This is a genomic window from Bifidobacterium sp. MSK.17.10 (assembly GCF_019129655.1).
GTDB lineage: Bacteria > Actinomycetota > Actinomycetes > Actinomycetales > Bifidobacteriaceae > Bifidobacterium > Bifidobacterium adolescentis.
Genome location: NZ_JAHOJD010000001.1, coordinates 1 through 230,686 on the forward strand (window position 1 = coordinate 1; position 230,686 = coordinate 230,686).

At 59.7% G+C, this 230,686-nt stretch carries 192 protein-coding genes, 12 tRNA genes and 2 pseudogenes (1 of these 206 cut by a window edge); 44 read left to right on the forward strand and 162 right to left on the reverse strand.

All coding sequences use genetic code 11. From position 1 onward, the window contains the following. The 12 genes from KSX58_RS00005 to map all read right to left on the reverse strand — a co-directional run. Positions 1-704, reverse strand: a 704-nt coding sequence (locus KSX58_RS00005) for a transporter substrate-binding domain-containing protein (protein ID WP_217752012.1), incomplete at its 3' end; no start/stop codon positions are given. 110 nt (positions 705-814) lie between these two features. Next, positions 815-1,762 carry an ABC transporter substrate-binding protein gene (locus tag KSX58_RS00010; protein ID WP_003808434.1) on the reverse strand — a complete coding sequence of 316 codons (948 nt, stop codon included), beginning with the start codon at positions 1,760-1,762 and terminating at the stop codon, positions 815-817. A 126-nt stretch (positions 1,763-1,888) separates the two neighbouring features. Next, a complete protein-coding gene (smpB, locus tag KSX58_RS00015; protein WP_003808431.1) occupies positions 1,889-2,368 on the reverse strand; it encodes an SsrA-binding protein SmpB in 480 nt (159 codons plus the stop codon). Positions 2,369-2,496: 128 nt separating this feature from the next. Then, complete coding sequence (locus tag KSX58_RS00020) at positions 2,497-3,921, reverse strand: CHAP domain-containing protein (protein WP_217736196.1); 1,425 nt, start codon at positions 3,919-3,921, stop codon at positions 2,497-2,499. Positions 3,922-4,008: 87 nt separating this feature from the next. Beyond that, entirely contained in the window at positions 4,009-4,932 is a 924-nt protein-coding gene (gene ftsX / locus KSX58_RS00025; protein WP_003808425.1) for a permease-like cell division protein FtsX, read from the reverse strand. Next, positions 4,932-6,170 carry a cell division ATP-binding protein FtsE gene (gene ftsE / locus KSX58_RS00030; RefSeq protein ID WP_042990079.1) on the reverse strand — a complete coding sequence of 413 codons (1,239 nt, stop codon included), beginning with the start codon at positions 6,168-6,170 and terminating at the stop codon, positions 4,932-4,934. The genes ftsX and ftsE overlap by 1 nt, the downstream gene beginning before the upstream one ends. A gap of 23 nt (positions 6,171-6,193) precedes the next feature. Beyond that, positions 6,194-7,324, reverse strand: a complete 1,131-nt coding sequence (gene prfB, locus KSX58_RS00035) for a peptide chain release factor 2 (protein ID WP_003808420.1) — start codon at positions 7,322-7,324, stop codon at positions 6,194-6,196. Positions 7,325-7,508: 184 nt separating this feature from the next. Continuing rightward, complete coding sequence (locus tag KSX58_RS10515) at positions 7,509-7,640, reverse strand: hypothetical protein (protein ID WP_003808418.1); 132 nt, start codon at positions 7,638-7,640, stop codon at positions 7,509-7,511. A gap of 57 nt (positions 7,641-7,697) precedes the next feature. Next, entirely contained in the window at positions 7,698-8,177 is a 480-nt protein-coding gene (rlmH, locus tag KSX58_RS00040) for a 23S rRNA (pseudouridine(1915)-N(3))-methyltransferase RlmH (protein WP_033499393.1), read from the reverse strand. A gap of 49 nt (positions 8,178-8,226) precedes the next feature. After that, positions 8,227-9,219 carry a 2,3,4,5-tetrahydropyridine-2,6-dicarboxylate N-succinyltransferase gene (gene dapD / locus KSX58_RS00045; protein WP_080863505.1) on the reverse strand — a complete coding sequence of 331 codons (993 nt, stop codon included), beginning with the start codon at positions 9,217-9,219 and terminating at the stop codon, positions 8,227-8,229. Positions 9,220-9,360: 141 nt separating this feature from the next. Beyond that, positions 9,361-10,656, reverse strand: coding sequence for a citrate synthase (locus KSX58_RS00050; protein ID WP_011742919.1), 1,296 nt, complete (start codon positions 10,654-10,656; stop codon positions 9,361-9,363). Between the two features lie 140 nt (positions 10,657-10,796). Further along, positions 10,797-11,570: a type I methionyl aminopeptidase gene (gene map / locus KSX58_RS00055; RefSeq protein ID WP_003808410.1), complete on the reverse strand. Its 774-nt coding sequence runs from the start codon at positions 11,568-11,570 to the stop codon at positions 10,797-10,799. 130 nt (positions 11,571-11,700) lie between these two features. Here map and KSX58_RS00060 point away from each other — a divergent pair, with 130 nt between their 5' ends. Beyond that, entirely contained in the window at positions 11,701-13,791 is a 2,091-nt protein-coding gene (locus KSX58_RS00060) for a M13 family metallopeptidase (protein WP_021913637.1), read from the forward strand. A 38-nt stretch (positions 13,792-13,829) separates the two neighbouring features. On the opposite strand, the gene KSX58_RS00065 is transcribed toward KSX58_RS00060, so the two are convergent. Both KSX58_RS00065 and KSX58_RS00070 read right to left on the reverse strand, forming a co-directional pair. Beyond that, entirely contained in the window at positions 13,830-14,408 is a 579-nt protein-coding gene (locus tag KSX58_RS00065) for a single-stranded DNA-binding protein (protein ID WP_011742916.1), read from the reverse strand. A gap of 393 nt (positions 14,409-14,801) precedes the next feature. Beyond that, on the reverse strand, positions 14,802-16,637 hold the full coding sequence (locus tag KSX58_RS00070; RefSeq protein WP_217752013.1) for a proline--tRNA ligase: 1,836 nt from the start codon (positions 16,635-16,637) through the stop codon (positions 14,802-14,804). A gap of 162 nt (positions 16,638-16,799) precedes the next feature. Here KSX58_RS00070 and KSX58_RS00075 point away from each other — a divergent pair, with 162 nt between their 5' ends. Next, positions 16,800-17,186, forward strand: coding sequence for a hypothetical protein (locus KSX58_RS00075; RefSeq protein ID WP_217752014.1), 387 nt, complete (start codon positions 16,800-16,802; stop codon positions 17,184-17,186). Positions 17,187-17,200: 14 nt separating this feature from the next. Here KSX58_RS00075 and KSX58_RS00080 read toward each other — a convergent pair whose 3' ends face one another. The 4 genes from KSX58_RS00080 to KSX58_RS00095 form a co-directional block, all read right to left on the reverse strand. Beyond that, the gene (locus KSX58_RS00080) at positions 17,201-18,613 is read right to left on the reverse strand and encodes a PIF1 family DEAD/DEAH box helicase (RefSeq protein ID WP_085379366.1); all 1,413 of its coding nucleotides are present in this window, start codon (positions 18,611-18,613) and stop codon (positions 17,201-17,203) included. Positions 18,614-18,657: 44 nt separating this feature from the next. Further along, positions 18,658-19,557 carry a Cof-type HAD-IIB family hydrolase gene (locus KSX58_RS00085; RefSeq protein ID WP_217752015.1) on the reverse strand — a complete coding sequence of 300 codons (900 nt, stop codon included), beginning with the start codon at positions 19,555-19,557 and terminating at the stop codon, positions 18,658-18,660. 27 nt (positions 19,558-19,584) lie between these two features. After that, on the reverse strand, positions 19,585-20,238 hold the full coding sequence (gene orn / locus KSX58_RS00090) for an oligoribonuclease (RefSeq protein ID WP_003808399.1): 654 nt from the start codon (positions 20,236-20,238) through the stop codon (positions 19,585-19,587). Between the two features lie 238 nt (positions 20,239-20,476). Beyond that, positions 20,477-22,234: a glycoside hydrolase family 13 protein gene (locus KSX58_RS00095; RefSeq protein ID WP_046999151.1), complete on the reverse strand. Its 1,758-nt coding sequence runs from the start codon at positions 22,232-22,234 to the stop codon at positions 20,477-20,479. Positions 22,235-22,565: 331 nt separating this feature from the next. Here KSX58_RS00095 and KSX58_RS00100 point away from each other — a divergent pair, with 331 nt between their 5' ends. Continuing rightward, complete coding sequence (locus KSX58_RS00100) at positions 22,566-23,600, forward strand: LacI family DNA-binding transcriptional regulator (RefSeq protein ID WP_033499235.1); 1,035 nt, start codon at positions 22,566-22,568, stop codon at positions 23,598-23,600. Between the two features lie 163 nt (positions 23,601-23,763). Here the strand turns inward: KSX58_RS00100 and guaB are convergent, their stop codons facing one another. The 12 genes from guaB to KSX58_RS00160 all read right to left on the reverse strand — a co-directional run bounded on the left by guaB (position 23,764) and on the right by KSX58_RS00160 (position 35,289). Continuing rightward, positions 23,764-25,308: an IMP dehydrogenase gene (guaB, locus tag KSX58_RS00105; RefSeq protein ID WP_034984214.1), complete on the reverse strand. Its 1,545-nt coding sequence runs from the start codon at positions 25,306-25,308 to the stop codon at positions 23,764-23,766. A gap of 137 nt (positions 25,309-25,445) precedes the next feature. Continuing rightward, the gene (locus KSX58_RS00110) at positions 25,446-26,624 is read right to left on the reverse strand and encodes an MraY family glycosyltransferase (protein WP_003808389.1); all 1,179 of its coding nucleotides are present in this window, start codon (positions 26,622-26,624) and stop codon (positions 25,446-25,448) included. After that, the gene (locus KSX58_RS00115; RefSeq protein WP_003808388.1) at positions 26,621-27,283 is read right to left on the reverse strand and encodes an L-threonylcarbamoyladenylate synthase; all 663 of its coding nucleotides are present in this window, start codon (positions 27,281-27,283) and stop codon (positions 26,621-26,623) included. The genes KSX58_RS00110 and KSX58_RS00115 overlap by 4 nt, the downstream gene beginning before the upstream one ends. A gap of 157 nt (positions 27,284-27,440) precedes the next feature. Continuing rightward, a complete protein-coding gene (locus KSX58_RS00120; protein WP_039774867.1) occupies positions 27,441-28,145 on the reverse strand; it encodes an ABC transporter ATP-binding protein in 705 nt (234 codons plus the stop codon). Further along, entirely contained in the window at positions 28,145-28,957 is an 813-nt protein-coding gene (locus tag KSX58_RS00125; protein ID WP_003808384.1) for an ABC transporter ATP-binding protein, read from the reverse strand. Before KSX58_RS00125 ends, KSX58_RS00120 begins: the two co-directional genes overlap by 1 nt. Further along, positions 28,954-30,075 carry a branched-chain amino acid ABC transporter permease gene (locus KSX58_RS00130; protein WP_011742907.1) on the reverse strand — a complete coding sequence of 374 codons (1,122 nt, stop codon included), beginning with the start codon at positions 30,073-30,075 and terminating at the stop codon, positions 28,954-28,956. Before KSX58_RS00130 ends, KSX58_RS00125 begins: the two co-directional genes overlap by 4 nt. A 4-nt stretch (positions 30,076-30,079) precedes the next feature. Beyond that, entirely contained in the window at positions 30,080-31,006 is a 927-nt protein-coding gene (locus KSX58_RS00135; RefSeq protein ID WP_021913024.1) for a branched-chain amino acid ABC transporter permease, read from the reverse strand. Between the two features lie 174 nt (positions 31,007-31,180). Next, positions 31,181-32,377 carry an ABC transporter substrate-binding protein gene (locus KSX58_RS00140; RefSeq protein ID WP_038444194.1) on the reverse strand — a complete coding sequence of 399 codons (1,197 nt, stop codon included), beginning with the start codon at positions 32,375-32,377 and terminating at the stop codon, positions 31,181-31,183. A gap of 244 nt (positions 32,378-32,621) precedes the next feature. Beyond that, positions 32,622-33,542 (reverse strand): peptide chain release factor N(5)-glutamine methyltransferase, encoded by a 921-nt coding sequence (prmC, locus tag KSX58_RS00145; protein ID WP_117838296.1) that lies wholly within the window; start codon positions 33,540-33,542, stop codon positions 32,622-32,624. 9 nt (positions 33,543-33,551) lie between these two features. Continuing rightward, a complete protein-coding gene (gene prfA / locus KSX58_RS00150; protein ID WP_003808375.1) occupies positions 33,552-34,640 on the reverse strand; it encodes a peptide chain release factor 1 in 1,089 nt (362 codons plus the stop codon). 181 nt (positions 34,641-34,821) lie between these two features. Next, on the reverse strand, positions 34,822-35,034 hold the full coding sequence (rpmE, locus tag KSX58_RS00155; RefSeq protein WP_003808371.1) for a 50S ribosomal protein L31: 213 nt from the start codon (positions 35,032-35,034) through the stop codon (positions 34,822-34,824). Positions 35,035-35,215: 181 nt separating this feature from the next. Further along, positions 35,216-35,289, reverse strand: a tRNA-Ile gene (locus KSX58_RS00160). Between the two features lie 198 nt (positions 35,290-35,487). Here KSX58_RS00160 and KSX58_RS00165 point away from each other — a divergent pair. The 3 genes from KSX58_RS00165 (at position 35,488) to KSX58_RS00175 (ending at position 39,900) form a co-directional block, all read left to right on the forward strand. Beyond that, a complete protein-coding gene (locus KSX58_RS00165; RefSeq protein ID WP_217752016.1) occupies positions 35,488-37,989 on the forward strand; it encodes a glycosyl transferase in 2,502 nt (833 codons plus the stop codon). A gap of 217 nt (positions 37,990-38,206) precedes the next feature. Further along, positions 38,207-39,025 (forward strand): alpha/beta hydrolase, encoded by an 819-nt coding sequence (locus KSX58_RS00170; protein ID WP_003808365.1) that lies wholly within the window; start codon positions 38,207-38,209, stop codon positions 39,023-39,025. Positions 39,026-39,096: 71 nt separating this feature from the next. Next, entirely contained in the window at positions 39,097-39,900 is an 804-nt protein-coding gene (locus tag KSX58_RS00175) for a TetR/AcrR family transcriptional regulator (RefSeq protein WP_021913020.1), read from the forward strand. 137 nt (positions 39,901-40,037) lie between these two features. Here the strand turns inward: KSX58_RS00175 and KSX58_RS00180 are convergent, their stop codons facing one another. After that, positions 40,038-40,949: an ROK family protein gene (locus KSX58_RS00180; RefSeq protein WP_003808361.1), complete on the reverse strand. Its 912-nt coding sequence runs from the start codon at positions 40,947-40,949 to the stop codon at positions 40,038-40,040. 333 nt (positions 40,950-41,282) lie between these two features. Here KSX58_RS00180 and KSX58_RS00185 point away from each other — a divergent pair, with 333 nt between their 5' ends. After that, complete coding sequence (locus tag KSX58_RS00185) at positions 41,283-44,063, forward strand: hypothetical protein (RefSeq protein ID WP_038444188.1); 2,781 nt, start codon at positions 41,283-41,285, stop codon at positions 44,061-44,063. Between the two features lie 93 nt (positions 44,064-44,156). On the opposite strand, the gene KSX58_RS00190 is transcribed toward KSX58_RS00185, so the two are convergent. The 4 genes from KSX58_RS00190 to KSX58_RS00205 all read right to left on the reverse strand — a co-directional run bounded on the left by KSX58_RS00190 (position 44,157) and on the right by KSX58_RS00205 (position 54,338). After that, positions 44,157-45,482, reverse strand: a complete 1,326-nt coding sequence (locus KSX58_RS00190) for an MFS transporter (RefSeq protein ID WP_038444186.1) — start codon at positions 45,480-45,482, stop codon at positions 44,157-44,159. A gap of 271 nt (positions 45,483-45,753) precedes the next feature. Then, positions 45,754-48,636 carry a hypothetical protein gene (locus KSX58_RS00195; protein ID WP_229089155.1) on the reverse strand — a complete coding sequence of 961 codons (2,883 nt, stop codon included), beginning with the start codon at positions 48,634-48,636 and terminating at the stop codon, positions 45,754-45,756. Between the two features lie 223 nt (positions 48,637-48,859). Continuing rightward, positions 48,860-50,686 carry a SpaA isopeptide-forming pilin-related protein gene (locus KSX58_RS00200; RefSeq protein WP_217752017.1) on the reverse strand — a complete coding sequence of 609 codons (1,827 nt, stop codon included), beginning with the start codon at positions 50,684-50,686 and terminating at the stop codon, positions 48,860-48,862. A 64-nt stretch (positions 50,687-50,750) separates the two neighbouring features. Beyond that, positions 50,751-54,338: a SpaA isopeptide-forming pilin-related protein gene (locus KSX58_RS00205; RefSeq protein ID WP_038444182.1), complete on the reverse strand. Its 3,588-nt coding sequence runs from the start codon at positions 54,336-54,338 to the stop codon at positions 50,751-50,753. A gap of 406 nt (positions 54,339-54,744) precedes the next feature. Here KSX58_RS00205 and KSX58_RS00210 point away from each other — a divergent pair, with 406 nt between their 5' ends. Beyond that, entirely contained in the window at positions 54,745-55,647 is a 903-nt protein-coding gene (locus KSX58_RS00210; protein ID WP_143240625.1) for a class C sortase, read from the forward strand. 229 nt (positions 55,648-55,876) lie between these two features. Here KSX58_RS00210 and KSX58_RS00215 read toward each other — a convergent pair whose 3' ends face one another. The 4 genes from KSX58_RS00215 to KSX58_RS00230 form a co-directional block, all read right to left on the reverse strand. Then, complete coding sequence (locus KSX58_RS00215) at positions 55,877-57,859, reverse strand: glycoside hydrolase family 127 protein (RefSeq protein ID WP_038444180.1); 1,983 nt, start codon at positions 57,857-57,859, stop codon at positions 55,877-55,879. 49 nt (positions 57,860-57,908) lie between these two features. After that, a complete protein-coding gene (locus KSX58_RS00220; RefSeq protein WP_038444178.1) occupies positions 57,909-58,757 on the reverse strand; it encodes a carbohydrate ABC transporter permease in 849 nt (282 codons plus the stop codon). A 12-nt stretch (positions 58,758-58,769) separates the two neighbouring features. Next, positions 58,770-59,675, reverse strand: coding sequence for a carbohydrate ABC transporter permease (locus KSX58_RS00225; protein WP_038444177.1), 906 nt, complete (start codon positions 59,673-59,675; stop codon positions 58,770-58,772). A 151-nt stretch (positions 59,676-59,826) separates the two neighbouring features. After that, positions 59,827-61,080, reverse strand: a complete 1,254-nt coding sequence (locus KSX58_RS00230; RefSeq protein WP_046999155.1) for an ABC transporter substrate-binding protein — start codon at positions 61,078-61,080, stop codon at positions 59,827-59,829. Positions 61,081-61,224: 144 nt separating this feature from the next. Here KSX58_RS00230 and KSX58_RS00235 point away from each other — a divergent pair, with 144 nt between their 5' ends. After that, positions 61,225-62,226, forward strand: a complete 1,002-nt coding sequence (locus KSX58_RS00235; protein WP_038444175.1) for a LacI family DNA-binding transcriptional regulator — start codon at positions 61,225-61,227, stop codon at positions 62,224-62,226. A 103-nt stretch (positions 62,227-62,329) separates the two neighbouring features. Here KSX58_RS00235 and KSX58_RS00240 read toward each other — a convergent pair whose 3' ends face one another. Together KSX58_RS00240 and KSX58_RS00245 are read right to left on the reverse strand one after the other, a co-directional pair. Then, positions 62,330-64,453 carry an alpha-galactosidase gene (locus KSX58_RS00240; protein WP_229089157.1) on the reverse strand — a complete coding sequence of 708 codons (2,124 nt, stop codon included), beginning with the start codon at positions 64,451-64,453 and terminating at the stop codon, positions 62,330-62,332. A 236-nt stretch (positions 64,454-64,689) separates the two neighbouring features. Next, positions 64,690-65,922, reverse strand: a complete 1,233-nt coding sequence (locus KSX58_RS00245; RefSeq protein ID WP_038444171.1) for an ROK family transcriptional regulator — start codon at positions 65,920-65,922, stop codon at positions 64,690-64,692. Between the two features lie 169 nt (positions 65,923-66,091). On the opposite strand from KSX58_RS00245, the gene KSX58_RS00250 reads away from it, so the two are divergent. Next, entirely contained in the window at positions 66,092-67,612 is a 1,521-nt protein-coding gene (locus KSX58_RS00250) for a xylulokinase (RefSeq protein ID WP_003808341.1), read from the forward strand. A gap of 202 nt (positions 67,613-67,814) precedes the next feature. Here the strand turns inward: KSX58_RS00250 and KSX58_RS00255 are convergent, their stop codons facing one another. From KSX58_RS00255 to KSX58_RS00285, 7 genes are all read right to left on the reverse strand, one after another. Further along, complete coding sequence (locus tag KSX58_RS00255; RefSeq protein ID WP_021913013.1) at positions 67,815-68,444, reverse strand: sugar O-acetyltransferase; 630 nt, start codon at positions 68,442-68,444, stop codon at positions 67,815-67,817. 62 nt (positions 68,445-68,506) lie between these two features. Next, positions 68,507-69,940: a carboxylesterase/lipase family protein gene (locus KSX58_RS00260; protein WP_038444169.1), complete on the reverse strand. Its 1,434-nt coding sequence runs from the start codon at positions 69,938-69,940 to the stop codon at positions 68,507-68,509. A gap of 8 nt (positions 69,941-69,948) precedes the next feature. After that, the gene (locus KSX58_RS00265; protein WP_042990438.1) at positions 69,949-71,895 is read right to left on the reverse strand and encodes a sialate O-acetylesterase; all 1,947 of its coding nucleotides are present in this window, start codon (positions 71,893-71,895) and stop codon (positions 69,949-69,951) included. A gap of 90 nt (positions 71,896-71,985) precedes the next feature. Beyond that, the gene (locus tag KSX58_RS00270) at positions 71,986-73,617 is read right to left on the reverse strand and encodes a glycoside hydrolase family 43 protein (protein WP_021913011.1); all 1,632 of its coding nucleotides are present in this window, start codon (positions 73,615-73,617) and stop codon (positions 71,986-71,988) included. 76 nt (positions 73,618-73,693) lie between these two features. Further along, positions 73,694-74,587, reverse strand: coding sequence for a carbohydrate ABC transporter permease (locus KSX58_RS00275; RefSeq protein ID WP_003808319.1), 894 nt, complete (start codon positions 74,585-74,587; stop codon positions 73,694-73,696). Continuing rightward, complete coding sequence (locus tag KSX58_RS00280) at positions 74,587-75,630, reverse strand: carbohydrate ABC transporter permease (protein WP_042990437.1); 1,044 nt, start codon at positions 75,628-75,630, stop codon at positions 74,587-74,589. The genes KSX58_RS00275 and KSX58_RS00280 overlap by 1 nt, the downstream gene beginning before the upstream one ends. 100 nt (positions 75,631-75,730) lie before the next feature. Next, entirely contained in the window at positions 75,731-77,005 is a 1,275-nt protein-coding gene (locus tag KSX58_RS00285) for an ABC transporter substrate-binding protein (RefSeq protein ID WP_217752018.1), read from the reverse strand. A gap of 359 nt (positions 77,006-77,364) precedes the next feature. On the opposite strand from KSX58_RS00285, the gene KSX58_RS00290 reads away from it, so the two are divergent. Further along, the gene (locus KSX58_RS00290; RefSeq protein WP_021913007.1) at positions 77,365-78,384 is read left to right on the forward strand and encodes a LacI family DNA-binding transcriptional regulator; all 1,020 of its coding nucleotides are present in this window, start codon (positions 77,365-77,367) and stop codon (positions 78,382-78,384) included. Between the two features lie 133 nt (positions 78,385-78,517). Here the strand turns inward: KSX58_RS00290 and KSX58_RS00295 are convergent, their stop codons facing one another. Both KSX58_RS00295 and xylA read right to left on the reverse strand, forming a co-directional pair. Next, positions 78,518-80,215 carry a glycoside hydrolase family 43 protein gene (locus KSX58_RS00295; RefSeq protein WP_021913006.1) on the reverse strand — a complete coding sequence of 566 codons (1,698 nt, stop codon included), beginning with the start codon at positions 80,213-80,215 and terminating at the stop codon, positions 78,518-78,520. Between the two features lie 390 nt (positions 80,216-80,605). Continuing rightward, positions 80,606-81,955: a xylose isomerase gene (gene xylA / locus KSX58_RS00300; protein ID WP_038444161.1), complete on the reverse strand. Its 1,350-nt coding sequence runs from the start codon at positions 81,953-81,955 to the stop codon at positions 80,606-80,608. 252 nt (positions 81,956-82,207) lie between these two features. On the opposite strand from xylA, the gene KSX58_RS00305 reads away from it, so the two are divergent. Then, entirely contained in the window at positions 82,208-83,488 is a 1,281-nt protein-coding gene (locus KSX58_RS00305; RefSeq protein ID WP_003808298.1) for an O-acetylhomoserine aminocarboxypropyltransferase/cysteine synthase family protein, read from the forward strand. 225 nt (positions 83,489-83,713) lie between these two features. Here KSX58_RS00305 and KSX58_RS00310 read toward each other — a convergent pair whose 3' ends face one another. After that, positions 83,714-84,640, reverse strand: a complete 927-nt coding sequence (locus KSX58_RS00310; protein WP_046999158.1) for a DUF559 domain-containing protein — start codon at positions 84,638-84,640, stop codon at positions 83,714-83,716. Between the two features lie 216 nt (positions 84,641-84,856). Here KSX58_RS00310 and KSX58_RS00315 point away from each other — a divergent pair, with 216 nt between their 5' ends. Next, complete coding sequence (locus tag KSX58_RS00315; RefSeq protein ID WP_034984211.1) at positions 84,857-86,365, forward strand: amidohydrolase; 1,509 nt, start codon at positions 84,857-84,859, stop codon at positions 86,363-86,365. Between the two features lie 207 nt (positions 86,366-86,572). Here KSX58_RS00315 and KSX58_RS00320 read toward each other — a convergent pair whose 3' ends face one another. After that, positions 86,573-87,370, reverse strand: a complete 798-nt coding sequence (locus KSX58_RS00320) for a bifunctional diaminohydroxyphosphoribosylaminopyrimidine deaminase/5-amino-6-(5-phosphoribosylamino)uracil reductase RibD (RefSeq protein ID WP_229029403.1) — start codon at positions 87,368-87,370, stop codon at positions 86,573-86,575. Between the two features lie 163 nt (positions 87,371-87,533). Between KSX58_RS00320 and KSX58_RS00325 the strand changes: the two genes are divergently transcribed. Continuing rightward, positions 87,534-87,959: a peptide deformylase gene (locus tag KSX58_RS00325; RefSeq protein ID WP_042990427.1), complete on the forward strand. Its 426-nt coding sequence runs from the start codon at positions 87,534-87,536 to the stop codon at positions 87,957-87,959. Between the two features lie 155 nt (positions 87,960-88,114). On the opposite strand, the pseudogene KSX58_RS10325 reads toward KSX58_RS00325, so the two are convergent. After that, positions 88,115-88,450: pseudogene (locus tag KSX58_RS10325) on the reverse strand (aldo/keto reductase); the annotation flags it as partial. 223 nt (positions 88,451-88,673) lie between these two features. Here KSX58_RS10325 and ettA point away from each other — a divergent pair. Together ettA and KSX58_RS00340 are read left to right on the forward strand one after the other, a co-directional pair. Beyond that, a complete protein-coding gene (ettA, locus tag KSX58_RS00335; RefSeq protein ID WP_003808281.1) occupies positions 88,674-90,350 on the forward strand; it encodes an energy-dependent translational throttle protein EttA in 1,677 nt (558 codons plus the stop codon). Between the two features lie 223 nt (positions 90,351-90,573). After that, entirely contained in the window at positions 90,574-91,479 is a 906-nt protein-coding gene (locus KSX58_RS00340; RefSeq protein ID WP_011742880.1) for an acyl-CoA thioesterase II, read from the forward strand. Between the two features lie 25 nt (positions 91,480-91,504). Here the strand turns inward: KSX58_RS00340 and KSX58_RS00345 are convergent, their stop codons facing one another. The 9 genes from KSX58_RS00345 to KSX58_RS00385 all read right to left on the reverse strand — a co-directional run bounded on the left by KSX58_RS00345 (position 91,505) and on the right by KSX58_RS00385 (position 102,324). Continuing rightward, positions 91,505-92,080, reverse strand: coding sequence for a DUF3180 domain-containing protein (locus KSX58_RS00345; RefSeq protein ID WP_003808275.1), 576 nt, complete (start codon positions 92,078-92,080; stop codon positions 91,505-91,507). Continuing rightward, positions 92,077-93,627, reverse strand: a complete 1,551-nt coding sequence (gene folK, locus KSX58_RS00350; protein ID WP_118331779.1) for a 2-amino-4-hydroxy-6-hydroxymethyldihydropteridine diphosphokinase — start codon at positions 93,625-93,627, stop codon at positions 92,077-92,079. The genes KSX58_RS00345 and folK overlap by 4 nt, the downstream gene beginning before the upstream one ends. Before the next feature lie 84 nt (positions 93,628-93,711). Further along, on the reverse strand, positions 93,712-94,590 hold the full coding sequence (gene folP, locus KSX58_RS00355; protein WP_003808269.1) for a dihydropteroate synthase: 879 nt from the start codon (positions 94,588-94,590) through the stop codon (positions 93,712-93,714). 68 nt (positions 94,591-94,658) lie between these two features. Further along, positions 94,659-95,294 (reverse strand): GTP cyclohydrolase I FolE, encoded by a 636-nt coding sequence (gene folE / locus KSX58_RS00360; RefSeq protein WP_021912997.1) that lies wholly within the window; start codon positions 95,292-95,294, stop codon positions 94,659-94,661. After that, the gene (ftsH, locus tag KSX58_RS00365) at positions 95,294-97,393 is read right to left on the reverse strand and encodes an ATP-dependent zinc metalloprotease FtsH (protein ID WP_021912996.1); all 2,100 of its coding nucleotides are present in this window, start codon (positions 97,391-97,393) and stop codon (positions 95,294-95,296) included. The genes folE and ftsH overlap by 1 nt, the downstream gene beginning before the upstream one ends. Beyond that, complete coding sequence (hpt, locus tag KSX58_RS00370) at positions 97,390-97,953, reverse strand: hypoxanthine phosphoribosyltransferase (protein ID WP_171024957.1); 564 nt, start codon at positions 97,951-97,953, stop codon at positions 97,390-97,392. The genes ftsH and hpt overlap by 4 nt, the downstream gene beginning before the upstream one ends. Before the next feature lie 80 nt (positions 97,954-98,033). Then, positions 98,034-99,479 carry a D-alanyl-D-alanine carboxypeptidase/D-alanyl-D-alanine-endopeptidase gene (locus KSX58_RS00375; protein ID WP_217735866.1) on the reverse strand — a complete coding sequence of 482 codons (1,446 nt, stop codon included), beginning with the start codon at positions 99,477-99,479 and terminating at the stop codon, positions 98,034-98,036. Positions 99,480-99,577: 98 nt separating this feature from the next. Further along, entirely contained in the window at positions 99,578-100,801 is a 1,224-nt protein-coding gene (locus KSX58_RS00380; RefSeq protein ID WP_003808260.1) for a glycosyltransferase family 2 protein, read from the reverse strand. Then, on the reverse strand, positions 100,801-102,324 hold the full coding sequence (locus KSX58_RS00385) for an AI-2E family transporter (protein ID WP_003808259.1): 1,524 nt from the start codon (positions 102,322-102,324) through the stop codon (positions 100,801-100,803). Before KSX58_RS00385 ends, KSX58_RS00380 begins: the two co-directional genes overlap by 1 nt. A gap of 54 nt (positions 102,325-102,378) precedes the next feature. Between KSX58_RS00385 and KSX58_RS00390 the strand changes: the two genes are divergently transcribed. Beyond that, positions 102,379-103,305 (forward strand): glycosyltransferase family 2 protein, encoded by a 927-nt coding sequence (locus KSX58_RS00390; protein WP_003808256.1) that lies wholly within the window; start codon positions 102,379-102,381, stop codon positions 103,303-103,305. Positions 103,306-103,436: 131 nt separating this feature from the next. On the opposite strand, the gene fucO is transcribed toward KSX58_RS00390, so the two are convergent. From fucO to trmB, 14 genes are all read right to left on the reverse strand, one after another. After that, positions 103,437-104,588, reverse strand: coding sequence for a lactaldehyde reductase (gene fucO / locus KSX58_RS00395; RefSeq protein ID WP_003808254.1), 1,152 nt, complete (start codon positions 104,586-104,588; stop codon positions 103,437-103,439). A 178-nt stretch (positions 104,589-104,766) separates the two neighbouring features. After that, complete coding sequence (locus KSX58_RS00400; RefSeq protein WP_217752019.1) at positions 104,767-106,953, reverse strand: diguanylate cyclase; 2,187 nt, start codon at positions 106,951-106,953, stop codon at positions 104,767-104,769. Between the two features lie 25 nt (positions 106,954-106,978). Then, complete coding sequence (locus KSX58_RS00405; protein ID WP_034524510.1) at positions 106,979-107,644, reverse strand: DUF4956 domain-containing protein; 666 nt, start codon at positions 107,642-107,644, stop codon at positions 106,979-106,981. Between the two features lie 125 nt (positions 107,645-107,769). Next, a complete protein-coding gene (locus KSX58_RS00410; protein WP_117762425.1) occupies positions 107,770-108,588 on the reverse strand; it encodes a polyphosphate polymerase domain-containing protein in 819 nt (272 codons plus the stop codon). Further along, entirely contained in the window at positions 108,578-110,386 is a 1,809-nt protein-coding gene (locus tag KSX58_RS00415; RefSeq protein WP_237976400.1) for a CotH kinase family protein, read from the reverse strand. The genes KSX58_RS00410 and KSX58_RS00415 overlap by 11 nt, the downstream gene beginning before the upstream one ends. Before the next feature lie 35 nt (positions 110,387-110,421). Continuing rightward, positions 110,422-111,900, reverse strand: a complete 1,479-nt coding sequence (gene pelG, locus KSX58_RS00420; protein ID WP_151912252.1) for an exopolysaccharide Pel transporter PelG — start codon at positions 111,898-111,900, stop codon at positions 110,422-110,424. 1 nt (position 111,901) lies between these two features. Next, entirely contained in the window at positions 111,902-113,320 is a 1,419-nt protein-coding gene (gene pelF / locus KSX58_RS00425) for a GT4 family glycosyltransferase PelF (protein WP_055309006.1), read from the reverse strand. After that, on the reverse strand, positions 113,317-115,185 hold the full coding sequence (locus KSX58_RS00430; RefSeq protein WP_117642735.1) for a DUF2194 domain-containing protein: 1,869 nt from the start codon (positions 115,183-115,185) through the stop codon (positions 113,317-113,319). The genes pelF and KSX58_RS00430 overlap by 4 nt, the downstream gene beginning before the upstream one ends. After that, complete coding sequence (locus KSX58_RS00435; protein WP_217735853.1) at positions 115,182-116,099, reverse strand: hypothetical protein; 918 nt, start codon at positions 116,097-116,099, stop codon at positions 115,182-115,184. The genes KSX58_RS00430 and KSX58_RS00435 overlap by 4 nt, the downstream gene beginning before the upstream one ends. Then, positions 116,099-118,255, reverse strand: a complete 2,157-nt coding sequence (locus KSX58_RS00440) for an NAD-dependent epimerase/dehydratase family protein (RefSeq protein ID WP_237976399.1) — start codon at positions 118,253-118,255, stop codon at positions 116,099-116,101. The genes KSX58_RS00435 and KSX58_RS00440 overlap by 1 nt, the downstream gene beginning before the upstream one ends. A gap of 255 nt (positions 118,256-118,510) precedes the next feature. After that, positions 118,511-118,586, reverse strand: a tRNA-Phe gene (locus KSX58_RS00445). Positions 118,587-118,609: 23 nt separating this feature from the next. After that, positions 118,610-118,683, reverse strand: a tRNA-Asp gene (locus KSX58_RS00450). Between the two features lie 25 nt (positions 118,684-118,708). Next, positions 118,709-118,780 (reverse strand) — tRNA-Glu (locus KSX58_RS00455). 145 nt (positions 118,781-118,925) lie between these two features. Further along, positions 118,926-119,810 carry a tRNA (guanosine(46)-N7)-methyltransferase TrmB gene (gene trmB / locus KSX58_RS00460; RefSeq protein ID WP_217735851.1) on the reverse strand — a complete coding sequence of 295 codons (885 nt, stop codon included), beginning with the start codon at positions 119,808-119,810 and terminating at the stop codon, positions 118,926-118,928. A gap of 168 nt (positions 119,811-119,978) precedes the next feature. On the opposite strand from trmB, the gene galE reads away from it, so the two are divergent. Together galE and KSX58_RS00470 are read left to right on the forward strand one after the other, a co-directional pair. Then, a complete protein-coding gene (gene galE, locus KSX58_RS00465; protein WP_217735850.1) occupies positions 119,979-120,989 on the forward strand; it encodes a UDP-glucose 4-epimerase GalE in 1,011 nt (336 codons plus the stop codon). 127 nt (positions 120,990-121,116) lie between these two features. Further along, a tRNA-Asp gene (locus KSX58_RS00470) sits at positions 121,117-121,193 on the forward strand. A gap of 462 nt (positions 121,194-121,655) precedes the next feature. Here KSX58_RS00470 and KSX58_RS00475 read toward each other — a convergent pair. The 3 genes from KSX58_RS00475 to KSX58_RS00485 form a co-directional block, all read right to left on the reverse strand. Next, the gene (locus tag KSX58_RS00475) at positions 121,656-122,159 is read right to left on the reverse strand and encodes a low molecular weight protein-tyrosine-phosphatase (protein ID WP_039774829.1); all 504 of its coding nucleotides are present in this window, start codon (positions 122,157-122,159) and stop codon (positions 121,656-121,658) included. Between the two features lie 6 nt (positions 122,160-122,165). Next, positions 122,166-122,831 carry a dihydrofolate reductase gene (locus tag KSX58_RS00480; RefSeq protein WP_003808238.1) on the reverse strand — a complete coding sequence of 222 codons (666 nt, stop codon included), beginning with the start codon at positions 122,829-122,831 and terminating at the stop codon, positions 122,166-122,168. A 78-nt stretch (positions 122,832-122,909) separates the two neighbouring features. Further along, positions 122,910-123,782, reverse strand: a complete 873-nt coding sequence (locus tag KSX58_RS00485; RefSeq protein ID WP_217735849.1) for a thymidylate synthase — start codon at positions 123,780-123,782, stop codon at positions 122,910-122,912. 256 nt (positions 123,783-124,038) lie between these two features. On the opposite strand from KSX58_RS00485, the gene KSX58_RS00490 reads away from it, so the two are divergent. Then, positions 124,039-124,452 carry an OsmC family protein gene (locus KSX58_RS00490; protein WP_003808235.1) on the forward strand — a complete coding sequence of 138 codons (414 nt, stop codon included), beginning with the start codon at positions 124,039-124,041 and terminating at the stop codon, positions 124,450-124,452. 104 nt (positions 124,453-124,556) lie between these two features. On the opposite strand, the gene KSX58_RS00495 is transcribed toward KSX58_RS00490, so the two are convergent. The 3 genes from KSX58_RS00495 to KSX58_RS00505 all read right to left on the reverse strand — a co-directional run bounded on the left by KSX58_RS00495 (position 124,557) and on the right by KSX58_RS00505 (position 127,497). Continuing rightward, a complete protein-coding gene (locus KSX58_RS00495) occupies positions 124,557-125,591 on the reverse strand; it encodes a universal stress protein (protein ID WP_003808231.1) in 1,035 nt (344 codons plus the stop codon). 161 nt (positions 125,592-125,752) lie between these two features. Beyond that, the gene (locus KSX58_RS00500) at positions 125,753-126,502 is read right to left on the reverse strand and encodes a C40 family peptidase (protein WP_021913668.1); all 750 of its coding nucleotides are present in this window, start codon (positions 126,500-126,502) and stop codon (positions 125,753-125,755) included. 62 nt (positions 126,503-126,564) lie between these two features. Next, positions 126,565-127,497, reverse strand: coding sequence for a CHAP domain-containing protein (locus KSX58_RS00505; protein WP_003808226.1), 933 nt, complete (start codon positions 127,495-127,497; stop codon positions 126,565-126,567). Positions 127,498-127,703: 206 nt separating this feature from the next. Between KSX58_RS00505 and serC the strand changes: the two genes are divergently transcribed. Both serC and KSX58_RS00515 read left to right on the forward strand, forming a co-directional pair. Next, entirely contained in the window at positions 127,704-128,846 is a 1,143-nt protein-coding gene (gene serC / locus KSX58_RS00510; RefSeq protein WP_003808224.1) for a phosphoserine transaminase, read from the forward strand. Positions 128,847-128,872: 26 nt separating this feature from the next. Further along, positions 128,873-129,127: a DUF2530 domain-containing protein gene (locus KSX58_RS00515; RefSeq protein WP_003808222.1), complete on the forward strand. Its 255-nt coding sequence runs from the start codon at positions 128,873-128,875 to the stop codon at positions 129,125-129,127. 119 nt (positions 129,128-129,246) lie between these two features. Here KSX58_RS00515 and KSX58_RS00520 read toward each other — a convergent pair whose 3' ends face one another. Continuing rightward, on the reverse strand, positions 129,247-130,506 hold the full coding sequence (locus tag KSX58_RS00520; protein ID WP_033499276.1) for a cell wall metabolism sensor histidine kinase WalK: 1,260 nt from the start codon (positions 130,504-130,506) through the stop codon (positions 129,247-129,249). 112 nt (positions 130,507-130,618) lie between these two features. On the opposite strand from KSX58_RS00520, the gene phoU reads away from it, so the two are divergent. Beyond that, positions 130,619-131,299, forward strand: coding sequence for a phosphate signaling complex protein PhoU (gene phoU / locus KSX58_RS00525; RefSeq protein ID WP_039774824.1), 681 nt, complete (start codon positions 130,619-130,621; stop codon positions 131,297-131,299). Positions 131,300-131,619: 320 nt separating this feature from the next. Further along, on the forward strand, positions 131,620-133,500 hold the full coding sequence (locus tag KSX58_RS00530) for an oleate hydratase (protein ID WP_033499278.1): 1,881 nt from the start codon (positions 131,620-131,622) through the stop codon (positions 133,498-133,500). A 227-nt stretch (positions 133,501-133,727) separates the two neighbouring features. Here KSX58_RS00530 and KSX58_RS00535 read toward each other — a convergent pair whose 3' ends face one another. The 3 genes from KSX58_RS00535 to lysS all read right to left on the reverse strand — a co-directional run bounded on the left by KSX58_RS00535 (position 133,728) and on the right by lysS (position 137,512). Then, complete coding sequence (locus tag KSX58_RS00535) at positions 133,728-134,468, reverse strand: phosphoglyceromutase (protein ID WP_003808215.1); 741 nt, start codon at positions 134,466-134,468, stop codon at positions 133,728-133,730. Between the two features lie 103 nt (positions 134,469-134,571). Further along, positions 134,572-135,654: a 1,4-dihydroxy-2-naphthoate octaprenyltransferase gene (menA, locus tag KSX58_RS00540; RefSeq protein WP_033499279.1), complete on the reverse strand. Its 1,083-nt coding sequence runs from the start codon at positions 135,652-135,654 to the stop codon at positions 134,572-134,574. A 178-nt stretch (positions 135,655-135,832) separates the two neighbouring features. Next, positions 135,833-137,512, reverse strand: a complete 1,680-nt coding sequence (lysS, locus tag KSX58_RS00545; protein ID WP_021913673.1) for a lysine--tRNA ligase — start codon at positions 137,510-137,512, stop codon at positions 135,833-135,835. Positions 137,513-137,607: 95 nt separating this feature from the next. Here lysS and KSX58_RS00550 point away from each other — a divergent pair. The 3 genes from KSX58_RS00550 (at position 137,608) to KSX58_RS00560 (ending at position 141,128) form a co-directional block, all read left to right on the forward strand. Then, a tRNA-Pro gene (locus KSX58_RS00550) sits at positions 137,608-137,681 on the forward strand. Positions 137,682-137,842: 161 nt separating this feature from the next. After that, positions 137,843-138,997, forward strand: a complete 1,155-nt coding sequence (locus KSX58_RS00555) for an MFS transporter (protein ID WP_033499281.1) — start codon at positions 137,843-137,845, stop codon at positions 138,995-138,997. A gap of 325 nt (positions 138,998-139,322) precedes the next feature. Further along, positions 139,323-141,128 carry a S9 family peptidase gene (locus tag KSX58_RS00560; protein WP_249746828.1) on the forward strand — a complete coding sequence of 602 codons (1,806 nt, stop codon included), beginning with the start codon at positions 139,323-139,325 and terminating at the stop codon, positions 141,126-141,128. Here the strand turns inward: KSX58_RS00560 and KSX58_RS00565 are convergent. After that, on the reverse strand, positions 141,087-141,701 hold the full coding sequence (locus KSX58_RS00565) for a hypothetical protein (protein ID WP_003808200.1): 615 nt from the start codon (positions 141,699-141,701) through the stop codon (positions 141,087-141,089). The genes KSX58_RS00560 and KSX58_RS00565 overlap by 42 nt on opposite strands. Next, positions 141,698-143,608, reverse strand: a complete 1,911-nt coding sequence (locus KSX58_RS00570; RefSeq protein ID WP_237976398.1) for a PspC domain-containing protein — start codon at positions 143,606-143,608, stop codon at positions 141,698-141,700. The genes KSX58_RS00565 and KSX58_RS00570 overlap by 4 nt, the downstream gene beginning before the upstream one ends. A gap of 113 nt (positions 143,609-143,721) precedes the next feature. Between KSX58_RS00570 and KSX58_RS00575 the strand changes: the two genes are divergently transcribed. Both KSX58_RS00575 and KSX58_RS00580 read left to right on the forward strand, forming a co-directional pair. Then, positions 143,722-145,221 carry an ATP-binding protein gene (locus tag KSX58_RS00575; protein ID WP_217735846.1) on the forward strand — a complete coding sequence of 500 codons (1,500 nt, stop codon included), beginning with the start codon at positions 143,722-143,724 and terminating at the stop codon, positions 145,219-145,221. A 53-nt stretch (positions 145,222-145,274) separates the two neighbouring features. Continuing rightward, complete coding sequence (locus KSX58_RS00580) at positions 145,275-145,955, forward strand: response regulator transcription factor (protein WP_217735845.1); 681 nt, start codon at positions 145,275-145,277, stop codon at positions 145,953-145,955. Positions 145,956-146,040: 85 nt separating this feature from the next. On the opposite strand, the gene KSX58_RS00585 is transcribed toward KSX58_RS00580, so the two are convergent. Together KSX58_RS00585 and serS are read right to left on the reverse strand one after the other, a co-directional pair. After that, positions 146,041-146,125, reverse strand: a tRNA-Ser gene (locus KSX58_RS00585). 229 nt (positions 146,126-146,354) lie between these two features. Further along, positions 146,355-147,641: a serine--tRNA ligase gene (gene serS / locus KSX58_RS00590; RefSeq protein WP_011742849.1), complete on the reverse strand. Its 1,287-nt coding sequence runs from the start codon at positions 147,639-147,641 to the stop codon at positions 146,355-146,357. A gap of 127 nt (positions 147,642-147,768) precedes the next feature. Between serS and KSX58_RS00595 the strand changes: the two genes are divergently transcribed. Next, positions 147,769-148,962 carry a diacylglycerol kinase family protein gene (locus tag KSX58_RS00595; RefSeq protein WP_011742848.1) on the forward strand — a complete coding sequence of 398 codons (1,194 nt, stop codon included), beginning with the start codon at positions 147,769-147,771 and terminating at the stop codon, positions 148,960-148,962. Between the two features lie 54 nt (positions 148,963-149,016). On the opposite strand, the gene KSX58_RS00600 is transcribed toward KSX58_RS00595, so the two are convergent. After that, positions 149,017-149,865 carry a PRD domain-containing protein gene (locus KSX58_RS00600; RefSeq protein ID WP_217735844.1) on the reverse strand — a complete coding sequence of 283 codons (849 nt, stop codon included), beginning with the start codon at positions 149,863-149,865 and terminating at the stop codon, positions 149,017-149,019. A 31-nt stretch (positions 149,866-149,896) separates the two neighbouring features. Next, entirely contained in the window at positions 149,897-151,990 is a 2,094-nt protein-coding gene (locus KSX58_RS00605; protein ID WP_038444106.1) for a glucose PTS transporter subunit IIA, read from the reverse strand. Positions 151,991-152,310: 320 nt separating this feature from the next. On the opposite strand from KSX58_RS00605, the gene pgm reads away from it, so the two are divergent. From pgm to rpiA, 5 genes are all read left to right on the forward strand, one after another. Beyond that, complete coding sequence (gene pgm, locus KSX58_RS00610) at positions 152,311-153,987, forward strand: phosphoglucomutase (alpha-D-glucose-1,6-bisphosphate-dependent) (protein ID WP_033499400.1); 1,677 nt, start codon at positions 152,311-152,313, stop codon at positions 153,985-153,987. A 216-nt stretch (positions 153,988-154,203) separates the two neighbouring features. Next, positions 154,204-155,019, forward strand: coding sequence for a LytTR family DNA-binding domain-containing protein (locus KSX58_RS10570; RefSeq protein WP_003808178.1), 816 nt, complete (start codon positions 154,204-154,206; stop codon positions 155,017-155,019). A gap of 1 nt (position 155,020) precedes the next feature. Next, the gene (locus KSX58_RS00620; protein ID WP_217735843.1) at positions 155,021-156,409 is read left to right on the forward strand and encodes a sensor histidine kinase; all 1,389 of its coding nucleotides are present in this window, start codon (positions 155,021-155,023) and stop codon (positions 156,407-156,409) included. A 121-nt stretch (positions 156,410-156,530) separates the two neighbouring features. Next, positions 156,531-157,886 carry a ribonuclease H gene (locus KSX58_RS00625; RefSeq protein ID WP_117762415.1) on the forward strand — a complete coding sequence of 452 codons (1,356 nt, stop codon included), beginning with the start codon at positions 156,531-156,533 and terminating at the stop codon, positions 157,884-157,886. Between the two features lie 221 nt (positions 157,887-158,107). Beyond that, entirely contained in the window at positions 158,108-158,806 is a 699-nt protein-coding gene (gene rpiA, locus KSX58_RS00630) for a ribose-5-phosphate isomerase RpiA (protein WP_011742841.1), read from the forward strand. Positions 158,807-158,940: 134 nt separating this feature from the next. On the opposite strand, the gene KSX58_RS00635 is transcribed toward rpiA, so the two are convergent. Together KSX58_RS00635 and KSX58_RS00640 are read right to left on the reverse strand one after the other, a co-directional pair. Further along, a complete protein-coding gene (locus KSX58_RS00635; RefSeq protein ID WP_004268639.1) occupies positions 158,941-159,030 on the reverse strand; it encodes an AURKAIP1/COX24 domain-containing protein in 90 nt (29 codons plus the stop codon). Between the two features lie 174 nt (positions 159,031-159,204). Then, positions 159,205-159,858: a hypothetical protein gene (locus tag KSX58_RS00640; protein ID WP_080703700.1), complete on the reverse strand. Its 654-nt coding sequence runs from the start codon at positions 159,856-159,858 to the stop codon at positions 159,205-159,207. 140 nt (positions 159,859-159,998) lie between these two features. Between KSX58_RS00640 and radA the strand changes: the two genes are divergently transcribed. Beyond that, positions 159,999-161,417: a DNA repair protein RadA gene (gene radA, locus KSX58_RS00645; protein WP_215641040.1), complete on the forward strand. Its 1,419-nt coding sequence runs from the start codon at positions 159,999-160,001 to the stop codon at positions 161,415-161,417. A gap of 130 nt (positions 161,418-161,547) precedes the next feature. On the opposite strand, the gene KSX58_RS00650 is transcribed toward radA, so the two are convergent. The 5 genes from KSX58_RS00650 to nusA all read right to left on the reverse strand — a co-directional run bounded on the left by KSX58_RS00650 (position 161,548) and on the right by nusA (position 168,574). Next, positions 161,548-162,777, reverse strand: coding sequence for a riboflavin kinase (locus KSX58_RS00650; RefSeq protein ID WP_107646036.1), 1,230 nt, complete (start codon positions 162,775-162,777; stop codon positions 161,548-161,550). 69 nt (positions 162,778-162,846) lie between these two features. Then, on the reverse strand, positions 162,847-163,917 hold the full coding sequence (gene truB, locus KSX58_RS00655; protein WP_217735842.1) for a tRNA pseudouridine(55) synthase TruB: 1,071 nt from the start codon (positions 163,915-163,917) through the stop codon (positions 162,847-162,849). After that, the gene (rbfA, locus tag KSX58_RS00660; RefSeq protein ID WP_003808161.1) at positions 163,901-164,404 is read right to left on the reverse strand and encodes a 30S ribosome-binding factor RbfA; all 504 of its coding nucleotides are present in this window, start codon (positions 164,402-164,404) and stop codon (positions 163,901-163,903) included. Before rbfA ends, truB begins: the two co-directional genes overlap by 17 nt. A 109-nt stretch (positions 164,405-164,513) precedes the next feature. Continuing rightward, entirely contained in the window at positions 164,514-167,309 is a 2,796-nt protein-coding gene (gene infB / locus KSX58_RS00665) for a translation initiation factor IF-2 (RefSeq protein WP_034984197.1), read from the reverse strand. 212 nt (positions 167,310-167,521) lie between these two features. Continuing rightward, positions 167,522-168,574 (reverse strand): transcription termination factor NusA, encoded by a 1,053-nt coding sequence (nusA, locus tag KSX58_RS00670; protein ID WP_003808157.1) that lies wholly within the window; start codon positions 168,572-168,574, stop codon positions 167,522-167,524. 182 nt (positions 168,575-168,756) lie between these two features. On the opposite strand from nusA, the gene KSX58_RS00675 reads away from it, so the two are divergent. Both KSX58_RS00675 and KSX58_RS00680 read left to right on the forward strand, forming a co-directional pair. Next, positions 168,757-169,536: a hypothetical protein gene (locus tag KSX58_RS00675; protein ID WP_080863558.1), complete on the forward strand. Its 780-nt coding sequence runs from the start codon at positions 168,757-168,759 to the stop codon at positions 169,534-169,536. A 120-nt stretch (positions 169,537-169,656) separates the two neighbouring features. Then, positions 169,657-169,742, forward strand: a tRNA-Ser gene (locus KSX58_RS00680). A 100-nt stretch (positions 169,743-169,842) separates the two neighbouring features. On the opposite strand, the gene KSX58_RS00685 is transcribed toward KSX58_RS00680, so the two are convergent. The 36 genes and pseudogenes from KSX58_RS00685 to KSX58_RS00860 form a co-directional block, all read right to left on the reverse strand. Next, positions 169,843-170,643 (reverse strand): transglutaminase family protein, encoded by an 801-nt coding sequence (locus KSX58_RS00685; protein WP_085461784.1) that lies wholly within the window; start codon positions 170,641-170,643, stop codon positions 169,843-169,845. A gap of 104 nt (positions 170,644-170,747) precedes the next feature. Beyond that, positions 170,748-172,929 (reverse strand): annotated as a pseudogene (locus KSX58_RS00690) (circularly permuted type 2 ATP-grasp protein). A 176-nt stretch (positions 172,930-173,105) separates the two neighbouring features. Continuing rightward, the gene (gene truA / locus KSX58_RS00695; protein ID WP_217735841.1) at positions 173,106-174,026 is read right to left on the reverse strand and encodes a tRNA pseudouridine(38-40) synthase TruA; all 921 of its coding nucleotides are present in this window, start codon (positions 174,024-174,026) and stop codon (positions 173,106-173,108) included. A gap of 106 nt (positions 174,027-174,132) precedes the next feature. Continuing rightward, positions 174,133-174,600: a 50S ribosomal protein L17 gene (rplQ, locus tag KSX58_RS00700; RefSeq protein WP_011742830.1), complete on the reverse strand. Its 468-nt coding sequence runs from the start codon at positions 174,598-174,600 to the stop codon at positions 174,133-174,135. Between the two features lie 88 nt (positions 174,601-174,688). Then, a complete protein-coding gene (locus KSX58_RS00705; RefSeq protein ID WP_021913098.1) occupies positions 174,689-175,687 on the reverse strand; it encodes a DNA-directed RNA polymerase subunit alpha in 999 nt (332 codons plus the stop codon). A gap of 80 nt (positions 175,688-175,767) precedes the next feature. Next, positions 175,768-176,166, reverse strand: a complete 399-nt coding sequence (rpsK, locus tag KSX58_RS00710; RefSeq protein ID WP_003808141.1) for a 30S ribosomal protein S11 — start codon at positions 176,164-176,166, stop codon at positions 175,768-175,770. Between the two features lie 84 nt (positions 176,167-176,250). Continuing rightward, positions 176,251-176,628, reverse strand: coding sequence for a 30S ribosomal protein S13 (rpsM, locus tag KSX58_RS00715; protein WP_003808138.1), 378 nt, complete (start codon positions 176,626-176,628; stop codon positions 176,251-176,253). Between the two features lie 136 nt (positions 176,629-176,764). Continuing rightward, on the reverse strand, positions 176,765-176,878 hold the full coding sequence (gene rpmJ, locus KSX58_RS00720) for a 50S ribosomal protein L36 (protein WP_003808136.1): 114 nt from the start codon (positions 176,876-176,878) through the stop codon (positions 176,765-176,767). 23 nt (positions 176,879-176,901) lie between these two features. After that, the gene (infA, locus tag KSX58_RS00725) at positions 176,902-177,120 is read right to left on the reverse strand and encodes a translation initiation factor IF-1 (RefSeq protein ID WP_003808114.1); all 219 of its coding nucleotides are present in this window, start codon (positions 177,118-177,120) and stop codon (positions 176,902-176,904) included. A gap of 147 nt (positions 177,121-177,267) precedes the next feature. Then, the gene (locus tag KSX58_RS00730) at positions 177,268-177,828 is read right to left on the reverse strand and encodes an adenylate kinase (protein WP_003808063.1); all 561 of its coding nucleotides are present in this window, start codon (positions 177,826-177,828) and stop codon (positions 177,268-177,270) included. A 117-nt stretch (positions 177,829-177,945) separates the two neighbouring features. Next, positions 177,946-179,283 carry a preprotein translocase subunit SecY gene (gene secY / locus KSX58_RS00735; protein WP_003808061.1) on the reverse strand — a complete coding sequence of 446 codons (1,338 nt, stop codon included), beginning with the start codon at positions 179,281-179,283 and terminating at the stop codon, positions 177,946-177,948. 229 nt (positions 179,284-179,512) lie between these two features. Further along, positions 179,513-179,959 carry a 50S ribosomal protein L15 gene (rplO, locus tag KSX58_RS00740; protein ID WP_003808057.1) on the reverse strand — a complete coding sequence of 149 codons (447 nt, stop codon included), beginning with the start codon at positions 179,957-179,959 and terminating at the stop codon, positions 179,513-179,515. A gap of 2 nt (positions 179,960-179,961) precedes the next feature. Further along, a complete protein-coding gene (rpmD, locus tag KSX58_RS00745; RefSeq protein WP_011742827.1) occupies positions 179,962-180,147 on the reverse strand; it encodes a 50S ribosomal protein L30 in 186 nt (61 codons plus the stop codon). After that, on the reverse strand, positions 180,144-180,869 hold the full coding sequence (rpsE, locus tag KSX58_RS00750; protein ID WP_003808052.1) for a 30S ribosomal protein S5: 726 nt from the start codon (positions 180,867-180,869) through the stop codon (positions 180,144-180,146). Before rpsE ends, rpmD begins: the two co-directional genes overlap by 4 nt. Further along, positions 180,866-181,237: a 50S ribosomal protein L18 gene (rplR, locus tag KSX58_RS00755; RefSeq protein ID WP_003808051.1), complete on the reverse strand. Its 372-nt coding sequence runs from the start codon at positions 181,235-181,237 to the stop codon at positions 180,866-180,868. The genes rpsE and rplR overlap by 4 nt, the downstream gene beginning before the upstream one ends. Further along, positions 181,237-181,776 carry a 50S ribosomal protein L6 gene (gene rplF, locus KSX58_RS00760; protein ID WP_003808049.1) on the reverse strand — a complete coding sequence of 180 codons (540 nt, stop codon included), beginning with the start codon at positions 181,774-181,776 and terminating at the stop codon, positions 181,237-181,239. Before rplF ends, rplR begins: the two co-directional genes overlap by 1 nt. A 17-nt stretch (positions 181,777-181,793) precedes the next feature. Continuing rightward, entirely contained in the window at positions 181,794-182,192 is a 399-nt protein-coding gene (rpsH, locus tag KSX58_RS00765) for a 30S ribosomal protein S8 (RefSeq protein ID WP_003808048.1), read from the reverse strand. A gap of 84 nt (positions 182,193-182,276) precedes the next feature. After that, the gene (locus tag KSX58_RS00770; protein ID WP_003808046.1) at positions 182,277-182,462 is read right to left on the reverse strand and encodes a type Z 30S ribosomal protein S14; all 186 of its coding nucleotides are present in this window, start codon (positions 182,460-182,462) and stop codon (positions 182,277-182,279) included. Position 182,463: 1 nt separating this feature from the next. Then, positions 182,464-183,036 carry a 50S ribosomal protein L5 gene (gene rplE, locus KSX58_RS00775; RefSeq protein ID WP_003808042.1) on the reverse strand — a complete coding sequence of 191 codons (573 nt, stop codon included), beginning with the start codon at positions 183,034-183,036 and terminating at the stop codon, positions 182,464-182,466. Further along, positions 183,033-183,368, reverse strand: a complete 336-nt coding sequence (rplX, locus tag KSX58_RS00780) for a 50S ribosomal protein L24 (protein WP_003808040.1) — start codon at positions 183,366-183,368, stop codon at positions 183,033-183,035. Before rplX ends, rplE begins: the two co-directional genes overlap by 4 nt. 1 nt (position 183,369) lies before the next feature. Beyond that, positions 183,370-183,738 carry a 50S ribosomal protein L14 gene (rplN, locus tag KSX58_RS00785; protein WP_003808038.1) on the reverse strand — a complete coding sequence of 123 codons (369 nt, stop codon included), beginning with the start codon at positions 183,736-183,738 and terminating at the stop codon, positions 183,370-183,372. A 91-nt stretch (positions 183,739-183,829) separates the two neighbouring features. Then, positions 183,830-184,090 carry a 30S ribosomal protein S17 gene (gene rpsQ / locus KSX58_RS00790; RefSeq protein WP_003808036.1) on the reverse strand — a complete coding sequence of 87 codons (261 nt, stop codon included), beginning with the start codon at positions 184,088-184,090 and terminating at the stop codon, positions 183,830-183,832. After that, positions 184,090-184,347, reverse strand: coding sequence for a 50S ribosomal protein L29 (gene rpmC, locus KSX58_RS00795; RefSeq protein WP_038444082.1), 258 nt, complete (start codon positions 184,345-184,347; stop codon positions 184,090-184,092). The genes rpsQ and rpmC overlap by 1 nt, the downstream gene beginning before the upstream one ends. Further along, on the reverse strand, positions 184,347-184,766 hold the full coding sequence (gene rplP / locus KSX58_RS00800; RefSeq protein ID WP_003835996.1) for a 50S ribosomal protein L16: 420 nt from the start codon (positions 184,764-184,766) through the stop codon (positions 184,347-184,349). Before rplP ends, rpmC begins: the two co-directional genes overlap by 1 nt. A 7-nt stretch (positions 184,767-184,773) precedes the next feature. Continuing rightward, the gene (gene rpsC, locus KSX58_RS00805; RefSeq protein WP_026646506.1) at positions 184,774-185,577 is read right to left on the reverse strand and encodes a 30S ribosomal protein S3; all 804 of its coding nucleotides are present in this window, start codon (positions 185,575-185,577) and stop codon (positions 184,774-184,776) included. Between the two features lie 2 nt (positions 185,578-185,579). After that, a complete protein-coding gene (gene rplV, locus KSX58_RS00810) occupies positions 185,580-185,939 on the reverse strand; it encodes a 50S ribosomal protein L22 (protein ID WP_003808026.1) in 360 nt (119 codons plus the stop codon). Positions 185,940-185,955: 16 nt separating this feature from the next. Continuing rightward, complete coding sequence (gene rpsS, locus KSX58_RS00815) at positions 185,956-186,234, reverse strand: 30S ribosomal protein S19 (protein ID WP_003808025.1); 279 nt, start codon at positions 186,232-186,234, stop codon at positions 185,956-185,958. Between the two features lie 15 nt (positions 186,235-186,249). After that, complete coding sequence (gene rplB / locus KSX58_RS00820; RefSeq protein ID WP_003808023.1) at positions 186,250-187,080, reverse strand: 50S ribosomal protein L2; 831 nt, start codon at positions 187,078-187,080, stop codon at positions 186,250-186,252. Between the two features lie 36 nt (positions 187,081-187,116). Beyond that, positions 187,117-187,413, reverse strand: a complete 297-nt coding sequence (gene rplW, locus KSX58_RS00825) for a 50S ribosomal protein L23 (protein ID WP_003808021.1) — start codon at positions 187,411-187,413, stop codon at positions 187,117-187,119. Between the two features lie 5 nt (positions 187,414-187,418). Beyond that, entirely contained in the window at positions 187,419-188,084 is a 666-nt protein-coding gene (rplD, locus tag KSX58_RS00830; RefSeq protein ID WP_003808018.1) for a 50S ribosomal protein L4, read from the reverse strand. A 6-nt stretch (positions 188,085-188,090) separates the two neighbouring features. Further along, positions 188,091-188,732 (reverse strand): 50S ribosomal protein L3, encoded by a 642-nt coding sequence (rplC, locus tag KSX58_RS00835; RefSeq protein WP_003808016.1) that lies wholly within the window; start codon positions 188,730-188,732, stop codon positions 188,091-188,093. Positions 188,733-188,749: 17 nt separating this feature from the next. Further along, positions 188,750-189,058 carry a 30S ribosomal protein S10 gene (gene rpsJ, locus KSX58_RS00840; protein ID WP_003808013.1) on the reverse strand — a complete coding sequence of 103 codons (309 nt, stop codon included), beginning with the start codon at positions 189,056-189,058 and terminating at the stop codon, positions 188,750-188,752. A gap of 479 nt (positions 189,059-189,537) precedes the next feature. After that, positions 189,538-192,267: a bifunctional acetaldehyde-CoA/alcohol dehydrogenase gene (adhE, locus tag KSX58_RS00845; protein ID WP_151907334.1), complete on the reverse strand. Its 2,730-nt coding sequence runs from the start codon at positions 192,265-192,267 to the stop codon at positions 189,538-189,540. 353 nt (positions 192,268-192,620) lie between these two features. After that, entirely contained in the window at positions 192,621-193,592 is a 972-nt protein-coding gene (locus tag KSX58_RS00850) for an AraC family transcriptional regulator (protein WP_003807944.1), read from the reverse strand. A 39-nt stretch (positions 193,593-193,631) separates the two neighbouring features. Beyond that, on the reverse strand, positions 193,632-194,672 hold the full coding sequence (locus KSX58_RS00855) for an NAD(P)-dependent alcohol dehydrogenase (protein ID WP_003807942.1): 1,041 nt from the start codon (positions 194,670-194,672) through the stop codon (positions 193,632-193,634). A gap of 72 nt (positions 194,673-194,744) precedes the next feature. Further along, a complete protein-coding gene (locus KSX58_RS00860) occupies positions 194,745-196,013 on the reverse strand; it encodes an MFS transporter (protein ID WP_003807940.1) in 1,269 nt (422 codons plus the stop codon). A gap of 216 nt (positions 196,014-196,229) precedes the next feature. On the opposite strand from KSX58_RS00860, the gene KSX58_RS00865 reads away from it, so the two are divergent. Then, positions 196,230-197,360: an ROK family protein gene (locus KSX58_RS00865; protein WP_237976396.1), complete on the forward strand. Its 1,131-nt coding sequence runs from the start codon at positions 196,230-196,232 to the stop codon at positions 197,358-197,360. Positions 197,361-197,531: 171 nt separating this feature from the next. Here KSX58_RS00865 and KSX58_RS00870 read toward each other — a convergent pair whose 3' ends face one another. Continuing rightward, a complete protein-coding gene (locus KSX58_RS00870; RefSeq protein ID WP_038444069.1) occupies positions 197,532-197,933 on the reverse strand; it encodes a VOC family protein in 402 nt (133 codons plus the stop codon). Between the two features lie 315 nt (positions 197,934-198,248). Here KSX58_RS00870 and glgX point away from each other — a divergent pair, with 315 nt between their 5' ends. After that, a complete protein-coding gene (gene glgX / locus KSX58_RS00875; protein ID WP_217735840.1) occupies positions 198,249-200,696 on the forward strand; it encodes a glycogen debranching protein GlgX in 2,448 nt (815 codons plus the stop codon). 249 nt (positions 200,697-200,945) lie between these two features. On the opposite strand, the gene rpsI is transcribed toward glgX, so the two are convergent. From rpsI to dinB, 8 genes are all read right to left on the reverse strand, one after another. Next, entirely contained in the window at positions 200,946-201,437 is a 492-nt protein-coding gene (rpsI, locus tag KSX58_RS00880; protein ID WP_003807930.1) for a 30S ribosomal protein S9, read from the reverse strand. A 20-nt stretch (positions 201,438-201,457) separates the two neighbouring features. Then, complete coding sequence (gene rplM / locus KSX58_RS00885; protein ID WP_003807927.1) at positions 201,458-201,907, reverse strand: 50S ribosomal protein L13; 450 nt, start codon at positions 201,905-201,907, stop codon at positions 201,458-201,460. A gap of 271 nt (positions 201,908-202,178) precedes the next feature. Then, positions 202,179-204,341, reverse strand: a complete 2,163-nt coding sequence (malQ, locus tag KSX58_RS00890; protein WP_195546169.1) for a 4-alpha-glucanotransferase — start codon at positions 204,339-204,341, stop codon at positions 202,179-202,181. A gap of 69 nt (positions 204,342-204,410) precedes the next feature. Continuing rightward, on the reverse strand, positions 204,411-205,073 hold the full coding sequence (locus tag KSX58_RS00895) for a hypothetical protein (protein WP_011742813.1): 663 nt from the start codon (positions 205,071-205,073) through the stop codon (positions 204,411-204,413). Positions 205,074-205,118: 45 nt separating this feature from the next. Then, positions 205,119-205,757, reverse strand: coding sequence for a YigZ family protein (locus tag KSX58_RS00900; RefSeq protein WP_003807921.1), 639 nt, complete (start codon positions 205,755-205,757; stop codon positions 205,119-205,121). Between the two features lie 59 nt (positions 205,758-205,816). Then, complete coding sequence (locus tag KSX58_RS00905; protein WP_188015727.1) at positions 205,817-206,806, reverse strand: D-2-hydroxyacid dehydrogenase family protein; 990 nt, start codon at positions 206,804-206,806, stop codon at positions 205,817-205,819. 79 nt (positions 206,807-206,885) lie between these two features. After that, positions 206,886-208,286, reverse strand: coding sequence for a CapA family protein (locus tag KSX58_RS00910; protein ID WP_217735839.1), 1,401 nt, complete (start codon positions 208,284-208,286; stop codon positions 206,886-206,888). Positions 208,287-208,291: 5 nt separating this feature from the next. Continuing rightward, positions 208,292-209,623, reverse strand: a complete 1,332-nt coding sequence (gene dinB, locus KSX58_RS00915) for a DNA polymerase IV (RefSeq protein ID WP_021913060.1) — start codon at positions 209,621-209,623, stop codon at positions 208,292-208,294. A 226-nt stretch (positions 209,624-209,849) separates the two neighbouring features. On the opposite strand from dinB, the gene KSX58_RS00920 reads away from it, so the two are divergent. Beyond that, positions 209,850-209,937: transfer RNA gene (locus KSX58_RS00920), tRNA-Ser, on the forward strand. Positions 209,938-210,502: 565 nt separating this feature from the next. Here the strand turns inward: KSX58_RS00920 and KSX58_RS00925 are convergent. From KSX58_RS00925 to KSX58_RS01000, 16 genes are all read right to left on the reverse strand, one after another. Then, positions 210,503-211,954, reverse strand: coding sequence for a carboxylesterase/lipase family protein (locus KSX58_RS00925; protein ID WP_217735838.1), 1,452 nt, complete (start codon positions 211,952-211,954; stop codon positions 210,503-210,505). After that, a complete protein-coding gene (locus KSX58_RS00930; protein ID WP_217735837.1) occupies positions 211,951-213,558 on the reverse strand; it encodes a glycoside hydrolase 43 family protein in 1,608 nt (535 codons plus the stop codon). Before KSX58_RS00930 ends, KSX58_RS00925 begins: the two co-directional genes overlap by 4 nt. Then, positions 213,555-214,694: a glycosyl hydrolase family 8 gene (locus KSX58_RS00935; protein WP_033499307.1), complete on the reverse strand. Its 1,140-nt coding sequence runs from the start codon at positions 214,692-214,694 to the stop codon at positions 213,555-213,557. The genes KSX58_RS00930 and KSX58_RS00935 overlap by 4 nt, the downstream gene beginning before the upstream one ends. Position 214,695: 1 nt before the next feature. After that, a complete protein-coding gene (locus KSX58_RS00940; RefSeq protein ID WP_038444055.1) occupies positions 214,696-216,738 on the reverse strand; it encodes a right-handed parallel beta-helix repeat-containing protein in 2,043 nt (680 codons plus the stop codon). Between the two features lie 329 nt (positions 216,739-217,067). Then, positions 217,068-217,580, reverse strand: coding sequence for a hypothetical protein (locus KSX58_RS00945; protein WP_143240302.1), 513 nt, complete (start codon positions 217,578-217,580; stop codon positions 217,068-217,070). A 139-nt stretch (positions 217,581-217,719) separates the two neighbouring features. Next, positions 217,720-218,868 carry a succinyldiaminopimelate transaminase gene (gene dapC / locus KSX58_RS00950; protein ID WP_011742805.1) on the reverse strand — a complete coding sequence of 383 codons (1,149 nt, stop codon included), beginning with the start codon at positions 218,866-218,868 and terminating at the stop codon, positions 217,720-217,722. Between the two features lie 207 nt (positions 218,869-219,075). After that, positions 219,076-219,396 (reverse strand): ferredoxin, encoded by a 321-nt coding sequence (gene fdxA, locus KSX58_RS00955; protein WP_003807898.1) that lies wholly within the window; start codon positions 219,394-219,396, stop codon positions 219,076-219,078. A gap of 36 nt (positions 219,397-219,432) precedes the next feature. Continuing rightward, complete coding sequence (locus KSX58_RS00960; protein WP_038444051.1) at positions 219,433-220,932, reverse strand: amino acid permease; 1,500 nt, start codon at positions 220,930-220,932, stop codon at positions 219,433-219,435. A 105-nt stretch (positions 220,933-221,037) separates the two neighbouring features. Then, entirely contained in the window at positions 221,038-222,237 is a 1,200-nt protein-coding gene (locus KSX58_RS00965; protein WP_021913435.1) for an FAD-binding protein, read from the reverse strand. Between the two features lie 61 nt (positions 222,238-222,298). Then, complete coding sequence (gene rpmG / locus KSX58_RS00970) at positions 222,299-222,469, reverse strand: 50S ribosomal protein L33 (RefSeq protein WP_003807891.1); 171 nt, start codon at positions 222,467-222,469, stop codon at positions 222,299-222,301. Positions 222,470-222,520: 51 nt separating this feature from the next. Further along, positions 222,521-222,594 (reverse strand) — tRNA-Met (locus tag KSX58_RS00975). A 5-nt stretch (positions 222,595-222,599) separates the two neighbouring features. Then, positions 222,600-222,671: transfer RNA gene (locus KSX58_RS00980), tRNA-Thr, on the reverse strand. A gap of 1 nt (position 222,672) precedes the next feature. After that, positions 222,673-222,754 (reverse strand) — tRNA-Tyr (locus KSX58_RS00985). Between the two features lie 222 nt (positions 222,755-222,976). Then, on the reverse strand, positions 222,977-223,270 hold the full coding sequence (gene groES, locus KSX58_RS00990; RefSeq protein ID WP_011742802.1) for a co-chaperone GroES: 294 nt from the start codon (positions 223,268-223,270) through the stop codon (positions 222,977-222,979). A gap of 222 nt (positions 223,271-223,492) precedes the next feature. Then, the gene (locus KSX58_RS00995) at positions 223,493-224,689 is read right to left on the reverse strand and encodes a hypothetical protein (RefSeq protein WP_003807886.1); all 1,197 of its coding nucleotides are present in this window, start codon (positions 224,687-224,689) and stop codon (positions 223,493-223,495) included. Positions 224,690-224,748: 59 nt separating this feature from the next. Then, positions 224,749-225,354, reverse strand: a complete 606-nt coding sequence (locus KSX58_RS01000; RefSeq protein WP_003807884.1) for a GNAT family N-acetyltransferase — start codon at positions 225,352-225,354, stop codon at positions 224,749-224,751. A 131-nt stretch (positions 225,355-225,485) separates the two neighbouring features. On the opposite strand from KSX58_RS01000, the gene KSX58_RS01005 reads away from it, so the two are divergent. The 3 genes from KSX58_RS01005 to KSX58_RS01015 all read left to right on the forward strand — a co-directional run bounded on the left by KSX58_RS01005 (position 225,486) and on the right by KSX58_RS01015 (position 227,287). Next, positions 225,486-226,106, forward strand: coding sequence for a 5-formyltetrahydrofolate cyclo-ligase (locus tag KSX58_RS01005; RefSeq protein ID WP_021913432.1), 621 nt, complete (start codon positions 225,486-225,488; stop codon positions 226,104-226,106). 82 nt (positions 226,107-226,188) lie between these two features. Next, the gene (locus KSX58_RS01010; protein WP_003807880.1) at positions 226,189-226,371 is read left to right on the forward strand and encodes an FmdB family zinc ribbon protein; all 183 of its coding nucleotides are present in this window, start codon (positions 226,189-226,191) and stop codon (positions 226,369-226,371) included. A gap of 163 nt (positions 226,372-226,534) precedes the next feature. After that, entirely contained in the window at positions 226,535-227,287 is a 753-nt protein-coding gene (locus tag KSX58_RS01015; protein WP_237976395.1) for an SAF domain-containing protein, read from the forward strand. A 43-nt stretch (positions 227,288-227,330) separates the two neighbouring features. Here KSX58_RS01015 and KSX58_RS01020 read toward each other — a convergent pair whose 3' ends face one another. After that, the gene (locus KSX58_RS01020) at positions 227,331-227,576 is read right to left on the reverse strand and encodes a hypothetical protein (protein ID WP_033499404.1); all 246 of its coding nucleotides are present in this window, start codon (positions 227,574-227,576) and stop codon (positions 227,331-227,333) included. 23 nt (positions 227,577-227,599) lie between these two features. Beyond that, positions 227,600-230,686, reverse strand: partial view of a helicase gene (locus KSX58_RS01025; RefSeq protein WP_195537193.1) — the 3' portion only. 534 nt of this gene lie beyond the right edge of the window; only the last 3,087 of its 3,621 coding nucleotides appear in the window; its start codon lies beyond the right edge, outside the window; the stop codon is at positions 227,600-227,602.

A 230,686-nucleotide genomic window follows, 5' to 3' on the forward strand; every position in this document is an offset into this window, starting at 1 on the left:
GCGACCGGCGAATCGGCGTAGAACACGTCGGCCTTGCCGGTGACGACGTTGGTGGTCACATCGGTCTGCAGCTTGTTGGACAGGATCTGGATGTCAAGCTTGTTGTCCGCCTTGCACTGTTCGGCGCCCTTGTTGACTTCCTCCTCCTGTGTGGTGCCGGTCTGCACCGCGATCTTCAATCCGCACAGGTCGGACGTGTCGATCTTGCCTGGGTTGCCCTTCTTGACCACCCACGTGGAACCGGCCTTGAATATGCTGACGAAGTCGACGGCCTTCATGCGTTCCGGGGTAATGGTGAACGACGAGACGCCGATATCGTACTTCGAACCGATTGATGGAATGATCGAATCGAAATTCGACGTCTGCGGATCCGCCTCGAGGCCGAACGTTTTCGCCAACGCCTTGACGATGTCCACGTCGAAGCCGACCGGCGTCTTGCCGTCCGCGGCCAGGAACTCGGCCGGCGCGTACGACGTATCCATGCCGACGGTCAGCTTGCCGTCCTTGGTGACGGAGGACGGCAGCATCTTGGCGATCTTCTCGTCCTTCTTCACGCCGGACACGTCGTAACCGGTGGTCGACGACGAATTCGAATCGTCGGAAGCTTGGGAATCCGTTTTGTCGGAGGTTCCGCAGGCTCCCATCGAGACGACCATCGCCGCGCTCAACGCGAGCGCCGCCCAACCTTTCAGGTTCCTCATCATGGCAAGTCCTCTCTTCAATCCAGCCAAATCAACCAGCCAAACGTGGCTATGGCATAACCTAAGAGCGGATTGCTACGAGCGTATTAACGGACGCAAAAGTTCCGAAACATTCACTCGTTGGTGCCGGGGGTGTTGATCTCCGGCTTGCTGATGGCACCGTCCTGAACACCCCAGTACTTGAGGATCTTCATGTAGGTGCCGTCGTCGATGAGCTTCTGCAGGGCCTTCTGCAGGGCCTCGTCCATCTGCTGGTCGCCCTTCTTGACGACGATGCCTTCCGGGGCGATGCCTTCGGTCTTGCCAAGCGTTTCGAGTTCGCCGTCGGTCTGCGCGATCGCGTAGCCGGCGACCGGCGAATCGGCGTAGAACACGTCGGCCTTGCCGGTGACGACGTTGGTGGTCACATCGGTCTGCAGCTTGCTGGAGATGACGTCCATCTCCGCCTTGCCGTCTGCCTTGCATTGCTTGGCCATCTTGTTGGCGGCGGTCTCCTGCATGGTGGCGGTCTGCACGGCCACCTTCTTGCCGCACAGATCGGACGTGTCGACCTTGTTCGGGTTGCCCTTCTTCACGGCCCATGCGGAGCCGGCGTTGAAGTGGCTGACGAAGTCGACCGCCTCGAGGCGTTCCTTGGTGACGGTGAACGACGAGATGCCGATGTCATACTTGGCGCCGACGGCCGGAATAATCGAATCGAAGTTCGCGGTTTCCGGATCGGCCTCAAGACCGAACACTCCGGCCAGCGCCTTGGCGATGTCCACGTCGAAGCCGACCGGCGTCTTGCCGTCCGCGGCCAGGAATTCGGCCGGCGCGTACGACGTATCCATGCCGATGGTGAGCTTGCCGTCCTTGGTCACATAATCCGGCAGCATTTTGGCGATCGCGTCGTCCTTCTTCACGCCGGAAACATCGTAACCGGTCAGTTCGCTGGACTTCGAACTGGATTTCGACGCCGAGGCGTCGCTGTCGTCGCTGGTGCCGCATGCCGCGCCGGTGGCGAGCATGGCCACGCTCAACATGAACGCGGCGGCGGTTTTCAGGGCTTTTCCTGCTTGCATGTTCCCTCTCCTATGGATTCATATCGGCCTGTTCAGCCGAACCGTATCCTAGCGTAAAGAGGGTGTGTTACAAAAATTTTCCTGAATCGGCGTTCTTTCACTATGTGAAACCGGAATTTTTCCGATTTATCGCACCTGCTTGTTGGCGTATCGCATGGCTCGCAGCGCCTCGCGCTTGTCCTGCTCCTCGCGAAGCGACTGGCGCTTGTCGAATTCCTTCTTGCCTCGGGCGAGCGCGATCTCGACCTTGACGCGGCCGTCTTTGAAATACAGGCTCAGCGGAATGATGGTGAATCCCTTGGCCTGGGTTTGGCGGGCCAGCTTGTCGATCTGCGCCGCATGCAGCAGCAGCTTGCGCTTGCGTTTGGGTGCGTGGTTGTTCCACGTGCCGTTGAGATATTCGGGAATGTTGGCTCCCTCAAGCCACATCTCCCCACGACGGTCGATGGTGATGAACGATTCGGCCAGCGACGCCCGTCCTTCACGAAGCGACTTCACTTCGGTGCCGGTCAACACGAGACCGGCCTCATACTTGTCTTCGATGGCGTAGTCGTGACGCGCCTTCTTGTTCTGCGCGATCGGTTTGGTTCCCTGTTCCTTGGCCATGTCGGACCTCCTTCCCGGTTCTTTCGATCAGTGTATGCAACGCGACTCCGTCGACCATATCACGAAAGCGCGTCGCCCGACGATGCGGACGGCGCGCTTGCCGTGGTTTCATGTCTGGAACGGAACCGTCAGTAGTGGACGTACTGGTAGGCTCCGGCGTTGGAGATCGTCTCCCAAGCCGGGAACGTCGCGAAGCCGGTGCCGCCTTCGGAGATCAGGACCGAACCGTCGGCGTTCACGCGTTCCACGACGGCCACGTGGCCGTACTGCCAGTCGGCGGTCCAATGTCCGCCTACGCTTTGGCCGCGCGCGAACACCATCGCCGCGCCGACATGCGGGGTGTTGTTCACTAGGTATCCGAGTCCACGAGCGGTATTGGCCCAATCGGCGCCGTTGCCCATGTAGGAGCCGACCGGAAGGCTCAGCTGGGAACGCCTCAGGTATGCCCACAGCGTGCACTGGCGGGACGGATACGCGGCACCGCCGACCGTGTTGCCGGTGTTGTGTCCGTAGCAGTATCCGGAACCGGCCGGGCAATTGCCGGGCACCGCATAGTTCATGCCGCCGGCGCCGCCGGAATTGTTATTATTGGGCGTCGGAGCCGGCGCAGGTGCAGGCGCGGGAGCGGGATTGTAGTTCGTGTTGTTGTTCGGACGCGACTGCTGCTGGTTGTTATTGGGGTTGACAGCGGCGTTGTTGGAATTGTTGTACTGGTTGTTCCATGAATCGATCTGCGATTTCATGGAGACGATGTCCGCCGCTTCCTTGGCGCTCTGCGTTGTCAGCTGGCTCTTCTGCGATTCGAGCTTCTCACGTTTCACCGTGCCCTCGTCACGCAGCTTCTGCAGGGCGGTCTGCTTGGCGCTGGCCTCGCTTGCCGCCTGCTGGGCGCTTGCCGCCTGCTGGTCGGCCTGCTCCTTGAGCTGGGTGATCTTCTGTTCGATGGCGCCCAGACGGTCCTTGCGGTTCATCGACGTGTTCAGCTCGTTCGCCGCGTCGGTTGCCGCGTTGGATTCGCTTCGCGTGACCGCGGCCTGCGACTGCATCTTGTTGACGAAATCGTCGGCGGTCGTCGAATCGGTGACAAAATCCAGCACATCCGACGTACTGGAGCCGTGGAAGCTTTCGCGGGCGAGCTGCGCGACGGCGGCCTTGGCGTCATCATAGTCGGAGCCGGTCTGTTTGATCTGCTCCTCAAGGTTCGCCTTGTCCTGCTGGGCCGCTTGCAACCGCTGCGTGGTCGCTTCCGCCAGGCTCTGCGCCTGTTCTGCCGCCTGCTGGGCAGATTCCGCGGCCTCGACCGCCGCAGGAATCTGGTTGTCGTTCAAATCGGCCAACTGCAGAATCGTGTCGGCGAGATCGCTGCTCACGCCGACAAGCTGCGACTTCAGCTTGGCGTGGTTCGACACCTTCGCCTGGTATTCCGACATGCTCACGGCATGCGCCTGCGGAGCCGGCGCGGCGACGACCGCGACGCCGCCGGCGCAGAACATAGCCGAAGCAAGCATCAGTCCAACGATGGGCCGCACCTGTCTCGTCATTTTCCTAGACATGTATTCCCTTCCCGAAATCCACCTATTTCGACATTGTATCCAGCAAACTTCAAATATGCTGAACATCTCGTTCAGTACTCCGCCGGTTTATGCCTTCAGGTACTTCCTCAGCGAGATGCTGGACGCGACGATCGACAGCACGACGGCTCCCACCACAAGGGCCGGTGCAAGCAGCCATACCGTCTTCTGGTTGATCAGAGGCATCCACTGCACGCTCTTCGACAGCCAATCCGTGATGAACAGCTTCACCATGGCGCTCAACGTTCCGCAGGCGAGCAGCGAACCAATCAGCGACGCGAACACGCCTTCCAACACGAACGGCAGGCGGATGGTCCAGTTCGAGGCTCCCACCAGTCGCATGATCTCGGTCTCGTTCTTACGCGAGGCGGCACTCATGCGAATCGTCGTGCCGGTCAGCATGATGGCCACCAGGATCATCACGCCGGCGAGCGCCACGGTGACCGCCGTCGCACGGTTCAGCACCGAGAAGACCGGGTCGAAGATCTTGCGTTGATCCTGCACTTCCTCGACACCGGTGCGGCCGCTCAACACTTCGGATACCACTTGGTATTTGGTCGGGTCCTTCAGTTTCAGACGCAGCGACCCCTGCATGTCGGCGGCGGTGAGCACGCGTCCTTGGTATTCGCCGTTCGGATACTGCTTGAGGAAGGTGTTCTTGTAGAAGTCCTCACGGCTCACATATGTGATTTTGGAGACGATGTTGCCGGCTTCCTCGTTGATCACGTTCTCCAGATCGACGATCTCCTGGTTGGAAGGCGCCTTGCCCGACGAGCAGGACGCCGCCTGGCTGGCACCGTCCGGGCACAGCCATACGACCACTTCGACCTTGTCGTACCATTCGCCCTTCGCGGCGGTGATCTGTGCCTGCATCAGGCCGGACACGCCGATGAACAGGAAGGAGATGAATGTGACCAGCATGACGGAGATGATCATTGAAACATTGCGCTTGAGGCTGTTCCATGTTTCGGAAAGGATGAAACGAAAACGCATCAGTCGTGCTCCTTGGTGTCCTCAGGGTTTTCATCGGACGGTGCCGGCGGGACGGGCGGTTCGGGCGGTGTCGGAGGCTCGGTTTGGGTCGGTGGAACGGGCGGTGCAGGCGGAGCGGACAGCGCCGATGCTTCGTCGGCACCAGTCTCGGAGGCATCATTTTCAGCGGAGGTCTTGGCCTGTTCGTTCCGTTCGGTTTGCTCGGCCTGTTCCTGGTCGGCCATCTGTTCGAGGCTCAGTCCCTTGCCCCAGGTCAAGGTGGTCTCCACTGACGCGAAGGCCTCGCCGTAACGGCCGGTGCGTCCGGAATGCACGGATTTGGCAAGACGGGCGATGCCGTCGTTCCCCTGTCCGTCATGGACGGCAGCGGCGACCACATCCACGGCGTTCACCACGGTTTCGGCGCGCGTCGCGCCTTCCACGTCGACGGTGTCGTCAGGAGCGTTCGTTGAATCGATGGCGTTCTGTCGACGGTATTTCGCGTTCGGGTCGGAAGTGCCCAATGCCTGGTGCGATTTCGACTCGACTTCGGCGTCCGGGAAATACAGCGCGGAATCGTAGGATCCCTGCTGCTCGTCGCGCACGATCTTGCCGGTGTGCAATTCGACCACGCGTTTGCGCATGGAGTTGACGATTTCCTCGTTGTGTGTGGCCATGACGATGGTGGTGCCGGTACGGTTGATGGCGTCCAACACTTCCATGATGCCCAGCGACGTGGTCGGGTCGAGGTTGCCCGTAGGCTCGTCGGCGAGCAGGATCTGAGGATGGTTCACATACGCCCTTGCGATGGCGACGCGTTGCGCTTCGCCGCCGGACAGCTCATGGGGGTAGTTGTTTTCCTTGCCTGTGAGCCCCACCGTCTGCAGTACTTTGGGCACCAGCGATTTGATGGTGGAACGGCTTGTGCCGATCACTTCAAGTGCGAAGGCGACGTTCTCCCATACCGTCTTGTTGTTGAGCAGCTTGTAATCCTGGAAGATAAAGCCGATCTGCCGGCGATAATGCGGCACCTGCCGTGCGGACAGGCGTCGCAGATCGTTGCCGGCGACGCGGATCTCGCCATCCGTGGCTTCCTCCTCGCGAAGCAGCAGGCTCAGCAAGGTGGTCTTGCCGGAACCGGACGCGCCCACAAGAAAGACGAAATCACCTCGATCGATGTCAAGATTGATGTCATCCAATGCGGGACGCGTGCCCTTTGGATAGACTTTGCTCACATGTTCAAGCGAGATCAGCGCCATCGTGTTTTCCCTCCGCCTATCGCTTAGGCTTCTTGTTCCTCGGCTGCCGCGCGACGCTGTTCGTGACGCCAGCGGATGCCGGCTTCGATGAACTCGTCGATGTCGCCGTCGAAGACAGCCTGGGTCTGCGAGGTCTCATACCCCGTGCGCAGGTCCTTGACCATCTGGTACGGATGCAGCACATACGAGCGCATCTGGTCGCCCCAGCTGGCCTTGATGTCTCCGGCGAGCTCCTTCTTCTTCTTGGCTTCCTCCTCGTGGCGCAGCACCAGCAGTCGGGACTGCAGCACGGCCATGGCGGCGGCGCGGTTCTGAATCTGAGAGCGTTCGTCCTGCATGGTCACCACGATGCCGGTCGGGATGTGGGTGATGCGCACCGCGGAATACGTGGTGTTCACGCCCTGTCCGCCAGGACCGGACGAGCAGTAGGTGTCGACGCGGATTTCGGAATCCGGCACGTCGATGTGATCGGTCGCTTCGACCAGCGGCACCACTTCCACGGCGGCGAAGCTGGTCTGACGGCGGCCCTGGTTGTCGAACGGGGAGATACGCACCAGACGGTGGGTGCCACCCTCCACGCTCAGTCGCCCGTATGCGTACGGGGCGTCCACCTGGAACGTGGCCGACTTGATGCCGGCTTCTTCCGCGTAGGAGGTGTCCATGACCTTGGCCTTGTATCCGTTGCGTTCCGCCCAACGCAGGTACATGCGCAGCAGCATCTGCGCGAAATCGGCCGCATCCACGCCGCCGGCGCCGGAACGGATCGTCACCACGGCGGAACGTTCGTCGTATTCGCCGTCAAGCAGCGTCTGGATCTCCATATCGTCGAGATCCTTTTGGATGCTTTCGACTTCGGCCTTCGCCTCGGCCAACGTGTCGGCGTCCTCTTCCTCCTGGCCAAGCTCGACCAGGGTCTCCACGTCCTCGATGCGCTGGTCGGCGGATGCCAGACGCTTGAGCTGCGACTGCACCGCGGACAGCTTGCTGGTCACTTTCTGTGCGTTTTCCGGATCGTCCCACAATCCGGGTTCGGCCGCTTTCACTTCAAGGTCCTTGGCCTCGGCGGTCAGTCGATCGACGTCGAGGGCCTTGGAAATGGACTCGTATTTGGCGCGCGCTTCGCTGATCGCCTCGGAGTAATCAAATTCTGCCATCGTTTACACCATACATTTCTGTTACGTTCCTGACTATTCTGACATGGAGCCGTCCACGGCTCCCGCACAATCCATAAGGTTTTTCCACGTGCCCACATCCATTTCCCACATGGACGGACCGCGAACCTGTCCGCACGCATACGGGAAACCGGGGCCCGTTTCGGATCATACGGGCCCGAAGGCGTCAAAGCCCCGCGTAGATCGCAGGAATGACCAGACTCAGCAGCATCGCCGCGGCGATGACGATGCACACCGTGCGCACCATGGTGCGGCGACGGCGTTCTCGCTGCTCGCGTTCGTCCCTGTAGTCACTCATACGCGCCACTATACCGGCTCGCCCCTACTTAGCGTTTCTTGCGAAACGCCTCGAAAATCACTTGTGGTAAGGTTCTCCGGCGTTGATTTTGTATGCGCGATAGATCTGCTCCAGCAGAATCACCCGCATCAGCTGGTGCGGGAACGTCATTTTGGAAAAGCTCAGCAGGTAGTCGGCTCGTTTGAGGATCGCGGGGTCGAGTCCCAATGAGCCGCCGATGATGAGCTGGATATGGCTGGTGCCGTGGAGTCCGAGGTCGTTGATTTTCGCGGCGAGCTGTTCGCTGGTGAGCTGCTTGCCTTCGATGGCGAGGGCGATGACGAACGCATCGTCACGAATATGTTTGGCGATGCGTTCGCCCTCTTTGGCCTTGATCTGCCGTTCGAGTCCGTCGCTGGCATGCTCCGGTGTCTTCTCGTCGGCCACTTCGACGATGCCGAGCTTGCAATACCGGCCCAGTCGTTTCGAATATTCCGCGATGGCGTCGCGCAGATACTTCTCTTTGACCTTGCCGACGGTGATCAGTGTGATTTTCACGAGTTTCCTCTTGCGGAGAGCGCGGATGACGCTCTCCGCCATTCCGTTTTCAGTTCTTGTGGAGTTTCTCGTTGAGCTCGATGCCGGTCTTGCGGTAGCGCGCCTCGATGCGGCCGGACACGGAGTTGCGGATGAACAGGATGTTGTCCTTGCCGGACAGTTCGGCGCCCTTGACGGTTTCGAGCGGTTCGCCGGCGGCGACCTTGGCCTTGTCGTAGATGGTGACCTTGGTGCCGGCGGTGACGTACAGGCCCGCTTCGACCACGCAGTTGTCTCCCAGGGAGATGCCGATGCCGGCGTTCGCGCCGAGCAGGGAGTGCTTGCCGATGGAGTTCTTGAGCTTGCCGCCGCCGGACAGGGTGCCCATGATGGACGCGCCGCCGCCGATGTCGGAGCCGTTGCCGACCACGACGCCTTGCGAGACGCGGCCTTCGACCATGGAGACGCCGAGGGTGCCCGCATTGAAGTTCACGAAGCCGGCGTGCATGACGGTGGTGCCTTCGGACAGGTGCGCGCCCAGTCGCACGCGGTCGGCGTCGCCGATGCGCACGCCGGTCGGCACGACGTAGTCGACCATACGGGGGAACTTGTCAATCGACAGCACGTTCACATCGACGTGCGGCGCCAACACGGCTCCGGACTGTCGGGTGGCGGCCATCACGTCAAGCTTGCGCAAAGCGAAATCATCGACGGCGAACGGACCGTAGTTGGTCCACACCACGTTGTTGAGCTTGGCGAAGATGCCGTCGAGATTCAACGTGTTCGGCTTGGCCAGACGCATGCTCAGCAGGTGCAGACGCAGATAGGCGTCGGCGGCGTCCTCGATCGGCTCGTCCAGCTTGGACACGGTGAACACGGGCATGCGGCGCACGCCACGCGCGTCGGCCTCGTCATGCGCGATGGCGCCGAAGTTGTGATTCGGACGCGAGGTTTCAGCCGGAGCCTCGCCCAACGTGAGTTCCGGATACCACACGTCAAGGGTGTTGCCGGCCGCATCGATGCTTGCCAGACCCCAACCCCATGCGGTGCGCTGTTCAGTCATGTGTACGCTCCTTTGACCATGCCGGAGCCGTAGACCGGTTCCAGCGATTCGTTAGGTTCTTTCGTTCCTTGAAACACTGTAGCGGCAAGCCATGGCAGGCGCATGCGCACGTCCGAAACCGGAGCCGCGTGTCAATATCGTTCAGTGGCGCTGGTCCATCGGCACGTAATCGCGTTCCGTGTAGCCGGTGTACACCTGGCGCGGACGGCCGATCTTCGTGTTCGGGTCGGCGAGCATCTCACGGTACTGCGCGATCCAGCCGGGGATGCGGCCCAACGCGAACAGCGTGGTGAACATGGACGGATCGAAGCCGATCGCACGGTAGATCAGTCCCGTGTAGAAGTCGACGTTCGGATACAGATGACGAGACACGAAGTAATCGTCGCTCAATGCGATCTGCTCCAGTTCGGTGGCCACGTCGAACAGCGCGCGCTCGTCCGCCGGCAGCTTCAGCGTGTCGGTGCGTTCCATGATCTTCTGCAGATAGGTCTTGGCGATCGCCGCGCGCGGATCGTACGACTTGTACACGCGGTGGCCGAGGCCGGAGATGCGACGCCCGTTGGCCTTCGCGTCCTCCACGAATTCCTTGACGGTTTTGCCGGAGTCGCGGATGGCCTTGAGCTGGCGGAGCACCGCCTCGTTGGCGCCGCCGTGCAGCGGGCCGGACAGCGCGTTGATGCCGGCCGCGACCGCGGAATACAGGTTGGCGTGCGCCGAACCGGCGATGCGCACCACGGACGTGGAGCAGTTCTGCTCGTGGTCGGCATGGATGATGAGCAGACGGCCAAGCGCGTGCACATACAGAGGATCGGATTCGAACGGCTCATACGGCACGGCGAAGCACATGCGCAGGAAATCGTCGACATAGCCACGCGAGTAATCCGGGTACAGCATCGGCTCATCGCGACGGCGGCGGAAGATGTAGCTGACGATGGTGCGCGCCTTGGCCATGATGATGGTCGCCGCTTCGTCCAGCTGGTCGGAATCGTTGATGTCCGTGGTGTCCGGGTAGAACGTGGCGAGCGCGTTGACCGCGGACGCCATCACACTCATCGGATGCGCGGTGCGCGGGAAGGAGCCCATGAACGTACGGAAGTCCTCCCCCACCATCGTGCGGTGGTTGATGTCGGAGATGAAACGGTCGTACTGGTCCTTGTTCGGCAGTTCGCCGTGACGCAGCAGCCAAGCGACTTCAAGGAAGTCGGACTGCTCGCACAGCTGCTCGATCGGATAGCCGCGATAGCGCAGAATCGAGTTCTTGCCGTCGATGTACGTGATTTTCGATTCGCATTGCGCGGTGGTGAGGAAACCGGGGTCGAGTGTGACCCAGCCATCATTGCGCAGCGTGGACACCACGATGCCGTCCGCGCCCGCCGTGGCTTCGACCACCGGCAGGGTGAAGTCCTTGGATTCCACACTCAGATTGGCTGTGGCCATACTCGTTCGCTCCTTACCAGTTCAAAAAGTACCGCCCACTATATGGCATGCGCGTTTCGATATGTGGGTTCCGTCTCAAAACGGGCATGAAAAAACGGGCTGTGCGTAATCGCACAAGCCCGTTTTCATAAGGTTTTGGACTAGTCGCGGACGGTGAGGATCACCGGACCGTTTTCGGTGATGGCGATGGTGTGCTCGCTGTGTGCGCCACGGGAGCCGTCCTCGCTCTTCAGCGTCCAGCCGTCCTTCGGATCCTGGTAGATCTCGTCGGTGGTCTTGAGGAACCACGGTTCGATGGCGATGACCAGGCCCGGACGCAGCTTGTAGCCGTGATGCGCCTTGCCGTCGTTCGGCACGTGCGGATCGCCGTGCATGATATGGCCGACGCCGTGTCCGCCGAACTCCAGGTTGATCGGGTAGCCGTATTCGCGTGCCACGTCGCCGACGGCGCAGGAGACGTCGCCCAGACGATTGCCCGGCTGAGCGGCTTCGATGCCGGCCGCCAAAGCCTCTTCGGTGCACTTGATCAGGCGCAGGTCGTCGGGATGCTGCGTGCCGACGCAGAAGCTGATGGCGGAATCCGCGACCCATCCGTCGACGTTGATCGCCAGATCGAGGCTGACCAGATCGCCGTCCTTCAGGTTGTAGTCGTACGGAACGCCGTGCAGCACGGCGTCGTTCACGGACGTGCAGATGTAGTGCGCGAACGGACCGGTGCCGAAATCAGGCGCATAGTCGACGTAGCAGGACGAGGCGCCCTTGCGGTCCACGATGCGCTTGTGGACGAATTCGTCGATTTCCAACAGATTGGTGCCGACCTTGGTGAATTCCTTCAGGTCGCGCAGGATGCCGCCGACGAAGCGGCCTGCGGGCTTCATCGCTTCAATCTCTTTAGGGGTTTTCAGTTCGATCATGCCTTCAACCCTACTTCGCGGGCCATACACCGGCGAACGATGTTCTCCTTTCTGTATTCCACCTTGCGTTCCACCCGAATATTCGATTCGAATACACGATGTTGTCACCAAAGATGGATAGTGTGAAGCCATGAACAACACTTCGAATTCTTTGGTTTCGGGTATCGATCCGGCATCGTTCTCCGCCGTGACCGGCCCGTCTCAGGACTTGTTCCGCTTCGTCAACGGCCCGTGGGTCGACATGTACCGTCTTCCCGACGACCGTTCCCGGTATGGTTCCTTCGACAAGCTCGCCGAGGATGCGGAAAACCAGATCCGCGACATCCTTGAAGAGGATGATTGCCCAGCCGTCAAGTCGCGCGCTTTGTACCATAGTTTCCTTGACGTCGATGCCATCGACGCGGCCGGACTCGCCGCCATCGAAGACCAGTTGGCTTCCATCGACGAGGCCGAAGACAAGGCCGCGCTCACCCGCGCGCTTGGCGCCATGAACCCGACCGGCGGTCCAGACCTGATCGGCATCGCCGTTTACGGAGATCCGGGAGCGCCGGAGACCAATGTCGTGCACATCGAACAGGACGGTTTGGATCTGCCGGACGAGGCCTACTACAGGGAAGACCATTACGCGCCAATCCGTGAGGCGTATGTCGAGATGGTCGCCAAGCAGCTGAAGAACGCGCATCTTGCGGCCGATGACGAGGATGCCCATGCGCAGGCCAAGCGTTTCCTTGACGTGGAGACGCGCATCGCGGCGAACCATTGGGACAACGTGTCCACGCGCGATTCGGTGAAGACCTATAACCCGACGGATTACGCCGACCTGTGCGCCATGCTCGCCGATGTTGACCTGGACGCTTGGATCGACGCCTGGCAGAACGCTTACGACGCGACCACCGCGGCTGCCGTGCAGCCGTTGGATTTCCGCGGCTGTTTCAGCCACACGATCGTGCATGAGCCAAGCTTCCTCACCGGACTCAACGCGTTCTGGAAGGAAGCGTCGCTGGATGATCTCAAGCTGTGGGCCCGCGTGCATGTGGTGATCGGCTCCACATTGGAGCTTCCCCACGAATTCGACGAAACGAATTTCGACTTCTACGGCAAGACGCTGTCCGGGCAGAAGGAGCAGCGTGTGCGTTGGAAGCGTGGCGTCTCGCTGGTCAACGGCATCTGCGGCGAGGATGTCGGCCGCGAATACGTGAAGCGTCACTTCCCCGAAACCTCCAAGCAGCGTATGGAGCAGCTGGTCGGCAATCTCATCGACGCCTACCGTGTGTCCATCTCCAATTCCACTTGGCTTGGCGACGAGACCAAGGCCAAGGCATTGGAGAAGCTGTCCAAGTTCGTGCCGAAGATCGGCTACACGAACCATTGGCGTGACTATTCCGCGCTGGATGTGCGCGAGGACGCCGGCTTCGCCCAGAACATGCGTGCCGCGAACCTGTATGAGACCGGCTACCAGCTGGCCAAGGTGGGCAAGGCCGTCGACAAGGACGAATGGCTGATGAATCCGCAGACGGTGAACGCCTACTATGAGCCGTCCATGAACGTGATCGTGTTCCCGGCCGCCATTTTGCAGCCGCCGTTCTTCAACCCGGATGCCGAGGATGCCGCGAACTACGGCGGCATCGGCGCGGTGATCGGCCATGAGATCGGCCACGGTTTCGACGACCAGGGCTCGCAATACGACGGCGACGGCAAACTCAACGACTGGTGGACCGAAGAGGACAAGGCCAATTTCAAGGCGCTCACCCAGAAGCTCATCGACCAGTACAACGAGTTCGTGCCGACGCAGCTCGCCGAAAAGTATTCGGATGACCCGTCGAAGGCCCCTCATGTGAACGGCGCGTTGACCATCGGCGAGAACATCGGCGATTTGAGCGGTGTGAACATCGCTCTCAAGGCCTATGCGTTCGCTCTCGATGAAGCGGCCGGCCGCGGCAAGGATGGTTCCACGGAAGCCATCGAAGCCGCGCTTGCCGATGCTCCTGAAATCGACGGCTTCACCGGCCTGCAGCGTTTCTTCCTGAGCTACGCTTCGATTTGGCGCACTAAGAATCGCGACGAGTTGGCGGAGCAGTATCTGCAGATCGACCCGCACTCCCCCGCCGAATGCCGTACGAACGGCATCGCCCGTAATGTGGACCTGTTCCACAAGGCGTTTGGCGTGCAGCCCGGCGACGGCATGTGGCTCGCACCGGAGCAACGCGTGCGCATCTGGTAACAGGCCATGCCAGCGATCGCATAAGCGTCAGGCAATCGTCAGAAGCCATCGCCGCCGAATTCCTCACGTAGGGGTTCGGCGGCGTTGCTATCCGTACCGGCCTGCGAGCCGCCTTGCTCGTCAACGCCGGAACTCTGCCCGTCCATCGCATTGACTGAAGTTTCGCCCCGCTGTTGGGCGGCTTGCACATATGGATCACGTCCTAAAGCCTGTCCAGGCTGCGCGTCTTGCTGGCCGGAATCGTTTTTCTTGGCGAGTTTGCGGAAGGTGGAGACACCGTAGCTCAAATCATGCCCCGCCGCATTCGCTTCCATGACGAGTTTCGACTGTTGCTTGCCGTTCTGGTCCACCCAGCTTTCCGCCGCCAGCACGCCGGTCACGATGACCGGTTCGCCTTTTTTGAACGATTGGCAGATGCTTTCGGAAAGGCCTCGATATGCCTTCACCGTGATCCATGTGGTGGGCAGGTCCTTCCACTGTTGCGTTCGGCCATCGAAATAATGTCTGGTGCTGGCCAGCCGGAATGAGCTGGCATGCGGCATGCCTTCCCGATTGAATTGCGTGGGCTGGCCGCCCACATATCCCGTGATGGTGAGGAGACCCTGCTGCTGCGCCATGTTTGGCCCTTTCTGTTTGACGAATGATGGACCGCGGAAAGCGCCGTTGACGGCACGGAAGCGACAGGCAGTGAGGTGGATTTATGGTGAGAGAGGGTAAACTGCATGCCCTTCCCGCATCTTCACGTTTCCGCGGTAAGACCACTATCGCCGAACGTTCCATCCGTCTGCAAGCCCAACCGGAGAATGTGGATAACTTGAGATCGTCGGGCGAGTCGTGGATTGTCGGTGGATAATTTCGACTTATCCACCGACATCCACAATCCTCATGTGCGTGAGATGCGCACGGTATTCCCCATGAAAAACAAAAAACGGAAGACCACCTGCTTGATGGTCTTCCGTTGCCGTATGTCGTTCGTCGGATCAAACCGACGCGCTACGGATTGCCGTATGTCACTTGAGCAGTGCAGCGACGCGGTCCGCGATCGCCTGCGCGGCGTCCGCGACCGGCACCGCTTCGGCGTTCTCACCGTTGCGGTCGCGCACTTCGATGGTGCCGTTGTTGACGGTGTCGCGGCCGGCGACGGCGATGATCGGCACGCCGATGAGTTCGGCGTCCTTGAACTTGACGCCCGGAGACACCTTCTTGCGGTCGTCGAAGATGACTTCGATGCCCTTGGCCTCAAGCTCACCGATCAGCTGTTCTGCGGCTTCGAACGCGGCCGCATCCTTGCCGGTGGCCACGACGTGCACCTGTGCCGGCGCGATGACTGCCGGCCACGCCAGACCCTTCTCGTCGTGATGGGTTTCGGCGATGCAGGCCATCACACGGGAGACGCCGATGCCGTAGGAGCCCATCCACACCGGAACGGTCTTGCCGTTCTGGTCGAGCACCTTCAGGCCGAGCGCGTTGGAATACTTGAGGCCCAGCTGGAACACCTGGCCGATTTCCACGCCGCGCTCGAAGCTCAGCGGGCCGGAACCGTCCGGGCTCATGTCGCCATGACGTACCTGCACGGCTTCGACGGTGCCGTCGGCCTCGAAATCGCGGCCGTACACCAAATCGTAGTAATCCACGTCCTGCTCGTCGGCGCCGGTGAACCATGCGGAACCGCGTGCCACGTGCGCGTCGATCAGGTAGCGCAGCGCGTCACCGGTCTCGGACGCGTTCTCGGCCTTCTTTCCGTCGTGTGCCTGCGGGCCAAGCGCCATCGGTCCGATGTAGCCCTTGACGAGTTCCGGATGCTTCTTCAGATCCTCGTCGGTGGCTTCCTCGATCTCGGCCGGGGTGAACTGCGCCTCAAGACGCTTCATGTCGACGGTACGGTCGCCCGGAACGCCTACGACCACGAGCTCGCGCCACGGCTCGTCGTGGTCTTCGTCCTGCGGATGCATGACGGCGATGACGACGTTCTTCAGAATGTCGGAAGCCTGCCAATCGCGGCCGTCGGAACGAGGATGGTTGGCGTTGGCGAATTCGACCATCTTGTCGATGGTGGCCGCGTCCGGGGTCGGGCGCTTTTCGGCTGCCGGCGTTGCGGTAAAGTCGATGGCTTCCGGTTCCGGAGTGGTCAGCGCCTCGACGTTCCAGGCCTTGCCGGACGGCGACTGGGCGAAGGTGTCCTCGCCGATCTCCATCGGAGCCAGGAACTCCTCGGATTCGAAGCCGCCCATCGGGCCGGCCATGGCGTGCACCGGCACGTACTTCAGGTCGAGACGGTTGAAGATGCGCTCGTATGCGCCGCGCTCGTCCATGTATGCCTTGACGAGGCCTTCCTTGTCGAGGGTGAAGGAGTAGGCGTCCTTCATGATGAACTCGCGGCCGCGGATCAGGCCGGCGCGCGGACGGAACTCGTCGCGGTACTTGGTCTGGATCTGGTAGAGGGTCACCGGCAGGTCCTTGTAGGAGGAGTACAGGTCCTTGACCAGCAGGGTGAACATTTCCTCATGGGTCGGGGCCAGCAGGTAGTCGGCCTCGTGGCGGTCCTTCAGACGGAAGATGTTGTCGCCGTATTCCTCCCAGCGGTGGGTGGCCTCATACGGCTCGCGCGGCAGTAGTCCGGAGAAGTGGACTTCCTGGGCGTCGATGGACGCCATCTCCTCGCGGATGATGTTCTCGATCTTGTTCAGGACATTGAGGCCCAGCGGCAGCCAGGTCCAGATGCCCGGAGCGGCCTTGCGCAGGTAGCAGGCGCGCTGCAGCAGCTTGTCCGACACGACGTCGGCATCGGCGGGGTCCTCGCGCAGGGTGCGCAGGAACATGGTAGACATACGAAGTGCTTTGGTCATACGTTCCAAATTACTCAGGTAAGCCGACTTGGATGCGCCACACGTCCTCGAATCGCACACCAATACGCGAAAAACGTTATTTATAGAGTTATAAATAAGTCTAAAGCCGTTTCTATGATACTGGAATCAGCACCATATCGCTTCATAAGGAAAGGACGCAGCATGCGTCACGTCACCGCGCACATTTCGATTTGGAACAAACTCGGCTGGATCGGCATCATCTGCTATTTCGTCTTCGCGGCGGCAGCGCCGGAAGTGCTGGCCGAAGGCAACCAATGGATCGGCCTGTGCCTGGCCGTATTGTGCGTCACGTTGATTTCCCTGCCATGGAAGAAGCCGTTCAATGCGATTGCGCTGGCCGGCATGGTGATATGGATCATCGTCACGCGGGCGATTCCAGGTCTTGAGTTCCTGCAGCGCAACCCGCTTTGGTTGCCCGTCGGACTGGCCTGCGTGATCGCCAGCTGTTGGGACCCCGATCCGGAAAGCGTCGAGGACGAAGTTGAGCTCGACCCGGATCTTGCGCGTTCCCTGCAGGCGATGGGCTGATATTTAGCAGCGGGTCAGAACAGCACGTCCTGCGCGAATTCGTCATCCTCACCGGCCGGTTGCGGCATGCGGGCGCGGAATGCTCCGACACCGTCGGAGGCAAGCGTATCGGCGGCCTGCGCCGACTCCAATCGCAATTGTCCATCAAGACGGACCGCGTCCGGTGAGACCAGGAACATGCGCTCGTTGACGCCTTGCAGATACAGGCCGTCGAGCCCTTCCACTCGCGACAGCGCCACGTATCCCATGCCCGGCGCGAATGTGCGTCGCAAATCCATGACGGCACGATCGAGTGTCATGCCTTGCGATTTGTGGATGGTGATGGCCCACGCGCAGCGCAACGGCACCTGTTTGACCGTGGCGAGCACGGTATCGCCGTCCTGCATCTGCCAGGAATTCGGCTTCATGGTGACGATGTTGCCGTTTTCGAATTCGACGATCGGCCAGCCGCCCTGCGATTGCGTGGTGAATCCACGCACGGTGCCGAGCGACCCGTTGACGTACTGGTGGTCGGTGTCGTTGCGCACCGCCATCACGGCCGCGCCCGTCTTGAGACACAACCGTTCGGGGGCCAGCATGTTCTTTTTGAGCCGTTCCACCAGATTCGCCGCGCCCTCGGATTCGGCGAGGTATTCGTGCGGCTCCTCCTTGATTTCGAACAGGCGCAGGTCATTAAGCGCGTCGGCCTGCCTGTTGACGGGGAACAGGTTCACCGCCTGCTGCCCGGGTTCCGGAATGGCCCCCAACCGGGTCAGCAGCACATTGCGGTCGCCATCGTCCACCGCGCCTTCGCGAATGTCGGTCAGCACGTTCAACAGCTGGCCGTCATCCTGACGATGCTGTTCGGTCAGATAGCAGACAACAGGGTTCAATTCGCGCCACACCAACGATTCGGTGACGAAACCTTCGGGATTGAGTCCGGCGCGCATGTACCGCTCGCGACTGGCCAGATATTCGGCGGACGGCGCGATCAGGTCGTTGTTGCGTCCCGATACCGAAACCGGCGGCAGCTGGAAAAAATCGCCGGACAACACCACCTGCAGCCCGCCGAACGGACGTTCGTCGCGGCGGATGATGCGGCAGATCCGGTCAACCATGTCGAACAGCCACGCGTGCAGCATGGAGACCTCGTCGATGATGAGGATGTCGGCTTCCCGCAGCTTGCGTTTGCGGCGTGTGCGAACGGTTTTGACCAGATTGTCGGTCAATGCCGTGGCCAAGCCGATGCCGCTCCAGGAATGGATGGTGGTGCCGTTGATATGCGTGGCAGCGATGCCCGTGGATGCGGTGACGGCCACGGATGCGCCGTCGGCACGCGCCTGCCGTATGAATTCGTTGAGCACGTAGGTTTTGCCGGCACCGGGCGCGCCCGTCAGGAACACGCTTGCGCCGGAACCCAGAATCGCAAGCGCCTCGGATTGCCTCATTACGCCACCTTCTTTACGTCACCGCGCCCCATGCAACGAAATCGTCAGGCAACCAGCCTGTCCACAACCTTGAGCACACCGCGCTCGACGTTCGACGGTGCGATGTAGCGCGCGGCGGCCTTCAAATCGGGGTGTGCGTTGCCCATGGCGAACGACCAGTCGCCCGCCTCAAGCATGAGCAGATCGTTGAGGTAGTCGCCGAACACCGCCGTCTGCGCGGGTGTGACGCCGAGCACGCGCTGCAACGCCTCGACGCCCTGCTTTTTGTCGGTTTCGATGTTCATGATGTCCACCCACAGTTTGCCGGAGACGACCACCTGGTAGTCCGCGCGCAGATGTGTGAGCTTTTCGTTGGTGAATCGTTCGGAGCCGTCAAGGTCGAGGATCGCGAGTTTCAGAACGATTTCGGCGTCGCCGTCAGGGGTGTAGGCGGACGGTTCCTGCGCGAAGTCGAGCACTTCGTGCAGATCGTCCACGATGCTCAGCGCCGCGTAGTATTTGCCGACTTCATCGAGGAACGGCTTGTCGGAACGCTGCACGTATGCCGATTTGAGGCCACACACCACCAGTCCCACGTTATGCTCGCCGGAGGCAGCGGCGTCGTCGACCAGGTCGATGACGTGACGCGTGACGTCCAAATCGACGCCATGCACTTCCACGACTTTGCCGTCGAGCGCCACCACATTGCCGTTTTCCGCGATATAGGACAGTTCTCCCCCGTCGAGAATCTCCGCGGCTTTGCCGGCGAACATGTTGCGCAGCGTGGCGTATTGGCGTCCGGACGCGGGCACGAATTCGACGCCACGGCGTTTGAGCCGGGCGAGCATGGGCCAGAATCCGTCGGGGATTCGGCTTCGTTCGTCAAGTAACGTGCCGTCCATGTCGGCGACCACAAGGCGGATATCCTGCGGTTGGCCGATGGTGGTCCAATCAGCTGCGGTCATGCGGTTCCTCTCGCTGGAGTCGTGCTGTCAGTCCTTGTTGAGCAGGCTGGTTTCCTGGATTTCAGAGGCGATGGCCTTCGCCTCCGCTTCGCTCGGACCGGGCACCGGGGCCATGAACGCCTTGCGGTAGTAACGCAGTTCGTCGAGCGATTCGATGATGTCGGCGAGCGCGCGGTGGCCGCCGTTCTTCGGCGGACGGTTGAGGTAGACGGCCGGATACCAGCGGCGGGCGAGTTCCTTGAAGGTGCTCACGTCGATGGTGCGGTAGTGCAGGTTCTCCATGAGTTCCGGCATGTAGTGGTCAAGGAACTTCTTGTCGGAGCCGATGGTGTTGCCGGCGAGCAGCGGCTTGACGCCGGCCGGAGTGAATTTCCTGACGTATTCGATGACCTTGGCTTGCGCTTCGTCGAGGCTCAGACCGTGTTCCCATTCGTTGATCAGGCCGGAACGGGTGTGCATGGCGCGCACGAAGTCATTCATGTGGTCGACAGCCTTCTGACTGGGCTTGATCACATAGTCGACACCTTCGTCGAGCACGTTCAGGTCGAAGTCGGTCGGCACCACGGAAACCTCGACGAGCTCGTCGCCGCCGAAGATATCCAGGCCGGTCATCTCGCAGTCGATCCAGATCAGACGTGAGCCTTCGGACGTGTATGTTTCGCCATCGTGTGCATCTACCATCGTTGCCTCTTTCGATTGGTCCGCGGTCGCGCCCTCTGCGCAGGCCGAACATATGAAGATACCGCAGGGTAGGTACGTCGGACCGTCATTGTTGGAAAACGGTCGTTGGAAACAGGAAAGCCGTCCGCGCCCAAATGGAGGGACGCGGACGGCTGGAGCGCGCTGCCGGTTCGATGGTTCAGCGCACGAGTGCGGTATCCGGCACGGACACCCTCAGATCGGGGCATCCTGCGTGCGGTCAATCGGCCAGTTTGAGCCAAGCGCTGGTATCTTGCGGCAGCTTGCCATCGTCGGTAAGCGGTCCTGATGTCAGCAGCACTTCGCCTTGCGGCAACGTGATCGGTTCTTCGCCGAAGTTGGTGATCGAGGCCCAGCCGTTGGCACGGCGGTACGCGATGGTGCCACCCGGGAAACCGTTGGCGCCGTCATGCGCCTTGCCGGGCTGGTCTTCCGGAAGCCATTCGAGACTCAGGTCGGTGGTCTGCAACTCATGTCGCAATGCCAGCACGCGGCGGTACAGGTTCAGCATGGAATCCGGGTCGGCCGATTCGACATCGACCGCGAAATCCTTGTACCACTTGGGTTGCGGCAGATGCGGCTCGGCCTTCGCGTCTGCCGGCGAGAATCCGAAGGAGCCGCCATGGCCGAACTCATCGTTCGGATCGTCCAGCTGCGGAGCGTCGGCCGCAACCCACGGCAGCGGCACACGGCAGCCGTCACGGCCTTTGGTGCTGGCGGAACGGGAGGTGCGCCATGCGGACGGATCCTCCAGCTCATCCCACGGAATGTCGGCCACTTCGAACAGGCCGAGTTCCTCGCCTTGATACACGTAGGCGGAGCCGGGCAGCGCCATCTCCATCATGATCGCGGCGCGGGCGCGCTTGGTGCCGAGCGCGCGGTCCTCCCGGTATGTGGTGCCGTCGCGCAGCAGCCAGTCGAGCGGCAGTCGATGGTATTCGCCGGTCGGCACCTGGGGCAGCGCGTAGCGGGTGGCATGGCGGACCACGTCATGGTTGCTCATCACCCAAGTGGCGGTGGAACCGGACCGTTCGGCGCTTTCCAGACCTTCCTCGATGGCGAGGTGCATGTCGTCGCGGATCCAATCCTTCTTGGCGAACTCGAAGTTGAAGATCTGGCCGAGATCGTCCGGGGAGGCGTACAGATGCTGGCGGCTTGGTCGGACCCACGCCTCAGCCACGGCGAACGCCGGCGGATCGTACTCGTTGAACACCTTGCGCCACTCGTGGTAGATGTCGTGCACTTCGTCGCGGTCGATCACCGGATGGGAGCCGTCTTCGGGCTGATCGTTGGTGCACCAGACCACATAATCGTCCAGATCATCGCGGTCGAGATCCTTGGCCAGGCCGTGCGCCACGTCCACGCGGAAGCCGTCGGCACCGTGGTCAAGCCAGAAACGCAGGGTTTTGATGAAATCGGCGCGCACGTCCTCGTTTTTCCAGTTCCAGTCCGGCTGTTCCTTGGTGAACATGTGCAGATACCATTGGCCGTCGGGCACGCGCGTCCATGCAGGGCCGCCGAAGTGGTTCTGCCAGTTGGTCGGCGGCTCGTCGCCGTTCGGTCCCTTGCCGTCGCGGAAGATGTAGCGGTCGCGTTCCAGCGAGCCGGGTTTCGCGGCCAACGCGGCCTTGAACCATTCGTGCAGGTTGGAGCTGTGGTTCGGCACGATGTCCACGACGATTTTGATGCCGTCGGCATGCGCGGCTTTGGCGAGCGCGTCGAAATCGTCCATGGTGCCGAGTTTCGGATCGACGTTGCGGTAGTCGTCCACGTCATAGCCGCCGTCGGCCAGCTGGGACGGGTAGAACGGGCTCAGCCAGATGGCGTCGACGCCCAGTTCCTTCAGATACCCGATTTTCTCGGTGACGCCGGCGATCTGGCCGAGGCCCTCGCCGCGGGAATCCTTGAAGGAACGTGGATACACCTGGTAGACCACGGCCTGCTTCCACCACAGCGACGGATCGTTGACTTCGGTCATGTTGTCCCCTTTCATACAAACGCTTGTGCACCGTGCGCACGTATCACAACTCCGTACGTAGAACGATTTTCGTTGATTTTCCTACGATGGTTATGTTGTGTTGTGTAGCTTCGTTGCTGTTATCGCATTGCTTGACATAATCAATAATAACGCTTGTGCAAAAAAGCGCAAACCACAGGAGGCAGAACAAGGTGGCAGCACTTCAAAAAGCAAGCAATAACAACACCTGAAGCCATGCAAGCGTTTTTACAAAAGCAGCGTGTCGTGATAGAGTGAAGCAGTCGCGGGCAACCGACCGCCCGCATAGTCCACCCTAAGGAGCCATCCGACCATGCCACGAACCACCATCGCAGACGTAGCCCAGGCAGCCGGAGTGTCCGTCTCCACCGTGTCCCGCGCGCTTCGCGGGCTCGACAGGGTCAGTCCCGAAACCAGGGAACGCATCGAGCAGGAGGCGAAGCGCCTGCATTTCTCCTTTTCGAAAAGCGCGTCGTCCCTGGCGTCCGGCAAAACCATGCGAGTCGCCGTGCTGCTGCCGAACGAAATCAGCAGCTGGTTCAACGCCCACGCCTTCGAAGGCATTTACGAGGTGATGTCGAAGGCCGGATACGACATCGTTCCTTACATCGTGTGGACGCAGGACGATTTGGATGCGTTTTTCCAAAATCTTCCGGGCAACCGCAACGTCGACGCGGTCATCGAGGCGTCATTTGACTTCGACGAGGCGAAGAAGCAGGTGCTTGGCGATCTGACCATTCCGGTGGTCGGCATGAACGCGCCGAGCACGCACGGTCTCGACGCCGGCGTCGCCATCGACGACGAGGCTTCCATGGCGACGATTGTACGGTTCCTCAAATCGTTAGGGCATAAGACGCTCGCCTACATCGAACAGCCCATCAACACCACGCCGTTCGTCTGCTCCGACAGGCTGCGCAAGAAGGGATTCAGCGAAGCCTCACAAGCTTGCGGTTACGCGGATGAAGACATCATCGTCATGCCGTCACTATCCCATATCGATGCTCGCAGCGAGCAGGACATCTATTCCGGCATCGTCGCGCAGCTGCTCAGCGCTCCAAAGCAGCCGACCGCCATCTGCGTCTCCGTCGACGCCGTGGCCGCTCCCCTGCTGAAGGAGCTGCGGCGCATGGGATGGCGCGTGCCACAGGACGTGTCGCTGGTCGGATTCGATGATGACGACACCGCCACCGCATTGGATCTGACCACCATGCATCAGGATCCGGCGGAAATCGGCCGTATCGCTGCACGTAAGACGCTTGCGCTGCTCAATGGCGAGACGCTTGACGAGCCGTTCACCGTCATGCCGACGTCGCTGGTGCTGCGTGGCACCACGGAACGCGTAAGTTGACGTTCATACGGTGCCATCGACATGGCTCAATTAACTAAACGTCACTAGACCAATGGCTGTCGAAAACGCACGAAACCCGTCCAGCGGCATTCCTGCCACCGGACGGGTTTCGTATTATCTAGCGTTTAGTCGCGTCGTATGCGTTTCGCGCGGTATTCGCCAATCACTGACGGCCGGAGTAGTTCGGCGCCTCGGCGGTCATGACGATGTCGTGCGGATGGGATTCGCGCAGGCCAGCGTCGGTGATGCGGATGAAGCGGCCACGTTCCGGCATTTCGGAGATGTTGTGCGCGCCAATGTAGAACATGGACTGGTGCAGGCCGCCGATCATCTGGTACAGCACGGCGTTGAGCGGTCCGCGGTACGGCACTTCGCCTTCGACACCTTCCGGAACGACCTTGTCGTTGGAGGTGACGTCGGCCTGGAAGTAACGGTCCTTGGAGTAGGACTTCTTGCCACGCGGAGCCATGGCGCCCAGGGAGCCCATGCCACGGTACAGTTTGTACTGCTTGCCGTGCAGGAGCACCTTCTCGCCCGGAGCTTCCTCGCAGCCCGCGAGGGTGCCGCCGAGCATCACGGAGGATGCGCCGGCCACGAGGGCCTTGGCGATGTCGCCGGAGTAGTGGATGCCACCGTCGGCGATGCACGGCACGCCAGCGGCGCGGCAGGCCTGGGCGGCCTCGTACACGGCGGTGAGCTGCGGGACGCCGACACCGGCGACCACGCGGGTGGTGCAGATGGAGCCCGGGCCGACGCCGACCTTGACGGCGTCGACGCCGGCGTCGATCATGGCCTGCGCACCCTGGCGGGTGGCGACGTTGCCGCCGATGATGTCCACGCCATTGAACGCGGAATCGGACTTCAGGCGGCGAATCATGTCGAGAGCCAGCTTGGCCTCACCGTTGGCGGTGTCGACCACGAGCACGTCCACGCCGGCTTCCATCAGAGCGGAAGCACGGTTGTAGGCGTCGCCCAGGAAGCCGATGCCTGCGGCGACGCGCAGACGGCCCTGCTCATCCTTGGTGGCGTCCGGATACTGTTCGGTCTTGACGAAATCCTTGACGGTGATCAGACCGGTCAGGCGGCCTTCGGAATCGACCAGAGGCAGCTTCTCGACCTTGTGCTTGGCCAGCAGGTCGTGCGCGTCTTCCTTGGAGATGTCGGACGGACCGGTGATGAGGTTCTCGCGGGTCATGACCTCGGAGACCTTCAAACGGTCGTAATCCTCGGAAGCGATGAAACGCATGTCACGGTTGGTGATGATACCGACGAGCTTGCTGTCCTTGTCCACGACCGGCAGGCCGGAGATGTGGAAACGGCCGCACAGCTTGTCGAGGTCGGCGAGGGTCACGTCCGGGCTCACGGTGAGCGGATCGCTGATCATGCCGGATTCGGAACGCTTGACGATGTCGACCTGGGCGGCCTGGTCGTCGATGGAAAGGTTGCGGTGCAGCACGCCGATGCCGCCGTTGCGAGCCATGGCGATGGCCATGTCGGATTCGGTGACGGTGTCCATCGCGGCGGAGATCGCCGGGACCTTCATCGTGATGTTGCGTGTGAGATGGGTGGTGGTGTCCACTTCGGACGGAATGACGTCCGTCTCGTTCGGCAGCAGCAGCACATCGTCATAGGCGAGGCCAAGCTGGGCGAAAATCGGAGGGAGTGGGGCGAACGTGGAATCTGCATTCATATCAGGAATTGTAGCCATAGACCCACTATATGAACGTGGGCTGACTTACTGCGACACGGCGCGAAAAGCCGAAATTATCAATCGTAATAAAAGCTGCTTATATCGTTTGGCAAAGCGTTTCATCAGTTTTTCTTGCGATTGCGCCGGACGGACGATCAGCGTCCACCGCGCGTTTTGTCGCCGCGCGCGCGTCCGACCGACGCATGTTGCGCATCGGTTCCGGAGATTGCGTTTTCCTCACGGATTTCGGGAATGCGGTGTTTCAGATACGGGTACATCGTGGCGACCGTCAGCAGCGCCGCCGCAATGAGGAAGCCAATCAGCACATACTGCGCTTTGAAGAACAGAATCATGATCGAGCCGAATGCGATCAGCGACGCCCACCCCCAGAGAATCAGCACCGCGCCCTGCACGGTGTGTCCGATGCGCAGCATGCGGTGGTGCAGGTGCATGCGATCGGGATGCATCGGCGACTGGCCTTTGCTCAACCGCCGCACGATGGCAAGGCACATGTCGAGAATCGGCAGGAACAGCACGAGCATCGGCAGCAGAATCGGCATGAACACCGGCAGGTAGATGCTGGCGTGGATGGATGCCGGGTCGAGACGGCCGGTCATGACGATCGACGCGCAGGTGATCAGGTAGCCAAGCAGCATGGAACCGGAGTCGCCCATGAACAGTTTTGCGGGATGCCAGTTATGCAGGATGAAACCGACGCAGGTGCCGACCATGGCGATGTCGATCAGCGTTGCCATGGATGCGTACGACGGCGAGCTTCTTGCGATGATGTACGAATAGATGGCGAAGGCGATGCCGCCGATCGCGACGATGCCCGAAGCGAGGCCGTCAAGACCGTCCACGAAGTTGACCGCGTTGATGGACGCGACGATAAGGAACGCGGTGATGGCCATCGACAGGCTCGGCGACGCGGTGACGAGCGAGCCGAGAGGCAACGAGATGATCTGCAGGCCGCCCCAGGCCACAAACACGGAGATGAGCAGCTGACCGGCGAGTTTGAGCATCCAGTCAAGGTCCCACAAATCGTCGGCCATGCCCAGTAGGCTGATCATGATGGCGCCGGCTAGAATCACCCATGCCTGATGCGATTGGGCGAACAGGCCTTCGATGAAAGGGATGCGAGAGGCGAACAGCATGGCAACGGTGAAGCCGATAAGCATGCCCAGTCCACCCATGCGTGGCGTCGGCACGGTATGCACGTCGCGTGCACGCACTTCGCCGACTGCGCCGATTTCGATGGCGATGTGCCGGATCAGCGGCGTGAGCAGATAGGTGACGCCACCTGCGACCGCGGCAATGAACAGGTAGATTCTCATGCGCCCAAAGCACCGCCATTCAGTGTTAAAGCCTTACGGATGACCAGCTCGCGAATCACTCCCTCCCGAAGAATCGCGATGCCGTCGCGCTCGTGCGGGTCGGCTGCAACCACCGTGGACGATACATGTCCCGGAGTCGCTCCCCCGTCCAAATACAGATCCACCGCATCTCCCAGCGCGTCCGCGGCTTCCTGCACCGTTTGTGCGCTTTCCTCGCCGGAACGGTTGGCGCTGGTGGCGGCCAACGGCCCGGTGGCTCGCAGAATACGCAGCGCGACCGCGGAATTGGGGATGCGCACGCCCTGTGTGGCTTTGCCGGTTGTCGGATCATGACGCAACGTGGCAAGCGAACAGTCGTCTTCCGCTTCCGCTATCGGCGAAAAAGCGCCCGGCATGAACATGGCGGCCAGACGGTTGAGCGGCACCGGCAAGGTCAGATGCAGCTTCTCCATGCTTTCGATTGACGGCAGCAACACCTGCAACGACTTGTATTTCGGTCGTTGTTTGGCTGCGAACACCTTGCGGATCGCCTCGATGTTACGCGGATCGCAGGCGACGCCGTACACCGTGTCAGTGGGGATGACCACCAATCCGCCATCATGGATGATTTCAACGGCCCGGGCAAGGGATTCGTCGTTTACTGTGCAAATCTCGCTCATGACACCTCCCTTTCAGCCAGTCAACTTACCTATTGTAAGGCATGGCTCGATGGCGCGCCCGAATGGAGGGAACACGACCGGCGAATATTCCATCGGATATAGAAAAAGCCCTGTCGGTTTGGATGCGTCCAAGCCGACAAGGCGGATACGGCACGAATCAGGCGCCCAGATACGCCTTGCGCACCTGCTCGTTATTGAGCAGTTCCTTGGCGTCGCCTTCCATCGTGATACGGCCGGTTTCCAGCACGTATGCACGGTCGGCGATCGACAGCGCCATCTTGGCGTTCTGCTCGACCAGCAGAATCGTGATGCCCTGCTCGTGCAGCTTGCGGATGATGGAGAAGATCTCCTTGACGAGCTTCGGGGACAGGCCCATGGACGGCTCGTCCATGAGGATCGTCTTCGGATGGCTCATCAGCGCGCGGCCCATCGCCAGCATCTGCTGCTCGCCGCCGGACAACGTGCCGGCCTTCTGGTTACGGCGTTCCTTCAGACGGGGGAACAGGCCGTAGACCATGTCGAGGTCCTTCTTGAGGTCCGACTGGTCCTTCAGGCTGAACGCGCCCATCTCCAGGTTCTCTTCGACGCTCATGCGTGTGAAGACGTGGCGCCCTTCCGGAATGTGCGCCATACCGAGGGTCACGATCTTGTTGTTGTGGGTTTTCAGCAGATCCACTCCGTTGTACATCACGGAACCGGATTTCGCCGGTACCAGACCGGTGATGGTGTGCAGCGTGGTGGTCTTGCCTGCGCCGTTCGCGCCGATCAGGGACACGATCTCGCCGGCGTTGACGGTGAAGCTGATGTCCTTGACGGCTTCGATGGCACCGTACGAAACGGAAAGGTTCTTGACTTCCAGCATCAGGCTTCCTCGCTTTCGTGCTTGGCATCGTCGCTGTCGGTATCGTCGTCGGAACCCAGGTATGCGGAGATGACCTGCGGGTTGTTGGCGATCTCCTCCGGCGTGCCGGCGGCGATGGTGCGTCCGTAGTCGAGCACCTGGATGCGCTGGCAGACGTTCATCACCAGGCTCATGTCATGCTCGATCAGCAGGATGGCGATGCCGAAGCGGTCGCGGATGGTGTTGATGCAGTTGAGCAGGTCCTCGGTCTCCGTCGGGTTCATGCCTGCCGCCGGCTCGTCGAGCAACAGCAGTTTCATGCCGGTGGCAAGCGCACGGGCGATTTCCAGCTTGCGCTGGGCGCCGTACGGCAGGTTCGCCGCCTCGGTTTCGGCCAGGCCCTCTAGTCCGAAGATCTTGAGCAGGTCGATGGCTTTGGCGTGCATCTCGCGTTCCTGCTTCCAGAATTTCGGCGTGCGGAAAATCGCGCCGCCCATGTGGTAGCTGAACGATTCGTTGAATGCGACCAGCACGTTCTCCTCGACGGTCATCTGTCCGAACAGGCGGATGTTCTGGAAGGTTCTGGCGATTCCGGCGCGCACCACCTGATACGTCTTCTTGCCGTTCATGCGTTCGCCGTCCAGGAAGAACTCGCCTTCCGTGGGCTGGTACACGCCGGTCAGCAGGTTGAACACGGTGGTTTTGCCGGCGCCGTTCGGGCCGATCAGGCCGACGAGCTCGCCGGAGTTGATGGTCATGTTGAAGTCGGATACGGCTTTGAGGCCTCCGAAGGTGATGCCGAGATGTTCGGCTTTCAGGATGGGCTCGCTCATGCCTGCGCCTCCTTGGTGTCGGCGGCCGTCTCGACGGTTTCGTCCGTCTTGGCGGTGTCCTTGGCTGCCTTGGCGGTGGATTCAGCCTGCTTCGACTTGCCGTGCGCCTTGACCTTCATCGGGTAGAACAGCTTGTTGATGGTCTTGGTCAGGGAGAATTCCCAGTTGCCGAAGATGCCCTGCGGGCGGAAGATCATGATGAGCACCAGCGCCACCGAGTACACGAGCATGCGGTAGGTGGAGAAGGCGCGCAACAGCTCCGGCAGGATCGTCAGCGCGATGGCGGAGACGATGGAACCTGTCAGCGAGCCCATGCCGCCGAACACGACCATGATCACGTAGTTGATCGATTGCAGCCATCCGGCCATCGCGGGGTTCAGCGAGCCGATGTACTGGGCGAAGATGCCGCCGGCGATGCCCGCGAAGAACGCGGAGATAGCGAACACGAGCACCTTCATGTAGGTGATGTTGATGCCGGACGCGCTTGCCGCGATCTCGTCGTCGCGGATGGCCTTGACGGCACGGCCGTAACGGGAGCGGGCGAACATGAACAGCAGCACGACGGTGACGACGGTGATCCAGAACACGACGTACAGGTTGGCGAGTCGGTCGATGCCGATCAGCGCCTGGCCGGCCGCGCCCTTGTCGAGGCCCATGCCGCCGGCGACCTTCAGGTTCTGGATGATCACGCGGATGATTTCGCCGAAGCCCAGCGTGATGATGGCGAGGTAATCGCCATGCAGACGCAGTGCCGGAATGCCGACCAGGATGCCGAAGATGCAGGCGACCACGCCGCCGGCGAGCGTCGTCAGCAGGAATCGCAGCGTCGGATCCATCGCAACGCCGTTGGCGACGAGCAGCTTGCTCAGCAGGGCCGCGCTGTACGCGCCGATCGCTTCGAAGCCGCAGCAGCCCAGCGTCAGCTGGCCGAGCACGCCGATGGTGAGGTTCAGAGAGGTGGTCATGATGATGGCGATGCAGCTTGTCATCATGATGCCCTTGATGTAGGTGCTGGCCATGCCGGATTCGCATACACCCATCAGAATGCCGAACAGCACGACGATGCCGACCGCGCACATCAGATAGGACTGTTTGGTGGAAAGCATTGATTTCTTCATGAGGTCACACCTTCTCGGTTTCCGGTTCGCCCATCAGGCCGGACGGCTTGACCAGGAGCACGATGATGAGGATGCCGAACACAATGGCGTCGGAGAACGCGGACGTGATCACACCGCCGGTGATGGTGCCGATGTACGCCTTGGTCAGGCTTTCGACCACGCCGATCACCAGACCGCCGACCATGGCGCCCGGGATGGAGCCGATGCCGCCGAGCACGGCCGCGACGAAGGCCTTCAGGCCCAGCATCGCGCCCATCATCGGGGACACCTGCGGATAGGAAACGCAGTACATCAGCGATGCGACGGCGGCGAGGCCCGAACCGATGGCGAACGTGAGCGTGATGGTGGAGTTCACGTTGATGCCCATCAGGATCGAGGCCTCCTTGTCTTCGGAGACCGCGCGCATGGCCTTGCCCTGCTTGGTGTAGGTGACGAACAGCTGCAGCGCGACCATGATGATCACGCCGAGCACGATGGTGATGATGGTCGCGCCGTCGATCTTCAGCTTGCCGATCGCCAGCGTCGGAATCTGGATGATGGTGGGCACGGTCTGGTAGTCGGCGCCGAAGATGGCCTGGGAGCCGTTCTCCAACAGAAGGCTCATTGCGATTGCGGTGATGAGGGCCGTCATGCTGTTGCCCTTTTCACGAACCGGCTTGTATGCGGCCCTCTCCACGATGACGCCCACCGCCACGCACATGAGGATTGCGGGGATGACGGCCACCCATGCGGGCAGGCCGAACGCGACGATCGCCGGAATGGTAAGCATCAGCACGTAGGAGCCGACCATGATGAAATCGCCGTGTGCGAAGTTGATCAAACGAATGATGCCGTACACCATGGTGTAGCCGAGTGCCACGAGCGAGTACACGCTGCCGATCTTCAGACCGTTGAAGATCTGACTGATGAACATGATGATCTGATCGCCCATCATTCCTCCTTTCAAAAGTTGATGATGCCGGACTTTTGACATAACCGTCCGGCTTGGCCGCTGAAGAAGCCCAGCGGCTGAATATGGTTATTTTCGTCTTGATACGCGAAAGGGAGAGAACCGGTTTCCCGGCCCCCTCCTCTTCACAGATTCAGGCCTTCAGGCAAGCGACGCTCACTTGGCAGGCTGAATGGTGGTCTTGTACTGCGGCTTGCCGTCCTTGAGCTCAAGCACGACGACGGACTTCTTCGGGGAGCCCTTCTTGTCGAGCGTGAAGTTGCCGGTCACGCCTTCGAAGCTCATGCCGGCGATGGCGTTGCGCACGCCTTCGCGGGTGGCGTTCTTGCCGGCCTTCTCGATGGCCTGCTTCATCATGTACACGGAGTCGTAGCCCAGTGCGGTGAAGGTGTTCGGATCGGCGTTCTTGTTGGCCTTCTTGTAGGACTTGATGAAGTCCTGCACCTTGGCGTTGGAGGTGTCGTCCGGAGAGTAGTGGGTGGTGTAGAGCACCTTGTTGTACAGCGACTTGTCGTCGGTCATCTTCAGGCCGTCGTAGCCGTCAGGACCCATCACATAGCCCTTGTAGCCGACGGAGCGGGCCTGCGGGATGATGTACGGACCAGCGACGGAGTAGTAGTACGGAGCGTACAGGAACTCGGCGCCAGCGGCCTGGATCTTCTGCAGCTGGGAGGAGTACTCGGTGTCGTCGGCGCTGGAGGAGTTCTCTTCGGCCACGACGTCAAGGCCGGCCTTCTTGGCGGCAGCGGCGAAGGCCTTGCCCACGCCGGAGGAGTACGGATCGCCGGTGCCGTACAGCACGGCGACCTTCTTGACCTTCAGGGTCTCGGCTGCGAACTTGGCAGCGATCTCACCCTGGTAGGAGTCCTTGAAGCAGGTGCGGAACATGTAGCCACCGGTCTCGATGGAGTCGGAGGTGGCGGCCGGTGCGATGGCCGGCAGCTTGGACTGGTCGGCCAGCGGAGCCACTGCCGCGGTGGTGGAGGAGATGGTCGGGCCGACCACGCCGAGCACGCTGTTGTCGCCGGCGAGCTTGTTGAAGGCGTTGGAGGCTTCGGTGGCGTCGCCCTTGTCGTCCATGGACTCGAGCTTGACCTTCTTGCCGTTGATGCCGCCCTTGGCGTTGATCTCATCCACAGCCAGCTTGAAGCCGGCGACCTCGGCCTCGCCGTATGCGGCGGCGGTGCCGGAGTTGGTGGTGACGGAGCCCAGCGTGATGGTATCGCTGTTGGCCGCGCTACCGTTGGAGCTGCTGGAATCGTCCATGCTGCCGCCGGAGCAGGCAGCGAGGGACATCGACATTGCGCCTGCCGCGATCAGGGCGACGCACTTGGCGGAGAACTTCGCGTTCATTCCGTTCTTCCTCTTTTCTTGAAAACGCTGCACATTCCTTTCAACGCGCACCTTGGAAAAATCATGTTCATCTCAACCCCCGTGCGCGGAACCACGGCGACCACTCATGACGGACGCCCGTTCTCTCTCTGTGCATTCCGATTGTTCTTTATAGCCTGACGGACGGCGGCCTGCATAAAATGTTCTTATAGTGAGACTCAACTTCTGGTTATATCCCCGTCAGCATGGCGCAAAAGAATATAAGTTACTGTGCCGGCTGTTTTTCCGCCGTCAGATAACGTGGCCGTCCGGTGTAGTCGTTATGCACGGTAACGTCGACGAAGCCGCAGGTTCGTGCGAAGGCGGCAAGCCGCTCCCCCTGCGTGATGTCGTGCTCCATCACCATAAGTCCACCCGCACGAAGCAGTTTCGCCGCGCGTGCGATGATGCGTTCCGGAATGAGCGTGCCATCCGCCGAACCGCCGTATAGCGCCAGATCGGGGTCGTAATCGCGCACTTCCGGCTGTTCGGGAATGTCGGCAAGCGGCACGTACGGCGGATTGGTGAGCACGATGTCGATGGTGCCGTCAAGTTGGCTTAACGTCGGCATTTGCGTGGCGTCGGCGATGTCCAGATGATAATTGCCGGCGATTGCGGGATACCGTTTCGCGGTCTCGTCGAGGTTGCGCCGCGTCCACTCGGCGGTCGTAGCGCTTTTCTCGACGGCCCACACCTCGCTGCCCGGCACTTCCGAAGCGAAGGCGAGGCCGATCGCACCGCTGCCGGCGCACAGATCGACCACTTTGGCGCGGTACATGCCGTTTCTGGTGGCCCAGTCGACGCCTTCCTGCACGATCAGTTCGGTTTCCGGACGTGGAATGAACACGCCTGGACCGACTTTCAAATCAAGGTAGCGAAACGGCGCGTGGCCGGTGATGTGCTGCAACGGCTCGCGTTTGACACGACGGGCCAGCATGGTCTGGAAACGTTCCATCGCCGGTTCCGCGTCTTCTTTTTCGGCCAGACGTTCGACGCCATCGCCCATGAGCATGGCTTTGTCCACGTGCTGCAGGTCCGTATGGAACGCTTCGGCGAGCAGCAGTTTGGCGTCGTGCTGCGGAGTGTCGACGCCCGCCGCACGTAGTTCGTCCGCGGCGGAACGCACCGTTTCGAATACCGTCGCCACCCAATCGCCTTACTTCTGGTTGGCGAGACGATCGGCTTCGTCCGCCTGGATGTCGCTGTCGATCACGGCCTGCAGATCGCCGTCAAGCACGGCGTCGAGGTTGTACGCCTTGTAGTTCGTGCGATGGTCGACGATGCGGTTTTCCGGGAAGTTGTACGTGCGGATACGTTCCGAACGGTCCAGCGAGCGCACCTGGGAATGGCGCATATCGGCGGCCTCGGCGGCCTCCTGCTCGTGTTTCATGGCCAGCAGGCGGCTCTTCAGAACGCGCAGTGCCGCCGCGCGGTTTTGGATCTGGCTCTTCTCGTCCTGCATGTTCACGGTGATGCCGGTGGGGATGTGCGTCATGCGGACCGCGGAATACGTGGTGTTCACGGACTGTCCGCCGGGGCCGGAGCTCATGAAGATGTCGATTTTGAGGTCTTTCGGATCGATTTCGATTTCATCGTCGTCCTCGTCGGCTTCCGGGAAGACGATCACGCCGGCGGCGGAAGTCTGGATACGTCCCTGCGATTCGGTGACGGGGATGCGCTGCACGCGGTGCACGCCGCCTTCGTACTTGAGGGAAGCCCACACGCCGTCCTCCGGCGCCGGAGTGCCTTTGGCGCGGATGGCCAGCTGCACGTCCTTGACGCCACCGAGCTCGGTGGTGTTCTCGCTTTGCACGGTGACCGACCAGCCGCGCTTTTCCGCGTATCGCATGTACATACGCAGCAGGTCGCCGGCGAACAGCGCCGCTTCCTCGCCACCGGTGCCGGCCTTGATCTCCATGATCGTGTCACGCGCGTCATCGGGGTCACGCGGAATCAGCGCGGTGCGCAGCTTCTCTTCGGCTGCGGGCAGCTCGCCTTCCAACCGCTTGGCCTCTTCGGCGAAATCGGGATCTTCGGACGCCATCTCGCGGGCCGCCTCCAGATCGTCCTTCACCTGCTTGTATGCGGTGTAGGCGGAGACGATGGCACCCAGTTCGGCGTGGCGCCGACCCAGCTTGCGCATCTTGTCGGGATTGGATGCGACCTCCGGCTCGGCCATCTGCTGTTCGATATTGTGGTATTCCTCAAGCGCGGTGACGGCCGCGGGGAATTGTTCGTCTGCCAATGTACGCCTTTTCTTCGTATCTGCGCTTCAGCGGAATCACTCGTCGCTGAACCTTACTCAACCTGTCCATCATATAAGGTGGCGCGGAAGTGCGGTCGTCGGAGGTAGGCGACGGCACGTCGGTAACGAAAAACGCCAGCCCACGAATGGACTGGCGTTTTCATTGCCTAAGCAATAAGACTCACTTGGCCTTCTTGCCGTAACGCTTCTCGAAGCGAGCCACGCGGCCACCGGTGTCGAGGATCTTCTGCTTGCCGGTGTAGAACGGGTGGCAGTTGGAGCACACGTCGACGGTCATGTGATCGCCGTTGTAGGTGGAACGGGTGACGAAGGTGTTGCCGCAAGAGCAGGTGACCTGCACTGCGTGGTAATCAGGATGGATACCCTGCTTCATAGTTTGTCTCCTAGAGATTCGGGGGACCCGGGTCGCATTGCCCCGATGGCAAGGCGTGAACCGGATAACCTTATGGAGTGTAGGCGATGGCCGGGACACGGTATGCGCCGTCACACGCAGGGCGTACGGACTGCAATCCGCGGATATGCAAAAGACCCGCCGCTTCCGGCAGGTCCGCATGTGCCCTCGCTGGGACTTGAACCCAGGACAAACACCTTATAAGGGTGCTGCTCTAACCAACTGAGCTACGAGGGCAACGGGAGGAAGTATACCCCGACCTCTGCCCGATTGCGGCAGCGTCGACAGATGACCATTGGAAGACCGACGGCAACACGCCAGCAAATCGTTATTTATAAGTTTATAAATAACGTACTAACCTATTAATTAAATCAATGGACGATATACCCATACAGTACACCTCGTCACAGCCATTTCACCGACGAAAGGACACCCATGCGCTACGGTCATTTCGATGATGCCGCAAAGGAATACGTGATTGAAACCCCGGCGACCCCCCTGCCGTGGATCAACTACCTTGGCAACAAGGACTTCTTCTCGCTGATTTCCAACACCGGCGGCGGCTACAGCTTCTACAAGGACGCCAAACTACGCCGCGTCACCCGCTACCGGTATAACAACGTGCCGGCAGACAACGGCTCCCGCTGCTATTACCTGAGCCTGATGGACTCCGATTCCGCCGATGCCAAGCCGGTCGAAACCTGGTCGCCGACCTTCCTTCCGTGCAAGACCCCGCTTGATTCCTACAAGTGCCGTCAAGGCATCGGCTACACCGTGTTCGAAGCTTCCAAGCGAGGCATCGAATCCAAGCTCACCGCCTTCGTGCCGCTGCACACCAATGCGGAAATCAATCGGCTCGACGTGACGAACACCACCGACGAGCCGGCCGTCATCGACGTGACCGGCTCCGTGGAATGGTGCCTGTGGAATGCCGTGGACGACTCGTCCAACTTCCAGCGCAACCTGTCCACCGGCGAGGTGGAGATCGAACGCGAAACCGATGCCACGCTGCTGTACCACAAGACCGAATTCAAGGAGCGCCGCAACCATTACGCGTTCTACGGCGTCAACGCGCCCGTCGTCGGTTTCGACACCAGCCGCGACGAGTTCCTCGGCCAGTTCAACGGCTGGGACACCCCGCAGGTCATCGCCGAAGGCAAGGCTCACGATTCCGTGGCGCACGGCTGGTTCCCGATCGCCGCCAACCGCGTGCGTCTGGAACTCCAGCCGGGCGAAACCGCATCGCTCGTGTTCATGCTGGGCTATATCGAAGTGTCCAAGGACCAGAAATGGGAGGATCCGAACGATCCGGCCAAGGTCGGCATCATAAACAAGAAGCCGGCCCATGAGCTGTTCCGCCGTTTCGCCACCGTCGAACAGGTCGAAGCCGCCTTGAAGGAGCTCAACTCCTACTGGTCCGAACTGCTGACCACCTACAGCGTCGATTCCGGCGACGAAAAGCTCGACCGTATGGTCAACATCTGGCACCAGTACCAGTGCATGGTCACGTTCAATATGTCCCGTTCCGCCTCCTACTACGAGTCGGGCATGGGACGCGGCATGGGCTTCCGCGATTCCAACCAGGACCTGCTTGGCTTCGTGCATCTCATTCCGGAACGCGCACGCGAGCGCATCATCGACATCGCCTCCACCCAAATGGAGGACGGTTCCGCATGGCACCAGTACCAGCCGCTCACCAAGAAGGGCAATGCGGACATCGGTGGCGGCTTCAATGATGATCCGCTGTGGCTCGTGGCCGGCGTGTACGCGTATCTCGCCGAAACCGGCGACGTGAGCATTCTGACCGAACCGGTGCCGTTCAACAACGTCGAGGGCTCCGAACAGCCGCTACTTGAGCACTTGCGCCGTTCAGTGAACTTCACCATTACGCATAAGGGCCCCCATGGCATTCCGCTCATCGGCCGCGCCGACTGGAATGATTGTCTGAACCTCAACTGTTTCTCCGATACTCCGGGCGAAAGCTTCCAGACCGTGGAGAACAACGACACCGGCGTCGCCGAATCCGTGTTCATCGGCGGCATGTTCGTGCTGTACGGCAGCCAATATGCCGACATCCTCGAGCATTATGGACGTCTGGCCGGCATGTCCGACGCCGAAATCGCGTCCGAGGCGGCCAGCGTGCGCGCCGAAATCGGCCAGGTTTCCAAGGCCGTCAAAACCGCCGGCTGGGACGGCGAATGGTTCGTGCGCGCCTACGACGCCTACTCGCGCAAGGTCGGCACGCATGAGGACACCGAAGGCCAGATCTACATCGAACCGCAGGGCATGTGCGTGATGGCCGGCATCGGCCTCGATGACGGCAAGGCGCAGCAGGCGCTGAAGTCCGTCAAGGAACGCCTGACCTGCGATTGGGGCACCGCCATCCTCGCACCCGCCTACTCCACCTACCGCATCGAATTGGGCGAAATCTCCTCCTATCCGCGCGGATACAAGGAAAACGGCGGCATCTTCTGCCACAACAACCCGTGGATCTCCATCGCCAACGCCATCGCCGGCAATGACGACGAGGCATTCGCCGTCTACCAGCGCAACTGCCCGGCGTATGTCGAGGACAAGTCCGACGTGCGCAAGGTGGAACCGTACGTCTACTGCCAGATGGTGGCCGGTCCCGAGGCAGCGACCCCGGGCGAGGGCAAGAACTCCTGGCTGACCGGCACCGCCGCGTGGACGTTCGTGGACGTGTCGCAGTATCTGCTGGGCGTGCGACCGACGCTCGACGGCCTGGCCATCGAACCGCATCTGCCGGAACGGTTCGACCAGCTGACCGTGACGCGCGTGTTCCGCGGCGTGACCTACCGCATCGCCATGAAGCGCACCGGCGAGCGCACGGTGAGCGTCGACGGAGCGAAGATTGGCGGTAATGTGGTTCCCGCTTTGAGCGATGCCAAATCCGTCGATGTCGAGGTCACGTTCTGATGTGAGCATCAGAACGTGCTCACAAACGGGGCGGGCCTACACTCTCCTCAACATGAACATGGATTGCCGGAGCATCTTGCATATAGGTTGTTCCAGCGATCCTCCATCGGTTTCCTGCAACCTTGTGGAAGGCAGGAACCGATCAGAACAGTGCGAATCCGTGTGCCGCATAGAAGGCCGCATGGATTCGCACACACAATCCGTCTAAGGTAGCGATATGCAGTATTGTGAAGACATCATCACCGGCATCGATGGCAGTGAGGCCACGTTCGTCCGGTACGTTCTCGACAACAGCGAGGAGATCGATCCCAAACGTCAACGCCCCAGCGTTCTGGTGATTCCGGGCGGCGGCTATGCCATGACCTCCGACCGCGAGGCCGAACCGATCGCCATGCAGTTCCTCGCGGCCGGATGCAACGCGTTTGTGCTGCGCTATTCCGTCGCGCCATCCGTCTTCCCCACGGCTTTGCTGGAAGCCGCGGAAGCAGTGCAGCGCATACGCGCGCATGCGGACGACTGGCATTGCGACCCCAGTAAGATCGCGGTAATCGGATTTTCCGCAGGCGGTCATCTTGCGGCCAATCTTGCGACCACGGCGGGTGACGACACCATGCGGGCACATGGCTATGACCCTGACGCGGTGCGCCCGAACGCATTGATGCTCGGCTACCCGGTGATCACTTCAGGCCCGCTCGCGCATCGTGGCAGCTTCGACTGTCTGCTTGGCGACAACAGCGATAATCAGGTGGCGTTGGACGCGGTGTCCATCGAACGGCATATCGACGCGAAGACGCCGCCCGTATTCGTATGGCATACCATCACCGACGATTGCGTACCGGTCGAGAACACGCTGATGTTGGTCGATGCCTGCAAGAAGGCCGGCGTGCCGGTCGAGGCGCATCTGTTCCCCCAAGGCGGGCATGGTCTGGCGCTTGGCACTGCGGAAACGGCGTGGCAGGGGGTTAATGGCATCGAGCCATGCGTCCAGCAATGGCCGGTGTTGGCCAACGCGTGGCTACGGCGACTCTTCGCCTAGAGGCCAGAGGGCGTAATAGTATTGGATGGTTTTATGAGGGACACGATGAGCAGGGGTGTAAGGAGCTGGCTATGAGCGTCGCGGCATGGGATGGATTCCTGAATGACCAGAGCAACTGGCCGGCCGCCTCACGCATCGGCAACGCTACGGGGGCCACTACCGCCAGGGACACGCTGGGCGACAAGACCTTCGTCAAACGCAAGCGTATGAGTCAGGAGGAACGCCACCTGCAAATCCTGCAGGCCGCCGTCAAAATCATCGCCACCAAGGGGTTCTGGGGCATGTCGTTGCAGAACATCTCCGACGAGCTGGGCATCACCGAGGCGGCGTTGTACCATTACATCTCCTCGAAGGACGATCTGCTCAACATGGTGCTGTCGGAATGCTACGACACCATCGATGCTGACGAATACAACGCGGTGACGGCCGCCATCGTCGACGCCGACGGGCACCGCGTCTACTACTACCCGCGCTATTGCCTGAACATCGTGCTGTACAATCTGCAGCGCCCCGAGCTCGTGCAGCTGTATTCGGTGCTGAACGGCGAGGCGCTGAACCCCTCGCACCCGGCCCACGATTTCTTCATCGGCCGCCATTTGCGCCAATGGGAGATGATTTGCTCGATGAACTGGCTGCTGCCGCCGGACGTGGACGAGGAACGGTTCTACGACCTGTACACCCTGGCGATGAGCGCCATGGACGGTCTGCAGTACCGTTGGCTGGGTGACAATTCGATGAATCTGCTGGAGCAATGGATGAGCATCTCCGACATCATCTTCCCCGATAGCGAATGGCAGGGCTTCCGCGACCCCTCGGAGCACGACCCGAAGAACGAATCCTGCCTGCTGCCGCTTACCTTGTCGGCACGGCAGTAGCTCTGACCCCGAAGATCAGCAGAGCATTACAGCGGAAGATCGATATCGACCGCCCACCGCTCTTGTGCATATTCGCCATCGGCGGGGCCGTTCACGGGAAGCGGACCCGCCGATTTTCGTATCGGAAGCATCCGCGACTAGCGGATCGGCACCTTCTCCATGCCTTCGACCTCGGTTTCGAAGGCGTAGTAGGCTCCGATCAGACCGGCGTTGTTGGTGTGCCGGCAGCGCTTGACAACCGTGTGGAAATCGCTCCACTGCGGGATCTTGTCGAGCGCCGCATTGACCAGCGGCAGCAATTGCTGTTCACGGCAGATGCCACCGCCCAGCAGCACGCATTCGGGGTCGGCCACGGCGACGATGTTGAAAATGCCGATGGCAAGATAGTCGATCCACCGGTCCACGATCTTGCGCACACGCGGCTCATCGAGACGATGGAACAGGGTGGCCGGCACGATGGAGCCTGTCGGCACGTCGAATTCCTTGGCGTACTCCTCCGCCAGCACGATGGTCGACAGGTAATCCTGCATGGTGTGGAATCCACCGGTCTCATAGTTCGGGATCATCATGCCCAGCTCGCCTGCACGCCAATCCTTGCCTCGGCGGATCCTGCCGTCCAGGAACAACGCACCGCCCACACCGCTGTCGATGGTGATCAGCGCAAAATCGTCGAGTTTGACGGCGTTGCCGCTCAGCTTCTCCGCCATTGCCGCGCAGTTGGCGTCGTTCTCCATCCATGTGGGGATCGGGTCGTCAAGATAGCCCTGCAGTTTTCTGCCGATTTCATGGCCGTACAGTATGCTTAGCGCGCCGGCGGTAACGGCGACCTGCTTCTCCGTGTCGATGAAGCCGGGCACGCTTATGGCGATGCCGTCAAGAGGGGCACGCTGCTTGGAAACAATATGCGCGAGCGCCTGGTAGAAGGGCTCCTCGCCGTCGACCGGAGTCGCGATAGTACCCGGAATGCCCATGCGCCCGTCCTCGAACACCACGTATCGGGTGAAGAACGTTCCGATTTCGAACGCAAGGATGCGCTTCTTTGCAGTCATATCGTTATCTAACCCATCTTTAATAAAATCCTGCCTTGGTACAGTATAGCGTTCCCGCCCATACTTAAGCGCTTCCGCCCCATCCCCCGATACGCTCAGCCAACACCCCTTTGCGTACCACCAATGCAATGGCGGAATCGAAGTGCGTCATAGCATATTCGTCTGCCATTGTGCAACATATGCCATAACAACTTGTCAATATTTATCGATACGGTTGCCTATTGGAGGCTCTTGCAATACACGCTTTTATGACTCCCGCCGCTTACGGCGGGCAGCCCCCTAGATGCCCCCATCAATGACGTTTTCCACGTCGCGCGAAGACAGGAGAAATAGATGAGAAACAAGGCAATCGCATGCCTTGGCGCAATCGTCGCTTGCGCAACGGCTCTCGCCGGAATCCCGGCCACCGCCATGGCGGACGACTCCGCCGGCCTGACTCCCCAATACACCTACAATTCCCAGAACGATAACGGCATGACCTTCGAAAAGGTCAGCCACGCCGATCAGGGCCTGAGCCAGGCCGATGGCGTGGTCGATTACACCGGCGACGGCACCATCGCCCCCTATACCGCCGGCCTGAGCACCACCGGCAACGGCGACCGCGGCCAGTCCTACAGCTATGCGGCAGCATCCTCCGGCGACTGGGTCTACATCGGCACCATGTACGGCGGCCTCGGCGTGCAGGCCATTCTGAACCGCGATATGACAAGCCTCGGCCTGACCTCCAAGCAGGCCACCGCACTCATCCAGACCATGTACGCGGGCAACATGTACCTTGGCGAACCCGACGGCAAGAGCGCCGGCGGCATGCTGTTCAAGTTCAATGTGAAGACCGGCAAGACCAAGATCCTCATGTCCAAGAGCACCGGCATCGACGGAGGCAAGGGCGTGATCCCGACCTTCCGCAGCGCCTTCAAGATGAACGGCAAGCTGTACTTCGAGGGCATGGTCATGGACACCAACAACAAGGATCTCACCCAGCAGGAGATCCAGACCGCCATGGCCTATCAAAACGGATTCCCGTGCATCTACGAAGTCGACCCGGCCAACAACGACAAGCTCACCAAGGTGTATGACAGCGTCGACGTGGATGGCTTCCGTTCCCTGGTCAAGGGCAACGTGTTCACCTCCACCCGTGCCATCGGCTCCTTCGGCAATACGCTGATCGCCGGCGACCTCAAGCCGACCGCGGACGGCAAGGGCAAGGCGCTGCTTGTGGCATCCAAGACCCCGTCCGATCCGAACTCCTACAAAGTGATCGCCGACATGGCGAGCTTCGACAACCTGCCCGCCATCCACCGACAGGATGTCAACGGCGGCGGCGGTATCTATCAGGTGCAGGAGTTCAACGGCAAGCTGTACGTCGTGGTCTGCACCGGCGACACCAGCACCCTGAACGAAGAGACCGGAACCATGCGCTCCTTCGCCATTTACGTGGGCGAGAACAAGGGCGATTCCACCAACAAGGCCGATTGGACCTGGCGTCCGCTCGTAGGCGACACCGCCAAGGGCGCCAAGTACTACTACGGTCTTGACAAAAGCCGTGTGAGCGCCGGCGCCTGCACCCTGCAGGTCTACGGCGACCACTTGTACATCGGCGACTACAACGACGTGTCCAGCGCACTGCAGGGCTTCGTCACCAAAAGCAACTTCGTAACCCAAGCCACCAACCTCGAACAGTCCGTCAACCTATACCGCATGGACAAGAACGAGAACGTCGAGATGCTCGTGGGCGACAAGAACGACACCTTCCCGAAGGGCGGTTCCACCGGTCTGGGCAGCGGCTACGACAACCACATGAACCAATACACCTGGCAGACCACCGTTCACGAGGGCAAGATGTACCTGTCCACCATGAACACCACCACCTTGCTGGAACCGATCGCACAGTTCACCAACGGTGACATTCTCAACATGAACGAGAAGGATTGGAACAACACCGTCCACTACCTGCGCGTGTTCCTGCGCCTGCTGTGGGGCATGGGCCCGACCGACCCGGCTTCCGCCATCGCCACGCAGAGCAACGATCAGAACGCCAAGGTGACCACCCAGACCATGCCGTCCACCGACAATCCGGAGGCGCTGGTCGACTGGGCCCGCATCCAGGCCGGCAAGGACGCCTCCGCCGCGCAGCCGCAGACCACCGACGCCAAGTCCGTCTCGTCCGCCAAGCCGATCAGCCTGACCGCCGCCCAGACCAAGGAACTGGTCGACGGCATCAAGGACGGCAGCATCGTTCCGGGCAGCCTGGCAGCCTCCGGCTCCTCCGATGAGGCCTCGCAGCTCTTCGACATCAACAACGAGCTGGACAACCTCGGCTCCCAGCTGTCCGACAAGGGCTCCGCCGATTTCGCCAACAACTACGGCGAAGTCACGGACGCGTTCTTCAGCATCGCCGACATCATTCCCGACAAGTTCAAGGGCCTGTACGAGATGCTGGTCAAGCTGACCAGCAAGGCCAACCTCAAGGCCTACGCCAAGTCCCTGCCGTACCTGGCCAAGTCCAAGCGCGGCTTCAACCTGTTCGAGATCACCGACCGTTCCGCCGCGAATGAGGGCGTGACCGTCGGCACCGTTACCGACAACGGCTTCGGCGACCCGTTCAACCACGGTCTGCGCATCTTCTGCGACACCGACGACTACATGGTGGTCGGCACCGCGAACCCGTTCTACGGTACCCAGCTGTGGCGCGTGCGCAATACGCAGTACGCCGTGAACGTCTCCGCGACCGAGGGCGGCTCCGCCGCCGCGGACGTCGAGCGCGCGGCGAAGGGCAGCAAGGTCACGCTGACGGCGACCGCGGACCAGGGCTACCACTTCAAGGAATGGAAGGTGCTCAAGGGCGATGTCACCATTGAGAACAACGCCTTCACCATGCCTGACGGCAGCGTCTCCGTCCAGGCCGTATTCGAAAAGGATGCCACCGAACCCGTGACCCCGAGCCAGCCGACGAAGCCCGCCGATTCCAAGAACGACACCAAGACCGACGGCAGTGGCGCGACGAACGGTTCCGAAACCGCCGACACCGGCGCGCCGATCACCGTCATCGCAATCGCGGGCGCAGCGGCACTGCTGCTTGGCGCTGCGATCATGCTGAGGAAGAAGCAGGCGTGACGTTTAGTGCGATTCCTCACCTTACGAAATCACACTAAACAGAACAAGCCGGCTCCCCACGGGGAACCGGCCTTCCTTATGCCATGTGGACGATCACTTCACGCTCTTGATCCACAGGATCAGCGAGACGCCGGCCAACGCGCACAACGCGGAAACGATGAACGCGGTGTAGTAGGATCCGGTCACTGCGACGAGCATGGCGGTGGTGGCCGGAGCCAGCACCTGCCCGCAAGTGTTGGCGAGGTTGCCAAAGCCGATATACTTGCCGCCGGTGCGGTTGTGCTGCGCCTCCTCAGGAATCACATCGACGTTCAGAGCGCCGTCGACGGCGATGTACACGCCGTAGCCGAGGCCCGCGAACGCGGCGTACAGCAACACACCGTTGACGCTGCGGAACATCACCGGGCACAGCGTGCCGATGATGAACAGTACGCAGGCGATTGCGATCGGCGTCTTACGTGCCTTGATCTTGTCGGACAGCGGGCCGGAGACGGCCAGACCGATCAGGGACACGACGAAGGTGACGGCGGACAGCGTACCCATTGCCTTGGCGGCTTCCTGAACGGTCAGACCAACATAGTTTTCGAAGATGTACAGCGTGTACTGGGAGATCATGGCGTAGCTGGCCATCATGAGCAGACGGCCGCCGCAGGCCTTGTAGAAGTCATGCGCGCCCTTGAGCTTCGGCGGCAGCAGGTTCTCCAACGCTTCCTTGGCGGCCTCGGCACCACTCTTGCCGTCGCCGTCGTCCTTGGAGCTGCGTTCACGCGGCAGGATCAGCAGCGGAATAATACCGGAGGCGGCGATCATCAGGGCGCCGACGACGAAGCCCATGTTCTGATACGGCTGGCCCAGGAACAGAGAGCTCAGGAACTGGCCCACCGGAGTGCCCAGCGCGGTCGCGCCCAGGCCGGCGGACAGTGTGCCGCGCACGGACTTCGGCACGCGATCGGCGAGGATGGCGAACATCGGCGTCTGGATAGCGCCCTGGCCCAGGTTGTTCAGCATGTAGCTGGCGGTCAGGCTTGGAACGTCGCCGAAGGTGCCCAGCAGATACAGGCCGATGCCGGCCACGATGGAACCAGCGAAGATCCAAGGCGTACGCTTGCCGAAGCGGGAACGCGTGTGATCGGAGAATGCGCCCCAGATGTAGCCGGAGAGCAGACCGACGATTGCGGTCAGCGAGGTGATGGTGCCGAGTGCGGTGGTGGCTTCGGTTTCGCTGTAGCCGATGTCCCTCAGGTGCTGCGGCATCAAGGTGTTGCCGTTCAGTACGAATGCAGCGCAGTTAAGGATGGCGAAGATGACGAAGGCCACAAGATACCGGGCTGTGGTGGCCTTGGAAAACGGCTCCCCTGTTTCCGGGGATAGCGTATCTGGATCTACGTACGAGGCGGCGCTGCTTTGGGCAGTCTGCATATTTCACTCCTGTGTTGTATTTTGCCGATGACCGCACACCGCAGCTGTGCGTAACGGAACTCGGCGTTTTTCCATATACAACATTTCACTGTAAGTTGGTTGACACAGGAATGCGGGACATGTCCAAGCTGACGGAAACGTTTCCGTCAACGTTTGCCTCGAATACAGGAGCGGGGCCGATTCCCGAAGAACCAGCCCCGCCTATGAGGGAGTCTCATCAACCGCCTATGCCACGCCCGTTGCTTCGACTCCCCTACCGCACGGAAAACGGTCAGTTCGCCTGCTGCACCGCGATCCACGACAACGTCGGGTTCACGCCGCTGGTGCGGGTGACCGTGTACGTCACCGTCGTCTGCTTGCTCAGCGTGAAGGCAACCTCGCCGGTCACCGGATCGGCGTCCGTTGCGGAAACCGTTACCGGATTGCCGGATTGCGAACCACCCGTCCAGGAGACCTTCTGGCTGTACACGCCCGCCTTGCCGATGCCGCCAAGGCCGGCGGTGAGCTTGTACGTGCCAGCAGGCAGCGTGAACCGGTAGCCCATCGACTTTCCGGTGGCGTTGAGCACGGTGTTGTCCGCCTTGCCGGTAAGCGTACCCACCTTCACCGCGGTGGACGCACCCCACTTGCCATTGGTCTGCTGATCCGGCTTGGTGTTGAGCAGCGCGGATTTCGCCTGCTGCGCGGCACGTACCGCGGCATCGTACGCGGCCGACGTGGTCGGATTGGTTCCACGCGCGCCGGCGTCCACGTAGTACAGATAGGATTCCGTGGAATCGTCCGCATATTCGACGCCGTCAGTGGTGGGCGCCACCTGGATGTAGTCGAAGTTCGGCGCCCAGCCGCTGGCCTTGCCGCTTTCCGATGCTGTGCCCGTGTTCGCGTTGCCGAAGCGGATGGTGTTCTCGCCCTTCTTGAGGTTCACACGAACCGAAGTGGTCCAGAAGTTGCTCCAGCCACGGGTGTTGGCGAATACCAGATGCTTCGAGGTCTCGCCGTTCACGGACATATCCGCCCACCGGTTCACGATTTGCCATTTATTGCTTGCCGTGTATTCCCACTGGGCGTAGCCGATGGTCAGCGTGTAATTACCGTCCTCCGGAACGGTCACCTTGTTGAACTGCAGCCAGTTGTTTGCGCCGTTGCCGACATTGCCGACAATGTTGCCGTTCGAGGCCTTGCTATCGGCACTGACCCTGGAGCTGCCGTTGAGCGTGTTGTTCGTTTTGTCCTCGGCTTCGTAACGGGTCACGGAGGAGTCGTCCGCGGAGGAAGTGCTCAACGAATCGATGAGCACGCCCTGGGTGCCGTAGCCTTCCACCTTGATCTGGTTGAGTCCCAGCGGCATGTAGACGCGAACCTTGGCGGTCTGCCAGGTGTTGGCATCCTTGGTTTCCGGCAGCTCAAGCGTCAGTTCCTGCGAATCGTTCCTGGCGGAGCTCTCGTTCGGATTGACCTTCAGCGTGACGGTGCGCTTCGCGTTCTGGCCATCGGCCTTCGGGGCGCTGTAACGGAGCGTCACCTCGTTGTAGCCGTCCTTCGTGGAGGTTACGAAGAAATCGCTGGAGGCGGTGCCGTCCGTGCCGGAGACATAGCCGGTGCCAGAGTATCCGGCGGCATTGCCGTAGTTCACCGTGCCGGTGCCGCTACGACGGGCGTATTCGGCTTCGACGGTGTCCTTGGAGACCTTGCCTTGGGAGGTCGCCGGCGTGACGATGGCATAGTAGGCGCTGTCGCCCTTGAGGTTGGTGAGCGGCAGGCTGGCCTGGCCATCGGTAATGGTCAGGTCCTGATCGGCCACCACGTAAGGGCCGTCGGAAGCGGCCGGAACACTGGTCGCGACATTGTTCAGGTCGGCCGGGGCGGTGGCGTCGGTCGCATAGACCGTCACATGCGCGCCGTTCGGATACTTGTCGGACAAAGCGCTCAGGTTCACCGTCGTGGAGTACGTGGAATCATTGGCGCCGCCAAGCAGAATCTGGGTCTGGTTGCTGCTCTTGTCATAGGAGGCGAGCACCTGCGGTTTGCCGTTTTCCTTGGCGAGATCGACCTTGAGCAGATCGCCCTTCATCAGACCGTACCAGTAGTACAGCCAGTAGGAGCCGGTCACCTGGTTGTTCTTGGTGACCAGCCAGTCGAGATCGCCGGCCGGGTACCAGTACGGCAGAGCGCCCTGGGCGCCGGTCTTCTCGAAGCGGGTGACGTACTGCAGCAGACGGCCCGGCTTGACCTGTTCGATGGCCTTACCGTTCTGGTCTTTCCACGCGTATTCGTTGATGCTGACCTTGATGGTCTGGCCCTTCTGCAACGCAGTGCCTGCTGGCGGGGTGTAATCGGAGAGCACTTCCTTCTCAATGGCCTTCCACTGCTGGAAGTGGTTCAGATAGCTGCCGAATCCGTCCGCGAGTTCGTGCCACGTGACCACATCGGGCACGGTGCCGCTTCCCTTGGCGTGCTGGATGAACTTCTTGTAGAAGGAGTTGTCGTAGTGGTCGAAGTTCACTCCGCCGATACGAGCCTTCGGGTACACCGAGCGGATGGCCTCCACGGCCTTGTCCCAATCCTCGAAGAACGTCTTCTGCACGCTCTCCTTGCTGGCCAGATTCCAGTAGTTCGCATCATTGATGTTCGGCTCGTTGAACGGAATCCAGACGACATCGTCCTTGTACTGGGGGAACTTGGTGTTGAACTCCTCGACCATGGCCTTGAGCTTCGGCACGTAATCGCCGTCCATGCCACCGTCGCCATAGGCCACATACGGGAAGTTCTTGTAGGCTTCCTTCATGTAGACCTGGATCTCGCCGCCACCATTGCGCTTCCACTGGTCGGTGGTGTTCAGCACGTCGCCGTTCGGATGCTGCACGCCGCTGGGGGACTTGCCGACGTGCACGCTGTTCTCGGTCAGGCTCAAACCGTTGAGCGTGGTGTCGCTGGAGATGCCGTCATCGGTGAGGCCGTACAGGAAGCCTGTCGAGCCATGGGTGATCTGGCAATCGGTGTTGTTGGTGTTCTGCGTGCAGCCGGTCTGGTCAAGATGTACCGTGACCGAGGCGTTGTCAATGGCCGCGGAAGCCGTCGACACACCACCGGTGACAGCCAGCGCGGCCATTGTGGCCGTTGCCAGCGCCGCCGCCAATGGTTTGCGTATCTTCATTGCTACTCCTTTTATTTCTTTTTTGGGACGCGGACGTCGGTGTCCCAAGCAATTCGTGGGGTGGTCCGGCATCGTATTTCACGATGTGTCCTCATCTTCGAGAGATTGGCGGGTTCCGGACGAAGGAAAGTGGGAGGAAGTGCCTCCCACGGAAGGTGGGAGGCACGGATTATTTCAGCCGGTCATTGCAATGATGGAACGGCTTGGTGGTTGGTTGAACCGCTCAGACGAGTGCTGCGCGGTTTCCGTTGCGGTTCTTCATGTGGACGGTCACGCCGGCGCCGACGAGCAGCAGGCCGACGATGGTGAACAGGGCGATGCCCGCGCCACCGGTGAGCGGCAGCTGGCTGATGCTCTTGTAGTTCTTCACCTTGTAACCGGTGATTTCATCCGTACCATCGGCAGAGCCCTTGTCGTTGTTGCCGTTGACGAGATCGGTCTCGTCGAAGTGCACGGCCTTGCCGTTCTTGATGGTCACCTTGAACGTGACCTTCGCGGAGGAAAGATAACCGGTCGGGGCCTGGGTCTCCTCGACGGTGTAGGTGCCGTCGGCGAGACCGGTGTAGGTGAACTTCGCGGTCTCCTCGCCGTTCTCGTCTACATCGCCGCCGCGAGCGGAGGCATCAGCGGTGTCGACGGTCTTCCACACGCCGTTCTCCCACTTGAGGTACTTGTTGTCGGAGTTCTTGATGGCGAACTTGGCACCGGTCAGATCGTTGCCGGCCGCGTCGGTCTTCGTGAAGGAGAAGCCGCCGTAGGTGATCTTGGTGGAGTCTTCGGCCTTCGCGTTCTGCGAATTGACCTCGACCTTGTTCGGCACCTTGCCATTCTGAGCATTAGCGGTGATCGTCGCATTGTACTTGACCACGACGTTCTTACCTGCGTAATCACTGGTCTGGTAGTCGTCGGAACTGACGAACTTGGACAGGTCGATCACGAACTGGCTGGTGTTGTTTCCAGTGAAGTGGGCACCCTCATAGTTTGCGAGGCCTGTGCCGTTCCCATCCGTAAACGTGAAGCCCTTGCCGGTGGTGTCGTTCGTGCTCACACGAGGCAGGCGCACATCACCATCATCAAACTGGCCGTTCTCGTTCATATCGATGAACACGGTGAACGTGCTGTTGCCGTACGAGTTGGTGTTGCCGGTATACATATCAATCTCCTGACCGACGCCCGGGGTGTCGGTGAGCTTGAACGTGTACGGGTTCGAGGCACTGAAACCGGTGGTGGTGGGCAGCAGGGCCGAGAACTGGTAGTGCACCGTATCGCCGATGGACGCGCTGATCTGTTCCTCGCCGTTCACGGTCTTGCTCACCGTGGTGGTCTGGTTCTTGACGGCCACCGTGCCCATGTACGTGGCCGGCCACTGGGCGGTTTCGTCGCCGTTCTCGTCCACGAACCTGTTGCTGGCACCCATGATGTCGGTGCCGACGAGCATCGGGATGGCGTTCACGTCCTGCCCCTTGGCGGTCTCCTCGGCATCGGTGGTGTCGAAGATCAGGTACAGGCCCGCCGTCTCCATGTTCAGGGTAGCGGAGTACCCATTCTCGTCAGATTCAGTGATTTCGCCCAACGTCACAGCGGTCGCGGCGTTCTTCAGTGTGTCGTCATTGGTCAGGTCGTTGACGAACGTGCGCACGGAACCGGTCCACGGCTTGGAGGACGTGCTGTTGTCCTGACCAGCATTCTGGTCGTCATCCGTCAGCGCGCCCATGGTAGACGCGCCGCTGATGTAGGCGACCGGGTCGATGCCCTCGGGCAGAGCCTCGTCACCGTTCGACGCCGTGGCCGCTGCAACGATCTTGTTGTACACACTCTCGTTGTCCTTGACCGTGGTCACGGACACGTAGCCGTCCGTGTCGGACGCATAGTCCGCGAGCCTGATCGCGGAGAACGTGTGGCCCTCCAGCTGCGATTTGTCCGAGGCGGTCAGCGTGATGGCGGTGCCGAATGTGGCCTCGTCGGCCGACGCGGCGCTGGCTCCTATTGCCAGACCGCCCACGGCGATCGCTGCCGCGGCGATAGTGGAAAAGACCTTCTTCAATGACATGGTCTCTCTACCTTTCTTTTCTTGTTGTTACTTCTTCGAGGGGTAAGAATCGTCGGTCGATTGCTCACGAGGCGAGACGACTATCGGATCCGCCGCCGGCCATGCGCCTGTACAGGGCATTGCCCAACAGCGCGAGCAGGCAGATGGCCAATCCGCCCAGCAGCCATGCGCGATCGGTCCGGCCGCCGGTGAGCGGCAACTGGGCCGCCACGGGCACGTTGGCGATGGCGTTGGAACGCTGTCCCTGGCCGTCGTCGGTCCTGGCGGGGGTCAGCAGGGCCGAAGCGCTCGACCCGTCGCCGGTGGACGGGTGCAGGGCGATGGCCGTATCGCCGGCGTGTTCCGCATCGATGGTGAACTCGTACCATGTGGTCTTCTTGTCGGGGAGCACGAATCCAGACGGGGCCTTGGTCTCGATCAGACGGTAGGTTCCCCAGCCGAGTCCCGACAGCTTGAACGCTCCACTGTCGGCATCCGCGTCGGCTCCCCGGCATCCTTGTGCGGCGCAATCGGTGATGGTGGTGGGCAATGCCGTGCCGGAAGGCTGCTGCCATTTGACGGAGCCGGCCGCAACCGCGTTGTACGACAACGCGATCCAGTCGTCACCGTTCTTGATTTGCAGTTGCCATTCGGAGCCGGAAAGCTTCTTGTCCGCGTCCTCGGCGCTCACCTTGTTCCATACCACGGAACCGGTCTTACGGTCGTTGCCGACGACGTTGGTCTTACTGGCAGCGTCGAATTTGGAAGTGCTGCCGTCCTTCAACAGTACCACGTACACGCCGTCGATCAAGGTGACGTTGTTGGTGTCAGGGGTGGCTGTCTGGCTGGTCGAGTCGGGGATGACGAAGTCGTACGTCCTGGCTTTCACCTCATCCGTATCGACATAACCCGTCGGCACGGTGGTCTCCTTGAGCTGGTATTCACCCGCGGTCAGACCGTCCAAACGGAATCCACCTGCCGTAGCGTCTTTATCCGTGGAAGTCGCGCAATCGCCGGACGTGCAGTCCTTGACCTCCTTGTATCCATCGACGGCCGTGTAGGCATCGCCGCTCTTCTTCAGCAACTGCCAGACGGATCCGTCGATTTTGCTCTTCGATTGCAAATCGACCTTGTTCCATGCGATGGAAGTCGGTATCGCGTCATCGCCGATCTGCGGAACACCCGTCGACGACTTCGACAGGTCTTTTCCATCGACCTGAATATTAGGGAATCCTTTGACCGTGTCGCCGGTGGTGAACGTATAGGTTTTCGTCGATATGTAATAGCCTTTTGGCGCTTCGGTCTCCGTCAGCGTGAACGTGCCGCCTGCAAGATTGGAGAGGTTGAATTCACCGTCGGCAGAGTTCTCGTCGTAACCGCTATTATCCTTGATAGTCAGCGTCCAAGTCGGATCGGGGTCGTTGCTATCAGACAACGCCCAGCACGAAGTTTTATCACGGTTACAGTTCGCCGTGTTGATGGCCTCGGAGAAATACGGAGTCGGTTTGCCGTTTGAGGTCATGTACGCATTCTGGCCTTGCGCACTGTTGGTGGAAATCTGCGACTGCTTGATGATCAGTGTCCACTCGGATCCCGCCAATGCCTGAGGATCGCTTGAATCGCCTGACTTAGTGCTCTGGCTGCTCTGGAGATCCTGCGTGCTCACCTTGCGCCAAGCGGCGTTGTAGGGTGAAGCGAACACGACGGCGCCGTTGGAGCCGAAAGCGCCACCTGCGTTATCCGAATGGTTGCCCGTGAACACCACGGCTGCCTTCTGCTCGTAGCTCTGTGCCGTGGCGGTATCCATAGTCGCCTTCAACGTGACACCGACGCTTTGCACGCAGTCTGCCGTATTGCCAGAGCATTGGACTACACCATTTGCGTCCTTGATGCCGGAAGTGTTCTTGGAACTGATGATGCCAGACGAGTATTCCTCGGTGCCACTGGCATAGCGGGTGGAATTCGATGCCACCGACAGTCCTTTGTTGTCATGGTCAGCATCATTGAGAAGGCTGTCGATACTCAAGCCGTCCGTGTATTTGGTGAGCGTGCCATCCTGGTACCAGTGCACTACCTGCGTGTTTTCGTCGTTGCCCCAGCCGGTGCTCGACAGTTCGTACGAGTTGCTGATACCCGGTTTGGTCGGGGACATGATGGCGAAATCATCACCGGCCGCGCCACTGATGGGAGCCTTCCTCGAATCAAGGGAAGCTAGCGTGCCATTCGCATACCTATCGTCTTCGAGATTCGCCGTATTGTTGACCGCGATCACGGAGTTTCCCTTGGAGGAGATGCCTTGGCCGGACGGGCACAGCCACAGGCCGCCGCCGAAGTGTCCGGTCGTGTTGTTGCTCATGAAGGATTGCGCCATATAGGTGACGGTGTCCTCTTCGGTATATACGGCTCCGCCGAGTCGTGCCGCCTTGTTGTCGGTGAACGAGATTTCACCCTGCTGACCTTGCAGAATCATCGTGCTGTTCCAGCCGAGGAAGACCGCGCCGCCATCGCCATACTGGCCGCCGCCCAAATCGAAGGTGTTCTTCGCCTCATTACCGGTGAAGGTGGCCTTGATGATGGTCAGTGTGCTCTTGGTCTGGTTCTTGCTGGAGCCGTCCACCGTCAAACCGGACATGAAGATCGCGCCGCCACCGAAATGCCAGCCCCCTACCGGATCATGCGAATTATTGGAGAACGTCGCGCCGCCAATGGTCAGGCTTCCCTTGACCCAGATTGCGCCGCCACCGCCCAGACGTCCGCCCGTTATCGCCTTGTTGTTGGTGAACTGCGCGCCGTTGCTGATCGACATCGTGGCATCAAACGCGTAGATCGCGCCGCCACCGATGCTGTATGTGCCTGTCTTGCAGGTGGCCGTGTTGTTGGAGAACATCACGTTGGCACCGGTAACGGCCAACGTGCCATTGTTAGCGTAGATTGCGCCGCCACCACCGGTATGGTTGCCATTGCCGGTCGCAGAGTTGCTGGTGAAAGTACCGCCATTGATGGTCGTCGTGGTGTTGTTGGCGTAGATTGCGCCGCCATTGCCATTGGAGGTGGAGTTGCCGGTGAAAGTACCGCCATTGATGGTCAACGTGCCGCCATTGGCGTAAATCAAACCACCGTTGCCGGTCGCCGAATTGTTACTGAAGGTGCCGCCATTGATAGTGAGCGAGCACCCCTTGCCGACATAGGCCATGGTGAAGCTGTCATGGTATGTGAAATCACCGGAGATAGCCAACGAGGACTCATTGTCCTTCAAGGAGAACAACGTATATGTAGAAACGCTGCCTTCCGCGCGACGCAGCGAGGCATTGCTTCCGTCCGGCACACTGATTCTGACATCCGCCTTGTCAGGAATCGTGATGTAGCTCTTATCGAAAGACGTCGGCGCCTCATAGTCGCCGCTCAGTTCGACGACCGTCGTCACGCTGGGCAAAGCCTGTCCTATAGCATCGCGCAGCGTCTCAAAATTGCCGTCACTGACAATAACATGCCGTTCGACGGCCTTAGCCGTCTGCGCCGGAATCGAGTCATCCGCATATGCCGAGGCGGAAGATGCCACACCTCCAGGAAGGGCTGCCGTGATGCTCACGACCGCCAGCCCACACAGCGCGACGCAGCCGACAAGGGTCCTTATGCGTCTTGCCAAACGTTGCATCGGTTTCTGAGTCTGCATATCGGCTCTTTCGTTCCTGATTACGATCCCATCAATCTTTGACCGGATCTGTTCCCTGACAGCAGCAATGCCGTGGTTAAAAAACATTTCCTACATAGGACTCTAATTCAGAACAAAAGTTCTTCCTCTGTTTTTTTTAGACCGGAAATGTTTCCTTCTTACATATCATAAGGGGGAATTTTTTCATCTTTAGTATTATCGGTGTACATATGTGGAACCCATTGGGAATCAATGCATGATTCTGCAGTGGCTCCCAATCGTCCAGACGTTCCACAGGGTGAATCAGACAACAATCGCCGATAGCAGAAAGGCCATAGCCGTGCGTTCGTTTCATAGACGAGCTTCAGCGCCGCCCTCTTTCGACGCGGCGATAGATCTGCACAGCATCACAACGGCATACCACGCCATGCAATGCCGTCGAGCCATGCTCAAAATAGTGACGACGGCATTGCTCGTCGCGGGAATCGGCATTGCCGGTTTTCCCATCGCCCTGCAATGGGAAAACGGCAGACAACTTGCAAACACGACCAGCACCGTCGCTGAGCATGTGGCGGGATGGCCCTATCCCGACGCGGAAAACGAGTTCAAACAAGCCAAGGAGTACAATGCGAGGCTCGCATCCTCGGGACAATCGGTATTAGGAGAGGCCAAAGACCCCTTTGCCTCCCTGCAAAGTGGCGCAACAAGCCAGAAAGAAGATTCCGCGGCAACCAATGATGCGGAATACCAGTCCCTGCTTGACGCAGGCAATGGTGTGATGGGCGCCATCAGAATTCCAAGAATCTCCGTGAATCTACCCATCTATCATGGAACGTCAGAAGAGTCGCTTGCTTCCGGCTCAGGGCATTTGTACGGAACCTCGCTGCCGGTGGGAGGAAAATCGACTCATTCCGTCATCACCGGGCACCGTGGTCTTGTGACAGCCTTGATGTTCACACGTCTTGACGAGATGAAAAAGGGCGATTTCTTCTACATCGAGATCATGAACGAGACGCTCGGCTATGAGGTGGACAACATCAGCGTGATCGATCCAAGCGACGTTAGCAAACTGAAGATCCGCAAAGGAGAGGATCGCGTCACATTGATGACCTGCACACCGTATGGCATCAACACGCAGCGTCTGCTGGTCTCGGGGCATCGTGTGAGCATTCCCGAGCCGGCTCCTGATCCAAGTGACTTGCATGATGCGCGCAATGCGGCCATCATGGCGGCTGGAGCCACGCTATTGTGCGGATGCACTCCCATCGCTGTGAGCCGGAAAGCTTGGGAAATGGCGTTGGCACGTCACTCGTCCGGGAATAGGAGATGATGCCTGCCTGTCAAGAATGCAGGAAGGCATCATCGATGATGATTCAGGCGCCGTCGATGATGCACAATAGGACAGTACGCAACGGAGCCGTAACTCAATCTCGTAACTCAAGCGGGAACGGTAGGACCGCAACGCAGTGGGGCCGGTTCTTTTCGGTTTGTTCCGAAAAGAACCGGCCCCACTGCGTTAGGTTATTGTCTATGACATTGCCACAGACAACGACGATGTGCTACTTGGTTTCGCGAATCCAGACCTGCATCTGGCCTTCCTCGCGGTTGCACCAGGCGTAGTACGGAATCATGGTGAGGGTTTCCTCGCGCTCGGCGAGTGGCTCGGCCACGTTCTGGTACTGGTCGTCGCTCGGGGATTCGAGACGGCTGCCCTTGACCTTGAGCACTTCGACGCCTTCCAGTAAATCAGGCTCATAGGCTTCAGACACCTCGGCGTCGGCGCTCATGCCGTCCAGCCACAGCGGGCCTTCGTTGTCGACCTGTTCCATGCAGAACACGATCGGGCCACGGGCCACAGCCAGCTTGCCGATGTCGGCACGCACGCGCAGGGAAGCGCGCACGCGACGCACGGACATGTCGAGCACCAGATGGATTTCAGTCTCGGCGGCGGAAGCGTCCACCGTCACGAAACCGTCGGCCACCGGAAGATCGGCCGGCTTACCGTTGACTTCCAGCGTGTAGTCCTTGGACCACTGCGGGATGCGCACGGCAACCTTCTTATTCAGGCCGTTCGGGTTGGACACATGGAAGGTGATGTCGCCGCTCCAGGGGTATTCGTCGCCGGTCTGGGTCTGTTCGATGGTGAAGTCATCCTCGAACTCCGTCTTGTTGGCTACGAACTGGTGCGCATACACCGTCTTGCCATCGTCGGAAACCGTGTACAGATACTGATCGAGGGAAGCGATCAGACGACCCAGGTTGGCCGGGCAGCAGGCGCAGTCAAACCATCCGGCACGGCGGGTGAGAATGTGATGCTTGGTCGGGTTGCCCTTCGAAGCCTCGGGATCCGCTTCCAGCGGGTTGACGTAGAAGTAGCGGGTTCCGTCCAGCTGTTCGCCGGAGAGCACGCCGTTGAAGAGCTCCTGTTCCATCACGTCGGCCACGGAGCCGCGCGGCTTGGTCTCCATCAGGGACTTGCCGTAGAACATCATGGCGACGGAAGCACAGGTCTCGCCGTACACCAGATCGTTCGGCAGATCGTCGTCGAAGCTGAAGGATTCGCCGACCTGGCAGGAACCGACCGCACCGGTGATGTACATGCGATGCTTGACGATGTTGTCCCACAGGCGCTCGGCGGTATCGAGCATCTTCTGGTCGCCCAGCAGACGACCGACCTTGGAAACCGCGACGGCCAAGTACAGCAGGCGAACGGCATGGCCTTCGGCCTTCTGCTTGTCAAGGATCGGCTCGTCCTGCACGAAGTAGTTCAGCGGCATGTGCAGATCGGTGTAGAACTGCGGGCCGCCAGCCTTGTCCTGCTCGTCGAAGAACTCCGGGTCGGTGCCGCGCACGCGGATGAACCATGCGGCCAGATCGAGCCAACGACGCTCGCCGGTGGCCTCATACAGGCGAGCCAGGGCCAATTCGATTTCCGGATGTCCGTCGGGGCCATGCACCTGGCCTTCACCGTCACCGAAGTTGCGGTCGATGCAGTTCGCGACGCGCTCGGCGATGTCCAGGGCACGCTTGGAGCCGGTGACCTCGTAGTGGGCGACGGCCGCTTCGATGAAATGACCCATTGTGTAGAGTTCGTGGCTCCAACGCAGTCCCTTGAACCGCTTTTCGGCAGGAAGATCCAGCTCGAACTTGGTGTCGAGGTAGCCGTCCTTGTCCTGGGCGCCTTCGAACAGATCGATGGCCTCGTTCACATGGGCTTCGAGTTCGTCGACATCGATGCCCTCGTGCCTGCGGCGCAGCGCGTAGCTGGCGGCCTCAAGCCACTTCGACACGTCGGTGTCCTGGAACGGCTGTCCGGAGAACTTGCCTTCCTCGCGACCTGCGGCGATGCGCAGATTGCGCAGCGAGTGGCTGAACTGGCTGCCGTTCTCGCCCCAGGCGGCGCCTTCCGGCACGTCCACGGGGACCTCGTCGTTCAGTGCACGCCACTGGTAGGGCAGCGCGTTGGTTACGGTCATATTGAGATATCGTGTCCAGAAACGCGACGTAATAGTCACGTTCGGATTCTGGGCCTGATTAGTCATTTCAATTCCTTTGTTTTGTATTGGAAACCTATGCGACTCGGAAGAAAAATCAGTCCTTCATACCGCTGGTCTTGATGCCCTCGGTGATGTACTTCGAGCAGCAGATGTACAGCAGTGCAGGAGGAATGATCATCAGCATGGAGAAGGCCATCTGCAGGTTCCACATGGTCTTGGAAGCACCGGCGGAAGTCTCCACGAAGGAAGTGAGGACACCAAGGGTCAATGGCTTGAGCTCTTCGGAATTGATGTAGACCAGCGGGGAGAACAGTTCGTTCCACCAGAAGCTGGCGGACATGATGCCGACGGTGATGAAAATCGGCTTGCCCAGCGGCACGATGACTTTCCAGAACGCCTGCCAACGATTGCAACCATCCAACATTGCGGCTTCGTCAATCGAGTCGGGAATCGAAACGAAGAACTGACGGAACAGGAACACGTTGTATGGCTGTGCGAAGAAGCTCGGCAGGATCAGAGGCCAGAACGAGTCAAGCATGCCGAAGTTGCGGAACAGCAGGTACTGCGGAATGACAAGTGCCGCAGACGGCACCATCATGGTCGCCAGAATGATGGCGAACACCGTGCCGCGTCCCTTGAAGTTCATACGAGCCAGCGGATAAGCAACGATGGAGCTGGTCAACAGCGTGCCTACCGTGTTGAGCACCACCAAAACCAGAGTGTTTCGCAAGTACAGCAGGGTATTGGGGTTCTGAAGCACCTTGACATAGTTACCCCATTGCGGATCCTTGGGGAAGAATTCCGGAGGCCATGCCGAAATGCCGGTGATGGTTTTCAACGAATTGACGAAAATCCAGTAGATCGGGAAGAACATGAACAACGCCATGAGAATCATCACGACATACTGCAGGACTTTCACGTACTTTGGAGTATGCAGTTCCATTTCTTCTCTCCTTTACTTTCGATCCATAAGCTTGAATTGCAGGGCGCTGATCACACCGACGATAATGAACAGAATTACCGAGAGCGCCGAGGCTTGTCCCATGTTGAAGCTCTTGAACGCCTTGTCATAGATCAGCAGACCAATGACCTTGGTAGCGTTGCCCGGACCGCCGCCAGTCAGCGGGTACAGCAGGGAGAAAGCGCTGTTGAAAGAGTTGACGGTGCAGGAAACGACGTTGAACAGCATCATCGGAGCAATGCCTGGAATGGTGACGTGGATGAAACGCTTCCACGCGCCGGCTCCATCGAGAGCCGCGGCTTCGTACAGTTCCTGAGGCACATCCTTGAGTGCTGCGGAGAAGACGAGCATCTGCTGGCCGGTCTGGAATGTGAATACCGAGGCGACGGCGACGAGTACCCACACGAAGGTCTGGCTACCGGACCAGTTCGGTGGATTCTGCACGCCCATCGATTTGAGCACGTAATTGACGATGCCCAGCTGCGGGTTGAACATCAGGACCAGGCAGCCAGCCATGACAACGGACGGCATGATGGTCGGCACATAGTAGAAGAACTGGAATAGTCCCTTGAAACGGACTTTGAAATTAAGCAGGATGGCCAGCAGCAGGGAGAAAAGGATGGACACCGCTACGTTGATGACGGTGAAGATCGCGGTGGCCAGCAGGGTCTGTCCGAGCTCGCCATTGCCAGAGAACATCTCTTTGTAGTTCTGCAGGCCTACGAACTGCGGGTCTCCCATAAGATTCCATTTGGTGAGGCTCAGATAGAAGCTGAACACCAGCGGAAATGCGCTGAAAACAAGGAATCCGATAATCCAGGGGCTCAGGAAACCCCATGCGGCTCCCGCATCCGAGCGCATTTTGCTCGTGGACTTCGCGGTTTTCTTGGAGATTGACATTTGAATGCCCCTCTGTGGTTAGGAAATAGTTGATGGTTGGTGCATGTTGCACAGGAAAGGAATCAGCGGCCCCCACCACTGGAAGTCATGAGAGCCGCCGATTGAGGAGGAAGGAGAAGGTTATTTGAATTGTTGCCAGAGATTCACTGGGTCACTGTGCGTCGGTGATTTCCTTGTTCGCCTTGTCAACCTGCGTGCCAGTCACTTCGTTCAGAGTGGTCTGCCCGAGCACGTATGCGTTGAACTGATCGTACAGGTTGAACGTCGGGGTGGAGGACACCAAGGTGTAGCCGAGCTTGGCTTCCTTGGCGGAAGCTTCCAGGCTGTCCCAGTTGCTCGGACCATTCTTGCCCTGCACCTTGTAGTAGCCGTCGGCCATCATGGACTGGAAGGCCGGGGTATTGCCCAGGCTCTGGGACATGGACTTCTGGCCTTCCTTGCTCATCAGGAACTTGACGAGCTTCTCAGCGGCCGCGCTGTGCTTGGTCTTAGCGTTGATGGTCCAGAAAGAGGTGTGCAGGGAGTTGTACTTCTTGGCACCCGGAGCGGTCGGAATCGTGGCGATGTCCCACTTGAAGTCAACGTCCTTGTAGGAGCTGACCAGCCAGGTTCCACCCATGGTCATGGCTGCCTTGCCTGCTGCGAACATATCGGAGACCTTGGAGCCGGAAGCCGGCTGCGGCTGCCACTTGTTGTCCACAAGGTTCTTCTGGAACTCAAGGGCTTTCTTCAGACCGTTGCCGAAGGAGAGCTTGCCGTTGTCGACTACCTTATCTCCAGCCGCGCCGATCAGGGAGTACCACACGCCATTGAAGGTCGGGGAATCAGAGCCGTACTGGGAGCCATCGGCCTTGGTCAGCTTCTCTGCTGCGGCAGTGTAATCGTCCCAAGTCCAGTCATCGGTCGGATAGCTGACGCCTGCGGCATCAAACATATCCTTGTTGTAGTACATGATTTCAGTGGCGAAGCCCTGCGGGAAACCGTAGTAACCATCCACCTGGTTGGCAATGTCGGTAACCGCCGGCTGGAAATCACTCTTGTCGATGCCAAGGTCGTTGAGCTTGTCATCCAGCTTCATAAGTACACCGTTCTTGGCGAAGCGGACATAATCCGCTTCCTGCACCAGCATGACGTCCGGAGCGTCACCGCCGACGATCATCTGGTTGAGCTTGGTGTTGTAGTCATCACCAGGAACACGAACCTGCTTGACCTTGATGTCTGGGTTGGCCTTGATGAAGTCCTTGATGGGCTGCATCTCATCATCCCAGTAGGAGACGGTCAGCGTGTTATCGGAACTGCTCGAGGAGCTGTTCGAGGAGCCGCAGGCCGCGGTACCCGCCAACGTGGCGACGGCGGCGATGCCTGCCACCAAGCGAAGGGCGTTGCGCTTCATGTTGATGTTCATGTTGTTTCCTTTCTTCCAGCAACCACTCTCGACTTTGAAACTCAGCTTTGAGATTGTGGTTTCGCTGTTGCTTCAACGATAAGAACGCACACCATTCCATGTGTAAAATTTGCATGATACGGAAACGTTTCCTATGATTGCGGCATGACTCATCGTGTGACATTGGACGACATCGCGGTTGCGGCGAACGTGTCGAAGGCCACTGTTTCAAAAGCGTTGAACGATACTGGCCAACTGGCCGCGCATACCAGACGTCTGGTTCTCAAAACCGCCGAAGATCTGGGATACCGGAAACCCATCAGCGCTTCGGCGATGCAACGCAAGACCGGACTTATCGGATTAGTGTCGGCTGACCTGGAAGGGCGGTTTTCCACGCCGGCGCTGATCGGCGCGGAAAACACCTTGGGCACTACGAACCACGCCGTGCTGCTCACCAATTCACGAGGGGATCCGAAACTGGAACGCGCGCATATCGACCAGCTGGCAGCCCGAGGCATTGACGGACTCTTGGTATTGGGCGGCGAGACCGATCTCCGCCCGCCGATCAAACCCAATACCGCACTAGGCGTTCCCATCGTCTACGCCTATGCCCCATCAACCGACCCCAACGACTGCTCGGTGACCTGCGACAACGTCAGCGCTGGGGCGATGGCCATCAACCATCTGCTCAGCCATGGGCGCCGCCACATCGTCATCATTTCCGGACCTGAGCACTACCAAGCCACCAAAGACCGTCTTGCCGGAGCCCGGCGAGCGGCAGAACAGGCCGGCATACGACTTGCCGCGCCGGTCCGGTACGGCAGTTGGCGCGAGGCTTGGGGTCGCACGGCGACCAGACTGCTGCTGGAAGACGACGTGCATGTCGACGGCATCTACTGCCTGAACGACATGTTGGCCCGCGGCGCTATCGAAACCCTGCATGATTGGGATCTGCGCGTACCGGAGGACGTCGAGGTCATCGGACACGACAACTGGGCGGTCACCGCCACCGAATGCCGCGTACCGATCACCTCGTTCGACAATAACCTACAGGAAATCGGCAGACGTGCCGCACGCCAACTGCTTGACGCCATCAAAGGCAACCCCCATCATGGCACGACATATATCGGATGCTCCCTAGTGACCAGAAAATCGACATCCGCCTAGACCATATAGACCCATATATGACGATATCGCCCGCATACACGTTGTGCATGCGGGCGATATCGTCAAGGAAGGAAAGGGAAAAGAAAAAGAAAGAACGAGATAATCAGTTGAAGTTTACTTCGAATGTACGCGAAATATAACCTCCTTCAGCTGGTACCGTCACCGCAAGTTCGCCGGACGCCTTGTCCCAGCGAACCGGCCACTGCTCGTAGCCTTCGACCGGGTACACCGCGGCGGCTTCGCCGTCACGCCCCTGCCAACGGTCGAGATGCAACCGCAGCTCACCGCCTTCGCTGTCACGGCTCCACACCGTAATCAGTGCGCGATCGCCGGCGTCCAGGCCAAGAGCAAGCGTCTTGTCCGTCCAACCAGGCAGACCCATCGGCCAGAACGGCTTGGACTTGCCGATCACCGGCTGCACATGCTTCTTGTACGCGTCCACGCCCTCCTGCACCCATGCGAGCTGGGATGCGTTCATGCGGTTCAGATAGCCGGACAGGAAGAAGCGACCAAGGAACGTGGTGTTGATGTTGAACGCGGTCTCCTCGGCACCCATGTCGGACTGCGGGTAGGCCCAGCTGGCTGCCTGCTCCGGCAGCACCATCATCGGCGCGGCCGCGGCGATGACCGGGTACAGGCGGAAATCCTGCTGGTCGGACGTGGACTGCACCTGGAAACGGGACGTCTGCGCAAAATCCTCGCGCATGCCGCCGGAAGAGCAGTTCTCAAGGATCACATCGGGGTAGCGCTCGCGCAGCCCATCGATCCAATCGCTGTAGGCACGGTTATGGCCGAGCAAGCCCGCACCGGGAGCATCGGCGTCATAATCGGTGCCGGCACCAGGGGAAACGTTGTAGTCGAACTTGAAGTAGCCGATGCCGTATTCGCTCACCAGACGGTCGATCACCGAATCAAGGTGCTTGCGCGCCGCCGGATCGCGCAGGTCGAGCAGATAACGTTCCTGCTCCACCACGCGCTTGCCATGCCGCTGGAAGAACGCGGAATCCGGCAATTTCTCAGCCATCGGGGACTTCACGCCGATGACCTCCGGCTCGATCCAGATGCCCGGGATCATGCCGGCATCCTTGATGGCGTCGATGACCTCGACAATGCCCTTCTTGCCCGGGAACCGGGTCTTGGACGGCATCCATTCGCCAACGGACGGCCACCAGTTGCCGGTGTCGTCGTACCAGCCGCAGTCGATGACGAAGATTCCGATGCCGGTCTTGCCGGCGGCCTCGATAAGCGGAAGCTCCTTCTCGGTGGTCGGATCGCCATAGATGGTGTTCATGTAATCGTTGAACACCACGCTCGGTTCCGCGTTGTCACGGTGCGGCGAGCGCACTTCGCGACGGTAGTCGGTGACGTTGGCGACAACCCCATCAAAGTCGTGGGCGACAGTGAAGGACGCCGGCACTGTGGTGAAGGCTTCGCCAAGATGGAGTTCCTCGCTCCAGGAGTGGTTCTCGTTGGTCGGGCCGGACAGCGCCACGCAGCCGTCCGAGGTGTTGTCCTGTACATCCCAGCGCCATGCGCCGTTATGTTCGATCTGAAACAGCCATGCCAGCTGCTGCTTCTCGGATTCGAGGATGGCCAGCGGAACGTTGGTGCCCGTGGACCACGTGCCGGTGGACACTACCTGGTGGCTCTGGCGCGGGTCGACTTCGGTGAGCTCCTGGCCGATGGCCGGAATCAGATCGCGCACCGGCTTGCGGTGCCAGCGGCCTTCGGCCAGCCAGTCGAAACGGCCTTCGAGCAAATCCCAATCGCCCAGATCGGGTTCGGCGCTTTCCGCAGCATCCGCAGGCAGGCCGAATGTGCTGCTCCAGCTCGTGACGGAATCCAGCAGCACGGGTTCGAGGCCCATGTTGGTGACCGTCACATCGGTCTGCACCATCGGAGCCCGGTCATCGACGCTGTAGCGGACCGTCACCTCCAGATCGCGGTCCTCGTCTTCCAGCACGATCTTCAGCTCGTTGCGATGCCCGATGACATCGGTCTGGTGGCGGCTGTAGCGCAGTTCGCGGCCGATAACCGTGTGGGTGAGTTTGTTGCAGGAAATCATATGACCCGTATCGGTGGTCATGACTTCGGCAAGAGGCGTCTGATACGGGAAGCGAACGGCGGTGTCGCCTATGCTCAGGCTGGCCATGGTAACCGGCTGGTCGTCATCGTATGCGAAGACCATGGACACAGGACCCGCATTCCACGTGAAGTTCTGGGACATCGTTATCTCCATCAATCAACTGGTTCAAGCCCGCGCCTTTAAGGCTCCGGGACTCATTGTCTTCATAGACAGACTATGCGAACAATGCCGTGTCCAGTCCACCGAAAAGCACAGACGGAAACGTTTCCTTGGTCTATCGCTGCTCGCGGCACTGTCTGCATAAGACAAAGACAGGCACCGCCACATCGACGATCTATGTCCAATGAATTCGCGCCAAACCAGCCGATGTGGATATCTCACGCTTTGTCGGCGATGAATCCCAGCGGATTGTCGATGAAGCGACGCAGGCCCACCTCCGCGGCTCCATACAGCGCCGGATGGTCGGCGACCGGCGGCATGGACACGCTCACCTGCATATCGGAAACGCCCAGCACCTGTTCCTTGAGGCGGGATTCAAGCATCTCATAGAACGACTGGCCGAAATTAATCCACCAGCCGCCCAGCAGCACGGTGTCGACGTCGACCAGATTCACTGCCGAGCCGATGGCCGAGGTCAGCGCGTCGACGGCGCGATCGACCGCCTCCACGGTCTGCCTGTCACCGGTATGCCAGGCGTCCAGCATCCTGTCCAGAGCCTGGGACGTGGACGCCTCGTCGCCGCCGACCACACCGGAGGCCTCCACCAGCGAGCGCCGGCCGGCGTATGCCTCAAGGCACCCCTTGCGGCCGCATCTGCACAACGGTCCGTCCAAGGCAACCGACACGTGACCGATTTCGCCGGCAAACCCATGCGAACCGGCCACGACCTCGCCGTCACGCACGATGGCTCCGCCGATGCCGATATCGCAGGACAGGTAAATGAAGGAGTCGGTGCAGTCGACGGCATCCAGGAAATCCGCACGAGCGCACGCATAACCGGGAATCTGCGCGATGGCGGCCATCTTCGCCTCGTTGCCGGGACGCACATCGTAGCGCCGCATGACATCGAACCGGGACAGGTCGATGTTCTCCCAGCCGAGATTGCGGGCCGTGAGCAATTGCCGTTCGGACGTGACCAGGCCAGGCAGCGCGCAAGCCACGCCGGCGACGATGCATCCTTCGCCCTCCAGACGATCCTCCATCGCCCCGACCATGGCATCGAGCCTGCCGAACACGCCCTCCGGGTCAACCCCGCCCATATCGGCGTCGACCCATTCGTATCCCAAGGTGTCGCGGTTGATGTCCAATGCGACGCAGCCGTATCCGTCGGTGTTGACCTGCATACCGATGCCGCACACCTTGCCGCCGCCCAACGCCAGCGGCGTCGACGGACGCCCGTAGCTGGACGAGTTCTGCGGCTCTCCCTCCTTGACGATTCCCGCGTCAATCAGCAGCGACACCAGCAACGACATCGTCGCCTTAGTCAACCCGGTTTCCTTGGCGAGATTGGCCCGGCTCATCGGCGTGGAGGCGCGCAAAAGCGTGTCGATCACCACCGAAAGATTGTGATTGCGCAGATCGTCCTGATTGATCCTGCGAAGAGATGCCATAGCCGTTCCCGTCCCTGCCCTGTTTGCCGTGTTGCCGCATCAGTATGAATTCCCCGAACCGATGTTCCGGAGCCTTTCCTGGTGCTACACTACTATAGTATAGTTTATTCATCTAACTATTAACCGTGCGCCACCGGCGAACGGCACATGCAAGGAGGCAACACAAACCATGGCAAGGACTCTGGTTGCAGGCGTCGACACATCGACGCAGTCCTGCAAGGTACGCGTGACGGACGCCGAAACCGGCGAGCTCGTCCGCTTCGGGCAGGCCAAACACCCGAACGGCACATCCGTCGACCCCTCATACTGGTGGAGCGCATTCCAAGAGGCCGCCGAGCAGGCCGGCGGCCTGGACGACGTATCCGCGCTGGCCGTCGGCGGCCAGCAGCACGGCATGGTGATCCTCGACAAGCAAGGCAACGTCATCCGCGATGCGATGCTGTGGAACGACACCAGTTCGGCGCCCCAGGCTGCGGCTCTGATCGAAAAGCTCGGCGCAGCGCCCGCACAAAACGGCGAGCCGGAAGACCCAATCGCCCGAGGCAAGCAGCGTTGGGTCAAGGCCGTAGGCTCCTCCCCCGTCGCCTCCTACACGCTGACCAAGGTGGCATGGGTGGCCGAGAACGAGCCCGAAAACGCCAAGAAAATCGCCGCCATCTGCCTACCTCATGACTGGCTGAGCTGGCGCATCGCCGGTTACGGCCCGGTCGCCGAAGGCGAGGACGCCCATCTTGAAGCCCTGTTCACCGACCGCTCCGACGCCTCCGGCACCATCTACTACGATGCCGCGTCGAACGAATACCGCCGCGACCTGATCGCCATGGTGCTCGAGGCCGCGGAAGGCGCCGAAGCCGCGCAATCGCACGCCGAGGCCATCGTGCTGCCCACCGTGCTGGGGCCGCGCGACGCCGCCCCCGTCAAGGCCGATCCGGCCATCGCCGGCAAGAACGTCGAAGGCGGCTGCCTGCTCGCCCCCGGCGGCGGCGACAACGCCATGGCATCGCTGGGACTGGGCATGGCCGTCGGCGACGTGTCCATTTCCCTGGGCACCTCCGGCGTGGCCGCAGCCATCTCCGAGAACCCAACCTACGACCTGACCGGCGCCGTATCCGGCTTCGCCGACTGCACCGGGCACTACCTGCCGCTGGCCTGCACCATCAACGGTTCGCGCATCCTCGACGCCGGCCGCGCCGCCCTCGGCGTGGATTACGACGAACTGGCCAAGCTGGCCTTCGCCTCCAAGCCCGGCGCCAACGGCATCACCCTGGTGCCGTACTTCGACGGCGAACGCACGCCGAACCGCCCGAATGCCACCGCCACCTTCTCCGGCATGACTCTGGCCAACACCACACGCGAGAACCTGGCCCGCGCCTTCGTCGAAGGACTGCTGTGCTCCCAGCGCGACTGCCTGGAGCTCATCCGATCCCTGGGCGCAAGCATCACGCGCATTCTGCTCATCGGCGGCGGCGCGAAGTCCGAAGCTATCCGCACGCTGGCACCAAGCATTCTGGGCATGGACGTGACCCGACCCGCCACCGACGAATACGTGGCCATCGGCGCGGCCCGCCAGGCCGCCTGGGTGCTGTCCGGCGAAACCGAGCCTCCGGCATGGCAACTCACCATCGACGGCGTGGAGACCGGCGAACCGACCGAAGCCGTATACGAAGCCTACGCCAAGGCCCGCGGCTGATCCATCACCGCAGGAATTCAGGCATAGGGCCGGGAAGCTTCCCAACAATGGGGCTTCCCGGCCCTATGCTGATTCATGAACCATACTCATAGAAACGACAATATGAACGACAGCTTCCGTATAAGGCTTTACGCGCTCACCTGCATCGCATGGCTGGAGAAATCGATTTGCCGTCAACACACCCTATGAAACGTTTGCAAAACTACAGCAAACCTTCCACATCGGCGAAGGCAGGGTCATGTTCGGGAATCTCACGAATCACATGCGCTGGATTGCCCACGGCTATGACGTTCTCCGGAATGTCACGTGTCACCACGGACCCGGCGCCGATGATGGAATTCGACCCGATGGTCACCCCCGGCGTGACCGTCACATTGGCGCCGAACCACACGTTATCACCGATGGTCACGGCACTGGCATGCTCCCAGCCCGCCAGGCGGGTGGCAGCGTCCTTGGCATGGTTGGGTGTGGCGATGGTGCAGCGCGGACCGATCAGACAATCCTCACCGAGCGTCACATATCCGCCGCCGCACACCATGAAATCCTTGTTGAGGAACGTGCCGCGGCCAATGGTCAATCCGATGCCGTAGTCGACATTGAACGGCGGCGTGAACTGCACGCCCTCCCCCGCGTCCGGGACCAGCTCGTGAAACAAACGGTACGCCTCGTCCGGATCATCGAAGAAGATGCGGTTGATCTTCGCGCAGGCGCGCATGGCCTCGCCTGTGAATTTCGGCAGCGACTTCGATTTGCGATATTGCGTCGGCTTGCCGGCGAACAGTTTGGTCAGATCCTCGTCGGACGCGATCAGCGCTTCCGTCTCCTGCGTCATATCCGTCTCCTTCATCACATTCCACCGCACTATAGTGAACGCTCACACCATACTATATTCACTTACTTGACCATGACGCATGAAACGTTACCCGGCGTATCGTGGCATCCACCGAACAGCATATATCGTTGACCATCAGGTCCGCATGCCGTCCACTCAGGCAATCCGGAACCGTTCGGATCACCTGTCGCCGCGAAATTCACCCAATATCGATTCATCGCATGGGACAAATCGTAATGCCAGCCTCGAAACGGCCGCCAGCTCGCAGGGAGCGTCCCGAACGAAAACCATAAATCGGACGAATGAAACGCACCGGCATCATCCCCCGGCATATCCACATCGAATCGATACCTGTATGGTTCCGAGCCGCCGCCTGACACCCATGCATCGATCATATCCAGATTGCCGCATTCACCCTCCGGATACGGAGTGCCATCAGGGCCCGGAACCATGAACTCGCCGGTCGTGTTCCCCACCAACAAATCACACGGAACGCGATGTCCCGCAATAAGCGCATCACGGTATTGCTCGACAAGGAATGTCCCATCGACGCAGGGAATCCAATTAGTCATCGGAGCCCATACGACATCATCACCCTGCCCAGACCAATCGCAAGCAGGAAAAGTCACCGCCGCCTCCAGCAGATCAGTCGCAGGAACAGAACGCGCCTCGGCAATCGATTCAACTTCCAGATACTTCAAAAAACGCGCTCCATTTCGCTGCGCATCCTCAAGAGACCACAGATGGCGATTGAACAGACCAGTTCCACCTCCAGACTGCATGATGACGCGTTGGAACAGACCATCGTTCATCGGCGAGACACTTTGCGCCAACGCGCTTGCGGCCCCTGCGGACTGGCCGAACACGGTAATGTTCGCAGGATCGCCACCAAACAAGGCAATATTGTCCTTTACCCACTGAATGCCCATCCGCTGGTCAAGAAATCCGAAATTCGCACAAGGCCGTCCATCAACCGCTTCCTTTTCCAACATGGCATGCGCGAAAAAACCAAACACATTCAACCGATAAGCAATGGAGACCACCACCACGCCCTGACGGGCCAGCTGCTCTCCATTGAACTCCTTCTCACAGATAGATCCAGTCTGAAACGCTCCACCGTAAAGCCATACCATCACAGGCAGCCCATGCCCATCGCAACGGGAATCCGTACGAATCTCGGAACCACTGCCGCATCCACGCAAGGCCGGCGTCCAGATATTCAGATACAGACAATCCTCAGCCATCGGAGTGTCAGCGTCAATCTGCCATTCCCTGCCGTAGAACTCATCCGAGCCGGGCAGCGGCTGCATCGGCATCGGCGCGAAATCACCGGCTTCGAGCACGCCATCCCACGCTTCAGCAGGTTGTGGCTCACGCCAGCGTAACTCATCAACAGGCGGCTTGGCATATGGAATGCCCCGAAACACGGTGATCACAGGATCCGCATCGGAGAATCCGTCGACACATCCTTGACGAATCATGACTTGTCTGCGCATGACTGCTCCTAATCAACCATGGGCAACGGCAGATGAAACGGCGGAAGCAGAACACCGTCCCCGTCGCAGATGAGACCGGATTCCGGGCTGTTGCTCCACGCATACCGCACCTCGTCCGGCATGCGCGACGGTATGCGCGCCACAATATCGCAACCATCCAGCCATGCCTCAGCCCGCACCGAAGTGGCGCAGTCGTGCCACAGGAAATCAATTTCTCGCGGAACGTCACCATCCAACGTCATCAGATGGCGATTCTGCGATTGCATCTGTTCGCCCATGGAATTCCGCCACACGCAGTGCATCCTCAACAATCCATCGTCCGCCTCTGCGGTTTCAACAACCGGCTGAGGCTGAGCCTGCTGGCCATACACAAAATCCATCGCGACATTGAATGCACGATCCGCGATGGTTTTCTTATCATGAGGATGCAAATCATTGCTTTCACCGGCATCAAGCGTCACCACCGCAGCCACGTGTTCAAGTTCGTCCGCCACTCTCCATTCCTGTTCTCGAATAAGCGGCCAACCACCATCCTCGATGGCGTCGATGCCGAATTTCGGAAGCTGGACGATCAGGAATGGCATATCCGGCTGATGCCACTTGCCACGCCACAATTCAATCATGGCTTTCAGCTCATCGCCATAACGCATGGCGTAGTCGCCGGTATTCGATTCGCCCTGATACCACAGCACGGCCCGCACCGCATATGGAAAACACGGGGCGAGCATGGCGTTGTACAGGCCGGTCGGCTTCCATCTGACGAAATCCTCGAATGGGCAATCGCGGTCGGCTTCGGCGGTCACGGCATACTGCCAAATGCCGGACAGGTCGAAGACATCGTCTCCGATGGTCAGTGTCATCCGTTTGCCGGGCGTCACACGGCCGCCGGGCCGTTCAACGACCAGACGCATGCGGATTTCGTTCGCGCCGGCGCGCAGCACGCCGGCTGCGACCGGATAGTCCCGCGGCTCATACACATTGCTTCGCCCACCGACCAACACACCGTTGACCCACGTATGGTCGGCATCATTCATGGTGCCCAGACGCAGTAGGGCGGGCTTCCCCGCATCCGACGGAGGCAGGAACACGGTTTTTCTCATGGTAATCTCGCCGCGGAAACCGGCAAGTCCGCGATCCTTGTACCATCCAGGCAGGCGTATGTCATGCCATGCCACGTCGCGCGGCTCGATGTTCTTGGATTCCGGACAGTCCCACGCGATCAATGGCAGCCATTCATGGTGGGCATCGGCCACGGCCTCGTATCCAAGCGCCTGGTACCACCGGTCCCGCTCGGCAACGGAATCGAAGCTTCTTTTCGACGCCACACCATCGCCAAGGTACGGTTCAAGACTGGCGAGCGCTTCGGGGAACGCTCGTAATGTGTCAATGTCCATCCAGGATTCGATCGGAGAGCCGCCCAATGAAATGTTCAACAGACCAACGGGCACACCGAGCCACTGGCGGATCCTGCGACCGAAAAAATATGCGAGCGCTGAGAAATCATCAAGCGTATCCGCATCGCAGCCCTGCCAGAACGCACGGTCGTGATCGTCGCGAGGACCTTTGAAATCGTAATCGGGAATCACTTTGTACTGCCGCAGCAATGGATCGGGATCACGGTCCCACTCCTGTGGATAGTCGGCGCGCACCCAAGCCATAGGCAGTTCCATATTCGACTGCCCGGAGCACAGGAACACCTCTCCCGCATAGCACTGCCGTGAGATACGCTCCGCTCCGTCCTCGTAGCATATGGTCAGCTCGTACGGCCCTCCAGCTTCGATCGGACCATACGGCGCGTTCCAAGTTCCGTCGTCTTTCACCTGCACCATATGCCGCTCGTCAGCAAGCCGTGTCAATACGATGCGTCCGGGATCGCCGGTGCCCCAAATATGCATGTCCACACCGGCTTGCAGCACGCAGCCGTCGTCAAGTAGTTTCGGCAATCGCAAAGTCATCTCAGCATTCTCCCCATTGAGTCTGCGTTCATTTCACCAAATAACCGACGGGCGGCAGGAATGCGGCGAATCGCCGCCCGTCGGCATCGACTACCGGTTGTCGGGAAGCTCCCGATAATCGAAATAGTCGAATTCGGCTTTCGCGTCATAGCCAGACAGATCAACACAGGCGAGACCCACGAACGCGCCGGTGAAGAAGCCGCCATAGCGCTGGTTCACATAGTCATCGGACAGAATCTTCGCATCGAGCTTCACCGGAATCTCGGTGAAGCGCTCACCGTCGAAGGAATATTCGTAGGAATAGTATTCCGTGCGGACCTTGGTGCGCAGCCATACCGCTTCGGCGTCTTCGGGCACCACGATGGCGTCATCCTTGAGGAACGACGTGTATTGGTTGAAATCGTTCTGAGCCACTTCGATGACCCTTGCATGTCGTTTCTCATCCCAAGTGACGAACGCCCATGACCAGCACAGGTCATCGTAATAGTTGGTCAGGCCTGCCATCTGCATGTAGTTCTTCGGATCGAAACGCACCTTGGTTTCGGCGTCGAAATCGAATGCCTGCCAGCGACGAGCCACAAGGGACAGGTCAAACAGGTTGCACAGCGAGCCCTGACCACGCAATGCCAGTTTGCCGTCGCCCACCGTGCCCATGGCGTCGGTGAACGGGACGCGCAGGGTGTTCCAATTCGGTCCGAGTTCGTCGGATTCGAACTCGTCGCGCTCGTCGCGCGTCGCTGGGGCAACGGTCTCGATGGCGTCTTTCGGAGCGTCGACGTAACGCTGTCCGCCATGGCCTCCGACCACGCGCGGCCAACCGTCCTCATCCCATTCGACTTTCTGGATGGAGGTCTCGCGTCCGAGTGTGCACCATCCGCGGGTGCCATGGGCCGGTTCGGTATCATGACGCCACGGACGACCGCATAGGGAGGCGTAATACCACTCGCCGGACGGGGTGTCCACCAACGCTCCATGGCCCTGCTTCTGCAAATAGGTGTCAGGAGTGTCGAAGTTACCGATGAACGGGCCATTCGGCATAACTTCGAAGGAGCATTCGTCAAGGGTACGGGAACGCGCCACAGATTCCTGATGCTCATACACCGTGCCGCCTTCTGCGGCAAACAGGTAGTACCAACCATCCTTCTTGTATAGGTGGGGACCTTCGGTGATCTTCACCGAGGTGCCATCCCAGATGGTGCGGGCCGTTTCTGGCTTGAGCTTCATGGTGTCGACGTCGAATTCCGTCAATGTGATACCGTCGAACTGGTGGTGGTATTCACGGAAATCCCATGTCTGCTGCACCAAGTATTTGCGGCCGTCGTCGTCATGGAACAGGCTGGCGTCAAAACCGACCCCGTTGATGCGAACCGGCTCGCTCCATGGCCCGTGGATGTCCTCGGCGGTGACCAAATAATTAGTGCAATCCTTGAATGCACCATTGACCACCTTGACATCAGTGTAGATCAGCCAGAACCTGCCATCCGCATAGCTTAGGTCAGGAGCCCAGATGCCTCCCGAAGAGGGGTTTCCTCTCATATCAAGCTGGCTGGACCGGCTCAACGGGCTTGGAAGAATGTTCCAATGCACCAGGTCCTTGGACTCATGCAGGCGAACGCCTGGGAACCATTCGAAAGTGGAATTGGCAATGTAATAAGTGTCACCGACGCGAATCATTGAAGGATCGGCATGAAAACCGGTGAGCACCGGGTTGGAAATCTTCATAATGTACCTCTTGCATAAGAGATGAAGCCCGGAAGACGGAAAGGAACATCTTCCGGGCGTGGGTTGTCACATTTCGTCAGCCCTTGACCGCACCTGTCAGGCCGCCGACGATCTTCTTCTGGAAGATGGTGAAACAGATCAGGGCCGGAATCATAGCCAGAGAGGTGAAGGCCAACACCTGTGCGGTGTCAACGGAGTGTTCGGAGCTGAACATCTGTACGCCAAGTGGCAATGTGTACTTGTTGGCATCACTGAGCACGAACAGCGGCAGCATGTAGGCATTCCAGCTTCCCACGAAGGTGAGGATTCCAGTGGTGGCCACGCCAGGCATGGACAGCGGAATGACCATGCGCCAGAAGAAGCCAAGGCGGGAGCATCCATCGAGAAGACAGGCCTCCTCAAGCTCATTAGGAATCGACTGTAGGAACGGCACCAAGATGATGATGGTCTGAGGAAGTCCGAAGGCAATTTGCGGAAGGATCAGACCCCACAGGGAGTTGGCCAGACCCAGATTGCGAATCAGCAGATACAAAGGTGTAATGCCAACGGTCATCGGGAACATGAGACCAGCAGAGAACAACGCGTACATAAGCGGCGCATAGCGGAATTTGTATCGGGCGATGACAAAGCTCACCATGATGCTAAGCACCACGACGCCTACCATGGTGGCGATACCCACGATGGTAGAATTCTTCAGTTCCGTCCAGAAAATATCACTTTCGAAGACCGTCTTGTAGTTGTCGGGGACCCATGGGTTCGGCATCCCGGACGGATGGTTGGTGATCTGCGAATTGGTACGGAAACCGCCGAAGATAATGTACAACACCGGAGTGATGCAGATGGCCACAAGCACCAGGGAGAAGAAGTAGACGATTGGGTTGCCCCATGGCGTCTTGGATGACTTACGGTAACCATTCTTCTTGCTGTACTCGCTTTTGTTGGAATGTCCTGCGATTGTTGCGGCAGTCATCACTTCACCTCACTTGCCAGGGCAGCAACCTCACGATGCTGCACTTCTTTTGCGCGCTTCCTGGCACGCTTCTCGGCTTCTTTCTGTTCAGTAACAGCACCGTCCAAGTCACGGTTCAGCACGAACTTCTGATAGACGAGTGCGATGATCAAAGAGATCACGAAGATGATCAGAGCAACGGCGGAACCATAGCCATAGTTGCCGGCTCCACGACCTTCACGCACCATGTAGGTGGCCATGGTGGACACACCAGCGGTGGTCGACACATACTTGCCCCACACGATATAGACCAGATCGAAAAGCTGCAGAGAGCCAATCATGGAAAGGAACACCCAGATCCGCAACGTCGGAGCAAGCAACGGCAACGTGATGCTTTTCTGCATCTGCCAGAAACTCGCCCCATCCACCTTGGCTGCTTCATACAGTTCCTCGGGAATGGATTGCATGCCGGCGAGCATCAGAATTACGGCGAAACCGACGTATTTCCAGCTGATCAGCAACAGCAGCGTCCAAATAGCGATTTTCGGGTCGGCCAGCCAATCGGGACCATTGATGCCGAAGTTGGCCAGAATCTCATTGATGGCGCCCTTCTTCTGTAGCAACAGGCTCCATCCTGTGCCGACGATGACCTCGGAAACGACATACGGCACGAAGATGAGGGTGCGGATGAGACCACGCCCCTTGAACTTCTGGTTCAGCAGCAATGCGAACAGGATGGCGAGCGGAGCCTGGATGACCAACGAGCCGATCACGACCTCGAAGGTATGCAGAATTGCCGCCTGGAACGCGGGATCCTTAAGCGCTGTGATGTAGTTCTGGAGACCAACGAATTTACCTGTCTTGGAGGGAACTCCGTAGCCCTTCCACTGATAGAAGCCGTAATAAGCACCCAAGACGATAGGCAGAATCACAAAGCAGACGAACAGAAGAATCGCAGGTGCGGACAGTACGAAAATCTCAACATTACGACGCATTTTGCCATCGGACGGTTTCTTGGACCGCTTAGCGCGCAGCGTCACCGCGTCTTTGCTTGTACTTGACATGGTTTTCTCCACTACCAGATACGTTTCTCGAATAGGAAGGAGGGTGGATGAATATCTGTCTATCCACCCTCCTTTGGCCGTCAACCAGCCATGTTCACTATCAGCCCTTGGACGCTGCGTCCTTCATCGCCTTGACGATGTCAGCCGAAGTCCCCTGTCCGGAAAGCAGATTCACCACTCCGGAATTAAGAGCGTTGCCAATATTTCCGCCGAGAGCGGTATCCATCCACAGCTGCATGCCATCGGACTTTTTCATAGCTTCGATGATGCTCTTAAGATTTTCATCGGTAACCGCATCGTAAGCTTCGGCGGAAGCCGGAATGGTGCTGAACGCAGTGGCGTATTTCTCCTGATTTGATTTCTCAGCCATGAAATTGACGAAATCAACAGCAGCGTCCGGAGCCTCGGGATTGACAGCGAAACCGGTCACAGCGCCCATCAAAGCACCTTCCTCGCCTTTTCCTCCGTCCACGGTCGGGAAGGCGAAGAAGCCAAGGTCAGCCATTGGCTTCTTGTCCGGAGTCAGGTCCTTGAGAACTCCAGGCTCCCATGTGCCCATGAGCTCCATCGCAGCCTTATGATTGGCCAGCAGACCTGCGGATGAGCTGGCGCCCTGCTGGGCCGTCGTGGTGAGGAATCCTTCGTTAAAAGCATTCGCATCCAACAAATCCTTCAGATCATCTCCGGCCTTGGTCCAGCAGGAGTCGGAGAAGTCCTTGTCATTGACGCCCTTGGCGTAGGCCTTCGGAGAGCATTCGCGCATGGACAACCAGTAGTACCAGTGACCGACCGGCCAAGCATCCTTGCCGCCGAGTGCGATCGGATCGATGCCAGCGCTGCGAAGCTTCTGTACATCGGTCTTCAGCTCGCTGAAGGTGGTCGGCGCGGCATCGATGCCAGCCTGCTTGAACAGATCCTTGGAATACCAGATGCCACCAGGCTGCACAGTGACTGGAACACCATAGACCTTGCCGTCATAGGACATGGACTCCAGCGCAGAAGACATCTGCTTCTTGACGGTGTCACTGATCTTATCAGTGAGGTCCATGCCCTGTCCGGCGTCAATCATGTCCTTGGTCTTGGCTCCACCAAGGGTCATGTACACATCCGGGCCGGAGGCGGGATCCTGCATAGCGGTGGTCAGCTTGCCTTCGAAATCCTCGTTTTGGATGGCTTGGATCTGGACCTTGACACCGGTCTTCTTCTCGAACGCTTTGGCCATATCCTCCCAATACTGCTTGCCGTCACCAGCTGTTGCGTTATGCCAGAACGTAATGGTCTTATCGTCTTTGGCACCAGCGCTGGAGCCGCAGGCACCCATGCCCAACATGGTCGCCACCGCAAGAGTGGCAGCTGCAATGGTTTTGAACTTCATTGTCTTCTCCTTATTGACCAAATCATCATCGACAAAATGATGGCAACGACAGGAACGATTTCTCTCGAATGGGCCGAATCGGGAAGCATGACCGCAACGAATGCTGCCGCAGCTCCCTGGCAGACAGAGAATCAGCCTTTGACTCCCTTCGAAAATTTCCATTCCGTTTTCGCTGTACCTACAGACTACCGAAACAAATCACACAAAGTCAAGTTTTTTGTAAAATCAGAAAACTAACTATTTTTCGTTGATTTTACAACGTTTTTAAGCATTGCCAACATATCGAAAGTTTCGAAAAACGTAAACCGAAACTTTCGTTCGCATTTTCGGATATGATGAAAATGAAGAAGGAGTGACTCATGCGCAATACGGCAAAAAAAGCTACGGTACGACTCTCTGACATAGCTAAAGAGACCGGTTATTCCCTTTCCACCGTATCCAAGGCGCTCAACGGCAGAGCCGACGTTTCCGAAGAGACGCGGCAAACCATCAACGCGGTGTTGAAACGGTATGGGTATTCCCGTAAAGCGACAAGCACGAAAAGCCAACGAATTATCGAAATCGTGTTCCAAGATTTCGATAATGTTTGGGCCCTTGAAGTACTCCGTGGCGCCATTCGCGAAGCCAAGTTGCATGATTTGAACGTCATCACCACCGAAGGCGGCAATCGCCAGCACCCGGACTCATCCTGGATTGACAACATGCTGCGTCGGCAGACAGATGGCGCCATTCTTGTCTTCTCCAGTCTGACACGTATCGAACGGAACAAGCTGCATTCCAGAGGTATTCCCTTCGTCTTGTTCGATCCATTCGGTAATCCAGATCCAGACACGCTGTCGGTGCAAGCGGACAACTGGACCGGAGGCGTAATCGCCACCAGGCATCTGCTCGCACTCGGACATACCCGCATAGGCATCATCACCGGACCGGAGGAAATGATGTGTTCCAAAGCACGTCTGGACGGATATACATCAGCGCTTGCAGAACATGGAATCGAAACCGATCCCGAACTTATCACCGAAGGCGATTTCACCACTTCCGGCGGTTACGCACAGTCCATCTCCCTGTTGAAACGACCAAATCGTCCGACCGCAATCTTCGCCGGCAGCGATCTGCAGGCCATGGGCGTCTACGAGGCGGCAAGGCAATTGGGGTTACGTATTCCGGAGGATCTATCCGTGGTCGGATTCGACGATGTGCAGACTGCCGCATTCCTTGGCCCGGCGCTGACCACCGTACGGCAGCCGCTCCAAGACATGGCAAGGGCCGCCGTACGCATGCTGATCGAGGCGCTGTCCACCGACGACGTGATCCAACCGCACATCATCATGCCGACATCGCTAGTGGTACGCAACAGCACACAGCAACTTGAAGGGTGACCAGCAAGACAAACCGCGCATGTGCAACCGGAGGAAGAAACGCCACACGCCCCTAGCCTTCCGGTTCCGACCCGTCCCAAGGATGGTCCTCCGAAGTACCAGTAACGAACCATCCTTTCAAACTCCTCAGATTCTATGCCATGAAACCAGCCATGCAACCGACGAATCCACCGGCCCATTCGGTGCTAAGGAAACGAGCGTCAATACTGAGCAATACCTGCCCTCGACTCACGAAAGCCGAGGAATCAGCCGGATCAAGCCCTTCAGCCACGATGACCAACAAGCGGTTGTCATCGAAAAGCACCGCCGGACGTGTGCCATCAGCCCGCAGGGCGGCAACGGAACCGGCTTGCGAATCATCTCCATTCACCGTCTCGTAGCGCACATCCGTGCCATGCATCGAAAACACCGCGTAATGCGTGGAATTCTGCCGGATCACTAAAGAACCGGACATGGGAATCGGCATGAGCGTCGGCAGTTTCGCTATTCTGCGGTAGCTGACATCACGCTCGTCGCGCACCACCACATCGTTCGTCGAGCCATCAGCCACATCCACCAGCGCAGGTTCCACGTCACCGGCGAGCGAGGATTTCACCCTAGGCTCGATGGTGATGCCATCGTCTTCAGTAGTAACCGTGATCTCGTCGGCCAAGCGGCCAAGACCAGCGCAAGTCACTGGCCATCCGGGGTCACCCTCATGCGTATATGATGCACCGTTGCCGTCCAGCTTCCAATCGGCCGGATTATGTTCCCAGGATACCGGAGCGACAAAGCTCTCCCTTCCCAAGTAGCTCAATAATTCGCCGTCATGCTTTCCCCGTGTCTCTCTCACGCCGAGACACACCAGCCACCATCCCAGTTCCGGATGAAGCAACAGGTCCGCATGTCCCACGCATTGCAGCGGTTCCGACAAACCCAGATGTCGGTGGGTGAGAATCGGATTCTTCTTATCCGCGTGGAAGGCACGGATTGCAGTGCCAAGATAGCAGCGTTCCCCGTCACGAACCTGCGGAATGCACTCACCCAATTCGGATACTTCCCGTTCGTAAGCTTCGAACGCCCGAAGCAGTCCATGCGGCGCATAGATGCGCATGGCCATTTCGCTATGTTCGAAACTGGTGCCCCCCTCAGCGGTCATCAGATACACATAATCACCCACGCGATAGAGATGCGGCGCCTCAGCCCACACCGATTCCATACCGTATCCGCGCCATATTACCGTCTTGCCCGATCCCGCAGGAAGACCGTCATCGACAAAAGTCCAAGTCTCCGGATTAATGCGTTGGGTCCAGACCTCGGTCTGGCCTTCCCATTGCGGATTGACCGCAGGACGGGTCTGGGTCCAGTACACATTGCCGTCCCCGTCCTCGAATATGTCTGGATCGATGCCTTCGGCGCCCTCGATCCAGAACGGCCCACGCCAAGGTCCGTCGATCGAGTCCGACTCAAGAACGAAGTTGCCTTCCGCCGCCTGGGCCGCATCCAATTCGGCCTGGGAGCATCCTTCCGCGATGGCTTTGCGTCCATTGATGCGAGCGATGGTGCAGGCAATCACGTATTTGCCACGAATCCTACGCAGCGTCGGCGCATAGACGCCACCCGAGTCATCCACGAAAGGAATGAGCAAACGTCTTGCCAACTCCTCATCTATGGCATCCGACACGTGTTTCCAGTGGGCCATATCCCTGGAAACGTAAATAGGCAAGCCTGGAACCAGTTCGAAGGTGGAGGTCACAAGCACGATTTGCCGAAGATCATCATCCCAAATCCAACTCGGATCAGGATGCATTCCGTGAAGAATGGGATTGGCGATGGTAATCGTTGTGGTCATAAGTACGCCTCATTCGGGAACGTTTGGATACATCACATCATTGCGAATAATCGAAATTTTCGCTTGGTCTAGCAACGCAAACAAGCCGCTCACCGGCGATCTAGCCGGCAAACGACTTGCGTGCGAAGGAAATTTGAGGAAGGAGGAAGGAAAGAAAAGCGAGTGGTGTGCCGGAACACCGACGCTTCGGCACACCACATCCGGCTCTGTCACAGTCGAGCCCCACTGTTTGATCCAGCGATGAATCAGGAGTCCTAACGGAAACTCCTTACTGCGCCCATGCCTCGGTCCTGCAATTCCGGAACGCTACGCGCGCCCAGTCATTGCTCGCCCTCGACTACCGTCTCGGACTTCGCCCGAGGCTACCTAAAACCCTAGTGAGTTTTCGGCTCACGCCTCGGCCAGGGCGTCGATCATGTAGTTGTTGATCGTGGCCTTGACGGACTCGAGGTGATCGGACTTGGTGGCCTCGATGAGCTTGGACTGCGGGATATCCAGAGCGTACTCCTCGAGGGAAGCCAGGGAGGCGGTGCCGTTCTCGACGGTCGCGCCGATGCCGGAATCGAAGGAGCTGTAGCGCTCGGCCTGCAGGTTCTCGATGACCTTGTCCTCGTGCATCTTGGCTGCGACCAAGAGACCTGCAGCGAATGCATCCATACCTGCGATGTGGGAGCGGAACAGATCCTCGGCGGCGAAGGAGGTGCGGCGCGGCTTGGCATCGAAGTTCAGGCCGCCGTGAGGGCCGATCTGGCCTTCGGCGAGGACCTCCCACATGACGGTGGAGGTCTCGTACAGGTCGGTCGGGAACTCATCCATATCCCAGCCGATGAGCTTGTCGCCCTGGTTGGCGTCCAGGGAGCCGAGCACGCCGGCCTCGCGGGCGGTGCGGATCTCGTGCTGGTAGGTGTGGCCGGCCAGGTTGGCGTGGTTGCCTTCCAGGTTCAGCTTGAAGACGTCCATCAGATCATAGGTGCGCAGGAAGTTGATGGCGGTGGCGGCATCGAAGTCGTACTGGAACATCGTCGGTTCCTTGGCCTTCGGCTCGATCAGGAACTGGGCGTCCAGGCCGATTTCCTTCGCGTAGTCATGGCACATGTGGAAGAACTTGGCCATGTGCTCCTGCTCGCGCTTCATCTGGGTGTTCCACAGGTTCTCGTAGCCTTCACGGCCGCCCCAGAACACATAGTTCTCGGCACCAAGGCGCTTGGCGATCTCCAGGGAGTGCTTCAGCTGGCCGCCGGCGTACGCGTAGATGTCGGCGAACGGGGAGGTGGAGGCGCCGGAGACGAAGCGCGGGTTGGTGAACAGGGAGGAGGTGTTCCACAGCAGCTTGATGCCGGTGGACTTCATGTTCTCTTCGATCTTGTCGACGACCTTGTCCAGGTTCTTGTCGGTCTCGCGCAGGGTGTCGCCTTCCGGAGCGATGTCGCGATCATGGAAGCAGAAGTACTCGACGCCGAGCTTCTGGAAGAACTCGAAGGCGTAGTCGACCTTGGCCAGAGCCTCGTCCTCCGGATCGGAATACTTGCCGTACCACGGGCGCTGGGCGGTGCCGGTGCCGAACGGGTCGACCAGCTCCTGGTCGAAGGTGTGCCACCATGCGACGCCGAAGCGCAGCCAGTCCTTCATCTTCTTGCCGGCAACAACCTTGTCGGCGTCGTAGTAATGGAAAGCAAGACCCTCCTGCGGCCCCTTTTCGCGACCGACGTACGGAATCTTATCGATATCCCACAGACCCATGGAATGCTCCTTTGCTTGGTTTACTTACGTAAAGCTTTATTTCGCAGCGGGCTTTCCGCCCGTCTTGGTCTACATAATAAATTGAATTACCTAAGTTTGTCAATTCGTTAAACTATACGGCGTTTCCATTGGAATCAAGCCATTTATCAATGCAGTGATACAGTGTGTTTGTTTGTTTGTTTGTTTGTTTGTTCGCATCGCGGCGCAACACCTGCGCGGCACACGGAAGCGCGGAATCGAAAGAAGGAACATATGAGCGAAAACGTCGACACCATCTGCGTGCAGGGAGGCTATCAGCCGGGCAATGGAGAATCCCGCACTCCCCCAATCATCCAGGCCACGACCTTCAAATACCAGTCGAGCGAACAGATGAGCCGACTGTTCGACCTGTCCGAATCCGGCTACTTCTACACCCGCCTGCAGAATCCGACCAACGACACCGTCGCCGCGAAGATCTGCGAGCTGGAAGGCGGCGCGGCCGCGATGCTCACCTCGTCCGGCCAGGCGGCGAACTTCTTCGCGCTGTTCAACATCTGCAACAACGGCGACCACATCGTCGCCTCCTCCGCCATCTACGGCGGCACGTTCAACCTCATCAACGTGACCATGCGCAAGATGGGCGTCGAATGCACCTTCGTCAGCCCGGACTGCACCGAAGAGGAACTTGAGGCCGCGTTCCAGCCGAACACCAAGGCCGTGTTCGGCGAGTCCATCTCCAATCCGGCGCTTATCGTGCTCGACTTCGAGAAGTTCGCGAACGCAGCGCATCGTCACGGCGTGCCACTGATCGTCGACAACACCTTCCCAACGCCGATCAACTGCCGTCCGTTCCAGTACGGCGTGGACATCGTCACGCACGCCACCACCAAGTACATGGACGGCCACGGATCCTGCGTGGGCGGCGCGATCGTCGATTCCGGCAATTTCGACTGGATGGCCCATGCGGAGAAATTCCCGGGCCTCACCACTCCGGACGACTCCTACCATGGCGTCACCTACGCGAAGGAATTCGGCAAGGCCGCATACATCACCAAGGCCACCGCGCAGCTCATGCGCGACTTCGGCTCCACTCCGGCGCCAATCAATTCGTGGATCATGGGCATGCATCTGGAATCCCTCGGCGTGCGCATGGAGCGCCACTGCGCGAACGCACTGGCCGTGGCCAAGTGGCTCGACGCCGATCCGCGCGTCAGCTGGGTGAGCTTCCCGGGCCTCGAAACGGACAAGTACCATGCGCTGGCGGAGAAGTACATGCCGAACGGCACCTGCGGTGTGATCTCCTTCGGCGTGCCGGGCGGCCGCGAGAAGGTCTCCGCGTTCCTCGACCATCTGAAGATGGTGTCCATCGCCACGCATGTGGCCGATGCGCGCAGCTGCACGCTGTATCCGGCCGGCACCACGCATCGCCAGCTCACCGAGGAGCAGCTTGAGGAAGCCGGCGTCGGCATCGACCTGGTGCGCCTGAGCTGCGGCATCGAAAACACGGCCGACATCATCGCCGACCTCGACCAAGCCCTCGCCGCCGTGCAGTGAGCCGCAGAAATCCGCCATCTCGCTTATGGATGGCGGATTTCTCCACCCGACCGATGCTATCTCGCTTATAGATGGCAGTCTTCTTGAATCGCTAAGGCCCTAGGGGGTAATATTCATACCTCTTAAGGCCTTTTTGTGGATTTCATCCGCCATCTATAAGCGAGATAGCATCATGCCGCAGCCCGATTCCGCCATTCATAAGCGAGATATGGGCTTGCCCAAGCCTCACAGACGGTTGCCCTTCCTCCGACCATCGGCTATCTGAGCAATCGTCATTCGCCCACATAGCCGCACAGGCTCCCCCAAACGCAATGACATCCTCTGCGCCACGCGTTCCGCCAATTCCTTTTGAGAATCCTCATCCCTGAGATTTTCCGCCGTCACCTGGATATACAGCCATCCTTCATCCTCCAACGCTTCCCGACGTTTACTGTCAGCCAACCATCGCGAGGCATGATGCCTGCCGTCGTATTCAATGATGATTTTCAAATCCGGATAAGCCATGTCCGCGAAAAATACATGAGAATAGCCTTTGAGCCGAATGGCATAGTTCACTTCCGGACAAGGCAAACCATAACGCAACAGAACAATTCGACTTCTCGTTTCCTGGGAAGAATCTGTATTCTCCCGCATCAGCCTGAGAGCCCTACGCATTTTCGACACTCCTCTCACCGCACGTAATCTGTCGGAGCCTGAATAGTTGGACAAATCGGACAAGCTATCGACATATATCCGAAACTCCTCCAGTGTGGCCTTTTTCATATGTCCATCACGCCGCATCATCGAATCACCCAAAACCACCAATTCTTCATCTTCAAGCCGATTGGCATGCATGGCCCATGTGGTCACGGAATCCGTGCATCGCAATCGACCATGATGAATCGGCATATGCGTCTGAGGTCCAGACCAAAGCACAAAACAAATCCCCTGCAGTATCGTTCGCACGCCGTTACTTTCAATCACCGCGTGCAGCGTATCAGCCAAAAGCCCTCCGCGCCGGTAGCGAGGCAGTTCGATGCCTTGTAAACTCAGTGCGGTATCAAGCGCGAACACCAGCCGCCTTCCGGTGCGCCTCTGCGCTTCGAGACATTGTTCGATGGTTCTTGTCCTCAGCCGTGCGAGGCTTTCCGAATATTGTGCTCCATTGTCCATAGCGCCAAAGTAGAGGAAATGTCGCCGCGCTGCCTACCGGCTTCCGGCAAACAGTGGATAAGTGGATAACTGCGCCCTTCTTTTTCTGATGCGGATAACCGTATCCCAGCGGAGGAATTCAAAGTGTGCATAGCCGATTGAGACGAGCGCGGCAATCGCAAGCATTGCAAGGATACTATGGCTGGCAATGAGGTCATTTTGTTGAATCGAGGATGTATGGGCGAACCGTATGTGATTGAGAATGTGTGTTTCGTGGGGTCCGATGAGTCTGTCGACATCACGATTGAGCAAGGGCGGATCGCGGATGTACGGTCTTCGGAAAAGTCGGTAGACAAGGCTTCAAAAACGTGGGTCATTCCCGGCTTGTGGGATTGTCACACGCACTTCACGCAGTGGTCGTACACGCTGGGGCGGCTTGATCTGATTGATGCCCGCAGCGCCGATGAGGCAATGAGCCTGCTACGCGAGCACTTGGAGGAACGCCGCGAATCCGGCACGCTCGACCCGGACCAGTACGTGGTCGGCATGCGGTTCAGACACTCCCTGTGGGCCGATGATGCCCAACCGACATTGGCTGCGATCGACGCGGTGTCGGGCGACCAGCCCGTGGCGCTGTCAAGCGCAGACATGCATTGCGGCTGGGTGAATTCAGCCGCGGCTCGTAAGCTCGGCGTGCATGTAGGAGAGTCGGGACTCGTCGGCGAGCTTGAATGGTTCGACGCTTACTGCAAGCTGGACAAAGGCCCCGGTGCGGCTGACGAGCTGATGCGATTGCTGCGCAACGCGGAACAGGACGCCGCCGGCAAAGGCGTGGTCGGCGTGCGCGACTATGAGATGGCCGAGAACATCGACACGTGGATTGACCGCTTCAAGCAGGGGCTTGACGGATTGCGCATCGAAGCCGGCGTTTACCCCGAACGACTTCAGCAAGCCATCGACGACGGCTGGCATACCGGCGACGAACTTCCCGGAAGCCATGGCTTGGGCCATGTCGGTGCGATGAAGATGATTTCCGACGGCTCGCTCAACACCCGATCCGCCTACTGCTCCACACCGTATTCGGGCATTACGCCGGAAACCTACGGCACGCTGAGCTACACCCCCGAGCAAATCGAATCGTATATGCGGCTCGCCACCGAACATGGCTTCGACATCGCCTGCCATGCCATCGGCGACGAAGCGAACACCATCGTGCTCGACTGCGCGGAACGTACCCACGCGCACGGCTCCATCGAGCATGCCCAAATGCTCAAGGAACGCGACATTCCACGTCTTGCGCAATTGGGACTTGCCGCGAGCATCCAGCCGCAGCACGCCATGGACGACCGTGACGTCATCACACGATTCTGGGGCAATCCCGCCGGAATTCCCTACGCGTTCAACAGTCTGCATCGGGCTGGAATCAAACTGCTTATGGGATCGGACGCGCCGGTCGCGCCGTTGGATCCGTGGCTGGCCATTTCCGCAGCGGTGTTCGGCACGGAGAGTTCCGACCGGGAGCCTTTCCAGTCTGAGCAATGTCTGGATTTCGAAACCGCGCTCGCTTCGTCCACCGCCCTGGGGCGTACGACGTTGCAAGCTGGAGATGCGGCAGACCTAGTGCTGCTGGATTGCGATCCGAGTGCGCTTGAGTCCCCTGAGGCCATGCGCGCCATGCCCGACCATGTGCTCGCCACTATGCTTGCTGGGTGCTGGACATATCAGTCTCACGTATCTCGCTTATAGATGGCGGAATCGGAAAGCCGCCCGATGCTATTTCGCTTATAGATGGCGGCGCCTCTACGTCATTAAGGTCTTAGAGGGTATGATTTACACCCTCTAAGACCTCTTCGCAAAATTCATCCGCCACCTATAAGCGAGATAGCACTGGACAAGCAGACGAATCCGCCATCTATAAGCGAGATACACGGCCAACAACACACGAATGGCGCTTCAGTCTTTTTGGCAAGCCATGGACAACCGCTCGAATGCTTCGTCGCTTTCCACGATGAGGCTGTCGATTTTGCGCTTGCCCAGCTCACTCAGCCATTCGTCTGGATCCGTGCAGGCGAGCGCGCCGGCCTCCAGGAGTAACGGCCTGTGGCCGCCAATCACCACTTCGTCTGCGCCGACGGCTTGGACCGGTCCGTTGAAATGCGCGAAAGACTCGTCAGGAACGTCCGATTCAGTTCCGGCAAGCACCGCCGCATATGTGGCATATAGTTCGCGCCGACGGACCGCATACTCAGAGTCCGATTCACCCGCACGCCTTCTGCCGTCCACAATGTACGGCTTTCCCGTGGTGATGTAGTGGAAGAAATGGCGATTGATGGCGTCGCATTCCTCCCGCATCACGTCGCGAACCACTTCGACGCCCGCTTCCTCAAGGATGCGAAGGCCTTTGCCCGCCACAATCGGGTTCGGATCGACCGATCCGACCACCACGCGTGCGATGCCGTGCGCCAGAATCAAGTCAGTGCACGCCGGCTGCGATCCGACATGGCAGCAGGGTTCAAGCGTGTCGATGACCGTGGCGCCAGTCAGATCGATGCCGTGCGCGTCGGCATAGTCGAACGCCATACGCTCCGCATGCGGGCCACGATACCGGTCATGGTATCCGGTGGCGAGAACCTCGCCACCGGATACCACCACCGCGCCTACCAGCGGATTCGGGTCCACCCATCCCGCACCCTTGCGGGCCAGTTCAAGAGCCTGCGCCATATATTCGCGGTATTGCAACATGTCTTCCATGACCCCAAGCATATTGCACCAGTCCAAGCCGCACACGTTGTGCCTCACATCCCGAAGCCGACGCGAACGGTCAGGGAATGGACAGGTCCGCCCAGCCGTCCGTCTCGCAGCCATGCGACGCTACAATATTGGCAGACCGGCAACATCCAACGAGAGGAATCACATGCAGCGTGAGATCATGACGTCCATCCCATTTTTGAGCCAGCCGTCCGCCGCAGCCGAGAACAACGAAGAGGATCTGGCCGTGGCACAGGACCTGAAAGACACGTTGGACGCGCATCGCAATGGTTGCGTGGGCATGGCGGCCAATATGATCGGCGTTCCCAAGCGCATCATCGCTTTTGTGGATGAGGATTTCGGCGGCCGCATTTTCGTGATGTTCAATCCACACATCACCGCCGAAGACGGCGCGTTCGATACGGCGGAAGGTTGCCTCTCGCTCCAAGGCGAGCGCCGCACCGTCCGATACCAGCGCATCGAAGTGGATTATATGGATCGGAAATTCCGCGAGCGCCACGCAGCGTTCACCGGTTTCACCGCGCAGATCATCCAACACGAGATCGACCACTGCGATGGCGTGATCATCTGATCGCCGACCTGCCGCCCACCAATCAATAGCCGCCCGCCGAAAACAGCCAACCCACCACCCTCGCACTCGAAAAGCGCGGAAAAACCAAGGAAAATCGCCGCCGCAGCACCTACGGGGGGCAACATCGGGACTTCCTTTTTCTCAGTACGTCAGCGTCATTCCCGTCCCGCGCGTTCCTTGATGAAACCAACGAACATATCGACGGCCTCCGGGGTGTCATGGCGGAAGAACAGGCTGGTCTTGGTATCCAGCGCGGTGACGGCCGCCATCTCCTCATCACTCAGCGTGAAGTCGAATACATCGATGTTCTGTTCCATTCGTTCCCGATGCGTGGACTTGGGCAACGCCACGATGTTCCGCTGCACCAGCCAGCGCAGAATCACCTAGGCGACCGACTTGCCATGGGTTTCGCTGATTTTCGCCAAAGTCGGATTATCGAACATGCCGGATCGCCCTTCGTCGAATGGCGCCCATGCCTCCTACGAGTAACCGCCACTCTGTGTAGACGGGATATGGGATAATCGGCGATGGTACTTTGCGTATGGACACGGTCCGAAAACACTTGGCTTCGATGAGTTCGCAGCAGACTTGCGATTCGTCCGCAACCAGTCGCGCCGGCAACGCGCCACAGCACGGCGAACAAGTGCGATTTTCCGTCGACCGACATACGCAAAACGCTGGAATTCCAACGTTTCTTAAGGATGGAACACAACATTGGCTGAGTTTATTTACCAGATGATCAAGGCCCGCAAGGCTTACGGCGACCGAGTGATTCTTGACGATGTGACCCTGAGCTTCCTGCCGGGCGCGAAGATCGGCGTCGTCGGCCCGAACGGCATGGGTAAGTCCACGCTGCTGAAGATCATGGCCGGCCTCGACACCGTTTCCAACGGCGAAGCCTACCTGACCCCTGGTTTCACCGTCGGCATTCTGCAGCAGGAACCGCCGCTGGATGACACCAAGACCGTCGGCGAGAACATCAAGATGGCATTCGGCCCGATCGCCGAAAAGGTGGCGCGTTTCAACCAGATTGGCGAGGAAATGGCCAATCCGGACGCCGATTTCGACGCGCTGATGGAAGAAATGGGCAAGCTGCAGAACGATATCGACGCGGCCAACGGTTGGGATCTCGACTCCCAGCTCGAGCAGGCCATGGACGCTCTGCAGTGCCCGGATCCGGATACGCCGGTGAGCGTGTGCTCCGGTGGCGAGCGCCGTCGTGTGGCACTGTGCAAGCTGTTGCTTGAGGCTCCGGATCTGCTGCTGCTCGACGAGCCCACCAACCATTTGGATGCCGAATCGATTCTGTGGCTGGAGCAGTTCCTGCACCAGTACAAGGGCGCAGTCATCGCCGTCACCCACGATCGTTACTTCATGGACAATGTGGCCGAATGGATCTGCGAAGTGGATCGCGGCCACCTGTATCCATACAAGGGCAACTACTCCACCTACCTGGAGACCAAGGCCAAGCGTATGGAGATCCAGGGCGCCAAGGACGCCAAGCTCGCCAAGCGCCTGAAGAGCGAGCTCGACTGGGTGCGTTCCTCGCCGAAGGCCCGTCAGGCCAAGAACAAGGCCCGTCTGGAACGTTACGACCAGATGGAGCAGGAGGCACGCAACAACAAGAAGCTCGACTTCTCCGAAATCCAGATTCCGGCCGGCCCGCGTCTGGGTTCCACCGTTCTGGAAGCCGAGCATATCCACAAGGCGTTCGGCGACCGCGTGCTCATCGACGACTTGAGCTTCACCCTGCCGCGTAACGGCATCGTCGGCGTGATCGGCCCGAACGGCGTAGGCAAGTCCACCCTGTTCAAGACCATCGTCGGCTTGGAGCCGTTGACCTCCGGTTCGCTCAAGATCGGCGACACCGTGAAGATCAGCTACGTCGACCAGAACCGTGCCGGCCTTGACCCGAACAAGAACCTGTGGGAGGCCGTGTCCGACGGACTCGACTTCATCGAGGTGGCCGGAGTGGAAGTGCCGACCCGCGCCTACGTGGCGTCCTTCGGCTTCAAGGGTTCCGACCAGCAGAAGCTGGTGGGCGTGCTGTCCGGCGGCGAACGCAACCGTCTGAACCTGGCGCTGACCCTGAAGCAGGGCGGCAACCTGCTGCTGCTCGACGAACCGACCAACGACCTTGACGTCGAAACCCTGGAATCCCTCGAAAACGCGCTGCTCGCCTTCCCGGGCTGCGCCGTGGTGATCTCCCACGACCGTTGGTTCCTCGACCGTGTGGCCACGCACATCCTCGCATGGGAGGGCACCGACGAGAATCCGGCCAACTGGTACTGGTTCGAAGGCAACTTCCAGGCCTATCAGGAGAACCGCATCGCCCGTCTCGGCGAGGATGCGGCCCGCCCGCACCGCCTGCACCGCAAGCTGACCCGCTAAAGGCAGACAGATCCAATCGAGTCGCGTTAAGCGCAGATTTCAGCAAAGCGCCACCCTTCATTACGAGCGGTGGCGCTTTGCCATACGTCAACCGTTGCCGCTAACCAACCGTTCATTCTTCTCACGTACTCGTTACAAAACAATCCGACGAAATTTACTACGTATGGATAGACTCGATGCCAGCATAAAGAGCTATCCACACGCGGAAGGAATCGAGGCCATCATGACGCAGACAGACATGACGCCGCTGCAGCGACTGGCAAAGGTGCTCCAGCTGGGCACGCCCTCAAACTATCGCAACCATACGTATATCAACGGCGAAAGCCTGTACTTCCCCACTGGCCGAGTCTACGGCGGACAGGTCATCGCGCAGTCGCTGATGGCCGCGTCGAGAACCGTCGCTCCATCCCGTCTGCCGAATTCCATCCACGGCTATTTCATTTCGGCCGGCGATATCCGTCAGGATCTGCTGTTCGACGTGGAAAATCTGCGTGACGGACGTTCCTTCTCCGCCCGTCGCGTGAATGTCACGCAGGCGCAGGGCTCGATTTTGACGGCAATCGCCAGCTTCCAGGAACATGACCAGGAAGGCATCGAATTCGCCGACCCGATGCCTGAGAACATTCCCGATCCCGACAGCCTGACCAGCGCGAAGCAACTGATGGAGCCGTATGCGGAACAGTCGCCGTTCGCCAAGTATTATGCGGAGAAGTCGCCGTTCGATATTCGCCATGTGACGCGCACCATCATGCTTGGCGCCGACAAGAAGAGCGCCAGCGAGGATTCCGGCAAGCAGATGGTGTGGATGAAGGCCGACGGCAAGGTGGACGTGCCGCAGGTCATGCATCGTGCGATGCTGGCGATGGGCTGCGACCAGATCATGCTGGAGCCGATTCTGCGCCGTGCTGGCTTAAGCATCGCCACGCCGGGCATTTCGTATGCGTCCATCGACCATTCGATGTGGTGGTACCGCGACATCGACATCAACCAGTGGCATCTGTACGTGCAAGACACGCCGACCGCGGCGCACGGACGCGGCTTGGGCCAAGCGAAGGTCTACACACAGGATGGCGAGCTGGTGGCCTGCATGGCGCAGGAAGCGATGTTCCGCGTGCCGAAGAAGGACTGAGACGGAGTTAAAGAAGGTCTGACGTTCAGACTTTCGATTTCGTGGCAGGATTCGTAGCCGATTTTGTAGACGCCTTCGTGGCGGCGGCCGCATAGCGATTGCGCTGTGCGGCCTTTTTCACGGCCGGACTTTCCGGCCCGTCGATAGGCGGGATGCGGCACAGCCACTCCCCCACGATGCCGACGATCATGTCGGCGACGCATACCACGCAGGCCACCACGCATTCGATGATGGCTTGGCTATAGAATTCCGCCTCACCATGCGGCAGACTCATGATGATCTGCCCACCGTACCAGCCGGCCAACGCCGCGCCCGCAAGTCCGAGCGCTTTGCAGGCCACCAGCGTGCCGAACGCCTTCTGCGGGTCCAATGGCTTGAGCTGCGCGCGTTTGACGGGATCTTTGGTCGTGTATTTATGAATCTGCAGAGCCATGTACAGCACCACACCGCCCAACACGGCCAGCACCACCGGCACGATCCAGGGTGCGCCAACCAACGGCAGGCCTGAAATCTCGCCGTATTTCGCCAATCCCATGCCGGCCAGCACGCCAAGCGCGGCCGCAAGGACGAATGACCACCAAGGGGTTCTGCGTGCTCTCATAGCGTGTCTCCGATAATCCAATTGTCGGTCAGCATGCCCACTTGCGCGGCGTCCGGAGCCATCGCCAGCAGGAACGCGACCGGATCCCTGCCGAGTTTCGCGTCCGGATCCATGTCGAACCATGGGGCGAGCACGGCCGCATGCTCACGTGCGGACGGCCACGGCACCATGCAATCAGGTTCGTTGCGGACCACGCCTTCCATGTCCACAAGGTCGAGGTCGAGGTCATCCGAAATGGAGGATGACACCGATTCCAACGCACCGATAAGCTCACGCGCGTCCATGCGCGTGGAAATCTGCATGACGGCGGCCATTTTGTCCGGATAGTCGTCGACCTGGCTGACATGGTACAGCGGCGAAATACCTTCCACCTGGTTGCCGGGAAGCGCGTCGATGGCCACGATCGCCTGACGGAACTGGTGTTCCGCATCAGTTGAAACGCTATCCAGGGAAATGACCGCTCGACGGGATGCCGGTCCCGGTTTCGCCGCGGCCGCAGCGGCTGCTTTGGAGGCCGCCGTACCTTCCGGAAATTCAATGGAATCAATGGATTCAACAGAATCGGCATCGTCAATCGCATCAACGTCATCTGCAGACGTCCCAATGTCGGAATCGCGAACTATGGGATCCTGAGCTCCGGCAACCATCCAATCGTCCGCGATCTCATCGATATGGTCGCGGTCGGACGTTTCGTGCAGCAGTTGCGCCACGGAACCGGCGTGCGCTCCCCCGAGTTCTGCGTCCGGTTCAAGCGCAAGCCACGGCCCCAATACGAAAGCCCGCTGCCATGCGCGCGGATGCGGCAACGTCAGGTCGGGGTCGGCGCTTTCCTGCCCGTCAAAGTCGATGATGTCCAAATCGAGCGTGCGCGACGTCCAATGGTCGGTGCGCACGCGACCATGCGAGGCTTCGATGCGCTGCAAACCGGCCAGCAGTTCGGCGGCCGAAAGCCTGGTATCCACGGACACGACCGCATTGCGGAATTCCGCAGTACCTTCCGGCATGCCCCATGCGTCGGTCCGATAGAGCGGCGATACCCCCGTCACCTGCGTGGAGGGAAGCCCATCAATGCACCGAACGGCGTCACGCAAGGTGGCGGTCACATCGCCCTGATTGCCTCCCATGGCGATGATGGCATGATGCACCTGCCCATGTTCCGACGACCGCTCACGCGATGGACTGCCAACTGTTTCACGGGAACGTTCCACGGTCACGCTGACATCGTCGAACGGCACGGTGATCGGCGCATTCGGCTTATGCACGGTGACCTGCGTGCGGCACACGGCCGGAAAGCCGAGAATCATGCCGACGATACGATTGGCCAGCTTTTCAATCAAATCGACGTGTTCGCCTTCGATGATGGCCACGATGCCTTTGGCGATCGCACCATAGTCGACGGTGTCGTTCAGATCGTCGGAACGGCCGGCGGCAGCGAGGTCGAGGAACAGCGTGGCGTCCACCACGAAGGTCTGGGCCCGCTCATGCTCGAAGTCGAGCACGCCATGTTTGCCCGTCGCGCGGATTCCCGTCAGTCGAATCTGATCCATACCAGCCTTCCTTTGCCGTTCCTACGTTCCGTATTCCTATTATTTCCGCGATTGCGATGTTGTGACTATCTGCGATTCGCACGGTCACGCGTTCGCATACTCGCGCCATGCGTTGCCGACGGCGACCGCGTCGCGGCTTTTCGCCACGTCATGCACGCGCACGGCCCACACGCCATGTTCCGCGCACAGGGCGCTGATGGCCGCGGTGGCGTTGTCTTTTGAGGCCATGTCCGGCTCGGTCACACCGGCGCCGGCAAGCAGCGAGCCGACGAAACGTTTGCGGGACGCGCCGATCAGCACCGGATAGCCAGCCGCGTTGAACCGGTCAAGCGCCGCCAGAATCGGCAGGTTATGCTCCACGCCCGGCTTGGAGAAGCCCAGGCCCGGGTCGATGATGACCTGTTCGGCCTGCACCCCGGCTTCAAGCACCGCATCCACCTGACGCATCAGCTCGTCATACACGTCATTCACCACGCCATGCTCGTAGCGGGAGGTGTCGGCGTCCGGCACATTGCCCGCGGCGCCGGCAAGCCAGCCACGCCAATGCTGCACGATGTACAGGCAGTCGGAATGGTCGGCCACCACATGCGGCAGTTCGCGGTCCAACTGGCCGCCGGACACGTCGTTGATGATCTGCGCGCCATGTTCGAGCGCGGCCAACGCCACCGAAGCGCGCGTGGTGTCGATGGACAGCACCGCCCCTTCGGGAATCAGCGCGTCCACAGCGCCCAGCACACGGGCCTTCTCGTCGGCTTCGCTGACGCGTTTGGCTCCCGGACGGGTGGATTCCGCTCCGATGTCGATGATGTCGGCACCGGCTTTCATCATCGCCTCGCCATGGGCTTTGGCCGCCTCCGGAGCAAGCCAGAGGCCGCCGTCGGAGAAGGAATCCTCCGTGATGTTGAGCACGCCCATCACCAACGTGCGCTGGCTATCATGAATCGCCTTCATATCAATCGCCATCGGTTTTCTTCCTTCATTCATTCCGTTCTTCCGTTCGGTTCTGTCCGATTCCGCCCGGTAAAGCGCACTTACGAATGGTTCGACAGAATCAGGCTCATCGCCTCGGTCCGCGTGGCCGCGTCGCGCATGCATCCTCGCACCGCCGAGGTGACGGTACGGGACTGCGCCTTCTTGACGCCACGCATGGCCATGCACATGTGGTCGCATTCGGTGACCACGATCACGCCACGCGCGTCGATGCCTTCCATCAACGCGTCGGCCACCTGCTGGGTGAGCCGCTCCTGCACCTGCGGACGGCGTGCGTACAGTTCCACCAACCGTGCCAGTTTGCTTAAGCCCGCCACTTGGCCGTTCTGCGGGATGTAGCCGACGTGGGCCACGCCATGGAACGGCAGCAGATGATGCTCGCAGACGGAGAACAGTTCGATGTCGCGTACGAGGACCATTTCGTCGGTGTCCACCTTGAAACGGGTTTTCAGAACTTCCTCTGGCCCGTGTCCGAGGCCGGCGAACAGCTCCTTGCACGCGCGCCCGATACGGTCCGGCGTGTCCAGCAGACCTTCACGGTCCGGATCCTCGCCGATGGACTTCAAGAACAGGCGCACGGCCTGGCGCACGCCTTCCTCGTCATAGCCGACAGGCCCGGCCGCATGAGCGGCACGGGCCTTGTCGTCGAAGAGGGTATCGAAATCGGTATCGCTCATCAGTTGGTCAATCCTGCGCTTTGCTTCAGCTTGTCGGGAATCGGGACCGGCGGAATGTCGGAGTCCGGACGCTTCTCGTCGCTCAACCAGACCTCGCGCTTCGGCGCCTTCTTGATGTTGGCGAAGATGGCGGCAAGCTCCTTCTCGTTGAGCGTTTCCTTGACGAGCAGCTGACGTACCAGCTCGTCGAGGATGTCGCGGTTCTCGTTGATGACGTTCCATGCTTCGGTATGCGCGGTCTCCACAAGCTTGAGCACTTCCTCGTCGATGATTTCGGCGGTGTGCGCGGAGTACTTGTGGGTGAGCGCGCCGAGATCGCTTTGCTCGTCATCGGACCACTTGATGGCGCCAAGCTTCTCGGAGAAGCCGTAGTCGAGCACCATCTGACGCGCGATGTTCGTGGCCTTTTCGATATCGTTGGAAGCACCGGTGGTCGGGTCGTGGAACACGACCTCTTCGGCGGTACGGCCGCCCATGGCGTACGCCATCTGATCGAGCAGCTGGTTGCGGGACATGGAGTAACGGTCCTCGGTTGGCATGACCGCGGTGTAGCCCAGTGCACGGCCGCGCGGCAGAATCGTCACCTTGGTCACCGGATCGGTGTCGTTCATGGCGGCCGCGACCAGCGCATGGCCACCCTCGTGATATGCGGTGTTGCGCAGCTCGTCGAGAGCCATGCCCTTGGAACGACGCTTCGGACCGGCCTGAACACGGTCGATGGCCTCGTCGATGGCGCGGTTGTCGATGAGCTGGGCGCCGGCACGGGCGCACAGCAACGCGGCTTCGTTCAACACGTTGGCAAGGTCGGCGCCGGTGAAGCCCGGCGTGCGCACGGCGATCATATGCAGGTCGACGTCCGGCACGAACGGCTTGCCCTTGGCGTGTACCTTCAGAATCGCCTCGCGGCCTTCCAAATCAGGTGCTTCGACGGCCACCTGACGGTCGAAACGACCCGGGCGCAGCAATGCCGGATCGAGCACATCCGGACGGTTGGTCGCAGCGATGATGATGAGGTTCGTATCGTTGTCGAAGCCGTCCATCTCGACGAGCAGCTGGTTCAGCGTCTGCTCGCGTTCGTCGTGGCCACCGCTCATGCCGGAACCGCCACGCTTGCGGCCGACAGCGTCAATCTCATCGATGAAGATGATGGCCGGAGCGTTCTTCTTGGCCTCATCGAACAGGTCACGCACACGGGAGGCGCCAAGGCCCACGAACATCTCCACGAAGTCGGAGCCGGCCATGGAGTAGAACGGCACGCCGGCCTCGCCTGCGATGGCGCGCGCCAGCAGCGTCTTACCGGTGCCTGGAGGGCCGTACAGCAGCACGCCGCGCGGAATGCGGGCGCCCAAAGCCTTGTAACGGGACGGGTCCTTGAGGAAGTCCTTGATTTCCTCGACCTCCTGCACGGCAGCGTCTTCGCCGGCCACGTCGGAGAACTTGGTGGTCGGGGTCTGGCCGTCGAGCAGTTTGCCGCTGTTCTTCTTGCCGCCCATGCCGAACATGCCGCCGGCGGCACCGCCCATACGGCTCATCAGGAACCAGAACAGGCCGAAGATGATCAGGAACGGCAACAGCGAGGTGAGCAGGTAGGTCCAAATGCTGGTCTGCTGCATGGACGCGGTCCAGCCCTTGGCCGGATCGGCCTTCTGCACGGCCTTGACCACGGCCGCGGACTGCGCATACGTGTAGTAGAACTGCACGTTCTTGCCGTAGTTCTTCGTACGTCCGGTGTCCGGGTCGGTGGCGGAGTAATCGCTCGACAGCTTGAGCTTGACCTGCTGGGTGTTGTCCACGATCGTCGCATACTCGACGGTGTTGCCGTTGAGGATCTGCATGCCATCCTTGGTGTCGATGGTCTGCGAGCCCGCACCGGCGAAAAGCTGGAACATGGTCACGGCAAGCAATGCCACGACCACAACCCACAGCCACGGCGACTGCCAGAACGGACGGGGGCCGTTGGACTTGTTGCCGTTCGCCCCGCTGCCACCGTTCTTGCCGTCATTGTTGCGGCTAAACGGATTGGTGAACGGGTTATTGCCCCCGTTGGGCTTGTTGCCGCCGCCATTGCTTGGCGGCTGGTTCGGACCAGGGAAACTCATGCCTGACCTCCTTCATAGACTGACGGCTTCAGCACCGCGATCGAATCGAGGTTGCGGTAGTACTCGTCGTAATCCAAGCCGAAACCGACCACGAATTCATCGGGAATCTCACGTCCCTTGTATTTCACATCAACATTGACCTTGCGACGTGCCGGCTTCTCCAGAAGCGCAAAAATTTCCACGGAAGCCGCTCCACGGCGCTTGAGCTCGTCGACCAGCCAAGCCAGGGTGATGCCCGAATCGATGATGTCCTCGACGATCAGCACATGGCGTCCTCGCACATCCGTGGACAGATCCTGACGAACCGTGATCTTGCCGCTCGACTCCGTGCCGGAACCGTAGCTCGACAGGCTCATGAAATCCATTTGGACCGGAATGCTCATGGCCTGGGAAAACGCCGCAAGCGTGTTCACGGCCCCCTTGAGCACGCAGACCAGCAGCGGGTTCTTGCCACGATAGTCTTCACTGGCTTGTGCCGCGGCACGGTTGATGATGTCGGAGATCTCTTCTTTGCTGATCAGCTCGTGATCAATGTCTTCTTGTACGTCAGCGATTCGCATGCCCACCATCTTGGCACATGCGAATGACGTGTTTCTGGCTATATGCTGAATATCCGCTGGGAAGATTCACACGTGGCCGTTCACAGCTTCGGCAGACCGGCCACGAATGTGTCGATGGCCGCCTTCGCCGCCGCGAAATCGGTGGGATTGTTGACGATCACCGCGAAGGTCAACGCTCCGCCGTTCAACCGCGACACATTGCCGGTCATGGAGGTCACGTCGCCCAGACTGCCGGTTTTCACACGGATCAGCCCCGCTTCGTCAGCATCGTTCAGACGGCTCTCAGCGGTGCCGACGAAGCCCATGACGGACATTCCTTCGGCTGCGGCCGCCCCCGATCCCGCAGCCAGATTGCGCAGTTGCACTTCGAGCAGGGTGCGCGCCGTCAGTTTCGAATCCTCCGTAAGTCCCGAACAATTGCGCATGTCGAGCCCGGTCGTAGTGATGCCTTTGCGCTCCAGCACGCTTTTCACAGCCTGCACCGCGCCAGCCGGCGAATTGTCCGCGCCGACCTGCAACGCCAGCAGCCTGCCGAATTCCTCGGCGAGCGAATTGTCGGAATGCCGCATGGTGAACGCCATAATCTCGTTCAACGACGCCGAACGCACGGAGGCAAGCGGATGGGATGCCCCCGCAACCGTGCCTTGCGATACAAATCCCTGAACCGTGATGCCCTGTTCGGCCAGCCGCTGCTGGAACACCAGCGCCGCGTCACGCGCCGGCTGCATGCTCAATGCCGGATACGCCGAGAACACATCAGGATTGGCCGGACCTGTCCCGTTCCAATTCCTGCCGCCGTCCACGGCCATGGAAGCTGTCGGGGCGTAGTACAGGTGGTCCGTGTCGAGTTCGGCGATGCCTTGCGGCCAGCGGTCGTTGCCGAACAGTGTGTCGTCATAAGCCAATGTCACGGAGGTGATGCCACGCTGCCGCAACGCCTGTGCGGTCCGCCCGGCAAGCGTGCCCAATCCGGCACGTCCGTTGATGTGGTTCGCGTCGGACGCTCCGGCTCCCAACAGCATGTCGCCGTTGCCTTTGAGCACCAGACGCGCGGTGCCGTCCTGGGACTGTTCCAGATAGGTCTGCGTGTCCAGGGTCTTGCCCATGTCGAGTTCGACGGCGGCCGCATACGCCGTCAACGTTTTCATGGTGGATGCTGGCGTGCGGGGCACGTCGATGTTGTTTTCCGCGGCCACGTTGCCCGACGCGTCGGCGATGGCGATGGAGAATTCGCCGCCGAAGCCGGCGGCTGAGGCTCGGAACGCGTCGGTCAGCGCGCGCGCAGCGGCCGGATCGATGGTCTTGGAAGCGTCGATGTCGGCGATCACGTCGGCCGCCTCGATCGAACGGCCGGCAGCGGCGACCGTCGAATGTTCGACATGGCGCAATGTGAGGACGCCCGGTGCGACATCGCACACGTCGGCCACTGCATAGCCGACGCACAGTGCGACGGTGGCCACGACGGAAACCGCCACCGTGATCGCTCGGCGTCGTCGCGTATAGCGGTAATCGCCAGCGTCATCCATAGCCAAACCACACCCTCTCTTCGTCATCTTTTCACCATCCGCACCGTATGGATCGCCACGAAACATCTCATGACCGTTCACACCGCCGCGGGCAAGCCTCAGCCCTTATGCTCGATCGGCTTCCATTCGGACTTGGCGAACACCGCCTGGAACGAAATCGGCACATAGCTCAGCATGTAGATCGGGAAGGCCAGCACGTAGGCGAGCAGCTCCTTGTTGGTGGCGCCCACGTGATCGCGTTCCGCCACGATGGTCAATGCGGCGAGTCCCATCATGCCGATCACCGATATCACAATGCCGGATGTCCAGCCGGTCAGCGAATTCAGCTGGCTTTGCCATGTCACGAAACCGCAGGCGGCGAACAGCATGCCCAACAGCACGCGTGCGATGCCGAGCACGGTGAACGGGCACAGCAGCAGCGTGAAATCGACGGCGGAGAAATCACGTTCCCTGACCGCGCGCTTGATCAACGCCGGTCCGTAATAGCGGAACACCTGCAGGAATCCCTTGCTCCAACGCAGGCGTTGACGCCAGCTTTGCGCGAAGGTGACCGGCTGCTCGTCGTACAGGATGGCGGTGCCGCAGTAGCCGATGCGGTCGCCGTGCAGCACGCTGTCCATGGTGAATTCCAGATCCTCGGTGAGTAGGTGGAATTTCCAGCCGTTGTTGCGACGCATGATCTCCTGGGAGAACATGAAGCCGGTGCCGCCCACGTGGCAGCTGTTGCCGAGCCACATGCGGGAGGCGGAAACGAAGCGCGATTCGCGGATGAACCACAACGCGGAACCGGACGACACCCAATTGTCGGACAGGTTCACGGAATTGCGGTAGCTGGTGAGGATTTTGAAACCGGCTTGGAAGCCCTTGTTCATTTCCTCGATGTAGTGCTTGTCGAGTTTGTTGTCGGCATCGAACACGAAAAAGGCGTCATACGGGTCGGATGCGCCCGACTCGTTCATCTGGTCGAGCAGATAGGTCAGCGCGTAGCCTTTGCCGACCTGCTCCTTGTTGAATCGTTCGATGACGTGGCATCCCATGTTTCGGGCCACTTCGGCGGTGTTGTCGGTGCAGTTGTCGGCCACCAGCCAGATGTCGATGAGCTCGCTCGGATAGGTTTGCGAATGCAGGCAGTCGATGAGGTTGCCGATGACGTTCGCTTCGTTTCGCGCGGAAATCAGCACCGCGTACCGTTTGTTCATCGGCGCTTCGGGGAACTTGATCGGCTTGGCGAACAGCGAGATGACGATGCAGACCGCTTGGTAGAGCATGCCGGCGCCGCCCAAAACCACCAGCACGACATCAAGTACGCTCAGCAATACCATTAACGCCACCTACTTCTCGGATTGTCATCCGTTCCCTGCGATTGCGACCCGTCCGCTACCTGCGGTCCGGCTTCCGTCTGCGCTCCGTCCGCTTCCGCGGTTCCCCGCAGCGGCTTGCGATCGACCCCGTCCAACACGTGCTTCGGAATGGCGACGGTCTGCGATTCGTCGGCATCCCCGGTCTCGTCGGACCGAGTGATATTGTACGCCTGCTCCTGCAGGAAGCGCACGTCGTCGGGAATCGGCACATGCGCGCTCGACCCCTGCACGGCGCGCGGCACGGCGTGCAGGTGCTCGCTGATGACTTCGGCGCCTTCCACCAGCTTCGACTTCTTGTCCGGAACCGGATCGTCCATCAGCGGCGAATCGACCAGATCGTACCGCTTGGTGTAGGTGCGGGCGATCGTCTGGATCGAGGCGACGATAGGCAGCGCCAGGAACGCGCCGATCGCGCCGAACAGCGAGCCGAAGGCCAGGACGGCAAGGAAGGCGACCGCATCGTTGACGTCCATGGTGCGGCGGGAGATCTTCGGCGCGAAGATCAGGTTTTCGATCTGCTGGTAGACGCAGATGAACGCCACCACGGCGATCGCCTGCCACAAACCACAGCTGCCCCAGGCGAACAGCACCGGCAACGCGCCGCCGATGTACGTGCCGAGCATCGGGATGAACTGCGATACGACGCCGCAGAACAACGCCAACGGCATCCAATACGGCACGTGCAACGCCATCAGGCAGATCGAGGTGAAGAACGCGTTGAGCACGGCGAGGATGGCACGTGAGAACAGGAACGATGAGATCTGCGTCTGGCTGACGGTCCAGACGAACAGGAACCGGCGCTGCGCGGAGGGAGCCATCCACTGGCAGGCCGCGCGGCGCAGCTTCGGGCCGGCCGCCGAAATGTAGAACGTGGTCATGATCACCGTCATGAGGTTCAGCAGGAAGCTGAAGAATCCGGACACCGTGCTGATGGCGGTGCCCGCGAAATCCGTGACCCACGAGGTCTGGATGTTCTTCAGAATCTCACCGCCGAGACTGTTGATCTCAGGAAGCTTGAAATCCGTGTATTGCGCCACGAAATCGCAGATCTGCTGGTAGAGGGCCGGCAGACCGTTGCACAAAGCGATGACCTGCTGCACGAACAGATTGCCGAACAGACCGAACATCACGCAAAGCAGGACACCCAACATCAGCAACGCGAAAATCGAAGCGAACGAACGCTTCCAGCCATGCTTGACCAGCGGAATCACCACCGGCTCCACGGCGAGCGCCAGGAACAGCGAGATAACGACGTCGATGATGAGGTATTCGATTTTGCCCCAACTGCGCCAGCAGAAGGAGAGCAGCACGATGGCGATGGCGATGTACAGCAGCGCGCGACCCAGCCATTCCGGAGGTCTGCGTGGATCGCCTTTCGCAGGGAACAGCGTGCCGAGATCCCAACGCATTTCGTCGGTATTGCCGCACTGTCCGGACGTTCCCGTCCTCTTGTCCGTATCCATATGCTGTTCGCGTTCGCTCATGGCTCCTTATTGTAGACAGGCACCGTGTACGGGCTGGAACCTATTCTTGAAACCATGCTGAACGTTTCAATTGTCATCCCCGCCTGGAATGAACAGGAGCGTATCAACGATTGCCTGCTCAACGCCACCCGGCAGACCGTGATGCCTCATGAGGTGATTGTCGTCGATAACCGTTCCACTGATTCGACCGTTGCCGTGGTGGAGCAGTTCATGAAGGACCATCCGGAAGCGCCGGTGAAGCTGCTGCATCAGGATGATGAGCAGGGTCTGATTCCAACGCGTGATTATGGTTTGAATCATGCCACCGGCGATATTCTTGGCCGTTTCGATGCCGACTGCATGATCCGCCCGGACTGGGTGGAGGTGGTGTCCGGCATTTTCACCGAGGATCCGGATGCGATGGGCGCCACCGGTCCGGTGATGTATTACGATTTGCCGAGCCGTCATTTCGGGCTTCGCGGGGACAATTCCACCCGCAAACGTATTTATAGGGCCGATGATGGGCAACCTCTGCTGTTCGGTTCCAACATGGCCCTGCGCGCCACCGCCTGGCGCGAAATCGCCGACGAGGTCTGCCAAGACAAGGCGGATGTGATGCATGAGGACATCGACATCTCGCTGCATCTGTTGGGCAAGGACCTCAAGACCGTGTATTGTCCGCGGATGATCGCGGGCATCAGCGCACGTCGTATGGACACGTCTCCGGCATCGTTCCTCAACTATATGCGCCGTTTCAAGAACACGTTCAACGCGCATCCGCAGCATTACCGCAAGCACAAGCCGGAAATCCTCATCACCGCGTTATATCCTGTGATGCATCTGCTGTATCCGGTGTGGCAGAAGGTGTTGAACACCGCTGATATCAATCCGGCCGAGGCCGCGTGGATCAACGAGCAGATGGAATTGGCCGAACAGGAAGGCCACGAGCTGTATGACGACACTCCCACTGATGAGGAGTGGAGCGAGAAGCACGAGGAATAGCGATTAGGTATAGCGATTATTCGCGGCGTATTTTCCGCGGATAGCGAACGGACGGCACCGACCATGCGATCGATGCCGTCCGTTTTGTTTTTACGATTGCGGTTTTGCGATTGCGCCTACCGCAGTCGGACCTACATCAGGCTCTTGTAGATGGCGAGGATGTCTTCCTGGGTGGCCTGGCGCGGGTTGCCCGGCGTGCACACGTCGTGGAAGGCGTCATGGGCCAGCGGCTCCAGGTCGGCTTCGGTGGCGCCAACTTCGGAGATCTTGGTCGGGTTCTTCAGATCCACGGTGAGCTTGTGCACCGCCTGGACGGCTTCTTCACGCACGGTTTCGATGTCGCCGGTGTAGGCGTCGGCGATACCGAAGGCGTCGGCGATGTCACGGTACTTCTCGCCGGTGTAGTCCTTGTTGTATTCCATGACCGGGGCCAGCAGGATGCCGTTGGCCACACCGTGCGCCACGCCGAGGCGGCCGCCCAGCGGGTGGGCCATGCCGTGCACCAGACCGAGGCCGACGTTGGAGTAGGCCATGCCGGTGATGTAGGAGGCGTAGGCCATCTGTTCGCCGGCCGGAATGTCTCCATCGGCGCTCTTGGCGAGGTTCTTGGCGATCATGCGGATGGTCTGCATGGACAGGCAGTCGGACAGGCTCCACGCGCCCGGTGTGATATAGCCTTCGATGGCGTGGGTCAGGGCGTCGAGTCCGGTGGCCACCTTGAGGCCGCGCGGCATGGAGTCGGTCAGGTCCGGATCCACGAAGGCGACGATTGGGATGTCGTGCGGGTCGACGGCCACGAACTTGCGCTTGTTGGCCGTGTCAGTGATCACATAGTTGATGGTCGTTTCGGATGCGGTGCCAGCGGTGGTCGGCACACCGAAAATCGGCACGGACGGGTTCTTGGTGTCGGCCACGCCTTCAAGGGACAGCACGTCGGCGAATTCCGGATTGGCAGTCACGATGCCGATGCCCTTGCAGGTATCCTGCGGGGAACCACCGCCCAGGCCGATCAGGAAGTCGGCTCCGGAGGCTGCGAACTTGGCGACGCCATCCTGGATGCACTCGACCGGCGGATTCGGCTTGACGTTGTCGAACACCTCATACGGCATGCCCGCCTCGTCAAGAACGTCGGTGACCTTCTTGACGGTGCCGGTCTCCAGCAGCACCGGATCAGTGACGATGAACGCCTTGGTGAAGCCATGGGACCTGGCGACGCCCGGAATCTCCTTGATGGCTCCGCGGCCGAAATACGCGGTCTGGTTGAAAATCATGCGATAGACCATAGTGCTCTCCTTTAAGCGACTGTGTGTTCAAGCGAAGACCACGGCATCCATTGCCGCGGCCAACGGTTTCATCATAAGCCCTTTTCCATGCGAGGAAGCACCCACGACACACATTTTTTTCGTCAATATCCCACAACACCGGCAAAACCGGACAGCATGCCGTCCGATGCCCGAAATCCTATTCTTCGGACGGCGTGTCTTCTTTGGCGAACACCCACATGACCTCGTCCACGGAATGGGTGTCGGGGAAAATCGTAATCAGGAACCGTTCGCCGTCGTTTCTGACATAGGCGTACCGTATAGCGCCTTCCCTGCATATCCGGTCGCGGACGTAATCATAGTCGAACAGCATGCGGAAGCCGTCCCGGTAGGCCGGCGCCACCAATTTGTCGCAATAGTCGAGCAGCATCTCGTGGAAGGAACCGCCATGTTTGTCAAGCATTTTTTGCACATAGCCGGGAACCACGACCGGCCGTTGCGTATCGGCACGCAGATTGACCACATAAGCGATCGAATACCGTGTATTCAAATGCTGCAGCAACGATTCCATGTCTTTGTTGCGTACCAGGATGTCCTCAAGCTGCTTGTTCAACGTGCGCAACTGCCTTTTGCCGCTGCCGCTGGCGTAGTAGCGCTTCTTGTCCTTGCGCATCTCGTTTTCCACCTGGTTGACCAGATCCGGAATATCCTCGCCGTCATCGGATTCGGCCATGCCCACGGACAGCTCGCAACCGTGATCAAGCAGCTCCTGACGCATATATCCCATCTGTCGGGCGCTCTGCGCCATCGAATGGGCGAAACTGATGATCACGAACTCGTCGCCGCCGATGCGGTAGATATTATCGTCGCCGAAATAGGCGCGCGCCGCGTCCGCAAGCTCGCACAGCACCACGTCGCCTCTGGCATGACCCAAATGATTATTGATCTCATGCAGGCCAATCAGATCCATGTACATCACCGTCAACGGCTTGTCATGGGTGGCTTGGATGAATTCCACATCATCGTCGAAAGCGTTGCGGTTGAGCAGCCCCGTCAATGAATCCCGTCGGTACTCCTCGCCGTTCAACCGGACAAAGGACTCTATCGGCAGGTTCCGGCCAACCATCACCACGGCCCATGGATCGCTTTCGGAGCATTCACGTGAGGGAATCACCGCGAAGGAGATCATGCCGGTTCTGGCCAGCACCTCACTGCGGTACACTCCGAACGCGGATTTCTGCGAGAACAGCAGCGAACGGAGCGAAGCCAGATCCATATCAGCACGGAACCTGTCGGCATCGTCCGGATGCACCACGCGTTCGGCGATCAGCGTCTGCACGTAGGTTTCGAAATCATCGGTTTCCGGCGTCGGCAGTATGCCATCGCGTTTGACCGCGCGGTACTCGCCCGTCTTCACATTCAGTCGGGAGAGTTCCGCCATGCCATTGGCCAGAATCTCGAAGGTGCTGGCGGCGAGCGCGGACGTCTCAAGCATGGTACGGCCGTTGACGGGCACATAGCTGCCATGCATGAAATCGTTTGACATATCCCAGAAATGCCGGTCGTCGGGACGTTCGGCCAACAGCTTCTCCATCCGTCCCACCGGAAGCGGTTCGTGGAAGTAATACCCTTGGATGTACCGGCATCCCACGGACAGCAGCTGGTCGACCTGCTGTTTGGTCTGTGCGCCTTCGGCGATGACCAGCAGTCGCAGCTTTCTGGCCATGTTGACCACCGATTCGACGATTTTCAGCCCTTTGCTGGCATTGTCCTCATCGAGGTCGATGAATTTCATGTCAAGTTTGATCACATCGACGTTGATGTCCTTGAGCATGTTCAGCGACGAATACGCCGATCCGAAATCATCCATCAGCACCGCGATGTTGTCCGCATGCAGCTTGCGGATGGTGCTTTCCACTTTGGACAGGTTCCTGGCCACGGCGCTTTCGGTGATTTCCGCTTGGAGCAGCCGAGCGTCGACATCGTATTCGTTCAGCAGTCCGGTGAGCGTGTCCGCCACATCCATCTGGTCGATGTCCACCATGGAGACGTTCACGGAAATCGGCACCAGATTGCGGCCCTCACGTTCCCAACGTGCCAGCATCCGGACCACGGAACGCCATACGAACACGTCCAGTCGGGAGATTTGTCCGGCCTGTTCCAGCATGGGAACGAACCTGCCCGGAGATACCACACCATATTTGGGGTGGTTCCAACGCACCAGCGCCTCGGCACCGACGATGGCACCCGTAGCCGCATTGCATTTGGGCTGCAGGTAGAAGCAGAACTCGTTGTTGTCGAACGCACGGTCGATCTCGTCGAACGTCAGCTCCGGCACAAGCTCGTCGGTGGACGGCGTCCTGCCCATTTCCGGTGTGTCAGCCAAACAGATTCCTTCCTGTCACCACGTCCTATCCGTGATATTCACCGTTGTACTGTATCAGGGTGACGTCCTCAACACCCTCGATGGCACGAATCCGCTCGGCGAACGTCATGTCCTTGTCGTCGCAGAACACTTCCACGGCCATCTCCACATGGTCGCCACGCATGGTTTTGGATTTGACGAAGAACTTCGTGCGGCCGAACGCGCGCGTGATGTCGTCCCCGACCGCGTCGGAAGCGTAATGGATCACCGCGATGTACACGCGGCCCTTGTCCTGATGCGAATAGAACAGGGCGAGCATGCCAATCATCACCGCGCCGGCGACCACCACCAGCAGATACATGCCCGCGCCGGCCGCGATGCCGGACGTGATGGCCCAGAACAGGTACAGCAGGTCCATCGGATCCTTCACGGCGGTACGGTAACGCACGATGGACAACGCGCCCACCATACCAAGCGAGATCACGATGTTCGTGCTGATGGCCAATGTGACCATGCAGGTGAGCACGCACATGCCCACCAGCGTCACCGCGAAGCTGCGCGAATACACGACGCCCGTGTAGAACCGCCGGTATACGCAGTAGATGACGATGCCCACCAGCAGCGCCACCAGCAGGGCCAGCGCCATTTTGGGCACGTTGTATTGGCTGAAGGAGTTCAGCACCGATTTCTTGATCATGTCGTTTACGCTCATGGTTTCGCTTTCTCTTTTGCGATTGTTCGGTTATTACGTTTTCTACGATTGCCGATGTTTTCGGCTGCGCGTTTTCGTCCGTCTGTTTTCGGTCTTCCGCGATACGTCCGACCGGTGCGCTCAAGTCACACGCTCGGCACGTTCCAGCCTTCCTGCCAGTAGTCGAAACCCCGCAGATACGAGGCTTTGTCATAGCACAGCACGTATTTCGAGGCGGCCGTTATCTCCTGCGCCTTGCCTGGCAGAATGTCACGCACGATCTGCGGCAGGAATTCGGTGAATTTGACCTCCATCACCAGCTTGCCCGGCTCAAGTACCGGCAGAGTGGGCAGACCACGGTCGAAAACGTCGAATCCATCCACCGCCGCGCGCACGTTCATATCGAAGGTGATGCGCACCGTGCCCGCGTCGAGGATCCACGGCTCACGCTCGTAATCGACGATCACCCGCGGCCGCAGCACATTGCTCATGTATTCCACATAGAATTCCCGGCACAACGGCTCTTCGCTGTGTTCCAAAAATCCGACGTCGCCGGCCAATATCCGATCGAACTGCCCATGCGTGAGCGACGCGTCCTCTTTGTATATCCAGCTGTCGCGCTTGCGCTTGCGCTCCAACTTGATCACGCGGTCGCTGTAATCGTAAATACGGATACGGTATTTCTTGCGCATCAGCACGCCGTCCACCTTCTCCTGGTAGGCGGTGTTCCAATAATCGTCGAAATACAGGCTGCGAATCATATAGCAGCCGCCACGCGCGTGGCTGTCCTGTTCAAGCAACGGAGCCAAACGCAAGTTCAGATCGGCTTTCTGCCCGTACGAAATCAGATACTTGAGCTCATGCCGGTAATGTTCCTCACAGCGGCGCGGAGGCATGGAAAGCTCCTCGCCGACACGACGGCGGACCCGTTCCAGCAGTTTCGACGCCCCGCCATCACCGCGCATTGACATCCTCCACTATCTTCCCGGATTTGATGTAGAAGCATCTCGTGCCGTACGTCTTGCCGGTGTCGGTCATGTAGTAGTCGAAGGCGTCCTGCGTCTTGCCGGAGGCGTTGCGCGCCCGCACTCGTATGAAATACTGTCCGTCGCCTGGCAGGTCCGTCACCGTCTCCGGCAATGCCAGATCGGTTTTGGAGAAGATGACGTCCTCACACAGATAGTCCTTGGCGACGGTGACGTCGTAGCTCAGATCCTCGCCACGGAAATCGTACGAGGTGTCCCAGCTGAATTTGAGTTTGCCGTCTGCGGCCTGTGGAGCGTCGATGAAAAACGGCATGGGCTTGTCGAAGCTTTCTTTGTAGATCCTGTAGTTCTGCGCGACCTCGTCGTGCAGCTGCCCCGCCACTTCGTCATACTGGGCGCGCGTCAGCGGCTCGTACATGGAATCGGGCGTCCTCCACAAATACTGCCTGGTGATGGACTCGTAGTGGTCCACCATCGTATTGATGCGTTTTGCGCTCATATAGCGGTATTCCCGCTTCACGGCCTTGTCGAGTTCGTCGCGGAACGATTTGGTCTGCAGGCAGCGTTTGAACAGCACGTTGCCCCAATAGTTGCTGACTCCCTGCTCCCAGCTGGAACCGGTGGAGATATTGCGGATCTGGTTCTCCTTGCGCATGAGCATGCCGTCATTGTCCCAGTCCAGCACATAGAAGGTGTCGGAATTCGTAGGGCTGTACAGGTACATGTTGCGGCTCTGCGTGTCGGTGTTGCCGGTCAGCAGCTGGAACGCCATCCAGTATGCGAGATTTTCCGTATCGAAATATTTGCCGAGGATGCTGCTCATCGGCACCGAATAATCGTTGAGCTGGTTGAGCATGGCGATGAGTTTGGTATGGTCGCTGTTGCCTTTGACCTCCAGCTTCTCCTCGAATTTCGACAGATTGTATTTGGGATCGTCGGCGAGTCTGATCACGTCCGCGTCGCGTTGGAATTCGAAGTAGTTGACCTTGTACAGCTGGCCGTTCTTGTCGAGGCCGTGCGCTTGGAGCGCGCTTTTGTTGAGCTGCTCCACCTGCGTGTACAGGCCATAGTCGTCGAAGGAGTTGGAACCGGAGGTTTCGTCCTTGACGTACAGGTGCACGAATTGCGTGCGCAGTCCCATCATCTGGTCGATGCCGCGGATCAGGTCGTATGCCATCTTGTTGCGGAATCGCAGCCCTTCGCCCATATGCTTGTTCAATGCGATGGTGCGCTGCCCGCGCCATTTGCCTTTGCCGCTTTTCAGCTCGATTTTGTAGTTCTTCTGCTTATTGAGACTGGACGACTGGCCGCGCACCTGCACGGTGGCGTTCGGCGCTTTTTCACCGTAGCCGAGTTCGCCGGATACAGGCCCCTGTTCGTCGCCGACCTGCAGCAGACCGTTGACTTGGTACCGGTTGGTGCGCATGGCCGCGTAATCATCCACGGAATACTGGTTGATTTCGCTCCAACTGTGGTCGCTGCCTTCCGACTTGTTGCCGCGCGAGACCGTCAGATACATGGTTTCCACACCGCTGTCGTCATACACCTTGTACAGCGAGTCGTTGTCACGCAGATGCGCGCCGTCAAGCCCCTGCGTGGCGCTTTTCTTGACTTTTTCATGCTTTCCTTGCGATTGCGCCGCCGATTTGTCTGCCGTGGAACCACTGTCCGCAGCGTTTCCGCAGGCGACGCAGGAGAACGTCGTCACGACCGTGGCGATGATCGCCACGCATTTGAATATGGCATTGCGGCCGCACGGCCGATTACCCATCGTCATTCGTCCGTTCCTTTCCATGCTTTCCACGCTTTCCCTCATGATTCCTTCCGTCCGAAAGTTCCATGCAGCCGTTCGCCGAATTCGTCCAACGCTTCGCCCAGTTTCGTAAACCATCCGCGCTTTTCGGTCTCCACAATCGGCTGCGCGCCGAGCACACGATACGGCAGATTGTCGGTGAACACCGCCAATCGCACGACCGCGGCCAGCAGGAACGCCGACGCGCCCAGCAGGAAGCCGAATCCCATCAGCGTGACCGGAACGAACTGCGAAATGACAGTCAAGACCGTGGCCGACCCGGCGAATATCGCGGCGCAGCACACCGCGCCGAAGTAATCAGTGAAATACAGCAGAATCATCAGCACGGTGTTGCCGACCGCGTACAGGGCGTATCCGACGCACAGCACACGGAAATAACCATGCATGCCATCGTTGAAACCGAGCGGCAGCACGCCCAACACCATCTTTTCCAACGAGATGACCGCCGCGGTGACGAACAGCTGCTTCAACGCGGTGTAGTACAGCTCACGGTTGAGCACGGCGAGCATCTCGCGTTCGGCCACCACGATGTCCTTCACGGTGCCGCCGTCGTTGAGCAGCGCGTAGTAGGCACGGTATTTCGGATAGAAATTGACTTCCACCGACACCACGAAATTCACGGTGGTGATCAGAATCGTCAGGAACGCCAGTAATGCGGGCACATCATAGTAGGGGGCACCGTAGAACAGTCCCTTCACATGCACGCCAAGCGGACCACACCAGGTGATCACCAAGTGGGAGAACAAGCCGAGGGTGGTCAGCAGTCCCGTCAGGGCGAGCGGCAGGAACCGGTCCAGCCATGCGAGGAACGTCCACGGGCTTTCCGAGCTTTGCGGGAAATACCGGTGCAGCAGCACCACGTCCCAGACCATCATCACGCCGTAGCCGAACGCCACTGCGGCCAGCAGGCTTTCCACCTGCGGCAGGCCCAGCGCCATCATCGCGCATGCGGACAGGAACGCCACGACCACCGCCGCGACGAACGACCACATGATGCCTTGGTAATCCTTGATGGCCGTCAGATAGCTCATCGCATTCCAATTGACGATCATTTCCAGGAACAGCCATAGGCAGAGTAACCCCTGCATGAGGGTCGCGCCGGAAAACAGCAGGAACACCGCGTACAGCACCGCACCCACCGCCAGCATGAGGGTCGTGGATCCCCAGAACGATGGAAGAATGGTCTCCTCATGATGTTCGAACAGCATGTCCGCAAGGAAACGCGTCACCGGCATGGACAGGAAGCTGGTCAACACCAATGAGGCGAGCAGCGTGTACGTGATCATGCAGACCAGCAGATTCTGGTCCGCGCGGGGCACGTGCCACCAACCGCTGACCGCCAGCACGCCGAACTGCAGCAGGATGCCCAGCAGCATCGGTCCGGTGCAGATCACACCGGCATAACCGTAGGCGCGCACCATGGCGACCAGGCCCTTGCGGTGGAACAGTTTCTTGAGTTCGAATCCGATTCCCGCCATATCAGTGCTCCAACCCGTAATGGTCGGCGGTATCGAGATACAGCGCACGGTATTCGTCAAGCATGCGCTCATGCCGATAGTAGGTTTTCACGCGTTCGCGTCCCACTTGGCCCATGGCTTCGCGCAGCTTGCGGCTCGCGCACATGCGTTCCATGGCGCGGGCAAGGCCCTCGCGGTACATCGGAGGCACGTAGAAGCCGGCCACGCCGAGGTCGTCGCCTTCCTCGCCTTCCAGCAGTTCACGGCAGCAGCCCACGTCGGTGGTCACGCAAGGGCGGGCCGCCGCGAACGATTCCAACACCGACAGAGGCTGGCCTTCGGAGATGCTGGTCAGCACCGTGAAATCCAGTTTGCGCATGTATTCGACCACATTCACGCGTCCGGTGAATTCAAGGTTCTTCACTTCAAGCTGTTTCACCAGCTCATAGCATTCGTCGGCATAGTCCTGGTCGTCCACACCACCGAGGATGTGCAGCCTGACATTGTCCACGCGGTTCGACAGTTCGCTGAACGCGTGGATGAGGGTTTTCACGTCCTTGATGGGAGCCAGACGTACCACGGCGCCGATATCCACCCAACCGTCCTCAGGCTTGAGCGGAATGTCGCAGAACCGTTCGTATTGGATGCCGTTGGGAATGACCAGGCATTTGCTTGCCGGAGCGCCCATGTCGATCTGGGTCTGGCGAGCGCGGCCGAACAGGCTGGTCACACGCCATGCCCTACGGTAGATCTCCTGTGACAGCATGGCGAAGAAACGGATCCACCGTTGCCGGAACGCGGGCGCAACCCATTCGGCGGAAAGAATCTCCTCCTCGCGTTCGCGCGTGTAGATGCCATGTTCGGTTAGTAATACGGGTGCGTGGTTGATACTGCCGCCCAAACATGCCAGCAGGCCGCCATAACCGGTGGAGATGGCATGGTAGATCTGCGCTTTCGGCACTTCTCCCGTCATCAGGTACAGCACCGGCAGCAGCATGGATCGCACGGTGTGGAACGCATCCGCGTAGGCGACGTACGGGTATTCCTCCATGCAGATCTTCGTAAACAGGTCGATGAATTCGTTGCTTTGCAGGAACGACAGCGGATGCACGCCTTTGTTGTGGAACAGGTTGAACAGTACGTCCCAGTCGGGATCGCTCAGATTCACCAGCTCACGCAGTGCCTTGACTTCCTCGTCGGTGAAGATCACTTTCGCATGTTCACCGCTCAGACGCAACGCGTCGTCGAGGAACACCTCATGCACTTCCACCACGTTGGATGGAAGGTCGTACACGAATTTGCCACGGTCCTTGGCTTTCGCGCCGATCACCCACAGCACGAACTCGTGTTCCTTCATGGCGGTGATGTAGCTGTGCATCCATGTGGACACGCCTCCATGCACGTACGGGTAGCAACCTTCCAATACCAGGCAGACTCTCATGCCGCGCCTCCAGCCTTGCGTTCGACGTGCACTGTGGAGTCCGTGGCCTTGATGAGGTACAGATTCCCCGTCATCCGGATCATGCTTCCGCCTTGGATTCTGCCGGGCGTGCCATGGTTCGCGCGGAGCAGCAGCCAAGCCTGGTCCTTGAAATTGCCCAAGTCGAATTCCCACTCATTGGCGGATTCCCTCATCTTGACAGTCAGTCCAGAAAAGCGTTGCACCGCGGACGCGCATTCCGTGCCTGTCTGCATGCGGATGAACGGTGCGGACGCTTCAAGCCAGTCGAGATAGTTCTCAAGACCTTTTCTGTAGACCGCCCAGCCTTCTTTCGCGCCACGGTCAGGGTCGAGCATGTCGTCCGGATGCATGAAGTGGGTGCTGACGAAATGCATGTTCAGTTCGGATTCTGCGGCGAGCCGCATGTAATCTCCCACCATGCCGCCGGAGACGATGCGCGGCGCCTCGACGATGCCGTCATCGGCCACACCGAATTCCTGCACGTAAGGCAGTTTGCTGTCGCTTGGCAGGTAGGTGCTGGCGATGGTGCGGATTTCGGGCACGTCTCGTCCGATTGTCTGCCGTCCTTCCTTGGACAGGATGTTGGACGGCGGCACATATACCGACGCTGTGGCCGCCGGCAGCACGGACTTTTGGAATGCGATCAGCTCGCGCAGCGAGGCGACGACAGCTTTGCGATTCGGCCACTGATGGTACGCGTATTCGTCGCCATAATCGGTGTTCGGCAGTACGAGCGGCTGATGGTTGTAGCCATGGTAGCCGATTTCGCCGTTCTGTTTGAGCAGCAGTCCGCCGAAATAGCTGAAATGCGATTCGTCCTTCTGCCGTACGGGAGCGTCTTTCGTATCGTCCCCGTAATTCTCGATCATCACGCCGGTAAACCGAATACCGTAGCGTTCCGCAAGTTTGGTCAGGTCCGGCCACCAGACCTTCGAATAGAAGTCGGCGATGCTCATGCCGTAGTCGCGTTTGATGTAGGTGGCGTCTCCGCTGGGGACCGGAGATGGAAAATCGTCCAGATAGAACGCGGCGCTGTTGATGACCGGGTATGCCGTGGCGGAACCCAGCAGGCTGAACGCGGAGGCATAGAAGCCGCGCACCACCTTGCCATAGATGCCGATATTGCAGGTCACGGTTCGTCCGGAACGCACATCGGCACTCCAGATCAGTGGCGTATGGCCGTTGGCACTGACCGCTTCGACGGTGGCCTTCTCATTGAGGTTCAGACTCAACGACGATTTGAACGGGCCACTGAACATGTAGGTGTGCCCGCCACCCAGCATAAAGTCCCTGGCAGGCTTGATGCCTTTGGTCATCACGTAGTCGTATGCGGAGGATTCGATGCCGATTTGAGGCCCGATCGCGTCCAGATAGCCTGTTTTTTCAGGCGTCATGGCAAGCATCATGTTGCCGCCGCCTTCAACCCATCTCATGATGGACACCAGCTCATCCCCCAGCGAATCAAGTTCCGGCATGACGATCAGCACGGTGCGGTACCGATTCAATGAGGGGATGTCGTCGGGATCGGTTTTGGCCAGATCCACGGTGGCGGTCGGCACTTTCATGTCGAGCAGCACCTGTTTCATCATGGCTTCGGCCTCGTCCACACCATCCTGGGAACTATCCACGAGCATCAGGTTCGTGGCGCGCTGCCCCATGATGGCGTTCTGGGCCGGAATGGCCTCGTTACGAGCCATGTATTTCAAAGTGAATTTCGTCGCGCCGTAGTGGATGCCCAAGGTTTGCGCTAACAGCACCAAGGCGATGGCCATGAATACGGCCCACACGCGGACCAGGTTTTTCCAACGGAAGCGCTTCCATATGCGCCATGCGGAACGTATCATGCGCGCCCAGCCTCCTTGTAGCCGAGCCAGAATCGCAGGATGTCGTGGCCTCGGCCGCCAAGGTAGATGTGGTCGTCCTTGATGTGCCGGACGGTGTGTTGCACCGCCTCGCCATCGTGACGTGCGGCTTCCAATCGCAGTTTCATCAGCCAGACATCACCTTGACGCGGCCATGCGGACAGCGCCGCTTCGATGGTGCGAGACGCGGCATCGAACGAACCGAGATCCATCTGCGTCTTCGCCAACGAGCATACGGTGCGGTAGTCGTTATGCCGTTTGAGCCGTTCGGCGAGCAGGTCGGCGTATCGGCGCATCTGCAACGTTCTGGCATACCCCTGTTCCATGGAGGATTTCAAGTAGTGTTCGAGCGCCTCACGGTACCGGTCGAGCGCCTCGTCCGAATCGCGGTTCCGCTCGTATTCCTCCATGCGTTGCTGCAACGCGATGTCTTCCTTCGCGCTGATCTGCGCCATGGCCGTGGCCGCGTAATGCACGACTTCCACGTCCTCGTTCAGACGGGCTTGGGAGAGCAGATTGGCGTATTGGCCGGGATTCTCGTTAAGAATGGACAGCATCAGATTACGACGCTGCCGTGGATTGTCCACGATCAGCGCCTCTTCCAACGGCACGGTGTTGGCGCAATCCGTACGGTCGTCCACAAGAATGTTGCGTTGTTCCCGATCCTCGACCTTCAGTTCCTGCAGACCGGCGGGAATCCGTCGTCCCCCACGAAGCACGGCACGCGAATGCATGAGCGCCACGCTCAACGGCCCCCATAGGGGAATCAACGCCATGAACGGGAGCAGCAGTCCATCGACTTTCAGCACTCCGACGTGGTGCAGCAGACACAGCGCCATGCAGACCAACAGATGCACGGCGATGATGATCAACGCGGCGATAGTCGTCGACCCCATCAGCTTTCACCCCCATCGTCGGCTTGCGCGATATGCGATTGGGCTTCGGAAAGCAGGGCATCCTCTTGGGTCTGCGGAACGTAGGAGCAGTGCAAGCCGGAACGGGTCAGACGTTTGAGGATGATCGGCAGTTCCTTCTCCCCCGCCTGGTTCATCAGCAGATACACGCCGTCATCCGTCAGCATGCCGGCCTCATCGGTCTGGCGGATGCTTTGCATCAGCAGGGAGTCCACGTCCTCAAGGTTTCCCTCGCATTCGACTTTGAGCAGCAGATGGTCGCCCATATGGTCGTGTTTGAGGTCGTTGGCAGCCAGCGCCTTCGGCAGGAACGCTTCTGGCTTCAGCAGGTTCGTTCCCGGCACCAGCATGGACCGGCGCGCCACGTCCTCGTATTCGAAGGCCCTGATCATGGCCGATTCGACCAGACCGCACATGATGCTGAACAGATTCTGGAAGTACAGGTTCATCTGGTCCGGTTTGGCCTCTCCCATGGTGATGATCACGGCCAGTTCGCCACGGTCACGCACGCCGACGGCGTACATCGGGAATTTGTCCTTTAACGTTCGGTTCACCCATATGCCGTTGTGTTCCAGCGCGGTGATGATTTCACCGTAATCCGAGACGCGTACGGAGCGGAAGCTGCCGACGTCGAACCGTGGGCTCGCCGCCACAAGACGGGCGAACTGTCCGCTGTTGTCCACTCGGAAGATGGCGAGGCTGTCGCTATCGAGGCTTTCCTGCATGATGCGGATCGCCGTATGGTACAGCTTCTGCGGTTGCACTTCGTCCAATTCTCGGGTCACGGCGTACAGTTTGCCGAAACTGTCGCGTCTGCCGATGATCTGGTCGCGCAACTGTCTGCGGTCGTCGAGCACATCCTGATACAGCCCGCGCAGGAAGTCCAGACGATTGCGCAACAACCCGTTCTCGTCGCGCACGAACCTCACGCTCTCCTGGTTGCGCGACTGCACATAGCCGCATACCGATCCGGCCACGAAATAAATGACGAAGGCAAGCCAGTTCGATGTGTCGTAGAGCAACGGGGCGAAGGACGCGCCCTGCGACGCGTAGGACATGGCCACGCCGGCGCAGGCCAGTACGGCTGCGAACACGCCGGCATGCAGCCCGTAGATGGTGCCGACGATCACCACGAACAGCAATCGCAGGTCCACGGTTTCCAGCTGGCTGTTGCCTTGTGTAAAAGTGCGGAGCCATTCCGTCAGCAGGAACGCGCCGATGATTTCCAGCACGGTCCACCATTTGTTGTGGCTGCGTAGGAAATCCCATACCGGATGCTTGTCGGTTTTGTTCTCGCGGAGCTTCAACCAGCCTTCGATGACGTGCGGAAAATCCTCGCGAAGCGAGTATCGTGGCGAAAAGCCGTACCGCAATCGCAATTCGTGGTCGTCGGCGGGGTATGCCTGCGGACGGTCCTCGCCGTATACGACCTTCGTTCCCGGAAAATATCCCGCGATCAGCGTTCCCAAATCGCCGTAAGTGAAGTCGAACACGTTCGGAACGTGGAACAGCTCGCTGTCGGCGGTCCAGTCGTCGAATATGCGGTAGATAAGTTCGGCCAGATCGTCGGCGCATAGGAAGCAGGTGCGTTGTTCGGCGCGTTCATGGAAGCGCAGTTCTCCCGCTTGTGCCTGTTCGAACAAGCCGTTGAAATATGCGGTGACGCCATTGCGTTGCGGCGCGTACAGATAGGGGCAGCGCACGATCTTCACTTCCAGATCGTAGGTGCGCGCATAGTACAGGCCGAGCTCTTCGCCGGCACGCGACATCAGGCTTTTGCTGGTCTCGTGCACGTCCGTTTCCTGCGGATAGGTGAATTCCGATTCCGGCCCGCTCACCATCAGCATCTGGACCTTGCGATTGCGGACGGTGTGCAGCAGTCGGCGCAGGTAGCCCAGGTCGCCGTCACGTTCGCTGCGGGGCGTCAGATCTTCGGAGAAGTAGACGATTCGATCGAATTCGTAGTTGGAGAACACTTCCGACACGGCGTCACGGTCGGGCATGTCGATGATTTTGAGATCCTCGCCGCTGGATTCGGTACCTTTGCGGAGGGCCACCACCACCTTGTCTTGGGGGAACGTGTGCTCGATCCACTGCTTCGTCACGAAGTCGGTGTTGCCGATTAACAGTATCTCCACTCGCCTCACCCCAGGGATACACCCGTTTAGAGGTCAACATCATGGAACAGTACAGCCGTCAACCCCTTGTCTACCTGCACCATAGTTTAGCAACAGAGGGGACAGAACATCCCCCTTCGTTGGGGGTAATGGGCGTATGTCTTTCGCCGATATGGTTCGGATGGCGCTTGTGCTGGAAAACGAGCGGAAATCACGCAGGTAAATCGGAAAAGATATGCGAGAAAAACAAAACCCCAGATTGCTCCGGGGTGTATCTGGTGGCTCCGAGCGGCATCGATCCGCTGACCTAACGATTTTCAGTCGTTCGCTCTACCAACTGAGCTACAGAGCCATGAACAACTTGCGCTGTTCCAGCGACCACGGCCGGACTTGAACCGGTGACCTCCGCCGTGACAGGGCGGCGCTCTAACCAACTGAGCTACGCGGCCATTGCCACCTTGTTACCAAGGTAAGTACCCCCTGAGAGAGTCGAACTCTCGTTGTCAGATTGAAAGTCTGGTGTCCTAACCGTTAGACGAAGGGGGCGCTTTCAGCGTTTCCGCTTGACAACTTGCCCTACTATACGCGAATCTGGCCGACATGCAAACCTCGGCGTGTCGCGCCGGTGTCACACACCGCCACAATAAGACAGGAATCCTCGTAAAACACTGAAATTCCAAGCCTTATCGCATTACACGCGACGATAGGTGAAATCGTGAATCACGCGCCCGGCGGCAAGTCCCTTCTTCTCGAAATTGGTCAAAACACGGCCATCGAATCGCTCGGATTCAGCGAAATCGGCGTGTCGCAATGCGGCCGCCTCATCCGCGTTGCCTTTGCCGACGTGCTCGACGGGCAGGCTCACGGTCAATGCGCCGTCGTTATGGAAGCCGTCCAGCCCGTCCATCACCTCGTGAACGTGCAGCGCGTAATCCTCGATGTCGGTGGCGATGCGCCACACGCCTTCGTCCGTCAACGCGCGGTGGATGTCCGCGGCGAGCTCGGGCTGTACGATGCGGCGCTTGTGATGGCGCATCTTCGGCCACGGGTCGGGGAAGAACGTCCACACTTCGGCGATCGAGCCGTCGACGGCCGCCTTGAACAGTTCTGGCGCGTTGATCTGGGCGATCCGCAGGTTCTTCAGGTTCTGCTTGCCGGCGAGCAGCAGCGTGTGCGCCACGCCCGGATCGTAGACCTCCAGCGCAAGGAAGTTGACGTCCGGCTGGGAAGCTGCGGCGGCAACGACGTTCTCGCCTTGTCCGGAGCCGATTTCCACGATCAGAGGATTGGTATTGCCCCACGTTTCGCGGATATAGGCCTGGTCGAACACGAAACCCTCACGCATGTCGAGGGACCCTTCGCCCGCGTTGATGTTCAGCAGATACGTATCGGCGTAGGTGCCCCAGGCCCGCTGCAGTCGCGCGTCGAGCCGGGCGGACCGCCGCACGAAGGACAGCACCTTGCGACCGTAGAGGGCCGGCCTGCCGTCAGCAGCGGCCGACTGCACATGTTGTATATTCTGTGCGTTTTCTTCTGTTTTGCGACCATCGGTCGGCGTGTTTTCGTCTTGTTGCATACCCTAATTTATAGAGGAAACGCAGGAACGAACGAGTTATGTGCGTTCGTGTTCACGTGCTATACTCAAATTGTTCAAAAGGTAACAAATCTGAGCAAAAAGTGAACAATGGTTGACATTTTTTCAAATCATCAAAGTTCACCGCTCATTTGAAGGAAAGGCCAGAACATGACAGTTCTCGTCACTGGTGGGTGCGGATACATCGGCGCCCACGTCGTTCACGCACTTCATCAGGCCGGCGAAAAGGTCGTCGTCGTCGACGATCTGAGCTACGGCAAGCCCACCCGCATCGAAGGCTCCCGCCTGTACGGCATGGACATCGCCGCTCCGGGCGCCGGCGAGCGCCTCGCGGAGATCATGAAGGCCGAAGGCGTCGATTCCGTGATTCATTTCGCGGCCCGCAAGCAGGTCGGAGAATCCGTAGAGAAGCCGCTGTGGTACTACCAGCAGAACCTCAACGGCATGCTCAACGTGCTGATCGGCATGCGCGATTCCGGCGCCAAGAAGCTCGTCTTCTCCTCCTCCGCCGCCACCTACGGCGTGCCGCCGGTCGATGTGGTGCCGGAAGACGTCGTGCCGATGCTGCCGATCAACCCGTACGGCCAGACCAAGCTGTTCGGCGAGTGGATGGCCCGCTCCTGCGAGGAACCGTATGGCATCCGCTTCTGCGGCCTGCGTTACTTCAACGTGGCCGGCTGCGGCCCGGTGGAACTTGAGGATCCGGCCATCCTGAACCTCATCCCGATGCTGTTCGACCGTCTGAAGAAGGGCAAGGCCCCGGCGATCTTCGGCGATGACTACCCGACTCCGGACGGCACCTGCGTGCGCGACTACATCCACGTGTCCGATCTGGCCGACGCGCATATCGCCGCGCTGAAGTATCTGGACCGCGACGAGCGCAAGTATGACGCGTTCAACGTCGGCACCGGCGAGGGCACCTCCGTGCGCCAGATCGTCGATGAGGTCAAGAAGGTCACCGGTCTGCCGTTCAAGGAGACCGTCATGGGCCGCCGCGCCGGTGATCCGCCGCACCTGATCGGCTCCCCGAAGCGCATCAACGAGGAGATGGGCTGGCACGCCAAGTACAATGTCGAGGACATTGTGAAGTCCGCTTGGAACGCATGGCAGGCCAACCCGGAGCACCACATCGACGTCGACACCTGGAAGCAGACCGACTGAGATTCGTCTCCTTTCCCGCGAAACTGCGGCGCGCCACGCCCAACACACCGTGACACGCCGCAGTTTTGCATAATTGCGTTTTTGCCGTAGTATTTCTATCTGTTGTCAGTCGCAAGGCTGAAACAACGGCCGCGTAGCTCAGTTGGTTAGAGCGCCGCCCTGTCACGGCGGAGGTCACCGGTTCAAGTCCGGCCGTGGTCGCCACCAAACCCCAGCCCAATCCGCTGGGGTTTTTCTTTTACCCTCACCCTCCCCTCCCACGCCAATTCACGCTTCCCAACCGTCAAGACATAACTTGCCCACAAAAACGAGGCGCCCCACAAAAATCAAAAAACGCAACTTACCCACAGAACGAAGCAACATCGCAACCTGCCAATAAAAACGAGGTGGAGGCCGGCATATGCGTTGCAAGGCCGCAAGCTCGGCCGAACGGCCTTGAGTGTGCCTTGCAACGCATATGCCGGCCTCCACCGGACACCCCGCAATCGCAACATCGCAAAAACGCCGTATATTCAATCCCACCAAACACCGCAACATCAGAAAAATCGCAACTTCACAACACAGCCAGCCCCCCCCCAAAAAAAATCGCAATAAATCGCAATAAATCGCAAAAAACAAAAGCGGCACGCTTGAAACCATCAAGCATGCCGCAATCGCAATAAAAAATCAGTTCTGCAACTGCTGTTCGGCCCAATCGACGATATATGGCGCCACCTCTTCGATTTGGTCGATCGCCACTTCGAATTCGCGTGGACCACCGTACCACGGGTCCACCAGGTCGATGCTGTCCTCACGTCCCGCGGCCGGCTTCGGCAGATTCGGATCGAAGCTGCGGTACATGTGCACTTCGCTGCGCTTGGCTTGAGGCAGCTGACGGAGCAGCGCGCGCATGTGCGAGGCGGTCATCGGCAGGAACAGGTCGGTGCGTTCGATTTCGTCGCGCGTGATGCGATGCGCGAAATGGTGCGCCGGCAGCTCGTAGCCGCGTTCCTTAAGTACCTTGACGGCACGGCGGTCGATCGGATTGCCGTATTCCTCGTCGCTGACGCCGCTGGATTCGACGTTGACCTTGTCAGCCAAGCCGCGGCGCTCGAATTCGGCGCGCAGAATGATTTCAGCCATGGGTGAACGGCAGATGTTGCCCGTGCACACGGTCATCACGGTATACATGAAAAGTTACTCCTCGTGGTTTCTTTCGTACGTCACGAAACGGAAGCCTTCGACTTGGTCGTTTCCTTTCCGCGCCTTCTGCCACGTGCCTTCCTCGGCCACGCGCCATGCTCCGGATTCCACCAATGCGTGGATATCGGGCGCGTAGGTGTCGGCGTTCACGTGCATGCTGATCTGCGTCACATACGCCTTGTCGGCGAATGGCATCGCTTCCTCGAATACTTTGGCTCCGCCGATGACCCAGATTTCACTGCGGTCCAAGCCGTCATCCGGAATGGCCTCCTGACGGGCCAGATCCAACGCGTCATCCAGCGAATCCACCACGGTGGCGCCCGGCGCGAAATAGGACGGGTCATGCGAGATGACGATGTTGTCGCGGTTGGGCAGCGGACGGAACTTCGGGCTTAGCGACTCCCACGTCTTGCGGCCCATGATGACCGGATGGGAGACGGTCAGCTCCGTGAAATGCCTCATATCCTCAGGCAGGTGCCATGGCATGCCGCCTTCGAATCCAATGGCACCGTCGTGACCTTCCTTGTCACAGGCCTGCGCCCAAATCAGATTCACAGAGAAGGTTTTGGGGAAATCGTCGCCCCAATCCTCCTCGTCTTCACGCCCGGCAAGTCCGGGCTCGGGTTCGTGATAGCCACTGCGGCTACTATCGTGCTCCATTTCACTCACTCCTTGAAGTCGGAACTAGGGTCAGTAGTCTACCGTCTGGCGCAGACGCGCCAGACGGCGGCAACAACCTCAGACCGCCACCGGTGCCTTGATGGTCGGATGATGCTGGTAATTCACGATTTCGAAATCGCTGTAATCGTAGCCGAACAGCGAATCGGCCTTCCTGATGCGGATCTGCGGATACGGGTACGGCGTACGGCTCAGCTGTTCCAACACCTGGTCGATGTGGTTGTCGTAGACGTGGCAGTCGCCGCCGGTCCAAACGAATTCGCCGGGCTCGAGTCCCGTCTGCTGGGCCATCATGAGGGTGAGCAGCGAATAGGAGGCGATGTTGAACGGCACGCCGAGGAACATGTCGCAGGAACGCTGGTACAGCTGGCAGCTCAGGCGGCCGTCGGCCACGTAGAACTGGAACAGGGCGTGGCATGGCGGCAAGGCCATGTTCTCCACTTCCGCCGGGTTCCATGCGGAAACCACCATGCGGCGCGAATCGGGGTGGTTACGGATCAGGTCGAGCACATTGGAGATCTGGTCGATCGTGCGGTTCGGATCGTCCGGCGTCGGCGCCGGCCAGCTACGCCACTGCGCGCCGTAGACCGGCCCCAAATCGCCGTTCTCGTCGGCCCATTCGTCCCAAATGTGCACGTTGTGCTCCTGCAGCCAACGTACGTTCGTGGAGCCTTTGAGGAACCACAGCAGCTCGTAGGCCAGGCCTTTGAAGAACACCGTCTTCGTGGTGAGCAGTGGGAAGCTGTCTTTGAGATTGAAACGCATCTGCTGGCCGAACAGGGAAATAGTGCCCGTGCCCGTGCGGTCGGATTTCAGTGTGCCTTCCGTAAGGATTTTGCGTACCAGATCCTCGTAAGGCATGGGAATGTCCGTTTCCGGACGTGCGGGAATACGAGTACGAATGTCTGCGAGTTGTTCGGAAGTCAAAGCCATAATAGGCAAGTTTAGCCGGTGGCGTGGAGGCGGACGGCCGGGATGCGCGTTGTAAGGCCGTAAGCTTGGCCGAACGGCCTTGAGTGTGCCGCCAACGCGCATCCCGGCCGTCCGCCGGCCTCCAGCGCAATCGCAACGAATCACAAAACCGTATCGCTTCATCTTGCGGAACGCACTCCCCCACGTCCGTTTCGATGCGCTAGATTGGTATCACGGATTGGCGCGAACGGCGCGCCACAGGACATGAGGAGTTTCCATGGGCAAGAGGCTGTGGGTAGAGCGCAACAAGGACGGTTCCTGGGACGCGTTCAGCGAGGATGGCGCGCACATCAAGTTCGGCAAGGGCCGTGGCCAGTTCACGCCGGGCGATCTGATGAAGGTCGCGCTGGCCGGTTGCGCCGCGCTGTCCAGCCAGTTCGCCGTCGAGCATACGCTGGGCGATGGCAAGGGCGCGAAGATCGTGGTGGACGGCACGTATGATGCCGATACCGACGCCTACATCGGTTTCGACGAGCAGGTGGTCATCGACGCCACCGACGCCGGTTTGAGCGACGAGGACGCCGAAAAGCTCGCCGATCGCGTCAGCCGTCATATCGAGAAGGGCTGCACGGTCAAGCATACGTACGTCGAGCCGACGCCGGTGCGTATGAACGTCACCGTCAAGCACTGAGCGCACGTACCGCACATAGTTAGAGGGTGGCTGCGATTCGTTGGAATCGCAGCCACCCTCTTCTATGCGGTTTTTATATCGATTTCAGTCGATTTGCCGTACCGTCACTGACGGTCCGGATCGATCTTCGTTTCGATGGCTTCGACCACTTCCGGCTTGGCCTTGTCGACCGGCACTTCCTCGACGCCCTTGATGTCGTCGATCGCCTTCGGCGTGACGTCGGCAGGCGAGCTCGGCACGGTGTCGAGACGGGTCTCCGCGGCTTCCACATACTTGCGCGGCACCACGTAGACCGGTCCGACCGCATGCTGCAGCAGACCCTGGCTGGTGGAGCCAAGCAGCAGACCGGTGAAGCCGCCACGACCACGGGAGCCGACCACGACGACGTCATGATCGTAGCTGGCCTTGGTCAGTGCGCCGGCTGCGGGGCCGGGCACGATCTGCTTGTTGATCTTGAGGTTCGGGTACGCCTCTTCAAGCGGCTTGATGCGCACATCCAGATCCTCCTGGAAGGACGCCATGACGCCTTCATCCTCGGAGCCCTTCATGTTCGGCACGGCGGAGATGACGTCCAGCTCGGCACCCCACGAATCGGCGAACGCGGCCGCGATCTCCAACGCCTTCAGACCCCACTTGGATTCGTCGGAGCCGACTGCCACCTTGGTGATGGTGTTGTTCAAGTGCATCAGGTTGCCTTCGTCGTCGGTGTACGGCACCACGACGATCGGGCAGTACGCGTATGCCGGCAGGCTGGAGCTGGTGGTGCCGAGCAGTCGTTCGGCCAGACCACCCTTGCCACGGTTGCCAATGACGATGAGGTTGTAGTTGCGCGACAGTTCGACGAACACGGATGCGGGATCTCCGGTGACGATCAACGTCGATGCCTCGACGCCCTGCTCGTCGGCGATGGCCTTGGCCTTCGACAGAATCTCCTGCGCATCGTTGTGCGCGGCATTGTCATCGCCCATGGCCGTATACGTGGCATCGAACGACACTGCCGCATAGCTTGGCAGCGAATATGCGCAGACGATCTGCAGTGTCAGTCCCGCATGCTTCGCGTAATTTGCTGCCCACCATGTCGCCTTGTAGCTGGCGTGGGATCCATCGACACCTACGAGGATTGCCTTGTCATTGATCATGAGCGACCTCCCTTGAATCAGGTTGCGGCAACGCGACTATGCGTTGCACCTGACTTCCACCATACCGCGCGACATGCGGTTTTCAAGTAACGACGCGGAAAATAACAAAGCAAAAGGGCGTATTCCTCACGGAAATACGCCCTTAGCTCAATGTCAAAGCTTCAGAAGATTCGACGAATGCTGTAGCTGCTGGGGAACACCCATGCGATGGGATCGTAGCGGGTGCCGTTCAGCTGGGAGTTGATGACCATGCCGTTGCCGACATAGATCGCGGCATGCTGCGCATTGGCGATGATGTCTCCCGGCTGCGCGTCGGCGAGGCTGCCAACCGCGCGGCCCACAGTCGCCTGAGCACCGGAGTAATGCGGCAGGGAAACGCCCATCTGGCCGTAGACATACTGCACGAAACCGGAGCAATCCCAACCGGACGGGGTATTGCCGCCGGACACATACGGAACCTTGCCGACGAACTGGTTCGCGAACGTCAGCAGGCTGGACACGCTGGCCCCATCAGGCGGCGTCACGGTGAAGGAACCGCTGCTGCTGAGGTCGCTTCGAGCGGCGGAACGAGAAGCGGCTTGGGCCTGTGCTTGAGCCTGGGCCTGCTGCTGACGCTGCTGTTCCGCTGCCGCTGCGGCGGCTTCGACGTCTTTTTCGGCTTGAGATTTGGTTTGGGGAACGTTCAGGCTTTCCACACCGCCCCAGTCGGAATCGGATTCGACCTGGGTGGACGATGCCTCCGCGAGGATGTTCTTCTTCACGGCGTTGGTCTTCGGGAACGAACGGGTAGCAACGACAGCATCTTGCGTGGCGCCATCATTGGCTGCCAGCGCGGCAGGTGCCACCCCGGCGAAAGTAAGAGCGGCCGCGGCGAGCGCAGCAATCACGGAACAATGCTTAATATGCTTCATCGAATCCTTAGCTTACAGCATCCCTCTTACAAGAAAAGGGGCACGGTCGTCGGTAGGGAAACTCAGTAGTGAATATACTGGAAATCGCCCACGTTCGTGAGCGTGCGGGAATACGTGCCGCCATTGAGGGAGGCGCCGGATTCAGAGGTCACGATCGAGCCGTCGTCGTTGATTTTCTCAACGATGGCGACGTGGCCGTAATACGAGTCGGAACCTTCCTGGCCTGCGGCGAACACGATGATATCGCCGACATGGCGCGGCGTGTTATCAACCCAATAGCCCAAGGCGCGGGCCGAATCGGCCCACTGGCAACCGTTGCCCATGTGGGAGCCTGCAGGCAGACCGAGCTGATGGCGGCGCACATACACCCACCACGTGCACTGGCTGAACTCGTAGGCGTTGCCGACGTCTCCGGTGGCATGGTTCGGATTGAAGTTAGCCGGTAAGGCGCTGCTGTCTTGGTCCATCAGGACGGCGACGTTCGGATTGTCGGCGATGGACTTGGACATCAGGCTGGCGTCCATGGAGGCGCTGGTGTCTCCCAGCTGCCAACCGCCGTTGTTGCTGGTGGAAGCCAGTTCCTTAAGGGCGGTACGTCCTTCGGAACGGGATGCCGCTCCATCGGACACACGTTTGATCTGGGACGTTTCGGTACCGTCGTCCGCAAGCACCAGTCGGGATGCGTTCTGCTGGCTGAACGCCAACGCGGTCGCCGCGGTGCCGACAAGCGCCGCCAACGAAGCGGAGGTCACCAACGCGGATTTGCGGGAAGCGGCTTTGGCGGCCTCACGCATGGCACGGCGGCTCATTGGAGCCACTTCATTCAGTTTATCCACGACTTCCGGAGCGAGTCCGACTACGGCGCCGCCTTCCGCCAGCTGTGCCATTCGCACGGCCTTAGCGGTATGGGAGCCCCGGTTCGCCGTGAACAACGCCTTGGATAGGCTGAATTGCGCGTGCGAAACCTTGGCAGCTTTATGCGCCGCATGCCTCATATATCAATCACTCCTTGCGGATTGCGAAACCGTCGCAGCTTATGACCGCGCACGGTTACAGAACCGTCACAAGGGTAAGGGTACACCGACATAGGGATTATCATCAAGACCCCGTCCTTGCGCAAATAATTCGCCACGGGTGGAGGAACGTCCGGAAAACGGCCATATCAACGCGCAATCCGACCTTCTGACTACCCTTGGATGACATGACGAACACTGTGAACATTCCTACCAACATGCTTCCGGAGGATGGACGTTTCGGCTCGGGGCCGAGCAAAATCCGTCCGGAGCAGGTCCAGGCGCTCGACGCGGGCGCGCGCAATCTTCTGGGCACCTCGCACCGCCAGACCCCGGTCAAGCAGGTGGTCGGCTCCATCCGCGAAGGCCTGTCGAATTTCTTCCAGATTCCCGACGGCTATGAGGTCGTGCTGGGCAACGGCGGCGCCAGCGCGTTCTGGGACATCGCCTGCGCGTCGCTTATCACCCGCAAGGCGGCGTTCGGCACGTACGGCTCCTTCAGCGCGAAATTCGCCAAGTCCGCGCAATCCGCGCCGTTCCTTGAGGATCCGGAGATCTTCGCGGGCAAACCGGGCACGTATCGCCTGCCGGAGCTCACCGAATATGTGGACGCTTACTGCTGGGCGCACAACGAAACGTCCACTGGCGTGGCGGCCCCGGTCAAGCGTGTCGAAGGTTCCAAGGAGCAGGGCGCGCTGACTCTGATCGATGCCACGAGCGGCGCCGGCGCGCTGAACGTGGATATCAGCCAGACCGACGCCTACTACTTCTCCCCGCAGAAGGCGTTCGGCTCCGACGGCGGCCTGTGGATCGCCGTGCTTTCCCCGGCTGCGATCGACCGCGCCTACGGCATCGCTAAAAGCGTCAGCCTGCCGGGCGCGCGACGCTGGATTCCTCCGTTCCTGTCCCTGACCTCCGCCATCGAGAACTCCCGTAAGGACCAGACGCTGAACACGCCCGCCGTGGCCACGCTGGTCATGCTGGAGAACCAGGTGCGCTGGCTTAACGACAATGGCGGCCTCGCCTGGGCCACGGCGCGTTGCGCACGTTCCGCGTCGCTGCTGTACCAGTGGGCGGAGAGGTCCGATTACGCGCAGCCGTTCGTTTCCGACGAAAACGCACGTTCCAACGCCGTGGTCACCATCGACCTTGACGAGAGCATCAACGCTTCCCAAGTGGTCGCCGCGTTGCGCGAGAACGGCATTATGGACACCAACGGCTACCGCAAGCTCGGCCGCAACCAGCTGCGCATCGGCGTGTTTCCGTCCGTGGAGCCGAGCGACGTCGAGGCGCTTACGAAGTGCGTCGATTACGTGGCCGAGCACCTGTGACGCGCGCACCGAGGTAAGGTAACGGTATGAAATTTGCTCCGATTATCGACCCAAGCGTGCGCAAACCCTCCCCCAAACCGGTGCGCGTCGACCTGCGGAAGGTGTTCACGTTCGGCACCGCATTATGGGCCATCGCCTTGGTGATCTGCATGATTCTGCTGGCCTTCGGCATCAATGTCGAACGATTGCAGACCATGTGCGCCGCCGGCACGGTGATCGGCGTGCTCATGCTGGTTTGGGAGCATTTCGACCGGTGGGACTACCGCCGTCTTGGCGAATAACCCGACCGGCGGTTCAGCCAATCGCGAAATAACCGGTAACAACATTGGGCCACTTCCGCACCAACCTGCGGAAGCGGCCCTTGCCGTATATGGCGTGTCCCAACGCTCTGTAATCGCCGCTAATTTCTGGCGACCGGCAGCTCCAACGTAAACGTGCTGCCCTGTCCCGGAGCGCTCCACACCGAAGCGGAGCCATGGTGGGTCAACGCCACATGCTTGACGATGGCAAGGCCCAAACCGATACCTTCCTCGGAATGCCCATTCTGGTTGCCGCCACGGTAGAACCGTTCGAAAATACGGCTTTGCTCCTTCTGTGCAATGCCGCAACCACGGTCAAGCACGCTGAGCAGCACTTTGGTGCCGTCCTCGTTCGGCTTGACGGATACGGTTATGCCCTTGCCGTCCGGTGAATAGGCGATGGCGTTTTCGAGCAGCTTTGCGACCGCGGCCTGAATCTGCTCGCCTTCCCCGTTGATGTCCAGCGATTCGTCGCCATCGATTTCAATGTCGATGCCGCGCCGTTGCGCCATGTCGCGATGCGCGCCGACGACGGTTTTCACCTGTTCCATGACGTTGATACGGTTGCTCGCCGTCGGCAGAATCGGTTCCTGCGCCTTGATAAGCAGCAGCAGGTCGGACACCATATGTTCCATGCGAGCGCAGGATTGGCGCAGTTTTACGGTGTTCCCCTCAATCGCGGCCTTATTGTCCGAGTCATGTTCCAACGCGTCCGCAAGCTCCTCCAGCGACTGCGTCGGCTTGAGGAGCTGCTCCGAAACGTTGGTGATGAAGGAATCACGGATCTGGGAGAAACGGACGGTTTCGCTCACGTCGGAAACCAGCACCACCACAAAGCGTTCGTTGAGCCTGCCTACGATCACCTTCAGCCAGTTCGGGCGGGACACCGTGGTCACCGGCTTGTCTGGCGATTGGCCGATCAACGCCTGTTTGGCAACCTCCCGCATGGTTGGCTTCCCTGCTTTCGGAGCCTTCTTCGGCTCATGCAACGTGGTCGTGGTCAGGCTGAACTGCTTCTTGCCGCCGTGGGCACGGACCTCGTGCACCGCGCTTGCCACGGTGTCATCGGCGATGGCGTCGTCCCGCACCACGCCAAGGGCGTAGGCGTCCGGATGCGCGCGTATCACCTCGTCATGCTCGTCGACCACGATGGAGGCCAGCGGCAGTATGGACAGCAACGTGTTCGTCGCGTCATCCAAAGTATCATCATTGTTGCGATCGTCACCATGGCGATGTGTCAGATTGCGCCACCACGTGCCTACGGATTCAAACATGTCTTCATTCTCGCACACCCTGACGTTCCCCGATGAATGGCCGTGGCGCGATTTTCGTGAACGCAGGGTGAACGTGCCGGTGAACATTGGCGGAACAACACGTCCGTCACGTGCGAATCCGCCAATTCCCTAATACACTTGGGAGAGGTTATATCCGAACCCGATATTGACATACGTGAAGCATTTGAAAGGCAAGCATATGCGCGTTATCTTCAATGAAGAGCTCAAGGCAGTCGCCGATGACCTCGACCGCATGGCGCAAGACGTTCGCAAGGCAATCAATGGTGCCGGCGACGCGTTGCTGAACCAGAATCTTGAAGCCGCCCAGGCCGTCATCGACGGCGACATCGAAATCGATGCCCTCGAATCCAGCGTCATCGACCAGTGCGTGAAGCTGCTGGCCAAGCAGAACCCGGTGGCCACCGATCTGCGCGTGGTCGTCTCCACCCTGCGTCTGGCCGCAACGTTCGAGCGCATGGGCGATCTGGCCCGTCACATCGCCGAAGCGGCCCGCCGCACCTATCCTGCTTCCCCGCTGCCGGCCGATGCCCAGCCGCTGTTCGCCGAAATGCAGGCGTTCCTTGACAATGTGGCCGACCAGGTGGTTTCCATGCTTACCGACCGCGACACCAAGACCGCCGAGCAGATCATTCTCAACGACGACAAGCTCGACGCTCTGCACAAGAAGACCTTCGAACTGGCCCAGTCCGAGGATTGGAAGGGCACCAACCAGCAGCTCATCGACGTGGTCCTGACCGGCCGCTTCATGGAGCGTCTCGGCGATCACGCCGTTTCCGCGGCCCGCCGCGTGGTGTTCATCGTCTCCGGTTTCGACCCGTCCAAGGAGCCGACCCGCGACGAAGGCACCGACATCGACTGAGGGTTCCTCACCTCTTCTTGCATTTTCCTTGACGAGATGGGTGGTTTCCGTTTGGAAGCCACCCATCTCGCTTATATGTGGCAGATGACCTCGGCCAAAACATCATAAGGGGGTAAAAATCCTGCCCCCGAACATCCTTTTCCAAAAGAAATCTGCCACATATAGGCAAAATCACTTTCGCATGCAGGCGTAATCCGCCACCTATAAGCGAAATTCCTCCGATAGTCGTAAAAACTAGACATCGCGTCCAGTTCATGCCCGTATACTTGTGTCCCACGACGCGGCACAATAGTGTCCAGCGGCATCCAAAGGAGGAAGTCATGTACTATTCCAACGGCAATTACGAAGCATTCGCCCGGCCAAAGAAGCCCGAGGGGATCGATAGCAAGAACGCCTACATCATCGGCACGGGTCTTGCAGCGCTGTCCGCCGCCTGCTATCTGGTACGTGACGCGCAGATGCCCGGCGACCACATCCACGTGTTCGAGAAGGACCCGGTTCCGGGCGGCGCCTGCGATGGCGCGAACATTCCTGGCGTCGGCTATGTGATGCGTGGCGGACGCGAGATGGACAACCATTTCGAGGTGATGTGGGATCTGTTCCGTTCCATTCCGTCCATCGAAACGGATGGCGTGTCCGTATTGGACGAATACTACTGGCTCAACAAGGAGGATCCGAACTATTCGCTATGCCGCTCCACTAAGGCGCGTGGCGTGGACGGCGGCACGAACGGCAAGTTCGCGCTGTCCGACAAGGCGTCGATGGAGATCATGAAGCTGTTCTTCACACCGAACGAGGAACTATACGGCAAGAAGATCTCCGACTTCTTCGACGATGAGGTGTTCGATTCGAACTTCTGGATGTACTGGCGCACCATGTTCGCCTTCGAGAACTGGCATAGCGCGTTGGAGATGAAGCTGTACATCCGCCGCTACATCCACCATATCGGCGGCCTGCCGGACTTCAGCGCGTTGCGGTTCACCCGCTACAACCAGTACGAGTCGATGATTCTGCCGATGATCAAGTATCTGGAAGGCTTCGGCGTGCAGTTCCACTACAACGTGAAGGTGGAGAACGTCGATTTCGCGATTGGCGGCGGCATGGGTCCCGTACGCCAGCGCACCGGCACTGGGCAGGATACGATTTTGAGGAAGCAGGCCGAATACGGCGCGTATCCGCGCAATCCGTTCAGCTCGCCGACCAAGAAGTTGGCCACGCGCATCGATCTGATGGAGGCGGATGGCACGACCCGCAGTATCGACTTGGGTGAAAACGATCTGGTGTTCATCACCAATGGCGGCTGCGTGGAGAACTCGTCGATGGGTTCGCAGACCGAGCCGGCCGCGTGGGCTCCGGAGATCAAGCCCGGCGGCGGTTGGGATATGTGGCGTCGCATCGCGGCGCAGGATCCGAGCTTCGGACATCCGGACGTGTTCTGCTCCGACCCGGAGCATTCGAAGTGGATGAGCGCCACCGTCACCACGTTGGACGACGAGATTCCGCCGTACATCCAGAAGATCTGCAAGCGCGACCCGTTCTCCGGACGTGTGGTGACCGGCGGCATCGTCACCGTTGAGGATTCCAATTGGCTGATGAGCTGGACGCTGAATCGCCAGCAGCAGTTCCGAGACCAGCCGAAGGACCAGCTGTGCGTATGGGTGTATGGTCTGTTCCCCGACAAGCCCGGCAACTATGTGAAGAAGCCGATGCAGGATTGCACCGGCGAGGAGATCTGCGAGGAATGGCTGTACCACATGGGCGTGCCGACCGACAAGATCGCCGACTTGGCGAAGAACCACGCCAACACGGTTCCGGTGATGATGCCGTACATCGATGCGTTCTTCATGCCGCGTTCCGCCGGCGACCGCCCCGATGTGGTGCCGGATGGCGCGGTGAATTTCGCGTTCCTCGGCCAATTCGCGGAGACGCCGCGCGACACGATTTTCACCACCGAATATTCGATGCGCACCGGCATGGAGGCCGTGTACACGCTGTGCGACGTGGACCGCGGCGTGCCGGAGGTGTGGGGTTCGGTCTACGACGTGCGCAACCTGCTCAACGCCACGGTGATGCTGCGAGACGGCAAACCGATCACCGATATGAAGCTCAACCCCATCGAAAGGGGCGTGTTGAAACAGATCGTGAAGAAGCTGGATTCCACTGATATTCCGACATTGCTCAAGGAATACGGCGTGATCTGACGTTCTTGCGATTCCGTTTTGTCCGCCTTGCCTGCGCCGCACGGCACCCGCCGAGCCGCGCAGGCAAGGAGACATCAGCAAAACGCAGATACAACGTGAAAAAAGACTTACCGACAAAGGCGCCGGCAATAACGAAAGGTGGGAACCTACGGTATGCAGGTTCCCACCTTTTCGTATGTGTTTCATGCGATCAGCCGCGACTATTCACGCGCCCAATCGCAACAAACTCACTTCTGGCCCTGAGCGGCGACGGCGGCAGCGCCGGCAGCGGCGGCTTCCGGATCCAGGTACTCGCCACGCGGCTTGATCGGCTTGAAGTTCTCGTCCAGCTCGTACAGCAGCGGCATTGCGGTCGGGATGTTGACCTTGGCGATCTCCTCTTCGGAGAGGTTGTCCAGCATCTTCACGATGGCGCGCAGGGAGTTGCCGTGAGCGGCGATCAGAACGGTCTTGCCAGCCTTCAGCTCCGGCTCGATGTCGGACTTAAAGTACGGCTCAACGCGCTTGACCACGTCGGCCAGGCACTCGGCTTCCGGAACCGGATCGCCGGTGTAGCGCGGATCGTTGTTCTGCGCGTACTCGTCGTTCGGATCGATCTCCGGCGGCGGTGTGGCGTAGGAACGACGCCACAGCATGAACTTCTCGTCACCGTACTCCTGACGGATCTCGGTCTTGTTCTTGCCCTGCAGGGCGCCGTAGTGACGCTCGTTCAGACGCCAGCTGCGCTTGACCGGAATCCACAGGCGATCGGCCTCGTCCAGCGCGACGTTGGCGGTGTTGATGGCGCGACGCAGCATCGAGGTGAAGACGATGTCAGGCAGGACGTTCTTCTCCTTGAGCAGGCGGCCGCCGTTCTTGGCTTCCTCGACACCCTGCTCGGTCAGCGGGACGTCGACCCAGCCGGTGAACTGATTGGTTTTATTCCATGCGCTCTGTCCGTGACGGAGCAGTACTAGTTTGTAAGTCATGCTTGCAAGTCTACCGCTTGGCACACCCAAAACAAGCCGTTTCCGACGATTGACGCCCCACGTTTTGCAACAATTTTCATTTCGTTGCACTGTCGTTGCAACGCTAGGCAAACACCACGCAACACACGTACGTTGCGGCGAGCGCCAGTGAGGAGAACGTGCACAGCGGCAGCGCCTCGCCGTATTTTTTTCTTGCGATCGCGACGGCGGCGGCAGCGCACATCGCGCACGTGACCGCCAGTATTGCGATTGTCGGCATCGCAGGCGTCGACAGCAGCAGTATATAAGCGGCGAGCAACAGCACGGCGACGGACAGCAGCGCAATCGCAAAAACCGTGCCGTTGCGCCGGCCCAAAGCGGTCATCCATGTGTGCTTGCCGTGCGTGCGGTCGGTTTCGACGTCGCGTAGGTTGTTGACGCACAGGACCGCGACGGCGATGAGGCCGACGTTGGCGCCGCCGAGCATGCCTTCGGTCGAGATTGTGCCGGCCAGGGCGAACATCGTGCCGCAGGTGGCGACGAGCCCGAAAAAGATGAAAACGAATATCTCACCCAAATAGTGGTAGCCATAGGGGTGTTTGCCGCCGACGTAGCACCAGCCGGCCACGAGACAGGCGATACCGACCAGGATGAACCACCAGTAGCCGGTCAATGCAACGACGGCCAGACCGCACAGGCAGGCGATCAACGCGTTGATTCCGGCCGCGGCAAGTACTTTCTTTGGACTCACGCCGGACGCGACGAGACGGGCGGGGCCATGCTGGGGCTGCGATGCCGGAAGCATTTCCGGAGTCGAAGTCGATTCCGCGGATGGTGTTTTTGCAAATGACCGTGCGGAATCGACGGCACGCCCCTCGTCGGTGCCACGTATGCCGTCGGAATAGTCGTTCGCGAAATTCGCGGCGACCTGCAGGAACAACGCCACGCAACCGCACAGCACCGCCACCAAGATGAACCAGCCTGCGGAACGCTGGCATTCGCCGACCAGCGAGCCGAATTTCAATTCGCTCAAGTCATGCTGCCCGCCGAAGAACGGACACGGCTCATGCCATATATCGCCACCCTGCGAGTAGAGAAACACGCCCCGCCACGACAGCGCGGCCCCGATAACCACTGGGGCGATCGCCAGCGGCAGGGTTTTCAGGCGAGCGCCGCGAATCCAAGTCGATATTTCCATGAATCTCATGTTAGATGTTGGGTGTGCGAGAGTGTGCGAGGGTATGCAAAAGGGCGCTCCCGTATTGGGAACGCCCTTTAGTAATTGCTCTTTTATTTTTTAAGGATGGCTCCGGCGGCACGGAAGCCCACAGGGCTTCCTCTTCGGCCGCCTCGCGTGAAGCCGAATATTGAACTGAGGCTCCGCCTCAGTTCAGCGGCTTCACAAGCGGGAAGGTGATGGTCTCGCGGATGGTGGCGCCGGTCAGTGCGATGAGCAGTCGGTCGATGCCCATTCCCATGCCGCCTGCCGGAGGCATGCCCACGCCGAGGGCCTCCAGGAAGTCCTCGTCGATGTCGCAGGCCTCCTCGTCGCCGGCGAGCGCGTCCTTGGCCTGGGCCACGAAGCGTTCGCGCTGCACGACCGGGTCGTTGAGCTCGGAGTAGCCGGTGGCCAGTTCGAAGCCGCGCACGTACAGATCCCACTTCTCGACCACGCCGGCCTTGGAACGGTGGCCCTTGACCAGCGGGGAGGTCTCGACCGGGAAGTCGCGCACGAAGGTCGGCTCGTACAGCTTGTCCTCGTAGAAGTGCTCCCACAGGTGTTCGACGAGCTTGCCGTGGTTCTCCACGTCGTCGCGTTCCACGCCGAGCTTGTCGGCGATCTCGCCCAGGTGCTCCACGGAGGTGCCGGGGTTGTCCGGACCGCCGTTCGGCACGATTTCCTCGCCCAGGGCCTCGGAAAGGGAGTCGTACATGCTGATGGTCTTCCATTCGCCGCCGAAGTCGTATTCGGTGCCGTCCAGCAGCGTCACCTTGTGGCTGCCGAACACGTCCATGGCGGTGTCCTGCACGAGCTGCTTGACGAGCGCGCCGATGGTGTCGTAGTTGCCGTAGGCCTGGTATGCCTCGACCATGGTGAATTCCGGGGCGTGGGTGGCGTCGACGCCCTCGTTGCGGAAGTCGCGGTTGATTTCGAACACGCGGTCGATGCCGCCGACGAGGCAGCGCTTCAGGAACAGTTCCGGCGCGATGCGCAGGTACAGGTCCAAGTCGAAGGCGTTCATATGCGTGGTGAACGGACGGGCCGCGGCGCCGCCGTGCACGGTCTGCAGCATCGGGGTCTCGACCTCGAGGAAGTCATGGTCGGCGAAGGTCTTGCGCAGGGAGGCGACGGCCTTGGAACGGTTGCGCACCATGTTGCGGATCTTCTCGTCCGCGATCATGCCGATGTACGGCTTGCGGGTGCGAGTGTCTTCGTTCAGCTCCTTGTGCAGGGCCGGCAGCGGCTGCAGCGCCTTGGCGGCGATGGCCCATTCGGTGGCGAACACGGACAGTTCGCCGGTTTTGGAGGCGATCACTCGGCCCTTGATGAACAGGTGGTCGCCCAAGTCGACCAGCTGCTTGAACTGCTTCAGGGAGTCGGCGCCGATCTCCTTCTTGGAGATCATGCCTTGGATCTTGGTGCCATCGCCGGCGGACAGCTGCACGAAGCACAGGCCGCCCGCGTTGCGCAGGAACAGCACGCGGCCGGCGATGCCGACCACGTCCTCGGTCTCGTCGCCCGCTTCGAGCTTGCCTTCATACTTGGCGCGGACCTCTTCGATGGTGGCGGTGACGTCAAGGGTCACCGGGTACGGCTGGATGCCTTCCTTAAGCATCATGGCGCGCTTGGCCACACGCATCTGCACCTGCTCCGGGTGGGCCAGCGGGCCGAATTCCTTATTGGACGGGTCCACGGCCTCGTCCAGCGCGGCGCCGCCGTTGATCTTGGCGCGAATCGCAGCATCCTGCTGCAGCAGCATTTCGGCGCGTTCCACCGTGGTCATGGTGGGAACTGCGGCCTCTTCTTCGTTCTGATTCTCTTGGGATTCGTTGGTCTCAGTCATAAGCCCCAAGTGTACCGAGAAGCCACTACACAACACGCGACACGCCGACCTTGCATACAGCGCCCAATCGTGTAATATATCCAACTGTTGCCAAACGGGCTGTAGCGCAGCTTGGTAGCGCGCTTCGTTCGGGACGAAGAGGCCGCGGGTTCAAATCCCGCCAGCCCGACAACTAAGGCGGAACTTCGGTTCCGCCTTTTTCTTTGCCTTTCCATCAAACCGACGCTTGGCACCGTCTCACCGTCGGTTTCGCGAGAATCGCAATATCGAACCGACGCTTGGCACCATCCAAGTGCTGGTTCGGCGGACAATCCAAAATAAGGAATCCCCATGAAGAGAAGCATTCTGGCGCTGGCCTCCGGCGCCTTCATCCTCGGCGCCGCCGAATTCGTGATGATGGGCATCCTGCCCCAGACGGCCACCGCCATGCATGTCAGCATTCCCGCGGCCGGCCATTACATCTCCGCATACGCCATCGGCGTGTGTGTCGGCACACTGATCCTGGTGTTCGGCCGCAAGGTGCCGCCGAAGCATCTCATCATCCTGTTCATGGCCATCGCGTTGGTCGGCAACACGCTCAGCGCCGTCTCCTTCTGCTCGCCGATGCTGCTGGTGGCGCGTTTCATTTCCGGCCTGCCGCATGGCGCGTTCTTCGGCACGGCCACGCTGATCGCCAAAACGCTTGCCGACAAGGGCAAGGAGGCGCAATCCGTGTCCATGATGGTGATGGGCCAGACGGTGGCCAACATGCTGGGCGTGCCCGCGGGAACGTTGCTCGCCGAGGCGATGTCCTGGCGGCTGGCGTTTGCGATTCTGGCCGCCTGGGCGCTTATGACGATCGTCGTGGTGATTTTGTGGGTGCCGTCCATCGATCCGATCAAGGACGCCGGCATCAAGGGGCAGTTCCGCTTCCTCACCCATCCCGGCCCGTGGCTGATTCTGCTGGCCGTGTTCTTCGGCAATTCGGGCATCTTCTGCTGGTGGAGCTACGTGTCGCCGTGGTTGCAGAAAACCGGCGGATGGTCGGCGACGATGGTGCCGATACTGATGGTGCTCGCCGGCCTCGGCATGGTGGTCGGCGGCATCGTGGGCGGCAGGCTGACCGACCTGTGGAAGGCGGGCGCGACCGCGGCGCTATCGCACGGCATCGCCTTGTGCGGACTGTTGCTGGTTTTCCTGTTGCCTGGTAATCATGCGACCACCGCGTTGCTGACGTTCATCATCGGTTTCGCGCTGTTCTTCAATTCATCGCCACAGCAACTGCTGATGGTGCAGGCGGGCGAAGGCGGCGGCGAGCTGATTGCCGGTGCCGCCGTACAAATCGCCTTCAATTTCGGCAATGCGATCGGTTCCATCGTCGGCGGAGCGGCACTGACTGCGACGGCGATGAATTACCATTTCACCGGCATCGCAGGCGCGCCGATCAGCCTGCTCGCCGTCATCCTGCTGGTGCTCTACACCCGTCGCTACGAAGCCCGCGCCTAGCCCCATCCCAACCTTCCCATCCTTCTCCCCCAAATCCCATCTCAGCGTCGATCCCATCGCCCCCAATCCGCGAAACCGACGCTGAGGAGGGCCTAAGCGTCGGTTTGGCGGAAAGGTGCGGCGAAACCGACGGGTTTCCACATATCCACAGGTGGATTGTGGAGGGGATTATTGCGATTTTCCCCTGATTTCGTATTGTTTTACGGCACGGGAGCATTGACTCGCGGCGCAGGAATTGCGATCGTTCCGCGGATTCCCCATGATTCCGTGTTTTCCGCGCCACGCACGCCGAATACGACTAGAGTGGCGTACCGTGCGAAGCATTGTGAAACGAATTCTCGTCACCTGCGCGGCGACTACCGCGCTGGCGCTTCTTCTGACCATGGTCCTATGCGCGCTCGGCAATGCGATGGCGCCGAAATGGCAGGTCGAGCCGTTCACGGACCATATCACGCTCACCACGACCAATACCGCTATCCAAGCCGTTGACCCGGCCACAGGTGCCGTGCTCAAAACCCCGCAGGAGGGCGCGTACCGCACCAAGGAAACGCATATCACGGTCGCGTTGGACGGCGGCAAAACCGTGAATGCCATCGTTCGCGAGCCGCTCGACGCGCCGGCAGATCGTCCCGCATGCCTGTTCCTGCACGGTTCGGGCACCGGCAAATCGTCGGAGGCGTTCGGCGACGTGGCGAACGCGATGGCGTCGGCCGGCATCACCACTCTCGTGCCGGACAAGCGGCTCGACAACTACACCATGCTGCACCGCGACTACGTGTCCAGCGCGCACGACTATGCGAAATCGATGGAAATCCTGAGAAAATGGCCGGGCGTGAGCAGATCGGAAACCGGCATCTACGCCGAATCGGAAGGCACATGGATCGCCACCGTGCTGACGCAACAGCATCCGGATCTTGCCTTCGCCATCCTCACCTCTCCCCCGGTCGTTTCGGGCCGTCAGCAGATGACGCTCGCAGCCACCAATTATCTGACCGCCGCGGGCGCACCCGATGCCGTCAAGCAGCTTATTCCGCGCATCACCAGCCTTGGCACACAACGCATGGGACTCGCCTATGCGGATTTCGACGCGGCCAAATACCGCAGATCGCTCACCATGCCGCTACTCATCAACTATGGCGTCAAGGACACAGCCATGCCGGTCGAACAGGGCGCGCGGCTGCTGATCAAAGCCGCAAACCAGGCTGGCAATACGAATGTGACGCTGCGGTATTATGACGCGAACCATCAGCTTCGAACCGGTTCGAATCAGACGGTTCCGGGACTGCCGTTGGAACCGCATTACACGCACGATCTGGAGGATTGGATCAACGTGGTGACGAGCGGCACGGGTGCGAACGGCTGGGCAACGCCGATGATCGCCGGAACGCAGCCGAATCAGACGGTCGCGGCACCGCTGAAGACCCCGCCCGCGCTGGTGAAGTCGATGGGTGTGATTGTCGGCGCAATCGCGGTTTGCCTGCTCTGCGCGCTGCTGGCGATGTGCGGCGCGCCAATTCTGCTCATCGCCGGCTGGGTGCGCGAGCGCCGTGCGTCACGGCGGGTATCGCACGATTCGGCTTCGACGGAACCGGCAGAGCCAACGGATTCGACTTCAATGTTTTCAACGGATGCGACCACACCGACAGGCCCGTCCACACAACCGAATGCGGCACGTCCAATCGCAATAACCGACCATCGATTCCCGGTCGGCATGCGCGTCGCACTGGCGCTCAACACCCTCCTTGCCGTCGGCACGACCGGCGTGTTCCTGGCGTATCTGGTCACCGTCATCATTGATGCGATCTCGTTGACCGACAATTCGGTGGTGCTTGCCAAGAACTGGCATGCCATCGTCATGCTCACATGGATGAGCCTTGTCGCGTTCGCCTGGCTGTTGGCGGAAATCATCGTGGACGCGTGCCGTCGTCATGCCAGGAATCGCGCGATTGCAAGCATAGATGACGATGCGGATATGAATAATGGCCACGATGCCGCAGCCGGAAGCCGACGCGATATAGGAAAAGATGGAAAAGCATGCATCGGATCCGGCCATGTCATCGTGGCCACGTGTGTGGTGGTGTCGGCGGCGCTATCGTTGGCGCTGCTGGCTTTCTGGGGACTGTTCTGCTGACTGGCGTTCCCGTCGGCGCAGACGCACCGCGGCGACGACGGCCCAGACCACGGAAATGATGAGCAGCAGCGCGCCGAGACCGCCGACCACGTAGAAGAACAGCGTCGAGGGATTCGGCATCCACCGCCATGCGCCGATGGGCAGCAGGCACAGCATGGACATCAGGCCGATCAGGCAGAAGAACACGCCCAGCACGATGGTTCCGGTGCTTGGTCCGGACGGGCGGATTACCAGCTCGCCGTCCGTTTTGCCGATGCGCACTTGCTTGGAGGGGTCGACCGGCTCGGCTGATTTGGCTGGATCAGCCGATTTGACGGAACCGGTCGGACGTGCCGAACGGCCCGCAAAGCTTCCGCGCATGTCTTGTCCGGAGGTTTCCAGCGATTCGGCCTCGTCCTGCGATTCGAACTTTCTCTGCGCTTCCGGACCGCCGTCGAACGGCTTCTGGAACGATTCGGTCTTCGCCTCGCCCGGATCGTCGACGGCCGGCAGGGTTTCCGTGGGCTCGTCCGAGACCTCCGCGATTCCCATGACGTCGGTCAACGGCACTTCACGGGTTTTCTCGTCACTCATTTCGTTTCCTTTCCGCTGGCGCTTTTCCCGACGTTCTTTCCATCGACGCTGCCATGCGATTGGCCGCCCGTCGTTCCCACTGGCAGCTTGCTGTCGGACGTGTACTGCATGGTGACACTGCCGCCGACCGTTCCATCGACGTTGACATACAGATCCGGTTCCTCCGGAGCCTTGTCCGAATCGATCGACGGCCAATACCACTTGTTCTCGTAGATCGTTTTGAATGCCTTGTCGAGATCCGTGCCGGCGTATACCGAATCCTGCGAATCGTTCTCCGTATCCGAACCGGCATCGCCCGCATCATCATCGCCGGAATCGTCGAAATCGGTGGTGCCGTTGAGCGCCGGAACGCCCTTGTTCACGCCATGATGGCCGAGTCCCGAATCATCGTTCTCGTCGAGGGACAGGCCCATGAAGCCCGTGCCGTTGAAGAACGTAATCCCGTCCGGCCCTCCTATGTAATCCGTGACGTTGGTGTAGCCGTCGTCCGGATCACTGACCGACCACTGGCATCCGTCCGGCAGCGTGACCACCACCTGGGCGTTCACCACCACCAGATTCAGCTTCCCTGTCGGACATGAGCTTTCGCCGTACGTGCCGTCGTTGAGCTTGACCTTGTGCTTGCCATGCGCTACCGGATATCCGCTCAAATCGATGTCGAGCACATCGTTGGCGTAGTTCTTGCCGACCACCACCAGTCCCTGTTCGTATCGTTTCATCTGGGCGTCGCTGGTGTCGCTCCATGTCACGATGCCGGAGACCGTCGTGCGGTGGTAGTCATTCGACATCATCCAATCGCGGCTTTCCCATGCCACCGCACTCGTGCAGAACGTCATCACCACAGCCATGAACGCCGCGCACCATGCCAGCGGATGCAGGCCGCCGGTGCGACGGCCCATGCAACCAAGCACGACGATCACCACGCCGATTCCCAGGCAGATGCCGCCGCAGCACAGTGTGGCGAGACGCAGCACGCGCAAGGCGTAATCCCAATCAACCGGCATCGTAATGGCGTACCAGCCAGATCCGGCGATCGCCAGCAATGCCAAGCCAAGCGTCACCAGTACCAGCAGCGGTCCGGCTGGCTTGCGGCGGGCGCGTTTCGACTGCGGCGCCGTCACCGTCGGCGGAGCGGTGAAGGTCGGCGGCACATTGGCCGTGGCAAACGCTGCAGGCGGGTTCACCGGCTGCTGAAACGTCTGGTATGGCGATTGGACGGGACGCGCGTACTGCTGGTAGCCGGAAGGCGCGGGACACGTCGGCTGCGGCATCGGCTGGCCTGGCGTGCCGGACATGTTTGCAGTGGTGGCCGTGTTCGTGGACATCGGCTGCGGCATATATTGCGATTGCGCAGGCCGCACCGGCTGTCCCGGCTGAACGGGCTGAGCAGGCTGCCCAGGCCACGATCCGCCCTGCGGCGGCTGCCAGCTCGCCGCATACGACTGGCGGTTCACCAGCAGCCAGAACACCAGCACGGCCACGCCGAACGCCAGCCATCCGGCGCCGGGCAGGCACAGCGCCACCGCGGCGCATACCAGCGCGCCCGCGCAGTTCCAATCCCAATGGCCGTTGACCAGCTCCTCGCACAGGATCCGGCCATCCATCTCGTCCGGTAGCAGGAACCAGGCCAATGCGTAGAACGCCGCTCCGGCGCCGAACAGTAGCGAGGTGAGAATCACCAGCGCGCGGACCAGAGTGGCGTTCCATCCCAAGCGGCGCGCCACGCCGTCGCACACGCCTGCGATCCACCGGTTGCGGCCGCGCGTGATCCGGCTGGAGCGGATCCATGCGAAGAATCGATTGCCTCGATTCGGCTGCGGCTGATACATCGGCGGCCGTGGCTGCGATTGCGGTTCGGCAGAACCAGCGGCACTGCCGCCTTGCGGATTGTTGTTTGCGTTGCTCATATCTCCATTACAGCAATCCGCAGCCGTCATACGTATCGGGGAACACCCTGAATCTGCCCTGAACACCAGCTGAAAGCCCTGAATCGGCATCCCCGACAGGGCACAATGGAAGCATGAAGTCCTTAGCCAAACCGCGATACACGCAGGAACAGTACGACCAGGCCAGCGCGGTCTACATGCGCTGGTGCTACGTGCAGGCCCTGCGCGAAGGCCGTCCCGTGCCGTCCAAGCCGGCGCGACTGCCATTGCTGCGCCCGACGTACGGCCGCGAGGTCGCTGGCGTGGCCAAGGCCATCAGCATACATCTGGGCGTGTCCGTTCATCTCATCCGTTTCATTTTCGTGATCACCACGTTTTTCTTCGGTGCGGGCGCGATCGCCTATATTTTTCTGTGGATCACCGTACCCGTCGGAGACCCGGTCCAGCAGGCGTACGTCATCGCCGGCAGCCAGCCCGTCGAGAACGCACCGCTGTCCCACGGCAACGTGAGGAACGTAAGAAACCTAAGGAACGTCGGAAACGGCGGCGCGCAATCGCAAGACAGCGACGGCAACGCGGACGGCATGCAATCCGGCAGCGGAGCACAATCGTCCGAAAGCCTGGAACAGATGTTCGCCAACGCGCCGAGACCCGCGCTGCTGGCCATGGCGGGACTGCTTATGCTGGGCCTATGCGTGGCGATGGCGACGAAAGGCATTGAAGGCACGCTGATTGTGCCGTTGCTGCTCGGCGTGGTCGGCGTCGGCGTCTCCTGGCTGCGGTTCAACGCGAAGGACGGCCAATTATGGACGATGCTCGGCGGCATCGCGGTCATTTTCGTCGCGTACGCGATCTACATCGCCACCCACGTGCGCATTATGCAGTCCGCACGGCACGCCACGTTCACCATGCTCGTCGCCGGTTTGGCGCTGCTTGTCGGCGTGTTGCTGGCGATTGTGCCGTGGATTATGACGCTGGTGCGTGATTTGGGCACGGAACGCGCGCTGAAGGAACGCGAGGAGGAGCGCGCCGATATGACCGCCCACCTGCACGACGGCGTGCTGCAGACGCTGGCGCTGATCCAGTTGCACGCCGATGACCAGCAGACCGTGTTTTCACTGGCAAGGCAGCAGGAACGCGAGTTGCGCGAATGGCTATATCAGGAGCGCACCACGTCGGACCGTTCCGTCAACGCCGGTTTGAAGCAGATCGCAGCGCATGTGGAGGACACGCATGGCAAGCCGATCGAGGTAGTGACGGTGGGCGACGCGCGGCCGAGCGCGCAGACCGACGCGTTGTTGGATGCCACGCAGCAGGCGCTCGTCAACGCCGTGACGCATGGCGGCGAACCGGTGTCCGTCTACTGCGAGGCCGGCGACAAGCTGGTGGAGGTGTTCGTACGCGACCATGGCGACGGCTTCGACGTCGAAGCCATTCCAGCGAATCGCCTGGGCATCCGCGAGTCCATCATCGGACGTATCAAGCGCCGCGGCGGTACAGTGGAGATTGTGTCGAGGCCCGGCTGGGGCACGGAGGTGCGCATGCACATGCCGATTTCAGGAGCGGCGGAGGATGCGGACAGCGCTACGACCACCACAGCGGACGGCGATACGGGCGTGCAATCGGCGCAATGAACACGGCACATGCAGCAGGTGCGGCAATGAATCAATCGAACCAAGGAGCAGGAATGAGCGAGCGGGAACAGCGCATCAGAATCGCCGTCGTGGACGACCATGAGATGTTCCGCGCGGGCGTGATCGCCACGTTGCAGCCGTATTTCGACGTGGTCGGACAGGCGGCCGACGTGGAGGGGTCAGTGGCGATGATCGCGCAGACCAAACCGGACGTGGTGCTGCTGGATGTGCATGTGCCGGGCGGCGAGGGCGGCGGCGGCACCGAAATCCTCACGAAATCACGGCCTTACTCCCCCAATACCGTGTTTCTTGCGCTGTCTGTTTCCGATTCGCCGCAGGATGTCGGTTCCGTGATCCGCGCCGGTGCGCAGGGATATGTGACGAAGACTATTTCCGGCGACGACCTGGTGTCCTCCATCAAGCAGGTGCATGAGGGCTACGCCGTGTTCTCGCCGAAATTGGCGGGATTCGTGCTGTCCGCCTTCCAGAACGGCCCGAGCGCGAACGGCGCGTTCGGCGGCCCGATCCACGATGACGAGCTGGACCGGCTGTCCAATCGCGAGCAGGAGGTCATGCGGCTGATCGCGCGCGGCTACACGTACAAGGAGGTGGCTTCGGAACTGTTCATCTCCATCAAGACCGTGGAGACCCATATGAGCTCGGTGCTGCGCAAACTGCAGCTGTCGAACCGTTCCGAGCTCACCCGTTGGGCCGCGGATCGACGGATTGTGTGACGTTGCCGCCACGACAACGACAATCGCCATAAACGGCATGGAAAAGGGCTTACCGAAAAATCCTTCGGTAAGCCCTTGATTGATGCGGGCAGAGCGAGATTCGAACTCGCGGAGGCTTGCACCTCAACGGTTTTCAAGACCGTCTCTTTAGACCGCTCAGACATCTACCCTTTGCGCCTAACATCGCTGCTACGCACGAAACGCCAATATACCACAGTGCGCGGAAGTGCGACACCTGGCACAGCCTCCATCCCCGTCGCTTCCAACAGAAAACCGCACACGCATCTGCCCAGAACGACACAAACGGCACTGGGACCGTCCAACATACGAAAAGCGGCGCCGGCACAAATGCCAACGCCGCTTTCACGGATTCATATCAGACGCGAACGTCTTGGAAAATCAGGCTTCCCACTTGGTCGGCTCGATGACTTCCTTGCCGCCCATGTACGGACGCATGGCCTTCGGAATTTCGATGGAGCCGTCCTTCTGCTGGTGGTTCTCGAGAATGGCGACCAGCCAACGGGTGGTGGCCAGCGTGCCGTTCAGCGTGGAGACGGCGCGGGTGTTGCCATCCTCCATACGTTCGCGGATGTTCAGACGACGGGCCTGATACTCGGTGCAGTTGGAGGTGGAGGTCAGCTCACGGTAACGGCCCTGGGTCGGCACCCAAGCCTCGCAGTCGAACTTACGTGCCGCGGAGGAGCCCAGATCGCCGGCGGCGGTATCGATGATGCGGTACGGCACCTCGACCTTGCCGAGCATTTCCTGCTCCATGGCCAACAGGTGCTCATGCTCCTTGTAGGAGTCCTCCTGCTTGGCGTAGACGAACATCTCCACCTTGTCGAACTGGTGCACGCGGATGATGCCGGAGGTGTCCTTGCCTGCTGCGCCGGCTTCACGGCGGTAGCAGGAGCTCCAGCCGCAGTAGCGCAGCGGGCCGTTCTCAAGGTTCAGGATCTCGTTCTCGTGCATGCCGGCGAGCGCCACTTCGGAGGTGCCGACCAAATACTGGTCGTCCGGCTCGCGCAGGCGGTAGATTTCGTCGGCGTGGGAGTTGAGGAAGCCGGTGCCGCGCATTACTTCCGGACGCACCAGCGTCGGGGTGATGGCCAGGGTGAAGCCGTGTTCCTCGGCCTGGTCGACGGCCATGGTGAGCATGGCGATCTGCATGCGGGCCACCTGGCCGCGCAGGAAGTAGAAGCGGGAGCCGCCGACCTTCACGCCGCGCTCCATATCGATACCGGCCACGCCGCGGCCGAGCGTCAGGTGGTCCTTCGGCTCGAAGCCTTCGGCTGCGAAATCACGGATCTGGCCGACCTTCTTGACCACGACGTAGTCGTCCTCGCCACCTTCCGGAGCTTCCGGCTCGACGATGTTGGACAGCTTCCACATGGCGGTGGTGTATTCCTCGGCTGCGGCGTCGGCTGCGGCCTTGTATTCGGAGACCTTCTGGGAGAGTTCCTTGGTTGCGGCGATCAGCTTGGCCTTTTCGTCGGCGGGGGCGGCGGCGACCTTCTTGCCGATCTCCTTCTGCTGCGCGCGGGCAGCTTCGAATTCCTTCAGAGAGGAACGGCGAACCTCGTCGGAGCGCAGCACCTCGTCGACCAGTTCGACCGATTCGCCACGCTTACGCTGGGATTCCTTGACAACGTCAGCATGTTCACGAATGAATTGAATATCAAGCATGCTTCCCAGCCTAGTGCCGAAAGCAGACACTGACGCCATCGTTCTCATTTTTGGATATAACGTGAGGGAACGCCGAATTTTTCATGTCGAATTCGTCTTTTTGCGCAATCGCATAGACAATAGAGGCATGCCTATGCCAGTTATCGTCCTGCTCGTCATCATCGCCGTGGTCGCCGTATGCGCGGCCGCCTTCTTCGGATACCGCGCGTACAAGCACCGTACGCTCGCGGAGAAGCTTGACAAGCGTGACGATGACCAAGTGCATTACGCGTTCATAGTCAATCCTTCAAAGCCCCAGGCGGAACAGCGCAAGCAGCATATCAAGGAGTTCTGCGAGGCGAAGCATCTCACCCAGATCGAATTCATCGAAACGCAGCTCGACAAGGACGGTCGCGCCTGCGCGTTCGAAGCGTTGGACCATGGTGCCGATGTGGTGGTGGCTGTCGGCGGCGATGGCACGGTGCGTACCGTCGCGAGCGCGCTGTCGGGTACCGGGCATGCGCTGGGCATCGTGCCGATCGGCACCGGCAATCTGTTCGCCCGCAATATGGGCATTCCCGTGGACGATATCGATGCGGCGCTCACCGTGGCCACGTCGCACGGCTCCCGTCTGGTGGATGTGGGCCGTCTGACCCTTCTGGATGATGAGACCACCGACCACGGGCATGCGTTCCTCATCATCGCCGGCATCGGTTTCGACGCACTGATGATCGACGACACCGATCCGGAATTGAAGAAGAACATCAGCTGGCTGGCTTATTTCGTGTCGGGCGTGAAGAATCTGTTCGCCCCGAAGTACAAGGGCAATGTGACCATCACCAGCGCCGACGGCAGCACGCATTCCACGCGTGGTCTCACGTTCCGCACGTTCATGGCGGGCAATTGCGGCCAGATCCCCATGTTTTCGCTGATGCCCGAAGCTTCCTATGACGATGGCATCCTCGACTACGAGATCATCGACACGTCCGGCGGCCTGATCGGTTGGGCGAATCTGTTCGGCGACGTGCTGCACCAGACCATCACCGGCAAAGCTCAGCAGAGTCCGCTGTCCACGAACTCCACCGTCGACCAGGTGCAGGGCGTCAGCGCGGAAATCACTTTGGAGAGGCCTGTTTTGGCGCAGGTGGATGGCGATATGCTGCCTGAAACGAAGCACATCCGTTTCAGCGTGGAACGTCAGGCCCTATGCGTGCGCGTGCCGGAGGCCGCTTCCGAAGATACCGGCATACTGGCGTTGAACGCGAATATGTCGGCTACGCCAACGAAACCGCAGCCGACCGAACAGGCAAGCGGGCAGCCGGCCGAACAGTCGAACGATTAGGAACCGTCAGGAATGCGCGGAACGGGCTGCTGAATATCGGAAGATACCGGAAACTCAGTCGTCCTGCCGATTCACTCCGTTGGTCGCGCGCGCCACATGCAGGGCAAGATAGGCGATTTCGGCTTCCGTAAGGTCGGAACCAAGACGCATCTTCACCACCACGGCAAGCTGCCTTGCGCACTGGCAAGCCTTCGGATATGAGGTTTTGATTGATTCGATGATTGGTTGCGGCTCATCGTCGAGCTGCTCATGCTGGTGGATGCGTACGAACAGGTAACGCAAATGCGTGATGAATCGCGCCACATTGACGCTGTCCTGCGCAAGCGTGATGCCGTACGCGCCTTCGATGACGGCGATCATCTGCTGGATGATGCCGGTCATGGTGTAGGTGGCGGACAGGTCGCCGCCGGAGAATCCGGCATTCACCAAATGCAAGGCGAGCGCCACCGCCTCACTGCGGGGCAACGCGCCACCCAAATACGTGTTCATCGCGTCGACCATCGCCACGCCTTTGGCGTATTCGTCGGCGTATAGGGAACGTACTTCCGCTTCGAGCGGATATTCGATGTTCTGTTTTCTTTGCGCGCGTTGTATCGCGCCGCAGATGTGGTCGGCGAGCGCCATGACCAGGGTTGGCTGCTTGTCTGCCTGTTCTTTCAGTCCCGTACGGTTCATGGCGTCCGTGACGAGTCTGATGATTTCGGGCGGGATCCCGGCCACTTGTTGCGCCATGTGGTCGGGATCCTTGCCATCGACGGGGATGAACCGACGGACGATCTTCGCGTCATCCACATGTTGTCCCGGCTTGGCTTGGAAGCCTATTCCACGGCCTGTGAGAATCACCTCACGATCACCGTCTCTAGCCAATACGACATTGTTGTTGAATACGCGAAGAACGTCCACGTCGACCCCTTTTTCGCCTCTGTGTGACAGGTTAGCGCTGGATGTCGATCACCTCGTCCCCTGCCTTGACGTCGATGCCGGTCTTCGGCGTGACGGAGGTGAGGGCGGCGGTGTTGAGCACCGTCATCAGCGTGGTGGTGCTGTATCCAGCGTCCTTCACTTTAGCAAAGTCGACGGAAACCAGCGGATCGCCGGCATTCACGCGCTCATCGGCCTTGACCTTGACGGCAAAGCCCTCGCCGTTCATCTTCACGGTGTCGATGCCGACGTGCACGAGCACTTCCACACCGTCATCGGTTTTGATGCCGAAGGCGTGGCCGGTTTCGGCGACGGTCTGCAGCACGCCGGAGACCGGGGCCACGACCTCGCTGTCGGTCGGCTGGATGCCGACGCCTTCGCCGAGCGCGCGGGAGGCGAACACCGGATCGCCGGTTTCGTCCAGGGCGATCACGTGGCCGGCGACCGGAGCGTTCACCACGGTGGTCGCGGCGGCGGCAGCGGCCGGAGCTTCGGTCTTGGTGGCGGTAGCAGTCGCGGTGGCGGTGGTGGCAGCCGGAGCGGCTTCCTTGGCTTCGACCGCCGGAGCGGCGGCCTTCTGATCGGCGGCGGCGCGGGCCAGCACTTCAGCCTTCTGTTCCGGGGTGCGGTAGTCGAAGGTGATGATCAGGAAGAAGGAGGTCAGGAAGGAGACCGCGATGGACACCGCGTACACCCACATCTGGTCGAAGACCGGAATGGTCAGCAGCGAGGTGAAGGCGAAGGCGGTGGTGGTCACACCATGCACGGTCTGGCCGGCGGCGGTGACGGACGGGAAGAGCCAGCCGAGGACGGCAATGACGACGCCACCAAGGCCGCAGCCCACGAGCATGCGCTTGTAGACCAGCTTGTAACGCAGGTGGATGCCGTACAGGGACGGTTCGGAAACACCACCAAGCAGGCCGGCTGCGAGCGCGCCGAGAGCGGTCTGGCGCATGTCCTTGTCCTTGTCACGCACGGCGATGAAGAGCACGCCGGCGGTGGCGCCGAAGCAAGCGAAGTTCCACACGCCCATCGGGCCCTGGATGAAGTCGTAGCCGAGCGTCTGGATGTTCATGAGCATCAGGGCGTTGAGCGGCCAGTGCAGGCCGAGCGGCACGAGGAACGGGTACAGCAGCGGGATGATGATGGCGAAGATGAACGGTGCATGGGTGTTCATCCAAGCCAGGCCGACGCCGAGGCCGTTGCCGACCCACACGCCGATCGGGCCGATGATGAAGGCGGTCAGCGCGCCGACGATGATCATGCAGAAGAACGGCACGAACACCAGCTGGACGCTTTCGGGAATGATCTTCTTCAATCCGTGGTAGACGAGGGCGAGCACGGCGGCCATGAGCAGCGGCACGAACACGTTGCCGCTGTAGTCGCTCAACGCCATCGGAATGCCGAAGATGTTGGCGGTGCAGGACTTGGTGCCCAGAGCCGCGTTCTCCACGCACGTGGTGGTCTTGGCGTCCATCAGGCTGGTGAACTGCGGGGTCATGAGGATGGCCATGATGGCGCCGCCCAGCCACGGATCGACCTTGAGCTTCTTGGCGGCGTTGTAGGCGACCATGATCGGCAGGAAGTAGAACACGCCCTTCCAGATGGCCTTGACGAACACCCAGCCGGCGGAGGCCTCGTCATTCGGAATGACGTTCAGTGAGATGAGCAGGTTGACCAGGGCGATGATGATGGAGGCGCCGAGCAGCACGCCCAGGATCGGGCGGAAGGAGTCGGCGAGATACTCGAAGAAGGAGTCCAGCCATGCCACCTTGCCGCGTGCCTTGGAACGGGCCTCGGCCTTGACGTCGGCGTTGCTCTTCTGGCCTTCGCCGGATGCGGAGGCGGCACCGGCGTTCGCCATTTCGGGCAGATGCATGATGTTTTCGTATACGGTGGCCACGCCGCCGCCGATGACGACCTGGAAACGGTCACCGCTTTGCGGGACCGCGCCAAGCACGCCCTTCATATGTTCGAGGGCGTTCTGGTCCACCTTGGACGCGTCCGCCAGCTCGAAGCGCAGTCGGGTGGCGCAATGCGTCAGACTGCGAACGTTTTCAGGTCCGCCGATCGCAGTGATGATCTGCGATGCGAGAGAGTCAGCCATCCTGATTCCTTTCTATTTCCTTCCGATGGGATTCGATGACGCAGCGCGGCTTTTTTGCAACAAAAAAGACCCGGAACATGGCAAACCAATGCCACATTCCAGGTCTTGCGTCTAAAAATGTTGACTTGCAACCCTGCATGAGTCGAATTCGTTAGAAACAATACACTATCGGCGTGCGATGCGCAAATCGTCGGGCATCGGGACACTGAAACCCCAATTCCATACTGGAGACACGCCGAGACGTCAAAAAGAAAACGTATTCATCGCACATTGTGGGATGGCTTTCCGCGTTCCGCGCAAACTCGTGGCACAATGAAGGTATGGTTGCAAAAAATGCGGGAATGCCCGCCACCCCAGCAGATCTGATCAATGTCGACGAGGTCATTGGAAAGTACTATGACGTCGTCCCCGACCCGAACGTTCCGGAGCAGCGCGTCTCCTTCGGCACTTCCGGACACCGTGGTTCGTCCCTGAAGACCTCATTCAACGAGGCCCACATCGTGGCCATCACGCAGGCCATCGCCGAATACCGCAAGAAGGCCGGCGTCACCGGCCCGCTGTACATCGGCCGCGACACCCACGCCCTGTCCGAGCCGGCTTGGAAGACCGCCATCGAAGTGCTCGTCGCCAACGGCGTGACCGTGCGCATCGACTCCCGTGACGACTTCACCCCGACCCCGGTCGTGTCCCAGGCCATCCTGACCCACAACCGCGCCGCCGACGGCACCCAGCGTTTCACCGGCGAAGGCCTGGCCGACGGCATCGTCGTGACCCCGTCCCACAACCCGCCGACCGATGGCGGCTTCAAGTACGATCCGGTCACCGGCGGCCCGGCTCCGGCCGACGTCACCAACGCCATCGCCGACCGCGCCAACGAGCTGCTCGGCGATTTCAGGAACGTCAAGCGCGTGCCGTTCGAGCAGGCCGTCAAGTCCGATCTGGTTGAGCGTTTCGACTTCCGTGAGCACTATGTGGCCGATCTGGAGAACGTCATCGACTTCGACGTGATCCGCTCCTCCGGCGTACGCCTGGGCATCGACCCGCTCGGCGGCGCTTCGGTCAACTACTGGCCGCTCATGAACGAGAAGTACAACCTGACCATCGACGTGGTGCGTCCGCAGGTCGACCCGACCTGGAGCTTCATGACCATCGACCATGATGGCAAGATCCGCATGGATCCGAGCTCCCCGTACGCGATGAAGGGTCTGGTCGATTCCCTCAACAACGGCGCTTGGGACAAGTACGATCTGGTCGGCGGCACCGATCCGGATGCCGACCGCCATGGCATCGTCTGCCCGAACTGGGGCGTCATGAACCCGAACCACTACATCGCAGTGTGCGTGGAATACCTGTTCGGCGGCAACCGTCCGGATTGGCCGGAGAACGCCGGCATCGGCAAGACCCTCGTGTCTTCCTCCCTGATCGACCGCGTGGCCGCCTCCATCAACGCCAAGCTCGTCGAGGTTCCGGTCGGCTTCAAGTGGTTCGTGGACCCGCTGTTCAAGGGCGAGGTCGCGTTCGGCGGCGAGGAAAGCTCCGGCATGTCCTTCCTGCGTAAGGACGGCCGCGTGTGGACCACCGACAAGGACGGCCTGATTCCGGACCTGCTGGCCGCTGAGATCACCGCGAAGACCGGCAAGAACCCGGCCCAGCTGCACCAGGAGCAGGTGGAGCGTTTCGGCGAAAGCTGGTACAAGCGCGTCGATACCCCGACCACCCTCGAGCAGAAGCAGAAGTTCGCCAAGCTCACCGGCGACGACGTCGAGGCCACCCAGCTGGCCGGCGAGGACATCACCGCCAAGCTCACCGAGGCTCCGGGCAACCACGCCAAGATCGGCGGTCTGAAGGTCACCACCAAGGACAACTGGTTCGCCGCCCGTCCGTCCGGCACCGAGAACATCTACAAGGTGTACGCCGAGAGCTTCGAATCCCCTGAGGCTCTGGACAAGGTGCTCGCCGAGGCCACCGAGGTCGTGGACAAGGCTCTGGCCGAGTGATACGGCGTTCCGCCAAGTAATCAAGGCGTAGCGCGAAAAAGACCCGTTCCGTATGGAGCGGGTCTTTTTCGTTGTCGATATCCGCCGTATGGCACGAAACGTGCTTTTCTGGCATGAAACGCAAGCTCCGCGGCACCCCGTATTTCCCTCTCCCGGTACGCTTGGAAGCAGAGCCGGAACGTCATCCGCGCAATCACGGCACAGCAAGGAGGGAACGTGCGCATCGCCATCGTCGAGGATCACCCTGCCGAACGCGAACTGATCGCCACCATGTGCGCGGAATACTTCAACGGCCGGAACGTCGGCGCAACCGCCGGCAGGAATGCCATGCAAACGGTCTGTGACGTTTTCCCCGACGCGAAATCGTTCATCGAAAGCTGGAAGAACAGCCGTTACGACCTGCTGCTGCTCGACTGTTATCTCAGCGACGAGAATCTGCCGCATGCCACCACCGGATTGGACATAGCGCGGCTGCTGCGCAATCAGAACGACGACTGCGCGATCGTCTTCATCACGTCCAGCACCGATTTCGCGGTGCTCGGCTACGAGGTGCAGGCGAGCGGTTATCTGCTCAAGCCCGTCAATCGCAAAACCTTCGAAGCCACCATGGAACGCGTCGAAGAGCAGCTGAAGGCAAAACCGCCGGTCACCCATCTGGCAAAGGCGCAGTCGCCCGGCACGGTGGATTCCAGCTGGCATGTGGCGTTCGGCAATCCGGCCGTGACCATGGACCGGCGGCTCATCGCATACGCCCTGTCCAACGCGCACTACGTGGAATTTACGTTCGCGGACGGCACCCAGACCAAAATCCGCACCAATTTCTCCGACGTGGACCAACGGCTCACCGTGTTCGACAACTTCTACCGCACCGCGCGAGGCGTGCTCGTCAACTTCGACTACGTGTCCGGCATCACCAACGCGCAGTTCGTCATGAAAGGCGGCAAACGCATTCCCATCACGAAAACGGCGGTGACCACCACCTGCCGCGCATACGCGGAATACACGTTCACCCGCATGCGTACGGAGGACTGACATGTTCGCACCACTCGGCGAAATCATCCGGAACGGCATCGCCCAAACCACCCCGTCAGGTCTGTTCTTCGCCATCGGAGAGCAGCTCAACGCGTTGTCCGGCCTGGCATTGTGCCTCATCATGGCATGGAGTCACATGGACAATCCACGCCGTAACGGCACACTGTTCATGTCCATCGGACTGGTCTGGTTCCTGCTATGCGGCGTGCTGTGCGGCACTCTGGGCATCCCATCACTGTGGACGGTCATTCCGACCGCGCCGCTTGTGCTGCTGGTCCTGCGATGGCTGACCGAACTGCCATGGCGGCAACTGTTGCTGATTGTGGCCACGGCTTCCTACATGGTGGCGATCGTCTACTATCTGTCGCTCGTCATCGATGTGGCCGTTCTTGGCGCGGATTCAGCCAATCTCCGCGTCGGCTGGCCGGGACTGGTCAATCTGCTGCTGCTTGACGTCGTCGCACTGGTCTCGCTATGGCATCCGCTGCATGATTCGATTCCAGCCACATTCGATTCCCCATCCATCAGCAAAGGCTTCTGGCAGCTTATCTGGCTGTTTCCGTTCGTTTCGTCCGCGATTGTGGTGTGGTGCATGCCGGCGGACAATTCCACGCTGTTGGACTCGCATATGCTGGAAATCGCGTTCACCGTGGCGGTGGTCTATTCCTGTTTCATGGTGTTGGCGTATTTCCTCATCTGGTACATGATTCAGCAGTCGGACCGTCTGCTCGCGGCCCGCAGGCGACAGCATTATGAGGCTTTGCAGACGTTGCAGCTGCAACACATGAACGAGCGGATCCGTGAGGCGCGTCAGATCAAGCACAACGTGCGTCACCACATCCACTCACTGCAGGCGTTGGCCGCGGCTGAAGACATGGATGGCATCCGCTCATATCTGGATGAGATGTCCAAACACCGGCTGCTGCAAACGGCACCAATGCAGTATTGCGAGCATGCGTCGCTGAACGCGGTGCTTGTCTACTATTGCGATTGGGTCCGGCATTTGGGTGCGGATGTGGACGTCAAAGCGGCGGTGCCGCAATACATCAACATCAACAACGCGGAATTATGCTCCATGGTCGGCAATCTGCTGGAGAACGCCACGGAGGCCATCACCCAGCAAACGCAGGGCGAGAGGCGGCTCAAAGTGCGCATCCGGTATCGTTCCGGCCCTCCGGCGGCCCTGTTCATCACGGTGGACAACACGTACGGCGAAGCCGATACCAGCATCGAACGGATCGACGGCGATCTCGTCTCGACCAAACATGGTGGCACGGGGCTGGGCACCGCCACCGTACGAGAGACGGCCGAACGGCACCATGGCACGGCCTCCTTCGAGCACAGTGACGGCATGTTCCGCGCCTCCGTCATGCTGTGTCTCGGCGACTAATCGCATATGCCGTTGCCATGCGGTATCGATAGGCGATACGGCATGGCGGGCGATACGGCATGGCGGGCGATGCGGTATGACGGGCAAGCGGCGAGTCGCGCGGCTTTCGTAGGGTAGAAGCATGACGATTACGGTTTCAACAGACGGTTCCGCGCTTGGCAATCCGAATGGTCCGATGGGTTGGGCTTGGGCCGACCACGAGCCCGCGGCAGGCGGCAGGCCGGGGCACGAGCATGCCGGCGATTGCGATGCCGGCGGCGCGACGAACGGCACCAACCAGATCGGCGAATTATGCGCCGTGCTGGAGGCGTTGCGAGCGCATCCCGGTTCCGAAGACCTGGTGATCGAGACCGACTCGCAGTATGCGATCAACTGCTCCACCAAGTGGGTGCAGGGTTGGAAGCGCAACGGCTGGAAGAATTCGCAGAAGAAACCGGTGAAGAACGCCGATTTGATCCGCGCCATCGACAATGAGATCGCGCATAGGGCGGGGTCGGTGCGATTCGTGTGGGTCAAGGGTCATGCCGGCAACGCGGGCAACGAGAAAGTGGACGAGCTGGCACGCACGTATGCGGGCGATTGCCGTTCGCATGTGCGCGAAGGCTATCTGCCGTTGGAAGGATGGCGGTCGCTGCTGGCTTCCGAGTATTCGCGTGGCACCGATGTTCCCGAGGATGCGAGGATGCTGATGGATGGTGCGATCAGCGCCGCCGAATACCACATGGGACGCGGACAAGGCGATTCCGCCACGACCGGCACCGGCGATTCCGGTGCCGATACCGCCAATTCCAGCAACAGCACGAAGCCGCGTTCGATCGCCAGCATGCTGGCGGAGCCGGAAGGCGTTTCCCACGACCTTGCGGATTTCGGACAGACAACCGATGACGACGCAGATGATGCGGTGGAAACGACCGTGCTCGAGACCGAACCGGCGGAAACCACCACAATGCTTGAGACCGAAGCGACGAAGGTCATACCCGAATCCAGCTTCCCGGACGCGGGCGGTCCAGCCGAACCGGACGAATCCGGAGAAACAGACGAATCCGGGAAAACGGACGAATCCGGTGAACCGCATCAATCCTATGCGCAGATGCTGGTCAAACCCGACTATTTTCCCCGTGAAGGCGACGAGAACGACAAGCCGGTGACTGGCAACGCGGACGGCACGGACACGGACAGCACGGCCGTACCGCAGAATGCGAACGAATCGCGCAGCGAATCGCAAGACGACGAAGAATCGGCACCGGAACAGACAGCTTCATCGCAATCGCAGGATCTGCCGAAACTGCCGCATCGTCCAAGCCCATCGGGCCTGTCGGTGTCGGGTACGGTGCGGTTCACTCCCCCACCGGAATCCAGCCCGACCTTCGACGGCAATCCACGTCTCATCCGTGGGTATATCGCCGTGGAAGGCTATGTGATGGGTGACGGCACGCTGGTATTGGACGAGGCGCCGTTCGCGGTCAAACATAGCTGAGCGAGACATGTGGGGAGCCGCTTTACGCAAGCCGCTCCCCACATGTCATTTCATGCGCGTCTTTTTTTGCACGCCACCTCACGCAGGACCGTGAAACATTCCGTGAAAACTTTTCCGCAGTCCAAAACAGACACCTGCTCCCGCAACCGACCATTCGCGCCTTGAAAATCAACGCATCCGATAGTATGGAGACGGTCTTAACCCCATATCGAAGGAGGATCATGGACAAGGCACAGCAGGACGCGCTGAAGAAGGCGGCCGGCATCGAGGCTGCAAAGCTGATTCAGAACGGCATGATCGCAGGTCTGGGCACCGGCTCGACCGTGCGTTTCCTGGTCGACGAGCTCGGTCGTCGCGTCAAGGAGGAAGGCCTCGAGTTCACGGGCGTCACCACCTCCCGCCGCACCCAGGAGCAGGCCGAAGGCTACGGCATCAAGATCGTCAACATCGATGACGTCGACCATATCGACGTGACCATCGACGGCGCCGACGAGGTGGACAAGAACTTCAACGGCATCAAGGGCGGCGGTGCGGCTCTCCTGTGGGAGAAGATCGTGGCCACCAACTCCAACAAGATCGTGTGGATCGTGGACGAGTCCAAGGTCGTGGACACCATCGGCAAGTTCCCGCTGCCGGTCGAGGTGATTCCGTTCGGCGCAGGCCAGGTCGTCAAGAAGTTCGAGGCCAAGGGCTACAAGCCGGTGCTGCGTCTCGACGCGAACGGCGAGCCGGTGCGCACCGATGAGAACAACTATGTGGTGGATCTGCACCTCGAGCGCATCGACCACCCGCAGGAGCTCGCGCAGGACCTCATCACCACGGTCGGCGTGGTCGAGCACGGCCTGTTCCTGAACATGGTGGACCAGGTCATCGTCGGCGATCCGAACGGCCCGCGCGTGATGGACAACCCCAACAAGTGAGATCCTGACAGGCAGGCGTGTCGGCTGGTGTGGAATATACCGGCCGACACCGCCGCGCAGATAGCAAAAATCCCGCGACTCCGAAAGGAATCGCGGGATTTTGTTTGAGCGGACGCTTCACACGCGCCTGAAGACTACTTGCGCTGGTGGCGAGTCTTACGAAGCAGTTTACGATGCTTCTTCTTGCTCATGCGCTTGCGGCGCTTCTTGATGACCGAGCCCATCTCAGCCTCCGTTCCTTAAACTCAAAGGGTAAAAGTTTGCAACTTGCCCAATACTACACTGCTTCGGGGACGAATACGCGCGCAGGCATTCATATGGTGGAAAATCACGTTTCGTTTTCCGCGTGATATTCCATCAGCCGGCCGCGATTCGCCATCGAGACGATTCCGTCGACGTTACAGGGGGAACTGCTGGTAGAAACGCTGGATGTCGTTCTTCGCGCCGGTGGCATAGAAAACCACCGTATCGTTGCGCCACACGGCAACGGCCTTGGTATCGTCGTCCGGATCGGCTTTGGCGCTGTAGGCGCCGGTCGTCTTGCCGGAGACCTTCACGTTGCCGCTTCCCAGCTCCTTGCCGGTCATGGCTTCAGCCAGCGTGTCGTACTGGGATTTCGCCTTGTCGCCGTCGTTCCACTGGCCCACTTCCAGCGTGACGTCCTGTCCTTTCTTGCCGGTGGAATACGTCAACGCGTATTCCTCGACGGGAGAGGTGCTGGACCACGTCGTGCTGGCGTCAGCCTTGGTACGCGCGTAATTCAATACGGAATCCGGCATGGCCTTGAGCAGCTCGCTGGCCCCGTCGGGCAATGCCACGGCATCGATCGACGGTTTGGTGGGCTCCGTCTTGTCGCCGTCCGTACCGTTCGAAGTGGAAGCCTGCTGGCTCGTCTGACCGGCCTGACCGGCCTGTCCGTTCTTGTTCAAGGCCCAACCAGGCCACACAAATGCGGAAATCAGAGCAAGCACAACCACAAGCGCGGCTGCTACGACGGCGGCAATCAATTTGCCATGCGAAGAGGAATTCTGCGTATCAGACATGCTTGTCATTCTTTCACAGCCATAAGACGCGCAACCATCCCCTCGAAGTCATGGAATCCAGTTCCCGAAACGGTTTTCAGCGCAATGTCTGTGCAACGAGTACGCCACCCGCGAACGTCTTGTCCCAAAACCTCCGTATTGTCGGCGATATGGCAAAGACGTCCTCGCAATTCCTCTGTTCCGAATGCGGCTGGAGCGGCCCGAAGTGGCTCGGCCGCTGCCCCGAATGCGGTCAATGGGGCACCATTGAGGAATTCCATGAAGCCCGTCCCGCGGCAGGCTCGCGTACCGCGGCTCCGGGACGGACCTCGCGCACGCAATCGCATCCGGTCGCATCGTCCGCGGCGAGGCCGATCACCGACATAGACACGGAGAACATCTCCAGAATCGCCACAGGATTTTCGGAATTCGACCGCGTGCTCGGCGGTGGCATCGTGCCGGGATCGGTCACGCTGATCGCAGGAGAGCCGGGCATCGGCAAATCGACATTGCTGCTGGAAACCGCCGGCAATGTGGCGAGGCTGACGGCGTTCGCCGCCGAGCGCAATACCGTACTGTATATTTCCGGCGAGGAATCGCAGGCGCAGGTCCGCATGCGCGCGTCGCGCATCGGCGCCATGGAGCCGAATCTGCTGCTCGCCTCCACCACGGATCTGTCCACGGTGTTGGGGCTTATCGAACAGTTCAAGCCGGCGTTGGCCATCGTCGATTCGGCGCAGACCATCGTCTCGCAGGACGTCGATGGCATCTCCGGCGGATCCACGCAGGTGCGCGAAGTGGCGAGCGCGCTGATTGACACCGCCAAAACCCTTGATATTCCAGTGCTTTTGGTGGGTCATGTCACCAAGGATGGTTCGATCGCAGGTCCGCGTACGTTGGAGCATCTGGTGGATGTGGTCTGTCAGTTCGAAGGCGATGCCGAAACCGCGTTGCGTATGCTGCGTGCAGTGAAGAACCGTTTCGGACCGACCGATGAGGTCGGCTGTTTCGATATGAGCGGCGAGGGCATTGAGGAGGTGACCGATCCGTCCGGCCTGTTCCTATCAACCGGCAATGGTTCTGCGGCGACGCAGGTGGATGGCACGTGCGTGACGTTCACGTTGGATGGGCATCGCAGTCTGCCGATTGAAGTGCAGGCGCTGGTCACCAGGTCGGTGCTGCCGACGCCACGTCGTGCGGCGAACGGTGTGGACTCCAACCGTATCGCCATGCTGGTGGCGGTGTTATATCGTCACGGTGGCATCAATCTGCTGGCCAACGACCTGTACATTTCCACAATCGCCGGCGGTCAGGCGCGTGAGCCGGGTTGCGATCTGGCGATTGTGGCCGCGTTGGCGAGCGCTGCGAAATCGAAACCGATTCCCCGTACGACGTGCGCGATCGGCGAGATTTCGTTGACCGGGCAGGTGCGCCCGGTGCCGAGACTGGAATATCGGCTTCGTGAGGCGGCGCGTCTTGGTTTCACCACCGCCGTTGTGCCGACGCTGCGCAAGAACGTCGCCGTGCCGGGAATGGGCGTGGTGCAGGCGGATACGTTGCAGGACGCGTTGGCCGCGATTCTGCGATAGGTCGCCGATGCCCAAACGGCATCGCCATCCGCTTTTTGCAACCCGGGAAAGCCCGTTTGGGTAACAAAACACGGATGGCGTCAATGATTCGCGTCAATCGAACCAATCAAATCAATCGAACCGATCCGTCTCAAGCGGTGAGGCGCTTCGTCTCCTCGACGTTGCGTTTCAGCTCGACCACCAGATCGTCGGCCGAATCGAATTTGATCTGCGGGCGCAGGAATCCAGCGAATTCCACGCGCGCCTGATGGCCGTACAGGTCCAACCAGTCATCGGTGATGGCGTAGGCTTCCACCACGCGTTCGGCGTCACCGTCCTCGTTGAACGTCGGCTTGGTGCCGATGGAGATGGCCGCCGGCCAGCGGTGTGGCGACTGCATGGCCACGCGCGCGTTGACGGACGAAGCGTCATACTGCTGCGATACGCCGTCGGCCGGCTTCTCCCCGGCTTCTTCGCCACCGTCAGCGGACTTCTCCCCCAAATCGACCAGCCAGCCGGCGTACACGCCGTCCACCGGCAGGTATCCGGCGACGTTCTCGCTCAGATTGGCGGTCGGGAATCCGATGGTGCGGCCGCGTTCCTCGCCATGCACCACGGTGCCTTCCACGGCATGCGCGTGGCCGAGTATCGCGTCTGCGTCCTTGATACGGCCTTGGCTCAGCAGATAGCGCACATTGGTGGAGCTCCACGTGCGCACCTCCTTGGCCTGATGCTTCTTGCTCCATGCGCGTCGTTCGGCCTTGGAAGCCCCCTCCAGAGGGTCGGAAGGCTCGCCGGGTTCGGACGGCATCACCGGCTTCGCATTGACCGGCACTCGGGTCAGCCCCGGACCGAAATCGTCCACGACCTCCAGCTGGAACACGCCGGTGGCGAGCGCCAGATTCTCAATGGCCTTCACGTTTCCGGCGCGGTTCGCGCCCATGGCGGCGTCGGAGCCGAGCACCAGCGTGCGCATGCCGAGTTTGCCGACCATCTGGCCAAGGAAGAAGCGATATGATTTCGCGGCGAATGCCATGGTGTAGCGCACGATGAGCGTGTAGTCCACGCCGATGGCGTCGATGGCGCGCAGCCGTTCGTTCACACTGGTCAGCGCCTGCGTGTCAGGCGTGCCTGCGGGCGGTTCCTGACCGTCATGTTTGGCGGCGTAAGCGTGCACCAGCGCGGGACGCGGGTCGAACAGCACCACCACGGAGAACGCCTGCTCCTGTTCGGCGAGTTCGGCCACACGGCGGATGACCGCCTGATGTCCCTGATGCATGCCGTCGAATGAGCCGATGGTCACCACGGACTTCTTGTCGTTGCTCAGGGTCGGCCAATCCACCATGCCGCTGGCATCGGGGGTAAGAGTGATCGTCTTCATGTGTCCTTCTTTGCGTATTGTCCGTGTGTTTGTCGTGTTCGTATTGCGTGCCGGCCGGTCTTGATTGTTTCAGTTGAAGACCGCGACCGGCTTGGTCTCGCCACGTTTGGCGCGTTCCACGATCGCCACCAGATCGTTGGTTTCGGGAACGTACGCGGCCATGGTCGTATGGATGTCGTGGGCGATTCTACGGCCGAACCGCAGGTCCGTCGCCTCCTGTTCGGTGACGGGAAGCATGTCCATGGAAGCGGCCGCGCTGGCGACCAGGTCGAGTGCGTGGTCAACGGCATGCTCGGCATCGTCAAGCACCGCACGGTTGCGTGTCACTTCGATGCCTTCGCGGTTGGTGAAGGTTTTGGCTTCCGTATGGGCGGTCATGACGTTCGGCATGTCCACCGAGAAACGCCCGACGCGGATGCGGCGCAGCATGGTCAGATGGCCGCCGAGGCCGAGTTCGGCGCCCAGATCGCGGCCGAGTGCGCGGATGTAGGTGCCAGCCGAGCAGGTCACGGCCACGTCGAGTTCCATGACTGGCTGCATGTTCGGTTCGTTTTGCCCGTCGGTTTCGGCATGCCAGGATTCCTCCGGGGCGATTTCGATGGCATCGGCAAGCGGTGATCCCGCGCATGTGGTCGAAGCATAGCCGTATCGCACTGCCGAAACGCTGAATTCCGAGATGGTCACCGGACGGGCCTTGAGGTCCACATCCTTGCCTTCTCGGGCCAGATCATAGGCGCGCTGGCCGTTGATTTTGATGGCTGAATAGGAGTTCGGCACCTGCTCGATGCGCCCGGTGAAATGATGGGCGATGGCGTCTTCAACGGTCTGTCGTGAAGGGAATTCGGCGATAGTTCCCTCCCCCGGCAGCAGTTCGCCGTCGGCGTCGTCCGTGGTGGTGCGCTGGCCGAGTCTGATGGTGGCCAGGTAGGTTTTGTCGTGGTCGACGATGTAGTTGAGCAGACGTGTGGCGTTGCCGAAGCCGACCACCAGCACGCCTGTGGCCATCGGGTCGAGCGTGCCGGCATGGCCGACGCGTTTCATGTGCAGGGCGCCACGCACCGCCGCGACCACATCGTGGCTGGTGACGCCCTGCGGCTTGTCGATGACCAGCAGACCGGAGTTGTCAGGCTTCGTCGTCATCGTCCCAATCCTCGACCTCGACATCGTCATCATCGTCGAAGTCGTCATCATCGGGCTCGTCGTGCTTGTACGGATCGGCGTCGCCGGCGTATTGCGCGTTGGCGCGGGACTTGGCGAGTTCTTCGTCGCGCTTGTGTGCGAGCGCGAGGATGTCCTCGATCTCATGGGCCTCGCCCGGCACTTCGTCGAAGATGAATTCCAGTTGCGGGGTGAGTCGCAGTCCGGCCTTGGTGCCTACCAGGGAACGCAGGCGTCCTTTGGCCTGGTTCAGGGCCTGCTGCGCGCGGCGGCGTTCACCCTGCTCGTGTCCTTCGTGGCCGAGCTGGGTCCAGTAGACTTTCGCGATCTGCAGATCGTTGGTGACGCGCACTTCGGTGATGGTCACGTTGGCCAGTCGCTTGTCGTGCAGCTGCGCCTCCATGGACGATGCGATCACACGCTGAATCAACGCCGCGATGCGCGCGGCGCGGGGATTGGTTCCTGCCATTGCTGTCCTTTTGGTGAAAAGTTCTTGTTGTATCACGGAACGCCCGCAGTCGTGAACCGGCTGTGGGCGTTCCTTACCTGGTTATCGATACGAAGCTCGAAGCACTCAGCTACTTACGCTCGATTTCCTGCATTTCGAAGGTCTCGATGATATCGCCGATCTCGATGTCGTTGAAGGTGCCGAGGTTGATGCCAGCCTCGTAGCCTTCCTTGACGGAGTTGACGTCGTCCTTGAAACGACGCAGCGAGGAGATCTCGAGGTCGTTGACGGTGGCGATGCCGTTGCGCAGGATACGGCACTTCGTACCACGCTTGACTTCGCCGTCCTGAACCATGACGCCGGCGATGTTGCCGAACTTGGAGGAGCGGAAGATCTCGCGGATCTCGGAGTGGGAGGTGACGACCTCTTCGTATTCCGGCTTGAGCATGCCCTTGAGGGATGCTTCGATGTCCTCGATGGCCTTGTAGATGATCGAGTAGTACTTGATCTCCACACCTTCGCGTTCGGCCAGATCCGCCACCTGGCGGTTCGGACGGACGTTGAAGCCGATGATGACGGCCTTGTCGACGGTGGCCAGGTTGACGTCGTTCTGGGTGATGGCGCCGACGCCGCGGTGGATCACCTGGATGCCGACCTCGTCGGACACCTCGATCTTCATCAAGGAATCTTCCAGAGCCTCGACGGAACCGGAGGAATCGCCCTTGATGACGATGTTGAGCATATCCACCTCGGACTTGGCGAACTGCTCCTTGAGGCTTTCGAGGGAAACGACCTTGCGGCGCTTGGCCAGCTGGGCCGCACGCTCGGTGGCCTGACGCTTCTCGGCGATCTGACGTGCGGTACGGTCGTCGGAGGCCACCAGGAACAGGTCGCCTGCGGTCGGCACGGAGGTCAGACCCAGCACCTGCACCGGGGTGGACGGACCGGCTTCCTGCATGTGGTTGCCGTTTTCGTCGAGCATGGCGCGGACACGACCGTAGGAGGTGCCGGCAACGATGGCATCGCCGATGTGGAGGGTACCGGACTGCACCAGCACGGTAGCCACGGCGCCACGGCCCTTGTCAAGTCGGGCTTCGACGGTGGCGCCACGGGCGTCCATATCCGGGTTGGCGCGCAGGTCGAGCTCGGCGTCGGCAGTGAGCAGCACCGCTTCGAGCAGCTTGTCGACGTTGGTGCCCTGCTTCGCGGAGATGTCGACGAACATGGTGTTGCCGCCGTATTCTTCCGGAACCAGACCGTATTCGGTAAGCTGGCCGCGGACCTTGTCCGGGTTGGCGCCCGGCTTATCGATCTTGTTGACGGCCACCACGATCGGCACATGCGCGGCCTGGGCGTGGTTGATGGCTTCCACGGTCTGCGGCATGACGCCGTCGTCGGCGGCGACCACGAGGATCGCGACGTCGGTGAGTTCGGCGCCACGGGCACGCATTGCGGTGAAGGCTTCGTGGCCCGGGGTGTCGAGGAACGTGATCTTGCGCGGCTCGCCCTCAAGGTTGACGGTCACCTGGTATGCGCCGATGCGCTGGGTGATGCCGCCGGCTTCGCCTTCGATGACGTTGGTGCGGCGGATGGTGTCGAGCAGTCGGGTCTTACCGTGGTCGACATGGCCCATGACGGTGACGACCGGCGGACGCGGCTTCAAATCCTCGTCCTCCTGCAGTTCCTCTTCGTCCAGGTTGATGTCGAACTGCTGCAGCAGCTCCTTGTCTTCCTCTTCGGCGGACACGATCTTGATGTTCCAGCCGATTTCCTCGCCGAGGATCTGGAACGTGGCCTCATCCAGGGACTGGGTGGCCGTGGCCATTTCACCAAGGTGGAACAGTACGGTGACCAGCGCCGCCGGATTGACGTTGATCTTCTCGGCCAGATCGGCGAGGGACGCACCCTGACGCAGACGGACTTCCTGTCCGTTGCCGGTCGGAATGCGCACGCCGCCGATGACCGGAGCCTTCATCTCCTGGAATTCCTGACGCTTCGCCAGACGGTTCTTACGCGCCTTCGAGGACTTGCCTCCCTGACGTCCGAACGCGCCTGCAGCGCCGCCGCGGCCGCGGCCACCACGTGCCGGACCATTGCTCGGAGCGCTGTTGCCGCCCTGGAAACCGCCGCCATTGCCACCGAAACGATTGCCGCCGCCGGCGGGACGCTGGCCACCGCCCTGACCCGGACGATGCTGGCCCCACTGGCCTGGCTTCGCGCCGCCCTGACCCGGACGACCACGGAAGCCGCCACGCTGGCCACCGCCCTGACCCGGACGGCCGCCACGACGTCCTTCGCCATTGTTGACGCTCGGACGGTTCATCGGATGCGGACGCGGAATATCACCCGGAGTCGGGGTGTGCATGCCCTGCTTGCGGCTGAACGGATTGTTGCCCGGGCGCGGTCCCGGGGTGTGCGGCTTCGCGCCATTGGCGTTGTTGCCGCCCTGCGGAGCGTTGCCATGCTGGGGGCGAGCTCCCGGAACGGCCGTCGGGCGACCGGACTGGCGGCGGTCTCCACCCTGCGGACGCGGGGCGTTGCCGTTAGGACGATTGCCATGCTGGCGGGATTCGCCTGGACGCGGCGCGCGATGGCCCGGCTTCGGGGCATCGGACTTGGAAGCGGCATGATGCGGCTTCGGCGCTGCGGGGGCAGCCGGCTTCGGTGCTGACGGAGCGGCCGGCTTTGGCATGGAATGAGATGCCGGTTCGACAGGCTTCTTGGCCGTATGGCCCGGCTTCTTGGAATCAGATGCGTTGCCCTGTCCGCTGGACGCGAATGCGTTCCTCAGCTTGCGTGCAACGGGAGGTTCAACGGTAGACGATGCGGACTTCACGAATTCGCCCATCGCCTCAAGTTTGCTTAAAACGGTTTTGCTGTCAACGCCAAGTTCCTTGGCAAGTTCATATACGCGTGCTTTCGGCACTCAATTCTCCTATCTTGGGCCGCGCGCATACGGGCGCGACCGCTACTGATTCACGGCGAGCTTGTTCCTTCTCATCGTGCAACCATGTTCGTGATACCTCGTCTTTTCCCTGGGCATGACGGCATGGCCGTCACGCTTTGGATTGTCGAGTCCAGCATACTCAAGCCCGTGGATTGTACGTCCACGGGCTTGTTGTCTACCGGAAGTGTTGTTTATTCCTCGGTTTCCCCATCGGAATGGTCCGCCGATTCGGCCATCTTCTTGGCATGCGCCTCAGCGGATTCGATGCCGATCTTCCAGCCGGTCAGCTTGGCCGCAAGACGTGCGTTCTGGCCTTCCTTGCCGATGGCCAGGGACAGCTGGTCATCGTGGATGAAGGCGATGGCCGTCTTGTTCTTCTCGCTGATCACCTGCACACCGGTGGCGACGGCCGGAGACAGCGCCGCGGCGACGAATTTCGCCGGATCCGCGGACCAGTCGACGATATCGATTTTCTCAGGACCGAGGTTCTCCATGACGGCGCGCACTCGGGCTCCGCCGGGGCCGATCAGCGCGCCCTTCGGGTTGACGCCTTCGGTGTTGGCACGGACGGCGATCTTGGTGCGGGCGCCCGCCTCGCGGGCGATGGCCATAATCGACACGGCTCCCGAAACCAGTTCCGGAACCTCACGTTCGAACAGGCGGCGGACCAGCTCCGGATGGGAACGGGACACCACGATTTCCGGGCCCTTCAGACCACGGGCCACGTTCACCACGTACACGCGGATACGTTCGCCGTGACGGTAGCGTTCGCCGGGCACCTGCTCGCGGCGCGGCAGCAGGGCTTCGACGTCGCCGACGGCCACGTGCACGTTGGATGTGTCCTTGACGTCCTGCTGCACGATGCCGGTGATGAGCTTGCCCTTCTGACCGGAGAACGCGCCGAACACCTTGTCATCCTCGGCCTTGCGGAACAGCTGGCTGATCACCTGACGAGCGGTCGCAGCGGCCAGTCGGCCGAAATCGTGCGGAGTGTCGTCGTATTCCTCGCCCAGAGTCGGCGCGGGGTGGGGATCGTCTTCAGTCGGCTCGCCAGGAATCTCGTCCTGGGCCCATACGGTGAAGCTTCCCGCACGCGGATCAAGCTCGACGCGAGCGTGCTTCGCAGCGTGAGGGGTTTTCAGATATGCCAGTCGCAATGCTTCCGAGAGTGCGGCATCCAGCGTCTCGGGATCAATTCCCTGCCCAGCGGCGAGCTGGTGCATTCCTGCCAGGTCCAGTTCCATATTTCCAAGACCTCCTATATGAAGTTATTCCGAGCGCATGGCCCAATGGTCACAGTCAGATATTAGTCTAATGATTCATGCAGACACGTACCCCTTCTTTCCGCTCGGTTTCTTTTATCGCGAAACGCGTCTGCGCATTGCTTTGCACCGCTATCCTCATGCCGGCGCTGACGGCATGCTCCATGCCCAGGATCGCAGGCAGGGCTGAAGCCGAACAACGGCAAAGCCCGTGCGAGAAGGCCTATTTCGATGCCACCGCCGATAACAAGATCGCACACGACCAGCATCAGCACATCATCCGCCGCTATTTCTCGGCGCAGCAGGCGGTCTCCGCATGGACGAACACCGCGGCGCAATGTCCGGCGCGTTTTGCCGAAGGCGCGTTGCGCAGCGCGCAGGCACGTCATATGGCTCGCGCACTGGGCGATCAACTGTCGGTGGCCGTCGCGCCGATCACGCTGTCGCGTTTTGACGATGTCGAATCGCTTGACGTCGATTCCAAGTCCCTTGCCACCGCCGCGCAGGCCGAAGACCGTGCCGGATTCGCCATGGAAGTGCTGGCGGCCCGCAACAGCGGCCATGCGACGCTGGATATCAGCGATCGTCATAAGACCACATCGCAACGGTTCGCATCCTTCTCGGGCACCATTGACGATCGTAGGAAAACGTACGAGGCCACCGCCTTGCTCGCCCACCCCGACACGATGCTCGATTCCGCCACCGGCCTTACGGCACCGACCGACGCCACCATCGAAATGAACTGCGCGCGAAGCGAGATAACGGCAATCGCCGGAAGCTCCAATGCCGCGAACGATCATTCCCAGTCACGCGTCACCAATGCAAAACAGTCGACGGATTCGCGAGCGCAATCCCTGGGCGTGCTTGCCGGTCTGATTGCGGACCGTGTCGAATTGGCGCTTGATTGGGGCTATCCTTCCTTCGACGAAGCGCTGTTCGTCTAAGGACGCACAGTCGGGCGCAAAGCAAGACACGCCGGAAATCACACCGTTGCAGCCAGTCCGATTTGACAATCGCCACCACTGTGGCACAATTATCAAGTTGCTTGTTTTCAGGTGACGAATGGATAAGTGTCCGAGCGGTCTAAGGAGCACGCCTCGAAAGCGTGTGAGGGCGAACCCCTCCGCGAGTTCGAATCTCGCCTTATCCGCATGCAATGAAGGTTGAAACAATGGCGTTTCGGCCTTTTTTGTTTATCTGCTTTGCATCTGCCGAAATACGGAATCCGGCATCGAGAAAACGTCGGGGAATCAGTATCCCTGCTCGTGCACGGAAGCGTTGACCCACTGGTCCTGCTTGACGTCGCAGCCGGAGAAGATGCCGATGTCGAGCATGCAGTCGCGGTAATCGCGGCCATGGGCGATGGTGATGTAGTTGTCGTCGACCATACGGTTGTGTGTGGGGTCCAAACCGACCCAACGTCCATCATGGTAGATTTCGACCCATGCGTGCGTGGCGCCCTCGACGCCGAGCAATCCCGCGATGTATCGGGCAGTGAGTCCGACGTGCCGGCACACGGACAGCATGACGTGCGCGTAATCCTGGCATACGCCCTTGCGTTGAGCGAACGCTTCCTCGGCGGTGGTGCGGATGGTGGTGGAGGCCGGCGTGTAGACGAACGTTTTGAACACCTCGTCCATCACCTCACGGGCTTGGTCGATCGGCGTGCAGTCGGCAGGCAGGGACGCGATGCGTTCACGGCAGATGCCGATCAACGCTTCGATGGCCGGCCCCGGCACTGTCAACGCCGAATTGAAGCGGTACAGCGGCTTATAGATTTCGGATTTGATATGCGCGTTGTCCACGAAGGCGATGCCGGTCACCGAGTAGTTGAACATGGTGTGCGGTTCGGGAATGAATCCGGTCATCACCACGGAATCGAAGGAATCGATGGTGGTTTCGAGTTCCACATCCGGTTCGATTTTGACTGCCACGTCGATCACCTGCTGGCGTGGGCCGGTGGCTGGAATGCAGCGCAGTTGGAAGCGATGGTCGGTCACGGGCGAGCTGAATGAGAGCTTCATCTCATAGTCAAACACCAGTTTCTTCACATCGTCTCCTCAGCGATTATTGTCGTTCCTTCGGCGTTTTCCACGCCGTGGGCCTTGTTCCAGCCGTTATACACGCACCGTGCGATGGCTGTGGCACGTATTCTTCACAGTCGCGCGGCGTCCATGTCCATCGTGTTGAGCATGCCCAGATCCTTCAGATCCTTCGTGGAGATGCGCCCATCGAAATCTGTCAGCAGCATCCCCAGTTTTTCCGCAAGCTCCGCATATCCCCGCTGCGGCAGCTGGCCGACCAGCCAGCGCAATCCTTCGGCGAAGCATTGCGGTACCGGCAGACCGTTCAACGGCAGGATGTAGCTGCCCAGTTTGGCGAGCGGCGCCTTGAGCTCTTCCACGGAATATCCGAATCGTGTGTACAGATCCAGACGTTCCAGATATTTGCCCACGAAAATGAACGATTTCAGAGTCGGTTCGACGGGGGGAATTCTCCACACCTCCCCAGAAGGCGAGCATGTTGTCCGCGATGTCGCGGTGTTTGAAGATGTCCGCGTCCGTGCCGCCGTATTCGGATGCCTCCACTATGGAGCTCATGGCCAACTCCACCTGCTGCAACGAACGAGAACCAAGTTCGGGGCGCAGAATCACCGCGTTGTTGAACGCGTAGACGATGGCGCTGCGTACGGAATCCGGATTCTTCTCGTCGTACAGGAAGCTGTGGATGAACGCGTCGAAATCCTCGAAATCCTCCGGCAGGTCGAGCGCACGGGCGAACGGTCGGAACGCGTCCACATCCGTGTCCATCACACGGTCGTAGAAGGGGAAGAATTGGCTCAGCGTGGTGAATACGCGTTCCGTGTAGCGGCCGAGCCAGAACAGGTTGTCGGCCTTCGACGCGGTGACGAGTGCCAGCGAGTGCTTGCGGGACTGCTCCAGCACGCGCACGACCTCCGAGCCGGGTGCGTAATCATGCTCCACGCCGGTCTCTTTGGCCAGTACCCAGGTGTCCTTGAAACCGCCGCCCTGTGATGAGTTGACGATCATCTGGCCCGGTATGGACGAGTAGCGTGTCAGTCCCGAATACCATGCGTGCGTGTTCTTGCCGGTCACCACGAAGGCGCGCAGATCGCATTTACGTGGGCTCATCTGTCCGGTTTCGGGGTCCACCACGTCGATGTCCTTGAATTGGATGACCTCCTGCGCGATGAACCGGCGCGGTTCGGCCTTGATGCGTTCGGCCAGTTCCTCTCGCCGCGACCGGTCGAGCGATGAGCCGAACACGACGCCGTAGCCGCCCGCTTCCGCCACATCCTTGATGACCAGTTCGCCGAGCCTGTCGAGTACCTCCTTGCGGTCCTTGTCGAACATCGGCATGTAGGTCGGCGCATTGTGCAGAATCGGCTCTTCGCCGAGATAATAGCGGATCATGTTCGGCACGAAATAGTAGATGGCCTTGTCGTCGGCCGCGCCGTTGCCCGGAGCGTTGACGATCGCCACATTGCCCGACCTGTAGGCGGACAGGATTCCCGGCACGCCGATCACGGAATCCGGGTTGAACGCGAACGGGTCGAGATATTCGTCGGACAGACGGCGGTAGACCACGCCGACGCGGTGTTTCCTGCCGGCATAGTCGAGGAAGTACACTTTGTTGTCCACGACTTCGAGGTCTTCGGGGAACGCGAGCGCCGCGCCGGTTTTCTCGGCCAGGTATGCATGTTCGAAGAACGCGGAATTGTACCTGCCGGGGGTGAGCACCACTGCTATGCCGTCGGTGGAGACGAAATCCATGGATTGGCGCAGCAGTCGTGGATAATCGCGATTGTCGCGCACACGTACGTTGCGGAACAGGCTGGGCGTGATTCTGCGTTCGATATCGCGGGCGAACAGCGGATAGCTGGCACCGGATGGAATGCGCAGATTGTCTTCCAGCACCCACCATTGCCCGTCCTGCCCCTGCACCAGGTCCTCGCCGGCGACGTGCGCGAACACGCCGCCCGGAGGTGTCACGCCGTTGACTTGCGGAAAGTATCCCGCGGACGTGTACACGTATTCTTCCGGCACGATGCCGTCCTTGATGGCCTGCTTGTCGGAGTAGATGTCGCGCAGGTAGGCGTTCAACGCGTTGACGCGCTGTTTCAGTCCGGCTTCCATTCTGTCGAATTCGTCCGATTCGATGATGCGCGGAATCGGATCGTACGGAAACAGCCGGTCATGGTACTCGCCGTTCTTGTAGATGCCGAACCGTACGCCATTACGGCTCAGCTCACGGTTGATCGACTCCCGACGATCGACCAGTTCCGAAGCCAACCTTCGTGCGGCGGATTCAATCATCGTTCCACGCTCCCTTCCACCCCATGCGAACGCATGCCAATCTGAGGCATCGTGCCTTGATGGAAGAAAAACCTAACGAACCAGCGTTTCCGGAAAACGAAACGGTCTGTTACGACAATGTCTCGGCAATGGACATGACAATCGCCCGTAACATGGCTATGACAATCGCAATAAAGCTACAGTGTGCGCTTGGCGCGAATGGCTTCGGCGCGGACCGCCAGCTGGTCGTCGGCCGGATATTCGATATGCTCCAGCGTCAGTCCTTGCGGCGCGATCGGTCCTGTGGAGCCTTCGCGCAGCGGAGCCGCCATTTTTCCTGCAAACCAGTCGAGGGAACGTTTGCCGATACCGACCTGCACGCAGCCGTTGACGAGGGAGCGCACCATATTGCGTGCAAACGCGTCGGCGACGATCACGAAGCAGACGAGGCCCGATTCCACGGTCGGCGTACGGTACCGCTCCCCCATCGTCATGCCGTCGTCGATAAGCGTCCGCTGCGGCACGCGACGCCAATACGCGGTCTTCACCTCGCGTATGGTGGTGCCGCCCGGATTTGGGGTGGAGAACGAGCCGAAATCGTGCAGGCCGATCGTCATCGCAGCGGCTTCGTTCATGGATTTGAGGTCAAGTTCATCGTCGATATGCAATACGAAGTTTCTGGTACGGGGGTCCACCTCGCTTGACCTATCGGCGATTCGGTACACGTAGGTACGTTCCAACGCGGAGAAACGCGCGTCGAAACCGTCCGGAGCGGGTGCGATGCCGCGGATTGCGATATCGGCCGGCAGCATGCGCTGAAGTCTGCGGGTAAGCGCGATGACGGGCGGCACGTCCATGTGGCCGACGCAGCGTTTGAGCACGTCCTCGTTGACGTCCAGATGGCATACCTGATGCGAGGCGTGCACGCCGGTGTCGGTTCGTCCGGCCACGGTAAGGCGCAGCGGTTCGGTCGGGTCTCCTTCCGGTACGCGAAGAATGGTATGCAGCACGCGTTCGATTTCGCCCTGTACCGTACGTATTTCGGGCTGTTTCGCCCATCCGTAGAAGCCGGTACCGTCATATGCCAAATCGATGCGTAGTCTCACGGCATTGAGCATAGCAAATGGCTGGCATAGTGAGGCATGTGGCGCGACAGTCTTGGCAGCAGATATGACAAAGGCCGGGAACCTTGCGATTCCCGGCCTTCAATCAGCTAAGAGCGATTCACTCGGCGTTCTCAGCGGTAGCCTCTTCAGCGGCGGCTTCCGGAGCCTCGGCAGCGGCAACCTTGGTTGCGGCTTCGGCTTCCTTCACCACGGCCTGCTTCGGGCTCACCGGCTCGGTGACGAGCTCGATGATGGCTGCCGGAGCGGCATCGCCGCGACGCGGAGCGATCTTGACGATGCGGGTGTAGCCGCCTTCGCGCTGCTCCATCTGCTCGGCGATCTCGGTGAACAGCTTGTGCACGACGGACTTGTTGCGGATGACGCGCATCACGCGACGACGGTTGTGCAGATCACCACGCTTGGCGAGCGTGATCAGGCGCTCGGCCAGCGGACGAAGACGCTTGGCCTTCGGCAGGGTGGTGGTGATGCGGCCGTTCTGGAACAGACTGGTGGCCATGTTCGCGAGCATAAGACGCTCATGAGCCGGGCTGGAGGCCAGACGCGGACCCTTCTTTGGTGTAGGCATTGTTTCTCCTTGAAAGCCCCGTTGGATTCAGGTGGGCAGTTGCCCGAACGTCCGAATCCAACGAAGCGGTTAGGTCAAAAGTGGCGGATCACTCGTCTTCCGGCGAGAAGAAGGTGCCACCTTCGAGATTATTGGCATCGAAGTTACCCAGCGGGGAAGCCTTGAGGGCGAGTCCCAGAGACTGGAGCTTCTCCTTGACTTCATCGATGGACTTCATACCGAAATTGCGGATATCGAGCAGATCCTGCTCGGTGTGGGCGACCAGCTCGCCGATCGTGTGGATGCCCTCGCGCTTCAGGCAGTTGTAGCTGCGCTGGGTGAGGTTCAGGTCCTCGATCGGGATGTTCATCTCCGGGTTGGTTTCCTCTGCCACAGGAGCAGGGCCAACCTCGACGCCCTCAGCCTGGGTGTTGAGCTCACGGCACAGACCGAAGAGTTCCACCAGGGTGGAGCCTGCGGATGCGACTGCATCGCGCGGGGAGATAGCCGGCTTGGTCTCCACGTCCAGGATGAGCTTGTCGAAGTCAGTGCGCTGTTCAACGCGGGTGGCTTCCACACGATAGCTCACCTTGAGCACCGGGGAGTAGATCGAGTCGACCGGAATGCGGCCGATCTCGGCGTTATCCTGCTTGTTCATCTGGGCGGGCACATAGCCGCGGCCACGCTCGACGGTGAACTCGATCTCGAGTTCGCCATCTTCGGCGAGGGTAGCGATATGCATGTCCGGGTTGGCGATGGTGACGCCGGCCGGCGGGGTGATGTCGCCCGCGGTGGCCTCGCCCTTGCCGCTCTTGCGCAGATACATGACAACCGGCTCATCGTATTCGCTGGTGAGCACGATGCCCTTGATGTTCAGCAGGATTTCGGTAACGTCCTCTTCAACACCCGGCAGAGTGGTGAACTCGTGCGGGACGCCGGAGATACGCACCGAAGTCACAGCCGCTCCCGGAATGGAGCTCAGGAGGGTACGGCGCAGCGAGTTGCCAAGCGTGTAGCCGAAACCAGGCTCAAGAGGCTCGATGGTGAAGCGGGAACGCTGAGGGTTGAGAGATTCCTCGGTAAGTGTCGGACGCTGTGCGATAAGCACTGTGGTTATCCTTTCAGCTTCAGGCCGGTGGTGCACTCACCGGCCATAAGCGGCGTTGGATTGATGATTTCTTCTAGTGCTCAGACGCGACGGCGCTTCGGAGGACGAACGCCGTTGTGTGCCTGCGGGGTGACGTCGGTGATGGAACCGACTTCGAGTCCGGCGGACTGCAGGGAACGGATGGCGGTTTCACGACCGGAACCCGGGCCCTTCACGAACACGTCGACCTTCTTGAGACCGTGCTCCATAGCCTTGCGGGCTGCGGATTCGGCGGCCATGCCAGCGGCGTACGGCGTGGACTTACGGGAGCCCTTGAAGCCGACATCGCCACCGGACGCCCAGGACACAACTGCGCCGGACGGGTCGGTGATCGAAATGATGGTGTTGTTGAAAGTGGACTTGATGTGCGCCTGCCCAACCGGGACCGACTTGCGGTCGCGGCGACGCGGCTTGCGCGCGGCTTGCTTTTGAGCTGCCATTGACCCTCGTTTCCTAATAACGAATTTGCTTTGATGTTCAAACGATGAGGCTCACACCTCGTGGCTTGAACTGTCAGCCACCGATTACTTGGTGGCCTTCTTCTTTCCGGCGACCGTGCGCTTCGGGCCCTTGCGGGTACGAGCATTGGTCTTGGTGCGCTGACCGCGCACAGGAAGTCCCTTACGGTGACGCTGGCCTTGGTAGCAGTTGATCTGGATCTTACGGCGGATGTCCGCATCGATTTCACGACGCAGATCACCCTCGATCTTGTAGTTACCCTCAAGGTAATCACGCAGCGTAATCAGCTGCTCATCCGTCAGATCCTTGACGCGAATGTCCGGATTGATACCGGTCGCGGCAAGCGTTTCCTTGGCACGAGTACGACCAACACCAAAGATGTAGGTGAGGGCAATCTCGATGCGCTTCTCATTGGGGATGTCGACTCCGGCAAGACGTGCCATTGCGATTCCTTCTGTTTTCCGCAGGTCTTGCACCGAGTCGTCCGGTTTCCCGGCCCGGGCCTGCGTACCCGGGGTTCATCCCGCTTTCACGGGCTGTGACTCAGCGCCTGTACTGTTTATGCCGCTGGATCTGCTCTCAGCCCTGACGCTGCTTATGGCGCGGGTTGACGCAGATCACCATGACGCGGCCGTGACGACGGATCACGCGGCAGTTCTCGCAGATCCTCTTCACACTAGGGCTGACCTTCATGGTTTTCCTTTGCTTGTGTACCTTTACTTGTAACGGTACGTAATACGGCCGCGGTTCAGATCGTAGGGGCTCATCTCCAGCACAACACGATCCTGCGGCAGGATGCGGATGTAATTCTTCCTCATCTTGCCCGAAATGGTTGCGAGCACGATATGCTTGTTTTCGAGTTCAACACGAAACATCGCGTTCGGCAGTGCTTCCACTACCTGTCCTTCGACTTCAATCACACCGTCTTTAGCCATGAGCCTCGTTCCGTTCCTTGGCGATTACTATGCGTGCCCGAAGACACACCAACTTGCAAGAATACACGAAAGCGGGAATCAAGACACGTTCGGCGTGTCGCGATTCCCGCTTTCGTTGGAAATATGTTATTCTGCTTGGTTTTTCCTTCAGCCAAGCTCCGCCACGATGGTGGCCTGGATCTCGTCGACGGCGCCGACGCCATTGAACGTCTTGAGCAGGCCGCGCTTCTGGTAGATGTCCAGCAGCGGCGCGGTCTCCTTGGCGTACACGTCAAGACGCTTGGCGATGGCTTCAGGGGTGTCGTCGGAGCGGCCTTCGATTTCGGCGCGCTTCTTCATACGCTCCATGAGCACGTCGTGATCTGCATCCAGTGCGACGACCGCGTCAAGCGGGGTGTCCAGCTCGCCCAGGATGGCGTCGAGAGCCTCGACCTGGGAGGCGTTGCGCGGATAGCCATCGAGAATCCAGCCGTTCTTGGCGTCGTCCATGGCCAGACGGTCCTTGACGATCTTGTTGGTCAGCTCGTCCGGCACAAGCTCGCCCTTGTCGATGTACTTGAGCGCTTCGACGCCGAGCTCGGTCTTGTTCTTGATGTTGTAGCGGAAGATATCGCCGGTGGAGATCGCCGGGATTCCGTAGTGCTCGCTCAGCAGAGCGGCCTGGGTGCCCTTGCCTACGCCCTGCGGGCCCATGATCAGCAGTCGCATGTGTTGTTCTCCGTTTCGTTCATTCCCCTCAACGGGGATTTTCGGATGATGGATTACCTAACATAAAAATCGTGATACCGCTCCCGATCAACGGAAACGGCATCACGATTCAAGTGGTTACTTACCTTCCTTGTGGTCGGTGTCCTCGAACAGGAAGCCAGCGTACTGGAACTGTTCGGTCTGGGCCTTGGCCTGGCGCAGGGTGTCGAGGCCGACGCCTGCGATGATCAGGATGGTGGTGCCGCCGAACGGCAGCTTGGTGTTCAGATTCAGCGCCATGATGAGCACCGTCGGGATAAGCGCCACGAACAGCAGGTAGACGGCGCCGACCGTGTTCAGACGGTTCATCACGTAGCTCAGGTAGTTGCTGGTGGCGCTTCCCGCGCGGATGCCCGGAATGAAGCCGCCGTACTGCTTCATGTTGTCGGCGGTCTCGTCCGGGTTGAAGGTGATCTCCGTGTAGAAGAAGCAGAAGAACACGATCATCAGCGCGTACAGTGCGATGTACCACACGGATGTGGTGTTGGCCAGGTTGGAGTTGATCCACTTGACCCAGGACTGGTCGGAATTGCCGAACTGCGCGATCAGCGTCGGCACGGCCAGGATGGAGGATGCGAAAATCGGCGGGATGACGCCGCTCATGTTGATCTTCAGCGGCAGGTAGGTGGAGGAGCCACCGTACATCTTGCGGCCGATCATACGGCGGGTGTACTGCACTGGAATACGACGCTGGGCAAGCTCGACGTAGATGACAAGGATCATGATGACCAGCAGCGTGCCGACGACCGCGGCGAACTTGCCCCAATTGCCATCGGTACCGTTGGTGCCCCAGCCGATCTCCCACAGCTGCGGCAGGAAGCCGGAGCAGATGGACATGAAGATAAGGATGGACATACCCTGGCCGAGGCCCTTGTCGGTGACCAATTCGGCCATCCACATGATGAGGCCGGTGCCGCCGGTCATGATGAGCACCATGACCACGAGATTCCACACGGAACCGTCCGGAACGACCTGGGAGCACTGGTAGTTGAACAGCGCGCCGGAACGTGCGGTCACCAGGATGGTGGTGGACTGCAGCACGGCAAGGCCGATGGTCAGGTAACGGGTGTACTGGGTCAGCTTGGCTTCGCCGGACTGGCCTTCCTTGTGCAGTGCCTCGAAACGAGGGATGACCACACGCAGCAGCTGGATGACGATCGATGCGGTGATGTACGGCATGACGCCCAATGCGAAAATCGACAGCTGCAGCATGGCGCCGCCGGAGAAGAGGTTCACCAGACCGATAAAGTTCTCAGAAGCGTTGTTCATCTTGCCGACGCACTGCTGGACGACGGTGTAATCGACGCCAGGGGTCGGGATGAATGAACCGATACGATAAATGATGATGATACCAAGGGTGAAGAGGATTTTATTCCTCAATTCCTTGGTCTTCAAGGCCTGGATTAACGTCCTCACCTGGGGTTCCTTCCATCGTCGTGCGCACCTGCGCACACGTGCAAAAACAGACTCTAACGCTCGAGTCTAGCGTACGGCGTCTACCGATATGGCGTTTTCGTCATTATTCGTCTGTTTTTTTGTTTTTCCATGCATGATTGCATTTTGACTGCAAACGAATGAGGCTTCCCCCGCCCTAAAGCGGGGGAAGCCTCATGTCTGAGCTTCAGTCAGCTATATTCCGTTGGAATCAGTCCTCGGAAATGGAGCCGCCAGCAGCCTCGATCTTGGACTTGGCGGAAGCGGAAGCCTTGACACCCTTGAGAGTGTAGGCAGCCGAAACCTCGCCGTCGCCCAGGACCTTGACCGGGAAGCCGTTGCGGACGGCACCCTTGGCAACCAGATCAGCCACGGTGATCTCGCCGCCCTGCGGGAACAGTTCCGCAAGAACAGCCACGTTGACGACCTGGTATTCCTTCTTGAACGGGTTCTTGAAGCCACGCAGCTTCGGAAGGCGCATGTACAGCGGCAGCTGGCCACCTTCGAAGCCCGGACGAACCTGATAGCGCTTCTTGGTGCCCTTGTCGCCACGGCCCGAGGTCTTACCCTTGGAGCCTTCACCACGGCCAACGCGGATACGATCCTTGTTGGCACCCGGAGCCGGCTTCAGGTCATGCATCTGCAGAATGTCTGCCATAATCAGTCAGCCTCCTCGACGGTGATCAGGTGACGGAGGACCTGCAGCTGGCCACGAAGGGCCGGAGTGTCCTCACGAGTCACGGTCTTGCCGATCTTGTTCAGGCCCAGAGTCTGAGCCGCAGCACGCTGCTTCGGAGTGGAATTCACCAGACCGTGGTGCAGCTTGATGTTCAGGTTAGTCATCACTCACCGTCCTTCTGAGCAGCCTTGGCCTGAGCCTCTTCACGAGCCTTGCGGGCCTCGGCGATGCCTTCGGCGCGAGCACGCAGCAGCGCGTCCGGAGCCACCTCTTCGAGAGACATGCCACGACGTGCGGCAATCTCTTCCGGCTCTTCGAGCTTCTTGAGGGCGTCGACGGTTGCGCGCACCACGTTGACGGCGGTGGCGGAGCCCATCGACTTGGTCAGGACGTCGGTGATGCCAGCGCATTCCATGACGGCGCGGACTGCACCGCCGGCGATAACGCCGGTACCCGGAGCAGCCGGGCGCAGCAGCACGGTGCCAGCGGCATCGTGGCCAATCACCGGGTGGGTGACGGTACCCTTGATGCGCGGCACAGTGAACATGTGCTTCTTGGCATCCAGCTGGCCCTTGGCGATTGCAGCCGGGACCTCACGGGACTTGCCGTAGCCGACACCGACGGTGCCCTTGCCATCGCCGACCACCACGAGGGCGGCGAAGCTGAACGTACGACCACCCTTGTGGGTCTTGGACACACGGTTGATGGTCACCACGCGATCGAGCATCTCGTTCTCGTGAGATTCCTCACGACGGTTGCGACGCTCGCCACGACGACCCTCACCGCGCTGGCCACGACGGGACTTGCGGTCCTCGTTGTTGGACTCAGCGGCAGCCTGAGTGTTCTGAGTTTCTTCAGCCACTTGGGTTTCCTTTTCGTTGTCGCTCACAGTGCCAGACCTCCCTCGCGGGCGCCTTCAGCGACAGCTGCGACGCGGCCATGATACTTGTTGCCGCCACGATCGAACACGACCGCGGTGATGCCAGCGTCCTGAGCCTTCTTGGCGATCAGTTCGCCGACCTTCTTGGCGGCTTCGGTCTTGGTGCCCTCGAAACCAGCGAAATCGCTGGTCAGAGTGGATTCGCTCACCAGAGTGACGCCCTTGGTGTCATCGATGATCTGGGCAACCATGTGACGGTTGGAACGGGTAACCACCAGACGCGGAAGCTCCGGGGTACCGCTGATGTGCTTGCGCAGACGAGCGTGACGGCGCTTAAGCGCGACCTTCTTGCCCTTACCGAGAATCTGGACGCTCATTACTTACCAGCCTTTCCAGCCTTGCGCAGAATGTGCTCATCCGCGTACTTGATGCCCTTGCCCTTGTAGGGTTCCGGAGCACGAAGCTTACGAATGTTAGCGGCGCACTGGCCAACAGCCTGCTTGTCGATGCCCTTGACGATCACCTGGTTCGGGTTCGGCAGTTCGAATTCGATGCCTGCCGGCGGCTCGACGGTGATGGTGTGGGAATAGCCGAGGGAGAACTCAATGCCCTTGCCCTTCATCTGGGCGCGGTAACCGGTACCGACGATCTCCAGAGTCTTGGCATAACCCTCGTGCACGCCCTTGACCATGCCCGCCACGATGGAGCGAGCCAGGCCGTGCTTTGCACGGGTCGGACGCAGGTCATCAGCCGGGGTGAGGACAACTTCGTTGCCTTCGACCACTGCGGTGATGCCTTCAGGAATCTCGTAGGAGTCAGTGCCCTTAGCGCCCTTGGCGGTAAAGGACTGACCGTCGATCTTGACTTCCACGCCAGCCGGAATGGTGACGGGGAGCTTACCAATATGCGATGCCATGTTTCAGCTCTCCTTTCTCACCAAACGAAAGCGACGATCTCGCCGCCGATGCCTCGGTCGAGGCATTCCTTCTGGGTCAGCAGTCCCGAGCTAGTCGAGATGATTGCGATGCCAAGGCCACCGAGCGGCATCGGCAGAGCATCGGACTTTGCGTAACGACGCAGGCCCGGCTTGGAGATGCGCTTGATGCCCTGGATGGAACGCTCGCCGTTCGGACCGTACTTGAGGGTGACCTCAAGAGTCTGGCCAACCTTGGCTTCCTTGGCGGTGAAGTCCTTGATGTAGCCTTCACGCTTCAGAATCTCAGCGATGTTCGCCTTGAACTTGGAGTACGGCATATCCACGGTCTCGTGCTTTGCCGCGCTCGCATTACGCAGACGCGTAAGCATGTCTGCGATCGGATCTGTCATTGTCATTTGGGCTAACGCCCTTTCTCGCCATGGTTTCCGCCGCCCTCACGCCTTAGAGGCGATCGGGCCGCGGACCTTCAGCGTCGATATTTACCAACTGGACTTCGTAACGCCGGGCAGCTCGCCGCGGTGGGCCTTCTCACGAAGGCAGATGCGGCAGAGGCCGAACTTGCGGTAGACGGAGTGAGGACGACCGCAGACCTGGCAACGCGTATAGGCGCGCACCTTGAACTTCGGCTTAGCGGCCGCCTTGTTCTTAAGAGCGGTTTTTGCCATATCAGTTCTCCTTGAAGGGGAAGCCGAGGTGCTTCAGGAGCACGCGAGCTTCCTTGTCGTCCTTGGTGCTGGTCACCACGGTGATGTCCATACCACGCTGGTGATCGATCGAATCCGGATCGATCTCGTGGAACATGGACTGCTCGGTGAGGCCAAAGTTGTAGTTGCCCTGACCATCGAACTGGTCGCCGTTGATGCCGCGGAAATCACGGATACGCGGCAGAGCCATGGTCAGAAGGCGATCCAGGAACTCCCACATGCGCTCGCCACGCAGGGTGACGTAGGCGCCGATGGCCTGGCCCTCACGCAGATGGAACTGCGCGACAGACTTCTTGGCCTTGGTGATCTTCGGCTTCTGGCCGGTGATCAGAGTGAGGTCCTTGACAGCGCCTTCGATGAGCTTGGAGTCGCGAGCTGCGGCGCCAACGCCCATGGAGACGACGACCTTCTGGACGCGAGCGACCTGCATCGGGTTGGAGTAGTGGAATTCCTTCTCCAGCTCCGGCACGATCTGCTCGTTGTACTTCTGCTTCAAGCGCGGAGTTGCCGGCGCTTCGACAGTGGTATCGGTCATGCCAGCTCCTTTCCGGACTTCTTGGCGACACGCACGCGCACGGTCTTCACCTTGCCGTCACGAGCCTCTTCCTTTTCGACGATGCGCACGCGGGTGGGCTGCTTGGTCTCCGGATCGATGACCATCACGTTGGAGCGATGAATCGGAGCCTCGACAGCCACGATGCCGGCCTGCTGGCCCTGCTGCGTGGCGCGGACGTGCTTCTTGACGATCTGCACGCCCTCGACGATCAGACGATCGTCCTTGAGCACCTGCTTGACGGTGCCTTCCTTGCCGCGATCCTTGCCGCGGATGACCTTGACCAGGTCGCCGCTCTTAATCTTGGCTGCCATGTCAGATCACCTCCGGGGCGAGGGACACGATCTTCATGAAGCGCTTGTCGCGCAGTTCACGACCGACCGGTCCGAAGATACGAGTGCCCTTCGGTTCACGGCCAGAGCCGAGAATGACGGCGGCGTTCTCGTCGAACTTGATGTAGGAGCCGTCGACACGACGGTGTTCCTTGACAGTGCGGACGACGACAGCCTTGACGACGTCGCCCTTCTTGACCGACCCGCCAGGGATGGCGTCCTTGACGGAGGCGACGATCACGTCACCGATGCCGGCATAGCGTCGCTTCGATCCGCCGAGCACTCGGATGGCGAGGAGTTCCTTCGCACCCGTGTTGTCGGCGACATGAAGCCGCGTTTCCTGCTGAATCATTGATTCTCCTTAGCCGAGCTGGTTCTCCCCAAGCACCCCGCCTGCCTGCTAGAAGCAGGCGGGGTGACTCACGGAGCCTTGCCGAACTTATTTACTTAGCGCGCTCGATAATGCTATCGAGACGCCAACGCTTGGTCTTGCTCAGGGGCCGAGTCTCCATAATACTCACGAGGTCGCCAATGTGAGCCTCGTTGTGTTCATCATGGACCTTGACCGTACGAGTGGAGCGCACAACCTTGCCGTAAAGCGGGTGGGTCGAACGCTGCTCGAGCTCGACGGAAATCGTCTTGTCCATCTTATCGGACACGACGTAACCGCGACGAACCTTGCGGAAGTTACGCTCTTCAGCCATTACTTCTCCTCAACTTTCGTTTCGGTCGCCTCGGGGGCCTGGCTGATGCCGAGCTCACGCTCGCGCAGGATGGTGTACATCCTGGCGATGTCGTGCTTGACCGCCTTGAGGCGGGCGGTGTTTTCGAGCTGACCGGTCGCGGACTGGAAGCGCAGGTTGAACAGCTCTTCCTTGGACTTCTTGAGGAAGCCCTCGATCTCCTCGTTGGTCTTCTCGTTGAGATTCTTCATGGTGTAGTCTGCAGTTCCGACTGCCATCAGATGTCACCGCCTTCACGAGCAATAACACGGCACTTCATGGGGAGTTTGTCGATTGCGCGGCGCAGAGCCTCACGAGCGACATCCTCGGACACGCCACCGATCTCGAACATAACGCGACCCGGGTGGACGTTGGCGATCCAGAATTCCGGAGTACCCTTACCGGAACCCATTCGGGTGCCGAGCGGCTTCTTGGTCAGCGGACGATCCGGGAAGATCGTGATCCACACGCGGCCACCACGCTTGATGTAGCGGGTCATGGCGATACGAGCGGCCTCGATCTGGCGGTTGGTCACATAAGCCGGAGCCAGAGCCTGGATACCGAAATCGCCGAAAGCGATCTCGTTGCCGCCCTTGGACATGCCACGGCGGACCGGACGGTGCTGCTTACGATACTTGGTTCTCTTTGGGATAAGCATTCTCAGCTCACTCCTTCGTTTCCGTTGCGGCAGGTGCCTCAGCAGCGGCCGGAGCCTCTGCTGCTGCGTTCTGCTGCGGAGCAGCGTTGCGCTGGCCGCGACGCGGACGACGATCGCCGCGACGACCCTGGCGGTTGTTGCTCTGCTGTGCCTGCTGCTCTTCGAACTCACGCTCGGTCATATCGCCCTTGTAGATCCAGACCTTCACGCCGATACGGCCGTAAGTGGTCTTGGCCTCGAAGAAGCCGTAATCAATGAGGGCACGCAGGGTCTGCAGCGGAACGCGACCCTCGCGATAGAACTCGGAACGGCTCATTTCGGCGCCACCAAGGCGGCCGGAGAGCTTGATACGGATACCCTTGGCGCCTGCACGCATGGCATCCTGCTGGGCCTTACGCATCGCGCGACGGAAGGTCACGCGGTTGGTGAGCTGCTCAGCGATGCCCTGTGCGACGAGCTGGGCGTCCAGTGCGGCGTTCTTCACTTCGAAGATGTTGAGCTGGACCTGCTTGCCGGTGAGCTTCTCGAGCTTGGCGCGAACGCGCTCAGCCTCAGCGCCACGACGGCCGATGACGATGCCCGGACGAGCGGTGTGGATGTCCACACGCACGCGGTCGCGGGTACGCTCGATGACGATACGGGACACGCCCGCACGCTCGAGGTCCTTGCTCATGGCCTTGCGGATGGCGTCATCTTCGAGAACGAAGTCGCGGTAGCGTTCGCCAACCTTGTTGGAATCGGAGAACCACTTGGAACGATGGTTCTCAGTGATTCCCAGGCGGTAGCCAAACGGATTGATCTTCTGACCCATCTTTAGCGGTTTCCTTCCTTGTTAGCGACGACGACCGTGATGTGGCTGGTGCGCTTGTTGATACGAGCGGCACGGCCCTGTGCACGGGCGCGGAAACGCTTGAGCGTCACGCCTTCGTCCACATAGGTCTCCTTCACGACCAGGTCGTTCTCGCGGAACGGCTCGCCGGCCTTGTCGGCCTTCACACGAGCGTTCGCGATGGCGCTCTCCAGGACCTTACGCACCGGGAGGGATGCGTCCTGCGGAGCGAACTTCAGAATGGTGATGGCTTCGGTCGCCTTCTTGCCTCGGATGAGGTCGACCATACGGCGAGCCTTGCGCGGCGTCACGCGGACGTGACGAGCGATTGCTTTAGCTTCCATGTGTCCTTACTCTCCTTTAGCGGCGTGCCTTCTTGTCGTCCTTCACATGACCCTTGAAGGTCTTGGTCGGGGCGAACTCACCGAGCTTGTGGCCAACCATGGATTCGGTGACGAACACCGGAACATGCTTGCGGCCATCGTGAACGGCGAAGGTGTGTCCGATGAAATCAGGGGTGATCATCGAACGACGGGACCACGTCTTGATGACGTTGTGCGTACCCTTCTCGTTCTGCTCGTCGACTTTCTTCTGCAGGTGGGCGTCGACGAAGGGGCCCTTCTTGATGCTACGAGTCATCTACTCGACACTCCCTTACTTACGGTTCTTACCATTCGGGCGACGACGAACAATCATCTTGTTCGAAGCCTTCTTCGGACGGCGGGTACGAACCTCGCCCTTGCCCCACGGAGAAACCGGCGGCTTGCCACCGCGGGTACGACCGCCGTGCGGGTGATCGACAGGGTTCATGGACTCACCACGGGTGATCGGGCGCTTGCCCATCCAACGAGCGCGGCCTGCCTTGCCAAGCTGGATGTTGGCGTGGTCGGAGTTGCCGACCTCACCAACGGTCGCGCGGCAGCGAGCGTCCACGTTGCGGATTTCGCCGGACGGCATACGCAGCTGAGCGTAGGCGCCATCCTTGGCGACGAGCTGCACGGCAGCACCGGCGGAGCGGGCGATCTTGGCGCCACCCAGCGGGCGGAGCTCAATCGCGTGCACCACGGTACCGGTCGGGATGTTGCGCAGCGGCAGGTTGTTGCCCGGCTTGATATCAGCCTGAGCGCCGGTCTCGATGACGTCGCCCTGCTTGATGCCTTCCGGAGCGATGATGTAACGCTTCTCACCGTCTGCGTAGTGCAGCAGTGCGATGCGGGCGGAACGGTTTGGGTCGTACTCGATGTGAGCGACCTTGGCCGGCACGCCGTCCTTGTCCCAACGCTTGAAGTCGATGAGACGGTACTGGCGCTTGTGACCGCCGCCGCGATGACGGGAGGTCATACGGCCGTAGGAGTTACGACCGCCAGTCTTGCTGAGCTTGCGAACCAGCGACTTCTCAGGCGTGGAGCGCGTAAGCTCGGAGAAGTCCGAGACGGACGCGTTACGGCGGCCTGCAGTCGTCGGCTTATAAACGCGGATAGCCATAATCTAGTTCTTCCTTTAACTTTTCTCGGCTAGCCTTCAGTTACCGAAGATGTCGATCGTCTGGCCCTCGGCGACGGTCACGATGGCGCGCTTCTGATTGACGCGCTGGCCGAAACCGTTGCGGGTGCGCTGGCGCTTGCCGGCGCGGTTGAGGGTGTTGACGTTCGTCACCTTGACATTGAAGATCTCTTCGATTGCCTGCTTGATCTGAACCTTGTTCGCGTTCGGGGCCACCACGAAGGTGTACTGACCGCGATCGGACAGAGCGTAGCTCTTCTCAGAAACGACAGGCTTGAGGATGATGTCGTGTGCGGGCTTGTGAATAGCGACCATGAAAATCAGGCCTCCTTTGCAGCCGGCTCAGCCTTCGCAGCGAGGAAAGCATCAAAGCCTTCCTTGGAGAAGACCACGTACTGAGCGGTGACCACATCGTACGTGTTGAGCTGATCGGCGAAGATCGGGTGAACGGTCGGGATGTTACGAACGGAAAGCCATTCGTTCACATTCTCGCGAGAGAGCACCACGGTGGTGAACTTGTTCTCGGTCACCGGGGTAAGAGCGGCAACGGCGGCCTTGGTGGACGGGGCTTCGGAAACACCGAAGTCCACGACTGCCACGTGACCGGCATTGGCACGATCGGAAAGCACGTACTTGAGAGCAGCGGCCTTCATCTTCTTCGGGGTGCGCTGGGAGTAGTCACGCGGCTGCGGACCGAACACGGTGCCGCCGTGGTACCACTGCGGTGCACGGATGGAGCCCTGACGAGCACGACCGGTGCCCTTCTGCTTCCACGGCTTGCGGCCACCGCCGGAAACCATGCCACGAGTCTTGGTGGCGTGGGTGCCTTGGCGAGCAGCGGCGAGCTGGGCGATGACGACCTGGTGGATCAGCGGGATGCGGGACTGAACTTCTTCAGCGGAGAAGCCGAAGATCTCAGCCGGGGCATCGACGGTGCCGGTGGCCTTGCCCTGGTTATCGGTGACGTTCAGAGTAACGTTTGCCATGATTTATCAGGCTCCCTTCACTGCCGAACGGACGAGAACGATGCTGCCCTTCGGGCCCGGAATGGCGCCCTTGATAGCCAGCACGCCGTTCTCAACATCCGACGAAACGATGGTGAGGTTCAGCGCGGTGTTGGTCACATGACCCATGCGGCCAGCCATGCGCTTGCCCTTGAGGATGCGGCTCGGGGTGGCGCATGCGCCAACAGAGCCAGGACGACGCTCGTTCTTGTGAGAGCCGTGGGTACGACGATAGGACTTGAAGCCCCAACGCTTGATGGTGCCTGCGAAGCCCTTGCCCTTGGTGGTACCGGTCACGTCGACCAGGGTGCCTTCCGGGAACAGCTCAGCGGTCAGCTCCTGACCCGGCTCGAACTCTTCGGCGTTATCGGTGCGGACCTCAGCGAGGTGACGACGCGGGGTGACGCCAGCCTTGGCGAAGTGGCCGGCGAGCGGCTTGGTCACCTTGGTCGGGTCAACCTGGCCGTAGCCAAGCTGAACAGCCTTGTAGCCGTCGGACTCTTCGGACTTGACAGCGGTCACCACGTTGGTGGACACGTCAACGAGGGTCACAGGAACGAAGAAACCGTTCTCGTCCCAGACCTGAGACATACCGAGCTTCTTGCCCAGCAGTGCGGTGCGATTAGACATAATGGTTCCCTCCTCCCTTACAGCTTGATCTCGATGTTCACGTCTGCGGGCAAATCAATGTGCATGAGGGAGTCCACGGCCTTCGGGGTCGGGTCCACAATGTCGATGAGACGCTTATGAGTGCGCATCTCGAAATGCTCGCGAGAATCCTTGTACTTGTGAGGAGAACGGATAACGACGAACACGTTCTTCTCGGTCGGGAGCGGAACCGGGCCAACCACAGTTGCGCCCGCGTTCGTCACCGTTTCGACGATCTTCTTCGCCGATTGGTCGATGACCTCATGGTCATAGGACTTAAGCCTGATGCGGATTTTCTGTCCCGCCATTGCCTTCCGCCCTTTCTAGCGATTCGTTATTTACTGTTTACCAGCCTGCTTCCAAGGGCACCGGCGCAGAAGACCCCCGGAACCGTGGAAGTTCCGTGGCCATACCACATCAGTGCGCAGCCATGCAGCTTCTCACCGGAGTGAGCCGCTGTGCCACGCTCGCTTTTTGAATTACAATTTGCGAGCCCTAAAATCAGGCAACTTCTTTATTTAAGCATCAGGGGTAGTCTTAAGAAATCCTCGCGTGTCGCAGTCTCAAGTCCCGTTTTTCAAGTCCTTGAAAACGAATGCGATGCACATTGCTGATCGTCGGTTGCGATCATGATGCAGCATCATCCGAAAATGCTTTTCTATATATAAAAACGAGGAATTCGATTGAACAAATCCAACCGAATTCCTCGTTATCGATAGCGTCTATCGATGTAACGCAAGTACCCTATATATAAATCAATATCGATGACCTATATATGCGAGGTGACTCATGCGCGCTCGGAAGCCTCTTCCGTGGCGGCCTCACCCTGACGCTGGACGCGCAGCTTGTGGCCTTCCGCCTGGCTGACGCCGTAGTAGGCCGCGATGGCGATGTCCTTCATATCCTCGATCTGCGGGATACGCGGGTTCGCCGGCGCGCACTGATCCTCATAGGCACGCATGCCGATCTGGTCGATGATGGACCAATAGTAGTCCTCATCCACACCGCACTCCTGGAAGCTCTTGTTCATACCGAGCTTGTTGTCACGGTAATCCTCAACAGCCTTGGCCAGGTTCTCGACGCCCTCTTCCGGAGTCTTACCCGGGTTCACGCCAAGGTTCTTGGCGATCTCCTGATAGCGTTCCGGAGCGACGTACTTGTTGTACTTCGGCCAGCTGGTCGGCTCCTCCGGCACGGAACCGTTGTAACGGATCACGTACGGCAGAAGGATGGAGTTGGTACGACCGTGGGCAACGTGGCACAGTGCACCAATGGTGTGGGCCATGCCGTGGCACATGCCGAGGAAGGCGGAGCCGAAAGCCATGCCAGCCATGGTGGCGGCATTATGCATCTTCTCCTGGGCACGGGTCTTCTCCTCACCCGGCTCGCCATTGACGGACTCAGCGAGGTTGTCCCAAACCAGCTTGGCAGCGTGCAGTGCCATACCATCGGTGAAGTCGTTGGCATACACGGACACATAAGCCTCAAAAGCGTGGGTCAGAGCATCGAAACCAGCATCGGAAGCCAGCTTGCGCGGCTGAGTACGTGCCAGCACCGGATCGACGATGGCGACGGACGGGGTCAGCGCGTAATCGGTGATCGGGTACTTATAGCCGGTCTTGTGGTCGGTGATCACAGCGAACGGCGTGACTTCGGAACCGGTGCCGGAAGAAGTCGGGATGCAGACCAGCTTGGCCTTCTTGCCCAGCGGCGGAATCTTGAACGCGCGCTTACGGATATCGAAGAACTTCTCACGCACATCGGAGAAGGAGATTTCCGGGTGCTCGTACAGCAGCCACATGATCTTGGACGCATCCATCGGGGAACCACCGCCGACGGCGATGATGGTATCCGGCTCGAACTCCTCGCGCATCATGGTGGCGCCACGTTCGACGGTCTCCACGCTCGGCTCCGGCTCGACATAATCGATGATACGGAAGGTCACGCGGTTGGAACGTGCACGCAGCTGATCGATGATCTTGTCAACGATGCCGAGCTGCTCCATGACCTTATCGCACACGATGACGGCCTTTTCGATGCCGTACATGTCGCGCAGGTACTTGATGGCGTTCGGCTCGAAGTAGGTCTTGGCCGGAATCTTGAACCACTGCATGTTGTTGTTCCTCCGAGCGATGCGCTTGATGTTGAGAAGGTTGACTGCCTGGACGTTGCCGGACACGGAGTTGCCGCCGTAGGAGCCGCAGCCCAGGGTCAGGGACGGGGCGATGGCGTTGTAGATGTCGCCCACGCCGCCGAGGGAGCTCGGGGAGTTCCAGATGATACGGCAGGCGTGCATGCGCTGGCCGTACTCGCGGACCAGAGCCTGATCGTTGGTATGGATGGCTGCGGTGTGGCCTGCACCATGCTTGAGCATGGCTTCGCACATCTCGAAGGCCTGTTCCTTGTTGTCGGACTTCAGCACGGCCTGGACCGGAGCAAGCTTCTCCATGGTCAGCGGCTCGTTCTCGCCGACTTCCTTGCACTCAGCGGCAAGGATGGTGGCGTCTTCCGGAATCTCAAAGCCTGCGGCCTTAGCGATGTACTGCGGGGACTTGCCCGGCACCACAGAGTTGAGCTTCGGGGTCTGGCCGGAGTATGCGGTGCAGCCGAACATGTACTGCTCGAGCTTGGCCTTCTCTTCGTCGTTCACGAAGTAGGCCTTGCGACGCTTGAGTTCCTTGATCAGCGGAGCGTAGACTTCCTTGTCGGCGATGATGGCCTGCTCGGTGGCGCAGATCATGCCGTAATCGAAGTGCTTGGAGAGCACCAGATCGTTGGCGGCGCGCACGATGTCAACGTTCTTGTCGACATATGCCGGAGCGTTGCCAGCGCCGACGCCGAGGGCCGGCTTGCCGGAGGAGTATGCGGCCTTGACCATGCCCGGACCACCGGTGGCGAGGATGGTGGCGATACCGTCATGCTTCATCAGGGCGCCGGTGGCTTCGATGGACGGGTGCTCGATCCACTGGATACAGTTCTCGGGAGCGCCTGCCTCGATGGCCGCGTCACGCACGATCTTGGCGGCTTCTACGGAGCACTTCTGCGCGCCCGGGTGGAAGCCGAAGATGATCGGGCAGCGGGTCTTCAGTGCGATCAGCGACTTGAAGATGGCGGTGGAGGTCGGGTTGGTGACCGGGGTCACGCCGGCGACGACGCCAACCGGCTCGGCGATTTCGTCGATGCCCAGCACGTCGTCCTCGCGGATGATGCCGACGGTCTTCTGTCCGGCCAGGTAGTTGGTGACATGCTCGCAGGCGAAGATGTTCTTGGTGGCCTTGTCTTCCACCAGACCACGGTGGGTCTCCTCGACGGCCATCTTGGCGAGCACCAAGTGCTTGTTCAGCGCTGCGACGGAAGCCTTGGCGACGATACGGTCAACCTGCTTCTGATCGAGCTTCTCGAATTCATCAAGGGCCTTCAGGCCCTTCTTGACCAGAGCGTCGACCTCAGCCTCGGCTGCGGCGAGCTTCTCTTCCGGAGTCGGCTTGGTCGGCTCTTCCTTCTTTGCGTCTGCCACTTGAAGTCCTCCTCGATTCTTTGGGGGTTTGCAAAGTAGTTTCCCGTTATTCCACCCACCTCGAAGCGGATGGACGCGTTGCTGGTCTTTTGTGACCCAGGACACACTTTAGTGAGTATGCAATATGATTTTCCACTGCGTCGTGTCGCAAGAGAAATGTTATATTCTGTTCATTTAATGTTTAGATTGCGTTCTTTTGTGAAGAGAAAAAGCTTTAAAAACATCATTTTGAGCGTTTTTGTTGCTTTTTATCATAAATCACACACACTTTCTCAAGTCTCACCTCCTCATCTTTTATAAAAGTATTTTCTATATGATATCAATCATATCAAACTTTTACAAAGTTTATTTACTTATCTTGTCCGTCCAATGTATTTTTTCCGCCAGCCAGTAGGAGTTTCGCCCGTTTCTTCAAAGAAGCGACGATTGAAATTCGAAGCGTTTCCATATCCGCAAGCACGACGAATCGACGCGACGCTTTGATTCGTGGTCGTCAGCAATCTGCACGCATGCCCGATACGCAATCGTCGAACAAAATCCGAAAACCTTATTCCTGCGGCCCTTTTGAACAGACGAGAGAAAGCCGACACACTCATTCCAGCCTGACGAGCGGCCAAATCCAGGCTAATTTCACCGCTCAGATGCGAGGAAATGTACTCAATGGCATCGTTGACCACACTTTCCGCACCGCTGCATACAGCCGGATCGTATCCGGACGCAACCACTGTATAGGATTCATCTGCTGAGGCATGCGCGAACACATCCAACACACGAATCAGATCACTAACACGGCAAGCAAGACTATGTTCCTCCATGCTTTCCAGAATCGAACCGGCCTGACGAGCGGATTCACCGCTCAGCACCAACGCCTGCCCCGCACGCCTCAACACCATTGCAAAACCAGACGTTTCCGGAAATCCAGACATCAGCAGACGTATGGTTTCCGGACGCACATGGCACACCACATCACGCTGACGAAGCCGCTCCCCCGGAGCGATGTCGGACACCCAATTATGCGGAAGATTCGAACCAATCAGCGCAACCTGCCCGGCCTCATACGGAACAACGGCATTGCCCGCCATCATCAATCCGGTACCTTCCCGAATCAGATGAATTTCAATATGAGGATGATGATGCCATTTCGCCAACGAGCTTGGGTAGCCATGCTTCACCCAACGCACCGAAGCCTGCGCGTCCGGCACAATGATCTCCAATACGCCGGAATCGTTCGAACTTCCACCTTTCGGCACGAATCCACCAAAAGAGGTCTGAGCCAAAGCCGCCTTCCCATGCCGATTATCGTTGACTTGTACAACAGCACCCATGGCCTAGACCCCTTTCGTCGTTCCGTAACGCGCGTAACGTCAGTCGTTATTCACGGTAATCTGCAGCTTAATATCTCCAGGACGCCCCTCGGCCATGCGATCGAACGCCGCCTTGGCATCCTCCATCGCATAGGTGTCGGTGATGAATGGCTTCAGATTCAGTTTACCGTTAGCCACGAGGTCAATGGCCTTCTGATACACATTGGCATAACGGAAGATATTTTCGATGCGCACCTCGGTAGCCTGCAGTTCCGTAATGTCGATAGCCACCGGACTGACCGGAATGCCAACGATAACGGCAGCGCCACCGGGAGCAATCAGCTTCCAGAATGTCTCGTATGACTTCGGCGAGCCCGAGCACTCGAAAGCCACATCAGCACCCCAACCCCCCGTTTCCTCACGGACGCGCTCCACCAGATCCTCTTTGGTGAGATCCACCGGAATAATACCTGGAATCTGAGCCGCAATCGCCAGTTTGATTGCCGACACATCAGAAATCAGCACCTTGGAAGCACCACCTGCCAACGCGCACGACGCGGTCAGCATGCCGACCGTGCCCGATCCGGTGACCACGCAGACATCGCCCGGCTTGATACGAGCCTTGGTGGCGGACCACATGCCCACAGCCAACGGTTCAAGCAGCGCACCCTCACCGAAGCTCACATTGTCGGGCAGCTTGTAGGTGAACGCCGCAGGATGGTTCACCGTTTCGCACAGGCAGCCATCAATCGGCGGAGTGGCAAAGAAACGCACCGCAGGATCGACGTTATACATGCCCAGTTTGCTGGCACGCGAACTCATATCCGGAATGCCGGGCTCCATGGCCACACGATCGCCCACCTTGAAGCCTTCGACGCCAGGACCGACCTCAACCACCGTGCCGGAAGCCTCATGACCGAGAATCATCGGCTGCTCCACCACATATTTGCCCACGCGACCATGAGTGTAATAGTGCAGGTCGGAACCGCACACACCAACGGTATGCGGCGCGATCTTCAGCTCGCCTAGACCAGGTGCGGGGACGTCAGGCACCTCACGCACATTGATGACGCCCTGCTCTTCGAGAACGACTGCCTTCATGATTATTCTCCTTTGTGGATAATGATGTTTTTTGAGAAAAATGATGATCGAGCAATTGATATTCAATTGCGATTAGTTACGCTCGATCGCGGCAATGCGATGGCCGCGATCGTCAAATCCGGGTTGATGAGGATGAATGCCGAACGTGACCAACGATCCGATCGCATAGCAGATCGCATACGTCCAGCACACGCCGCCGAATCCGATAGTGGAAACCAGCACCGTCGCAATCAGCGGACCGAAAAACGTAGCCAGGCCGGAAGCGAAATTATGCGCGGAAATCGCAGCACCCTTATGTTCCAACGCCAACGCGGGAAACACGGCTCCCATAGGAACGAAAGCGGAAATTCCCAATCCAAGAACAACCGCATCAGCACACATAAGTACCATATTCGCCCCGAAAAACTGCGGAATGTAATACATGCCCAGCGTGCCGATCACACAGAACCAGCAGCCAAACCAGCGCATTTGCCGCATCCAACCATGCGAATCGCCCATACGACCCCAGAACACATTGCCGAAAATGGTGACCATAAACTGGAATCCCCAAATCTGACTCCATTGCGAAACCTTAAACCAAGCGCCGCCGCCATTGTTGGTAGTGGCCAAGTAGAGTGGCATGATGACGGGAAAGCCATACAACGTCAGATTGCAGATCACACGCACCACCGCAGCCAAAGCGATTTGGCGATTATGCACCAGAATGGTGACTCCTCGACTAAGCTCGCGCAGCTTGTCTGCATTGCTCATGGAAGAGGTGCCAGAACCCTTGCTTTTCGGCACCATCAGCAGGCAAATCAGCAGTCCAGCTATAGAAAACGGCAACGAAAGCCACAGCGAATAGTACTCGCCCACCATCGGAATGGTGAAACTCGGCAAATATGCGCCAAACACGCCGATGCCGAACGAGTAGGCGGCCCAAAACCACCCCATGGCCGACGCGAGCTTGGCAGGATCGATGGTTTGCGCCATCAACACCACGAACGAGTAGATGAACAGCGGGTAACCAACACCCCGCAACGCATACACGCCTAACATCAGCGGATAGACGCCGCTCGGCAGCGCCACACCAACGAACAGCAGGTGCAAAACGACCCAGGCGCTCGCGCCGATAAGCATGATGCGTTTGGCACCGAACATTTCAGCTAGCACACCGGACGCCCAGCCGGCAAGCGCAGCCACCAGCCCGTACATGGTGAACATCAGCGACGATTGCGAAGAGCTGAATCCCTGGTCCACGATGTATTTGGACAAAAAAGTCAATTCAAAGCCATCGCCGGTCATGAACACCGCTATGGCGACCAAGCCGGCCAATAGCGTGCGCGGCAGACCTATCTTCATAACATGTCTCTTTTCTTGGTAGAACGTCGTTGTCACCGTCTCAACTTTTTGTTGATAAATATATTTTCGACGCAGAAAAGTGGCAGAAAATCCTTCATGCACAGCTGTTTTTGATACTTTTTTGCAATACCTGATATCTCAGACCAACACGAGACATAAGGAAAGGACTTTTATGAAGTAATCTTGGAAAAGAAGTTGCGCAGGAAGGATCAACCAGTGAAAGCCCAATCCGCCCTATCAGTCAAAGAAGCCAATCTCAAGGCCATGACCGCGTTCATCTACACTCAAGGTTCAGCCACCAAGCAGATGTTCGAACACGAATTAGGGCTCAGCCTGCCAACCATCACGCAGAATCTGCGCGCCATGGAGGCCGACGGGCTCATCGTCAAAGGCGAGATGCAGCAATCCACCGGTGGACGCAAAGCGCAAATCTACGAATTCGCGGCACACTCCAGCGTGGCTATCGGCGTGCGAATCCAAACCACACGAATCACGGCCATCGCCATTGATCTGAACGGCAAATCCGTGGCCACCAGACAGCGCACACTCCCCTATCGTAACAACGACGCCTACTACCAGCGCATGAACGGCATCATCAACGATTTCGCGCAGGAACTGGCGAAACAAGGCAGCACGGTGCTAGGCGTGGCCTTCTGCATGCAAGGCATCGTATCGGCAGACGGGCAGTTGATCACCTTCGGCAAAATCATGAACAACACCGGCCTGAAACTCAACGAACTCAGCCACGGCCTCAACTATCCGTCGCTGATGATTCACGATTCCGACGCTTCTGCCATGGCGGAACTCTGGTTCGACCACAATCTGAAGGATGCCGTCTGCATCTACCTCGAGCGACGCCCCAGAGGCGCGGTCATCGTAGACGGATCGCTCTACCAAGGGCCCAACCAATGCAATGGCTCAATCGAACATATGACGCTGATTCCAGGAGGCAACACCTGCTACTGCGGACAACAGGGCTGCATGGATACGTATTGCTCGCCGGAAACGCTGATGGAAGACGGCGAAAGCCTGCCCGGCTTCTTCTCGGTGTTGGAACAAGGCGAGCAGGAGCATCGCGAACGATTCTCGCAATGGCTGGATTATGTGGCGCTGGCGGTAACGAATATTCGCTCGGTACTGGCCGGTGACGTGATCATCAGCGGTGAGGCAGCACAATATCTCGATGATGACGATATGGCCGGACTACGCGAACGCGTGGTGGAACATACGCCATTCGGCACCACGGATTTCACCCTGCGCAAGGGAATGGCGCTCGACCATCAAGACATTATCGGCGCGGCTCTGCGTTTTGTGGAGCCGTACGTACGCGAACTATGCGATATGTGACCGCTTTTGCGCACATATTAATCGCATTAGTCGCATCGATTGCATAACAAAAAAGAAGCGTGTTCCGAACCCGTATATAAGGTTCAGCGCACGCTTCTTTGTTTGCTTCCGTCTGTTTCGCCTGTTGTATTTGTTTTCAACGATTATTTGACAGCAATCATCTAACGATAGTTATTTGACAATTTGACAGAATTCAATGGTTTCGCCGTTCGGTCCGTACACGTTGAAGTAGCGGATGCCATGCTCCCAGAAGCTGTCGATATGCTGGATTTCGTTATCTTTGAAATTCAGCCCGAGTTCCTTCGCGTTTTCGAATGCGGCTTCGATGTCGGGAGTGTCGAATGCCCAATGATTGATGGCACCAGTGGTCAGCGGAGCCGGATCACCCTCCCACGTTTCGATGGTCAGATGGCCGTAACGCAGGAATGCGCAACGATTTTCGCCGTTATGGAACAGTCCGGCCAGTTCGAAACCAAGCTTCTTCGTATAGAATTCGATGGTTTCGTCGAGATCCTTCGCCGGCATGCCGGAATGCTGCAGATCGGTAGTGAATTCAGACATTGCTTTCGTCATAAAATTACCTCCTGATAACGATGAATACGATTGATTTTTCCCTTTTGTGATTAGGATATGCGCTATGCGGCGATGTCGGCGGCGCATTTGCCGTCATGTCGTGATACTTTTTCGCTAATTCCAAGCTGTTCAGGACGAATAAACAGCGTCCGGCACCGATTTTGACGACAGCCTTGGAAGCGGCGGCGATTTTGCCGTCGAGGAAGTCCTGCACCTGCTCGAGTTCAAGCTCACGGCTGGATCAAACCGGCACGAGCGTCGACAGCCTCGACATAGCAAGTCAACAGATAATTTCAAAGTGTTTAGAATGAGGTTATGAAGAACCCACCTTTGCACCGCTACGCAACCCGACCAGGTCTCTATTTCACCGACGATGGTGGCGCGGACGCCGTTGTCCGCTCAGAAACAGCAGACCAAGTGTGGTTTTGCGTACTTGAACCACTTGACCAACCGAGCGCCTTCTATGCCGACGCCGCACGGCTGTTCAACGAACCCGGACTCACGTTCATCGATCAGGCCAAAAAACAGCGCATCTGCACCAGACGCATTCCCTCGCTCAATCTTCGCGAAACACTGTTCCGCATGGACGGTCCCAACTACGGACTGTGGTACGTGCACGTGCCACAAGCATGGGACGGCATGCAATACGGATACCGCGTCAACGGCCCATGGGATCCAAACCATGGCGTGAGCTTCAATCCATACAAACTGCTGCTCGACCCATACGCCAAAGGCATCGAAGGCAAGATGGAACTCGGCCCGGGCGCCTTCGCCTACGAATGCGAGATCAAAAACGGCAAGGTCGCCGGTTCGCCGTTCGGACCGATGAGCACCGTGGACTCTCTGGGACACATGCCTGTTTCCGTAGCCATTGACGACCGCGACATCAACAAGCATATGGGAGAACCATCCCACCCGCATGTGCCATGGAGCAAAACCGTCATCTACGAACTGCACGTCAAAGGATTCACCGCGAACGCCCCATGGCTTCCTCCGGAATTGCGCGGCACCTATGCCGGCCTCGCCCATCCGGCCACGCTCTCCTATCTGCAGGACCTCGGCGTGACATCCATCGAACTGCTGCCCATCCAAGCCAAGCAATCCGAACTGTTCCTGCAGGAACGCAATCGCACGAATTACTGGGGCTATTCCACGCTCGGCTACTTCGCCCCCGAAGCCTCGTACGCCACCAAACAGGCGCAGGAAGCGGGAGCGGGCGCCGTGCGGCAGGAGGTCATCGACATGGTGCGGGCCATGCATGAGGCCGGTTTCGAGGTCATCATGGACGTGGTGTACAACCACACCTGCGAATCCGGTCCGGAAGGCCCGACCATCTGCTGGCGTGGACTCGACAACCTCGCCTATTACCGACGGACCAAAGACAAGGTCAGCCGCCTGTACGACACGACGGGATGCGGCAATTCGCTTGACTTCACCAACACGCACGTCACCACCTTCGCCGTGGATTCGCTTCGCTACTGGGCCAAGCGAATCGGCATCGACGGCTTCCGCTTCGATCTTGCGGCGACGCTGGCGCGTCTTGACGGCGAATTCACGCGATACCACCCGTTCCTGTACGCGTTGCGCTCCGATCTGCTGCTCGGCAACCTCAAGATGATCATGGAACCGTGGGATTGCGGCCCGAACGGCTGGAGAACGGGACAATTCGGCATCCCCTTCGCGGAATGGAACGACCGCTTCCGCGATTGCACACGCACCTTCTGGCTGACCGATGTGGAACGTGCACGTGGTGGTGAAACCGGCAACATGACCATGCAGTCCATGGCCACGCGCCTATGCGGCTCAGCCGATCTGTTCGCCACCGACCCCGGACGCGGATCGACCGCATCCGTGAACTACGTGGCATGCCACGACGGCTTCACCACCGCCGATCTGACCCAGTATCGGCATAAGCACAACGAAGCCAACGGAGAGAACAACCGGGACGGCAGCGACAACAACCATTCCGTCAATTTCGGACATGAAGGCCCGTGCAGTGATCCGATCATCACACAGCAACGAGAACGGGCCATCATGAACATGCTGGGCACGCTGCTGCTCTCCCTGGGCACGCCGATGCTGCTTGCCGGCGACGAATTCGGCAACTCGCAGAACGGCAACAACAACGCCTACACGCAGGACAATGAGACCACATGGCTGGATTGGGATTGGCTGTACAGCACCGAGCAGACCGCGGAGCTCAAGCTGTTCAACCTCACTTCCCGGCTGATAGCGCTGAGAAAGGCCCGGGACCTCTACAACCATGAGGATTTCTTCACCCGACTGAGCAAAATCGGACTGTTGAAGAAATCCGACCGCGTGCACTGGTTCCTGCCGAACGGAAAGACGCCGCATGATGCGGATTGGACGAATCCCTCGGTCCGATCGTTCGCCATGCAGCTGCTCTCCCCCGACGAGCCAAGCCTGCTCATTCTGGTCAATGGGTCCGACGAGAACGTCAGATTCCATCTGCCCAACGACATCGAATGGGAAATGATCTGGTCCTCGGCGGAAATCGCCGGCGAATATCCCGGACAGGGCACGCAGATCGAGAAGCTGGCCGAGTTCGATGAGGAAGCGGAGGACAAACCTGCCGGGCGATTCCGCAACCATCTGCAGCGTCTCAATACCATGTATTGGCAGATGGATGAGAATGCCGCCAGTCTGAACTCCGCGGACGACGGGTTGTCCGAGGACGATCCGACCCTGTGGACGCTGCCGGCTCTGAGCATCAGCGCGATGAAGCAGATTTCGACGGATTGACGCGCAGCGGACGGCGCAACGAATCGGCGCATACATCAATACGCAAACGGCCCATCCGAAACGTCCGGTAACGGGTGGGCCGCGAATGAGGGAGATGCGGATGCTTCATCTGCAACGTCTGCCAGATACGTCCAACACATCTAACGAGCCCATTGCGTCCAACGCATCTAACGCTTGCCCACAATAACGAGGAAACCCCTCGGAGACCATAGGTTTCCGAGGGGTTTCGAATAAAGCTTGCTGTAAGCTTTAGCGCTTCGAGAACTGCGGAGCGCGACGTGCCTTGTGCAGACCGGCCTTCTTGCGTTCCACGACGCGGGCGTCGCGGGTCAGGAAGCCAGCCTTCTTCAGGGCGGCGCGGTTCGCATCACGATCGATAGCGTTCAGAGCGCGGGCAACGCCCAGGCGGATTGCGCCAGCCTGGCCGGTGGTGCCGCCACCGTCAACGAGGACGATAGCGTCGAACTTGCCTTCGAGCTTGAGCAGAACGATCGGGGAGTTGACCTCACGCTGCAGCAGCTTGGCCGGGAAGTACTCTTCCAGGGTGCGACCATTGATGGTCCACTTGCCGGTGCCCGGAACCAGGCGAACACGGGCGACGGCTTCCTTACGACGACCGGTGCCGTAGCCCGGAGCGATGGTGGAAGTACCGGTGCCAGCGCCAGCGTTGGTCTCGGTGGTGTACGAGGTGAGCTCCTCTTCGGTCTCGAGAACCGCGGAGTCGTTGGTGTTTTCAGCCATGTTTCTTATCTCCCTTCGGTTCACTTAGCCTGCTGCGAGACCTGAGCGATCTCGAAAACCTGCGGCTTCATGCCAGCGTACGGATGCTCGGCACCGCGAACGATGTGGAGACGATCCAGCTGAACCTTGGCCAGACGGTTCTTCGGCAGCATGCCCTTGATGGCAGACTTGATGATGCGCTCGGGGTTGGTCTTGAGCAGCTGGGCGTAGCTATCGCGACGCAGGCCACCCGGACGACCGGAGTGCATGTACAGTTCCTTGCCCAACTTGTTGCCGGTCAGAGCGATCTTATCGGCGTTGAGGATGATCACGTGGTTGCCGGAATCGGCGTGCGGAGCGTAGGTCGGCTTGTTCTTGCCACGCAGCAGGGTTGCCGCCTGAGTGGCGAGACGACCGAGCACCACGTCGGTGGCGTCGATGACGTACCAGTCGTGAGTCAGATCAGCTGGCTTCGGAGTGAAAGTTTTCACGATGTACCTTTTCTATATATTGTGTTCCGGACCATCCATCAGCATTACACGCGTTGGTTGGGCGCGGAATAATGCCGTTTTTCAGGTCTCATTATCCGTGGGCTCCCTGAAAGTCCTCGATGGCGAGTGGGAAAAGCGCTTTGAAGGACCCCGTAGGGAAACACAACAGTCTACTAGTGTATCGCCTGCCTTGACATTCGGCAACACGAAAAACAAGGGTGTCCGCAGACCGTCGGACCTGTGGACACCCCATGGAATCGCCTATAGAAGATCAGCCACGCATGATGGCGGTGATCTCCTGCAGACGCGGTTCGTCGAAGAGCTTTTCGAGCGGCACCACGTTGCCTTCGCCATCGGCCAGCGGAATACGCCAATTCGGATACTCGTTATTGGTGCCCGGCTGGTTCTGCGTGCGCTTCTCACCGACCGCGTCGACGATGGAGGCGGCCATGAGCTTGCAGGGCGAACCTTTCAGACCACGGTACAGCGCGTCGATAATCTCGTTTTCGTTGGCGGCTTCGTCATCCAGAGCAGCCTTGTCGAGATAGCCCTCCTCGACCAGCATGTTCAGCATGGCATTGTGCTCGGCGGTTGCGGACTTCTGGAATTCCTCCACCGGTCCGGACAGCAGGCCGAGCTGTTCACGCAGCTTGACGTGGCCGTATTCGAGGTAACCGGCCGCAGGAGGCATGTCATGCGTATTGACGGACGCCAGTGCGTACGGACGCCAATCCTTCGGAGTGCGGAACACACCGTCCATCTGTTCGAACCATTCCACGGCACAACCGAGAATGCCATGTTCGGACAGCGACTTGGACACATAGGCCGGCACGACACCCAGATCCTCGCCAACAACCACGCCACCAGCACGGGAAGCCTCAAGCGCGAGAATGCCGAGCATGACATCGGAATCGTAATGCACATATGTGCCATCAGTGGCGGGCTTGCCTTCCGGAATCCACCATAGGCGGAACAGACCAAGGATATGATCGATACGCACCGCACCGGCATTGGCGAACATGTCATGCACCATATCGCGGTACACCCGGAAACCGGTCTGTTCAAGGGCAATCGGATTAAGCGGCGGTTGGCTCCAGTCCTGACCCTGCTGGTTGAACATGTCCGGCGGAGCGCCGACCGTGGCGCCCTTGGCGAAGCGTTCCGGATTCCACCACACATCGGATCCTGCCGGATGCACGCCGACGGCCATATCCGCGACGATGCCGATCTTCATACCGGCCTTGCGGGCGGCCTGCTGCGCCGCGTGCAACTGATCGGTGGCGACCCACTCAAGCCAGCGGTAGAACTCAAGGGTGTCCGGGAACTTCTCACGCAACTGCGCGACTTCTTCGGAATCACGGTTGTATTTGCGCACCCAATTATCGGCGTCGTCGGAGGGAGCGCCCCACTTGTCGTAGCACAGGCACCAGGTGGCGTAGGATTCGATCTCGTCTCCGCATTCGGCGAGGTAACGGTCGAATTCGGCCTGGCGAGCCTTGGTTCGGCCGGCCTTGTAGATGACCCACAGCGCATGCTTCTTGACGCGCCACATGGCGTCACGATCGATCAGCCGCGCGTCGTCATTCAGCGATTCGACCTGCTCGTGCAGCGCATCGACTTCAGCCCTGTCCTCGTGGGACAGCGTGAGATATTCCGGCATGGACTCCGGACGGATGTAGCTGAAATTGATGAAACGGCGGGAAATCGGCAGATACGGCGATGGCGTCAGCGGAGGCACCGGCTCCGCGGCGTGCATCGGGTTGATAAGCATGAAGTCGGAGCCGGTCTTCTTTTTAGCCTCGACCAGCATGGTCTTCAGATCTTCGAAGTCTCCCACGCCCCAGGATCCCTTGGAACGGATGGAGTACAGCTGGCTCATCCACCCCCACAGGGAGCCGTTCTTCATATCATCGAGCAGTTCGATTTTCTCAGGAGCGCTGATAACGGTTGCAGTCTCCGTCTCGCTGCCGACAGTGACCTCGAGGGTGTGATAGCCTTCGGGCAGATCGGCGGGCAGGACGAGATACGACGTGAAGAAGAAGCTGCCATCAATCTCATGGGCGATTTTCTCACCACCCTCATGGGAGATTTTGCCCGTGAATTGCTTGCCGTTTTCCAACGTGATGGAGGCTTCCGGCACATCGAACATGCCGCCGTGCACCTCCACCTTGCTTTCCTTGCCGACGACATGCAGCACCGTGGGAGCCACCACGCGCGTTTCGCGTTCGGACTTGATGGATGTGATGGACTGGTTGATCGCCTCATCGTTGGAAGCGTCAATACCAAGCGCCCCAAGCACCGCCACTAGAACATCGTCTTCGATTTCGTGGTAATCATGGCTCATACCGACGTAGCTGGTGGCGACACCCACCAGCTTTGCCAGACGAATGAGCGGACGGGCGAGACGCGTTGCGTTTTCGGTCTGTTCTGTCATGGTTCCCAGTCTAGGACCAAAACATGCGCACCACGCGCAGGAATCTCATAAAAATGACAACGTATGCAATTATTTTTCCGCAAGCTGCCGTTGAGCGGCCTTCTGCACGTCGCTTGAAGCGTCCTGCGCCAACTGCTGGAGCATCCGATCGGAAACATTCGGATTCAAGGCGACGGCCCTGCGCACCATGGTCGCAAGCACCACCGGAGCGTCCGGTTCGACCTGCGTTCCCAACGAGCCCAGGAAATCAAGCGTGTCGGAATCCATGGTGGAATCTTCGGCGCCTTCAAGACGCATTTTCCAAGACGTACGTTTGTTGCGCAGCGCGGTGGCACGCACTTCGGGCGACTCATCCTTGGTCAGTCGGCCCACCAGCCAGTTCTTGTCATCGGCGTTTCCCGCAACGGCTTTGCGTACTTCAGGAGACTCGTCGGTGGAAAGCTTGACCAGAATGTTCGGGAACGGCATGGTTTCGGCAAGGAAGACGCGGTCCTCCACCGGCGTATGCGCGTTGCCAGCCACAGCCTCAAGCAATGCGGTGGCACGGGAGAACGCCGCCTGGTCGCTCCGGTCCGGCAGCGGACGTCTGGCGAACTCGCTTAATGCGGCGGAATCAGTGGAATGCCGGAGCCGCTCGTATGTGGCGGTCAACGGCTCGAAATCCACGGTCTCATCGGCGTTCGAGGCGTCGGCCTGCGAATCATTCTCATGCTGCTCGTTCTCATCACTCATATTTTCACCTTACGACACTATATGCATGCGGCTCACAACGTGAACTCATACTTTGACCGGACGGTTGGACGTGCCCACCAGTTGCGGAACGACCGTGGCGTTGAAAGTTTCCACAACTCGGGATTCGAAGACATTCGCCTGTTCCTGCGGAACCACCACAGTCAAGGCGATGCGGTCAGTGTACTGCGCGTCGGTCTGCTCGCCTTCCACCGTTGACAACAGATTCTGGAAGCTGCCCAACTGCGGATAATCAAGAGTTACCTGATATTCGCCGCACGGTACGATTTTCGCCTTGGAAGCAGCCTTGACCGCAATTGACGCACCTGTGGAATACGCACGAATCAGGCCGCCGGAACCAAGCAGGATACCGCCGAAATACCGTGTGACCGCGACCACGCAATCAGTCATTTCGTTTGCCCGCAGCACGTCGAGAATGGGCTTTCCGGCGGTTCCGGACGGCTCGCCATCATCGCTCATGCGTTCCGCAAGACGTCCATCGGATCCACCACACACCGCGGCATAGGCGACATGCCGGGCTTTCGGATGCTGGTCACGGATCGTCTGAACGAAAGCGAGCGCCTCATCCAACGAGCTGATATGACAGGCGTCTCCGATGAATTCCGATTTCTTTTCGACGAAGGCGTCGTGCGCCGGCCGATCGGCGGAATCGAGTATGGTCTGCATGCTGTTCAACCTACCTAACCTCACCGACCGCGCACATATGCTGCTTCCCGGTTATTTTTTCAGACGACGACGTTGAATTCCTCCCCCTTGAAGAAGGCGGCGATGGATTGGACCACCTGCTTGGTCATGCCGATATACGCGCCGTCGGTGCGCCATGCGATGTGCGGGGTGAGCACGATGCCGGGAATCTTGCACAAAGGATCGTCGGCGGCAAGCGGCTCATGATCGAACACGTCCAAGGCCGCCGGAATGTCTCCGCGTTGAAGTCTTGCGAGCAGTGCGCCGGGTTCGATGACTTCGGCGCGGGCGGTGTTGACGAACAGGGTTCCCGGACGCAACGCGTCGAGGTTCTTCGCCGTGATGATGCCACGGGTGGAGTCAAGCAACGGCATATGCACGCTGACCACGTCTGAATTCGAGATCAACTCGTTCATATCTTCCACCGGAGTGACATTCAGGTTCTCGAACACCTGTGCCGGCACGTGGGAGTTCCACGCGGATACTTTCATGCCGAAAGCGTTGGCGATGCCGGCCACGGTCTGCCCGATGCCGCCGAGTCCGATGATGCCGAGCTTCTTGCCGAACAGTTCGAAACCGTCGGCACCGTCCCAATCGCCTTGCTTGGCCTGCATATCAAGCGCTCCGGCGTGCCTGGTCAGTTCCATGAGCAACGCCATGGCGTGCTCGGCGACGGCGTGATCGCCGTAATGCAGCACGTTGCAGACGCGGATGCCGCGTTCCTTGGTTTTCTCAAGATTGATGTAGCTGGCGACGCCGGTGCCTCCGAACGCATAGCACTTGGCGTCGAGCCTGTCGAGGATGGCATCGGCGCAGTGGAATCCGATGACCATGACGGCGTCGGCATCCTTGCAGCGTTCCACGATGGTGTCCTCGTCCAGTGTGAAATCCTCGTACATGCGCACGCGGGCCACGTTTTCGAGCATCGTGAAGTTCTGTTTGAACGGTCCGATCATCGATTCAATGACCACCGGCATGACCACCAGCGGCAAGTCGGTGCGGTCCGGCTGGGTCTCGAAAACTCCATCCATTTCTTTCACCTCACATCACGAGCGGAAACGCTCCATACAGGTCGATTAACGAATACGAGGCATATTCTGCCACGGGAAACTACTTTCCAGATGAACCAGCTTGCTCTGCGGTGATGTTCCATTCGCGAACCACGTTCTGGTCCGCGCCCATGGAATAGATCACGTTCCAGATACGTTGTCTCTGATTGGCATCTTCTGTTTCGCTCCAACAGGCTCCATCCGGATGGTCGTCCGAAATCGGACACCACTGGTATTGGCCTTGACGCACATTGGCCGTCGGCACCCAATCGATGCGATTGACCCGCCATGAGCCGGCCACGCCTTTCTTGCCGGCGAACTGGACGCGGGCCGTCACGCCTTGGTTGTTGACCTCGTTGCCTGGAATGTAGGACGTGACCGTCACCGCGTTGCCCAGACCGTAGATGATCCATGTGCCGTTGTAGTTCTCAACGGGCTGCGCGCAGTGGCATCCGGCACCGTAGATGACGTCGAACGCACCGGTGTCGGCCAGCTCATGCGCTTCGGACTGCTGCCACGAGTCGGCGTAGTCAAGATATTCCTGCACGGAATGCATGGCGATGGCCACCACGTCGGCGCCTTGTTTACGGGCCTCTTTGGCTTTGGCCACGGCTTTGTCGATGTCGGCCTGATGGTTCGGATCGCCGCTCTCGCGCAGACGGTCGACGCGCCAATCATAATCGGGAGTTTGCGCGTTCAGGGACACGGTACCGGCGATCAGGCCCAGTTTGCCGCCACCGGTCGGAGAATCGATGACCAGCGGTTTGGTAGAGTCTTCCTCGGTCTTGTAGGAGCCCGTCTGGGCGATGCCGTCCTGGTCGAGGGTATCCCACAGGCGTGTGATGCCATCCGCGCCTTGATCCCACGAATGGTTCGACGCATGCGTGCATGCGCGATACCCCACCTTGGCGGCCGCGTCGGCGACCTCCGAGGGAATGTTGAACACCGGATACCCGGTGTAGGGGCCACCGCGAGGCGCGATCGGCGTTTCGAATTCGCACACCGCGATATCGGAGGCATCGATGTACTTGCGCATCGGTTCGAACAGACTGGTGAAGTCATAGGCCGTACCGTCCGTCGCCGCGGTATTGGGACCGGCGAAGTTGTCCCACAGACCAGGGTGGAACAGCAGATCGCCATTGACCATCATGGCGATGCAATCGGTATCCGGACAGTCCGGCGAATTGCCGTGATGTTCCTTTGGCTCGGCCTTTTTCACCACATGCTTTTTCTGCTTGGCCACGTTCATCTGCGTTGTGGCCCCCTGCCCGGCTTGGGACTGTGATGAACGCAAGCACCGCGCCAGGAACCACCCACCTACCGCCAGCAATACAACAAGTACGACGGCTGCGACGATGGCCAGCCTGCGACGCCCTGCAACCAGCACTTCCGGGTTGCGGGCATGCACCGCCTTGTCCCTGTATCTCATGGCACTCCCCCTGTTTCTTCTCATGCTCCACATCACTCTCAATGTTCAAGATTACCTGATGGCCCCGTACGCCATATGCCAAGACGTACGCTTCCTTTACCGTATTTGAGCCGCACCGCGTCTAATGCCGCTTCCGCACCTCGTAGCCGTTCCGATTGGGTCGACGGTTCGGTATCCGTTCCACGACCCCGCTGCGCCTCGTTCTGCTCTTCAAGCATGTCATCAAGCGAAAGCTGAACCGCCGCATCCGCCGCTTCGACCAAACCGCCCGCGCTCATGCCGGCAAGTCGCACCGGTCTGGTCAACGAAATGGCGTCGATAGAGCTTTCCGGCATGCCCATCATGGCCAGCAATAATGCGACACATTGCGGATACAGCATGCTTGCCGCATCCGTCGGACAGTCCAGCGTATGTCCTTTCGTCGCATAGCTCAAATCCGGGAATCGCAGCTTCACCATGACCTTACGCGCCATCAACCCTCGTCTGCGCAGCGTGCCGGCCACATCATCGCAACACCAGCGGAGCATGGATGTCACCTGCCGCATGTCTTGGGTGTCCTTGTCGAACGTGCGTTCCGCGCCGACGGATTTCTCCTGCGCACGCGGTGCGACAGGGCGGTCATCCAATCCGCGTGCCGCCATGTACAACCCGCGCGCGCTGATGGCTGACCCCGTCGCCTGCTCAAGCGATTCCATGCTCATCTTCGCCAAGTCAGCCACGGAATCAACGCCCCATGCGTTCAGTCGTTTCTCCAAGGACGGACCGATGCCAGGTATGCCACGCAACGGCATCATCTGCACGAATTCGGCATGTCTGGCCACGGGGATCATGAGCATGCCATCCGGTTTGGCATTGGTCGAAGCCATTTTGGCGACAAGCTTGTTCGCCGCGATGCCGACGGAACAGGTGATGTGGTACCGTCTGGCGACCTGATCGCGTATCCAAGCTCCGATGGCGCGGGGACTCTTCCACCGCAGCAGCGCGCCGGAGACGTCCATATAGCATTCATCCACGGAAACCTGTTCGATGCGATCGGTGACGCGGGAGAACACCTCTGTGAAGATACGTCGGGACATCTCACGGTAGTAGTGGATGTCCACCGGCAGAAAGACGCCGTTCGGGCATAGTTTTCTTGCCCGGGAGCTTGCCATCGCCGAATTGATGCCGTATTTGCGTGCCTCATAGTTCGCCGCGGACACCACGGAACGGTTGCCGATGCCGATGATTACCGGTTTGTCGGCGTATTCCGGATGCCGCGCCACTTCGAGGGATGCGAAAAAAGCGTCCATGTCGATATGCAGCACCGTGCATCCGACCTCATCGTGACCCCAGTCACGTTTGGCCGCTGCGATTCTTGGTGCCGTGCTCATGATTCCATGATAGACAACGATTCGGCAGTTTTGGAACAAATGTTCGAATATGGCGAAACCTGCGGGCATACCGGCGTGTCGCATATCGATGAGACCGCTCGACACGGCTCACGAGTTCGAGTCCCACTGACATCACCACACGTTTTTCTCTCATTTTTTCACAATATGGTGTTTCGCACGCGGATAGATGCTATAGTTACATGCTGTTGCGTCGTAACGCAACAGTGGAGTCATGCCTGAGTGGCCGATAGGGGCACCCTGCTAAGGTGTTAGTCGTGTTTAGCGGCTCGAGGGTTCGAATCCCTCTGACTCCGCCTTGAGGGTTTTCGGAGAAATCCGGAAGCCCTTTTTTTCATGCCAAAACGGCGGAATACCAACGATTTCAAGACATACGGCGCAAACAGAGAATGTACGGAAATGTACGCCAATGCCAACATTTCCGGTACCCAGCAAGGTACCCGAGTTGGGTACCCAACAAGACAGCCGACGACTGCACTGCAAATAGGCCATCGTGTCGGCAATGGTCATGAGCGGGGGTTCAGTCTTCCTCATAATCACCCCCGTTCACGCTCACCGCAACGTCCAACAATTGAGACGCCGCATCCGACGGAATCCACGCAGACACGCCCCTATACGGCGAAACGTCCGGCCTAGAACACTTCAAACAGCTCCTAGCCTGCACAACGCCGAACAGGGTCTTTAATGGCCCGAGCCTCCGCGAGACGCCACCGACGAACCAGACGACAGAAACGGTGAAAAGTCGGATAATCAGTCTCGAAATCCTCCTGCACGCGCAACGGCAAATCATTATGCGGCAGGGACGATCCGCAAAGACCGTCCCTGTTTACATATCAGTGTTTATACATCAACGGCATGCCGTCACAGGCCAAATGCTTTTCGATCCGTTTCGGTAAGCCAATCCGTCCGCATGCCCGGTTCTTGGCACAAATGCATGGCGGGGCATTCCTCACCGATGCAAGGATCCCATACAGGAAGCGGCGTTCCGTCACGGTCCGTTCCGTTGGGATCGCCATTGGCGGCGAAATTGGTCCAGTACAGCCCCATTCGCCTTGCCAGATCGTAATGCCATCCAACGAACGGACGCCAGCATTTCGCAAGGCTTCCAAAGGAGAACCACAGATCGGACGAGTGGAAGGCTCCGGCATCATCCCCCGGCATAGCGACATCGAAATGATAGTAGTATGGCGCGGTCCCACCGCTTGCGGTCCATTTGCGGATCAGTGTGAGATTGCCGAGCTGGCCGACATGCACAGGCTTCCCATCTTCAGTCGAAGCGATGAACTCATTGGTCGTGTTGCCGACCAGCATGTCGACGTTGTTGGCCTTGCAGCCCTCGACGATACGCTCCTCCTGATCGGGAAGGAACAGGCCGTCCACGCATGGCACCCAATTGACGATCATCGACCAGTCATCTTCACGTCCGCTGTCCGGTGGAACAGGCAGGGACTCGGCGGCTTCCAATACCGTTCGGGCCGGGATTGCACGGGCCTGCTCCAGCGTGGAGACACCCAATGCTTCGAACAGACGGATTCCGTTGGCCTGCGCATGCTCCAGCGTGTCCTGCCGCGCATTGAAATGCCCTAGGCCTGCGCCGGATTGCATGATGGCTTTCTGAAACAGGCCATGATTCATCGGCGAGCAGATCTGGGCCAAGACGCTGGCGGCACCGGCCGATTGGCCGAAAACCGTGATGTTTTCCGGATCTCCGCCGAACTTCGCGATGTTTTCCTTCACCCATTGGATTCCGGCACGCTGATCCAGGAATCCGAAATTCGCATATGGTTCACCGTCGCCGCGTTCTACGGCCTCCTCATGAAGCAAAGGGTGCGTCATAAACCCAAATGCATTCAGACGATAGGCCACACTGACCACAACGACGCCGTTCGCGGCGAGATGTGTGCCGTCGAATTCCTTTTCAAATGTGCCGCCGCATTGATAGGCTCCGCCGTAGATCCAGACCATGACCGGCAGCTTTTCGGAGGCTACCATGCTATCCGCGCCATATCCGCGTAATGCCGGAGTCCAAATATTCAGGTAGAGGCAATCCTCGCTCATCGGCACGGCCGGATCGGTGCCCCATTCACGATCATAGAAATCATCGGAGGCGCCCGGCGTCGGCTGCATCGCGGTAGGCCCGAAATCGAAGGCTTGCAGCACACCATCCCATGGCAGGGCCGGCTGCGGCGCACGCCAGCGCAGACTGCCGACGGGAGGCTGGGCGAACGGGACCCCTCGGAACACGGTGATGCCCTGATCTTCAGCCGCCAAGCCTTCGACAGTTCCTTGCGCCACTATGACCTGTCGCTTCATTGCTCTCTTTCCTTCGTATCCGGCGTCGAATACGCAAAGTCGTAAAAATCGGCGATTCCACCAGTCTCTTTTGTCGAATACAGGAACAATCCGATACGGCAACCTGTGAAATGATCCATTTTGAAGACCATCCGGTGCGCTGTTCCCAATGGACACCATTCGGATTCCGGCGTATCCGCATCGCGGTAGAAGAACGTCACTTCATCCTTGCAATCGGTGAAATCATATACCGCGCGCAGGCGCATGCAATCCGCATCCGCCATGATTTCCGCATCCGTTACGGCTGGACTGTCCCAATCATTGTCGGAGAAGATGGAATCGTCATTCACCGGCTTGTATTGGACGGTCAGCATCGTGCGGCCGTTCCTTCGCGTAAGCGCGATGTAGGAATAGCATCCTTGGAACGCCGCCAATCCGGCGAAGTCGCCATCATGCAATGTCGACGCGTCGACGGTGACTTCGGCCACCGTCACCGGCCCCATCGTGCGCTGCGTCAGCGTGTTCCATGCATGATTGAGATTCGAGCTGATGCGTCCGGAATGCAGGCGGAATGCTCCCGGACGTTCCGTCAGTGACCAGTATTCGTCATGTGGGATGTGATTGAACTGCCAGTATGGCTGCAGACAGTTGGCATCGACTCCGCCTTCGGCGTTATGCCGGGCTATGAATTCGCTGCCGTTGATGGGCGCGACAGGTTCGGCACAGCTTGCAGCCGGCACGCTGACCGACTGCGGCACTTTGCCGTTCTCGCCGATGACGGGGAATCCGTCCTCGCCGAACCGCATCGGCATCAGTGTCGGCACGCGTCCCACACCGCCGCGGTCCTGCATCATGAATGCATACCAGTCGCCGTCCGGAGTGTCCACCATACCGCCTTGCGCGACTCCGTAACCGTGGAAGGACAGGTCGTCGTCGATAATTTCACGCGCTTCGAAAGCGCCATCCAAGGATTCGGCCATCAAGCAGGCTTCTGTTTTGCCCTTGCCTTGCGGGAAGTGACAGGTGAAGACGTAATAGCGTCCATCATGCTTGTATAGGTGACTGCCCTCATAACCAAGGTCAGCCTGCGGATCGTCCTGTGCGATGACCCGGTCGAGCCCACCCGGCATCGGCCCGCTTAATTCAGGATTCAACTCCGTGATGCGCAATGTCGACTGCCCATATACGACATAGGCTCGATCATCGTCGTCAAAGAACAGTCCGCTGTCGTGATAGAAGCCGTCAAGCTCACGCTTTCGCCATGGGCCGCATGGATCATCCGCCGTCAGCAGATAGCTGGTATGCGTATCGTTGGCGGCGAACAACACATACCAGGTGCCCCGATGGTAACGCAGTGACGGCGCCCACATGCCTCGACCGTAGGCGTTGGCACCTTCACATTCCAAACGTTCTTCAGGGGTATCCGCCACGATATTCAATGCGTGCGCAATGAATTCCCAATGCACTAGGTCATAGCTGCGCAGAATATCGCACCCGGGTGTGAAATGCATAGTCGTAGTGGCCATGTAATACACGTCCCCGACCCGGATGATGTCTGGATCAGGAAAATCCGTGTAGACCACAGGATTAGTGTAGACCATAGGATTAGTTGAGGTAATCATCATTCATACCGATACTTTCCGCTCAACGCCAGCATGGCGAAAGCATAGAGGAAATTGTCATAGTAACGACGCGTGCCGGTTCGCATCGGCGTATTCCACAGCATGCGCACCCATTCACGGGCATTATGCTCCGCGTCGGGCTGGGCCGAATGCACCGCCGCAAGTGAGCCTTGCGCGGTCGCGGCCAGGAATCCGACCGGATGAAGCACGACCTCGTCCACGGCGGTGCCGTCGATGGCGTAGACGCTAGTACGGTCGTGGGTCAGGAAGAATCGCTGCAGCGCGGCGACGCGGTCGCACAGCACTTCCTGCAGACCGTTCCAAGCTACATCCAGTCCGATATTCGCCGCGGTACGGTAGGCGTCGGAATAGAAATGCCAATGATTGGACTCGTCAACATGCGGCTTTCCGTCATAATCCGCGTATTCAGCGTTCATGCCGGTCCGCTCGTCGCAGGCCGCCTGCAGATAGCGACGGCTTGCGGCGGCTGCCTCATGCCAAAATGGACGGTCTTCTTCGTCGGCTTCTTCGGCGAATACTTCATAGAAGTGCGGCAGATGGTAGGACGGATCGCTCCACTCGGTTTCCGGAATGAACTTGATGAGCTTGTTGTCGGGATTCCACATGGGCTCGCCGTCGTAGCGTTCGCCCTTATGAACGCAATATCTCAAGATCTCGCGTCCCCATGCGGAATATTCGTAGATATCCTCGCCATCACCCCAGCGACGGGAGGCGAGGAACAGGTCCATCGCGAAATATTCCTCGCCGTCAGGTGCAGGACCATTCGAGTTCGGCGTACCGTCCGGCGCGACCGACCATGCGAAATAATGCGCATGATGACCGTCCTTCATGTACATGTGACGCATTACCCAGCCCCACAGCTTGTCGAATACGTCCTTACGGTCGTATTGCAGGGCGATCATCATCGCATAGCTCATACCCTCGGTACGTACATCGTTGTTGCCGGTGTCCATCACATAGGCAAGGCCTTCGTCGTTCTCCCAATAGAATTTGTTCGGACCTTCGAAAATTTCATACCAGACCTGTGACACGCGCCTATCGATGGCGTCCTGGGCATATCCGCACTGTGCGAACATGGACTCGCCCAATGTCTTGCTGGTATCGGTTGCATTTGTCATATCAGTTGTTCCATTCCCAGATTCGGATGCGATTCTCTCCGGAGACAAGACCATTCAACGCCCCGGCTTTGCGTTCCGTTGCGGTCAAGGCTTGTCCCAGCAAGTCGGTGTCTAGCACATAGTCACTGCCATCGGGCTGTTCATAGCGTTCCTCCACGATGCGAGGCACGCCGAGCATATCGCTGGTGACGACCTGCATCCTGGTATCGGCGACGGCCTGTGGCACAGTGCACTGCAGATACAGTCCATCGGGTTCTTCGACCAATGTCACCGGCATGGGCTCATCACACGCAACGCTCGTGGAGACGGTGCCGCCGAAGAACGGGGCGTCCTCCTGCATGCGCTCCGAATCGTCGGCCGCACCTTCCTGCTTGTTCAGCCCCTGTGCGCCGGACAGATAGATGTTGCCGCCCGCATATAGAGACTGCAGAGGATTGCGCTCGCCACCACCCTGCGAAGGATCTGCCCACATGGCCCGCTGGCGTTCCAAGTATTCATGCATCGACATCGGGCAATCGCTGTAGGCGGACAAACCATATTCACCGACAGTCGGTTTCACCGGTTGCGGCGCGAACATGTTGTTCAGCCAACGCTCATCGCCGCCGGATACCACAGCGCACCCGGCCACCTCGGTGGTGTGCGGATAGTGATACGGCGTGGAACGGTCGGGGACGGTATGCGGTTCAATGCCGCCACAAATCAGATTGTTGACGAAGGCACCACCTTGCGACCAGTTCTGGAACATCACCGGCGAGGCGAAAACGTTATTGTCCACCAGATACGGCCCATGACTCACTTCAATCATGAGGTCACGGACGTTATCGTGGAACACATTGCGCGTGATGCGTGTGCCCTGCGTCTGCCAATCCATCCACATGCCCAGCGAGCAGTCGTGGATGTTGTTGTTGGCAATGACCGTATCCAATGCGGCATGGAATTTGATGCCAGCGACCTCCCATCCGAAGAATTCACGCTTCAACGCAATGTGATGGACATGGTTATGCTCGATACGGCAGAATGCGCTGCCCATATGTCCGACGATGGCATTCTGTCCACACTCGTAGATGTCGTTGTTGCGTACGATATGACCGCCGATCAGCCCCTTTTCCCAGCCGATGCGACGGGCCTTGAACACGGCCTCCAACTGGTACTGGTAACCGGTCTTGCGCTCGGTTTTCACCCACTCGTTGTCGCCGGATGAGATTTCCTTGCCTAATGACACCGCGGAGAATTTGGCGTCATGCAGCACGTTGTCTTCGATGATCCAGCCATACGACCAGTTCGGGCCGATCATGCCCCACTGCTGCGAGGTAGGCGGCGCCCAATCTCCAGTGGCCTGCGCCATTTCAAAGCCACGCACGGTGATGTAGTTGACATGGTTGCGGGAAGGGAAGAAGCATGTGCGACGAACACTGACCTCCACCAGTTCCTCATTCGGATCGGCACCTTGGAAATTCGCCCAGATCGTTGTGGTGCCGGCATTCTCGTCCACTTCGGCATGCCATACATAACGTGTACGGTCCACATCCGGCACAGGGCAGGGAATCTTCAACGCGAAATCCTCATCCGTATCACGCGGCTGCGGATCGTATACGCCTTCCAACGTCGTCGATTCGAAGAAGGAAACACCGTTGAGATACACATCGCCAAGATGTTTGTCCGGGTCCTTGCCGAACTTGGGCATCTCCAGCCAGTCACCGAAAATCGGGGTTGCGAATGGATTGAAATCCCCGAACATCGTATTATCAAGCATCACCGTCCACACATGCGGATGATCGGCCAATTCCGTCCAGCCCCGCACGCATTCCGAGCCTTTGATAACCGGCCGTGCTTCGCCTTCGGCTCCGCAGTAGGTGATACGCTCATGTTCACTCAGACCACCACGTTTCGGATCGACTTGTTCGCGGTATGCGCCTTCATGCACGATTACCGTATCGCCCGGAGAGGCCATCTGCGCGGCCTTGGAAATCGTGGCGAACGGATGCTCCGCGTCGCCGCACGCAGCATCGCTGCCGGTTGGTTTGACATGGTATTCAAACTTCATTGCTGAATCTCCTTATCCAATATCGGATGTGGGAATACAAAGTCTTTCTCCCTTGGCGACATGCACGAACACACATCTTCATGTTTCGTAAATGCTTTAGCATTTCAGTCAAAGCATTGCTTGATTATATGACTTGACTTTCAAGAAAGTCAAGTCATTTAACTAAATACTTAAATTTTTTGTTACGAAAGTTCTATATGCAACTATTTACGAAACTTTCGAATAGATTTAAGTATTCCAAACGCAGGAAATTACAGGCTTCCGCCCAAACACGATTAACTGCAAAAACTATTTACGCTGTCCCCGGCAATAGCGTTATCATCGATGCTTCATTGGCTGACAAACTGACACTGTACTGGGGAGAGCTCTCTCACTGCGCCACTCGCACGCCCGGTTCCGTTACCGCCATAGCAATCGTACCGACGAGCCTTCACCCGATATATCGAGCCTCCCGGCTCCAAGATGTCAAAAGGCACGTCGCCTGTGCAGACCAATCCCCCTCCCGTATGGGTGAAGGAGATCTCAATGCCGTCATCCTTGTGAATCACCATGACAGGAAGCGGCCCCATCGGCTCGCGATCACGTCCATAAACCAACGACTCGGCAGCCGTTGCCAAGCGCTGCGCGACATGGCGCTTATCCAAAGGATGCAGGTCATTATCCTCTCCATATCCGATCGTCACCACCATCGCCGTGTTCCACAACGTCAAAGCGCGCCGTTGTTCATCACGCAGCCTTGGCCAATCGCAATCGGGTTCCAAAGTATAGTTCGGCAATTGGGCGAATATGAATGGTAGTTCCGGACGCTTGAGTAGCGCACGCCACTCCTGGATCAGCGACATCAACAGCTGCACATAGCCATAAGACGCATGGGCGTTGGACTCCCTCTGACTCCGCCATAATGAAGGACCTCCGAGTGAATCGGAGGTCCTTTTTGTTTTCAACGCTTTCGTTCGTCAAAAGGCCATCGTCAGCAAACCGTCAACGTGCCAATCGTTCCGCGGCGGAGGCGATCGCCGCATCACTGGCCGTAGCCGAGAATCGCAAGTATTCCGGCGCTCCGTAGAACTCGCCGGGGCTGGCGACGATGCCGATTTCGGCAAGCTGGCGCAGATCCTCCCAGCAGTCGCCGGACTTGGCTTTCACCCACACGTACAACGCGCCTTGCGGCATGTCGGTGCAGTATCCGTATGCGCGCAGAGCACTCACCAGCATGCCCAGACGCTCCTGGTAACGGGAATGCTGGGTCTTGACCGCGTCGAAGTCACGCAGCCCGGCGGCCATCGCAGCCTGCACCGGTCCGGGAATGATCTGCCCGATCTGTTTGCGGTATGCCGCCATCGGCCCGATCAGCGATTGATCGCCAGCGATAAGCGCCGTACGATACCCGGCCATGTTGCTTTGCTTACTCAGCGAATACAGCACCAATACGCCTTCGGCAGACCCGCCACACACATCGGCGCGCAAGGCGCACGGCGTGGAGGCAAGCGTATCCGCATCCGCTTCCGCAACGTCGTCTTCCCATTGCATCAACGCATAGCATTCATCGGACAGCACCACGGCACCAATCGCGCGCGCGGCACGCACAATACCGGCCATCTGTTCCGCGGACAGCACCTCACCGGTCGGATTGCACGGCGAATTGACCCAAACGGCCTTGACGCCCGGCACATCCTTCCAGGAATCCGCATCCGCCACGTCGTCGACCTTCAGCGTTTGCGCGCCGGCCAACTGCGTGCCGATCTCGTACGTCGGATACGACACCTTCGGCTGCACGACGACATCGCCCTCGCCGAAATGCAGCAGCGACGCCATCAACGCGACGCCTTCCTTGGAACCGACCGTCGGCACCGCATCGGCGCCGATCGCACGCAAATCGACATTGCGGGCGGCCGCGAACCACTCGTGAATGGCGTCACGCAAATCGGCGGTACCTGCCGTAACGGGATATCCGTACGCGTTCGGGTCGTTCGACGAGACCGCGAGCGCCTTACGCACCGAATCGGGAACGGGGTCGACGGGAGAACCGACGGACAGGTCGACCATGCCACCGAACGCGGCTTTTGCCGTACGTTTGTACGACGCGATGCGGGACCAGTCGTACGGCGATGAAAATTCATGAAAGCCCATCCGTAAGTCTCCTTTTCCAACGGGAATCTCAAACCATGCTCCAGCATACGGCAATCGGCCCGACGGCATGGTCGTCCGTCCATACGAAAAACCGGTTCGCCTTCGGCGCATGGAAACGTCGAAGTCGAACCGGTCCAGAAAACGAATCGGCCGTCCAAATCCGCTCGACGAGCAAAATGGACGGCACGACGGTTCAACAAGACATGCTCACTGGTTCTGCGGCGGCAGGGCCGCGACCTGTTCCGGATCCTTGCCGATCGGACCGGCTGCGGAAGCGCCGCCCAGATCGCCGACTTCGGCGAAGAAGCTGACGGCGGCGTCCTTGTACCAAGCCCACTCGTCCGGCAGGTCATCCTCGTAGAAGATGGCTTCGGTCGGGCACACCGGCTCGCATGCGCCGCAATCCACGCATTCGTTCGGATTGATGTACAGGGAACGGGAGCCTTCGTAGATGCAATCGACCGGGCACTCGTCCACACAGGCCTTGTCTTTGACGTCCACACACGGCTGGGCAACAACGTACGGCATGCTTACCTCCTCAACAACAACGTGTACTGTTCCAGATTACTCTTGCGCGGCAACTTCGAGTTCGCCGGCACCGAGACGGGCATGACGGTAGCCATAGCCGAAGTAGATGGCGAAGCCGACGATGAGCCAGACCACGAAACGGATCCAGGTGAGCACGCTCAGGTTGACCATCAGCCACAGGTTGGCGAGCGCAATCAGAATCGGCACCCACGGGTTGCCAGGAATCTTGAAGGAACGTTCCAGGTCGGGGCGCTTCTTGCGCATGATCGGAATGGAAATCGCCACCAGCGTGAACGCCGACAGCGTGCCGATGTTCACCATGTCGGACAGGATGCCGACATTGCAGCAGGCCGCGATCAGCGCCATGACCACGCCGACGATGATTTGCAGACGCACCGGAGTGCCATGCTTGCCGGTATGGCTCAGGCCACGCGGCAGCAGTCCGTCTCGGCTCATGGCGAACACCACGCGTGTCAGGCCGAGCAGCAGCACCATGACCACGGTGGCCATGCCGATGACGATGCCGAGGCTGATGATCTTCGCAGCCCAGTCGGCGCCGACCATCTTGAACGCGACGGCCAGTGACGGATCGGACTGTTTGGCAAGGTCCTTATAGGAGACCATGCCCGTGGTGACGATGGCCACGAGGGTGTACAGCACGATGATCAGGCCGAGGCCCACGCCGATGCCCAGCGGCACGTTCTTCTTGGGGTTGATGGTCTCTTCGGAAGCGGTGGCCACGACGTCGAAGCCGAGGAAAGCGAAGAACACGAGTGCCGCGCCGGAGATGATGCCGGTCACGCCATAAATGCTGGGGGCCATGCCTGTGGCCCACTGCCACAGCGGCTGTTCCATGACCGCGGAGACGCCGGAGCCGTCGGTGGATGCTGCGGGTTCGCTCGGCGGAATGAACGGGGTGAAGTTTTCGGCCTTGATGTAGAAGAAGCCGACGACCACGATGAACACGACGATGGCGATCTTCAAAATGGTGAGCGCGCCGTCCACGCGGGCGCCGATCTTGGTACCCATCACCAGCAGCGCGGTGAAGAAGGCGACGATGATGACCGGAGCCAGGTCGAAGTTGAACGAGCCGATGGCGATGTTGGTGTTGATGTTCCAGCCGATCAGCTCGAAGAACTGGTTGAGGTACACGCCCCAGTATTTGGAGACGACCGAACCGGCCATGAGCATTTCAAGGATCAGATCCCAGCCAATCACCCATGCCACGATCTCGCCGACGGTGGTGTAGGTGAAGGTGTAGGCGGAACCCGCCACTGGAATCATGGAGGCGAATTCGGCGTAGCACATCACGGCGGCGCCGCACACGACGCCTGCGATCAGGAAGCTCAGCACCACCGCCGGACCGGCATGGAAGGCAGCCGCCTGCGCGCCGATGGAGAAGATGCCTGCGCCCACGGCAACGGCCACACCCATGATGGCAAGATCCCACCAGGTCAGATCGCGTTTGAGCGCATGGCCGGACTCACCTGTTTCAGCCAGCGTCTGTTCGACGGATTTCTTGCGAAATACGTTCATGTCTCGTCCTTCTCTTCTTTCCGCCCGCGCGGTTTCACGCTCCACCTTCTAGAGCACAAGGCGCAAGTATAAGTCGTTTTCGTCACATTGACGGCGTGCGTGACGCTATTTAAGATTCATGCCGATGACGACCGGCTCGGGCACCAGTCGGATGCCGAACGCGGCCTCGACGCCGTCCTGCACGGTTTTGGCGAGGCGGGCGATATCTTCGGCTGATGCTCCCCCACGATTGGTCAACGCCAACGTATGCAGCGTGGACAGGCCAGCCGGAGCGTTTTCGTTGATTTTGAACCCCTTATGGAAGCCGGCATGGTCGATGAGCCAGGCCGCGGAAGTCTTGACGCCCTGCCCGCCGCCCGGCAATGCCGCGTCGAAGCGCGGCGCGTCTTCGGGAAGCGTCTCGGCCTGCTGTGGCGTGAGAATCGGGTTCATGAAGAAGCTGCCGCAGCTATGGCGGTTGAAGTCCGGACCGTCATCGCCGTTCTGCTTGGATTGCGATTCAAGAGCGACATCGACCAGATTCGTCTTCTTGGTGCCCTGCATGGCCGGCGACGCATAGCGATGCGCGTCTTCCAGCATGCCTTTAGCCGCACGCACCTTCAGCACCGCGTTGCGGATGTCCGCGGTGTTCATGCGATCGCCCACGGCGACGTCCAACGCCTTGGCGAGCTGACCGTAACCGACCACGCCCGTATCGCTGTGCCGCAACGCGAACGTGACAGACAGCACCACGTATCGCGGCGTCGGGAAAAATTCCGCGGCCGGAGTCGCCGGAGCGCTGTACATGCTGGCTTTCAGCGCGCTCATGCGGTAGCCGAAGGCGAGCTGATCGTTGCGCAACGCCTTTACCGCACGTTCCTTACGATCCCAAACCTCGACGCTGTCGACGCTGGTGGCGACCTCCTGACCGTACGCGCCGATGTTCTGCACGACCGACGCGCCGACGGTGCCGGGAATGCCGGACAAGCCTTCAACGCCTTCCAGTCCAAGTCGGACGCAGTAATCGACGAAATCATCCCAGTTGCAGCCGGCTTCGGCGTTCACGTGGACGACACGCCCATCATCCTCGACCGGAGCCGCCTCATCCAACACGCTGATGGAACGTCTCGCATCGCGGACCACCACGCCTTCGAACGGCATGTCGGATACGAGCATGTTGGATCCGCCGCCGATCACGCACAATGGCAGTCCTTGGGAATCGGCTTCCTCAACGGCCTCGATGACGCCGACGCGCGTGGTCGGTTCCAGGAAAGTGGCGATAGGACCGCCCACACCGATGGTGGTGAGATCTGCAAAACTTGTCATAACGCTCCAGAGTAACAAAAAACCCGACCAAATTGGTCGGGTTTCGAAAGCTTGATTCCGCTCAGCGGGTCTCGCGATGCACGGTCTGCTTGCCGCAGCGGGAGCAGAACTTCTTGAGCTCAAGACGATCCGGCGTGTTACGGCGGTTCTTCGTCGTGATGTAGTTACGCTCCTTGCACTCGGTGCATGCCAGCGTGATGCCCGGACGAATGTCGGCGCTCTTGCTTGCCATTTAGTTCACCTCTTGTGGTTCGTTGCTATACCGACATTCCGTCGGCCTTTGTAGCGAGAAAGAGACTCGAACTCTTGACCTTACGATTATGAGTCGTACGCTCTAGCCAGCTGAGCTATCCCGCCATGAGAGCCTCGAGTGAGAATCGGACTCACGACCTCTTCCTTACCAAGGAAGTGCTCTACCACTGAGCTATCGAGGCGTGGCGGATAGTGGATTCGAACCACTGAAGCACGAGGCGACTGATTTACAGTCAGTTCCCTTTGACCGCTTGGGAAATCCGCCGTGCTGCCTGTTTGGTTGAACCCCAACCGGCAACCCGTTTAGTATGCCACAGACCGGCCGACTTATGCAAATACGGCGTGTCGCGACAGCCAAAAACGGCCCAAATCGTTGAAATTCCAACGTTTTGCGCAAATCGGCGCCGAACAACGCAGAAACCCCGCCTCCCGAGCCTTGCGAATCGCAATATACGGGAAACGGGGTTTCGACAGCTACGCGCTAGTCTCAGCCGAGGATGGCCAGGATGTCACGAGCGGAGACGATGAGGTAATCCTCGCCCTGGTAGTGCACCTCGGTGCCGCCGTACTTGGAGTACAGCACCTTGTCGCCGACCTTGACGTCGACCGGGATACGCTCGCCGGCGTCGTTACGACGGCCCGGGCCGACAGCCAGGACTTCACCCTGCTGCGGCTTCTCCTTGGCATTGTCCGGAATGAACAGACCGGAAGCGGTCTGGGTCTCGGCTTCCGCCTGCTTGACGATGATCTTGTCTTCCAACGGTGTGAGTGAGATCGACACTGTGGACCTCCTCTTTCTAAAGAGAAATCGATACTTACCGCGCCGGGACCCGCTAGCAAGAGGCTGACGATCACTTACGGCGTCGTCCTTTCGCGCTGTGACTTATCCTAGCGCGATTATTAGCACTCTGCCAACTCGAGTGCTAACGCTCTGAGAGAAATTATCAAAAAAGCCTGAAACCATGCGGTTCCAGACTTTGTAAAAAACGGTTCAAGCGTTTCGTCAGGCGCTACGACGGGCCAGAATGGCCTCCAGGCCGGTGCCTAGGGAGTCCGAAGTCACATCCGGAGCCTCCACATCGGCACGTACTTCGGCATCGTGGAATCCCGGAACGTCGACCTCTCTGAGGTGCACGCCCTCATCCACGCGGGCGGCGGCCTCATCGGCATCCATGCTGCCCATTGCGTCGCTTGGCGGAATCAACGGCTCAGCCTCGTCGGAAGGCGTTTCGACGGGCACGGCCTTGGCCACTTGTTTGGTGGATTTGATCTCCATGCTTTCCGGAGCATCCACCTCAACGTCGGCACCGTCGCGAGGCGCACCCAACGAGAAGGAAATCAAGTCCTGCGTGGACTTGACGGCAACGGTTTTGGCTTCTTCGGCCATATTGTCTCGCTCATCGTGGATGGACAGTCCCACTTCCTTGACGTCAGCGGGCGCGGCATCCGCACGTTCGGTTGTCTGGTCGACGGCCTTCTCGGCAGTCTGCGTCTCTTCCTTGGAAGACATCTCTTCCTTGCGCCGTTTCACCGCGGCGTCCCGATCGGCCTTGCCGCGGGCGATCGCCTGGCGAATCTCCCCCTCGGGAACGACATCGGTCTTCAACTGCTCGTCGGCGACCTTGCGGGCCTCGGCCAGCTCCTGCGCGCGCAGTCTGGCACGTTCCGCCTGCTCCGCCTGCGCACGTTTGCGTTCGGCGGCGGCACGCTTCTTCACCTTGGCATGGTATCTGGCGACCTTCCGCTCCCACGCCACGGCCTGCTTGGACGCACGCACACCCAACGCGAGCACCGCGGCCAGCAACGCGGCCGGAATGAGCGCGAACAGCGGACTGAAGTGCAGTGCGAACGCACAGACCAGCACAACGACCGTGATTGTCAGCAATGAGACGGCGATGGCGCGCCTCCTGCGGACCGCGGCGTGACGAAGGGCGCGAATTTCCGCGATCCGTTCTTCGGATGTTGCGCCTTTGTGCGCCTCTGTGGACTGCATCAGTACCCCTTTCGCTGCCGCGACGGTCTCATCGGAAAATCGCGTTCCGCTGTCGGCATCCACCAGATGCAACGACGGTGAAAAGCGGTCCTCGCGATGTTCGATCACCCTCTTCATGCCTTTAATCGTCCGTCTGGGCAACCAAATGAGCATCAGGATGACAACGATCGCAAGCACGACCACCGTGCTTAACGATTCATAACCCATATGTCATAAGAATAGGTGACATTCCGACATTCGAGGCGAGTCCTCCCCGGCGTGTCGAATCAGGAGGGTGAATTCCCTGTCATCAGACGCGCGGTGAAACCGTTTGGCGCGTCCTCGGCCATCAATACGTAGCTTTCATGATCGCGCCATTGGTCGTTGACGTACATATACGCGCGCCGCACCCCCTCCAACGTTGCTCCGACCTTGCGTGCGACGGCACGGGACCGCTTGTTTTCCGGCAAAATGTCGATTTCCATGCGATGCAGTCGAGGTCCGGTCGGGTCGAACATGGCCCAATCCGCCAACAGCGCCACCGCCATCGGCGCGTAGCCACGCCCGGCGCAACGCTCGTCCACCCAATAGCCGACGACGCCGGAACGCATCGCGCCGTAGCAGATCGCGCCCAACGAGATCTGCCCGACGATACGGCCATGCTGTTCGATGGCGAACACGGCACCGGTACCGGCCCGTTCGTTGCGCCGCAGTTGTTTCATCCATTCCTTGTAGGTGATGGGGGCGCCGTGCAGCGGATCGCCGGATTCCCACGGCTTGAGCCAGGCATCGTTGCGCCAGCGAACCTCGTTCCACTCGTCATAGTCGGCACCCGTCAACGGGCGCAGACTCACCGGGACGCGCATGCTATGCGATTGGATGAATTCCGGCATTTCAAAGGAATTATTCCCCGGACGACGCATCATGTCGCTCAAGGATTGCAAAATCGTCACCCTTCCATTGTGCCCCACCCATACCCCATGTTCCGTTTTCCACGCAATCGAACCGTGGTACAACGAACGATATGGACATGTATGAGCAACAACGCGAGCTGAAACGGCATTGGCGCGCGGCTGCGATCGAACGACGAAAGCGGACGTCCGCCGACCAGCGGCGCGAAGCGGGACGACTGCTTGCCGAACACGCATTGGAAGCGTCGTTGATTCGACCGCGATCAACCGTCGCGGCCTTCGCCTCGATGGGCAGTGAAATATCGATGATGCCGTTGCTCGAAGCGACGTTCGACACGGATTGCCGTGTTTTGGTGCCGCGTCTGGGTGCTGGCATGGAAGTCGGCTGGAGTGAGCTGAACGGTCTTGACGATCTGCGCGACCAGCGCAATGCTGATGGTTCCATCAACACACATCGCCCGCAGGAGCCGGAAAACGCAGCGGAAGGACCGGAAGTTCTCACTTCGGCCGAGCTGATCATTGTGCCAGCGTTCGCTGTGGACGAACATGGTTTCCGATTGGGGCGCGGCGGCGGTTGGTACGACCGCGCTTTGGAGCATCGTAGCAGCACCGCGCGCGTGGTCGCCGTTTGCTGGCCTTGGGAGCCGACCGACGAGACCGTGCCGCATGAGCCGCATGATATTCCCGTCGACGGCGTGCTCACGCCGGATGGTTATGCCGATGTCCGAGGATAGGACGGTTGCGGGGCCGTCTCAGGGAACGTACTAGGATATGTCCCGTTAAGAAATTTGGGATTGTGCGTAAAGCGAGGATATCGTGCCTACTTACCATTACCGTTGCAAGAACTGCAACTACGACTTCACCGAACAGCAGTCGTTCACCGACGATCCGATCACCGTATGCCCGGAATGCGGCGAGGAGCAGGTCCGCAAGGTTTATTCCGCGGTGCCGATCGAGTTCAAGGGGTCCGGCTTCTACCGCACCGACAAATCCAAGTGACCCACAGGCGCGGAATCCAACGCGACACGCCGGAGATTGTGGATAACTCCCATTCTCCGACCACAACCCCGGATTCCGCTTGCCGTGGTCATAACAATCAGGTCATCATGCATGCATGATGACCTTTTTTCATTCCTTGATGGACCGCCGGCCACATTCGAGTTTGCGCACATCGACGGCTTCGGAAGGACGGACCGCGCGCACGACGCGTCTGCAACGAGACCGGCATGGTTCGACTGCCGCATCGTTGGAAGCCAGACGAAGCAACGCACGCCTGCATCGGTTCCTCGCCGCATTGTGCGCTGGCCTGACGGTATTCGCCACGCTGCAATGCGTACGCGCAGCCATCGCCACGCAGCCTATTGTGGTCGCGGTGCGGAATGTCGCCAAAGGCACGGCCATCACACGCGAAGCCGTGGAGTTACGTGAGGCGCCGAGCGATGGCTCGCTGAGCAACGCCTTCCATACGCTTGACGACGCCGTCGGCCTGATCGCACAGGTGGGCATCGGCGCGCACGATGTGCTTATGTCGGGCATGGCCCGTGCGTCCCCCGTTGTGCCGCAGGGCCATACGAGTATCGAAGTGCGTTTGGCAAGTGTGGCCGACGGTTTGATTCCCGGAGACAAGGTGACACTTTCCAGCGCCACCATGACAGATGCTGAGATGCAGTCCGGCACACCGAATGTCGCGGATATGCCAAACGGTACGGAAACGCCGTCCGGCATGGCTAATGATATGCCGGACGGTGGTGTGGATGCGCAGTTACACACGATCTGCGCCGAAGCGCTGCTGACCGGCAAACCGGCTAAGGATGCGCAAGGCAATACCATCGCGGTGTTCGCCATGCCGCCCAATGAGGCGGCCGTCGTGTTGCGGGTTCAGGAATACAGTGCGGTCATCGCCACCATCAATTAATGGCTGATAATCCTAATCGATAGCTGGCACCCGGCTGGACGTATCAGCGGCCGCGTTCGGAGAAGACCGCCCAATGTGGCGGAAGCTCGTTTAGGATGCGCTTGTCGTCATCCGCCTCGCGTTGGCGCTTGGTGAGCACGTCCGAAGGTTCGAGTTTGACGCCATCGGCATCGAACAGTTCCGTACCTTGGCGGACCACGCGCTTATGCTTGCGTGCGGTCCGCCGCGTGGCGGAATAACTGGGTGTGGAGTGCGTCTCGGACTGGGTCTGCGAATCGTCATGCTCCATGACGTTTTCGATATGCTCGGCGCTCACCGTTCCTCCCGGTACAGGCTTCCCAGTCGTGCCACGATGCGGTCGACTTCCTTATCGGGGTTCACGAACGCGCCGACGCTCCATACCGTCATCACCGACCAGCCAAGCGATTCGATGTCCTGCAGCAGCACGCGATGGCGTTCCCTGGTGGATTGCAGTCCCATGAACTGCGCGTCATCGGTGAGCACGGCCAAAGCGAACGGCTTGCCTTTCAGACCAACCACCAACGGCAGTTTGAGTCCGTCATCGAAACCGTAATCGACGGCCACGTCCAAGCCGCGTTCGCGGATCCTCTCGGCGAGATCGTTGAAGAGCACGTTCTCTCCGGACTCCTTGATCGCCGGGCGGACCATGCTGTCATCAAGCTGTTCGGCCCAACGCAGCACGGTTTTGAGCGCCTTCGGACCATCCTGATGCAGTCGCTCGTCGTCCATATCGTCGGATGCGAAGGACGAGACGATGTCGAGATGACGGTCCGGTACCGCCAAAGCGTCCAGCAGCATGCCTCGGCCGCCGTCGGATTCCAGCGCGCCGAACTGCTGCAGCAGCCTGCCGTGCGAGGTCTTGGCGTAGCACATCGCAAGAATCGCGTCGGTGGCGTGGGCGCCGGCCACATCGACGATGTCCACGATGCGCACGTGGCGCAGGAACATGCCCATGGCCTTGTCTTTGTTGGCAAGCGACTTGAGCTCGGCACCCAGACGGATGCGGAACGTGTGCGTGAGCGCTACCACGGTAAGCACATACGATGCGGGAACGATGGTGAAACCGGCCGCGCGCTTGCGGATGATGCTCACCACTTCGTCGATCTCCTGCTGGCTTGATTCGACCAGGCCGGAATTGATGACCGGCACACCGTTGGCGTCCGGCACGAAATGGTACGCGACTTCGCCTTGGTATCCTTCACGCGCCACATCGCACGGCACGGAGCCGTATCCTTCCGATTCGAGGAAGGCGTTGAGCTTCGGCGCACGGCGAACCGGCCTGTCGGTTATCTTCACGCTTGGCAGCAGTGCGATCAGTCGCTGCAGGCCATCGGATGTGACGGTCTTGCGGTGCGCGATCACCACGACCTGCTTCGCGCGGGCGATGATGCTGAGCAGCTCGATGGACGGAATATGCGCGGCCGTATCGATGATGACGGTATCGGCAAGCGGCGCCGGGTCGGTGATGGCAGCGAGCGTGGCTGGCGTTGCCACCAGAATAGGCTTTGCCGCGGCCAAAATCTGCGGATGCTCCCTGCGCAGCCTGTTCAACGGCACGTTTCGGGAACCGGCAAGCGTGGTATGCAGCAGATTGGCTTCCTGCGTGCGGGAGAAAAGCATGTCGCACAGACGGCGTACGGACTCTTGGGCGACCATCGGTCCGATGGAACGCACGTGTTCGACATCCACCTGGGTGAATCGGTCGGCGGCGCTTTGCATGGCGGAGCCATCCTGGTTGGAAATGATGGCGGAGGACTTCACGATGTCTTCGAAAGCCGTGGTCCACCACGCCAGCTGCAGTTCTCCGGCCACGGCGTCGTTCGGCACGCCGCGGTTGCTCAGGTCCGCCACAAGCTCATCCAGACCGGCCGAATGGAACTCACGTTCCAGACGGGCGCGTTCCGGCAGCGTATCCAACGCCTGCTTGTCGTCATACAGGGCCTTCAGACGCTCTTCCACCTGGTTGAGGTCGACGGTGTCCAGATTGCCGCCCTGCGGTGTGGTGGCGAGCGCCACGTTCAACGCGGTCATATCGTTCGTCAGCTGGTCCTGCGTGTTGATGATGTCGTCGAGTTTGGCGGGCAGCACCGGCCATCCGCCGTGAGGAACGAACATGTGCCACTGTTCGGCCTGCTTGGCCACCACGAGCAGCGCCTCATGCAGGTTCTCCACCTGCGCGCCGACGCGCAGCATCGACTTGGCCTCCTTGATATGGCGGCGACGTTCCCAGAATCCCATGGAGCTGCCTTCGGCCTTGCGCTGGGCCTTGGGCTTGGTGGCCTCGATCATGGAATCGATGTCGCGTTCGAAGATTTCCGGCTGGAAGACGTCGAGCACGCGGCGCAGGTTCTTGAGCACCATGACCTGGCGTCCCCACTCCTGCGCGGTGGTGGGAATCGGGAAGCCGCAGGTCTGCACGGTGCTGGACACCTGTTTGCGGGTGGCGGGCAGCACCTTGCGCAGCAGCTCGACCACACGCTGGTATGCGCTGATCGCTTCCTCTTCGGAATACAGGGAGGCTTTGTACCAGGCGGTGTCCTGCGCGCCGATGGTGTATTCGCCGAGTTCTCCCGCGCGATACAGCTTCTGGGCCCATTCCTCCATCTTGTCCGCGATGGAATGGGCGGACTGCTTGGTCAGACGCACATGCGTGGTCGGATGCGTGGGCAGGACGGCGATTTGTGCGAGGTTCTGGATGGTCTGGTATGCGGACACGCCCCATTCCTGGCTGACGCCATGCAGGTCGCCCAGATAGCGGGCCAGGCGGGAACGCACACCCACCAGCTCATCCGAAATCTGGTCGAAACGCGAAGTCGCGACGCCGGATTGGAAACCGACTGCGGCTATCAGCTGACGGTCGATTGCCGCATTGGCGCCGTCATCGGCGATGTCCAGCAATTGGCCGCTCATCTCGTTGGCCGCGATCGTCTGCATGAAACGGCGCTTTTGGTCGGTGACGCACGGCACGTACAGCACGCTGTGTCCGCTCATCACGCAACGGGAGGCGATTGCCGCGGCCTGTTCGGCCGTGTTGCCGCTGATCGCGCTGTCCACGAAAATCGAATGCCCGGATGCGGCCAGCTGCGCCGCGTATCGGACGGTGTTGTCAACGTCGCCAATCTCGTATTCGCCATGGGGATCGGCGTCGAACGGACTGTATTCGGGAATCTGCGCGTCTTTCAGCGCGTCCGCGGCTTCCTTGTTCCCGGCGAGCGCGTCCAGGACGGTGTTGCCTGTCGGGCCTTGGGACAGCTGGTTGATGATCTGGCGACTTTCCACCAGCATCTGCGAGGACGGGTCCATGAAGCAGCCGAGGATGATGTGACGTTCGATTTCGAAATCGGGGAAAACGCTGGACGCGCGCGCTGTGATGGCCGC

Coding starts and splice junctions, on each gene's coding strand:
- KSX58_RS00140 (WP_038444194.1), bottom strand. CDS start 32,377: ATGAACGCGAAGTTCTCCGCCAAGTGCGTCGCCCTGATCGCGGCAGGC.
- dapC (WP_011742805.1), bottom strand. CDS start 218,868: ATGGGCTTTCATGAATTTTCATCGCCGTACGACTGGTCCCGCATCGCG.
- trmB (WP_217735851.1), bottom strand. CDS start 119,810: ATGCAACAAGACGAAAACACGCCGACCGATGGTCGCAAAACAGAAGAA.
- KSX58_RS00375 (WP_217735866.1), bottom strand. CDS start 99,479: ATGGATGACGCTGGCGATTACCGCTATACGCGACGACGCCGAGCGATC.
- KSX58_RS00530 (WP_033499278.1), top strand. CDS start 131,620: ATGTACTATTCCAACGGCAATTACGAAGCATTCGCCCGGCCAAAGAAG.
- rpiA (WP_011742841.1), top strand. CDS start 158,108: ATGGACAAGGCACAGCAGGACGCGCTGAAGAAGGCGGCCGGCATCGAG.
- KSX58_RS00215 (WP_038444180.1), bottom strand. CDS start 57,859: ATGACTAATCAGGCCCAGAATCCGAACGTGACTATTACGTCGCGTTTC.
- guaB (WP_034984214.1), bottom strand. CDS start 25,308: ATGGCTACAATTCCTGATATGAATGCAGATTCCACGTTCGCCCCACTC.
- KSX58_RS00205 (WP_038444182.1), bottom strand. CDS start 54,338: ATGCAGACTCAGAAACCGATGCAACGTTTGGCAAGACGCATAAGGACC.
- KSX58_RS00345 (WP_003808275.1), bottom strand. CDS start 92,080: ATGAGAGCACGCAGAACCCCTTGGTGGTCATTCGTCCTTGCGGCCGCG.
- KSX58_RS01020 (WP_033499404.1), bottom strand. CDS start 227,576: ATGGAGCATGACGATTCGCAGACCCAGTCCGAGACGCACTCCACACCC.
- KSX58_RS00855 (WP_003807942.1), bottom strand. CDS start 194,672: ATGAAGGCAGTCGTTCTCGAAGAGCAGGGCGTCATCAATGTGCGTGAG.
- KSX58_RS00575 (WP_217735846.1), top strand. CDS start 143,722: ATGAAGTCCTTAGCCAAACCGCGATACACGCAGGAACAGTACGACCAG.
- rplV (WP_003808026.1), bottom strand. CDS start 185,939: ATGGAAGCTAAAGCAATCGCTCGTCACGTCCGCGTGACGCCGCGCAAG.
- KSX58_RS00520 (WP_033499276.1), bottom strand. CDS start 130,506: ATGTTCACCGGCACGTTCACCCTGCGTTCACGAAAATCGCGCCACGGC.
- xylA (WP_038444161.1), bottom strand. CDS start 81,955: ATGGGTCTGTGGGATATCGATAAGATTCCGTACGTCGGTCGCGAAAAG.
- rpsS (WP_003808025.1), bottom strand. CDS start 186,234: ATGACTCGTAGCATCAAGAAGGGCCCCTTCGTCGACGCCCACCTGCAG.
- folP (WP_003808269.1), bottom strand. CDS start 94,590: ATGGCGATTGATATGAAGGCGATTCATGATAGCCAGCGCACGTTGGTG.
- rpsK (WP_003808141.1), bottom strand. CDS start 176,166: ATGGCAGCTCAAAAGCAAGCCGCGCGCAAGCCGCGTCGCCGCGACCGC.
- KSX58_RS00125 (WP_003808384.1), bottom strand. CDS start 28,957: ATGAGCGAGCCCATCCTGAAAGCCGAACATCTCGGCATCACCTTCGGA.
- KSX58_RS00235 (WP_038444175.1), top strand. CDS start 61,225: ATGACTCATCGTGTGACATTGGACGACATCGCGGTTGCGGCGAACGTG.
- menA (WP_033499279.1), bottom strand. CDS start 135,654: ATGAGATTCATGGAAATATCGACTTGGATTCGCGGCGCTCGCCTGAAA.
- rplE (WP_003808042.1), bottom strand. CDS start 183,036: ATGACCGATACCACTGTCGAAGCGCCGGCAACTCCGCGCTTGAAGCAG.
- rplF (WP_003808049.1), bottom strand. CDS start 181,776: ATGGCATCGCATATTGGTAAGCTCCCCGTCACCATTCCGGCTGGCGTG.
- KSX58_RS00085 (WP_217752015.1), bottom strand. CDS start 19,557: ATGACCGCAGCTGATTGGACCACCATCGGCCAACCGCAGGATATCCGC.
- KSX58_RS00430 (WP_117642735.1), bottom strand. CDS start 115,185: ATGATACGTTCCGCATGGCGCATATGGAAGCGCTTCCGTTGGAAAAAC.
- KSX58_RS00260 (WP_038444169.1), bottom strand. CDS start 69,940: ATGCGCAGACAAGTCATGATTCGTCAAGGATGTGTCGACGGATTCTCC.
- KSX58_RS00295 (WP_021913006.1), bottom strand. CDS start 80,215: ATGACCACAACGATTACCATCGCCAATCCCATTCTTCACGGAATGCAT.
- rpmC (WP_038444082.1), bottom strand. CDS start 184,347: ATGGCAGTCGGAACTGCAGACTACACCATGAAGAATCTCAACGAGAAG.
- KSX58_RS00620 (WP_217735843.1), top strand. CDS start 155,021: ATGTTCGCACCACTCGGCGAAATCATCCGGAACGGCATCGCCCAAACC.
- KSX58_RS01005 (WP_021913432.1), top strand. CDS start 225,486: ATGGACATGTATGAGCAACAACGCGAGCTGAAACGGCATTGGCGCGCG.
- KSX58_RS00435 (WP_217735853.1), bottom strand. CDS start 116,099: ATGGGGTCGACGACTATCGCCGCGTTGATCATCATCGCCGTGCATCTG.
- KSX58_RS00245 (WP_038444171.1), bottom strand. CDS start 65,922: ATGGCATCTCTTCGCAGGATCAATCAGGACGATCTGCGCAATCACAAT.
- rplP (WP_003835996.1), bottom strand. CDS start 184,766: ATGCTTATCCCAAAGAGAACCAAGTATCGTAAGCAGCACCGTCCGGTC.
- KSX58_RS00280 (WP_042990437.1), bottom strand. CDS start 75,630: ATGTCAAGTACAAGCAAAGACGCGGTGACGCTGCGCGCTAAGCGGTCC.
- KSX58_RS00850 (WP_003807944.1), bottom strand. CDS start 193,592: ATGGGTGCTGTTGTACAAGTCAACGATAATCGGCATGGGAAGGCGGCT.
- rplW (WP_003808021.1), bottom strand. CDS start 187,413: ATGGTCGCTATTCACAAGCCCGCACACGACATCATCCTCAAGCCTGTC.
- KSX58_RS00905 (WP_188015727.1), bottom strand. CDS start 206,806: ATGGATGGAGTTTTCGAGACCCAGCCGGACCGCACCGACTTGCCGCTG.
- KSX58_RS00315 (WP_034984211.1), top strand. CDS start 84,857: ATGGGCGAACCGTATGTGATTGAGAATGTGTGTTTCGTGGGGTCCGAT.
- rplC (WP_003808016.1), bottom strand. CDS start 188,732: ATGTCTAATCGCACCGCACTGCTGGGCAAGAAGCTCGGTATGTCTCAG.
- KSX58_RS00925 (WP_217735838.1), bottom strand. CDS start 211,954: ATGAAGCGACAGGTCATAGTGGCGCAAGGAACTGTCGAAGGCTTGGCG.
- KSX58_RS00640 (WP_080703700.1), bottom strand. CDS start 159,858: ATGACAAGCATGTCTGATACGCAGAATTCCTCTTCGCATGGCAAATTG.
- KSX58_RS00265 (WP_042990438.1), bottom strand. CDS start 71,895: ATGACTTTGCGATTGCCGAAACTACTTGACGACGGCTGCGTGCTGCAA.
- orn (WP_003808399.1), bottom strand. CDS start 20,238: ATGGTAGATGCACACGATGGCGAAACATACACGTCCGAAGGCTCACGT.
- KSX58_RS00065 (WP_011742916.1), bottom strand. CDS start 14,408: ATGGCGCAGCAGCAGGGTCTCCTCACCATCACGGGATATGTGGGCGGC.
- folK (WP_118331779.1), bottom strand. CDS start 93,627: ATGGATCAGATTCGACTGACGGGAATCCGCGCGACGGGCAAACATGGC.
- truB (WP_217735842.1), bottom strand. CDS start 163,917: ATGACGACGAAGCCTGACAACTCCGGTCTGCTGGTCATCGACAAGCCG.
- KSX58_RS00495 (WP_003808231.1), bottom strand. CDS start 125,591: ATGATCAATGACAAGGCAATCCTCGTAGGTGTCGATGGATCCCACGCC.
- KSX58_RS00135 (WP_021913024.1), bottom strand. CDS start 31,006: ATGGGCGATCAGATCATCATGTTCATCAGTCAGATCTTCAACGGTCTG.
- KSX58_RS00185 (WP_038444188.1), top strand. CDS start 41,283: ATGAGAAACAAGGCAATCGCATGCCTTGGCGCAATCGTCGCTTGCGCA.
- KSX58_RS00305 (WP_003808298.1), top strand. CDS start 82,208: ATGAGCGAAAACGTCGACACCATCTGCGTGCAGGGAGGCTATCAGCCG.
- ftsE (WP_042990079.1), bottom strand. CDS start 6,170: ATGGCGCTGATCTCGCTTGAACATGTGAGCAAAGTCTATCCAAAGGGC.
- folE (WP_021912997.1), bottom strand. CDS start 95,294: ATGAGCGATACCGATTTCGATACCCTCTTCGACGACAAGGCCCGTGCC.
- rpmG (WP_003807891.1), bottom strand. CDS start 222,469: ATGGCAAGCAAGAGCGCCGACATTCGTCCGGGCATCACGCTGGCATGC.
- KSX58_RS00050 (WP_011742919.1), bottom strand. CDS start 10,656: ATGGCCACAGCCAATCTGAGTGTGGAATCCAAGGACTTCACCCTGCCG.
- rplD (WP_003808018.1), bottom strand. CDS start 188,084: ATGGCAAACGTTACTCTGAACGTCACCGATAACCAGGGCAAGGCCACC.
- KSX58_RS00340 (WP_011742880.1), top strand. CDS start 90,574: ATGACGCAGACAGACATGACGCCGCTGCAGCGACTGGCAAAGGTGCTC.
- KSX58_RS00310 (WP_046999158.1), bottom strand. CDS start 84,640: ATGGACAATGGAGCACAATATTCGGAAAGCCTCGCACGGCTGAGGACA.
- KSX58_RS00180 (WP_003808361.1), bottom strand. CDS start 40,949: ATGACTGCAAAGAAGCGCATCCTTGCGTTCGAAATCGGAACGTTCTTC.
- KSX58_RS00175 (WP_021913020.1), top strand. CDS start 39,097: ATGAGCGTCGCGGCATGGGATGGATTCCTGAATGACCAGAGCAACTGG.
- KSX58_RS00675 (WP_080863558.1), top strand. CDS start 168,757: ATGCCCAGGATCGCAGGCAGGGCTGAAGCCGAACAACGGCAAAGCCCG.
- dinB (WP_021913060.1), bottom strand. CDS start 209,623: ATGAGCACGGCACCAAGAATCGCAGCGGCCAAACGTGACTGGGGTCAC.
- phoU (WP_039774824.1), top strand. CDS start 130,619: ATGCGCGTTATCTTCAATGAAGAGCTCAAGGCAGTCGCCGATGACCTC.
- KSX58_RS00195 (WP_229089155.1), bottom strand. CDS start 48,636: ATGAAGATACGCAAACCATTGGCGGCGGCGCTGGCAACGGCCACAATG.
- KSX58_RS00475 (WP_039774829.1), bottom strand. CDS start 122,159: ATGTATACCGTGATGACCGTGTGCACGGGCAACATCTGCCGTTCACCC.
- KSX58_RS00995 (WP_003807886.1), bottom strand. CDS start 224,689: ATGGGTTATGAATCGTTAAGCACGGTGGTCGTGCTTGCGATCGTTGTC.
- KSX58_RS00895 (WP_011742813.1), bottom strand. CDS start 205,073: ATGAGTGATGAGAACGAGCAGCATGAGAATGATTCGCAGGCCGACGCC.
- KSX58_RS00595 (WP_011742848.1), top strand. CDS start 147,769: ATGCCTATGCCAGTTATCGTCCTGCTCGTCATCATCGCCGTGGTCGCC.
- KSX58_RS00380 (WP_003808260.1), bottom strand. CDS start 100,801: ATGGTATTGCTGAGCGTACTTGATGTCGTGCTGGTGGTTTTGGGCGGC.
- KSX58_RS00650 (WP_107646036.1), bottom strand. CDS start 162,777: ATGAAGACGATCACTCTTACCCCCGATGCCAGCGGCATGGTGGATTGG.
- serC (WP_003808224.1), top strand. CDS start 127,704: ATGACGAACACTGTGAACATTCCTACCAACATGCTTCCGGAGGATGGA.
- rpmJ (WP_003808136.1), bottom strand. CDS start 176,878: ATGAAGGTCAGCCCTAGTGTGAAGAGGATCTGCGAGAACTGCCGCGTG.
- radA (WP_215641040.1), top strand. CDS start 159,999: ATGGCAAAGACGTCCTCGCAATTCCTCTGTTCCGAATGCGGCTGGAGC.
- hpt (WP_171024957.1), bottom strand. CDS start 97,953: ATGCGAATCGCTGACGTACAAGAAGACATTGATCACGAGCTGATCAGC.
- KSX58_RS00500 (WP_021913668.1), bottom strand. CDS start 126,502: ATGAAGCATATTAAGCATTGTTCCGTGATTGCTGCGCTCGCCGCGGCC.
- KSX58_RS00165 (WP_217752016.1), top strand. CDS start 35,488: ATGCGCTACGGTCATTTCGATGATGCCGCAAAGGAATACGTGATTGAA.
- KSX58_RS00120 (WP_039774867.1), bottom strand. CDS start 28,145: ATGCTGGAAGTCAAGAACCTTTCCGTTTCGTACGGTGCCATCGAAGCC.
- KSX58_RS00900 (WP_003807921.1), bottom strand. CDS start 205,757: ATGCAGACCATACTCGATTCCGCCGATCGGCCGGCGCACGACGCCTTC.
- KSX58_RS00385 (WP_003808259.1), bottom strand. CDS start 102,324: ATGAGCGAACGCGAACAGCATATGGATACGGACAAGAGGACGGGAACG.
- KSX58_RS00075 (WP_217752014.1), top strand. CDS start 16,800: ATGCGTCACGTCACCGCGCACATTTCGATTTGGAACAAACTCGGCTGG.
- KSX58_RS00320 (WP_229029403.1), bottom strand. CDS start 87,370: ATGGAAGACATGTTGCAATACCGCGAATATATGGCGCAGGCTCTTGAA.
- pgm (WP_033499400.1), top strand. CDS start 152,311: ATGGTTGCAAAAAATGCGGGAATGCCCGCCACCCCAGCAGATCTGATC.
- KSX58_RS00555 (WP_033499281.1), top strand. CDS start 137,843: ATGAAGAGAAGCATTCTGGCGCTGGCCTCCGGCGCCTTCATCCTCGGC.
- ftsX (WP_003808425.1), bottom strand. CDS start 4,932: ATGCGTTTTCGTTTCATCCTTTCCGAAACATGGAACAGCCTCAAGCGC.
- rpsH (WP_003808048.1), bottom strand. CDS start 182,192: ATGACAATGACAGATCCGATCGCAGACATGCTTACGCGTCTGCGTAAT.
- KSX58_RS00275 (WP_003808319.1), bottom strand. CDS start 74,587: ATGACTGCCGCAACAATCGCAGGACATTCCAACAAAAGCGAGTACAGC.
- ftsH (WP_021912996.1), bottom strand. CDS start 97,393: ATGAGTTTCCCTGGTCCGAACCAGCCGCCAAGCAATGGCGGCGGCAAC.
- fdxA (WP_003807898.1), bottom strand. CDS start 219,396: ATGCCGTACGTTGTTGCCCAGCCGTGTGTGGACGTCAAAGACAAGGCC.
- KSX58_RS00935 (WP_033499307.1), bottom strand. CDS start 214,694: ATGACAAATGCAACCGATACCAGCAAGACATTGGGCGAGTCCATGTTC.
- prfB (WP_003808420.1), bottom strand. CDS start 7,324: ATGGCAGAATTTGATTACTCCGAGGCGATCAGCGAAGCGCGCGCCAAA.
- KSX58_RS00130 (WP_011742907.1), bottom strand. CDS start 30,075: ATGAAGAAATCAATGCTTTCCACCAAACAGTCCTATCTGATGTGCGCG.
- KSX58_RS00490 (WP_003808235.1), top strand. CDS start 124,039: ATGGGCAAGAGGCTGTGGGTAGAGCGCAACAAGGACGGTTCCTGGGAC.
- KSX58_RS00115 (WP_003808388.1), bottom strand. CDS start 27,283: ATGAGCGAGATTTGCACAGTAAACGACGAATCCCTTGCCCGGGCCGTT.
- KSX58_RS00170 (WP_003808365.1), top strand. CDS start 38,207: ATGCAGTATTGTGAAGACATCATCACCGGCATCGATGGCAGTGAGGCC.
- KSX58_RS00010 (WP_003808434.1), bottom strand. CDS start 1,762: ATGCAAGCAGGAAAAGCCCTGAAAACCGCCGCCGCGTTCATGTTGAGC.
- KSX58_RS00325 (WP_042990427.1), top strand. CDS start 87,534: ATGCAGCGTGAGATCATGACGTCCATCCCATTTTTGAGCCAGCCGTCC.
- lysS (WP_021913673.1), bottom strand. CDS start 137,512: ATGACTGAGACCAACGAATCCCAAGAGAATCAGAACGAAGAAGAGGCC.
- KSX58_RS00910 (WP_217735839.1), bottom strand. CDS start 208,286: ATGTGGAGCATGAGAAGAAACAGGGGGAGTGCCATGAGATACAGGGAC.
- rplO (WP_003808057.1), bottom strand. CDS start 179,959: ATGGCAGACATTCTGCAGATGCATGACCTGAAGCCGGCTCCGGGTGCC.
- KSX58_RS00635 (WP_004268639.1), bottom strand. CDS start 159,030: ATGGGCTCGGTCATCAAGAAGCGCCGCAAGCGCATGAGCAAGAAGAAG.
- nusA (WP_003808157.1), bottom strand. CDS start 168,574: ATGGAACTGGACCTGGCAGGAATGCACCAGCTCGCCGCTGGGCAGGGA.
- rplR (WP_003808051.1), bottom strand. CDS start 181,237: ATGAGCGTCCAGATTCTCGGTAAGGGCAAGAAGGTCGCGCTTAAGCGC.
- KSX58_RS00930 (WP_217735837.1), bottom strand. CDS start 213,558: ATGATGATTACCTCAACTAATCCTATGGTCTACACTAATCCTGTGGTC.
- KSX58_RS00415 (WP_237976400.1), bottom strand. CDS start 110,386: ATGACGATGGGTAATCGGCCGTGCGGCCGCAATGCCATATTCAAATGC.
- pelF (WP_055309006.1), bottom strand. CDS start 113,320: ATGAGAGTCTGCCTGGTATTGGAAGGTTGCTACCCGTACGTGCATGGA.
- KSX58_RS00230 (WP_046999155.1), bottom strand. CDS start 61,080: ATGAACATCAACATGAAGCGCAACGCCCTTCGCTTGGTGGCAGGCATC.
- KSX58_RS00860 (WP_003807940.1), bottom strand. CDS start 196,013: ATGAAGATAGGTCTGCCGCGCACGCTATTGGCCGGCTTGGTCGCCATA.
- rplB (WP_003808023.1), bottom strand. CDS start 187,080: ATGGCTATCCGCGTTTATAAGCCGACGACTGCAGGCCGCCGTAACGCG.
- rplX (WP_003808040.1), bottom strand. CDS start 183,368: ATGGCAGCCAAGATTAAGAGCGGCGACCTGGTCAAGGTCATCCGCGGC.
- KSX58_RS00410 (WP_117762425.1), bottom strand. CDS start 108,588: ATGCGCGGTGATGGCGGGGCGTCGAAACTGCTGGAACGGGTCCGCCGT.
- KSX58_RS00220 (WP_038444178.1), bottom strand. CDS start 58,757: ATGGAACTGCATACTCCAAAGTACGTGAAAGTCCTGCAGTATGTCGTG.
- KSX58_RS00565 (WP_003808200.1), bottom strand. CDS start 141,701: ATGAGTGACGAGAAAACCCGTGAAGTGCCGTTGACCGACGTCATGGGA.
- KSX58_RS00505 (WP_003808226.1), bottom strand. CDS start 127,497: ATGAGGCATGCGGCGCATAAAGCTGCCAAGGTTTCGCACGCGCAATTC.
- KSX58_RS01000 (WP_003807884.1), bottom strand. CDS start 225,354: ATGCCGGAATTCATCCAATCGCATAGCATGCGCGTCCCGGTGAGTCTG.
- KSX58_RS00270 (WP_021913011.1), bottom strand. CDS start 73,617: ATGAAGATTTCCAACCCGGTGCTCACCGGTTTTCATGCCGATCCTTCA.
- rpsQ (WP_003808036.1), bottom strand. CDS start 184,090: ATGGCTGAAGAGCGTAACTTCCGCAAGGTTCGTCGCGGTTACGTCGTG.
- KSX58_RS00965 (WP_021913435.1), bottom strand. CDS start 222,237: ATGACAAGTTTTGCAGATCTCACCACCATCGGTGTGGGCGGTCCTATC.
- KSX58_RS00250 (WP_003808341.1), top strand. CDS start 66,092: ATGGCAAGGACTCTGGTTGCAGGCGTCGACACATCGACGCAGTCCTGC.
- pelG (WP_151912252.1), bottom strand. CDS start 111,900: ATGGCGGGAATCGGATTCGAACTCAAGAAACTGTTCCACCGCAAGGGC.
- galE (WP_217735850.1), top strand. CDS start 119,979: ATGACAGTTCTCGTCACTGGTGGGTGCGGATACATCGGCGCCCACGTC.
- KSX58_RS00960 (WP_038444051.1), bottom strand. CDS start 220,932: ATGAACGTATTTCGCAAGAAATCCGTCGAACAGACGCTGGCTGAAACA.
- KSX58_RS00225 (WP_038444177.1), bottom strand. CDS start 59,675: ATGTCAATCTCCAAGAAAACCGCGAAGTCCACGAGCAAAATGCGCTCG.
- KSX58_RS00100 (WP_033499235.1), top strand. CDS start 22,566: ATGCCACGAACCACCATCGCAGACGTAGCCCAGGCAGCCGGAGTGTCC.
- KSX58_RS00255 (WP_021913013.1), bottom strand. CDS start 68,444: ATGACGCAGGAGACGGAAGCGCTGATCGCGTCCGACGAGGATCTGACC.
- KSX58_RS00240 (WP_229089157.1), bottom strand. CDS start 64,453: ATGTCCCAGAACTTCACGTGGAATGCGGGTCCTGTGTCCATGGTCTTC.
- truA (WP_217735841.1), bottom strand. CDS start 174,026: ATGCTCAATGCCGTGAGACTACGCATCGATTTGGCATATGACGGTACC.
- rbfA (WP_003808161.1), bottom strand. CDS start 164,404: ATGGCAGGAACCAATCCCCGCGCCGCGCGCATCGCGGCGTTGATTCAG.
- KSX58_RS00210 (WP_143240625.1), top strand. CDS start 54,745: ATGCAATGCCGTCGAGCCATGCTCAAAATAGTGACGACGGCATTGCTC.
- KSX58_RS00060 (WP_021913637.1), top strand. CDS start 11,701: ATGAACAACACTTCGAATTCTTTGGTTTCGGGTATCGATCCGGCATCG.
- fucO (WP_003808254.1), bottom strand. CDS start 104,588: ATGGTCTATCGCATGATTTTCAACCAGACCGCGTATTTCGGCCGCGGA.
- KSX58_RS00080 (WP_085379366.1), bottom strand. CDS start 18,613: ATGAGGCAATCCGAGGCGCTTGCGATTCTGGGTTCCGGCGCAAGCGTG.
- KSX58_RS00485 (WP_217735849.1), bottom strand. CDS start 123,782: ATGGCTTTGACTTCCGAACAACTCGCAGACATTCGTACTCGTATTCCC.
- rpsJ (WP_003808013.1), bottom strand. CDS start 189,058: ATGGCGGGACAGAAAATCCGCATCAGGCTTAAGTCCTATGACCATGAG.
- rpmE (WP_003808371.1), bottom strand. CDS start 35,034: ATGAAGCAGGGTATCCATCCTGATTACCACGCAGTGCAGGTCACCTGC.
- KSX58_RS00020 (WP_217736196.1), bottom strand. CDS start 3,921: ATGTCTAGGAAAATGACGAGACAGGTGCGGCCCATCGTTGGACTGATG.
- KSX58_RS10515 (WP_003808418.1), bottom strand. CDS start 7,640: ATGAGTGACTACAGGGACGAACGCGAGCAGCGAGAACGCCGTCGCCGC.
- KSX58_RS00770 (WP_003808046.1), bottom strand. CDS start 182,462: ATGGCAAAAACCGCTCTTAAGAACAAGGCGGCCGCTAAGCCGAAGTTC.
- KSX58_RS00940 (WP_038444055.1), bottom strand. CDS start 216,738: ATGAAGTTTGAATACCATGTCAAACCAACCGGCAGCGATGCTGCGTGC.
- KSX58_RS00515 (WP_003808222.1), top strand. CDS start 128,873: ATGAAATTTGCTCCGATTATCGACCCAAGCGTGCGCAAACCCTCCCCC.
- KSX58_RS00200 (WP_217752017.1), bottom strand. CDS start 50,686: ATGTCATTGAAGAAGGTCTTTTCCACTATCGCCGCGGCAGCGATCGCC.
- KSX58_RS00110 (WP_003808389.1), bottom strand. CDS start 26,624: ATGAGAATCTACCTGTTCATTGCCGCGGTCGCAGGTGGCGTCACCTAT.
- rplQ (WP_011742830.1), bottom strand. CDS start 174,600: ATGCCTACACCAAAGAAGGGTCCGCGTCTGGCCTCCAGCCCGGCTCAT.
- KSX58_RS00570 (WP_237976398.1), bottom strand. CDS start 143,608: ATGAGCAACGCAAACAACAATCCGCAAGGCGGCAGTGCCGCTGGTTCT.
- KSX58_RS00290 (WP_021913007.1), top strand. CDS start 77,365: ATGCGCAATACGGCAAAAAAAGCTACGGTACGACTCTCTGACATAGCT.
- KSX58_RS00945 (WP_143240302.1), bottom strand. CDS start 217,580: ATGTCGCTGATCCAGGAGTGGCGTGCGCTACTCAAGCGTCCGGAACTA.
- smpB (WP_003808431.1), bottom strand. CDS start 2,368: ATGGCCAAGGAACAGGGAACCAAACCGATCGCGCAGAACAAGAAGGCG.
- KSX58_RS00730 (WP_003808063.1), bottom strand. CDS start 177,828: ATGCGACTGCTGATCATGGGCCCGCAGGGCGTAGGCAAGGGCACCCAG.
- KSX58_RS00095 (WP_046999151.1), bottom strand. CDS start 22,234: ATGACCGAAGTCAACGATCCGTCGCTGTGGTGGAAGCAGGCCGTGGTC.
- dapD (WP_080863505.1), bottom strand. CDS start 9,219: ATGACTGAACAGCGCACCGCATGGGGTTGGGGTCTGGCAAGCATCGAT.
- malQ (WP_195546169.1), bottom strand. CDS start 204,341: ATGACAGAACAGACCGAAAACGCAACGCGTCTCGCCCGTCCGCTCATT.
- infA (WP_003808114.1), bottom strand. CDS start 177,120: ATGGCTAAAGACGGTGTGATTGAAGTCGAAGGACAGGTAGTGGAAGCA.
- KSX58_RS00535 (WP_003808215.1), bottom strand. CDS start 134,468: ATGACTTACAAACTAGTACTGCTCCGTCACGGACAGAGCGCATGGAAT.
- rpsM (WP_003808138.1), bottom strand. CDS start 176,628: ATGGCACGTCTTGCCGGAGTCGACATCCCCAATGAGAAGCGCATCGAG.
- KSX58_RS00285 (WP_217752018.1), bottom strand. CDS start 77,005: ATGAAGTTCAAAACCATTGCAGCTGCCACTCTTGCGGTGGCGACCATG.
- KSX58_RS00605 (WP_038444106.1), bottom strand. CDS start 151,990: ATGGCTGACTCTCTCGCATCGCAGATCATCACTGCGATCGGCGGACCT.
- KSX58_RS00870 (WP_038444069.1), bottom strand. CDS start 197,933: ATGACGAAAGCAATGTCTGAATTCACTACCGATCTGCAGCATTCCGGC.
- KSX58_RS00070 (WP_217752013.1), bottom strand. CDS start 16,637: ATGACCAAAGCACTTCGTATGTCTACCATGTTCCTGCGCACCCTGCGC.
- rplN (WP_003808038.1), bottom strand. CDS start 183,738: ATGATTCAGCAGGAAACGCGGCTTCATGTCGCCGACAACACGGGTGCG.
- map (WP_003808410.1), bottom strand. CDS start 11,570: ATGATCGAACTGAAAACCCCTAAAGAGATTGAAGCGATGAAGCCCGCA.
- rpsI (WP_003807930.1), bottom strand. CDS start 201,437: ATGGCTGAAAACACCAACGACTCCGCGGTTCTCGAGACCGAAGAGGAG.
- KSX58_RS00405 (WP_034524510.1), bottom strand. CDS start 107,644: ATGAGCGTAAACGACATGATCAAGAAATCGGTGCTGAACTCCTTCAGC.
- KSX58_RS00580 (WP_217735845.1), top strand. CDS start 145,275: ATGAGCGAGCGGGAACAGCGCATCAGAATCGCCGTCGTGGACGACCAT.
- rpsC (WP_026646506.1), bottom strand. CDS start 185,577: ATGGGTCAGAAGATCAATCCGTTTGGCTACCGCCTGGGAATCACTGAG.
- KSX58_RS00190 (WP_038444186.1), bottom strand. CDS start 45,482: ATGCAGACTGCCCAAAGCAGCGCCGCCTCGTACGTAGATCCAGATACG.
- glgX (WP_217735840.1), top strand. CDS start 198,249: ATGAAGAACCCACCTTTGCACCGCTACGCAACCCGACCAGGTCTCTAT.
- KSX58_RS00390 (WP_003808256.1), top strand. CDS start 102,379: ATGCTGAACGTTTCAATTGTCATCCCCGCCTGGAATGAACAGGAGCGT.
- serS (WP_011742849.1), bottom strand. CDS start 147,641: ATGCTTGATATTCAATTCATTCGTGAACATGCTGACGTTGTCAAGGAA.
- KSX58_RS00625 (WP_117762415.1), top strand. CDS start 156,531: ATGACGATTACGGTTTCAACAGACGGTTCCGCGCTTGGCAATCCGAAT.
- KSX58_RS00480 (WP_003808238.1), bottom strand. CDS start 122,831: ATGGAGCACGATAGTAGCCGCAGTGGCTATCACGAACCCGAGCCCGGA.